This window comes from Tessaracoccus lacteus, assembly GCF_029917005.1.
Classification (GTDB): Bacteria; Actinomycetota; Actinomycetes; order Propionibacteriales; family Propionibacteriaceae; genus Arachnia; species Arachnia lactea.
Map to the genome: position 1 here is coordinate 2,059,115 of NZ_CP123967.1, position 224,847 is coordinate 2,283,961.

Genomic DNA, 224,847 nt, shown 5'->3' on the forward strand with positions numbered 1-224,847 from the left:
CTCATGACTTCGACGCGATCATGGAGAGGTTCCCCGCCGTGGCCAGGGCCACCCTCAGGGGTGTCTCCCGCAGGTTGAGCCAGGCACAGCAGGCGGTCCATCTGTTGGCGGGCGCACCGTTGGAGCAGCGCCTAGCGGCCATCCTGCTGCTGATCGCGGACAAGATGGGCCGCCCCTGGGACGGCGGTACCCTGCTCGATGTGCCGCTGACACGCGAGGATTTGGCCTCGATGACCGGCGCTGCGCCTGAGTCGGTCAGCCGGCTGTTGAGCGGGTGGCGACGAGAGGGCCTGATCGACTCGGGCCGACGATGGATCGCCGTGCGCGACCCCAAGGCCCTCCACTCGTTGCGCGACGCCTGACCATCTCCGGTCGGACACCCGACCCTTCTCATGCACAACTGAGGTCAGAGCGGCTGCACGCGTGGGTGCGTGTGGACGCAGAACCCTCCGCCAACCGAGTGGTCTCAGACGACTCGCCGAGTTCACCCTGGGCGCGATGAGCCCGATCCTGGGAGGAATCTGCGGTTACTTGATCTGCGTCATGGAGGCACTGGCGGACCGTTCGTAGCGTCATGAGTACCAGCCCAACTCCGGGCGGAACCGTCATCGAAAGGCATGATGATTATGACGACGAACGCTTCTTCCACACGCACCGTCCTGCGGGCCGAGGGCTTCTCCTGCCCCTCGTGCGTGGCCAAGATCGAGAAGCAGGTGGGGCGCTTGGACGGCGTGTCGGCGGTGAAGGTGCACTTCGCCTCGGCTCGCATTGAGGTCGACCACGATCCGGCGCTGGCGAGCGTCGAGGACCTGGTGGCCGCGGTGGCCAAGGCCGGCTACGTGGCACGACCGGCCACCTTCTAGCCCAGCCCTGATCCCGAAGTCGGCGCCTACGGATACCCCTGGGCGCCGACTCCCAGGGATCCGAAGTGAACCGCCACCTATGAACGCGAAGGAAACCACCATGAGAACACTGACCGCACTACTGCACCGCCGCTGGGCGATCCCCGGCGTCTCGGGTCTGCTGATCGTCGTCTCCATCCTGGCCGAGCGGCTGTTCGACCAGCAGCTCATCGTGAATGCGCTGATGGTGGCTGCGGCAGCCGTTGCAGGCACCCCCATCGTCATCAAGGCCACCCGCGCCCTGCTCACTCGCGCGATCGGGATCGACCTGCTGGTCAGCGTGGCCGCGATCGGAGCGATCATCATCGGCGAGTACTGGGAGGCTGCGGCCGTCACCTTCCTGTTCGCCGTCGGCCACGCACTAGAAGCGGCCACGCTGAACAAGACACGTTCAGCATTGGCCGAGCTGGTGGCCGTTGCTCCCGATGCGGCGGTCGTGCTGCGGGACGGCCATCAGGTCGAAGTCCCTGCCAATGAGGTCGCGATGGGCGAGATCGTGCTGGTCAAGAACGGCGCCAAGGTCCCCGTCGACGGCGAGGTCGTGGCCGGCACCGGGAGCATCGACGAGGCCTCGATCACCGGCGAGTCGATCCCGGTGGAGAAGTACAAGGCCGATCACGTCTTCGCCGGCACCGTCTCCCGTAGCGGCTTCTTGCAGGTGCTTGCCACCGGTGTCGGGGCCGACACCACCCTGGCCCGGATCATTCACCGGGTCGAGGAGGCCCAGGACGCCAAGGCCCGTACCGCCCAATTCATGGACCGCTTCTCAGCCTGGTACACCCCCGCCATCATGGTCGGCGCACTCGCCGTCGGCCTGACCACCTCCGACGTCGTGCTGGCGCTGACCCTGCTGGTCATCGGCTGCCCCGGCGCCCTGGTGATCTCCATCCCGGTCTCGATCGTCGCCGGGATCGGCCGCGCCGCCCGGGACGGCATCCTCATCAAGGGCGGGGAGTTCCTGGAGACCTCAGCCAAGATCGACACCGTCGCGGTCGATAAGACCGGGACCCTCACCGAAGGCCGACCCCAGCTCACCGACGTCATCGTGCTCAATCCAGCCCTCGACCGCACCGGCGTCCTGCGATGGGCCGCGCTCGCCGAGGCCGGCTCCGAACACCCCCTCGCCCGCCCGATCCTGGACGCCGCGGCCGACGCCGGCGTCGCCCCGGTCGGGCTCGCCGACCAGACCGAGCCCGTGCCCGGCAAGGGCATCGCCGCCACCACCGGCCAGCACCGGGTCCTGATCGGCAACGCCGCGCTGCTGGAGCACTACCACCTGCCTGACACCCTCCAAGCAACCCGCGTCGCCGAAGAACTCGCCGCCGCCGGGCAGACACCGATGATCGTCGCCATCGACGACACCGTCGCAGGCGTCATTGCCGTCGCCGACGCTCTGCGGACCGATGCCGCAGCGATGGTCGACCGCCTGCACCACTCTGGCGTGCGCACCGTCGTCATGCTCACCGGCGACGCCCCGCAGGTCGCCCACGCCGTGGCCACCGCGACCGGCATCGACGAGGTCCACGCCGGTCTGCTGCCCGAGGACAAACTCGACGCCGTCGCCGCGCTGCAACGCCGCGGACACACCGTGGCTATGGTCGGAGACGGCGTCAACGATGCCCCCGCCCTGGCCACCGCCAACATCGGTGTAGCCATGGGCGCCGCCGGATCAGCCGTCGCCGTCGAGACCGCCGACATCGCCCTCATGGGCGACGACCTGCTCAAACTCCCCGAAGCGATATCGCTGGCCAAACGCACCGTCAACAACATGCGCCAGAACATCACCATCGCCATGATCACCGTCACCCTGTTGCTCGTCGGCGTCCTCTTCGGCGGCGTCACAATGGCTATCGGCATGCTCGTCCACGAAGCATCCGTCCTCATCGTCATCATCAACGCCATGCGCCTCCTACGCCGACGGGCCCCCACCACCCAGAGAGCATCGGTCCGGATCAGGGCCGAGCTCACGGGCTAAGCCCGGAAAGGCAGTATCGATCGTGGTGGCTGCTGGAGCCTAGGCGGACCGGACGCTCTCGGTGCTACGCACCGCACACAGCATCGCAGGTCAGTATGAAGCGCGATCAGGACTCCACGACAACGTTCACGCCGGCCGCCGAACACAGGGGACTGCCCCGGGTTTGGTTGACATCAACATCTCAGGTCCGTGAGGGCCTGGTGAGAGGATGCATGTCATGCCCAAGCCCCATCCGAAAGAGTTCCGCGATGATGTGATCGCGGTCGCCCGCAAGGGCGAGGCCCCGATCGGCCAGATCGCCAAGGACTTCGGGATCAGTGAGTCCTGCCTGCGCAACTGGCTGGCCAAGGCCGATCGTGTTGATGCCCCCGCCGCAGACAACCGCTCCGCAGCCGAACTACGGGAAGCCAACAAGCGCATCCGGCTGCTGGAGCAGGAGAACGAAGTCCTGCGCCGCGCCGCCGCCTACCTGTCCCGCGACATCAACCCAAAATGATGTTCCCCTTGGTCACCGACCTGGCCCAGACCAAGGGGACGCTCCGGGTGCCGGTCGCGGTCTCCTGCCGGGTGCTGGGCTTCTCGCGGCAGGCCTACTACCAGTGGCTCGCCTGCCCAGTCTCGCAGCGCGACTGGGACGATGCACACCTGATCAACGCCGCCATCGACCTGCATGCCGAAGACCCTGGTCTGGGTTATCGCCTCATCGCCGATGACCTGCCCGAGATGGGCATCACCGCTGGTGAGAACCGAGTCCACCGGCTCTGCAAGCTGCAGCGGATCCGTTCGTTCCACTCGGTCAAGAACGGGTCATGGAAGAAGCCCGGGCCGGCGGTCCACGATGACCTGGTGCAGCGCCAGTTCCATGCCGAGGGGCCTAACCGGTTGTGGTTGACCGACATCACCGAGCACCGCACCAGCGAGGGCAAGCTGTACCTGTGTGCGGTCAAGGACGTCTGGTCCAACCGCATTGTGGGGTACTCGATCGACACCCGCATGAAGAAGCGGATCGCGATCAACGCCCTGCGCATGGCCGTCCAACGTCGCGGACCAGTTGCTGGTTGCATCGTCCACTCGGACCGAGGCAGCCAATTCCGAGCCCACACCTATGTGGCCGAGTTGAAGGTCCACGACCTCACAGGTTCCATGGGCAGGGTCGCCTCAAGTCCCGACAATGCCGCCATGGAGAGCTTCTTCGCGCTGCTGCAGAAGAACGTCCTCAACCGCCACCCGTGGACCAGCCGGGCCGAGCTGCGGCTGGCCATGATCACCTGGATCGAGAAGTCTTACCACCGCCGACGCCGCCAACGGCGTCTCGGCAAACTCACCCCAGTAGAGTTCGAAGCAGTCCATCACACGACCACACAGGCCGCCTGACCCACCCCTAGAAATCTGTCAAGCAAACTGGGGGCAGTCCCTTCCGTGCCAGTGGATCGTGGTGGGGCTGGGGAGTTGGTTGTCCAGGTTGAGGCGCAGCAGATCGCCCGGGTTGGCTCGAAGGTCGATCCCGGGAAGGGTGTCGTTGTAGGCCCAGGCCTCGGCCAACGTGCCGCCGAGGTCGATGATCGAAGGCGCTGCCCGCAGCGTCTTCTGGACGATGGGTTGATCGGTGAGCGATCCACGTGGCCACCGCGAGCCACCGGGAATCGCAGGGTCGCTCGCCGCGGGTACGCATCCGGTGAGAAGCCAGCTGCCGGCGAGTGCGAATCCACCGCCCAGCAGTGCTCGACGTGAGGTTCCGGTGTCGCGGGGTGGTTGGATGCCGGCACTGGTGGTCGGAGAAGTCCGAGCTTGGGAGATGGCCACCGCTCAGTCCTTCACGAGGTAGGGCACAGGGTCGGCACCCTTGCCGTTCTCGTAGAGGGCTAGGTGGAGGTGGCAGGCGGTGGACAGCCCGGTGGTTCCGACGTAGCCGATCACGTCGCCCTTGGTGACACTCTGGCCTGCGCTGACGGCGTACTTGCTCATGTGGAGGTAGGAGGTCTCGACGTTCTTGCCCTTGATACGACCGTGGTCGATCCGGACGTTGTTGCCGGCGCTGCGGCTGAAGTTGGCCCTGGTCACGGTTCCGGACTGAGTGGCGTAGATGGGGTTCCCGCACGCGCCTCCGATATCCGCGCCGTTGTGCAGGCGCATGGAGCCGAGGATGGGGTGCTTGCGCATCCCGAATCCCGAGGCCACGCCACCCTTGGTGGGCCAGGTGAACCTGCTGAGGTCCTTCAACCGGGTGAGTTCTGCCTCGATGTCGGAGGCGACTTTGCGCTCGCGTTTCTCGTGTTTGGCGAGGAGAGACTGGAACCGCACCTGGTCGACCTGAGCGGCGGTTGCCTGGAGTTGTTTGCTGCGGTTCTCCAGCAGGTCCTCGAAGGTGGGCGCCCGCTCAGCGGCGACGGCTGCCGCCGAGGCGGGGGGCAACGGCGCATCAGCGGCATGAGCCGTGTGTCCCTGGTCCAGCGACCCGCTGGCGCCGATGAGGACGGCAGCTGCCAGAGCGATAATCCTTGCCGTTCCCGGCAATCGCTTCGCGCGAACCTCGCTGGCAGCCACCCCGTCCCCTCTCGACGGCGGTAAGACTAGCCTAAGAGTTTCTCAGATTCCATTCAGGGTTCTAGTCGTGACTGGCATGGTTCAGGATCTGTTCGACCATCGCTCGAACGTGGTCGTCCTGCAGGCGATAGAGGACGTTGCGTCCCTGCCGGTCGCCGGCGGCGAGGTTTAGGTGGCGCAGGATGCGCAGGTGGTTGGAGACCGAGGCTTGCGACATCGCCAGTTCTGTGACGAGCTCACTGACGGTGGCCGGGGAGTCCAACAGGCGAGCGAGGATCAGGACGCGCGCCGGCGTCGCCAGGCCGCCCATCACCTCCGCGATGCGCTCGGCTTCGCTGGCATTCAACCTCATGAACCACCACCCCTCTTCCGGAACGCGGCCTGGATTGATCCAACCAGATTCCGAGCGATCTGTGGCAATGCATCATTACATCATGATATGTATAGATCATGAGTGCTGCGCATGAAGATCACGAAGACGACTCCCACGGACAGGGCAGGTGGGAGCTGTACTTCGCTATCGCCTCCGGCGTGACCTACATCGCGGGGCTGATCGCTGAGTTCGGCTTTGGTGCCCCGGAACCGCTGGTGCTGGGCCTGTATCTTGCGACCTACTTCTGTGGGGGCTTCTTCACCGTGCGGGGGGCGTGGGGCTCGATCCGCCGGGGCCGGTTCGAAGTGGACTTCCTGATGATCGTGGCCGCCGCCGGTGCAGCAGCGGTCGGCAGGCTCTCCGAGGGTGCCGTGCTGTTGTTCCTGTTCAGCCTCGGACACGCCCTGGAGGAGTACGCGATGGCCCGCGCGACTCGCTCGATCAAGGCGCTGGGCGAGCTCGCACCCCGCACGGCCACGCTCCGCGTCGGCCCGGACGAGCTTGTTGAGCGTCCGGTGGAAGAGCTTCAGGTGGGCGATGTCGCGGTCGTGCGACCGAACTCGCGGGTACCTGCGGATGGTTTCGTCAGCGTCGGCAGCACGGCGATCGACCAGTCCGCGGTGACCGGGGAGTCGATCCCGGTGGAGAAGGCTGCAGTGCCCGACGTCGCCAAGGCCCTGGCCAATCCCGACGCGATCTCCAGTGGCTCGCGGGTCTTCGCCGGGACGGTGAACGGCCCCGGCGCGTTCGACATGGTGGTGACCGCAGCGGCCGCCGACACCACATTGGCGCGGGTGGTGAAGCTCGTCACCGAGGCTGACACAGCCCAATCGCCCACCCAGCGGTTCATCAACCGGTTCCAGCGGTTCTATGTGCCCGCGGTCATCCTGGCCGTGGTCGTGGTGTTGGCGGTCGGGATGATCTGGTCTGCCGAGCCGTTCGGTGACAGCTTCTACCGGGCGATGCTGGTCCTGGTCGCGGCCAGCCCCTGCGCCTTGGCGATCGCAACCCCAGCAGCTGTGCTGGCGGGGATCGCTCGTGCTGGCCGCGCCGGCGTCCTGGTCAAGGGCGGTGCCCCGCTGGAGACTCTCGGCAAGGTCGACGCCATGGCCTTCGACAAGACCGGCACCCTCACCTGGGGACACCCCACGGTAACCGACACCATCCCAGCACCAGGCGTCCTCGTCGATGAACTCAATGCGATCGCCCTGGCTACCGAGACGTTGAGCGACCACCCGTTGGCGACTGCCATCGTCCGCGATCTCACCGAACTGGTCGGAGCGAACGCGCGCCGCGTGGCGACCGACCTCGAGGCCGTCACGGGCCGTGGCATCCGCGCGACGGTGGATGGTGAGATCGTCCTGGTGGGCAGCGTCCGGATGATGGCCGAGGCCGATCACGAGCTGCCGGTCGAGGTCAAGGCCTCGGTCGATCAACTCCAGGCCGAGGGCCGCACCACCATGGTGGTCACCCATGGCGCCCGCGTGCTCGGCGTGATCGGTGTGATGGACGCGCCCAAAGCCGAAGCCCGCCAGACGCTCGACGTCCTGCGCGAGTCCGGCATCGGGGAACTGGTCCTTATCTCGGGGGACAACCAGGCGGTCGCCGACGCCGTGGGCCGCTCGGTCGGGATCGACCGGGCCATGGGTGAGTTGTTGCCCGAGGACAAGGTGGTCGCGATCCGCAACCTCACCGAAGGTGGTCGCACCACGGCGATGGTGGGCGACGGTGTGAACGATGCCCCCGCGATGGCCAGCGCGAGCCTGGGCATCGCGATGGGCGCTGCCGGGTCGGCGGTCGCCCTGGAGACCGCCGACATCGCTCTGATGGCCGACGACCTCGGACGGGTACCGTTCATGGTGCGACTCGGTCGAGCAACCTCCCGGCTCATCCGGCAGAACCTCATCGCAGCCCTCGCCATCGTCGCGTTCCTCGTGCCGGCCAGCCTGCTCGGGCTAGCGATGGGTCCGATCGTGTTCATCCACGAAGGCTCGACCATCCTCGTCGTCCTCAACGCCCTGCGACTGCTGCGGTTCGACCACAACCGCGACCACCACGGCATCACCCACGAAGACCGTCCGGCCGGACGTGCAGGATCGGCTGCTCCACGGCAGGAACTCGCCGGCCGCACCCAGACCGAGTTGGACGGGCGAGTGGAGTGACGGCCCTGAACGGCTGGATCGCGCTGGCCTTGTACCTGATCGGTCTCGGTCTGGCGTTCGGCTTTCGAGCGGTGGTTCACCTGCGCCGCAACGGAGATACGGGGTTCCGACTCAAAGCAGGTGCGGCGGGCTCCGCCCAATGGTGGGGGAAGCTGCTGTTCGCGGTCGCGCTACTGCTCGGACTGGCAGGCCCGGTGACGCAGATCGTCGGCATCGGACGCCTGACCATCCCCGGCGGCACGATCGTGGAAGGGATCGGGCTGGTCCTTGCACTGCTCGGGATGAGGACGTTGCTGCGGGCGCAGCGGGAGATGGGCGCTTCCTGGCGGGTTGGCGTCGACCCGGAGGAGCACACCGAGATGGTGACCGATGGGACCTTCGCGATGGTGCGCAACCCGGTGTTCTCCGGGATGGCTGTGTCAAGCGTCGGGTTGTTCCTGCTGGCCCCGACGATCGCCTCGTTGACGGCGACGGTCGTGCTGCTCGCCGCCATCCAGGTGCAAGTCCGGGCGGTCGAGGAGCCCTACCTGCGCGCCGCCCACGGCGACGCCTACCGCGACTACGCCGCTAGGGTCGGCAGGTTCGTCCCAAGAATGGGGCGAACCTTTCGCCAGCCCCCTCGGTAGCCGGAATCGGCCGGGTCGAGGACATGGGACGCGCGTGGCAGCTTTTAGCGCCGAACTGCGAACCCGAGCAGCAGGAGGCCGAGCAGGCTGGTCGCGGCCAGAAGGCCGGCGGTCCATGTGCCGAGAGTGACAGCCGGGGTCAGTCCGGTGCGTAGTGGGATGGTGGTGACGCGGGCGCCGGCGGTGTCGGCGGGAAGGTCGTCGAGGAGGGTGCCGTCGGGGGCGAAGGCTTGGCTGGTGCCGGTCGTGGAGACGTTGACGACGCTTCGGCCGGTTTCGATTGCTCGCATCCGGGCGAAGGCGGCCTGTTGCAGGTTCTCGTCGGTGCCGCGGAAGTCGCCGTTGTTGGATTGGAGCAGGTATAGCTGAGCCCCGTCCTGGGCGCCCTGCCAGATGACGTCATCAAAGATGACGTCGAAGCAGATCGCCAATCCCACCCCGACCCCGTTCAGGCTGACATACGGGGAGTTGGTGCCGGGAGTGTACTCGCGTCCGATCAGGCCGATCAGGTCCGGAGCGATGCGCTGGTAGAACCAGCGGTCGGGCACATACTCGCCGAACGGCACCGGATTCGCCTTGTCGAACAGCTGGACTTCGCCGCCGGTGGCCGGCCAGAGCAGGGAGGTGTTGTAGGTGTTCTCCCCGCGGCGGGTTGCAGCGTTCACCAGCAAGGGCGCCGAAACCCGGTGGGACAGCTCATCGAGCGCGGTAAAGGGCCTCCTGCAAGCGTCTTCGTGGTCAGGTGGTCAAACTCCATCAGGCACGTGATCTCGCGTCAACCCTCAATCGCTGCGAGTAGTGCCGTCGTCGGACAGAGCGCAGCGGCACGCTTCGGCCACTAGCTAGACTCGTCGACAACCCGAGGAGCGAGCATGAGATCACAACGCCGTGGCGCCGCAGGCGCCGCCGCGTTGATGCTCATCGGTGCGAGCAATCTCGCTGCTGGTGTCAGGTCGGTGAACATCGCCGATACAGCCTGCATGCCCCAGGTGCCCCTGATCGCGCCGTTCGGCGTCCACCTCGATCTGTTGGTCGAGTCCGAGCTGTGCCCAGAGCACAGCTACCTGCCAGGGCTGAACTTCGGACGCTTCGCGCAGTCCTTTGTGGTGCTCTCGGCAACCACCTTGATCGCCGGCCTGGTCAGTCTGCTGCTCGGGCTCGGCGTGGGACTCTACGCCCGCCAGGCAGCAAAGACGGCCCGCGACTGGCTCCGGACACGCCTAAGTGATGCCAGGCCGGCCACCCTCCACGTACCTGCCCACGTTGCCGTCACGGCCCTCGTGGTGGCCACCCCCGGACGTCGCCCCTATCACCCGCTTCAACGCCGAGGCCCACCCGCCCTGTCCTGCTGATCGACTCAACTCGCACCCGTGCGCAGACGAGCGCCCTTTCGGTGAACGCCGAGGTCCTGGTGCTCGGCGCGGCGCTGCGGTGTGTCCGAACGACGACAGACAGGTCCAACCACCTTGACCACATCAGACGACCTTTTGGAGCGCATCCACCGTTTCAGACAGACCGACAGGTGGATCTTCTCCACCATGCTCTTCTCGGCCTGCCTCAGCCTGTACGCCTCCTTCGTCCTGTCAACCGACGCCGTCCGGCTAGCGGCCAACCCCAAAGTCGGACTCCCATGCAACCTCAACGAGGTCATCAACTGCAGCGCAGTCGCCAGATCCTGGCAGGCCGGACTGTTCGGATTCCCGAACGCGTTCCTCGGCCTGATGGCCGAGCCCGTAGTCATCACCATCGCGGTCGCCAGCCTCGCCGGCGTCAGGTTTCCGCGAGGCTTCATGCTCGCCGCCCAGATCGTCTATGGCCTGGGCTTCGTGTTCGCCTACTGGCTGTTCTTTGAGTCCACTTTTGTCATCGGGGCGCTGTGCCCCTGGTGCCTGTTGGTGACTGTGTCCACCACCTTGGTGTTCGCATCACTCACCCACGTCAACCTGCGCGACAACAACCTGTTCCTCCCAACGAGCCTGCACAAGACCTTGACCAAAGGGCTTCGCCTGGGAGTCGACAACCTGCTCGTCGTGCTCTGGCTCGGAGCGATCACCACCTTGGTGCTCGCCAAATACGGTCCAGCCCTCTTCGGGTAAGGACCCCAACCAAACGACCTGCCCACACACCGCGTCGCCGCCAGTCAGCACGCGTCCTACCCACATCTTCCGGCAAGGAGCCCTACATGCCCAGCAATCAGAAGCCCAAGAAGCCAATCGTCGACGAACGCCCCGAACCAGGGGAACGTGGCGCCCGAAGAACCATCATCTTGATCTGCGCGGTGCTGGTGATCTCGGTGGTCATCTTCGGCATCATCCAAGCCAGTCGCCAGCCCGCCGCCGTCGTCGAGCCGTCCACACCCGTCCCCACCGAAACCTCCGGCGCGCTCGTGGTACGCGAAGACTCCCGCCGACTCAACGACGCGCCAGATGCCACTGTGACCTTCGTAGAGTTCCTGGACTTCGAGTGCGAGGCCTGCGCCGCGGTCTTCCCGGCGATCGAGCAACTCCGGCAGACCTACGGCGATCGAGTGTCCTTTGTCATCCGGTACTTCCCGCTACCCAGCCACTTCAACAGCGAACGCGCGGCCAGAGCGGTCGAAGCCGCCGCTCAGCAAGGAGAACTTGAAGCGATGTACACCAAGATGTACCAGACCCAGACCGAGTGGGGTGAACAGCAGATACCCAAAGACGACCTGTTCCGCCAGTACGCCCAAGAACTCGGCCTCGACCTTGAGCAATGGGACGCCGCGTACAACTCTGAGGCCACGCTCCAGTTCATCCGCAACGACTTCAACGACGGTGTGGCCCTGGGCGTGACTGGTACGCCAACCTTCTTCCTCAATGGAGAGTTGATCAGTCCTGAGACCCTTGATGACCTCACCACCATGCTCGACCAGGCGCTCGCTGAGTAGACCGCTGCGGGTGCGGTACTGCCTACATGTCTGAGCCACTGCGGGTCGGCAGCGACTACTGGCCGGTTTGGGCATGCACGTACGCCGGCTCTCGCCCCATCGGCCCCGCGGCTCTCGATTGTGTCAGAGTCATCGTGATCCGTAGTGGTAGCGCACTCCTCGTTGGCGAGTTGGGGCAAAGGCTTGTGAAGACGGGGGATGTGGTCCTCCTTGCAGCAAACGTCCTGTGCGGAAGCGAGCCTGAGGGCCACATCACCTTGACCACGATCCATGCGGATACGGACTATGTGATCGATCAGGTCTACTGGCAGCACGCTGGGCTCGTGCGGGATCGGCTTGATGCTCAGGACTTCGCGGCGACCATCTACGCCGAGCCAGCGCAGGTTCTCAGCCTCGGTGAAAGGCAGGCCGAGGCACTCACAACTTGGCTCGACGAGATGGTCGCGCTGAGCGCCGAGCGGCCCGTTGCTCGCTACTTCTTCCGGATGCAGGCCCTGTGGTTTTCCATAGCACACGTCATTGCCCCGTTCATCAAGGCGTCCCCGGTGCGGATATCAGCCGCCCGGCCGAGTCATGTCCGGCCAACCTTGCCGAGGGAACGACGGTTCGCTCCCATCAGGGAGGAGGCCCGCAGAGTTGCTGAGCTGTTGCGGACATCACCCGAGCGGCGATGGACTCTCGCCGCTTTGGCCATGGAAGTACACTTGTCGGCTGCTCAGCTAGGCAGGGTGTTCGTCGACGCCTTTGGCAAGACACCGCTCGCGTTCCTAACGATGGTGCGAGCCGAACGCTTGGCAAGGTACCTGCGCGAGACGGACCTCACTGTCACCGAGGCAATGTGGCGGGTCGGATGGCGCAGCCGAAGTCACGGCACGGAACTGTTCCGTCAGTACGTCGGACTGACGCCGGGTGCCTACCGACGACGCCAAGGGTCGTGTGGGCGCAACTGATGTACCCGATCTCGTCGTGTTCAGTGCCCGATTTCGGGACGTCTGTCTTCCCTAGGCCTCTCATAGCCGGTCGGTGATGTAGTCCGGTAGGGACTCGTCAGGTTCGTGTTGTCGCCTGGCGGTCTTGGTCGCACCCCTGGCCCGCCGTGCTTCTTGATGTTCCTGGCGTACCTCACGGTCACCGACGATCGGGTGATCTCGGCGGAGGGAAGGTCCAGGATGACTGCGACGGAGGAAGTACGAGCCAAGCGGGACGCGAAGCTCGATGAGCTGCACGAGAAGCTGACTGGCGCGGTGGAGACGCTGGTCTCCGGGCGGGACTGGGCCCGCGCGTTGGCGTTCGCGGCCCGGTTCCGATCGCGCTCGTTCAACAACACGCTGCTGATCTGGGTTCAGCACGAGGCTGCGTTCGAGGCTGGCCGGGTGCCCGGGCCGGTGCCGTCGTATGTGGCTGGGTATCGGCAGTGGCAGCAGCTTGGCCAGCAGGTGCAGAAGGGCCAGCCGGGTTACATGATCTTCGCTCCGGTGACCGGCCGGTTCGCCTCGTCGAATCCTGGTGATCCGTCGTCGTGGCGTCGTTTGGGTCCGCGCGAGAAGCACAAGGTCAACGAGGTAGTGCGCACGAAGATGGTGGGCGCTCGGCCCGCCTATGTGTGGGACGTGACGCAGACCGAGGGCGATCCGATCCCTGAGCCACCCGCACCGAAGCTGCTGGACGGCGAAGCCCCGCAGGGACTGTGGGATGGCCTGGCCATGCAGGTCGAAGCGTTGGGGTGAAGCGTGCCGGGTTCGGTGGAGGCTCTCAACTCACGGAGGATGAGAGTCATGGCAGCACCGAAGAAGTACCCGGACGAGTTGCGTGAGCGCGCGACGCGGCTCGCGGTCGAGGCGAGGCAGGACCCCGCACGGAAGGCCGGTGCGCTGCAGCGTATCGGCGAGCAACTCGGGATCAACCCGGAGACGCTGCGGGGCTGGGTGAAGCAGGCCGAGATCGACGCCGGGCAGGCGCCCGGGATGACGACCGCGGAGGCGCAGCGGATCAAGGAGCTTGAGGCCGAGGTGCGGGAGCTGCGGCGAGCGAACGAGATCCTGAAGACCGCGTCGGCGTTTTTCGCCGCGGCGGAGCTCGACCGCAAGCTGAAGTAGCCGAGGTGCCGACCGCGGTGCTCGTCGAGTACATCGACGAGCACCGCGACCGGTTCGGGGTCGAGCCGATCTGCCAGGTCCTGCGTGACGCGGACGTCCAGATCGCCCCGAGCACCTACTACGCCGCCAAGGCGCGTCCGCCGTCCGCGCGGGCGGTCAGGGACGCGGAACTGACCGAGGACATCCGGGTGGTCCACAAGGCGAACCTTGGCGTCTACGGCGCCCGGAAGATCCACGCGGCCCTGAACCGGGAGGGCGTCGAGGTCGCCCGCTGCACGGTCGAGCGGCTGATGCGCGCCGCGGGCATCCAGGGCATCCGGCGCGACAAGACCCGCAAGACCACCTTCGGGGACGGCGCGGAGACCGATCGGCCCGCCGACCTCGTCAAGCGCGCGTTCACCGCGACGACACCGAACCAGCTCTGGGTTGCGGACCTGACCTACATCCGCACCCACGCCGGGTGGACCTATGCCGCGTTCGTCCTGGACGTGTTCTCTCGCCGTGTCGTCGGCTGGCAGGTGTCCACGTCGCTGCGCACCGATCTCGCCCTCGACGCGCTCGAGATGGGCCTCTGGGAGCGCCGCAGAGCAGGTCATGAAGCGCCCCGGGTTTCGTGGAGGCTCGGTTATCTGGAACCGGCTCCGACGGGAACCTGTTCTCCAACGTAGCTGACGGGCTCGTGGGATGCCCAGTGGGCGGCCTCGAACTCGGCGGGCGGGATGTGTCCGATCTCGCCGTGCAGGCGCCGGTGGTTGTACCAGTCGACGTATTCGGCGACCGCGATCTCGACGTCGCGGACCGACGCCCACCCGCCCTTGGGGCGCATGACGGGGTTGCGGATGCACTCGGCCTTGAACAGCGAGTTCAGCGCCTCGGCCATCGCGTTGTCGTAGCTGTCGCCGACCGTTCCGACGGACGCGACCGCGTCGGCTTCGGCGAGCCGCTCGGTGTAGCGAATCGCACGGTATTGAACTCCGGCATCGCTGTGATGGATCAGCCCGGTGATGTCTTGACCTGCTCTGCGGCGCTCCCAGAGGCCCATCTCGAGCGCGTCGAGGGCGAGATCGGTGCGCAGCGACGTGGACACCTGCCAGCCGACGACACGGCGAGAGAACACGTCCAGGACGAACGCGGCATAGGTCCACCCGGCGTGGGTGCGGATGTAGGTCAGGTCCGCAACCCAGAGCTGGTTCGGTGTCGTCGCGGTGAACGCGCGCTTGACGAGGTCGGCGGGCCGATCGGTCTCCGCGCCGTCCCCGAAGGTGGTCTTGCGGGTCTTGTCGCGCCGGATGCCCTGGATGCCCGCGGCGCGCATCAGCCGCTCGACCGTGCAGCGGGCGACCTCGACGCCCTCCCGGTTCAGGGCCGCGTGGATCTTCCGGGCGCCGTAGACGCCAAGGTTCGCCTTGTGGACCACCCGGATGTCCTCGGTCAGTTCCGCGTCCCTGACCGCCCGCGCGGACGGCGGACGCGCCTTGGCGGCGTAGTAGGTGCTCGGGGCGATCTGGACGTCCGCGTCACGCAGGACCTGGCAGATCGGCTCGACCCCGAACCGGTCGCGGTGCTCGTCGATGTACTCGACGAGCACCGCGGTCGGCACCTCGGCTACTTCAGCTTGCGGTCGAGCTCCGCCGCGGCGAAAAACGCCGACGCGGTCTTCAGGATCTCGTTCGCTCGCCGCAGCTCCCGCACCTCGGCCTCAAGCTCCTTGATCCGCTGCGCCTCCGCGGTCGTCATCCCGGGCGCCTGCCCGGCGTCGATCTCGGCCTGCTTCACCCAGCCCCGCAGCGTCTCCGGGTTGATCCCGAGTTGCTCGCCGATACGCTGCAGCGCACCGGCCTTCCGTGCGGGGTCCTGCCTCGCCTCGACCGCGAGCCGCGTCGCGCGCTCACGCAACTCGTCCGGGTACTTCTTCGGTGCTGCCATGACTCTCATCCTCCGTGAGTTGAGAGCCTCCACCGAACCCGGCACGCTTCAACCCCAAGGATGAGGACGCTCGCCAGCACCGGGGTGTTCGGGAGGTGGAGGCCGAGAGCGTGGCGTTGATGGTCGGTGCTGCGCACGGTTTGGATACCAGTGGTTACACGATTCCGTATGTGGCGGGGTGGGCGTCGTCGGTCAAGGACGCTGAACCGGCGGAGGTCGTCAAGGCGACCGGTGAGCGGGTGCGGAGGACGGCGCTGGGCATCCTCGACCAGCTGGACACGTTCCAGGTCGCCGATGGCACGCCGCCTGGTCTTGCGCGTGATGTTCCCACTGCGGAGCCGAAGGCGCTGCATGTGCCGCCGCCGTCGGAGCATCGGCCGGCGGCGAGGGTGCCGGTGGTGGCGGGTCGGGGGTTGTGATGCCTGCGCGTGCCGACTTCACCAGGGCGTTGTTGCGTGCCAGTGGTGCTTCGACGCTGGCGGCGTCGGCCCGGCATCTCGCGCAGGTGGGGGTGCCGGTGTTCCCCTGCCAGCCGCGCGGGAAGCGTCCGCTCACGACGCGGGGGTTCCACGATGCCACCACCGACATCGGTCGCGTCGAGGCGTGGTGGTCGCGGACTCCGGAGGCGAACCTGGGTGTCCCGACTGGCGCGGTGTCGGGGATGGTCGTGGTGGATGTGGACGTGCATGGCCCGGTTGATGGGCGGCAAGCGTTCGCCCGCGCCGAGCGAGCCGGGCTCGTCGATGGCTGGGGTCTGCTGGTGGAGACCCCGACGGGTGGCCTGCACGCCTACTTCGCTGCGACGGCGGGGGTCGAGCAGCGGTCATGGCAGGCCGCTCGCGCTGGGGTGGACTCCCGGGGTGATGGCGGGTACATCATCGTGTCGCCCTCGGTTCGCATCGTCGGCGGTGTCCCGATCCGCTACGAGGTCGTCAATGTCGGCGACCAGCCTGCCGCTGCGCTGGACTCGCGTCGGCTGCGGGACTTCCTCGATCCACGTCCGGGACCGGTCGTGCGGCAGGGTCGTGGGTTGGTGCGGTTGGCGGATATGAACCGGCTGGCGTTCTGGGTCGCTGGGCGTGGTGAGGGTGAGCGGAACCGGGGGCTGTTCTGGGCCGCGTGCCGCTTGGCCGAGAGTGATGTCTCTGCCTCGGATGCGCTCGATGTCCTCAGCGCAGCCGCCAGCCAGGCCGGGCTGGGCGAACGCGAGATCGCCACCACGGTGCGCTCCGCCTACCGGATCGCGCACCCCGCGCCCGAAGCCGGTGGCCCCGGCCTCGGTGGCGGCGCCTGGTTCGAGCGAGCCAACGCCCCGAACCCAGGCATGGGTGGGCGGAGGCTGTGATGAAGACGACCGGTAGGCAGTGGGCGGGGCGCACCGCAGTGGTGGGGACGGTGTTCATCGCGTTGGGTGCGTTCTGGCTGAGCTTTACCGCGCTCGCCGATCTGGCGGCGCGTTCCGGGGTCGACCGGGGACAGGCGTGGGCGTGGCCGTTGATCGTTGATGGGATCATCGTGGTGGCGACGGTCGCGGTGGTGGCGCTGGCTGGGCAACGCTCAGCCTGGTATCCCTGGTCGCTGCTGGTCGGCGGGGCGCTGGTGTCGGTGACGGCGAATGCGATCCACGCTGTGGTCGCTGCGGACGCCGATGTGCCCGGCCTGCTGGCTGCCTCGGTGGCCGCGGTACCGCCGGTGGTGCTGCTGGCGATCACCCATCTCACCGTGATCCTCACCCGCACCTTCCCACAGGAGTTGCCGGGGCAGCCTGAGGTGTTGTCCGAGATCCCGGAGATGCTGTCCGAGGTGTATGCCGGACCGCAGGGTGTTGTCCACTCAAAGTCGTTGTTGTCCGTTGCCTCTGAACCTCTGGCCGATGAGCGGGAGTTGTCCTTAGCCTCGGATGAAACCCCTGGTCGTTCTGATCGCCGGGCTCGTGCTGCGGCGTTGCGGGCCGCGGGCTGGTCGAACAAGCGGATTGCCCGCGAGGTGCAGGTGCATCCGGCAACTGTGGGGAGATGGTTCGCCGCCGCGCACCTTCCCGACACCAATGATGACGCCGCCGGCGAGCGGGAGGAGACGCGTCAGCGCCAGCCCTCCCCTGACGACGCCGACGGCCCCCGCCCAGCACCGGCATTCGTCGAATGGCTCATGGGCCTGCCGACTGGATGGGTCACCGATAGCGGCGGCCTGACGCAGAATCAACAGATCACCGCCCTCGGCAACGGATTGCTACCCCTCCAGGCTGTGTCCGCGCTGTCACTGCTCGCCGCGTGAACGTGGGCTACGAGAGAGCGGCGTCCTCCGGTGCTCCCGGTGTCGTTCCCAGAGCGGCGAGCAGGCGGACCCGGACTCGCTGCTTGCGCTGCTCGAAGAACGAGGTGAAGTCGGCCAAGTCGAGCGGAAGGCCGTCGAGGTCGTCCTCGGCAAGGTACGTAGCTCGCTTGTCCTTCGCTCGGGAAGGCGGTGTCCATCCACTCCGCAGGCAGTCCATCCTGCTTCTCGATGTTGGCGGCCCCACTCAGCAACTGAAGGTTCGGCAGCAGGCATGCGGCGGCCAAGTAGTCGTCGACCTTAATCGAGCGGGACGCCGGCACGGAGGAACGGGACATATTCTCCACGACGGATCTTCGAGCACTTCGCCACGCTCGCTGGTAGGGAGCTGTCAACTGACTCGCCGCTCATGAGGACACCTGGCGCCGACTGTACGTCGTACAATGTATAGTCATCGTATGCTGACTATTTCCGATCGACTCGACGTGATGAACCGGCTCGGCCGAGCTATGGCCGACCCGACCCGCTCCCGCATTCTGCTGACCCTGCTGGCCGGGCCGAGCTACCCGGCGGTGCTGTCCCGCGAGCTGGGGTTGTCGCGCTCGAACGTGTCGAACCATCTGACATGCCTGCGCGGGTGCGGGATCGTGGTGGCCGAGCCCGAGGGCCGACAGACCCGCTACGAGGTGGCAGACCCGCACCTGGCCCGCGCGCTGACGGCGCTGGTGGATGTCACGCTCGCGGTTGACGAGAGCGTGCCGTGCATGGACCCGGACTGCGGGGTCGAGGGTTGCCAGGCGGGGGAGGTGCGGGCGTGAGCGCGGTCACGGGTTCGCAGGTCGAGCATGTCGACCTCGACGACCACGATGATGACGATGACCGGCCGTGGTATCGGAGCCCGAGCGTTCTGATCCCGATCGCCTCCGGCGTCGCGTTCGCCGCCGGCCTGGTGTGCGAGTGGACCGGCGCGGAGACCGCGGGCCTGGTGCTGTTCTGGATCGGCCTGCTGCTGGGCGCGTACACGTTCGTGCCGGGCGCGCTGCGCAAGCTGTTCACCAAGGGCAAGCTCGGCATCGGGCTGCTGATGACGATCAGCGCGACCGGCGCGGTGATCCTCGGCTACGTCGAGGAGGCCGCCGCGCTGGCATTCCTGTACTCCATCGCGGAGGCGCTGGAGGACAAGGCGATGGACCGCGCCCGCGCAGGGTTGCGGGCGCTGTTGAAGCTCGTGCCCGAAACCGCACTCGTCAAGCGCGGCGACGCCACCGCCGAGGTCGAGGCGAAGGAGCTGCGCGTCGGGGATGTCCTGGTGGTCCGGCCGGGCGAACGGATCGCCACCGACGGCACCGTGCGGGCCGGGCGGAGCAGCCTGGACACGTCCGCGATCACGGGTGAATCGATCCCGGTCGAGGTCGAACCGGGCACCGACGTCTCGGCCGGGTCGATCAACACCACCGGCGTGCTCGAGGTCGAGGCCACCGCCGCCGGCACCGACAACTCGCTCACCACCATCGTGGAGCTGGTCGAGCAGGCGCAGGCCGAGAAGGGCGACCGTGCCCGCCTGGCCGACCGGATCGCCCGCCCGCTGGTGCCCGGCGTGATGATCCTCGCCGTGCTGGTCGGCGTGCTTGGGTCGCTGTTGAGCGGCGACCCTGAGCTGTGGATCACCCGCGCTCTGGTGGTGCTGGTCGCAGCCTCGCCGTGCGCGCTGGCGATCGCCGTCCCGGTCACCGTTGTTTCCGCGATCGGCGCGGCGTCGAAGTTCGGTGTGGTCGTGAAGTCCGGGGCCGCGTTCGAGCGGTTCGGCGGCATCCGCCACGTCGCCGTCGACAAGACCGGCACGCTGACCCGCAACGAGCCCACGGTGACCCGCGTCGTCACCACCGGCGCGACCGAGAATGAGGTGCTGGCGTGGGCGGCGAGCCTGGAAGGTCACAGCACGCACCCGCTGGCCGCCGCGATCACGAAGGCCGTCCCCGACGCCCCGACCGCGCACGACGTCACCGAGACCGCCGGGCGCGGCATCACCGGCACGCTCGGTAGTGCCCGTCTCGCCGTCGGTAGCCCCCGCTGGCTGGACGCCGGCACGCTGGCCGACCAGGTGCAGGTGATGGAATCCGAGGGGATGACCGTCGTCATCGTCCACCGCGGCGACCGGCCGGCTGGCGCGATCGGGGTGCGTGACGAACTGCGCCCAGAGGTTCCCGAGGTCATCGCCACGCTGAACCGCCGCGGGATCGGGGTGACGATGCTCACCGGCGACAACGCCCGCACCGCCGCAGCGCTGGCCGGCCAGGCCGGCATCATGGACGTGCGCGCCGAGCTGCGCCCCGAGGACAAGGCCACCGCCGTCGCGGAGTTGTCGAAGTCTCAGCCCACTGCCATGATCGGGGACGGCATCAACGACGCTCCCGCGCTGGCGGCCGCGGATGTGGGGATCGCGATGGGAGCCAAGGGCGCCGATGCTGCGATCGAGTCGGCCGACGTCGCGTTCACCGGCCACGACCTGCGCCTCATCCCACAGGCCCTCGCCCACGCCCGCCGCGGCCGCAACATAATCAACCAGAACGTCGTGTTGTCGATCGCGATCATCGTGGTGCTGCTGCCGCTGGCGATTACCGGAGTCCTCGGGCTCGCCGCGGTCGTGCTTGTACACGAGGTCGCTGAAGTCGTCGTCATCCTCAACGGGCTCCGCGCGGCGCGGCGCACGAAGGCATGACCGATCCCCTTGACGGCTCCGCTCCCTCCCCGGGAAAAGCGGATGCCGTGGAAGCGAGTTCTGCCGGCCCGGCGGCGGCGCGCGTCCGGCTCCGCTGGTTCCTGCTCGCGTGCGCCGTCGCCGCTGGCGCGGTGCTGATCGATCAAGGCAGCAAGGCACTCGCCCTCGCTCAGCTCAGCGAGGATGACCGTATTCCGCTCTTGGGAGACTGGCTCGGCTTGCAGCTCGCGTTCAACCCCGGCACCGTGATGTCCCTCGGAGCCGGCGCAACCTGGCTGCTCACCGTCATCGCCGCGGCGGCCTCTGTCGCTCTACTCGTCGCCGCAACCCGCGCCCGCACCGTCGGTGGGCGGTCGCGATCGGCCTGGTGTGGGGAGGCGCGGTCGGCAACCTGCTGGACCGGCTGTTCGCCCCTCCCGAGTTTGGCCGCGGTCACGTCACCGACTTCCTCGCCTACGGCAACCTGTTCATCGGCAACCTTGCCGACGTCATCCTCGGTTTCGGCGTCGCCCTGGGCGTCCTGCTTTACCTCCGAGGCCCACACCACACCAGGAACGGACAATGATGGTCGCAGAGTATCAACGGCACGCGGCTGCCGGAACCGCTGGGTCGCCAGGCGGCTGTAACGCGGCGGTGGGCGCATGATCCTGTCCTCCGTCCTGCAGGCGATCGGCCTATTCATCGCCACGAACATCGATGACATCATCGTGCTCTCACTGTTCTTCGCCCGAGGCGTGGGCCAGCGCGGGACCACCGCCCGAATCCTGGTCGGACAGTACCTCGGGTTCGCTGGCATCCTGGGCGCTTCCGTGCTGGTGACGCTCGGGGCGGGAGCGTTCCTGCCGCCAGAGGTCATCCCCTACTTCGGACTCATTCCGCTGGGGTTGGGACTTTGGGCTGCGTGGCAAGCCTGGCGCAACCGCGGTGCCGACGATGACGATGAGGCAAAGGTCGAGGGCAAGAAGGTTGGGGTGTGGACGGTGGCCGGGGTGACCTTCGCCAACGGCGGGGACAACATCGGCGTCTACGTCCCGGTCTTCCTCAGCGTGGGCCCAGCGGCCGTGGTGGCGTACTGCATCGTGTTCCTCGCCCTGGTCGCCGCCCTCGTCGGCCTGGGCAAGTTCGTCGCCACCCGCCGACCGATCGCCGAACTCCTGGAACGCTGGGAACACATCCTGTTCCCGATCGTGCTCATCGGCCTGGGCATCTTCATCCTCGTCAGTGGTGGTGCCTTCGGCCTCTGAACTCGTAGCCGACTGCGTAGATGGCAGCGTGCTGTGGTTGCTACCTGGCGGCTGAGTGTCCCGGTGCGCTGCGCGTGTGAGCGGCCCAGACGACGTGCTCGGCGCCGCTGCCTCAACTGAGCCCACGCTGACCGCGTAGGCGTCGATCACGCGGTCGGTGCCGGTGTTGAAGGCGTCGCGGATATCACTTGGATCACCACATCGCTGGGCCCGGCTCTTGTGTCAGGCGCAGCAGGAGGTGGGGAGTTCGTTGCGGAAGAGGTTCGCGGTGAGGCGGATGCCTTCGGCCATGGTGAGGTAGGGGGCCCAGGTGTCGGCGAGTTGGGTGACGGTGAATCCGGCGGTGATGGCGTAGGTTGCGGCGAGCATCATCTCCCCAGCGGTGTCGGCGAGGGCGTGGATACCGAGGACTTTGCCGGTGTCGGCGTCGGCGACGACCTTGATGCCGCCGCGTGTGTCGTGGTTGGCGATGGCCCTGGGCACGTCGGAAAGTCGTAGGAATCGGCAGGCGCACCGGTATCCGGCGGCGATGGCGCTGGCTTCGGTGATCCCGGCGGAGGCCAGTTGGGGTGAGGTGAACAGCACAGACGGCAACCCGGTGTAGTCGACTCGCTCGTCGTGACCCAGGGCGTTGTGCGCGGCGATCTTCCCAGTCCTCGCGGCGACGTACACGTACTGGGGCACGTCAGTGACGTCACCGGCGGCGAACACAGCCGGGTTCGTGGTCCGCTGCTGCTCGTCTACGATGACGAAGCCGCGCTCGTCGGTCGCGATACCCGCAGCAGGAAGGTTGAGCCCTTCGGTGCGCGGGGTGCGACCGGTGGCAACGAGGACACGTTCACCGGTCGCGTCCTTCCCGTTGCGGGTCGTCACCTGGACCAGGCCCTCGTGCTGGGTGATCGTGGCTGCGCGGTCGCCGATGACGCTGATCCCCTCGGCCAGGAAGGCCTTGCGGAGCTCGGATGACAGTTCCGGTTCGGCGTGCGGGGCGAGCCGACCGATGACGGTGACCTCTACTCCGAGCCGGGCGAACAGCTGCGCCTGTTCCAGGCCGACGAAGCCACCGCCGATCACCACGAGCGACGCGGGCAGTTCCGTCAGTTCCATCGCTGTGGTCGACGTGAGGTAATCAACCTGCTCAAGCCCAGGGATTGCCGGCACGTGCGGCTCGGCGCCGGTGGCGACGAGATACGACTTCGCGCGCACCGGTCGTCCATCCACGAGCAGGGTTCCAGCGTCTGTGAACGTTGCAGTGCCCGGGAGGATGTCAAACCCGTAGGCAGCGGCGATGTCGGCGTACTTGGTCTGGCGGAGCATCCCAACCAGATCATCCTTCTGCTCGATGAGCGCGCTGAGATCGACCATCCCAGCAGAGCTGGGGACGCCTGAGAACCGGTTCGTGAGGGCGGAGTGCCGGGTGTGCGCGGCCGCGAGAAGCGTCTTGGACGGCACACAACCCACGTTCACGCAGGTACCGCCGAGGGTTCCCGATTCGATGGCGACCACGCTGGCCCCCTCGAGGCGCGCGTGGATCGCTGCGGACATCGCCGCCCCGCCCGTCCCGATCACCACGAGATCAACCTCCGTGTGCCATGTCACGATGCCTCCTCCAGTTCGAACCGGCCACTCGTGCGGCCACTCCTGAAAGAATGGACCTTAAAGTATGCTTGAAGGTCAAGTCGGTGGCCGAGGTGACGATGCGGATCGGGGAACTCGCGGGGAAGGCGAAGACGAGGGCGTCCACGCTGCGGTACTACGAGGAGCGCGGGCTGCTCCAACCGCCGGAGCGCACCCCGGCTGGGTACCGCAACTACGGCGACGAGGCGGTGCAGCGGCTCGAATTCATCGACCGGGCCCGCGCAGCAGGGCTCACTCTCGCGCAAACCGCCGAGATCCTCGAAGTACGTGACGCGGGCGGGTCGCCGTGCGGTCATGTTCGAGACCTTCTCGACCGGCGACTGGTCGAGATCGACGAGCAGCTCGAGCAGCTCCGCCTGCTCCGTACCAGCGTCGCCGACCTACGCGCGAACGCAGCACAGACGCCGCCGGAGGTCTGCACACCCGAGTCGATCTGCCGGTACCTCTGACCAATCGGCTGAAGGGTCTTGCTGCCCGGAGGGAACCGTTGTCTTGTCCGCGTAAGGTTGTCGCGCTCGCGGTAGTTCGTCAGGAACTCGTAGAACGTGTACGACTGCGCGGTCTCGGGCTTGAAGTTCCAGAGCAGGAAGGAGCCGACAGGGTATCCGTGCCTCAGACAAATTCACGATGGATAGCTGGCATCAGATACTCGCGCTTGCGGATGGCGGTGAGCATCTCCTCGATGCTGCACGGGGTCTAGAAGTACATGCGGCTCTCTCGATACGGGCTGACGGGTGGTCAGACTACGGTCTCGTCGTTGACGGCGACGACGGTGTCGTAGAGGCCGTAGCGACGCAGGCCCTTGTGGGACTCGATGCCGGTGTAGGACAAGGAGGAGTCCTCGTAGCGGCGGAAGGCGAAGACGGCCTGGTTCATATGGGTGGCGTTAAAGACGCCGAGATTCACGAGGAGGTGGAAGTCCTCGACGGTCAGTCCGGTGACGGTGCGGAACAAGCCGGGTTCGAGCTTGGTGATGACGTCGGTAAGAGTGTTCTCACGGAAGTCGGTCAGGTACATGAACGCAGGGACGCGGGTGGCGAACTTGACCAGCTTCTCCTGAATCTGCTTCCGCTTGGACTTGTACTCCTTCTCCTCCGCCGTCAACTCCTTCTTCTCCGCCGGAGTAATGTCGTCGCCCTTCTCCTTCTTCACCTTCTTCACGGCGTCACTCTTGTTCACGACGGTCTCGAAAATGTCGCTGCCGAGTGCACGGAAACCCTCGATGTTCATGACGGCGTTGAGGGCGTCGGGGCTGTTCATGATCTTGCGCAGGGTTTCGTTGTCGACGTTGACGAGGATCGCGGACTCCCACTTGCGGGCCAGGAGGGTCGCGGAGGTGCCCGACATAGCGATGTCGAGGATGCCGCCGGCATCGACCTGGGTCATGTTCGACCCGTCGTAGGCCAGCACGGGCAGGAACTTCACGAGCTCCTCCACGGCCTGCTCGGGGTTCGGCGTCTCCGGCGACAGGCCTGCGCCGTAGTCGGCGATCTGACGTAGCGCCCGGGTGGGCGCGAAGTCGAACACGAAGCACACGGGCTTGAGGACTGCTTCGGCGCTCGGGTTGTCACCGTCGGGGTTCTTAATCGACCACGGTGACTGTACGCGGAACGCTGCCTGGAAGTATGTCTCGGGTGAGTTGAGGTTTCGCAGCATCAGGATCGAGGACCACTGCTTGACGGTGACGCCCGTGGTGAGCTTGCCGCAGGACAGGGTGATCGTCTTCGTGTCGTGGCCGTCGCCGATCGCCGCCCGCACTGGCGGGAGAGCATCCAGCCCGATGCCCGCGCCGGGACCCGCGACGACGAGGACCTTGTAGTCGTGCCAGAACACGTTCTGCTTCTCCGCGAGCAGGTTCGCCATCGCCTGGCACGCCGCAACGTTGGGCAGGAACCAGAACGAGTGCTGCAGGTACGGCAGGAGCCGGACATCGGAGTACGGGAACGGCGGACGAGTGCCCATTCGCATGGCGTCGACCTGCGTGGGCAGGTGAGCGCCACGGATGAGATCGAGCCACTTCTGCACGTCGGTCTTGTGCGTGAACTCGGCGTCCTTGCCGATGCCCTTCGCCTCGAAGAACTCGTTGAGGTCGAACTCGTCGAACTCTCCCTGGTTCGCGACGGCGATGAGCTCGTCGGGCATCTGGTAGGTGAACAGACGCATCTCCGGGAGCGCCCCGTACGGGTTCCACGCGTCCGGATGCGCGACGGCGTACTCGGCCTTGGCACGATGCTCGTCGGTGTAGGTCCAGTTGAAGATTTGCTCCTCGATGAACTCACCGGTTGCCAGCGCCTTGAACGGCGTGCCAGACAGGTACAGGTAGGCGCGGGTGGTGATCGGCAGGAAGTCGTCCTCGTCGTTGCCGAGCTCGTCAAGCTCCTCGTCGAAGGCCACCAGACCGTCGTTGTACTCGGCGGCCAACTCCTTCTGCTTGACCTTCTCGTCCTCACCCTCGAACAACTCCTTGGCGGACTCTCGCCAAGCACCGAAGTGGCACTCGTCGAAGATGACGAGGTCCCAGTTGGTAGTGTGGACCCACTCGTTCTTTGCTTTGATGAGCCCGGTCTTCCGGTCTCGCCCAAGCAGGTCCTGGAACGATCCGAAGTAGACCAGCGGCCTCGCCTTGTCGGCGTCGTCCGGGCTACCCGCAGTCGCTGAGGAGAGGTACTGCCAACCGTCGAAGTCAGCGTGCGACTCCAAGTCGGTCTGCCAGGCATCCTCGACGGCAGGCTTGAAGGTCACCACAAGGATGCGTTTGGCGCTGAGCCGCTTCGCGAGCTGATAGGAGGCAAAGGTCTTCCCGAAGCGCATCTTGGCGTTCCACAGGAACCGCGGCACCGCCTGGGAATCCTCGGACCAGATCGACTCGTAGTAGCCCTCAGCCTTGTTCACGGCGCTGGCCTGCTCCGGGCGCATCGGGAACGTCTCATGATGGGTGCCGCTAAGTTTCACGCCGGTGCGAAGCTCAGTGATCGCCGTGCGCACATCGTCTGGGGTGCACCACATCCACTCTCGCGCTGAGCCGAAGATCGGGTTCTCGAAGCCCTTGTCGCCGCCGCCGGGCTGGAACGGATCGAGGCCGGCGGCCCGGTGCATCCGATCTACCAGGCGATCCGCGACGCCGACATCACCGCGCGGGAGCGGCGCGAGGCAGAGATGCACGCCCGCGCCGAAGCAGCCGTAGCCCGCGCGAAGTCGATCAAGAAGGGCAAGCGCACCCCACCGCGGTCACTGCCGCTCGTCACCGACGACGGGCAACCCGTCCGCTACCCGCTGCGGGCGTTCATCCAGACCTGGGGCGAGCTGACCAACTGGTGGACCCACTACGACGCCGACACCCTCGCCGCCGAGCTGACCGACGAGCAGTTCGAGAACTACCTCACCACCACCGAAGGCACCGTCCGATTCGCCGACGCCCTCCGAGCCGCCCGCGAGGGCGCGGCGGAGCGGCCACGCCTCCGAGCACTCTGACGCACAGACCCGGTGCGGGGTGTGCACCTGCTCGGCATGAGCCCTGCACCTACCGATCCTCGGAACCGTCGCCGACTCGTCGCCCTCATCGCCGCCGGTATCGTCCTGCTGCTTCTCGCTGGCGTCGGCGTCTACGGACTCCTCACCGGCCCCCGCAGCAGCACCAGTACCGATCACGACCCGGAGCCTGGCCCGGTCACGACGGCACCGCCGACGGTGGCACTGAACACACCCCAGCCACTGCGGGTTCCAGTGGTTCCGCGTTCGGCCGATCCCGAGACCTTCGTTCAGAGCGTCGCGTCCACGCTGTTCGCGTGGGACACCGGCTCGGGGCTGTGGCCGCTGGACTACGCCTCGGCGATCCTCGCGGTCGGTGACCCCAGCGGGGACGAGCAAGCCGGGCTGGCCTCCGACGTAGCCGCGTACCTGCCGACCCGTGACGCCTGGATCGAGCTGCGGCAATACGCCACCCGTCAGCACCTCACCATCGAGGCCGCGTACGTCCCCGAGGCCTGGGCCGACGCGGCAGCGCAGGCCCAGCCAGGGCAGCTCGCGGCCGGAACGACGGCCGTCACGATTGAGGGCACCCGCTACCGTGCCGGGGTCTGGAACGGCCAGCCGGTCACCAGCGAGCATCCGGTCGCGTTCACCGTGTTCGTCGTTTGCGCACCGACCTATCCGACCTGTCATCTGCTGCGGCTGTCGCAGCTCGACAACCCGCTGCGCTGAAGGGGTTGTCGTCGTGTTCCGCAAAGTTGCCATCGCAGCGCTGGCGCTGCTGTTCTTCGCCCCCGCCGCAGCACTCCTCGGCGTCGGGGTGCTGATGAACCCCGCTGCCGCCTACTGCGCCACCCCCGCCGGAACGGTGAACCTGGGCCCGATCCCGGACTCGCTCACCGTGACCACTGCGAACGGCGAGACCTTCACCCTGAATCGTCAGCAGCTCACGCACGCGGCCACGATCATCTCCGTCGGTAACGGGATCACCGACGTGGGCAGGCCGGGAATCAAGATCGCGTTGATGGCCGCGCTCACTGAGTCCACGCTGCGGATGCTCACCAACACCGGCGCCTACCCGGAGTCGGCGAACTACCCGAACGACGGCAACGGCGGCGACCACGACTCCCTCGGCCTGTTCCAGATGCGTCCACAATCGGGATGGGGTTCGGTCGCAGAGTTGATGGACCCGAACTATCAGGCGCGGGCGTTCTTCGGAGGGCCGACCGGACCGAACTATCCCTCGCCGCGTGGCCTGCTCGACATCCCCGGCTGGCAACAAATGGACCCTGGCGAAGCCGCTCAAGCCGTCGAGGTGTCCGCCTTCCCCGACCGCTACCGCAACTACGCGCCCGTCGCCGACAGCATCCTCGCCGCCCTCACCAGCGGAAGTAGTGCCGCTGGCGGCGCGGGTGGCCCGGCGATGTCGTCGTCGCGGGTGGTGTTCCCGCTGCCCGAGGGCACCTGGGTGCTGACTTCGCCGTTCGGGATGCGGGTGCACCCGATCACAGGCGAACGGAAGATGCATACCGGCACCGACTTCGCCGCGCCCGATGGCACGCCGATCCTCGCCGCCGCGGACGGCACCGTCACCGTCGCGGAGTTCTCCGGCGGGTACGGCGGCCTCATCGTCATCGAGCACACCATCGACGGCAAGACTGTCGCGACCGCGTACGCGCACATGTGGCAGAGCGGCATCCACGTCCGTCCCGGCGACCGTGTGAGTGCCGGGCAGCACATCGGCGATGTTGGTTCCTCGGGCATGAGCACCGGCGCACATCTGCACTTCGAGGTCCGGCCCATCGGCACGAACGGCGAGGCCATCGACGCCGCCGCCTGGCTCAACCAGCACGGGGCCGCGAACCTGCCGATGGCGACCAGCGGATCACCCGCCGCCTGCAACAACGCCACAGCGGGCACGCCGACCGGTGTCGATGGAGACCCCGACCGGCTCGTCGACGATCCCACCAGCTCGGGCAAGATCACCGCCCGTATGCTGCACCTCTACCAGCAGGCCCTCGCGGCGTTCCCCGACACCGGCTGGGGCTGCTACTCACCGCGCCCGGGCACCAAGTCCGAGCATCCCCTCGGCAGGGCGTGCGACATCACCTTCGGCAACCGCATCGGCCAGCGACTCACGTCGGCACAGCTCGACGCCGGCTGGAAGGTCACCAACTGGATGAAAGACAGCGCCGACGTGCTCGGCGTCGAGTACCTGATCTGGCAAGGCCAAATCTGGTCCGTAGCCCGCGATTCTGAGGGCTGGCGGCCCTACAACGGCGGCGGCATGCACGACCCCGCGTCCATCACCGGAGGCCACTTCGACCACCTCCACGTCACAGTCAAGGTTGGGTGATCGGCGATGGGTGTGTTCCCCGACTTCGACGGGCTCGGCGGCATCGGAGACCTCCGCGCCGTGGTCGGCGCGCTCCTGACCTTCGTCCTCATCGTCGCCGTCCTCATGCTCATCGTCTCCGCGATCGTCTGGGCGATCGCAACTGCCCACGGCAACTACGCGACCGCTAGCAAGGGCCGAATCGGAGTGCTCGTCGCCGTCGGTGCCGCCGTCCTCGCCGGAGGCGGCGTGGCCTGGATGAACTGGCTACTCAGCCTCGGACAGACGCTGTAGCAAGTCCGGACCAGTCAGAACTGATTCAGCCGTGACCGCGCATCCATCAGCTTCTGGATCACCTCGGACTTCCGCTGTCCAAGCGACGCGACTTTCTCTCGGGCTGCGGACTGGCGCGCGAGTTGATTGTTGGCGATGGTCATCCAGTTGGGGTTCCTCGTAGAGGGCGAACGGGCGGAGAGTGCTCGTGAGTAGCTCTCGTTGGCTCGGTAGATCGCTGCCTCGACATTGCGCAGTTGTTCCTCCAGGCGCCACACACGGTCTTGTGCGCGTTGGCGCGCTTCAGCTCGGCGTTGTTCGCCGGCACGCTTCGCGGCCTCGAACACACGATCCTTCGCCGACTTGTACTGCTGCCAGAGCTGGTCGTTGTCCGTCTTCGCGCACGGCCCGGTGGCACGCCATTGCGCATCCAGGGCTCGGGCCTGGTCCTTTGCTGCCCTGAAGTCGCTGGAGTGTGATAGCGACTCCATCTGTGAGACGAGTCGCTGCTTGGCTGCCTTGTTCGATGCCCACTCGCGCTGCCGCTTCTCGAACTCCTGCTTCTTGCGGTCGTTCAGACGAGTGCGGGCCTGGTTGAACCGCGACGACAGCCGGTCGTTGTCGGCCTTCTCGCACGGGCCGATCCGCTTCCACTCGTCACCAAGCTTGCGCATCTGGTCCGACGCCGACCGCAGATCGGATGAGTTCGCCAGCGACTCCGCCTGCGAGACGAGCCGTTCCTTGGCTGCCTTGTTCGATGCCCACTCGCGCTGCCGCTTCTCGAACTCCTGCTTCTTGCGGTCGTTCAGACGAGTGCGGGCCTGGTTGAACCGCGACCACAGCCGGTCGTTGTCGGCCTTCTCGCACGGGCCGATCCGCTTCCACTCGTCACCAAGCTTGCGCATCTGGTCCGACGCCGACCGCAGATCGGATGAGTTCGCCAGCGACTCCGCCTGCGAGACGAGCCGTTCCTTGGCTGCCTTGTTCGATGCCCACTCGCGCTGCCGCTTCTCGAACTCCTGCTTCTTGCGGTCGTTCAGACGAGTGCGGGCCTGGTTGAACCGCGACCACAGCCGGTCGTTGTCGGCCTTCTCGCACGGGCCGATCCGCTTCCACTCGTCACCAAGCTTGCGCATCTGGTCCGACGCCGACCGCAGATCGGATGAGTTCGCCAACGACTCCGCCTGCGAGACCAGTCGCTCCTTAGACGCCCGGTTCTGGTCCTGCTCATGTGCGCGTGCCGCGAAGTGACGGTCCTGAGCCGCCTTGAAGCGCGGCCACAGCGCCGCCTCTGTCGAGCGATCGACAGAGCCCGCTGACTTCCACCTCTCTCGAAGCTCTCGGAACTCGTTGCTTGCCTCTCGCCAAGGGCGGTTGGCGAGCCTCTCAGCGCGCTGGACCAGTCCCCACTTCGTTTTGGCGGGACCATCGGGGAAGTAGTTGATCTGGTCATCACCTACGAACACATCGGTTCGCCCATTAGCTTCCTTGACGACGGTAGGGCGCCCGGCATGGTCAATGTAGTGCTGAACGCGACCCACTGGTGAGCGGCGAACACTGGCTTCGGAGATGTGGGGCTGATGCCCCCTGTCTCGTGCGTACTGAACGACGTTGTCCCCATCGCCGACGTGGTGACTGTGCTTCTTGTCCTCGTCACGGATGCCGCTCATCGCACCTTCCTCCATGCTCGCCGCTCGCCTGCGAGCGCCGCGTCTGCCCCGCTGAGTCGGTAGCCGGGTCACTCTCATTCTTCCAGACAGGCCTTGCGAACCTGGAGGTTTGGCGTCGCGCCCGGGAGGTGTCCCTGGCATCCAACTATGCGATGCGAGCCGGTGAGTCCTGAAGTGCACCTGTGGCGTGTACCCCGTCTGCGATGCCGTGGGCGGGCCGCCCGTCGCCAAGGAGACCTACTGTGTTCGATCTGCTCGCCAACGTCATGTCCGCGCCGCTGCTGGTGCCGATGGACATCAACATCGACCCCAACACCAACGGACTGCCGGGGATCAATCAGCTGCGCACCATCGTCGGCGCGGTGATGACCATCGGCCTCATTCTGTCCGTGCTCGCGTTGATCGTGTCCGCGATCGTGTGGGGCTTCGGCGCGAACTCCTCCAACCCGCACCTCGCTTCGCGGGGGAAGATCGGCGTCCTCGTCTCCTGCGGCGCGGCGGTGATCTGCGGCGCGAGCGTGACGCTCATCAACTTCTTCTGGAACGTCGGCCAGTCCGTCTGACCCGACTGTCGTCGAGAGTGCTGGTGTTCGTGATGGGCGTGTGCGACGTTCCCGTGATCTCCTCGGTCTGCGATGCCGTCGGCGAAGGAGCCGCCTCTCTGGTCGCGGCCCCGTTCGACTGGCTCGCCCAGGCGATGGGTGCCGCCGCCGGGTGGCTGTTCGAGGCGGTCTGGTCGGTTTCGACACCACGACTCTCGTGGATGTCACCAAGCCCGGCTACATCGCCGTCTACAACCTGCTGTTCGGCATCGCGGTCTTCGTAATGCTGATCTTCTTCTGCCTCCAACTCATCACCGGCCTGATCCGCCGCGACCCCACCGCCCTCACCCGAGCCGCGCTCGGGCTGGCGAAGTCCGTCCTCGGATCGTTCGTCGTCATCACGCTCACGGCCCTGCTGCTCGAAGTCGTCGACCAACTGTGCATCGGGATCGTGCAGGCCGCCGGAGAGACCACCGAGTCGATGGGCGACAAGATCGCCCTCCTCGCCACAGGTCTGGTCGGCATCAACATCGCCGCCCCCGGCGTCGGAGCGATCATCACGATCTTCATGGCCGGCCTCGCGATCACCGCCGCCGCGATCGTATGGCTATCCCTCCTCGTCCGGAAAGCACTGCTGCTGGTGGCGGTCGTGTTCGCGCCGCTCGCGTTCAGCGGTGCCTCATGGGATGCCTCGCGGGGGTGGATTGGGAAGTGGGCGATGTTCGTCGTCGCGCTGATCTGCTCCAAGCTCGTGCTCGTCGTGATGTTCCTCGTCGCGATCACCCAGGTCTCCGCACCGATCTACGCCGACCTCGCCTCGGTCAGTGATCCCATCGCGGGGATCGTGCTGATGGCGATGGCCGCGTTCGCGCCCTACCTCACGTACAAGTTGATCGCGTTCGTCGGGTTCGACATGTACCACGCGATCGGCTCCGAGCAGGACGCCAAGAGCGCCCTCAACCGCCCGATCCCAGTCCCGAGCAAGCCGCAAGGCGGCGGCGAGCCGAGGAAGGTACTCGACGGAACCAGCGGCGGCGGGAACGCGGGCGGAGGCCCCGGTGGAGGAAGCAGCGCACCACCCCAGCCGAAGACCCCGGCACCGGCACCCGCCGCGAGCGGCGGAGGCGCAGCCGGTGGTGGAGCAGCAGCAGGCGGGGGCGGCGCAGCAGCGGCCGGTCCCGTCGCGGCGGGTGTGGTGATCGGGGCGAGTGTCGCCAAGGGTGCAGCGACCGCCGGGCCGAAGGCCGGAACGGCGCTGGGAGCCCAGGCCGAGCACGCCGCCGACGCGGCAGCGCAGACACCGCCACCTCCCGCCGCATCGCCTGCGGCACCGCCGTCGAGCCCGGCACCACGACCGCCGAGCACCGACCCGTCACCGCCGCCGAAGCAGCCCCCGCCGCCGGCGCCACGCCCACCGAAGGAGTAGACGATGAGCAGCACGAACCACGACCGTCCCACAGCGGGCGAACTCGTTCCGGTGAAGTTCTCCCGCCTCACCCGCCGCGGCGTTCTCCTCGGCCTGTCGCTGACCCAGCTCATCACGCTCGCCATCGGCGGAGCGACACTGATCGGCGCGTTCTACGCCGGCGGCGGGATGCTACTCGCCTACACCGCCCCCATCTGGGTTCTCGCGGCCGCGCTGACCTGGATACCCATCGCGGGCCGGCCCATCGTGGAGTGGCTGCCCATCGCCTGCTGGTGGCTGTGGCGCACCACCGGCGGGCAAATGCTGTACCGGCGTAGGATCGTCGTCCCGCGCCCCGTCGGCACCCTCGCCCTGCCCGGCGACATGGCCCGCCTGCGCGAGTACACCGACCCCGACACCAACGCCGGGATGATCCACGACGCCCACGCCGCCACGTTGACCGTGGTGTGCGAGGTCACCCATCCCGCGTTCGTGCTCCTCGATCCCGGCGAACAGGAACGCCGCGTCAGCTCCTGGGGACGCGTCCTGGCCACCGTCTGCCGCTCCGGCCGGATCGCCACCCTGCAAGTCCTCGAACGCACCCTCCCCGACTCCGGCACCGGACTCGCAGAATGGTGGGCCACCCACGGCACCCGGGACGGCTCCTGGGCGGCCGACACCTACGCCGAACTCATCGACCGCGCCGGACCCGCCGGCGAACGCCACGCCACCACGCTCTCACTGTCACTCGACATGAAGACCAGCGCACGGCAGATCAGGACCGGCGGAGGCGGGATACGCGGTGCCGCCGCCGTGCTGCGCCAAGAGATGAACACCCTCGTCGCAGCGCTCCGCTCCGCCGACCTCTCCCCATCCGGTTGGCTGACCCCAGGGCAAATCGCGGTGATGCTGCGCTCCGCGTACGACCCGGCCATCGCCGCCACGCTGGAACGCCACGGCAGGCTCGGCCAATCCCTCGCCACCGCAGGACCGGTCGCCGTCACCGAAACCTGGGGGAAGCTCCGCACCGACTCCGCCCACCACGCGGTGCTCTGGGTCAGCGAGTGGCCCAGGTCGCTCGTCTATCCGGGGTTTCTATCGCCGGTGCTGCTGTCCACCGGCATCCAGCGGTCGTTCTCGCTGATCTGCACCCCGATGCGCTCCGATGCCGCTGCTCGCGACATCCGCAGGAAGAAGGTCGAGCACATCTCCGACCAGGCCCAGCGCGCGAAGATCGGCCAGATCGAGGACGCCTCGCAGACCGCCGAGTATCACGACGTGCTCCAGCAAGAAGCCGACCTCACCGCCGGCCACGGCATCCTCCGCTACACCGGCCTCATCGCCGTCTCTGCGCCCACCGGCGAAGAGCTCGATGCCGCCGTCGCCGCGATCGAGCAGGCCGCGATCCAAGCCTCCTGTGAGACGCGGCTGCTCGTCGGCCAGCAAGCCGCCGCCTTCACCGCCGCCGCGCTCCCGCTCTGCCGGCGGGTCTGAGTTCAGCCTTCAGGGCTGACGAGGATCGTGGCTGATGGATCGACATCGGGTGCCCAAGCAAGGGTCGGCAGGTCAGCGCTTTCCAGTCCCGCGAGTTCGAGCGCAGCCTGTCCCGACAGATGCGAAGAGATGATGGACTGCCCGTTTGCGACTGCCGCGTAGAACTGTGCGGCGTAGTTGATCGCATCGGCGTCTTCGATGCTGTCGGCCATCCCGATCGCGAACGGCACGACTCGAGCCACCAGGTCGTCGATCTGGGCTGCGGAGCGACACGAGTTCAGCAGGACGAGGAGCGGAGGATCGTCGGTTGCGCTGATCGCGCGTGCGAAGGCTAGCGCCGTCACGATCACTCCCTCGTGGGGTTCGTCTGCTTCATCCTCAAAGACGATCAGGTCGTCGTTGCTGTGGCCCGAGAAGTGGACCACGTGAGGACGGAACTTCGTGATGCCGTCCAGTAGGTCAGCCGTAGTTGCTGCTGGCCGCACATCGAGTTCGATCTGGTCACGGTGCAAAGCCGACTCGACCGCTGCCCGGATGCGCTTCTGCTCCCTTCCAACGCGGAGGTCACCTTCGGCCGAAGCACCCAGCATGAGCACTCGGAGCTTCTCCGGCTTGGGCGCTGGGAGCTGACGCAGCGCGTGACTGACGGCTACCTCGGCACCGCTGATCCGCGATTCAAGCTGGGCACGTTCAGCCGCCGCCCGCCGGTCGGCACGCTGCTGCTCGCTCTTTCGGCGTCTCTCGGCGGCATCGGCCTCCGACTGTTCGGCACGGGAGAGCTTGGTCTGTAGCGCGGCCTCGTCCTTCGCGTAGCCGGCTGCCCGGGTCTGCCAGCGGCTGGCCTCCTTGCCCGCAGTCTCCGCTTCCTTCTCGCGGCGCTCGGCGTCCCGCAACTTGCTGCTGCGGGTGGAACTGCTCGTCGTCTTTGCGGCAGCCTGCCGCGCCTTGGCGGCATCGGCTCGCTTCGAGGACTCCTTCGACCGGTACTCACCCGCCTTCTTGTCCGCGTCGATCCGCTGTTTGCGCTTGCGGTCAAGCTGTCCTCGGTACTGACTTGCGCTCACTCTGTCGGGCTCCTGCCTCGTTTGCCCTCGTGTCATCTACAACGCTAGGCCGCACCACCGACATTTTCCGTTCGCTGGTGCGCACCTCCCCGTCATACGGCACCAGGAGGTCACCATGCCTACGTTCTTCGATTCGACTGCCGACGCCGCCGAGGCGTCCGAAGCCTTGCGCGGCCTCGCGCACGCGAGCCGGGGCTTCGATCAGCCCGCCGAGATGTACGGGGTGATCGGTGATCTGTCCTCGGGCATGCGCTCGCTGCGGCAGGCGCTCGACCAGATCGCCGATGTTCACGAGCGCAAGGCCGCGCACGCGTTCAACGACGCCGGAAGCCACGAGGCAGGCGTGCGGGAGGCGCTCGCTGCTGCGGAAGAGTTGCGTCAGGCCGCGAACCTCGTCGACCGGGCCCACGACCGGCTCGCGGAAGGCTTCATCGCCGCGGGGCGGATCGCCTGGCACCCCGAGCCCGCCGTCGAGGAGGTCATGCCGTCGCGGTGGGTCAGCGTGGTGTTCCTCCAGGGCGAGGAGGCCGACCGGCCGTTGCACATCCTGGGCGAGCTGGGACACGTGGATGCGGTGGACTTCCTCGCGCAGTGGGACTACGGCGACGAGACCACGCAGGCCGCGCTGGAGAACGGGTATGTCTACGACAAGCCCGGCGAGGGCACCAACGATCGGGTTGCGCTCTCGGGCGACTACGCGCTGGTCGTCAACCCGCATATCGGCTACGTCTCGCTGCTGCGCCGCTACACCGAACCAGAGGCCGAGCCCCAGGATGCCGAGCTGGTCGAACCGGCTCCGGTGCAGCCGGGGCCGGAGCTTCTGGTGTCGTACTCGTCGCCGGGCGCTCCGAAGCGAGCCGACCCGCCGACCCCGAAGCGGGATGGGTCGTGGTTCGAGCCGGCCAAGATCACGGCGGTCAAGCAGTCGCGGGGGCTGGTGCGGTGACCGAGGATCGCGCGCGGCTGCATACCGCTGTCCTGGTGGCACCGTCGAAGGAGCGGCGGAAGCTCCGCAAGCAGCGCCGCAAGGCCGAGGCCCGACTCCACGCCGAGCAGCGAAGGACCGCGCTCGCCGCCGCGAAGGCAAAGGCCGAGGAGGAGCGTGCCGAGCGCCGCGCGACGGTCTACCTGCCGAAGGCAGGCGAGTCCGGCGCTGCGCGGCTGCGCACTCCGGGCCGGTTCCATCTGACGCGGCATCAGGACACGTCGGCGACGCTGGCGGGTGCGTACCCGTTCGTCGCCGAGGGCGGTCTCGGCGCCGATGGCGTGTTCGTCGGCCAAGACCTCTACTCGGGCGGGAGTTTCGTCTACGACCCGTGGGTGCTCTACGCACGCGGCATCATCACCGCACCCAACGTGGTGCTGGCCGGGATCGTCGGCTCCGGCAAGTCATCGCTGGCCAAGTCCCTCTACACGCGCTCGCTACCGTTCGGACGGCGCGTATACGTGCCCGGCGACCCGAAGGGCGAACACACCGCCGTCGCCAACGCCGTCGGTGGACGCGCCATCGTCCTCGGTCACGGACTCAACACTCGCCTGAATCCGCTCGATGAAGGCCACCGGCCCAGCGGTCTCTCGGATGAGCAATGGGCGTCCACTGTCGCAGCCCGACGGCGTGACCTGATCGGCGCACTCGCGGAGACCGTGCTCGCGCGGGGATTGTCGCCGTTGGAGCACACCGCGATCGACATCGCCCTGACCCAGACCGTGCGGGAGAACGATGTGCCGATCCTGCCGATGGTCGTTGACCGCATCCTCGCCCCGAGCGCGGATGCCGACGGCCGGTTGGCCGAGGACGGCAGGCTCGTCGGCCACGCGCTGCGCCGTCTCGTGGCCGGCGACCTGGCCGGACTGTTCGACGGGCCTTCGACGGTCGCGTTCGACCCGTCGCTGCCGATGATCTCGCTCGACCTCTCGCGCGTCACCGAGAACTCGACGCTCATTTCGGTGTTGATGACGTGCTCGTCGGCGTGGATGGAGTCCGCGCTGCTCGACCCGAACGGTGGACAGCGGTGGGTGATCTACGACGAGGCCTGGCGGCTCATGTCCCATCCAGCGCTGCTGCGGCGGATGGATGCGCACTGGCGACTCGCGCGGCACTACGGGATCGCGAACATGCTGATCTTCCACAAGCTCACCGACCTCGACAACGTGGGCGACCAAGGCTCAGCCATGCGCTCCCTGGCGAACTCACTACTCGCGAACGCGGAAACGCGGATCGTGTACCGGCAGGAGTCCGACCAGCTCGGACCGACCGCGACCGCCCTCGGTCTGACCGGCACGGAGCAGCAGCTCTTGCCGAACCTTGGCGTCGGCCAAGGGCTGTGGCGGATCAAGGCCAGGAGCTTCGTCTGCCAGCACCAACTCCACCCCGACGAACTCGCCCTGTTCGACACCAGCAGCCGCGCCGCAGGAGGACACCGATGAACCTCACCGGCCCGCGCCGATCCACCCCGAACGAAGACGATGCCACGGCTCCCGTCGAGCTGCCGCACGTCCTCGTCACCGTCGCTGCAGACGGCACCCTCACCGCCACGGTCGATGGAACACCGTTCGCGTCGCCGGACGCGGGCGACTGGACGCGCGCGACGTTCGGGCCGCTCATGGATGCCATCACCAACGACCGCACCATCGCAGTCCGAGTCGAGGTGCGCGAGAACGACGGCAGCGTCTTCACCGACATCCTCCGCACCCGCAAACCCCGACGCGCAGTCGCACCGTCCGAGACCCCTGCGCCGGAAACTCGTCGAAGTCGCCACGCCCGACGGGTGCCGCGCTTGGCTGAGGTCACCGCGGGCGGGTTCGTGCCTGGCGAGGATGTCGCTGTCGCGACGATCGTCTCCCACACCGACGCTACCGGGACCGGCGAAGCCCGGACGCTCATCGACCTCGACGACCTACCCGACGGCACACACGAGGTGATCCTGTTCGGGCGCATCTCGGGCACGCTCGCGGTGCGGCGGCTGACATGAACCAGCGGCAGGCCGGGGGCATGGGCGACGAACTCACCAATGCCGCCCTCATTGGGCTGATCGGCATGTTCGGGATCGCCCTCGTTCTCCGCGCCGGTGGCAGTGTCGCCGCGTTCCTCACCGGCACACCCCAGCCAGACGCCGGCGCAGCGGCGGGACTCGCCGTGCTGTTCAACCCCGGCGACCCGGCAACCGCGCTCGGTGCCGACGGTCTCAACCCGGTCGCCTACTGGCTCGTCAGCGCGGCACTGCTCGGCGGACTCGCCACCGGGATCGTCTGGGTGTGGATCGTGCTGCGCCGCCACACGCGGAAGACCGAGACCGACCCGCACCGCCTTGCCGGGATCGCGACCAGCCATGAAGTCAAGACCGCAGCATCCGCGAAGGCACTGCTGCACCGCGCGGCCACACTGCGCCCCTCCTTGGAATCACCAGCCCCGCAGGATGTCGGCTACCTCCTCGGTGCCAGTCGCGGGACGGAGGTCTGGGCATCTGTCGAAGACTCGATCCTGCTGATCGGCCCACCCCGCTCAGGCAAGGGCCTACATGTCGTCATCAACGCGATCCTCGACGCACCCGGAGCGGTCGTCACCACCAGCACCAGGCCCGACAACCTCACCGCGACCCTCCGCGCCCGACGCCGCAGGGGCGGACCGGTCGCGGTGTTCGACCCGCAACACCTCGCCGAAGGCATCCCCGCCGGGCTGCGCTGGTCGCCCATTCGCGGCTGTGACGATCCGCTGACCGCGATGATCCGCGCTAACGGCCTCGCAGCCGCCACAGGACTCAGCGCCGGAGGGGTCGAGTCCGGCGGGTTCTGGGAAGGCAAAACCCGCACCGCACTCCAAAGCCTGCTGCATGCCGCCGCGCTCGACGGCCGCCAGCCAGCCGAGCTGTTCAGATGGACCCTCGACCCCAGCGCCGCGTCCGAAGCCGTCGCCATCCTCAACTCACACCCGAACGCGGCGATGGGCTGGGACGACTCCCTGGCCGCGATGATCGACGCCGACCCCAAGACCCGCGACAGCATCTGGCAAGGCGTCTCCCTCGCACTGGCCGCACTGGCCGACCCGCGCGTGCTCGATGCCGTCACGCCAGGCCCGCACGAGCACTTCGACCCCGAGACCTTCCTCACCGAACAAGGCACCCTGTACCTGCTCGCCACCGGAGCAGGAGCAGGAGCCTCGGCATCGCTGGTCGCGGCGTTCGTCGAAGACCTCATCGAAACCGCCCGCCGACTTGCCGCCCGCTCGCCCGGAGCACGGCTCGACCCGCCGCTACTGCTCGCGCTCGACGAGATCGGGAATCTCGCACCGCTGCCGTCACTGCCGACGCTCATGGCCGAAGGCGGTGGCACCGGGATCACGACCATGCCGGTCTTGCAGTCCCTCGCACAGGCTCGCGACAGGTGGAGTGAACACCAGGCCGGCGCGATCTGGGACGCTAGCATCGTCAAGATCATCCTCGGCGGCGCATCCAACAGCCGCGACCTCCAAGACCTCTCCACGCTCATCGGAGAGCGCGACGAGTACACCGACAGCGTGACACTCGGCGACCACGGCACCCGCTCCAACCAGCGCTCGATCCGCCGCGTCCCGATCCTGCCGCCAGACCGCATCCGCACCCTGCCATTCGGCACCGGCATTGCGATGCTGCGCTCCGCGCCGCCCATCGTCACCGACCTCCGCGCCTGGCCGACTCGCCCCGATGCCGCGCAACTCCGCAGCGACCGCGACGAACTCGAAACACTGCTGCGCCACCGCCCCGTCACCTGACGCTGCGTCTGGGTGCCGAAGCGCACCTGCCTGACACAGCGGCCACACACGGCTGGTCGCCCGAGTTCAGGAGGACGCCATCATGGCCATTCGTACCCACCAGTCCATCTCCGGCTTTGTCGCCTCGGACCCGCAGCTCAGCTACACCGACCGCGGCGACGCACGGCTCTACATGAAGGTCGGCATCGAGCATTACCGCAAGGAGCCCGACAACTCCTTCACGCAACTGGAGACGACGTTCCACGACCTCATTGCGTATCGCGGTGCTGCCGAGCAGGGAGCCGAGCGGCTCGCCAAGGGCGACAACATCATCGCCGACGGACGGGTGCGCGACTACTCCTACGAGCGCAACGGCCAGCGGTACGAGGGCGAGGAGTTCATCGCGACGCGCATCGGACACGACCTCGCCCGCACCCGCTACGAGGTGGATCGCAGCGAACGCACTTCCGGCCGAGACGCCGCGGCGTTCACCGGACCTCAGCAGGCCGCGCCGTCCACCGCGGCTGCCATCGGAATGTGAGCGATCCCGCCATGAGCGATCAGTTCCACCCTGAGCACGACGACATGCCACCCGAGGCAGGTCTCGCGTCCCCGCGTTTCGACGTGCCCGAGCCGCCGCATCCGGTCAACTGGAATCTGCTGACCGCCAACGATCTCGAAGCCGAGTTGCTCGAACTGAACCGTTGGGTGGACTGGCTTCGCCACACCTACGGACTTCCGGCCAGCGTCGTTCCGCCCTACTGGCACCGTCACCCCGAGCTCCTCTGGGAACTGTCGGCGCTGCACCTGCACTGGCTGTGCGCATACGACCCCGAGCAGAATGGGTCGGCACCGCTCGGCTGGCACCGCGACTTCGCCGATGCCCGTGCCCGCCTTCGTGATTGGGTGTCGGCCTGCGGTACGCGGCTCGACCGAGACCGCCCGACTCGCCAGACGAGCTGGCCCGGTGAAGACCCCACTCAGCCCATCGAGGACTCACCGATCACGGATCGCGACGAAGACTTCGTTCGGTTCGTGATCGACATGGTGGATGCGCGCCAGGAAGCAGAGGATGCCTTCTTCGCGGGCATCGACCCGGAGACGGGCGAGGTGTGAATCGTGGCGCGCCGCTATGAACGGAAGACCGGGCAGCGTCAACAGAGCGAGCGCGAGCTGACGATCCGCGCCGAGTTCCACGAGCCGCCCGACCTGGACAAGCTCTGCGAGCTGCTGATCCGCCTGGCGCTCCAACAGTCGGGAGCGTGCCGTTCGGAGGGATCGACGCGACCGAAGCGCCCTCGTGCCTCCGCGAGCGCGTCGTCGTAGAATGGAGGCATCCGTCGCGGATGGCGGATGTTGTGGTCCTAGCGCTTCGCCGCCACGGCGAGGCAAAGTAAACGTGGCCGACTCGGCCTAGTCCTACAGCCTTCGGGCTCTTCTCACGATCAACATCCGCTCTCACAAGTCCGCGTCGGCAGGACCAGTGACTGTGGAGAAGAGCCATGACGATCATCGACGCGGACCGAACCGCGATAGACAGCCTCGTAGCGCCCACCCCGTTCCCCGGATCATTCGCCGTCTCCTACCTACGGGTCTCCACGAAGGAGCAGGCGGAGAAGGGCGGCCAGGCGGAGGGCTTCTCGATCCCGGCCCAGCGCGAGGCGAACCAGCGCAAGGCCGACCAGCTCGGAGCAACGATCATCGAGGAGTTCGTCGACGCGGGCGAGTCCGCGCGCAAGGCCGACCGGCCCGAACTGATGCGGATGATCCAGTACGTCGCGAAGCACAAGACGAACTACTGCATCGTCCACAAGGTCGACCGGCTCGCCCGCAACCGAGCCGACGACGTGACCATCCACCTCGCCCTCAAGGACGCCGGCGTCACGCTGGTGTCGGCCACGGAGAACATCGACGAGACCCCGTCCGGGATGCTGCTGCACGGCATCATGTCCTCGATCGCGGAGTTCTACTCCCGCAACCTCGCCACCGAGGTCGTCAAGGGTCTGTCGCAGAAGGCCGCGCAGGGCGGCACCGTGACGAAGGCACCCATCGGCTACCGCAACGTCGGCGTGCGCGACGAGTTCGGGCGGGAAGTACGCACCGTCGAGATCGACGAGGAGCGAGCCCCGTTGGTGCGGTGGGCGTTCCAGGTGTTCGCATCCGGCGACTGGACGACGAGCCAGCTTCACCAGGAGCTCGTAGCGCGCGGGCTCACGACAGCGGCGTCGCCGCGGCGACCGTCCCGACCCATCGGGAAGTCGTCGGTGCATCGGATGCTGACGAACCCGTACTACAAGGGCAGCGTCCGCTACCAGGGCGTGACCTATGCCGGAGCGCACGAGGCCATCGTCCCCAACGAGGTGTGGGACCAGGTGCAGACCGTGCTCGGCACGCACCGCTCGGCAGCAGATGCAACGCAAGTCCACGAGCACTACTTGAAGGGGACGGTGTTCTGCGGCCAGTGCGGCTCGCGGCTACTGGTGTGCAACGCCAAGAGCAGCCAGGGCACGATCTACCCGTACTTCGTGTGCGCGAGCAGGCATGGTGGCAGAGGCGACTGCACCCGGCAGGCGATGCTCATCGAGCAGGTCGAACGGCTCATCGAGCGCTTCTATGCCAAGGTGCAGCTCGATCCCGAGACGACGCAGGCGGTCTCGGCGATGATCCATGCCCGGTTCGACGAGATGATGGCCGAAGGAGCCGCCGAACTTGCCGACCTCGCGTCCCGGAGAACCCAACTCGAAGGCGAGCAGCAGAAGTTGCTGCAAGCCCACTACGCCGGAGCCATCCCGCTCGACCTGCTCAAGAAGGAGCAGGACCGGATCACCGCGTCGTTGGAGACCATCGAGCACCGGATCACCGCTCACCACGGCCACTATGCCGACGCGCGGGCGAACCTCGACGACTCGCTGAAACTGCTGTCCAACGCTGCCGACCTCTACGAGCACGCCGACGACGCGAACCGCCGACTGTGCAACCAAGCACTGTTCAGGGCGATCTACATCGACGAGGACAACGACGTGCGCGTCGGCTACCGGAACCCGTATGACGGACTGAGCCTCTCCGGCCTCCACGCCGACGCCCTGAGCTGGGCCGCCGAGGCGAAGAAAATGGGCCAGGCGCGAACCGCGACCAAGGGTGGCCCCTTGGTCGCAAGTTCACACCTGACCCGTTTGGGGTGAGTAACGGGATTTGAACCCGCGACATCCTGGACCACAACCAGGTGCTCTACCACCTGAGCTATACCCACCATGTTGCCCGACAGCGTCAGGCGACTGGGAAACAATAGCGCACCCTGGTGGGGGCTGGGAAATCGAGGGGGCGGTCAGGCCTCCTTCGCGACCTCCGCATCGCCCGTGTTGCCGGTCAGTGCCCCGCGGTGCTTCGCGGCGATGGCCCGCAGGTCCTCGCCCGTGGGGCCGGGCTCCGGAACGAACAGCGCCTCGCGGTAGTAGCGCAGCTCCTCGATCGACTCCTGGATGTCGGCAAGGGCGCGGTGGTTGCCGGTCTTGGCCGGGGCGAGGTGCGTGACCTTCGGGTACCAGCGGCGGGCGAGCTCTTTGATGGAGGACACGTCGACGTTGCGGTAGTGCACCCACTCCTCCAGTTCCGGCATGTCGCGGGCGAGGAAGGAGCGGTCGGTGCCGATGGTGTTGCCGGCCAGTGGGGCGCGCTTCGGGGCGGGCACGAAGGTCTTGATGTAGGCCATCACCTGGGCGGTGGCCTCCTCCATGGTGACGCCGTCCTTGAGGTCCTCGAGGAGGCCGGACTTGGTGTGCATGGTGCGGACGAAGTCGCCCATCTGCTCGAGGGCCTCGTCGGTGGGCCTGATCAGCACGTCGACGCCGTCGCCGAGCACGTTCAGTTCACCGTCGGTCACGAGCACCGCGACCTCGATCAACGCGTCGTTGACCAGATCCAGCCCGGTCATCTCGCAGTCGATCCACACCAGCTTTTCACTCATGGCTACAAGATACGTCCGCGCGGGGCAGCCGCGCGACTGAGGCTAGACTGAGCCGCGCCAGCCCCAGTGGCGCAATGGATAGCGCAACGGCCTTCTAATCCGTCGGTTACAGGTTCGAGTCCTGTCTGGGGCGCCGGGCAGGTCACACGGCTGCCGAGTGCGTCGACGTCGTGGCACCCATGAAGATCGAGACGCATCCGGCGGCGTTCTCGCAGCGGCTCCAGCAGTCGTCGTCGGCGTCGGCGCACACGCAACGCTGCGCGGCGACCACCTCACACTCGAAGCACGCCTCGCCCTGGTGCAACCACGACCCACATCCCGGACAACGATCCATCCCTGGACTCTACTTTCCGGAACCCGGTGCCGGGCGGTCGGGGCCGGAGACGCGGCATACTTCCGCCCATGAAGCGCTTCCGGAAAGTGGTGTCCCTGCTGGTCGTCGGCGCCTTGATCGGGTTCGGCATCGGCTGGGCGTGGCCCATCCTCAACCGCGAGACGCTGATGGTCGGGCAGGACGCCGTCGTGGTCTCCGCCGACGAGGCGGAGGTGTCGGTGGTCGACGCCGGCGGGAAGGTGCTGGTGATCGAGCCCGCCGACGTGGACGCGCGTGTCGCGCTGATCCTCTACCCCGGTGGCCTGGTGCGCCCGCAGGCCTACGAGTGGCTCGGCCACGCGCTGGCCTCGCGCGGCGTGCGGACGCTCATCCCGGAGATGCCGTTCGACCTCGCGGTGCTCGGCAAGGACCGCGCGACGCAGGTCGCCGACGAGCTGGCGGACGACCTGCCCGTCGTGATCGGTGGGCACTCGCTCGGCGGAGCCATGGCCGCCTCGTACGCGGCGGAGAACCCGGAGGCACTGGCGGGGCTGGTGCTGCTGGCCGCCTACCCGCCCGACGGCGACGACCTCAGCGGCACGACGGTGCCCGTCTTGTCGCTCTACGGGGAGCACGACGAGGTCGCCGACCTCGACACCGTGCTCGGGGCGGCGGACTTGCTGCCGTCGTCGGCCAGCTTCGTCGAGGTGACGGGATCGGTGCACAGCTTCTTCGGCCGCTACGGGCCCCAGTCCGGCGACGGCGTGCCGACGGTGTCGCGCGCCGACGCGGAGAACGCCATCGCCGAGGCCGTCGGCGACTTCCTCGACGGCATCGGCATCTGAGCTAGAGGTATAACCCGGTCCCGCCGTCGACGGCGCCCTCCGAGGCGACGGCGTGGATGTCGCGCTCGCGCAGCAGGACGTAGGTGCGGGACTGGACCTCGACCTCGGAGCGCTCCTCCGGGTCGAAAAGCACGCGGTCGTCGACCTCGACGGACCGGACGTTGGGTCCGACGGCGACGACCTTGGCCCAGGTGAGCTTGCGACCCATCTGTACCGTGGCGGGGATGAGGATGCCGCCTCCGGAGCGTCGCTCCGCGGCCCCGGTGTCGGGGTCGACCAACACCCGGTCATTCAGCATGCGGATGGCCAGGGGCGCGTCGATCACCTCTCGATCGCCGCCCTGCGGGCCGCAACGGAGACGGCGCGGCGCTTCGCGACGGAGTTGAGCGTCGCGAAGAACACGACTGCGCCGACCACGGCGCCCCCCACGACCAGCAGCTTCTCGTAGTTCCACTGCCCCCGCTCGTCGCGCAGCGAGGAGGTGGCCGTGTCGAACTCGGCCTTGGCGAACTGCTTGACCTGGGCCACTGATTCCTTGGCGATGTTCTGCGGCTTGATGGCCTCCGCCACCTCGTTGGTCGCGCCGACGAGGCGGGCCCGATTTGCGGCGAGGTCGGCGCGCAGCTGCTGCACGTTCGGATTGGCCATGTGCGTACTCCTTGAAGGTCTGCCCCCAGCCTATAGTCACGGGCCAGCCGCAGCGCCACCAAACGTGCCGAGACCCTGCCGCGAGTCGATACACTTGCCGCCATGACCGCACGACTGACGGCCGGCACCCCGGCCCCCGAGTTCACGCTGCCCGACCAGGACGGCAACGACGTCTCCCTCTCCGATTTCGCCGGCGAGACGGTCATCCTCTACTTCTACCCGGCCGCGATGACGCCGGGCTGCACGACGCAGGCCGTCGACTTCTCCGAGAACCTCGGCTCCTTCAAGGACGCGGGCTACCGCGTGCTCGGCTGCTCCCCCGACCCCGTCGACAAGCTCGCGAAGTTCGCCGAGCGCTCCAATCTCGGCTTCACGCTGCTGGCCGACCCCGAGACGACCGTGCTGAACGCCTACGGCGCCTGGGGCCCCCGCAAGCTCTACGGCAAGGAGATCGTCGGCGTGCTGCGCTCGACGTTCGTGATCGAGGTAGGCGCCGACGGTAAGGGCGTCGTCAAGGTCGCGCAGTACAACGTGAAGGCCACTGGCCACGTGGCGAAGCTCCGCCGCGAGCTCGGTGTCTGACTCCTTCCTCACCATCGACGCCGCCCCGGGCGGCGGGGTCGACGTCGAGCTGGAGATCAGGCGGTCCCGGTTCCTGACGCGTATGCGGCGCGTCACCTCAGAGGAGGACGCGCGCGCCGTCATCGAGGAGCGGCGGTCCACCTACTTCGACGCCCGCCACCACTGCTCCGCCTTCGTGCTGGGCCCGGACGGGCGCACGGCCCGCAGTTCGGACGACGGCGAGCCCGCCGGCACCGCCGGCGTGCCGATGCTGACGGCCCTGAACCGGGTCGGGCTGACGGATGTCGTCGCGGTCGTCACGCGCTACTTCGGCGGCATCAAGCTCGGCGCGGGCGGCCTGGTGCGGGCATACACGGACGCCGTCGCGCAGGCCGTCGAGGCGGCGGGCACCCGAACGGTCCGCCTGTCCACGCTGCTGCGGATCGACGCAGACTTCGCCTCCGCGGGTCAGGTCGAGGACCAGCTGCGCGGCCTGACGCTGCCCTCCGGGGCTCCCGTCACCGTCGACTCGGTCGACTGGACGGACCGCGCGCACATCAGTGTGGCCGTGCCCGCCGGATCCGTCGACGAGCTGCGCGTCGCGCTGGCCACGTTGTCCGCCGGTGCCCTCGCCGCCGAGGAGACCGGCTCCCGCTGGGTCGGCTGAGTCAGCGTCCCACGGCGAAGCCGCCGTCGAGACCGTATGCCCGGTCGCCGAACAGACGTGGGGCGCCACCCTTGTTGACCGACGCCACCCTTACACGCAGACGCTACCCCTCTTCGCACATGCCACCGCCAGGGCGGTGGCATGTGCTGACAAGGGTGGCGTCGGTCCACAAGGGTGGCGTTTGTCAGTAAGGGTGGCGCCTGGGTCCGGCGCGGCAGCCGGGTGGTCGCGAGCGGCAGGCGGGCGGCTCGCGAGTAGCACCGAATCGCACGCGGAAGTCGGCGTGCAGCGAGGTGGTGATCGTCACGGCTTATCAACGCGATTTCAACGAGTGCCGACGAAGGGACTTGAACCCTCACGCCCGAAGGCACAGGAACCTAAATCCTGCGCGTATACCAATTTCGCCACGTCGGCTCGAAGCGCGCCTAGTCTAGGGCACCGCGCGCAGGGGCGCCGAGCGCGAACCGCTCGACGACCGCATACTCGCGACCCCGCTGCCGCGATTCGATGAGGCACACCTCGTCGGCCCGCCAAGCCCACCGTGGGAACGAGCCGAGCACCTCCAGCCACCGCGTCGCATTGAATCCGTGACTGGCGCGGGCCAGGGTCAGATGGCCGACGAAGCGGGCCCCGTCGACCTCGACGCCCGCCCTGGACCCCGCGCGTCGGCACCCGGCCGACAGCGCGGCGAGCCCGTCGCGCCCCAGCCCGACGGCGAGCGCGAGCACCTTCGCCCGGTCGGGCGAGGGGAACGCGACTCCCCCGCTGAGACCGACGTCAAAGGGAGCTGCGTGGGACGCGGCGACCGCCAGATGCTCGACGAGGCTCTCGACGCGCCACAGGTCGACGTCGCCCATGAACGAGGTGGTCACGTGCCAGCCGACGGGCCGGGTCCAGCGCAGCCGCTCGTCGGAGTCGCGGCGCGGCTCCAGCAGACCGTCGAGATCGCCGACGACCTCGTCGGGCGGCAGCAGGGCCGTGAACATACGTGCTCCCATGCCGTCCACCCTAACCGGAGCCCGATGACACCCCCGGTCAATAGGGTCGGGTCCACGACGAAAGGACGACCATGCTGACAGTCAGCCCCTACATCATCCTCCGAGGCAAGGCGAAGCCGGCCATCACGTTCTACCAGTCGGTCTTCGGCGGCGAACTCGCGATCACGATGCAGTCCGAGTACAACCCCGACCCGGCGGTCGCAGACCTGGTGATGCACGGCCAGCTCACCACCGACACCTTCACTCTGATGGTCTCGGACGACCCGCGCAGCGGCGAGGAGCTCCCCTCCGGCAACATCCAGATCTGCGTCTGGGGCGACGACCTCGAGACGGCGCGGGCCTGGTTCACGGCGCTGAGCGATGGCGCGGACGTCACCACCCCCTTCGCGCCCCAGATGTGGGGTGACCACTACGGCGACCTGACCGACAAGTTCGGCGTCTCGTGGAGCGTGAACGCCGGCACGCCCAGCTGATTTAACATTCAACTGACGGCGGGGTACCGTGGAGGCGAGACCTTCCGAAGGAGCACCATGACCGCCACGGACATCCGCAACGAGACCAGCGTTCCCGTCAGCAGCCCCCTCGCCCACCGATGGAGCCCTCGCTCCCTCGACGGCGCCCACGTCCTGAGCGCCGACGACCTCACCGCGCTGGGCGAGGCGGCACGATGGGCGCCGTCCGCCATGAACCTGCAGCCGACGCGCTTCATCGTCGCCCGCCGCGGCACCGACACGTTCGCCAAGATCGCCGAGAGCCTCGCCGGTTTCAACCAGGTGTGGGCGCCGCGCGCGTCCGCCCTCGTCGTGGCACTGGCGGAGACCGAGCGCGACGGCCGCCCCGTCCGCTGGGCCGAGTACGACCTTGGCCAGGCGGTCGCCCACCTGACCATCGAGGCCGCCGACCGCGGGCTCGTCACCCACCAGATGGGCGGCTTCGACGTGGACCAGCTGCGCTCGGTCTTCCGCATCGACAAGGCCCTGACCCCCGTCACCGTGATCGCCGTCGGCCAGTACGACCCGACCGCCGACATCGACGAGGCCGTCCGCGAGCGGGACCTCGAGCCCCGCACGCGGCGCGAACTGGACGACCTCACCCTCATCCTCGACATCTGACGCCTGTCGTCCTGAAGGCCCGGAGCTCCCAGCTCCGGGCCTTCGTCATGCCCCGACGCTGAAGGATTGTCTCGACTTCATAACGCGTGAGAGCGCTCTCTTGACATGGGTCGCCGATCGACTCTACGTTCATCACAACCCGGGGAATCGCAACGAAGCCTCCGGAACCGCCGGCAGAGAGAGCGCTCTCAACGTCGGCCAACACAAGGGAGTGAACGTGTCCAACCACCGCTCACGGCTCCTGGCAGGTCTCGCCAGCGCCGTCTCAATCACACTGCTGGCGACGGCGTGCTCCGGCACGACCACCGACGGCAGCACGAGTGCCGCCACCGGGTCGGCATCCGCCGAGTCCACCGAGCCCATCGAGCTGACCGTCACGACGTTCGGCACCATGGGGCTCGACGACCTCTACGCGAAGTACGAGGCCGACCACCCGAACATCACCATCAAGGCCAACAACATCGACACCGGCGGCAACGCGCTGACCGACTGGCAGACCAAGCAGGCCGCCGGTTCCGGGCTCCCCGATGTGCAGGCGGTCGAGGAGGGCTGGCTGAGCAAGGTCATGCAGGTCTCCGACTCGTTCACCGACCTGCGCGACTACGGCGCCGACGACATCAAGGGCAACTGGGTCGACTGGAAGATCGCCCAGGCCACCGACAGCAACGGCCGCATCATCGGCTACGGCACCGACATCGGCCCCCAGGGCGTCTGCTACAACTCGAAGCTGCTCGAGGAGGCCGGCATGGCCTCCGACCGCGACGGCTTCGCCGAGCTGCTCGGCGGCGACAACGCATCCTGGGAGACGTTCTTCGAGGTCGGTCGCCAGTACCACGAGAAGACCGGCAAGGCGTGGTACGACCAGTCCGGCTTCGTGTGGAACTCCATGGTCAACCAGCTCGACGAGGGCTACTACAAGGCTGACGGGACGCTCAACGTCAAGGACAATGAGGAGCTCAAGTCCCGCTGGCTGATGCTGGCCGACGCTGCAGCCGACGGCCTGTCCAGCGCCCAGACCCAGTGGGACTGGGGCGGCGGCAAGGCCTTCGTCGACGGCTCGTTCGCGACGTTCGTGTGCCCCGGCTGGATGCTGGGCGTCGTCAAGGGCCAGGTCGAGGCGGGCGGCGGCGACGCCGACTCCGGCTGGGACTTCGCCGATGTCTTCCCGGGTGGCGCGTCCAACTGGGGCGGCTCGTTCCTGACGGTCCCCACGACCTCTGAGCACCCGAAGGAGGCCGCCGAGCTGGCGGCGTGGCTGACCGACGCGCAGCAGCAGGTCTCGGCCTTCCAGGCGGCCGGTGCGTTCCCCAGCAACCTCGAGGCGCAGAAGGACCCCGGCGTGACGGGCTCCTCCGAGCTGACGGAGTTCTTCAACGACGCGCCGATCGGCGAGATCCTGGCCAAGCGCGCCGAGGGCGTCAAGGCCCAGTACAAGGGCCCCGATGACTCGGTCATCCAGGAGCAGGTCTTCGGCCCCAGCGTCCAGGAGATCGACTCGGGCAAGGCTGACGGCCCCACCTCGTGGGACAACGCCCTGAAGCTGCTCGACACCGTCGTCGCCAGCTGACGCACTGACGCACACCACACCATAGAAGGGCGCGACGCATGCACTCGACCACGGCCAGACAGACCCGTCCGGGGCTGACCTTCCGCCAGCGGCTCAGCCGCTGGGACGTGAAGTACTCCCCCTACGCGTACGTCGCGCCCTTCTTCATCCTGTTCGGGCTGATCGGCCTGTTCCCGTTGGTCTACACCTTCGTGGTGTCGCTCAACAACTGGAATCTGCTGACCGGTCCCGGCGACTGGGTCGGGCTCGCGAACTTCACGCGCGAACTCTCCGACCCGCTGTTCTGGAACTCCATCTTCAACACCTTCAGCATCTTCCTGCTGAGCTCGGTGCCCCAGATCATCACTGCCCTGGCGCTCGCGGCGATCCTCGACCAGAACCTCCGCGCAAAGACGTTCTGGCGGCTGTCGATCCTGATCCCCTACGTCGTCACGCCCGTGGCGGTGACGCTGATCTTCTCCAACATCTTCGGCGAGAAGTACGGCCTGGTGAACAACATCCTGCAGTCCTTCGGCCTCGATCCGGTGATGTGGAAGACGGAGACCCTGCCGAGCCACCTGGCTATCGCCACGATGGTCAACTGGCGCTGGACCGGGTACAACGCGCTGATCCTGCTCGCCGCGATGCAGGCCGTGCCGCGCGACATCTACGAGTCCGCGGCGATCGACGGGGCCGGCGCCGTGCGCAGGTTCTTCTCCATCACGGTTCCCAGCATCCGCCCGACGATCATCTTCGTCATCATCACCGCCACCATCGGCGGCCTGCAGATCTTCACCGAGCCGAAGCTCTTCAACGCGACAAGCTCGGTGCCGGGCGGCCCGCAGCGGCAGTACCAGACGACGGTGCTCTACCTGTGGGACCTCGCCTTCAACCGACAGCAGTTCGGGCGGGCGGCCGCCGTCGCCTGGCTGTTGTTCCTCCTCATCGTGGCCATCGGCATCCTCAACTTCATGCTGTCGCGCACCATCGCGAGCGCGGAGTCGCGGGCCGGCCGCACCCGCCGGTCCAGAAAGGCAGTCAAATGAGCGCGACCCGCAAGCCGAACCGGGGCGTCGGTGATCTGTCCCGCCCCCGCTGGTTCGTCTACGCCCTGATCTCGGCCTTCTTCATCGGGGGCACGTACCCGCTGTACTGGTCCTTCGTGATCGGCTCCAGCGACAAGTCGGCCCTGACCAGCACCTGGCCGCCGCTGCTGCCGGGGGGCCAGTTCTGGGCCAACGCGCAGGAGGTCTTCGCCACCGTCGACTTCTGGAAGGCCCTGGCGAACTCGATCATCGTGTCGTCGGTCATCACACTCTCCGTCGTGATCTTCTCGACGCTCGCCGGCTACGCCTTCGCGAAGCTGCGGTTCCGCGGCCGCGACGGGCTCATGATCGCCGTGATCGCGACGATGGCGGTCCCGACCCAGCTCGGCATCATCCCGCTGTTCATGCTCATGAAGCAGTTCGGCTGGACGGGCACGCTGGGAGCTGTGATCGTCCCGACGCTCGTAACGGCGTTCGGCGTCTTCTTCATGCGGCAGTACCTGGTCGACGTCATCCCCGACGAGCTGATCGAGGCCGCCCGCGTCGACGGCGCCTCCATGGTCCGCACGTTCGTCAACGTCGGGCTCCCCGCGGCCCGGCCCGCGATGGCGATCCTCGCCCTGTTCACATTCATGACCGCCTGGACCGACTACCTATGGCCGCTGCTGGTCGTGCCGCAGAACCCGACGCTGCAGGTCGCGCTCAGCCAGCTGCAGTCCGCGCGCTACGTGGACTACTCCGTCGTCCTCAACGGCGCGGTCCTAGCCACGCTCCCCCTCCTCCTCCTGTTCGTCGTGGCGGGCAAGCATCTCGTGTCCGGCATCATGGCGGGTGCCGTCAAGGGGTGAGATGACTATGCTCCTGGCATGGCTGACAAGGCAGAGGCGGTGAGGCGCGGCATCCCGACTCTCGAGGAGGTGGCGGCACGCGCCGGTGTCTCACGCGCGACGGTGTCGCGCGTGGTCAACGGCCACCCCACCGTGCGGCCCGAAGCCGTCGAGAGCGTCAACCGGGCAATCGACGAACTGGGCTACGTCCCGAACCGCGCCGCGCGCTCCCTGGCGAGCAACCGGACGCAGGCCATCGCCCTGGTCGTCCCCGAGACCGCGGCCCGCATCTTCGCCGACCCCTTCTTCGCGTCGGTGGTCCAGGGCGTCGCGACCACGCTCAACGACTCGGACTACACGCTGACGATGCTGATCGGCTCCGAGAGCAACGCGGCGAAGACCCGGCGCTACCTGCTCGGCGGCAACGTCGACGGGGCCATCGTCATCTCGCACCACACGGGTGACCACTCCTACAAGGACCTCGGCCAGGTGCTGCCCGTCGTGTTCGGCGGCCGCCCACTGGGCGACTCCCCCGGCGCGGTGGTGGTCGACGTCGACAACGTCGACGGGGCGTCCAAGGCGGTCACGCACCTGATCGGGCGCGGCTGCCGCCACATCGCCGCCATCTCGGGCCCCCAGGACATGCGCCCAGGCGTCGACCGGAGACTCGGCTGGCAGGAGGCACTCCTGATGGCCGGCCTGACGCCGGGGCCCGAGGTCGTCGGTGACTTCTCCACCGAGTCCGGCCTGGCCGCGGCACGCAGGCTGCTCGAACTCGACCCGACGGTCGATGGGCTGTTCGCGGCCAACGACCAGATGGCCATGGGCGCGCTGCAGGCGCTGCGCGAGGCGGGGCTGCACGTGCCCGACGACGTCGCGGTGGTCGGGTACGACGACTCCTTCTTCAGCAGCACAATCGAGCCGCCCCTGACCACCATGCGGCAGCCGATGATCGCGATGGGCTCTGAGCTGGCGACCACCCTGGTCGCGCTGATCGAGGGCCGCCCCGTCGACCCGGTGACGCTGCTGCGCGCCAAGCTGGTGGTGCGCGCCTCCGCCTGAGCGGCTACTCGTCCTCGTCCGCGGCGACCGCTCGGGCCAGCGGGTCGATGCCCGCCGGATGCAGCGCCGGATCGGACTCGACGAAGGTCCGCACAGGGCCGGGCCCGGTGCGCCTTGTCTCGAAGCGGACCGTGACCCGCCCCAGCCCGGAGCCCCACACCCAGCCCCGACCCAGCTCGTCGTGCACGACGTCGGCCCCCGGATGGTAGCGCACGCTGCCGCGCACACCGCTCAGGCCGACGTCGGAGGCCTCCGACACGACGCTCGGGGTCGGCTCCTCGTCGCCGAACAGCCGCTCCTGGGCCGCGAGCGCGAAGCCGCTGACGCCCAGCCCGAGCAAACGCACCCCGGCCCTGACGTCGACCTCCCCCAGGGAGGCCAGCCCCGCGGCCGTGATCTCGTCGACCTGATCGGTCGCCCCGCCGAGGCTGCGGGCGATCGTCCGGGTGCTGAAGTCGGCGAATCGCACCTTCAACGTCACCGTCCGCGCGAAGAAGCCGGCCTTGTTGAGCCGGGCGACGACCGAGGCCGCGTCGCGCACGAGGATCGCCTCCAGCTGGGCCCGGTCCGTCAGGTCGACGGCGAACGTGTCCTCCGTCGAGATGGACTTCGGGTCCCTGACCGGCTCGACGCGCCGCGCGTCGCGCCCCCAGGCCAGCTCCGAGAGCCCGGCCCCCGCGGAGGCGCCCAGCTCGCGGATGAGCTCCGCCGGGTCCGCATCCCGCAGATCCGCGACTGTGTGGCAGCCGATCGCGACCAGCCGCTGCTCGGTGGCCGGCCCGACCCCGGGGATGGCGCGCACCGGCAGCGGCGCAAGGAAATCGAACTCCTCGGCCGGGTCGAGGATGCGGATCCCGTCGGGTTTACCAGCCTCGCTGGCCAGCTTGGCGAGGAACTTGGCGCTGCCGACCCCCACGGACGCAGTCAGCCCCTCCGTCCGCTCCGTCAGCTCGGCCCGCAGCCACTCGACCCGCTCGACCAGCTCGTCGTCCGGCCACCCGGACGGCTCGAGGTCCATGAAGGCCTCGTCGAGGCTCAGCGGCTCGACCAGCGGCGAGACCTCGCGCAGGAGTCCCATCACGATGCGCGACGACTCGCGGTAGGCATCGAACCGGCCGCCGAGGAACGCGGCGCGCGGCGCGCGGCGCCTTGCCTCCGCGCCCGACATCGCCGAGCGGACGCCGAAGGCGCGGGCCTCGTAGGAGGCGGTGGCGACGACGCCTCGGGGTCCGGTTCCCCCGACGACGACGGCCCTGCCGCGCAACGAGGGCTTGTCGCGCTGCTCGACGACGGCCCTGCCGCGCAACGAGGGCTTGTCGCGCTGCTCGACGGCGGCGAAGAACGCGTCGAGGTCGAGGTGCAGGATCCGGCGAGGCATGGCACAGCCACACTACCCAGCCGCTGCCTCCCTGCCCGCCGGGCCCGGCTGCTGGCCACCCGCGTCGTGGGCGAGCCGCTGCCCCGCGGCGCGGAGCCAGCGCGCGGCGTCGGACATGGCCGCGGCCGCAGACCCGGCGAGGCTGGTCAGGGACAGGACCGTCGCGAAGGCCGAGGCGTCGGCGTCCTTGGCGACAGCGCCCGCGACCAGCGCGGCCGGGACCCCGGCGCTTGCGGCCAGGTCCGCGACGCTGGCCGGTACCTTCCCATGCGCGCTGGAGACGTCGAACTTCCCCTCGCCCGTGACGACCAGGTCCGCACCGTCGAGGGCGTCCGGCAGCCCGACGATGCGCGCGACCTCCGTCGCCCCGGTTCCCAGCTCGGCACCCCAGAACTGCAGCGCGTAGCCGGTGCCGCCCGCGGCACCGGCGCCCGGCCGGTCCGGGTCGGCCCCCAGGAGTGCGGCGAAGCGGGCCAGCATCAGATCCGCCAGCTCGACGCCCCGTTCATCGAGGCCCTTCTGCGGGCCGAAGACGTGGGCCGCGCCGCGCGGCCCGAGCAGCGGGTTGTCGACGTCGCTCAGCACGAGGACGCCGCGCGGCGGCAGCGGGATCAGCCCGTTGAGATCGACCGAGGCCAGGTCCGCCAGGCCGCGGAGTCCGAGCGCGACATCACCCCCGTCGGCGTCCAGGAAGCGGGCCCCCAGCGCGCGCAGCATGCCGGTCCCGGCGTCGGTGGACGCGCTGGACCCGATGCCGAGCAGGATGCGGGTCGCGCCGTCCGCGATCGCCGCGGCGATCGCCTGGCCGAAGCCGAGCGTGTGGGCGTCGAACGGCAGCCGACACTCCCCCAGCAGCTCGATGCCCGACGCCGAGGCCAGCTCGATGAAGGCCGTCCGGCCGGGCAGCATCAGCCACGGCGCGGGGTGGCTCGCACCGTCGGGCCCAACCACGTCGGTCGCGCGCTGCTGCGTGCCCTGGATCGCCGCGCTGAAGGCGGCCCGGGTACCCTCGCCGCCGTCGGCCATGGGCCGCAGCACCGCGTCGTCGTCGGGGCGGACGGAAGTCCACCCAGCCGCCAGCGCCTCGGCGGCCTCCCGTGCGGGGATGCTGCCCTTGAAGCTGTCGGGGGCGAAGACGACGCGCATGTCAGGACGGGGTCGGCAGGTACGAGACGAAGTCGAACCCGGTGCGCGGCTCCCGCGAGACCTCGGTCCAGTCCCGGGCCGTGACCTTCGGGAACAGAGCGGATCCCTCGGGGCTCTGGTGCACGACCGTGATGTCGAGCTCCGTCAGGTAGGGCCAGGCCGCCTCGTAGATCTGGGAGCCGCCGCCGATGTAGCAGACCTTCTCCGGCGTCCGGGCGGCCAGGTCGAGGGCCTCGGTGATCGAATGCGCGACCTCGACTCCGTCGTCGGTCCATTCGGGGTCCCTGGTCACGACGATGATCCGTCGGCCCGGCAGTGTGTGGCCGATCTGCTCGTGCGTGCGGCGACCGAAGATCAGCGTGTTGCCGGTGGTGACGGCTTTGAAGCGGCGGAAGTCCTCGGGGATGTGCCAGAGCATGTCCTCCCCCGAGCCGATGACTCCGTTGTCGGCGACGGCGGCAATGGCGACGATGCGCACTGCGGTTCTCCTTGTCAGACGGCGATGGGTGCCTTGATGACGGGGTACGGGTCGTAACCGCGGACCTCGATGTCCGCCAGCTGGAACTCGTCGATGGCCGTCACCTCGGGGTTGAGGTGCAGCGTGGGCAGCGGACGCGGGATCCGGGTCAGCTGCTCGGCGACCTGGTCGAAGTGGTTCGAGTAGATGTGCGCGTCGCCCAGCGTGTGCACGAAGTCGCCGACCCTCAGCCCGACCACCTGCGCCACCAGATGCGTCAGCAGCGCGTAGGACGCGATGTTGAACGGAACGCCGAGGAACACGTCGGCCGAGCGCTGGTAGAGCTGGCAGCTGAGCGTGCCGGGCCCGTCGGCCTCGGGGGTCACGTAGAACTGGAACATGGTGTGGCACGGCGGAAGGGCCATGTCGTCGACGTCGGCGACGTTCCAGGCGCTCACGATGTGCCGCCTCGACTCCGGATTGCTGCGCAGCGACTCGACGACGCGCGCGATCTGGTCGACGTGTCGCCCGTCCGGGGTGGGCCAGGATCGCCACTGGTAGCCGTAGACGGGCCCGAGGTCGCCGTTCGCGTCGGCCCACTCGTCCCAGATCGAGATGCGGTTCTCGTGCAGCCAGGCGATGTTGGTGTCGCCGCGCAGGAACCAGAGCAGCTCCCCGAACACCGACCGGGTGTGCACTTTCTTGGTGGTCAGCAGCGGGAAGCCCTCGCGCAGGTCGAAGCGCATCTGGTAACCGAACACCGAGCGCGTGCCGGTACCCGTGCGGTCGCCGCGGTCGACGCCGGTCGAGATGATGTGCGCCAGAAGGTCGTGGTACTGCTTCATGCGTCGAGCTCCCCGAGCCAGTCGACGAAGGCCCGCACGGCGATGCCGCGGTGCGAGATGGAGTCCTTCTCCGCAGGTGTGAGCTCGGCGGAGGTGACCTCCATGCCCGCCGGGATGAACAGCGGGTCGTAGCCGAAGCCGTTCTCGCCGGCGGGCGCCTCCGCGACGCGGCCGGGCATCAGCCCGTGCCAGACGCGACGCTCACCGTCGGGTGTGACAAGCGCGAGCGCGCACACGAAACGGCCCGTGCGGCGCTCTGCGGGGACACCGTCGAGCTGCGCGAGCAGCAGCGCGTTGTTGTCCTCGTCGTCGCAGGCCGGCCCGGCCCACCGTGCGGAGCGGACGCCGGGCATGGAGTTGAGCTCATCGACCTCGAGGCCCGAGTCGTCGGCGACTGCGGCCAGCCCCGTCTCGCGGGCGGCGGCGCCGGCCTTCAGGAAGGCGTTGCCCTCGAAGGTGCGCTCGGTCTCTTCGGGCTCAGGATAGGGGGCGAGGTCTCCGAGGCCGAGCACCTCGACGCCCAGCTCCTCGGCCTCGATGATGCGGCGCAGCTCTCCGAGCTTCTTCGGGTTGTTCGTGGCGAGCACGATCCGGTCGGGGCGCCTCACGCGAGGGCCTCACGCTGGATGCGGGCCAGCTCGGCGCAGCCAAGCGTGCCAAGGTCGAGCAGGCGCCCGAGCTCCTCCCGGCTGAACGGCGTGCCTTCGGCGGTGCCCTGCACCTCGACGAAGTCGCCAGAGCCGGTCATGACGATGTTCATGTCGGTCTCGGCGGCCGAGTCCTCCTCGTAGCGCAGGTCCAGGAGCGCAGTGCCCTCGGCGTCGAAGCCGACCGAGATCGCTGCCACGGAGTCCTTGAGTGGCTCACCCGCGAGGGCACCGAGGCCGCGGAGGTGCTCGACGGCGTCGGCCAGCGCGACGTACGCGCCCGTGATGGCCGCGGTGCGGGTGCCGCCGTCGGCCTGCAGCACGTCGCAGTCCAGCACGATGGTGTTCTCGCCGAGCTCCTTGAGGTCGACGACGGCGCGCAGCGCGCGGCCGACCAGCCGGGAGATCTCGTGCGTGCGGCCGCCGATGCGGCCCTTGACGGACTCGCGGTCGGAGCGGGTGTGCGTCGCGCGCGGCAGCATGGCGTACTCGGCGGTCACCCAGCCGAGGCCCGATCCGGTGCGCCAGCGCGGCACGCCGGTGGTCACGGAGGCGGCCACCAGCACGCGGGTGCGGCCGAACTCCACGAGGACGGATCCTTCGGCGTGGTCGAGCCAGTTGCGCGTGATGCGCACCTCGCGCAGCTCGTCGGGGCGTCGTCCATCGATGCGAGTCGCGGTCATGGGGTCAAACGTACCCCACCGCTTCGCGCCGACGGCGTGGTCAGCGGGGGCAGGTGCAGCGCTGATCCGCGGGGACACCCTCGAGAGCCTGCTCGATGTGCTCCCCGCAGCCGGCCCAGGTGGGCTTGCCGCAGCGTTCGCAGGTGACCCTCTTACACATGGGCGTTCTCCTTGTCGATCGTGACCTTCGTGGCGTTCGTCACGAAGCCACCCAACAATCTACGCCCGATTCCCTGGAAGTCGTCGGCGTTTCCGGTGGTCAGGAACGCGCGGAGCGCCTCGCGTGGCTGATGCCTGAGCAGGTTCGCCTGCGTCAGCTGCGAGTAGGTCGACTGCGCGCACGCCTCCGCCGACGACACCAGCGTCACCCCGTTGCCCAGCACGTAGCCGATGACTCCGGCGAGCAGCGGGTAGTGCGTGCAGCCGAGGATGAGCGTGTCGCACTGGGCCTTCTTGATGGGCGCCAGGTACTCCTCCGCGACGGCGAGCAGCTCGTCGCCTCCGGTGATGCCGGCCTCGACGAACTCGACGAAGCGGGGGCAGGCCTGCGTGGTGAGCAGGATGTCGGCGACGGCGAAGGCGTCGTCGTAGGAGGCGGAGTTGATGGTCGACTCGGTGGCGACGACGCCGATGCGGCCGTTGCGGGTCGCGGCGATGGCGCGGCTGGCGGCGGGCAGGATCACCTCGGTGACGGGCACGTCGTAGCGTTCGCGCGCGTCGCGCAGCACGGCCGACGATGCGGAGTTGCATGCGATGACCAGGGCCTTGACGTCGCGTTCCATCAGGTGGTCGAGCCCCTCGAGGGCGAACTCCCGCACCTGCGCGATGGACCGCGGGCCGTAGGGCGCCCGGGCGGTGTCGCCCAGATAGACGAAGTCCTCGTTGGGGAGCTGCTCCACCAGCGACCTCAGGACGGTGAGCCCGCCGAATCCGGAGTCGAAGACCCCGATGGGCCGGTCGATCGCATCATTCACAACGTGCCATCCTACGCGCGGTCGAACTGCTCCGGATCGAGCCCCTGGCCCGCCGACAGGCAGGCCCCGCGCATCTCGAGCAGGTCCTCCAGCAGGTATCCGAGCCACTCGATGAGGTCGTGCAGGCCGGGATTGTCGCGGACGACGGCCGCGACGGGCTCCGCGAGCCGCTCGGTGCCAGCGAGCTCGGCGTACCAGAAGAGCCTGAGCGCACCCAGGGTCCGCGCCCAGTCGTCGACCTCGGAGAGGCTGACCGGCACGAACCCGACCCACTCGTCCAGGGCAGCCGTGACCTTCTCTGCCGCGGCGATCCTGATCCGCGTCTGGTCGTGGATGGAACCGCGCCAGAACTCGTCGGCGTCCTGTTCCTGGTCGGTGGCCGGCGGGTAGAGCCGGGCCAGGCGGGGGTCGGCGAGCATGCGGTTGGTGGGGTCGTCGGCCAGATCGGCGACGATCTGCTCGAACGGGTCGTCGCTGGGCGGCGGCAGCAGCGCGGAGAGGTGCTCGAGGTAGAACCCGAGCATCGCCCGCAGCCCCCCGTCGCGGCCGTCGCGCCCGTCGAAGGCCCAGACCAGCTGGTCGTCACCGAGCGTCATGCCTGCTCCATGGTGGCCCAGAGGTTGTAGCCCTGCATCGCGAGCACGTCGCGCTCCATCTCCTCGCGGTTGCCGGTCGACACGACCGCCTTTCCCTCCTGATGGACCCTCAGCATCAGCTTCTCCGCCTTCGTCCGCGGGTACCTGAAGTACTCCTGGAAGACGTAGGTGACGTAGCTCATCAGGTTGACGGGGTCGTCCCACACGATGGTCACCCACGCTCGGACCTCGTGCGGGGCCTCCTGGGGGCGTTCGACGACCTCGGCGCCGGAGGAAGGTACTGCGGTCATGACCCCTACTCTGCCCGCTCAGGGCAAACACCGTGATCGTTTCCTGTGGACGGACTACTGTCGTCGGCATGACTTCGGCATTGCTGACGGACCACTACGAGCTGACGATGGTGCAGGCCGCGCGCAAGGCGGGCACCGCCGGGCGCCGCAGCCTGTTCGACCTGTTCACCCGACGTCTCCCCGAGGGTCGCCGCTACGGCGTGGTCGCCGGGCTCGGCCGGGTGATCGAGGAGATCGAGAGGTTCACTTTTGGCGACGAGGAGCTGGGCTTCCTGCGCGCACGCGGGGTCATCGACGACGACCTGGCGCACTGGCTCGCCGGCTACCGCTTCAGCGGCGACATCTGGGGCTATCCCGAGGGGGAGGTCTATTTTCCCGGCTCCCCGGTCCTCTCGGTCGAGGGCACCTTCGCCGAGGCATGCGTCCTCGAGACGGTCCTGCTCAGCGTCTACAACCACGACTCCGCCATCGCGGCGGCCGCGTCGCGCATGACGGCGATGGCGGGCAGCCGCTCCTGCGCCGAGATGGGGTCGCGCCGCACGCACGAGGACGCCGCCGTCGCCGCCGCCCGCGCCGCATACCTCGCCGGCTTCGGGTCCACCTCCAACCTCGAGGCCGGTCGCCGCTACGGCATCCCGACCATCGGCACCGCCGCCCACTCCTTCACGCTGCTGTTCGACTCCGAGGAGGCGGCGTTCGCAGCCCAGCTTGAGGCGCTGGGCAACGACACCACCCTGCTGGTCGACACCTACGACGTCGAGACGGCCATCCGCACCGCCGTCCGGCTGACCGGCGGCCGGCTCGGCGCGATCCGGTTGGACTCCGGCGACCTCGCCATCACGGCACGCCAGGCGCGCGACCTGCTCGACGACCTCGGCGCGACGACGACGAGGATCATGGTGACCTCGGATCTCGACGAGTGGCAGATCGCGATGCTACAGGGCGCCCCCGTCGACGGGTACGGCGTAGGCACGTCGCTCGTGACCGGGTCCGGGCACCCGACCTGCGGCTTCGTCTACAAGCTGGTGGCCCGCGCCGCCTCCGACGAGCCGGGCGCCGAGATGGTGCCGGTCGGGAAGAAGTCCAAGGGCAAGAACACGCTGGGAGGCCGTAAGTTCGCGATGCGCCGTCGCGGGGCCGACGGCCGCGCGGAGGCGGAGATCATCGGCCTGGGCGCCGCGCCGGTCAACGATGGCGACGACCGCGACCTGCTCGTGCCCGTCTACCGCGGCGGCGAGCAGGTCTACACCGCGACGCTGGGCGACGCGCGGGTGCGGCACGCCGAGTCGCTGGCGGAGCTGCCGCTCGCGGCCCGCCGCATCTCCCGCGGCGAGCCGGCGATCGAGACGATCATCCTGGACGGGGCCGGGGCCGAGACCACCAACCCGTACCAGGCGGCGCCGTTGGTCACGAACCTCTGAGCCTCAGCGCCGCTCCCACCGCGACGCCGGCTGCTCGGGCAGCCCGTTCATCACGGCGGCGAGCCTCTGGGGCAGCCGGGCGGAGAACACGTCCTCCAGTTCGATGCGGCGCCCCTCGGCGTCGTGCAGCGGCACGCGCCAGTTGGGGTACTCGTCGACCGTGCCGGGCATGTTCTGGGCGCGCCGCTCCCCCACCGCGTCGGTGAGGTTGGCGAGCAGCACCTTCGACGGCGTCAGCAGCAGATAGCGGTGCAGCGCGAGCATCACCTCGGTGCTGTCGTCGACCTTGTCGGGCGCGAGCACGCCGATGTCGACGAGCTTGCCCAGCCAGGCGGCGCGTTCCTGCGCGGCGACGCGCAGCTCGTCGTCCAGCGGCTCCGTCAGCAGCCCCAGGTCGTCGCGGATGCGGACGTGTTCGCCGTCGAGGTAGCCGAGCGTCGGCGGAAGATCGTGTGTCGTGACCGAGGCCATGCAGTACTCGCGCCACCACTGCGCGTCGAGCGGCTCGCCCTGCAGCCCCGCCTCGAACCACAGCACGGAGGTGCCGAGGATGCCGCGGCGTGCGAGGTAGTCGCGGACCCACGGCTCGACGGTACCGAGGTCCTCTCCGACGACCAGGGCCTGGGCGCGCTGGGCCTCCAGCGCGAGGATGCCGACCAGCGCCTCGTGGTTGTTGCGGACGTAGGTCCCCTGCGTCGGGCCGCCGCCGCGCGGCACCCACCAGAGCCGGAACAGTCCGATGATGTGATCCACGCGCAGGCCTCCGACGCGGCGCAGCGCGGCGGACACCATCGCCCGGAAGGGCGCGTAGGCCAGCTCTGCGAGCCGGTCGGGGCGCCACGGCGGCTGGCCCCAGTCCTGGCCCGCCTGGTTGTACTGGTCGGGAGGTGCGCCGACGCTTATGCTGTTCGCAAAGACGTCGGGCATCATCCAGGTCTCGGCGCCCTCGCGGTTGATGCCGACCGCGAGGTCGGTCACGATGCCGACGGGCATGCCGACCTCGGCGGAGACCGCCTGCGCGGCGGAGATCTGCGTCTGGGCGACCCACTGCAGCCACTCGAAGAAGTCGATCTCCTCGGCGTTGTCCTCGGCGAACTCGACCACGGCGGGCGAGCTCGGCCGCTGCAGCTCCTCGGGCCACTCGCGCCACCGCTGGCCGTGCTGCTCGCACAGCGCGCTCCAGGTCGCGAAGTTGCGCAGCCCGACGCCCTCGCGGCGGCGGAAGTCGTCGTAGGCGATGCGGCGGGCGGCGCGCATGCCCTCGGCGTGGATCAGGCGCAGCGCCTCCAGCTTCAGCGGCCAGATGCCGTTGCGCTCGACGATGCCGGACTCGCGGCCGAGCGCGGCCGCGCGCTTGCGCAGCGCCTTGACCTGCTGCCGGGCGCCGCGACCCAGGGTGGCGTACTCGTCGATGGACTCGGGCCGGATGTAGATCGGGTTGATGAAGCGGCGGCTGGCCGGCAGGTACGGCGACGGCTCGAGCGGGGTCACCGTCTCGGCGGCGTGCAGCGGGTTGATCAGCACGTAGCCGGCGAACTGGCGGGTGCCGGACCAGCTGATGAGGTCCGCAAGGTCGGCCAGGTCGCCGATGCCCCACGAGGAGCGCGACGCCACGGAGTACAGCTGCGTGCCGTAGCCCCAGATCCGCTGGTCGCGCATCGCGGGAGGGAAGCCCACGAACCCGGGCGTCACGATGACGGAGGCCCTGTGGACGCCGGTGGCGGTCGTGGCGACGACGTGGTGGTAGCCGGTGGGCAGGTCCGCCCCGAGCCAGAACGTCGCCTCGCCGATCGCCGCGCCGTCGACGACACGGTCGGGAGTGTCGTTGTCGCTCTGCCAGGCCGGGCGGGTCTCGCCGCTTTCCAGCACGACGTGCACCTCGAGGCCGGATCCGGCTGGCACGTGTACGTCGACGTGGATGCCGTGGCCCTCCTCCGCGACGGTGCAGGGCGGCAGGACCCGCCGCCAGGAGTCGTCGACCACGCGCTGCCAGGCGTCGTCTGCCGCCTGCGGCGTGCTCGCGTCGATGTCGAAGGCGGCGAGAACCTCGACGAGCGTGCTCACGGGGATGTCGACGTGGCGTCCCTTCCAGTCCCAGAACTCACGGGCGATCCCGAAGTGGTCGGCCAGGCGCTGCAGGCCGGGGCTCAGGTCAGTCATCTCGCGCTCACCGGACCTTGAGGACCTGCGTCTTCGACGCCATGTCGGAGAGGGTCTGCTTGTTGCGCGATGCGAGCGCGGTGATGCCCGTGATGATCGTCAGGATCCCGATGCCGTAGATGAAGGCGCCGAGGAATCCGCGCAGGATGGCGGTGCCCCAGCTGAGCTTCCCCGCCTGGTCGTCGCCCAGCCGCACCGTGCGCAGCCCGAGGGCCGCCTGCCCCAGCGTCGCCCCGAGCGTGCCGAGCATCACCGTGCGATAGATGCCGTAGATCACGAAACTGAGCAGCGACGAGTAGAGGATCGCCAGCCAGAGCTCGTTGTCCGGCATCGGCAGCGGGCCCGTCGCGGTGCCCTCGGAGTAGAGGACGAGCTCTCGGGCCCACCGGTCGGCGGCCCCCGAGAGCATCGAGTTCAGCCCCACAGCGCTCACGATGAAGCTCACCACGATGATGATCAGAATGTTGTCGAGCACGAAGCCGAGGAGGCGCCAGCCGAAGCCCGCGACGCGCGGCAGGGCCGGAACCGCGTACGGAGAGGGCTGCAGAGTCGCGTAGCCGTAGCCCTGATTCTGCTGCTGGCCGAAACCCTGCGGCCCCCAGCCCTGCTGGCCATAGGCCTGCTGGCCGTGACCGGGCTGAGGCGGGGCGGGCGGCTGCTCCTCGTACCGGTCACGCGTAGCCTGCGACCAGGCGACGCCATCCCAGAAGCGTTCCGCATCCGTCCCGGCAGGGTCCGGATACCATCCCGCGGGGGGCTGCTGAGGCGCGTTAGTCATGCCCACAAGGATGCCAGACAAGGACGCGGCTTTCCTGTCGGGTGATTTTTGGGGACAATTGGCGGCGACATGGAGATGATTGGGCGTTACCGGATCACTGGCCGCATCGGCTCGGGGTCCTTCGCGACCGTTTACCGGGGCCAGGACGACACTCTCGACGTGCCGGTCGCGGTGAAGGTGCTCGCCGACAACTGGGCCACGAACGACGACGTGCGCGCCCGCTTCCTCGCCGAGGCCCGGCTGCTGCGGCGCATCTCCGACGAGCGCATCGTCCGCGTCTACGACATCGGCACCACCGACCGCGGACAGCCGTACTTCGTGATGGATCTGGCCAACGGAGGCAGCCTCGATCAGCTCCGTAAGAGGCTCGTCGCCCCCGGGCTCGCCCTCAGGCTGTGCGCGGAGGCCGCGCGCGCCCTGGAGGTGATGCACCGCCACCAGCTCGTGCACCGCGACATCACCCCCGGCAACATCCTGCTCACCAACACGCCGGGTGGCGTGCGGGTGATGCTGGCCGACCTCGGCGTCGCGAAATCGCTGCTGGACGACTACCGCGACACGATGACGGCGGGCACCCCCGCCTACATGGCGCTGGAGCAGGCGAACTCGACGGGCCTCGACCAACGCTCCGACATCTACTCGTTGGCCTGCGTCACCTACGCCCTGCTCACCGGACACCCACCCTTCCCTGTCAAGACGCTGGCGGAGCTGCTGAACCGGAACCACGCCATCGGACCTGCCCCCGTCGCGGCCCAGATCGGCGCCCCCCAGCAGCTCGACCAGGTGCTGGCCTCCGCGCTGTCCGCCGACCCGAACCGCCGTCCGCAGACCGCGTTGCAGTTCGCCGATGCCCTCGACACCCTGGCCGCAGCCCTCCCCGGCGGGGACGCGTACCGGCCCCGCCCGCTGTCCGCACCGAGCACGCCGACGGTGCCGCTGCCGGCGGCCCCCGCACCCATCGACACCCTGCCTGCGGGCCCCCGACACCCCGGCAGCCTCATGCCACGCTCCGAGACCCCGACGTCGATGCTCGACAACTACCTCGGGAAGGGTCGCTACCGGCCGGCGAAGACCAGGGAGACGCACTCGCTGTGGTTCCACGTGTGGGTCACGGCGTCGGCGATCCTGCTCCTCGCGCTGACGCTCTGGCTCACCGTGTACGTGCTGACGCGCTAGCCGGCGCGCAGTTCGTTGGCGATGTGCCCGATGCGCCGGCTGGCGAGGACCGAGGCGACGCTCAGAACCAGCACGGCCCCGAGCGCCGTGGTGTAGGCCAGCTGCGGCGGGTCGGCCAGCAGCAGCGCCGTATAGATCGCCCCGGCCACCGCCGTGACGACCGAGTTGCCCACCGACTCCGCGACCTGCAGCGACGACTGGTTGCGGCCCTGCTCGAAGCCGCCGGACAGCGTCATGGTCGCCACGGCGGTGCTGGGCATCGTCAGACCCATGCCGATGCCGCCGACGACCCACCCCAGCAGCCCCGCGACCAGCGGGATCTGCACGTTCCACGCGAACACGGTGAGCCAGCCGATGCCGAGCGCCGAGAGCAGCGCTCCGGCCGTCACGAACCCGTCGCGGCTGAGCGGTACCCAGCCCTGGGCCTGCAGCCAGGAGCCGACGAACCAGCCGAGCGAGCCGACGGTGAGCGCGAACCCCACCTCCAACGGGGACAGTCCGCGCAGGTCCTGCAGCACGACGAGAAGGATCGTCTCCGCGGCGAAGAACGAGCCCGCCTGCAGCGCCCTGGTCAGCACGACCGACGGCAGGCCTGCCCCGAACCCGCGCGCCGCGGGGGCCAGGATCCGGGGCAGCCCCCAGGCGAGCAACCCCGCGCCAACCACGGCCGCGGCAACCGACCAGACCCCGAGCCCCTGCCCGGCGAGCAGGATCAGCGACGGCGCCAGCGCGACCGACGCCAGCGGGCCGACGGCCACCGCTGGAACCTCCTCCTCGTCCGGCTCGAAGGACGCCTGCACCGCCCGCACTCCCGGCAGGGTGCAGAGCACAGACACCAGAACGAGCGGGATCATGGCGGCGAACACCAGCCGCCAGCTGTGGTGCGTCAGCCAGGCTGCAAATGGCGGGCCGACGAAGGCGGGCAGCAGCCAGCAGAACGACACCAGAGCCATCGCCCGCGGGCGCTGCTCGGCCGGGAACCCGTGCGCGACCACCACCGACAGCGTGAGGTTCAGCGCGCCGGCGCCGAGGCCCTGCACCAGGCGCGCGAGCAGGATGAGCCACACGTTCGGAGCCGCCATGCCCAGCACCAGCCCGACGAGGAACATGGCGAAGCCGACGTACATCGGCCACGCCGGTCCGCGGGTGTCGGCGACCCTGCCCGCCACGACGGTGGCGACCAGCATCCCCGTGACGATCGTCGTGAACGCCCACGGATAGAGTTGCGCTGCGCCGAAGTGGTTCATGATCGTCGGCAGCGCCGTGGCCAGTCCGATGGTCTGGAAAGCGGCGGCCAGCACGGCAAGCATGATGCCGACGATCAGCGCTGTGCGTTGCTGCATGAGCCAGCCTCCCTTTCCAGCCGCGGCGCCTTCACCGCGCGTACACTTCGGTGTTATGAGTGAACTGGCCCCCGGCTCCCAGACAGTCCTCGACGAGCGCACTGAGCTGTTCGAGGACGGCGATCAGGATCGCTTCTCGCACTACGTCCCGAAGGACAAACTCGTCGCCGCCATGGTCAACGGGACCCCCGTGGTCGCCCTCTGCGGCAAGGTCTGGGTGCCCACGAAGAACCCGGAGAAGTATCCCGTCTGCCCGGAGTGCAAAGAGATCTGGCAGTCCCTGCACCCCGGGAAGTAACCGGGACCCTCGTCAGTAGCGGTAGCTGTCGGGCTTGAACGGCCCCTCGACGCTGACGCCGAGGTAGGCCGCCTGCTTCTGCGTGAGCGTGGACAGCTCGACGCCGAGCGAGGCAAGGTGCAGCCGGGCGACCTCCTCGTCCAGGTGCTTCGGCAGCACGTACACGCCGACCGGGTACTCGTCGGGCCGGACGAACAGCTCGATCTGGGCGAGCGTCTGGTTCGTGAACGAGTTGCTCATCACGAACGACGGGTGGCCCGTGGCGTTGCCGAGGTTCAGCAGGCGCCCCTCGGACAGCACCAAGATCGAGTGTCCGTCGTCGAAGCGCCACTCGTGCACCTGCGGCTTGATCTCGACGCGCGTCACGTCCGTGCGCGCCTCCAGCCCCGCCATGTCGATCTCGTTGTCGAAGTGGCCGATGTTGCCGACGATCGCCTGGTGCTTCATCCGCGCCATCTGCTCGTGCGAGATGACGTCGCAGCAGCCGGTGCAGGTGACGAAGATGTCGCCGACGCCGATCACGGAGTCGAGGGTGGCGACCTGGTAGCCGTCCATGGCGGCCTGCAGCGCGCAGATCGGGTCGACCTCGGTGACGATGACTCGCGCGCCCTGACCACGCAGGGACTCGGCGCAGCCCTTGCCGACGTCTCCGTAGCCGCACACCACGGCGACCTTGCCGCCGATCAGCACGTCGGTGGCGCGGTTGATGCCGTCGATCAGCGAGTGCCGACAGCCGTACTTGTTGTCGAACTTCGACTTGGTGACCGAGTCGTTGACGTTGATCGCGGGGAACAGCAGGGTGCCGTCGCGCTCCATCTCGTAGAGGCGGTGCACGCCGGTGGTGGTCTCCTCGGTCACGCCCTGGATCGAGTCGGCGATGGCGACCCAGTCGATGCTGCCGAACGTGTCGCGCAGCAACGCCTTGATGACCGTCACCTCGTGCGAGTCGCCGTCCGCGTCGGCGGCCGGCTCCCCGGCCTTCTGCGCCGCGACTCCCCAGTGGACGAGCAGGGTCGCGTCGCCACCATCGTCGAGGATCATGTTCGGCGTGCGGCCGTCGGGCCACACCAGGATCTCGCGGGCGCACTCCCAGTACTCCTCGAGGGTCTCGCCCTTCCACGCGAACACGGGAATCCCGGCGGCGGCGATGGCCGCGGCGGCGTGGTCCTGCGTCGAGAAGATGTTGCAGGAGGCCCAACGCACCTCGGCGCCCAGCGCGACGAGGGTCTCGATGAGCACGGCCGTCTGCACGGTCATGTGCAGGGAACCGGCGATCCTGGCCCCCTTCAGGGGCTGTTGTGCGGCGAAGCGCTCCCGCATCGCCATCAGGCCGGGCATCTCGTGCTCGGCGAGCGTGATCTCCTTGCGGCCGAACTCGGCCAGCTCAATGTCAGCTACGCGATAATCCACGGCGCCACTCTATCCGGGCGACGCGGGTCTGCTCAGCCGTCGAGCGATGCCAGGTGCGCCAGCGCCAGGTCGTAGCCGCCGATGCCGCAGCCGATGATGACCCCGCACGCCTTGGCTGACAGCACGGAATGCGAGCGGAACTCCTCGCGCGCGTGGACGTTGGAGATGTGCACCTCGACGTAGCGGCCGACCAGGGCGGCCGCGTCGGCGACAGCGTAGGAGTAGTGCGTCCAGGCTCCGGCGTTCAGGACGGCGTCGGCGCCGGCATCGGCCGCCTCGTGCAGCCAGCCGATGAACTCGCCCTCGTGGTCACTCTGGCGGACCTCGACGTCGAGCCCGAGCCGTGCTCCGGTCTCGACGAGGTGGTCGGCGAGCTGGGCATGCGTGGTGGCGCCGTAGATCTCGGGCTGGCGGGTGCCCAGCCTGCCGAGGTTCGGGCCGTTGAGGACGAGGACGCGGCGCATGTCAGCTGAGCCCGATCTCGAGGTAGGCGGCCCCGTACAGGCCGCGCTGCAGGAGCGTGACGTAGCGCTCGATGGCCGTGGCCTCGAGCTCCTCCGGCCCGGAGCTGATGCGGGTCACGCGCACGCCGACAGACTCCGCCTGGCGGATCAGACCGGCCGCGGTATCGCGCAGCCTGCCCGGCAGCAGTTCGTCGTCGAGCATGACCAGCGCGGGCCGCACGTCGGCGCCGTCGTCGACCGGGTCGGCGAACAGATCACGCTCGGGGATGGCGCGGAGCAGGCCGCTGAGCTCGGAGGCGTCGGCGGCGAGGGCCGGGCGTCCGCTGGCGCGCCGGCAGGCCTCGGCGATGCGCCGGGAAGCGCGGGCCGCCAGCACCGTGCCGCCCCAGACCAGGGGCAGCGAATCGGCGAGTTCGAGTGCGAGCGCCTTTCCGGGGTTCTCCGACAGGTCGCTGGAGGGGCCGCAGATCTCCGCGACCAGGTCGGCGGCCTCCGCCACCTGCTCGGGGTGCACGACCGGTCCGAGCCCGAGCCCGCCGAGCTGCGCGAGCACGGCGACGGCGGCGGCCATCGGGTCGGAATCGAGCGTCGGGATCAGGGAGGCCCCGGAGAAGCCGGCGATCGCGCCGGCCAGCGCCGAATCCTCGGGCGCCGCGACGATGAGGGACGCGCCGCGGCGGGCGGCCTCGCCCGCGCACTGCAGGACCCACTCGGGCGAGTCATGATCGCCGAGGACGACGGCGAGGTCGAGGGGGCCCACCCACGCGGGTAGGCCGGGGCCGGGCCACGCCATGAACGGGACGGGGCAGGCCGGCTCGAGGACAGCGCGGACGAGCCGGGCTTCCGTGCCGAGCACGAGGATGCCGCGCGGCCTGTCGGCGCGGTCGAGGTGGCCGATGGGCCGGGTCTGGGCGGCGCGGCGGATGCGTGCGCCGGCGGTGGCGAGCCAGCGCAGCGTCTCGCTGTCGGTCAACTCGGGGGACTCAAGTCGGGAATCGTCGAACATCGGTTACGTCTCAGAGCGTGGAGCGGGCCTGGTCGATCAGGAGCACGGGGATCTGGTCACGCACGGGGTACGCGAGGCCGCACGCCTGGTTGGTGCAGATCAGCTCTTTCGCGTCGTAGTCGACTGCGAACTTCGCGTGGCAGGACGGGCATGCCGCGATCGCAAGAAATTCGGGCGATAGCTTGAGGGCTTCGTCGGCCATGGAAATGCTCCTTGAGAGAACTGATTGAATGACTCTACCGTGTCCGGCCGGGGCCGGGCTCAGGCCCTGACCAGCGCGAGGACCTCGTCACGCAGCGCGCCCATGGTGGCGTCGTTGCGTGCCTCGACGTTCAGTCTGAGCAGCGGTTCGGTGTTACTGGGGCGCAGGTTGAGCCACCAGCCCTCGGCCCTGTTGCGGACCGTCAGCCCGTCACCCCACTCGACATCGCCGCGGCCGTCGAAGGCCCGCGCGACCCGCTCCTGGCAGGCCTGAGCGTCGTCGACGGTGGAGTTCAGCTCCCCCGAGCGGGAGTAGCCGTCGTAGACCGAGGCCAGCGCCGACAGCGGCTGATCGCTCTCACGAACCAGCTCGAGAACATGCAGCGCGGCGAGCATGCCGGTGTCGGCGGACCAGAAGTCGCGGAAGTAGTAGTGGGCGGAGTGCTCCCCGCCGAAGATCGCGCCGGTGTCCGCCATCAGCGCCTTGACATAGGTGTGGCCGACGCGCGAGGTGACCACGCGGCCGCCCCGCGCCTCGACGGCCTCGGGGACACACCACGACGTGATGGTGTTCGTGACGATGGTCGCGCCCGGCTCCTTCGCGAGTTCCGCCACGGCGATCATGGCCGTGACTACCGACGGGTCGACGACCTCGCCGCGCTCGTCGATGATGAAGCAACGGTCGGCGTCGCCGTCGAAGACCAGTGCGAGGTCGGCGCCGTGGCGGCGCACGGCCGCCTGCGCGTCGACGAGGTTCGCGGGCTCCAGCGGGTTCGCGGGATGGTTCGGGAACGTCCCGTCGAGGTCGAGGTAGAGGCCGATGATGTCCAGGTTCCGGCCGGACAGCACGGACAGCGCGGTGTGGCCGGCCATTCCGTTGCCTGCGTCGATGACGACCTTGATCTCACGGAGGCCGCGCTGGGGAACGAGGTCGCCGAGCTTGTCGGCGTAGGCGTCGAGCGCGTCGATCGTTCGGTAGCCGCCGGTGACCTCGGCGCCGATCTCGACGTTGGCGGCGCGGTCGCGGAGCCGCTCCATGAAGTCGCCTGGCACCGGACGGGCGTCGGCGAGGCAGAACTTGATGCCGTTGTACTGGACGGGGTTGTGGCTGGCGGTGAACTGGACGCCGGGCAGCGACAACCAGCCGGAGGCGAACCACAGCTCGTCGGTGGAGGCGAGGTCGATGTCGATGACGTCGGCTCCCGCGCGGCGGGCGCCGTCGATGAAGGCGAGCGAGAGCTCCCGCCCGAATGCACGCATGTCGCGGCTCAGCACGAACTGCGTCGCGCCGGTGAGGTCGACGTACGCGGCGCCGAGGGCACGGGCACCGTCGAGGTCCCACTGCGGCGCATCGCCTGAGACGATGCCGCGGATGTCGTTTGCCTTGAAGATTTCAGCGTCGAGCACGCGCCCAGCCTATCGCCTGGCTCTTGGGACCGCCCCCTGCACGAGGCGGAGATGGCCGCCGCGGCCGCCGGGCTCCGGCAGGGGGGGCAGCGGCTCCGCCGGGGGCGCGGGTTCGTCCGGCCGCAGGCCGATGGCGCGCACGGCGTCGGCGAGCGCCATCAGGTCGTCCGTGACCGGCTCGGGGGCCGCGGGGGCACCGTCGAGGGGGAGGCGGAGCACCTGCCACCCCTGGGGCACGCTCGTTCGCTCCGCGTGGCGGGGGCACAGGTCGTAGGCGCCCGGCTCCGGCGTCAGGGACAGAGGTCCGAGCACCGCGGTCGAGTCGGCATACACGAAGGTCATCGTGGCCACGGCGGGCGCGGCACACGCGGTTCGGGAGCAGGTACGCACCCAGGCAACCTAACGGACGCCGCACTAGAGTGGCGGCATGCCACGCAGACGAGATCGACATGGACGCGGTCTACGCGGCCCACTCGCCGCTCCGAATCCCTTCTCCGGCCGGCCCGTGCCTCTGCGGCGCCCCTCCCGCGTGGACTTCTTCAACGACTGCGTCACCGCCGCCATGTCCGACATCGCCGCCGTCTCGCCCGACGCCCTGACCGGCATCGTCGTGGGTGTCGAGGAGGTGCCCCACCTCAACACCGCGTGGTCGGGCAACCGGGTGCCCCTGTCCGCGGCGCTGGAGCCGAGCCGCGGCCGACGCGCGCAGATCGTGATCTTCGAGCGGCCGCTCGAGCACCGCGCCACGTCCCGCTCCGACCTGAGGCAGCTGGTCCACCAGACGATCGTCGAGCAGCTAAGCGCCCTGACCGGCCGCAGCATCGAGGAACTCGGCGGCGAGCCGGAGTGGGACGACTAGCCCTTTCGCCTCGGACCCCGACCACCCCAGTCGTGTCCGCCACCATCCTGGCCCTGCTCCGAAAACCCCAGCCGCGCTCCGAAAATCGACCAGTGCCCGATTCTCCCCGGTCTACCTCCGAGAAGCGCCCAATCCCTGGCGCCGAAGACCAGCGTGGTCGCCCGCGGGGCGTCAGCGCAGGTTTGTGTCATAGGAGGCGTCGCGGCCGGGCTCATCGGCGACGCCGACGGTGAGCAGCGGCGCGACGATCAGCCCATTGGACGTGCCGGAGGTGATCGCGCCGACTAGTTCGCCGTCGGCCGTGACGCGCACGCGGTCCGTGTCCTCGGCGACGGGGACCGTCACGGTCATGCCGGCGCGCACGATGATCTTCGCGTCCTCGGCGCCCTCGACGTTCGCCGTGACGGTGTGCACGCCGGGGTTGCTGAGCTGGATCATCCAGCCAGGCCTGGCCGCGGAGGCCAGCGTGGCCGACGCCTCGGTCAACACGAGCGTCACGGGCGGGCCCGGCTGGTCGTCGAGCACGACCGCCGCCCCGACCTCTCCCGGGGACGTGATGCGCAGCGCCGTCGCCTCCGACCCGAGGTCGGAGCCGAGGCCCACGACGACGGTGGACAGTGCCGGGACCGTCACGTCCGCGGTGGACGCCGGCGAGTAGGTGCCTGACTCCCCCAGCGCCTGCACGGTGACGTCGACGCGGTCCACGCCCGGATTGCTGAGCAGGAGCTTCTGGTTCTTCCCGTCGGCCGGGATGCCGGAGATGACCTGCTCCACCGCGACAGTCGTCGCCGTCGCGTAGTGCTGCTCCGAGCTGCCCTCGACCGCCCTGGCGAGCACCGCGACGCGGCCGGGCGTCGAGGTGAAGGCCACCGCCACCGGGTCCGTGCCCGCGTCGGCGGCCAGCACCGACAGCGCGACGCGCCGCGTCACGCCGGGGGCGATGGCGATGCCCCGGGCACCGACGGAGCTGATCTCGCCGTCGGGGCCGTATAGTGTCAGGTCGACGGCGGCCTCCGTCGCGTCGGTGTTCACCAGGACGAGTTCCGTGGCGGAGGGGTCGGCCACGAACAGCATCCCCGAGCTGGCGGGGGTCTCGCACGGCACCCAGGTGCGCGCGCCGGACGTGATGAGCACGCCGGCCGCCGCGTCGCCGTCGCTCCGCACGACCGTCGGGCCGTCGGTGTCCTGCGACACGAACCCGTCGCTGGCCTCGCCCTCGGAGCCGCCGGCCTCGGCCGTGTGCAGGTCGGAGTCCGCGACCGCGAGCAGCCCGCCCGCGGGGACACAGGTCACGCGGCTGGTCTGCGGCAGCTGCACGACGTGCGTCTCCGGCCTCTGCAGCGGGGAGATGAACGACAGGCCGACGACGACGGCGACGAGCGCCACGAGCGCGAGACCGGTGAGCAGGATGCGGCGGATCATGACTGTCCCCTTCGTGCCACGGTGGCGCCGCCGAGCGTGGGCGCCGCCAGGGTGGCGACGACCAGCAGCACGACGACGTGCAGCGCGAGCTGCCACCAGCGCGGAGTCGGTTCGATGCTGAGCGTCCCACCGTCCGCGGGCACGCCGGTGAGCGTCACGACGTCCTCCCGGCTGACGTCGGTGGTGGTCGTGCCCCGCGTCAGGCGCTGTCCGTCGACCGACGCCGTCCAGGACACGTCCGGCGAGTCGGCGACGCGCAGTTCGCGTCCCTCGTCCCCCGGCGGGACCTGGCCGTCCGTGATGGGCTCCGAGTCGATCGTGACGCGGGATACCAGCCCTCCGACCGTCCACACGGCCGAGGAGTCGTCGGCCGCGGCGGAGACGAGCGACTCCAGGTTGTCGAGGGCCGCGCGATGGTCCTGGTCGAAGCCACGCACCCACAGGTGCGAGACGCCGAGCTCGCGGAACCTGTCCGCCAGGTCGCTCGGAGGGTTGGCCCCGGCGATGGCCTCGGCGAGGGCTGCGAACTGGTCGGCGAAGGACCCGGTGGGGTTGCGCTCGGCGCTCCCCCAACGCGGCTGGCGGGCGTCGACGACGCTCCAGGAGACGGCGGACGCGTCGCTCAGGTCGACGAGCAGCGCACGGGAGTCACGGTTGGACGAGATGACGTCGCGGACGTAGCCGGGCAGGACGCTGGTCGTCGACTGCACGGGTCCCGCGAAGCCGACCACGGCCCACACTCCGACCGCCAGCAGCCCCGCCAGCGACATCGACAGCACGCCGCGGGAGCGGATCCTCGTCTCCTCGCGGTCACACCAGATGGCCGGCGCGAGCAGGGCCGCGACGACCAGCAGCGCCCAGGGCGACAGCAGCGGGCGCGCAACGCCCCCGTCGACCTCGACGATGAGGCGCGACAGCAGCGTGCCGACCAGCAGCGGAGCGGCGACGCCGACGACGGCCCTCGTCCAGGCCGGCCTGCTCAGCGTCGAGATGGCGAGCAGAGCCACGACGCCAAGGGCCGCGAAGAAGACGATGTTGGCCCACAGCGGGAGGCCGGACGGCAGGATCCGCCCGACGACGAGCGCATAGGAGGCCGGCGGGAAGTCCGGCCACGCCAGCGGGTCGACGCCGGTCAGGAGCCGACCGGGGTGGCGCACCAGCGTGGGCAGCCAGGGGATGAACACGAGCCAGGCGGGCACGACCATGATCGCGACCGAGACGATGCGCTCGCGATCGCGCACGGCCCACACGACGGCGACGACGGTGAACAGCGGCAACGCCACAGGCCAGACGACCGAGACGACGATCAGCCAGAACGCGGCGCTGGCGGGGGCGCGCAGGCCCTCCGCTCCAGTGTCCTCGTCGATCACGACCGCGTGGACGGCCCGGGCGAGGATGGGGGCAGTGACGGCGAGCACCATGCCCGACACGTCACCGGCGTTGACAAGCCCGAGCAGGATGGTTGCGCCCGCCCAGGCCCCGCCGGCGGCGGCCGCGACGGGCAGCGCCACCCGCAGGTGCCGCAGCAGAGCGAGCGCGGAGATCCCGGAGAGCATCGGGACCAGGATCACGGCCAGGAAGGTGAACCAGCCCGGGCTGCCGAAGCCGCCGAGCGCGGAGAAGGCCGCGAATCCGAGCCAGGGTGCGGTGCCGGTCAGGTAGGCCTGCCAGGCCGCGGCCAGCGACGCGGGCGCCGCCAGCAGCCCGCCGCCGGAGATCGGTCCACCGCCGAGCAGGCTGCGCGCCGCGACGCCCGCCGCGACAAGCAGCACGACGATGAGCACGGCGACCGGCGAGACGTGGAAGCCGCGCCCGACGCTGGCCGTGAGCTCGTCGTCGCTGGTCAGCTCATCGAGGGAGGTGTCGGCCTCCGTGGTGTCGGTGAGGTCCTTGTAGCGCTCGGACACCGCGCTGCCGAACCTGTCGAACGCGTGCTGCACCGGCCAGAAGCGACTGGGGAGCAGCTCCTCGGGCGTCAGGTCCTCCTCCGGCAGTCGGGCTGCGAGGGAGGCGGTCTCGTCGGCCGTGTCTCGGTAGCGTCGGAACGCGCCCAGCTCGGCGCGGGCGAAGCCAGGCGCCTTGGCGAGCAGAAAACCCGCCGAGCGCAGCAGGCTGGCGGCGCCCAGCCCGAAGGTCGAGGCGCCGCGCGAGCCGGCGATGCGCAGCGCGGCCAGGCGGTCGTCGAGGTGCGGATGTCGTGACTCGTGACGCAGCCCGGTGTGTCCGGCGCGCAGGTGGTGTAGCGACCCGGCAGGCCAGGTCAGGACGCGGAAGCCGACGGCATTGGCACGCCAGCAGAAGTCCACGCCGTCCCGGTGCCGCGCAACCTCGGGGGCGATGCCACCGAGCTCGCGCCACGTCTCGCCGCGGACCAGCAGCCCGGCCGTGGAGGCGCCCAGCACGTCGCGGGCGTCGGTCTGCCCCTGGTCGATGTCACCTTCCTCGACGAGCGGGACGCGCTCGCCGCCTCGCGTGATGGCCTGGCCGACCTCGGAGAGGGTCTCGCGGTAGTTGCGGCGCTTGGGCTGCAGCAGCTTCGGCACGACAACGTCGGCCTGCTTCGCCCCCTCGAGAAGGCAGTTCAGTGTGCCGCGGCGGGGTGTGGAGTCGTCATGCAGCAGCCAGACCCACTCCGGCTCGTCGTCGCCGAGGCCCAGCCTGACGGCCTCGCCGAAAGTCACGTCGCGGTCGACGGTGAGCACATCGTCCAGGATCCCCTCGCCCAGCGCCTTCCGCAGGAGGTCCCCGGACGAGTCCTGGGATCCGGTGTCGACGGCGACGAGACGGCCGGGGCGGGGGTTGAGACCCGCGAGCGCGACGAGCTGGCGCGGGAGGAACTCGGCCGCGTCGTGCACCACCATGACGGCCGTCACTGCGGACGGGTCGATGTCGGGGGCGTCGTCGGCGGTGTCATCCTGGTCGATCCAGGACCAGAGGTCGTCCTCGAGATGCCCGTGCAGGGGTTCGTCGCTCACGTGTTCTCCAGCCTGAGTCGTCTCGTGCGCCCGGGGTTCACGGGTGGGTGGACGACCATATCAGCCCTGTCGGAGGTCGGCCCGCGACCGGCGCTCAGCCCGCGGCGCGCTTGAGCTTGCGGCGCTCCCGCTCGGAGAGACCACCCCAGATACCGAAGCGCTCGTCCTGTTGGAGGGCGTACTCCAGGCATTCGGTGCGCACGGTGCAGCTCTCGCACACTCGCTTGGCCTCTCGGGTCGAGCCACCCTTTTCAGGGAAGAACGCCTCGGGATCGGTCTGGGCGCACAGGGCGTCGGCCTGCCACGCAAAGGCGCCGTCGTCGTCGAGCAGAGAAATCAGACCCTCATCCATGCAACCCTCCCTTCTGCCCCGAATTACACCGGAGTGATTCAGGTGCGTCAAGTGTAGCGGCGCGCCCGGTTCAGCGACGCGGTGGTCTGATCAGCGTCGCATCCGGGTCATCCTCGTCGACCCGGGGCCAGGGCGTGGTCGCCCTGTCCCACCGCCCGGCCCCCGGCGCGGGCCGTGGGGCATGGACGGGGGTCGCCGCCGAGGCGGGAGGCACGGGACCTCGTGCGGGGGCCGTCGTAAGGTCACCCCGGGCCTGGACCTGCAGCAGCACCAACGTCAGCAGTGCACCGCCAAGCAGCAGCCCCGCCACGCTGCCGAGCATCGCCGCCGGAGTCGCGACGGCCACGGCCTGGACGACGATCAGCACGACCCGCAGGACCAGGGCCGCCGCGGCGGCGAAGAAGGTGGCGATGCGGGCCCCTCGTCCCACCGGCCCGGCGACGAGCGCAGCGACGGTCACGCCCAGCAACGCCGTCGGGCCGACGACCTGGGTGCCGCCCAGCGCCAGGGCGACGGCCTCCACCGCCCCGGAGGCGAGTGCGCCCCACAGCAGCACCGCGTGTCCCGTCCGCATGAGGTTGTCGTCCACCTCGCTGTTTCCCTCCCCGTCGATGTCTACGCGAATTCTGCCCCCGCCCGGGTTCGCACCTCATCGACCAGCTGCTTGACCCGCTCTGCGTCCTCCAGGCGGGCCGCGAGAGTGGCGGTGGGCGTCGCGACGACCAGCGTGTCCGTCAACCCGATGGTGGCGAGCACGTGGTCGCGGCCGGTGGTGTTGACCAGCACGCACCCGCTCGTGTCCATGGTGACGCTGCGCCCCTCGACGGCATTGCCGTGCTCGTCGTGCGCCAGCGTCTCGGCCAGCGACAGGTATCCGCCGACGTCGCGCCAGGCGATGGCCAGGCCGACGCTCACGACCTGCGCACCGGTCGCCCCGCGCGAGGCGGGTTCCATCAGCGCGTAGTCGACCGAGATCCTCTTCAGCGTCGGGAAGAGCTCGTCGAGCCGCTCGGGCTCGGCTGCGATGGCGCGGACGGTCGCCGCGACCTCAGGCTCGAGCCGGTCGAGCTGGTCGAGCAGCGTGGCCGCACGCCACACGAACATCCCTGCGTTCCACCAGTACTCGCCGCTGGCCAGGTACTCCTCGGCCACGTCGCGGGCGGGCTTCTCCCGGAACTCCGCCACCTCGCAGACACCCGGGAACCCGTCGATGGCCGCCGCGCGGTGCAGGTACCCGTAGCCGGTATGCGCGCTGGTGGGCACGACGCCCAGTGTGACGAGGGACTGCGGGCGGGACTCGGCGACCTCGAAGGCCGTGGTCAGGCTGCGCTGGAACTCCTCAACGGGTTCGATGATCTGATCGGCGGTCACCATCGCGACGACACCCTCGGGGTCCCGGCGGGCGATCTCGGCTGCCGACCAGGCGACCGCGCCGAGCGAGTCCCGGCCCTCCGGCTCACCCAGGATGTTCCCCGGAGCGAGCTCTGGAAGCTGCATCGCGACGTCGGCGGCGTACGCGCGGCCGGTACACACGAGAATGTGCTCGGCATCGACCAGCCCGTCCAGCCGCTCAAAGGCCAGCCTGAGCAGCGAGCGCCCCTGGAAGATCTCCAGCAGCTGCTTCGGCCGCCCCTGCCTGGACAGCGGCCACAACCGGGTTCCCGAGCCGCCGGCCATGATCACCACGTAACGCATGGCCACAACCTAGCGTGCGGCAGCACGCCCCGTCAGGCGGAGACTAGTGTCGGGGTCATGTTCATCCATGCCCTTGCCGACCGGGTGCGCCGGAGCGGCGGCTCGCCGCTGCTGACGTGCTACGACGCCGCCGACGACTCGCGCATCGAGCTGAGCGCCACGACGTTTGCGAACTGGGTGGACAAGACGGCGAATCTCATCGTCGACCTCGGCCACGAGGACGGCGAGCCGATCGACATCGCGCTGGCCACGACGCACCCCGGGCACTGGGTGACGTACGTGTGGATCGCCGCAGCCTGGCAGCGCGGCTGCCCGGTCATGGACGGCACCGGCGACACGAGCCTGCTCGTCGTCGGCCCCCACGACACCGGTCGGGCGCCCACGACCGTGATGTGCTCACTGCACCCGTTGGGCCGCGCGCTGGCCGAGGCGCCGGCAGGTGTCGTCGACTACGTGGAGGTGTTCGGGCAGCCGGACCTGCACGACGAGGCGATCGGGCTCGGCGAGGCCATGTGGTCAGACAGGCCGATCGGCCGCGTGACCCCCAGCGACGAGCGGCTGCTGATCGCTGACCCTGCACCCGGCTGGCAGACGGCGGCGACGGCGCTGGTCGCGCCGGTGCTCGGCGGCGGGTCGACGGTGCTCGCCTCCGGATACGACGCGGGCGCACTCGACCTGATCTCCGTCAGTGAGCGCGCCCGCGTCCTGTAGGCGTCAGTTGCTGGGTTCCTCGGCCTGCTCCTCGGCGGCCTCGGCCGCATCTTCGGCCTGCTCCTCGGCGGGTGTCCCCGCCTCGGCCTGCTGCACCGCCGCGACGGGGTCTGCGATCAGCGCGGCGCCTCCGCCCAGGGTCGCCAGCATCTGCCGGACGTTGCTGAGCTGGGCGGTGATGGAGTCGCGGCGGGCGGTCACGGCGGCGAGCTCGCGCTCGGAGTCGCGCCGGATCCGCTCGGCCTGGGCGCGTGCCTGACCGACGAGGTCGTCGGCCTCGCGCTGCGCGGTGACCTTCATGCTCTCGGCCTGGCTGCCGGCGTCGGAGACGATGCGCAGGGCCTCGTTCTCTGCGGCGCGGAGGTTCTCCTCGGCCGCGCGCAGCTGGTCGTCGCGCTGACCCATCTGGGTGGCGAAGTCGGCGGCGGCGGCGTCCCTGCGCTCGGCCAGGGTGCGCTCGAAGTCGGCGGCGGCCTGCGCGGCGCGTGCCTGCTGGGACTCGTAGACGGCCTCCGCCTCCTCGCGGCGGGTCGCGGCCTCGCGGTCGGCGTGGTCGATCATCTCGTCGGCACGTCGCTGCGCCCCGGACAGCCGTGCCTCGGCGTCGGCGTCGGCCGAGCTGCGGGTGTCAACGGCATAACGGTCGGCCTCCGCGGCGATCTGCTGCGCCTTGGCGGTGGCCTCCTCCACGACGCGGGTCGCCTCGTCCTTGGCTGCGCGGCGCAGCTCAGCGGCCTCCTCCTCGGCGAGCGAGAGCATCTGGCTGATGCGCTCGCCCAGGTCCGCAAACGTCGGGCGCGACACGGTGGCCTTGGCCTTCGCGGCCTCCTCGGCGCGGGAGCGGGCGGCCGAGAGGTCGGCCTCGAGCCCGGCCTGTCCCTGACGGGCCTCCTTCAGCTGCACTGTGAGCTCCCCCAACTCGGCCCGTGCGGCCTCGAGTGCCTGCTGCAGGGTTCCCAGCTCTGCATCCACCTGTGCGGGCTCGTAGCCGCGCAGAACTGTCCTAAATGCGGGTGTCATCAATTGTCCTCATTCTGAGTGGGGGTTTCGTTCACGGCGAGCGCTTCGATCACGCCGGAGAGGTTGTTGAGTTGTGCGGTGATGGTGTCGCGGCGCTTCGCGAGCCCCGCGACCTCCTCCCTGGCCTCGTTCAGCATCGTCCTGGCCTGAGTCCGCAGGGCCTCGGCCTCGACGCGGGCGCCTGCGAGCAGCGCGATCGCCTCCTCGCGGGTGGCCCTCGTCCGTTCGAAGGATGCCTTTTGGGTGCGTTCGAGGTCGGCGCTCAGGCGTTCGCGCACGAGCGCGGCGTTGGCCTCTGCATCCGCGGTGCGCGCCTGCGCGCGCTCGGCGATCGCGGCGGCCTCCCGCTCAGCGTGGGCGACCAGGTCGGCTGCCTGGGCCTCGGCCTGCTGCCGCGTGCGGGCGGCGTGCTGCGTGGCGGCTCGGAGCTCGGCGTCGGCGCGGCCGCGGATGTCGGCGGCCTCGACGTCGGCGCTGCGGACGCGGCGGCGGGCGACGTCGACGCTCCTGGCGAGGGTCGCCGCGAGCTTGCCGCGCAGGTCGCGGGCCCGGGCTGCGGACTCGGCGTGGGCCTCGCGGCGGGTGCGGGCCGTGTCTGCGGCGGCACCGTCGAGCAGCCCAGCCACTGTCGCCCGCGCCCACTCGAGCTGGCCGGCGGCATCCGCGAGCTGCTCCTTGGCCTTCTCGTCCGCCTCGGCGAGCAGGCGGGCAGCCTCCTCGCGCGCCGCGGCGAGGTGTTCGGCCGCGCGACGCTCAGCCGCGTCGGATTCTGCGGCGATGCGGGTGCGGATCTGGGTCACCTGGTCGACGGTCGTGGCCTTCAACGAGGCGACGTACTCGTCCGCCTCCGCGCGCAGCCGCGCCGTCTGCGCCTCGGCCTCGGCGCGTTCGGCGGCCAGCTGTCCGTCGTGGACGGCGCGGGCTGCGGCCAGCTCGTCGGCCTGCCGCGCAACGTCGACCTCAGCCTCGGCGCGCAGGCGGGCAGCCTCCTCGGCGGCCTCCTTGACGACGCGCGCGGCCCTGGCGTCGGCGTCGGCGGCCCGTTGCTCAGCCTCGACGCGCGAGTCGGCGATCAGCTCGTCGGCATTGCGCTCTGCGACGCCGGTGAGCTCACCGGCCTGCCGCGCGGCGTCCTCCAGGATGCGGGCAGCGTCGGCGCGGGCCTCGTCGAGGCGGTGCCGCGAGAACTGCAGCTCCGCTGCCGCTTCGTCGCGTTCCCTCTTCACCTCGGCCGTCCGTGCCCGGACGGCGTCGGCCTCCGCCTCCGCCTCCTGCCGCAGGCGGTCGGCGAGCAGCTGGGCCTGCCGCAGGACATCCACCGCCGAGCCGCTCATGGGTGTCGCCTCGTCGGCCGGTCGGGGATCCATGTGTTCCATCTTGTCACGGTTCTCGCAGCGTCTTCTCGGGGCTTCTCAGGCGCCGGTCGGCCGGCCATGGATGAACCCGGCCCCCCAGGCCAGATGCATGATCGTCAGGACGAGCGGCATCCGTAGGCGCGCCGCAGGGCGGAGCTGCCCCAGGCTCGCCGTGGCGGCTCCGACGAAGGCGACATAGACGGCCGGCGCGATCAGCGCCGCGGTCAGCACCCGGCTGCGCAGCACCAGCCCGAGCAGGCCGAGCACCAGCCCCCCTCCCGTCCCGACGACCGTGAGCGGGGGCGCGAGGTAGCGCAGGGAGGCCGTGTCGGGATGGCGGCGGATGACCTCGCGGCGCCACTGGCCGGTCCGGTAGAACTGCCGCGCCAGTGCCGAGACGCTGTCGCGCGGACGGTAGACGACCTGCAGGTCTGGGGAGAAGTAGACGAGGTGTCCGGCCCGACGCAGCCGGTAGTTGAGTTCCCAGTCCTGCGCCCTGTGCAGAGACTCGTCGAAGCCGCCGATCTCCCTGAGCACGTCGGCGCGGAACACGCCGAGGAAGACGGTGTCGGCCGGCCCGGCCGGGGTCTCGGCCAGGTGGAAGCCGCCGCCGCCGAGCCCGAGCGGCGAGTTGTACCCGGCCGCGATGGCCTCGGACAGCGGCGTGGTCCCCTGTGCGTCCATCAGCCCGCCGACGTTCGCCGCGCCGGTCTCCTCCAGCAGGGCGACGGCCCGGCCGATGTAGCCGGGGCTGAGCTCCCCGTGCCCGTCGACGCGGACGATCACGGGATGGCGGGCCGCGGCGATCGCGACGTTCAGGCCCGCGGGGGTGACGCCGGCCGGGTTGTCGAGGACCACGACGCGGGAATCCTCGTCGGCAAGCCCCTCGGCGATCTCGCGGGTCAGGTCGGTGCTGGGCGCGACGGCGAGCAGGATCTCGAGGTCGCCCTCGTAGTGCTGGTCAAGGACCCGCTGCACGGCGGCCCGCAGGTGCTTCTCCTCGTTGCGAACCGGCATGATGACGCTGACTGCCGTGGACACGACACCTCCGTTGCTTCGCTGGGCCCCGGACAGCCTATCGGGTCACGAGGAGACCGAGCAGACGGCCTCCAGATCCTCGGTGTCTGTGAAGGTGTCCTTGTTCACTTCGGGATCGGCCGACGCGCTCGGGGTCGCCTCGGGGGTCGACTCTGCCGTCTGATCACCCTCCGGCTCCGCCTCCGACGGCCCGGCCGTCGGGGATGGGCTGGCGCCGGCGGCGGCCTTGGCGGCCGCCTTCTCGTCGAGCTCCTCGGCGTGGGCGATCTTGTCCTGCACCGTCGAACGGATGAGGGCGAAGTCCGGGTCGGCCGTCGTGATGAGGGGCGGGGAGAAGTTGACCGAGGCGATCCTGGTTCCCTTGGCCGCCAGCGCCAGCTCCGCGAGCTGATACACCTCTCCGCGTCCCACGTCGGTCTTCAGCAGGTTCTTGCCAGCCTCGGAGAGCTCGGTGAACTTCGTGGCGACGGTCATCGGGTCGAGCTGCTGCACCATGGCCGACATGACGCACTTCTGCCGCGCCATCCGTTCGTAGTCGCTGCTCTCGGCGCGGGACCTCGCGAACCATAGGGCGTGGAAGCCGTCGAGGTGCACGTCCTCGCCGGCCTTGATGTAGCCGTAGATCCTGGAGCCCACGCCGCCGATGGGGATGTCCTTGGAGATGTCGAGCGTGATGCCGCCCATGGCGTCGATCAGCGACTGGAAGCCGGCCATGTCGACCAGGGCGTAGTAGTTGAGGTCGAGGCCGAGCGTCTCGGAGACGGCCTCCTTCACGGCCTGGAGACCCGGGTCGTCGGCGTCAGGGTAGAGGTCCTTGTGTTCGACGCCCAAGGTGTAGACGCCGTTGAGCATGCACTCGCCGTCGTCGCAGACGAAGCCGTCCGGGTACAGCGCGTGCAGCGGGGAGGACTCGGGGAAGGGCACCTTCTGCATGTTGCGCGGGAGCCCGAACAGCACGGTGCGGCCCGTCTCGGCGTCGACCGAGGCGACATTGATCGAGTCGGGGCGCAGCCCGACCCGGTCGTCGGAGGCGTCGGCGCCCAGCAGCAGGACGTTGTAGCGGCCGGCCTTCTGCTCAGCGTCGCCGCCGCCCGCCAGCAGGTCGCCGACGTTGGCGACCCCGGTGAAGGCGTTGGCTGCCACGGAGGTGACGGCCCCGACGGCGAGCGCGAGGACCAGCGTCGTCACGGTCAGCCCGAACCGGGGGCGGCGCAGCAGGTTGATGGGGCGGGCCAGCCGCCACGAGTCCAGCAGCAGCGCGACCCAGCCGAGGAACAGCACCCAGAGTGCGACCTTGAAGAAGACCGCGACGGCGGGCGTCAGGAGGAATCCGACGGTGGCGCCGCGCAGCACGACCAGCCCGAGCGCGAGGAGCACGACGACGGCCAGGGCGGCGAGGTAGACGCGCGTGGCGATGCGGCCGACGCGGCGGGATCCGGCGAATAGCTGGACCGAGCCGGGCAGGACCGCGGACATGAGGACGTATCCGAAGGCACGGCGGGTCTGCAGGCTCTGCGCCGCGGCGGGCTGGGCAGAAGGCACGTGAGGCTCCAATGGGGAAGGCAGCACCGGGTGCCATCACCTTTCCTCATCCGGGCCGAGGTATCCGGCCGCCACGCCGTTCGGCAGCCGTTTCCGCGCAAAGTACGCTGTTGAGTCGAAAGGGGTGCCGATGTCGAATCACAACGACGACATGGACTGGCTGTACCGCAAGGACGACGAGCCTGAGTCCACGCGTGTCCTGCGTCCGCCGCAGGAGTCCAGCAACCATGTCGGCGGTTACCCACAGCCCGGCCGGCAGCCGGAGGCCGGCCCGCAGCAGCGCAGCCGGCGACGAGAGCAGCCGAGCGGCCGGCAGCCGGCGACGGATGTCGAGGCTCCCCCCGTCCGGAAGCGCAAGCGCCATCCGCTGCGGATCATCGGCGTGCTTGCGCTGGCCTGGCTGGTCTTCCTGATCGGCACGCCCGTCTACGCCTTCACCGTCAGCAACCACGTCGACTCGGCCCCCGACGGCGACCGTCTCGCCGCGCAGCCGGGGACCACGATCCTGCTGGTCGGCTCCGACGCGCGCGACGACCTGACTGCAGAGGAACGCAAGGAACTGGGCACCGGCAGCGTCGAGGGTCAGCGCACCGACACGATGATGCTGCTGCACCTGCCGGCCACCGGCCCGGCCGTGCTGCTGTCGCTGCCCCGCGACTCGTACGTCGCGATCCCGGGCCGCTCGAAGAACAAGCTCAACGCCGCCTACGCCTTCGGGGGCGCCCCGCTGCTCGTCCAGACCGTCGAGTCGAACACCGGAATCCGAGTTGACGGCTACCTGGAGGTCGGCATGATGGCGATCGTCGACCTCGTCGACGCCGTGGGCGGCATCGAGGTGTGCCCCGACTTCGACATCGACGACAAGGACGCCCACCTCACGATGTCGAAGGGCTGCCAGGACGTCGACGGCGTGACCGCGCTGGGCTACGTCCGCATGCGCAAGTCGGATCCGCGGGGCGACCTTGGCCGCGTCGAGCGGCAGCGCGAGGTCATCTCCGCGATCATGAAGAAGGTCGCCACGCCGATGACGGTGGTCAATCCCGTGCGCTACTGGCAGCTGAACATGGCCGCCGCCGGCTCCCTTACCCTGGGCGACGACACCGGCGTGGTGCAGGTGGGGCAGGCCGCGTTCGGCTTCCTCCAGGTGATGACGGGGGCGGGCATCTCCATGACCGTGCCCGTCTCCGACACCGACTACCGCACGTCCGCCGGATCGTCGGTGCTGTGGGATGCCGACGAGTCGGCCGAGGTGTTCGCCGCGATCGCCTCGGGCGACACGGCCTCGCTGGAGAAGTACCGCGAATGACCGGCCCCGCCCAGCACACCCCCGATCCCCCCGATCAAGGAGATCCCGTGACCCAGACCACCCAGCCCGTCCCCGCCGCCGCGGAGGCGCCGAAGAAGTCGAAGGCACCGGTCGTCGTGGCCGTGGCCATCGCGGCCGTCGTGGTCGTCGCGGGCGTCGTCGCGGCGTTCACGCTGCTGCGCGGATCGACGCCAACCGCCTCCCAGGGGCTCCCCTCGACCGTGCTCGCGTCGGTGGAGGTGAACCTGAACCCGTCGGCGGGCGACCAGCTCGCACTCAAGGGCATCGCCGACAAGCTGCCCGATCTCGGCCTCGGCGAGATCGGCGACGACTACAAGGCCGCGCTGTGGAGCCTGATCCCCGCGGAGGAGGGCATGCCGGAGTACTCGGAGGTCGAGCCCTGGCTCGGGGACTCCGTCGCGATCGGGGCCCTCCCCGTCGACGGCGACGCGACCGACGTTCAGGCCGTGATGTCTGTCCAGGTGACCGACCAGTCCGCGGCGCAGGCCTTCGCGGACGAGTACCTCGAGGGCACCACGGTGTTCTTCGTCGACGACCTGATGGTCGTCAGCGCTGAGGCCACCGGCCTCGAGCAGGCCGACGTCACCTCGTCCCCGCTGGCCTCTTACGACACGTTCACGTCCGACATGGCGAAGCTGAGCGGCAGCAGCCTGGCGACGGCGTGGGTCTCCCCCGCGGGCGCCGCGCTGGCGCTGCAGGAGGGCGAGGACAGCACTGGCATCACGGCCGACGCCGGGGACCTGACGCGCGACCTGCACGGCGCCGCGGCGCTGCAGGTCGCCGACTCGCTGCTCACCCTGCGCACGGTGTTCGACGCGCCGGGCATGGCCGCCGACGGCGCGGGCGACGTCCGCGACGTCGCGGGCAACCTGTCCGCGGATTCGCTGTTCGCCCTCGCGACCGCCACCAACGATGACTCGATCTCCCGCATCTGGGAGGCTGTCTCCGCCAACGAGACCGCCACGGCGTGGGCGCAGCAGTTCGGCCTGACGAGCCAGGACGACCTCGGGGCGCTGCTCGGGGAGAGCCTCGGCCTCACGCTAGGCATGGACGAGGCAGGCTCCCCCGTGCTGGGCGCGGCGCTCGTCGGCGACGACGCCGCGCGTCAGAAGGAGATCCTCGACCAGCTCGACACCACGCTGCAGCAGAGCGGCGCCACGGGGCTCAGGATCGAGCAGGACGGCGACACCGGCGTGATCGCGCTCGGTCAGGAGGTCTCCGACGTGACCAACCCCGCGTCGAAGCTGAGCAGCCTGGACGGCTGGTCGAAGCTTGTTGACGGCCCCGCCCAGTCGGTGCTGTACGTCAACGTGCCGGCGATCCTCGCGGACCAGAACCTCGCGGCCCTGGTCCAGCAGTCCAGCGACCTGCAGGCCTGGTTGGAGCCGGTCTCGGGCATGGCTGTCACGTCGACGCAGGACAGCAGCACGGTCGAGGCCCTGGTGCGGGTCTCCTTCAGCTGAGCCTGGCGCGGACCGCCTCGCCCTTGGCGTGCGCGGCGTTGCGCAGCTGCTCCTGGAAGTCCAGCATCCTGGCCTGCAGCGCCTCGTCGGAGGCCGCCAGGATGCGCACGGCCAGCAGGCCGGCATTGCGGGCGTTCCCGATCGCCACCGTGGCGACGGGGACGCCCGCCGGCATCTGCACGATCGACAGCAGCGAGTCCATGCCGTCGAGGTACTTCAGGGCCACCGGGACCCCGATGACGGGCAGCGGCGTCAGCGCGGCGAGCATGCCGGGCAGGTGGGCGGCGCCGCCGGCCCCGGCGATGATCACGCGGATGCCGCGGCTGTGGGCCTCGCGGCCGAAGCGGACCATGTCTTCCGGCATCCGGTGCGCCGAGACGACGTCGGCCTCGAAGGCGATGCCGAACTCGGCGCAGGCGTCGGCCGCGGCCTGCATGGTGGGCCAGTCGGAGTCCGATCCCATCACGATCGACACGAGCGGGGCATCAGGCATCTGCGTCTCCCATCAGGTAGCCGGCGGCGTGCCGGGCGCGGCGCCGCACGTCGTCGAGGTCTGTTCCGACACAGGTGACATGCCCGACCTTGCGCCCAGGCATGACCTCCTTGCCGTACAGGTGGACGTGCGCGGCCCGGTCGCGAGCGTACACGTGGACCAGCGCCCCCGTGAGGTCCTCCTCGGCCCCGCCCAGCACGTTGCGCATCACGACGACCTCGTCGGTCAGCTCGGGGGAGCCGAGCGGCAGGTCGAGGGCCGCGCGGAGGTGGTTCTCGAACTGGCTCGTCACGGCGCCGTCGATGCTCCAGTGCCCCGTGTTGTGCGGGCGCATGGCCAACTCGTTGACGACGATCCGGCCGTCGCGGGCCTGCATCAGCTCGACGGCGAGCACCCCGACGACGCCGAGCTCACCGGCCAGCGAGATGGCCAGCTCCTGCAGCCGGGTGGCCTCCTCGGCCGGGAGACCGGGTGCGGGGGTCACGGTCTCGACGCAGATGCCGTCGAGCTGCAGCGTCTCGCTGACGGGGTACGCGACGACCTGTCCGGAGGGCGAGCGGACGACCAGCGCCGACAGCTCGCGTGTGAAGTCGATGAACTCCTCGGCGACGATGCGGACGCTCTCCCCCGCCGACTGGGCCGCGAGCCCGTCGAACGGGATGCCGACCTCGGCCGGCCCGTCGAGCTTCCAGACGCCCTTGCCGTCGTAGCCGCCGCGGGAAGTCTTCGCGATGATCGGCCAGCCCTGCCGCTCGCCGAAGGCCAGCAGCTCGTCGGGGGTGTCGCACACGGCGAAGACGGGGCACGGGGCGCCGAGTCCGGTCAGCCGCTCGCGCATCGCGGCCTTGTCCTGGGCGTAGACGAGCGCCTCCGGCCCTGGCCGGACGGCGACCTGCCCCTCGAGCACCGACAGGTGCCGGGTGGGGACGTGCTCGTGGTCGAAGGTCAGCGCGTCGGCGCCGTCGACGAAGGTCTGGAGGGTCGCCAGGTCGCGGTAGTCGCCGACGGTGGTGTCGGGCACGACCTGCGCGGCGGAGACGTCCGGCCCCTCCGCGAGCAGGCGCACGTCGATCCCCAGCGGGATCGCGGCCTGCTGCATCATGCGGGCGAGCTGCCCGCCCCCTGCGATGGCGAGACTGTAGCGGCGGGTCACGCCGGGCAGCCTATCAACGAGCGTCGGGGTGCTCAGTCGTCCTCGTCGTCGCCGAACAGGAGCTCGGTGATCTGGACATGGACCTTCTCGACCTCCGGCACGTCGGGCAGGAGCAGTGGCTGGCCGGCGGCTGTCTCGAAGATCAGCGTGCCGCAGCTGACCATCCGGTCGACGACCCCGCGCTCGTAGTTCACGTTGTTGATGCGCCGGAGCGGCAGGTCGTGGCCGACGCGGGTCAGGATGCCGTGGCGCGTGATGATGCGGCGGTTCGTGACGGTGTAGGTCGAGCTCCACCAGCCCAGCGCGGGCCGGGCCACCAGCACGACGAACGCGATCAGGGCGGCGGCGACGGCGATCCAGGTGGCCCACGGCTGCCAGGAGGCGGGGAAGAGCGCTATCGCGACGCCGAGGAGGATCGCGATGGCGAAGAGGAACACGACGGGGATGATGAGCTTCTTGACATGCGTGCGCATCGTCGCGATGACGTACTCGTCCTTGCCCAGCTGGTCTGCGGTGATGGCCATGGCTCAGTCTGGCACGGCTGGGCGCTCCACAGCCCGGTTGCGGGGCGTCAGGCCCGCGTGTGGCGGGGAACCAACTCTGCGACCCTGTCGCCCCGCCTCCCCTGAAAATCGGGCACTGCCCGGTTCTCCCCGGTCTGGTCACGAGAATCGCACGATGCCTGATGGCCCCCGTCGGCCACCGACGAAGCAGTGGGCGCTATTCGTCACTGGACCGGGGAGATTCGACCACTGCCCGATTTTTCGGGGGCGACAGGGGGCTGGTCTCTCAGGGGTTCAGGCGGGCGTGGACGACGTCGCCGACGGCGAAGGTCTCGACGCCGCGCGCCGTGGCGACCTCGAGCCGCCCGAACGCGTCGACGCCCATGCCGGTGCCGTGCACGCGACGGTGCTCGTCGACGACGATCGTCAGCTCGGCGCCGATGGAGGCGCAGCGCGCCTGGTACTCCTCGCGCAGCGATCCGCTGAGTGACCAGAGTCGGTAGTAGCGGGAGAAGTGGTTGAGGACCCCGGCGACGATCACGCTCTGGTCGGTGGGCAGGCCCGCGAGCGCAAGCGACGTCGACGCCGGCACGGGCAGCTGATCGATGGTCAGGGACACGTTGATCCCGATGCCGACGACGGCACGGGCCCCGTCCGCGTGCTCGATGCGCTCCGAGAGGATCCCGCACAGCTTGTCGCCGCGCAGCAGCACATCGTTCGGCCACTTCAGCGTCACGTCGGTCGGGTCGGGCGCGAGGTCCTCCACTGCGGACGCGACCGCCATGCCCGCCAACAGCGACAGCCAACCCCACTGGGGGAAGGGCGGCCGTGGCCTCAGGAGCAGCGACATCGAGATGGAGGCACCGGGTGGGCTGACCCAGCTCCGGTCCAGCCGGCCCCGTCCGGCGGTCTGCTCGCCGGAGACCAGCACCAGCCCCTCCCCCACGCCGTCCCTGGCCAGGGCCGCGACGTCGTGATTCGTGGACCCCGTGGTGGTGACTACGCGCACCTCGTCGAAGACCCCCGAAGGATCGAGGAGCGAGGAGATGCGGGCGGCGTCGGGCAGCTGGTCGGTCACCCGCCCATGCTACGCGGCGTTCATTTACGACGAACCCCCGGCAACTTCCTGGATCGCGGCTAGTGTGTGCGCCATGGAGATCGACGTCCACACCACCGCCGGTCGGATCGCGAATCTCGGAGTGCGCATCGATGAGGCCGTGCACGCCGGTTCAGCAGACGCCGTGGAGAAGCAGCACGCCAAGGGCAAGATGACCGCTCGCGAGCGGGTCATGGCCCTGCTCGACGAAGGGAGCTTCGCCGAGTTCGACCAGTTCTCAAGACACCGTTCCAGTTCCTTCGGCATGGACGCCCGCCGACCGTTCGGCGACGGCGTCATCACGGGCACCGGGTCCATCCACGGCCGCCCCGTGTGCGTCTTCTCGCAGGACGTGACCATCTTCGGCGGCGCGCTCGGTCAGGTCTACGGCGAGAAGATCGTCAAGATCCAGGACTTCGCCCTCAAGACGGGCGTCCCTCTGATCGGCATCAACGAGGGCGGCGGCGCCCGCATCCAGGAGGGTGTGGTCTCTCTCGCCCTCTACGGCGAGATCTTCAAGCGCAACACGCTTGCCTCCGGCGTGATCCCGCAGATCTCGCTGATCATGGGCGCCGCGGCCGGCGGGCACGTCTACGGGCCGGCACTGACCGACTTCGTCGTGATGGTCGACAAGACCTCGCAGATGTTCATCACCGGCCCGGAGGTCATCAAGACCGTCACCGGCGAGGACGTGTCGATGGAGGAGCTGGGCGGCGGGCGCACGCACAACACCAAGTCCGGCAACGCCCACTACCTCGCCGCCGACGAGAACGACGCGATCGAGTACGTCCGCGAGCTGCTGACCTATCTTCCTCAGAACAACCTGGAGGACCCGCCCGTCTTCGACGACGAGGAGGTGGACCTCACGATCACCGACCACGACCGCGAGCTCGACAGCCTGATCCCCGACGCGGCGAACCAGCCCTACGACATGCGCGACGTGATTCGCGGGGTGCTCGACGACGACGAGTTCCTCGAGGTGATGCCGCTGTTCGCCGGCTCGATCATCGTGGGCTTCGGCCGCATCGAGGGACGTTCCATCGGCATCGTCGCCAACCAGCCCACCGTCTTCGCGGGTTGTCTCGACATCGACTCCGCGGAGAAGGCCGCCCGCTTCGTGCGCACGTGTGACGCGTTCAACATCCCGGTGCTGACCTTCGTCGACGTGCCAGGCTTCCTCCCCGGCGTCGGCCAGGAGCACAACGGCATTATCCGCCGTGGCGCCAAGCTGATCTACGCCTACGCGGAGGCCACCGTGCCTCTCCTGACGGTCACGACGCGCAAGGCCTACGGCGGCGCATACGTCGTGATGGGCTCGAAGCACCTCGGCGCCGACATCAACCTCGCGTGGCCGACCGCGCAGATCGCCGTGATGGGCGCTCAGGGCGCCGTCAACATCCTCTACCGCAAGCAGCTGGGCGCCTCGTCGGACCCCGAGGCGGAGCGCGCGCGGCTCATCCAGGAATACGACGACGAGCTCACCAACCCGTACGTCGCGGCGGACCGCGGCTACATCGACCAGGTGATCTACCCGCACGAGACCCGGGCCCAGGTCATCCGGGCGCTCCGGCTGCTGCGCACCAAACGCGAGGCGCTGCCGCCCAAGAAGCACGGGAACATCCCGCTGTGACCGGCGCAGGCGACTCGGAGTCGATCTCGTTGACGAAGGCGAGCCTCTCGGACGAGGAGGTGGCGGCCGTCGTCGCGGTGCTGTCAGCCGCGGCACGGTCCGAGAGGCTGCGCTCAGCCGACGACCGGCCGCTGGCCGGCGGCTGGAAGTCGTACTACCGCACCCTGCGCCCGCCGCTGGTGAGCGGCCGCGACGCGTGGCGCACCTACCACCGGCTGTGACGCCGATGCGGGTGGTCCTGGCCTCCAAGTCCCCCGCCCGCCTCGGCGTGCTCCGCGGCGCCGGGATCGAACCAGAGGTGATCGTCTCCGGCTTCGACGAGTCGCAGATACTCGACCCGAACCCGGCGCGGCTGTCCGCGACGCTGGCCCGAGCGAAGGGCGAGATCGTCGCGCCCCTGGTCGACGGCGACGTGGTGCTCATCGCCTGCGACTCCGTGCTGGAGTTCGAGGGCCGCGCCCACGGCAAGCCCGGCACCCCCGAGGCCGCGGCCAGGCTGTGGCGACGGATGCGCGCCGGCGAGGGCCTCCTCCACACCGGCCACCACGTGCTCGTGCGCCGCGGCGGAGACGAGACCGTGCAGACCCGGGTGGGAACCACCCTCGTGCGGTTCGCGGACCTGGACGACGCCGAGATCGACGCATATGTCGCCACGGGCGAGCCGACGCGGGTGGCCGGCGGGTTCACGATCGACGGCATCGGCGGTGCCTTCGTCACCTCCATCGAGGGCGACCCGTACAACATCGTCGGCCTGTCGCTCCCGCTGGTGAGGCAGATGGTCCTCGACGCGGACGTGAAGTGGCCCGACCTCTGGGACCGGACCTAGAGTGGGCGGGTGCCCCGCCTCGTCCTGACCCTGCTGACTGTCCTCGCGCTGGCCGGCTGCTCAGCCTCCGACCCCGGCGCGACGAACACGACGCCGCCCGTCACGACCCCCGCCCCGGCCGCCTCGCCCTCCGCGACGACTCCACCCGCTGGGGTGTCCCTGACGTCTCTGGGGTTCACCCACGCCCCGGCCGGGCTCTCGCTGCCGGTCGGCGCGACGCTGACCGAGCGCACCGACGCGGCGAACAACATCACAGCGGTCCTCTCGGCCCCGTCCGGACTCGACGTGCTGGCGCACCTGCGCGCCACCCTCCCGGCGGCCGGTTTCGCGATCACGGCCGACGAGGGCAACTCGCTGCTGTTCACCGACGGCACGTGGGACGGGGCCTTCACCGTGTCCGGGGCCCTGAGCGCCCTCACGCTGCGCACCGACCGCTGACAGAGGTTGGTTTGGGTCGGGCAGGCTAGGCTCGCTGTCCATGGAAGCAGATGCCGCCATCTCCACATTGACCATCGCGATGTGGGCGGGCATCGGCCTGGTGGCCGGCGCGCTCGCCTCTGTCCTGCTGTCGGTCGTCGGTCGGGTGATCGTGCACCGGCACCCCCGCATGGAGGGGCTGACGGGCAGCATGCGGATGCCTCAGCGCGTGTTCTGCGTGCTGCTCGGCACCGGGCTGGGGGTGCTGATCCCGACCGCGCCCGCGCTGGGCTCCTCCGTACCGGTGTGGCGTCAGTACTTCTCGCAGGGCTTCCTCATCGTCATGATCATGGCGATGGCCCTGCTGCTGACGGGCGTCATCCAGACCGCGGAGGACGCGATCGTCCACAAGCAGTCCAGCGAGGATGAGGAGACGCCCCACTACCGGCGCATCCGCACCCAGATGCAGATCATCTCCCGCGTCGCGATCGCGGTGGTGTGGGTCTGTGCCCTGGCCGGGGCGCTCCTGACGTTCGAAGCGTTCCGCGCCGTCGGGGCGTCACTGATCGCGTCCGCCGGCGTGCTGTCGATCGTCGCCGGCCTCGCGGTCCAGTCGTCGCTGGCCAACGTGTTCGCCGGCATGCAGATCGCGTTCTCCGACGCGCTTCGCGTCGGTGACCTGATCGTGTTCGAGACGCAGCAGGGCTCGGTCGAGGAGATCACCCTGACCTACGTCGTGGTGCGCACCTGGGACGACCGTCGCTGGATCGTGCCGAGCAACTACTTCACCACCAAGGCCTTCGAAAACTGGACGCGTCGCGAGCCGCGGCTGCTCGGCGAGGTGGGGATGGACCTCGACTGGCTGGTCCCGATCGAGGCCATGCGCGTCGAGCTGATGCGCATCGTCCGCTCCAGCGACCTGTGGGACGGCCGCTCCGCCTCGCTGCAGGTGACCGACGCCACCGGCGGGTCCGTGCGGGTCCGCGCGGTCGTGTCGGCCGCCACCTCCGGCGAGCTGTGGGACCTGCGCTGCTACGTGCGCGAGGAGCTGATCAGCTGGCTGCAGCACCACGCTGTCTACGCGCTGCCCCGTACCCGCCTCGAGCCGGAGACCACCACCGCGCCGACCGTCGAGGAGCGCGACGAGTTCGAAGCCAAGGCCGTGCAGGAGTTCCGCTCGGAGGAGCTGAACGACGAGACGCAGGTGATGGCTCCCGTCGAGGACGCGGAGCCGCGCCAGGCCGACGACGGGGCGCTGCCGAAGTGGCTGCAGTCGTGGCTGTCGAACCGGAAGCACGAGGAGCCCGCGGCGCTGCCGTTCCGCGTCGACTTCGAGGCGAAGCCGGGCGAGGCGGAGACCCCGACCGAGACGACGCTCGGGTCCCGCAGCGCGCAGGCGCGGCTCTACTCCGGGTCCCCGGAGGCCGAGGAGCGCAACCGGCAGATGTCCGGCCCCAGCGCCGCCGACATGGCCGAGCGGGAGCAGGCCGCCGAGCGGCGGCAGCGCACCGGCGAGCAGGAGGCGGTCGGGGCCGACGGCAGGCCGGCGTCGAAGGTCGACACGGGCCGACAGCAGGCCATCGAGACCCGCATCATGCCGCGCGTGGACCCGAAGGCGCCCGCCCCCTCGGACGACGAGGACTGACTCAGAGCTCGAACACGACGTCGCGCGGGTCCTCCAGCGCGACGCGCACCATGGCGTCGAGCCTCGTCTGCCGCGGCGTCGGGAGCGCGTCGACGGGGAACCACGCCACGTCGCTCGACTCCTCGTCGCCGACGCGCGCCTCTCCGGAGACCCAGCGGCACCGGAAGCCGTGGTCGAGGTACTGCGTCACGTCGCCGTTGGCGTAGGTGATGACGTCGGTGACGACCGTCCAGAGCAGCCTCTCGACCTCGATGACGACGCCGGCCTCCTCCATCGCCTCGCGCACGACGGTGACGCTCGGGTGTTCGGCCGGGTCGACGATGCCGCTGACCGGGGCCCACTCCCCCGTGTCGGCGCGGCGCACCAGCAGCACGTCGCGCCCACGGAGGATCAGCGCGTTGGCTCCCATGAGCCACAGGGGCGCGTGCCCGATCCGGCTGCGCAGCTCGAGGATGAAGGGTGGGGTCGGCATGCGCCCAGCCTGTCACATGGGCAGCTTTCGAGCACGGCCCACGCCCCCGCGCAAACGCAGTTAGACTCCGCCTAGATCCGTTTTCAGTGAGGAACAGCCGTGGGCAATGACGCCATTTCGAAGGTCCTGATCGCCAACCGAGGAGAGATCGCCGTCCGCGTGATCCGAGCCGCCCGTGACGCGGGGATCGCCTCGGTCGCCGTATACGCCGACTCCGACGCCGACTCGCTGTTCGTGAAGCTCGCCGACGAGGCCTTCGCGCTGAACGGCGCCACCCCGGCCGACACCTACCTGAACGTCGCCAAGTTGCTCGAGGTGGCCCGCCGCTCCGGCGCCGACGCGGTGCACCCTGGCTACGGTTTCCTGGCGGAGAACGCCGACTTCGCGCAGGCCGTCCTCGACGCCGGGCTGATCTGGATCGGCCCCCCGCCCGCCGCGATCGACTCGCTGGGCGACAAGGTCAAGGCCCGGCACATCGCGCAGAAGGTTGGTGCCCCGCTGGTGCCCGGCACCGCCGACCCCGTCGCGGACGCCGACGAGGTGGTCGCCTTCGCGACCGAGCACGGGCTGCCCATCGCCATCAAGGCCGCCTTCGGCGGCGGCGGCCGCGGTCTGAAGGTCGCCCGTACGATCGAGGAGATCCCCGACCTCTTCGAGTCGGCGACGCGCGAGGCCGTCACGGCCTTCGGGCGCGGCGAGTGCTTCGTCGAGCGCTACCTCGACAAGCCGCGCCACGTCGAGACCCAGTGCCTGGCCGACCAGCACGGCAACGTCGTCGTCGTCTCGACGCGCGACTGCTCGCTCCAGCGCCGCCACCAGAAGCTCGTCGAGGAGGCGCCCGCGCCGTTCCTGAGCGACGAGCAACTCGCCCGGCTCTACACGTCCAGCAAGGCCATCCTCCGGGAGGCGGGCTACGTCGGGGCGGGCACCTGCGAGTTCCTGGTCGGCCTCGACGGCACCATCTCGTTCCTCGAGGTCAACACGCGCCTCCAGGTCGAGCACCCGGTCTCGGAGGAGGTCACCGGGCTCGACCTGGTCCGCGAGATGTTCCGCATCGCCTCCGGCGACGAGCTCGGCTACGACGACCCCGAGATCCGCGGACACTCGATCGAGTTCCGCATCAACGCCGAAGACGCTGGCCGCAACTTCATGCCCGCTCCCGGCACGCTGGTCAGATGGCACGCCCCGGCCGGCCCTGGCGTCCGCGTCGACGAGGGCTACCACGCCGGCATGACGGTCCCCGGAGCCTTCGACTCGCTGGTGGCGAAGGTCATCGTCACCGGCGCCGACCGCGCCCAGGCGATCGCCAGGTCGCGCCGCGCGCTGTCGGAGCTGGAGATCGAGGGTATGCCGACGGTGGTCCCCTTCCACCGTGCGGTGCTCGACGACGACGCCTACACCGCCCCGGGCGGCGACTTCCTGGTCCACACCCGGTGGATCGAGACGGAGTTCACCGGCGAGATCGCCCCCTACACCGGCGTGCTCGGCGAGGCCGAGGAAGCCCCCGAGCCGGAGGTGGTAGTCGTCGAGGTCAACGGCCGACGCGTCGAGGTCAAGCTGCCCGGCACGTTCGCGGCCAGGCCCGCGGCCGCGACGAAGGTCGCGAAGAAGCCGACCCGTCGCGACCGCGGCGGCAGCAGGGTCTCGGCCCCCAGCGGGAACGCGCTGACTTCCCCGATGCAGGGCACCATCGTGAAGGTCGCCGTCGAGGAGGGACAGAGCGTCGCCGAAGGCGACACGATCGCGGTGATCGAGGCCATGAAGATGGAGCAGCCGCTCAAGGCGCACCGCGACGGGATCGTCGCCGCGCTCGCAGTGGCCGCCACCGACACGGTGACGGCCGGGCAGGTCCTGTGCGAGATCGTCGATCCGGAGTGAGCCCCGCCCGGGAATGACCGGGGTGGGGGTTGTCCCCAAGGCATATCCTGGAGAGCAGTTCTCCTAATGTGAATGGTGGTCCACCATGAGCGGCTTCCTCGCGATGATCTTCATCTTCATCCTGGTGTCGATCGTGCTCGGGGTGACGCGCAGCAACCGTCCCAGCCTCGGCGACGGCGGTTATCCGCCCCAGCAGCTCGGCCCGCGCCCCGGGCAGCCCTACGGCATGCTCGGTGGGCCGGCGCAGTTCGCCGGGCAGCAGGGCTACGATCCGGCAGCGCAGCAGGCGATGACGCAGGCGTCCCGCGACGCGATCGACGCCGACATCACGACGTACGGCGAGGAGCTGCGCGACCTCGACCTCGACGTCGTCGGCCGCGAGCTCAGCGCCGAGGCCCGGGACGACTACTCAAGTGCGCTCGACGCGTACGACGGGTCCAAGCAGCAGCTGCTCACCGCCAGGTCCAACGCCGACGTGAAGCGCATCGCGCAGATCCTCGAGGAGGGCCGCTACAACATCGCCTGCGTCAAGGCGCGCGCCGAGGGACGGCCGGTCCCGGAGCACCGCCCTCCCTGTTTCTTCGACCCGGCGCACGGCGTCTCGGTCGAGGACGTGACGTGGGCGCCCGCCGGCGGCGCCGCCCGCCAGGTGCCCGCCTGCGCGGCGGACGCGCAGCGCATCCGCACCGGCAACGATCCGTCGATCCGCATGGTCAACGCAGGTCAGGGCATGGTGCCCTACTGGGACTCCCGCGAGTACGCGCCGTGGGCGCAGGGCTACTACGGCCGCTACGGCATGGACCCCGCGCTGCGGTCGGTTACGCAGGGCGCGCTGATGATCGGCGGCTTCTCGCTGCTGATGGGACTGCTCGACGACTAGGACCTGACCCACAGGGCATTCACAGTGTGCCCCGAGCCGGACCACCGGCTCGGGGCACACTGTTGTCTGTGTGAAGGAAGCAACAACACCCCCGCGCCGGACGAGGCGCGGCATCATCGTCGGCCTCGTGGCGACCCTGGTCCTCAGCCTCGGCGGCGCCACCGGCTGGGCGCTGGACCGCTTCGTCGTACGCCACGTCGAGATCGCCGACGTCGCGGCGTACGAGGCCTCGCAGGCCGCCTCCGCTGAGGCGACCGACGAAGCCACCGAGGGCACGACGCGGGCCGCCGAGGTCACCGACGACTCCTACACGAGCGACGACACCTCCATCTCCATCTCCAAGGTGACGCAGGGCTCCGGCGACGACACCGTGACGTACTACGTCGCCGACGTGACGATCGACGATGCGACGCAGCTGCGCTCGGCCTTCGCCGACAACCAGTTCGGCGAGAACATCACGGACCTGGTCAGCACCATCGCGACCGACAACGACGCCGTGCTGGCCATCAACGGCGACTACTACGGCTTCCGGGACTCCGGCATCGTGATCCGCAACGGCGTCGTCTACCGAGACGACCCGGCCCGCACGGGGCTGGCGATCTATACCGACGGCAGCATGCGGGTCTACGACGAGACCTCCACCACCGCCGACGAGCTCGTCGCCGACGGCGTGTGGCAGACGCTCAGCTTCGGCCCGGCTCTCGTCACGGACGGCGAGGTCGTGTCCGGCATCGACGATGTGGAGATCGACACCAACGTCGGCAACCACTCCATCCAGGGTGAGCAGCCCCGCACCGCCATCGGCGTCATCGACGAGAACCACTTCGTGTTCGTGGTGGTCGACGGCCGCGAGACGGGCTACAGCCGCGGCGTCACCATGACGGAACTCGCCGAGATCATGCAGGGCCTCGGCGCGACCGAGGCGTACAACCTCGACGGCGGCGGCTCCAGCGAGCTGTGGTTCAACGGCGAGGTGATCAACCAGCCCTCCAACGGCGGCGAGCGCGCCACGAGCGACATCCTCTACATCGGCTGAACGGGAGTTGCCATGTTCGCAGTACTCATCCCCGCCTACGAGCCGGACCTGCGCCTGGTCGCGCTCGTCACGCAACTCGAGGCCACCCTCCCCGACGTGCCGGTGGTCATCGTCGACGATGGCTCCGGCCCGGACTACTGCGGCGTCTTCGCTGTCGCGGCGGCGAGCGGGGCCGTGATCCTCACGCACGAGCGCAACCGCGGCAAGGGCGCGGCGCTGCGGACAGGCTTCGCGGACATCGTGGCGCGGCTGCCCGGCTACGGCGTCGTCACCGCCGACTGCGACGGGCAGCACACGCACACCGACATCGCCCGCATCTCCGCCCGGCTCGACACGCTCCCCCCGGGCCAGCGCTGCGTCGTGCTGGGCTGCCGGGAGTTCACGGGCCCGGTCCCGGCGCGCAGCAGGCTGGGCAACTCTGTGACGCGCGTGCTGTTCCGCTCCATCACCCGGCAGGACGTCCCCGACACGCAGACGGGGCTGCGCGCCTTCCCGGCCATCACCCTGCCGTGGGCGCTCGGCATCCAGGGCGACCGCTTCGACTACGAGTTCCGGATGCTGCTGCTCGCCCGCCAGTCCGGGATCTCGCTCGTGACGGTGCCGATCGAAACCATCTACACCGACGGCAACGGGTCGAGCCACTTCCGCCCGCTGGTCGACTCGCTGCGCATCTACGCCCCGCTCGTCCGCTTCGCCGGCTCCAGCCTGCTGGCCTTCGGCGTCGACACCGCGATGCTCCTGCTTCTGAACTGGCTGACCGGCTGGCTGCTGATCGCCGTGGTGGGGGCCCGCGCGGTGAGCGCCGGGGTCAACTTCGTCGTCAACCGCCGCCTGGTGTTCCGCCGGGGCCGGGAGGTCCCGCTGCGGTCGGCGTCGCTGCGCTATCTGTCGCTGGCCGCGCTGCTGCTGGCGGCCAACTACGGCGTGCTGACGGCGCTGACCGACGCCGGCACCCCGCTGCTGCTGGCTAAGGTCGTCACGGAGGCCGCGCTGTTCCTGGCCAGCTACAGCATCCAGCGCACGATCGTCTTCGATCCGTTGTCGGGCTCCCACAACTCGCCGGCGCAGATGTTGGTGCGGACTGCCTCCCATCCGGTCTGAACTCGGGCGTACCGTAACCTACGCAGACGTAAGTTACGCACCCGTAAGGGGACACGCATGAGCACACCGGCACAGGCCATCCGCGAGGCCAGGGACCTCCTTCTCAGCCTCCGCGGCCAGGGCGACAGGGCCCGCGCCGAGTTCCGGTGGCCGGAGATATCCGGTCCGTTCAACTGGGCCGTCGACTGGTTCGACGACCTCGGCCGCGGCAACCAGGACACCGCCCTGTGGCTCCGCGACGAGGACGGCTCCGACGAGCGGTACAGCTACGACGAGATGGTGCACCGCTCCGACCGGCTCGCGGCGTGGCTCGAGGCGCAGGGGGTCGCCAAGGGCGACGTCGTGATGGTGATGCTCGGCAACCAGGTGGAGCTGTGGGACGCCATGCTCGCCGTCATGAAGCTCGGCGCCGTCATCCTGCCGACCACCGTCGCGCTCCAGCACGACGACCTCGCGGACCGCGTCCCCCGCGCCGGCGTCGCCGCCGTGGTCACGAGCCCCGACTGCGAGGCCAAGTTCGACGGCCTCGACGACCTGCTGTGCGTCACCACCGGCGAGGGCCACGACCGCTGGCGGCCGATGGCGGACGCGGCCGGGTTCCCCGCGGGGGCGCGCCCCGTCGTGACCGATGCCTCGGACCCGGTGCTGCTGTACTTCACGTCCGGCACGACCGAGCACCCGAAGCTCGTGGTCCACACGCACCTCAGCTACCCCGTCGGGCACCTGTCGACCATGTACTTCATCGGCGTGCGACCCGGCGACGTGCACCTGAACATCTCGTCTCCCGGCTGGGGCAAGCACGCCTGGTCGAGCTTCTTCTCCCCGTGGATCGCCGGCGCGACGGTGTTCAGCTACACCTACCACCGCTTCGACCCCGCCCGTCTGCTGCGCGAGCTCGAGGACTGCGGGGTTACGACGTTCTGCGCTCCGCCGACCGTGTGGCGCATGATGATCAAGGCCGACCTGGGGGCGCGGCCCTCGGCGCTGCGCGAGGCCGTCGGCGCCGGCGAGCCCCTCAACCCCGAGGTCATCTCCGCCGTCCAGCGCGCCTGGGGCCTGACGATCCGCGACGGCTACGGCCAGACCGAGACCACCTGCACGGTCGGCAACGCTCCCGGCGAGGAGGTCCGGCCCGGTGCGATGGGCAAGCCGATGCCGGGAGCCCGGCTCGTGATCATCGACCCCGACACGGGCGAGGAGTCCCGCCACGGCGAGATCTGCATCCCCGTCGACCCGTGGCCGCTGAACCTGACCACCGGCTACCTGGGCGACTTCCGCACGGTGCAGGCCGACGGCCGCTACCACTCCGGCGATCTGGTCTCGCTCGACGACCACGGCTACCTCACCTACGTCGGGCGGACCGACGACGTGTTCAAGGCCTCCGACTACAAGGTCTCCCCGTTCGAGCTGGAGTCGGTGCTCATCGAGCACCCCGCGGTGCTGGAGGCTGCTGTCGTGCCGGCCCCCGACGAGCTGCGGCTCGCGGTGCCCAAGGCCTGCATCGCTCTGGCGGACGGCTTCGCCCCCGACGAGGCGACGGCGCTGTCGATCCTGGCGCACGCCAAGGACCGCCTGGCCCCGTATCTCAGGGTCCGCCGCGTCGAGTTCGTGGAGCTGCCCAAGACCATCAGCGGCAAGGTCCGCCGCGTCGAGCTGCGCGCCCGAGAGGTCGACCCCGCCGTGGTGATCGAGGACTTCCGCTACGAGGCGTTCCCGCAGCTGCGGGGCTGAGTCAGTTCGTCAGGGTGTTCCAGGCCCCGTCACGGGTGTGCAGGCGGCGCGCCGCCTCCGCGACGGTGCCGGACATCGACGGGTAGACCGTGAACGCGTGGCTGAAGTCATCCACCGTGACGCGCTGCGCGACGGCCAGCGAGACGGAGTGGATCAGCTCCGAGGCGCGCGGCGCAACCACGACGCCGCCGACGATGACGCCGGTGGTCGGCAGGCAGAACAGCTTCACGAACCCGTCGGTGAAGCTCATCATCTTGGCGCGCGCGTTCGACGCGATCGGCATCAGCAGCGACGCGACGCGCACCTCACCCGAATCAACCTCCTTCTGCGTGATGCCGACGGTCGCGACCTCGGGGGTCGTGAACACGTTGGAGGAGACGCTGCGCAGGTCCAGCGGCTTCACGGCGTCGCCTAGCGAGTGCCACATGGCGACGCGGCCCTGCATCGCGGCCACCGAGGCGAGCGCGAAGACGCCCGTCACGTCGCCGGCGGCGTAGATGTCGCGGTTGTTGGTGCGCGAGACGCGGTCGACGCGGATGTGGCCCGACGCCGTCAGCTCGACGCCTGCCTCCTCCAGGCCGAGGCCCGCAGAGTTCGGGATGGCCCCGACTGCCATCAGGCAGTGCGAGCCCTCCACCTCTCGGCCGTCCGCCAGCGTGACGACGACCCCGTCGCCCCGGCGGCGGGCCGCGACGGCGCGGGCGCGGCTCATGATGGTCATGCCACGGCGCTCGAAGGCCTGCTGCAGGACGGCGGCGGCGTCCTGGTCCTCGCCGGGCAGCACCTGGTCGCGGGAGCTGACCAGCACCACGTCGCAGCCGAGCGCGTCGTAGGCGGAGGCGAACTCGGCGCCGGTGACGCCCGAGCCGACGACGATCAGCCGCTCGGGGAGTTCCGTGAGGTTGTAGACCTGCTTCCAGTTCAGGATGCGCTCGCCGTCGCACGGCGCGTCGGGCAGTTCGCGCGGGGTGGTGCCGGTGGCGACGAGCACGACGTCGGCGTCGTAGCTGGTCTCCCGGCCCTCGTGGGTCGCGATGACGCGGTTCGGCCCGTCGAGCCGGGCGGTGCCCGCCACGAGGTTGACGCCGTCGTCGGTGAGGCGGCGCTCGATGTCGGCGGACTGCGCGTGGGCAAGGTCGAGGACGCGCTGGTTGACCTCCGCCATGTCCACGTCGACCACGTCGGAGACGTCGTCGGCCTTCACGTGGAGGCCAAGCGCGTCGGCGGTCTCGATGCGGACCATCACCTCGGCGGTGGCGATCAGCGTCTTGGAGGGCACGCAGTCGCTGAGCACCGCGGCGCCGCCCATGCCGTCGCGCTCGATCAGCGTGACCTCCCCGCCCAGCTGATTGCCGACGAGGGCGGCCTCGTAGCCGCCGGGTCCACCACCGATGATCACAACCTTGGTCACGCGCCCATCGTTCCACAGCTTGGCCCTGCGCACCGGCCGTCGACCGCTGCGGACCCGCCACTATGCTGAGAAAATGAACAACACCGACGCTTTCCAGCTGGCCGGCGAGGCCGCTGACTTCCTCCGTTCCCACTTCTCCGTCGACTCGATCGACGTCGCGCTGGTGCTGGGCTCGGGCTGGTCCTCGGGCGCCGATGCCTTGGGCGAGCCGGTGGGCGAGATCGCGCTCGGGGATGTCCCCGGCTTCAGCAAGCCGGTCGTCACCGGCCACGGAGGCGCGCTGAAGCTGGTCCGCACCGCGGGCGACAAGGTCGCGGCGATCTTCACGGGCCGCACGCACTACTACGAGGGCCGCGGCGTCGCGCCCGTCGTGCACGCCGTCCGGACGGCCGCGAAGTGGGGCGCCTCCACCGTCGTGCTGACCAACGGCTGCGGCGGGCTCAACCCCGCGTGGGCGCCGGGCACCGTCGTGCTGCTCAAGGACCACATCAACTTCACCGGCGACACCCCGCTGCTCGGCGCGACGTTCATCGACCTGTCCGAGGCCTACTCGCAGCGGCTGCGTGACCTGGCGCATCGCGTCGACCCGTCGTTACCGGAGGGCGTCTACATGCAGTTCCGCGGGCCGCAGTACGAGACCCCCGCCGAGGTGCGGATGGCCGGGATCCTCGGCGCCGACCTGGTGGGCATGTCCACCACGCTCGAGACCATCGCCGCCCGCGAGGCCGGCCTCGAGGTCCTCGGGCTGTCGCTGGTGACCAACGCCGCGGCGGGCCTCGGCGAGGACCACCTCGACCACACCGAGGTGCTGCAGGCCGGGGCCGACGCGGGCCCCCGACTCGCCGCGCTGCTCGGCGACATCTGCAAGGAGCTGTGACCATGACGGAGCTGCTGACCAGGGCCGCGCTGTGGCTCAAGCACGACCCCGACGCCGACACCCGCGCCGAGCTCGACCATCTGGTCGTCCAGGCGCAGGCCAACGACCCCGATCTGGCCCGCGCCGCCGAGCACGAGCTCGCCTCCGCGTTCGCGGGGCCGCTGCAGTTCGGCACCGCCGGCCTGCGCGGCGCCCTGGGCCCCGGCCCCGCCCGGATGAACCGCGTCGTCGTGACGCAGGCCGCCGCCGGCTTCGCCGCCTGGCTGGGCGAACAGGGGCTCCGCGGCGGGAAGGTGATCGTCGGCCACGACGCGCGCCACAAGTCCCAGGACTTCGCCGAGGACACCGCCGAGATCTTCGCCGCCGCGGGATTCGAGGTCCTGTGGACCGACCACCCCGTCCCCACCCCCGTCGTAGCCTTCGGGATCCAGCACTTCGGCGCCGTCGCCGGCATCGTCGTGACCGCGTCGCACAACCCGCCCCAGGACAACGGCTACAAGGTCTACCTCGGCGACGGGTCCCAGATTGTGCCCCCGACGGACGCCGAGATCGCCGGCCACATCGCGGAGATCGCCGCGGGCGACTGGCCGAACCTGCCGCGCTCCACGGACCGCACCGACGTGACCGCCGAACTGCTCGACGCCTACGTCGCCCGTGCCGCCTCGCTGTTCCCGGCTGACGCACCGCGCGAGCTGACCTGGGTACACACCGCCATGCACGGCGTCGGCTCCGAGACCGTCCGCCGCGTCGCGTCGGCGATCGGGCTGCCCGCCGCGCACGAGGTCACGGAGCAGGCCGAACCCAACCCCGACTTCCCCACCGTCGCGTTCCCGAACCCGGAGGAGAAGGGCGCGATCGACCTGTCGCTGGAGCTGGCCTCCCGGGTGGGTGCCGACGTGGTCATCGCCAACGACCCCGACGCCGACCGGTGCGCCGTCGCGGCCGTGGTCGACGGGTCCTGGCGGATGCTGACCGGCGACGAGCTGGGCGCGATCCTCGGCGACGACGCGATCCGTCGGGGGGTGCCCGGCGTATTCGCGAACTCGGTCGTCTCCTCGACCCTGTTGGGCCGCATGGCGGAGGCCGCGGGTCGGCAGCACACCATCACGCTCACGGGGTTCAAGTGGATCGGCCGCGTGCCGGACCTCGCGTTCGGCTACGAGGAGGCCATCGGCTACTGCGTCGACTCGCGCGCCGTGCCCGACAAGGACGGCATCACGGCCGCAGTCTCGGTGCTGCGCATCGTTGCCGAGCTCAGGGCGCAGGGCCGCACGCTCGCCGACCGGCTCGACGAGATCGCCCGCGTCCACGGGCTGACCGCGACGTCGCAGCTCGCGGTCCGCGTCGCGGATCTCGGCATCATCGCCAACGCCATGGCGAGGCTGCGCGGGAACCCCCCGACGCAGCTGCTCGGGGAACCCGTCACCGTCGTCGATCTGGCGCACGGCAGCGAGACCCTCCCCCCGACCGACGGCATCGAGCTGACGGGGCCCCGGGTGCACGTCGTGGCCCGCCCGTCCGGAACCGAACCGAAGCTCAAGTGCTACCTGGAGGTGCGCCTCGACCCTGCCGAGTCGCAGGACGTCGCCGTAGCGCGGACCGAGGCTGCGGGGCGCCTCGACCGGCTCCGTGCCGAGATGGCCGCCGCGCTGGGGGTCTGAGAACGGTCAATGCAGCCCGGGCCGGCGTCGACGGGTCCGGGCTGCGGCTACCCTGGAACCCATGACGAAGCTGCCTGCCGTCCTGTCCACCCTGGCATTGGCGCTGGTGTCCGCCTGGATGGTGGTGCTGCCCGCCGCCGCGGACGACTCGGCGCCCATCACCCGCTACGACGTCACGGCGAACCTGACGAGCGAGGGGGTGGCGCAGGTCACTATCGACTTCACGATGGACTTCTCGCAGGTCGACGGGCGCGGCCCGTACATCATCCTGCCCACCCGTCAGGACAGCGCCGACCCGAACTGGCAGTACGCCTTCGACTACAGCAACATCCAGGTCAGCTCCTCGACCGGCGCGCGCACCGACGTCAGCCGCGAGGACGACGACAAGACGCTGTCGCTGCGGATCGGCGACGAGGACACCTGGAACTCCACGCCCCAGGACTACACCATCTCCTACGACGTAACGGGGCTGATCGTCTCGGATCAGGAGACGTCCGGGCTCGACGAGCTCAACTGGGACGTGATCGGCCCCGGCTGGGAGTCGGAGATCTCGAACGTCACGGTGCAGGTCACCGGCCCCGCGGCCGTGTCCAAGTCGGCGTGCTTCTACGGCCCCTATGAGGACCAGACGCCGTGCGAGGCGACCAACTCCGGCCAGACGGCCAGCTTCGCCGTCGACCAGACGCTGTCCCCCAAAACGCCGGTGCAGATCGTCGCGGGCTTCCCGGCCGGCACGTTCGGCGGCGTCGAGCAGAGGCTGGTCAAGGCGCCGACGCTCGCCAACGCCTTCGAGCTGAGCCCCGCCACCGGCGGCGTGGCCGGCGCCGGGCTCGTCGCCGCGATCGCCGGGCTGCTCGCGATCCGCAGGCGCCACGCCCGCGACGAGGTCTACCTCGGCCTGACGCCCGGCATCGTGCCGGGCGCAGGCGAGAACGCGGCGGTGGGCATGCAGTCCGGCAAGTTCCCCGTCGCGGTGCAGTTCAACCCGCCGAAGGGCGCCCGCCCGGGCGAGATCGGCACGCTGATGGACACCACCGCGGACGACGTGGACGTCTCCGCGACCATGGTCGACCTCGCGGTGCGGGGGTTCATGAAGATCGAGTCGAACGGCAAGAAGAAGTTCACGCTGTACGCCACGCAGGCCCCGGCCCGGGAGACGCTGGAGCCGTACGAGTCGAAGCTGCTCGCGGACCTGTTCCAGGGGGCGACGTCGCGCACGTCGAAGGAGCTGGAGAAGGAGAAGTTCGCGCAGGTGCTGCCGCACGCGCGCAGCGGCCTCTACGACTCCGTCGTGAAAAAGGGTTGGTTCAAGTCCAACCCGACCATGGCGCAGACGGGACCGCTAGTCCTCGGCGGCATCCTGGCCGCCGGCGGCGTGTTCGCGGCCATCGTTCTGGCGTCGTTCGGCTGGGCCCTGATCGGCATCCCGCTGATCATCTTCGGCATCGGCCTGATGGCGATGTCGCGCAAGTTCCGCCGCCGCAGCGCCATGGGCTCGGCCTACCTCGCCCAGGCGAAGGGCTTCGAGCTGTACCTGCGCACCGCGGAGAAGGAGACCCTGAAGTTCGAGGAGGGCGTGGACATCTTCTCGAAGTACCTGCCCTACGCCATGGTCTACGGCGTCACCGACCGCTGGACCAAGCTGTTCGCCGACCTCGGCGCGCAGGGCCTCTACACGGCCGACACGTCCTGGTATATCGGGGCGGACCTGATGCGCGGCATGTACTTCGCGAGCGCCATGAGCAACCTGACCACGTCGATGTCGAGCGCGATGCACGCGGCCCAACTGGACGGGGTCAGCAAGGCGACCGGCGGCTCCACGGGCGGCTCGGGCTTCTCCGGCGGCGGCGGCTTCGGCGGTGGTGGCGGCGGCTCCTGGTGAGCCCCGGTGTAATCTGCTCTGGTGCCCCGGACCCTGCTGCTCATCGCCGGCCCCTCAGGATCGGGTAAGTCCCGCCTGACGCGGCTCGCCACCGGCACCGGCCGCGCGGCCACCATCAGCCTCGACGACTTCTACCGCGACGTCGACGCGCCCGGCCTGCCCATGAGCCCGCTCGGCATCCCCGACTGGGACGACGTCGGCACGTGGGACCTCGCTCAGGCGGTCGACACCGTCGGCGCGCTGCTGCGCGATGGCCGGGCGGAGCTGCCGACCTACGACATCTCGAAGTCGCGGCGCGTCGGGGAGCACATCGTCGACATCGACGACGCCGAGACGGTGCTGGCCGAGGGGATCTTCGCGATCGACATGCTCGCCGCAGCCCGCGCCGCCGGTATGACCTGCGAGGGCTGGTGGCTCGACCGGCCTCGCAGCGCCAACTTCACGCGCCGCCTGGCCAGGGATCTGCGCGAGCACCGCAAGACTCCCCCGGTGCTGCTGCGCCGGGGTGCGGCGCTCTACCGCGCCGAGCCGGCGCTGCGCCGAGCCGCCATCGAGGCGGGATTCACGCCGATGTCGATGCGCCGGGCGCTGACAAGGCTTGGTTGCGCCGCCCGCTCCTGAACCGGCCTCAGTGCACGAGCAGGGGCAGCGCGACGCCCCACGCTGCGATGAGGAAGGCCCAGTACTGCATAGGCAGGAAGAACATCGTGTGCCAGTTGCGGCCGTGGTGCTGCCCGGAGATGAACTGCAGGTAGCCCTCAGCCTGACCGCGGGCCTGCTCCAAGCTCGTGGGAGGCGGCTGGTTCGCCAGCCGGAAGGTCCCGGCGGCCACCGAGGCCTCCATCTGCTGACGCAGCGCGGGTAGTTCCTGCTCCACGACGCGGCGCGGTTTCACGACGTTGAAGTACCGGCCGGTGAACCAGCAGGCCACCGCCATCCCGAGCGCCACGGGGAGCATGATCCACTTCAGTGACGCTCCCCCGACGCTCCACGGGATGCCGATCCCGAAGATGCCGGTGAGTGCGACGTAGCCCGCTGCCAGGATGCCCCAGCCCCGCCAGATGATCATGTCGGCGAGGATAGGGCATCGTCCGTCCGCGGATCAGTCCCCGATGGGCGCCCAGCTAGGGCCGGTCTGGCCGAGCTTCTCGTCGAGCTTGGCGAACAGCGGCGTCGGCTTGGCCAGCGGCGTCGAGGCGACGACCGGGCGCGACTCCCAGACGGCCTGCTGCGAGGCGTAGTCGCCCTGCAGCGTCGGGTAGGTCCACTCGCCGTCGGTGACCTCGACGATGTCGGGCTGCGCGGCCCAGACCCCCTCGCCGCCGAGCGCCTCGAACACCTTCTGCGCCGAGTGCGGCAGGTACGGCGTCAGCAGCGTGTTGCAGTCGCTGACGACCTGCAGCGTGACGTGCAGGACGGTGTCGCGGCGGGCCGGGTCGTCCTTGAGCTTCCATGGCTCCATGTCGGAGACGTACTTGTTCGCCAGACCGACGATGCGCATGGCCTCGGTGATGCCCGCCTTGAAGCGGCGGGCGGCGATGTGCTCGCCGACGGTCTGGAAGGCGCCACGCGACTCGGCCAGGAGCGCCTCATCCTCGGCGGTGAGCTCCCCAGCGGTGGGGATGGATCCGACGTTCTTGTGCGCCATCGAGATCGACCGGTTGACCAGGTTGCCCCACTCGTTGGCGAGCTCGAAGTTCGTGCGGCGCACGAACTCCTCCCACGTGAAGTCGGTGTCCTGGTTCTCGGGGCCGGCCACCGCGATGTAGTAGCGCAGCGCGTCGGCGCCGAACTCCTCGAGGAACTGGCCGACGAAGATGGAGGCGCCGCGGGAGCTGGAGACCTTCGACCCCTTCATGGTCATGAACTCGGAGCTGACGACCTCGGTCGGCAGCTGCAGGTCGCCCAGCGCCGGGTGGATGGTGCCGCCCTCGGTGCCGCGCCCGTCGGCCCCGAGCAGGATGCCGGGCCAGATGACGGAGTGGAAGACGATGTTGTCCTTGCCCATGAAGTAGTAGGACAGGGCCTCGGGGTTGTTCCACCAGGTGCGCCACGCCTCGGGGTCGCCCTGGCGCTTCGCCCACTCGACCGACGCGCTCAGGTAGCCGATGACGGCGTCGAACCAGACGTAGATGCGCTTCATGGGGGCGTCGCGCCAGCCGTCGAGCGGGACGGGCACGCCCCAGTCGAGGTCGCGGGTGATGGCGCGCTCGTGGATCTCCCCCAGGAGGTTGTGCGAGAACTTCAGCACGTTGGGGCGCCAGTCCTCGCGGGAGTCCAGCCACTCGGCAAGCGCCGGGGCGAGCTTCGGGAGGTCGAGGAACAGGTGCTCGGTCTCGATGAAGTCTGGAGTCTCGCCGTTGATCTTCGACTTCGGGTTGATCAGGTCTGCGGGGTCGAGCTGGTTGCCGCAGCTGTCGCACTGGTCGCCGCGTGCGTTGTCGTAGCCGCAGATCGGGCAGGTGCCCTCGATGAAACGGTCGGGCAGCGTGCGGCCCGTCGACGGGGAGATGGCCCCCATCTGCGTCTTCGCGACGATGTAGCCGTTGTCGTAGAGGGCGGTGAAGACCTCCTGCACCACGGCGTAGTGGTTCGGGGTCGTCGTGCGCGTGTAGAGGTCGTAGCTGAGCCCGAGCCCCTTCAGGTCGGAGACGATCTGCGCGTGGTATTTGTCCGCGGTCTGGCGCGGGGTCAGGCCCTCCGCGTCGGCCTTCACCTGGATGGCGGTGCCGTGCTCGTCGGAGCCGGAGACCATGAGCACGTCGTGACCGGCCATGCGCATGTACCGGGAGAAGACGTCCGAGGGGACTCCGAATCCGGACACGTGACCGATGTGGCGGGGACCGTTGGCATAGGGCCAGGCGACCGCGGCAAGAACATGACTCATGCGCGTCATCCTATCGGTCCCGCGTCGGCCTCCGATCCTCTCCCTCCCCGCGCGGAGGGCGCGTAACGGCTACGCGCTGAGTGCCTCGCCGGGTCAGTCGCGCCTAGATGCCGCACCAGTAGCCCAGCGGCTAATCCACCCGGCGAAGAACAGCTCCTGCTGCATCGGGTGGAGGAATGTTGCCCGGGTCCCGCCAAGGCCGCGAACTGCGCCGACCACGCGGCCATCAACCGCATCGTCGCCGCCGGGCACCACCGCGGCGCGAAGGTCGGCGAGAACCTCTCGCTGCCTGCCGTAGCCGGCTCAGGCCCCACCTCGCACCTCTACCTCTACCGCCGCGCCGCGGACCGGCCCCGCAGGTAAGCGTGATGGTCGAGTTCGAGGGCGAAGCCAACCTTGTGCACTCCACCGCTCTGCCGATCACCGCAGAAGTCCCCGCGCCCGCGAGGGGGAGCTGGTTCCGCACCAAGCCGAGCTGTTGCGCACCAACGCGGTCGACGACACCCGGATGGCTGGCGCCTTGGCGTCCGTGGCCTCGCCGCGGTGGGGAGCGGCTACGCGCTGAGTGCCTCGCCGGGCCCGCCAGCCTCGTCATGCCCGCCAGACTCGCCGGGCCCGTCCGGCCCGCACGCGGCGCCGGGGCGACCGAGCGGCGTGGTCGGGTTTCCGCAGCCGGACCCGTCGCGGGTCACGCGGTACCGGTAGCCCAGCGGGCTGGTCCACTCGGCGACGCCAGGCTCCGGCTGCGCCAGGCCCCAGAGCTCGGCGGTCTTGCCTCGGTGAGGCCGCCGGGAGGCGGGCAGCAGGTTGCCGAGCCGGGTCTGCCCGGTTCCTCCGCAGGCGTCGAAGGAGATGGTGTGGTCGATGTCCAGGTTCCTCGACGAGCGACGGCTGTAGGGAAACATGTCGGTGGGCATGGCCAGCTGGATCGCGGTGCGCATCCGGCGGCTCGGCACGTAGCCGTCCTCGGCCGGGAGTTCGGGCAGGTCGATCACCGGCTGGACCCTGATCCGCATGCCGTCCCCGGTCAGCCCCTCGCGCAGCAGCTCGCCGAGCAGCGCAGTGGTGATATGCCCCGCCCGCTCGATCCGGGCAGCGCCGGTGAGCCCACCCAGCGCGTCGGCGTGGATGTGCACGGCGATCCCGAGCTCCGGGCGCAGCCGGGCAGCGGGCGTGACAATCCGTCCGCATAGGGGGTCGTGGGCACCTTCACCGCACGATCCCCGGGGGGAACCGTCACAGGGCGCACTCCACCCGTCCGGCTCCGGTGGGCATGGAGGTTCCTGAGTGGAGACGGGTCGGAAGTGGGCGGGTCTGCGGATCCAGCCATATTCGGGAGGGTCGGGCTCCCAGCCGGGTTCCGGCTCGCTGCCTGGATCCCACTCGGGCGGCGGCTCCTCGATCGGACCTCGCCCGCGTCCCCGCTCTGCTGCGGCCTTCCGCACACCCTCCGGCGTCTCCTGCGGTGGCACCCATGCCTCAAGGGCGTCGGGGTCCATCCGAGGAGCCTCACCCGGCACGCCGTCGAGGACCCTAAACCACCCGGGATCCCCCTCGGGCCCTGGCGCCGGCACCGGGCCTCCTGGGTCGGGCACGAGCTGGAGGACGGAGACGCCCTCGGGCGGCGCGTCCTCGATGAGCGGCTGCTGCGCCGCCTCCTGCAGGAGCCGCAGCGCGTAGGCGGGATGGGCGAGGATGCCGGTGGCCCTGGCCCTCAGCTGGTCCCGGTTCAGGTGGGGCAGGCTGGGCGCGATGAGCTCGGCGATCCGCGCCACCTGGGCGTCGAGGAAGCGTCCGTCGAGCACGTCGAGCCGGCCGGTGAGGTTGGTGACTCCGTCCTGCGTCCCCCACAACCACACTCCTCGCGACTCCCGCGCGAGGCGCTCCTGCTCGGCCGCCCACTCGGCGTCGACCTCGATCATGATCCGCTCGGCGAGTTCGAGGGCCCCGGCGAGGCTGGAGTAGCGGGACTGCCAGCGCAGCCAACGCCGGGTGACCTCCGCGGCCGCCGCCTCAGACAGGGGGCGGCACTTCCTGGCGAACGCCAGCGCGCGGTAGGCATCCACCTCGAGTCCCAGCACGGCCGCGTACAGCTCCGGATGACGGTACTTAAGGTCCAGTGCGTCCGCCAATGCCGCGAGGGCTGCGGCCTCGGAGCAGCCCATCAGGGGGCCAACCTCCAGGCCGAGGAACTGCGACACCAGGGGCGTCCCCGACCCGCCGATCCGACGCTCCGCGTCGACCAGCGCCTCGACCACGTCGTCCTGGTTCACGTGGTAGGACTCGGCCAGCTGGCATAGCCAGGCGACGCGCCGCGCCCGGACCTCCCGCTCGGCGCGCGCACACCAGCGCAGCCCCTCGGCTGCCTCCAGTGCAATCGCTTCGTCCATATAACAAGGCTACGCACCCACACCGACAAAAAGGATTGACTGCGTGACGTGTGGATAACTCGCTGCGATTTCTTCACCACGATTCCAGAGAATCATCGCCAAGGGGGATTGCTGCTCTCGGCCGATCATCGGGGTTCGCGTGTTCTGCGCGGAAATGGCGCGTGTGGAGGCCCACCCGATACGGCGCCTCGACCAGCGCCACCGAAGTACCTGGATGACCGACTTAACCCTCCTGATCCCGCTGCGGGATTCCGGACTCCCGCCCAAAGATGCGATGCCTATTTCGCGATCCTGATGCCCTGCGTTTCTGATCTTCTCAGATTTCGTTGGGGCCGGATCGACTCACGGCAAGGCGCCGGGCCCCACGCCCGTGGATGCAGCTGACGAAGGGCCTAGACTCCGCGGTCATGGACACTTCCGACTGCCCCTGCGGCTCCGGCCGCGCATACGAGGCGTGCTGCGGACGCTTCCACGCGGGGCGCCCGGCACCGACGGCCGTCGCGCTGATGCGGTCCCGGTACTCCGCGTTCGCGCTCGGGCTACCCGACTACCTACTGGCCACCTGGCATCCCGCGACGCGCCCCGCGGACCTCGACCTGGATCAGGCGACGACGTGGACGGGGCTCGAGATCCTCGGCACCGAGGCGGGCAAGGCGTGGGACCAAGCGGGGACCGTCACGTTCGTCGCCTCCTTCTCGTCACCCGACGGCGACGGGACCATGCGGGAGCGCAGCCGCTTCACGCTCGAGGGCGGCCGCTGGTACTACGTCGACGGCGCCCAGTTCTGAGGCTCAGGACAGCGCGGCGAGCCTGAGCGCCCAGCCGCCGGGGAGCTCGACCCACACCAGAGCAACCAGCCGATCCTCGACGCGGGCGCGCACCAGCGCGCTCTCGGGACCGAGCCCGTCCACCGACAGCAGCTCCCCGTCGACAGCCTTGGGCCATGGCGTCGTCGCCGACTCCCCCGCCGCGCTCTGCACGACGAACTCCGGGTGGAGCCTCGCACCGCCCTCGAACAGCGAACGGGTGGCACGCACGAGCGCCGCCTTCTGCCGCGGGCCGGCGGTGCCGGGGACCGGCTTCGGGGCATCCTCGGCCGGCGCGTCCCCGAAGAGGTCGGGCTGCTCGTCGACCTGACCGACGGTGAACTCCGCGGCCCCACGCCCGGGCAGCGACGCTGGGAAGCCCGGGCCCGTCTCCGCCTCGCGACCCTGCTGGAAGGCGGTGGCCGCCGCCCGGGCCCGCTCGTCGGCCGCCTCGTTCATGGCGTGCCCGGCATGGCCCTTGACCCACTCGAACTCCACCTCGCGACCCTTCAACGCCACGTCGAGCGCCTTCATCAGCTCGACGTTCTGGACCGGCTTGCCGTCGCCCTTCTTCCAGCCGCGCCGCTTCCAACCGGGCAGCCACTTCGTCAGCGAGTTGATGACGTACTGCGAGTCGCACAGGATGCGCAGCGGCTCGTCGACGTGCGCCGTCGACTGGAGCAGGTCGAGCACCGCCATCAGCTCGCCCATGTTGTTGGTGCCGTGGTCCCAGCCCCCGGCGGCCCAGATGTCGTCGGAGACGTACCAGGCCCAGCCCGCGGGGCCGGGGTTGGACAGGGAGGATCCGTCAGCTGCGGCAATGATCACAGCCCCCGACAATACCGGCGCGCGCCCGCGGGGCTAGATTGGCCGGGCTGGGAGGGCACATGGAGACCATCTATCTGGCGGGCGGCTGCCTGTGGGGTGTCCAGGCGTTCGTGCGCACCCTGCCCGGCGTGGTCGACACGGAGGCGGGGCGCGCCAACGGCACGTCCGCCGCACTCGGCGGCGAGTACGACGGGTTCGCCGAGTGCGTGCGCACCGTCTTCGACCCGGCACGTGTCACGGTCGCCGCGCTGGTCGGGCATCTGTTCGAGATCATCGACCCGTACTCCGTGGACCGGCAGGGCGACGACGTCGGGCCGCGCTACCGCACGGGCATCTACAGCACCGATCCCGGCCACCTGGCCGAGGCGCGCGCCGCCATCGACGCCCGTGCGGACCGAGACCGGATCGCGGTGGAGGTCGCCCCGCTGACGAACTACGTCCGCAGCGCCGACGAGCACCAGGACAGGCTGGAGCGCTGCCCCGACGACTACTGCCACATCCCGGCCGAGGTGCTGACGCGGTACGCCTGACCCCAGGGGCTGTCCGAGGGCCGTGCCACACTGACCCAATGCAATCGCACGACGAGATCCGGGTCCGCGGCGCGCGGGTCAACAACCTCCAGGGCATCGACGTGGCCATCCCTAAGCGGAGGCTGACGGTCTTCACGGGCGTCTCCGGCTCCGGCAAGAGCTCCCTGGTGTTCGGCACGATCGCCGCGGAGTCACAGCGCCTGATCAACGAGACGTACCCCGCCTTCGTGCAGTCGTTCATGGCCAGCCCCGCGCGACCCGACGTCGACGCACTCGAGAACCTGTCGGCGGCCATCGTCGTCGACCAGGAGCGGATGGGCACCAACGCCCGCTCGACCGTCGGCACCGCCACGGACGTGAACAACCTCATGCGTCTGCTCTGGTCCCGCCTCGGCACGCCGGAGGTCGGGCCGAGCTACCACTTCTCGTTCAACACCCCGCAGGGCATGTGCCCAGGCTGCGAGGGCACCGGACGGGTCTCGGCGATCGACGAGTCCCTGATCGTCGACACCGACCTCTCCCTGGCGCAGGGCGCCATCACGGCACCGAACTTCGGGGTCGGCACGTGGTACTGGAAGAGCTACGCGCAGCATCCCGACCTCGACCCCGAGCTGCCGCTGAAGGGCTATTCCGCGGACCAGTGGCAGACCCTCATGTACCAGGAGCCCACCAAGATCAGGGTCTCCGGCATCAACATGACCTACGAGGGTCTCATCCCGCGCATCCGGCGCATGTACCTCAACCCCGAGAAGGAGCCCGGCCAGAAGCACATCAAGGAGTTCGCGGAACGGATCGCCACCTTCCGCGCGTGCCCGGAGTGCGGCGGCACCCGCCTGAACGAGCCGGCCAGGACCGCACAGATCGGCGGCGTCACGCTGCCCGAGGCGCTCGGCTGGCAGATCACGGACCTGCGCGCCTGGGCGGAGGAGCTGCACGCCTCCGCTGCCGGAGTCGAGGTCGCGCCCGTCCTGACCTCGCTGGTCGACCTCCTCGGCTCGCTGGTGGAGGTCGGGCTCGGGTACCTGTCGTTGGACCGCGAGTCGGGCACCCTGTCGGGCGGCGAGACGCAGCGCGTCAAGATGGTGCGTCACCTGGGCTCGGCGCTCAGCGACGTGACCTACGTCTTCGACGAGCCGACCGTCGGCCTGCACCCGCACGACATCGACAAGATGGTCGACCTCCTGCAGCGGCTCCGCGACAAGGGCAACACGGTCCTGGTCGTCGAGCACAAGCCGCAGGTCATCGAGCGCGCGGACCACATCGTCGACATCGGCCCCGGCGCGGGCGCGCAGGGCGGCCGAGTGATGTTCACCGGCGACGTCGACGGGCTCCGCGCCTCCGGCACCATCACGGGCGACCACCTCTCCACCCTGCACGTCCGCCGCACCCCGCCGCGCACGCCCACCGGCGCGCTGGAGATCCGCGGCGCCACGACGCACAACCTGCGCGGCGTCGACGTCGACATCCCGCTGGGCGTGCTGACCGTGATCACGGGCGTGGCGGGATCCGGCAAGTCGAGCCTGATCCACGGGTCGATCGCCGACGGCTCGATGTCCGGCGCGGGCACGCTGCGCGTGGTCGACCAGAGCCCCATCCGCGGCTCCATCCGCTCGAACCCGGCCACCTACACCGGCCTCCTCGACCCGATCCGCACCGCGTTCGCCAAGGCCAACAAGGTCAAGCCCGCCCTCTTCAGCGCCAACTCGGCTGGCGCCTGCCCCAACTGCAAGGGCCTCGGCATCGTCTACACCGACCTCGGCCAGCTGGCCGGCGTCTCCCGCACCTGCGAGGTCTGCGAAGGCCGACGCTTCACCGACGAGGTCCTGCGCTACACGCTGCACGGGCTGAACATCTCCGAGGTGCTGCAGCTTCCCGTCGCCGACGCGGCGCAGGTCTTCCACGCGGGCATTCATGGCCGGATCCTGTCGCGGTTGATGTCGGTGGGGCTCGGCTACCTGCGGCTCGGGCAGCCGCTGTCGACGCTGTCCGGCGGCGAGCGGCAGCGCGTCAAGCTCGCGATCCAGCTGGGCGAGGGGCCGGGCAGCTACGTGCTCGACGAGCCGACCACCGGCCTGCACATGGCCGACATCGAGGCCATGCTCGTCATGCTCGACACCCTGGTCGACGAGGGCAACACGGTCATCGTGATCGAGCACTCACTGCCCGTGATGGCGCACGCTGACCACATCATCGACGTCGGCCCCGGCGCCGGGCACGACGGTGGCCTGGTCGTGTTCGAGGGCACTCCGGCCCAACTTGCGGCCGCCGACACGCTCACCGGCCGGCATCTGGCCGCCTACCTGGCCTGACGCGGCCGCCCGGGACGGGATCTCACCGTGCTGCGGCGGAGCCTCTGACTCCTCATGCCCGCTCGGACAGGTAGCCGTAGCGGTGGTGTTCGGTGAAGCCGAGGGACTCGTACAGCGCGACGGCGATGTTGTTGGTCTGCTCGACCTGCAGCGCGAGGTACCGCACCCCCGCGCGGGCCGCGTGCGCGATCAGGGCGTTGGTGACGTCGCGGCCGAGCCCCCGGCCCCGTGCCGCGCGGGCGACCTCGACATCCGTCAGGACGCCCCAGCCGCCGAAGTAGGCGATGCGCCCGATGGCGTGGTCCCCCAGCCGGAGGTAGGTGGCCGGCGCCGCGGTCATCTCTGCGACGCGCGCGTCGTTGTCGCGGTGGTCCCAGAGCTCGAGCCACGCCTCATTCGGCGCGTCGTCGATGGCGGCATCGGGCGTCTCGACGGCCCACCGGTCGTCGATGGCGAGCGTCATGGTCCTCGTGAGCTTGCTGAGCTTCATCCCGGCGGCCCGGCCACGCGCCTGCGCGTCGGAGCCGATGACCACCTGGAGCCGCACCGGCCCGCCCTGCCACTCGCGGACCAGCCGGAGCGCCTCGTCGAACTCGACCCCGGGGTCGCCTGAGGCCAGCACCGAGTTGGCGCGGAAGGAGTCGTCCGGGCCGTCGCGCAGGATCCAGCCGCCGAGCCTTGCCCGCCGCGTCCCGGGCCAGGTCCGGTCCAGGATGCGCTGGAGGCTGTCGGCCGACGACGTGGGCAGGACCGAGCGCTCCGGAACTCGCCGGAGGTTGCGCGCCTCGGCCTGCGGGACCCAGACGGCGGGCCGGTCCTGGGGCAGCACGACCACCCAGTCGGTGTTGGCCGCGACGACGTGCCCGACCACATCGCTCGCGCCGTCGGCCGACTCCCAACGCAGCGACACGCGCTGCGACTCGGAGGTCGGGGCATCCACGATCAGCGGCCTGTTCATGGGGAAATAGTGCACCACCGGCGCCGCATCTCCCCACGCGGCCTCCGGCGGGTCATTCTCCGGACGATCAGGCGCGCGCCGCCGCGTACGCGGGGCTGATGACCTCCCGGATCATGGCCTCGCGCTGGTCGTGGTGCAGGAACGCGGCCCGCATGGCGCGCACGGTGCACGCCTCGACGTCGTCGAGGTCCCAGTGGTGCGTCTCGACCAGCCGGGCGAACTCCCGCGACATCGTCGTGGCGCTCATCAGACGGTTGTCGCAGTTGATCGTCACGTTGAAGCCGAGGTCCTTCAGCAGCTCGACCGGGTGCTCGGCGAGCGTCGCCGCGATGCCGGTCTGCAGGTTCGACGATGGGGAGACCTCGAGCGGGGTCTGCGCGTCGCGGACATAGGCGGCGAGCCTGCCCAGCCGTGCGACACCGTCCTCGACCGTGATGTCCTCCACGATCCGGACGCCGTGGCCGAGCCGGTCCGCGCCGCAGACCTGCACGGCCTCCCAGATCGACGGCAGCCCGTAGGCCTCTCCCGCGTGGATGGTGAAGAACATGTTGCTGCGCTTCAGGAACTGGAAGGCCTCCAGGAAACGGCCGGGCGGGAAGCCGTCCTCGGCGCCGGCGATGTCGAACCCGGCGACCGAGTCGTCGCGGAACTCGACGGCCAGCTCGGCGATGTCAAGCGACGGGGTCGCGTGCCGCATCGACGTCAGGAGCTGCCGCGCGATGATCGGCCTCCCCTCGCCCGCGGCCTCGGCCATACCCTCGGCCAGCCCGTCGCGGACGGCCTCGACGGCCTCGTGCAGCGTCAGCCCGCCCGCGAGGTGCTGCTCGGGCGCCCACCGCGCCTCGGCGTAGACGACGCCGTCGGCGGCCTGGTCGAGCACGAACTCGCGCGCGACCCGGACGAGGTTGTCGTAGCTCTGCATCGCGGCGACGGTGTGCGCGAACGTCTCCAGGTAGCGCACGAGCGAGCCGGAGTCCGCGGCCTGGAAGAACCACTCCCCCAGCTCCTCGGGCGTCCCGGCCGGCAGGTCGTGCCCGGCCTCCGCACACAGCTCCAGCACCGTGGCGGGTCGCAGCCCTCCGTCGAGGTGGTCGTGCAGCGCCACCTTCGGGAGGCTGCGCAGGTCGTCGATGGTCAGCATGGGTGCCTCCTTCACCGGACCGCGTCCAGGTCCGAGGGTCCGAACGCCTGGGGCAGCACGTCGTCGAGTGTGAGGAGTCCCGTCGGGGTCTCCATCCACAGCGTCGGGCCGCCGTGCTCGTTGAGCAGCTGGCGGCAGCGGCCGCACGGCATGATGACGTCGCCGTCCTTGTTCACGCACGTGAACGCGATCAGCCGGCCCCCGCCGCCCGCAACGAGCGAGCTGACCAGCCCGCATTCCGCGCACAGCACCACGCCGTACGCGGCGTTCTCCACGTTGCAGCCCACGACGACGCGGCCGTCGTCGACCAGCGCCGCCGCACCCACCGGGTACCCGGAGTACGGGGCGTAGGCCTTGGCCGCCGCCGCGACGGCGGCGGCCCGCAGCGCGGGCCAGTCGATGTCCGTCTCTGTCATGTCAGTGGCTCTTCACGAAGTGGTCGCCGTCGGCGGCCGGCGGACGGACGCGTCCGACCAGGCCCGCGACGGCGATGATGGTGGCGAGGTACGGGAGCATCTCGATGAAGTCGCTGGGGATGGGCAGCGACATCGGCTTGGTCGTCTGGGCAAGGGCGCGCGCGAAGCCGAAGAACAGCGCGACGAAGGCCCCGTAGATCGGGTTCCAGCGCCCCATGATCACCGCGGCGAGCGCGATGTAGCCGTAGCCGGCCGTCGGGTTGTTGTCCTGGAAGGCGCCCACCGAGCCGATGGTGAAGTAGGCGCCGCCCAGCCCGGCGAAGATGCCGCCGAGCGTGACGGACAGGAACTTCGTCCGCACGACGTTGATGCCGACGGTGTCGGCCGCGTGCGGGTGCTCGCCGACCGAGCGGACCCTCAGACCCCACTTGGTGCGGTACAGGATGAACCAGACCAGCGGCACGGCGACGAAGGCCAGGTAGGTGAGCGGCCGCAGCGTGAAGATGATGGGCCCGAGGAACGGGATCGCCTCCAGGCCGGGGATCGCGAACGGCTGCATCGGCGAGACCGAGCCGTAGGTGGCGGGGTCGGGCGCGATCAGCTGCTGGTAGACGAAGCCGGTGAGGCCGGCCGCGAGCACGTTGACGACGACGCCGATGATCACGTGGTCGACGAAGTACTTCAGCGCGAACACGGCCAGAAGGGCTGACATGGCGGCGCTGGCGAGCGCCGCCGCGATCAGGGCAGCGACGAAGGACTGGGTCATCGAGTAGGTCAGGGACGCGGCGAACGCGGCCATCAGGAACTGGCCCTCGATGGCGATGTTGACCACGCCGGCCCGCTCGGCCAGCACGCCGCCGAGCACGCCGAAGAAGAGCGGCGTGGAGTACTCGAGCGTCAGGTTCAGCTGGCTGGTGAGCGTGAAGGCAAGGTCGGAGCTGGCCGCCGCCCACACGATGAAGCCGACGACGACGCCGAGGCCCGCGACGAGCGCGGCCACCGTGCGCCACCGGCCCGACACCCTGCCGGTCAGGTAGCCGATGCCGGCGCCGAGCGTCAGGAGCGCGCAGACGAGCACCGTCGGAGTGCCGGGGAGCGAGAGGGTGGGCAGCTGCACCTCGGCAAACGCGTCGGACAGCGCGATCTGTCCCGGCTTGTGCACGGTGAAGGCCAGCACGAACAGGACGGCGCCGAGCAGCGTGACCAGCACGCCGGTCGAGATGCGCTGAGAGCGCTTCTCGGGCGACTCGACGACCTTCACGTCGCCGACGGTGGGGATGATCGTCTCGGTGCTCATGCTTCGGCCACCTTCGCAGCGGGGGGATTCGCGGCACTGACCCTGCGTTCCCTGAGGAACGGCAGCAGCCACACCACGAACGCGGGCGCGGCGACGAACAGCACGATCAGCGCCTGGATCAGGTCGGTCAGCTTGTCGGGGGTGCCGGCCATGGTGATCATGGTGCGGCGAGACGCCTTGAGCGCGCCGAAGAGCAGGCCGGCGAGCACGACGCCCACAGGCCGGGAGCGGCCGAGCAGCGCCACCGTGATGGCGTCGAAGCCCAACGTGCCGATGACGGTGCCGGTCATCTGCGTCGGGGTTCCCGTCAGGAGTTCCGGTGCCGTGACCTGGATCGTGCCGGCCAGGCCCGCCATGGCGCCCGCGAGCGCCATCGTGATCATCGTGACGCGCTGGACGGAGGCTCCGGCCACGGCGGCCGCGTCGGGGTTGAGGCCGACGGCCTTGAGGTGCACGCCGAACTTGGTGCGCTCGATGAGCCACCAGGTGAACAGCGCCGCGATGAGCACGAGCCCGAACCCAAGGTGCAGGCGGGTGCCGGCGATGCGCGGCAGCGTTGCGCTCCACTCGAGGATGGGCGAGATCGGGTCGTTGCGGCCGGGCGCCTGGAACGCCTTCTGCAGCATCAGGTAGGCCAGCAGCGACGTCGCGATGTAGTTCATCATGATCGTCAGGATCACCTCGTGCGCGCCGGTGCGCGCCTTGATGACGCCGACGATGCCGCCCCAGACGGCGCCGCCGACCATGCCCATGACGATGACGAGCGGCAGGTGCGCGATGAGCGGCAGGCCCTTGATCGTGAAGCCGAGGTAGGCGGCCAGCAGCGCGCCGACCATCGCCTGGCCCTGCGCGCCGATGTTGAACAGACCCGCCCGGAACGCGATCGCGACCGAGAGGCCACCCGCGATCAGGGGTGCCGCCTCCGCCGTGGTGTTCGTGATGGCGGTGATGCTGCCCATCGAACCGACCCACATTGCGTAGAACGTCAGCGAGATCTTCTCCCACGACGCGCTGAGCGCGACTCCCGGCTGGGCGAAGAAGTAGGTCCACTTCTGGGCCACCTCGGCATCGGCGAACACCATGATGATGGCGCCGAGGACGAAGGCCAGCAGCAGCGAGGCGACGGTGATGATCGTCGTCTGCAGCCACGCGGGGCGCGTGGAGACCTTGTCACTCATGGGTTGACTCCTTGATGGTGGCGAGGGCTTCCTCGTAGCTGATGCCGGCCATCATGAGGCCTAGCACGTCCCGGGGCGTGTCGGAGTCGACGACACCGACGATGCGTCCGCGGTACATCACGGCGATGCGGTCGGCCAGGGACTCGACCTCCTCCAGTTCGGTCGAGACGATCAGCACGGCGGTGCCGTTGTCACGCTCGGACACGATGCGCGAGTGGAGGAACTCGATGGCGCCGACGTCGACGCCGCGGGTCGGCTGGCTGGCGAGCAGCAGCGACAGGGGCCGCGACAACTCGCGGGCGAGCACCACCTTCTGCTGGTTGCCGCCGGACAACGAGTTGACGGGCTGCGTGGCCGACCCGGCGCGGATGTCGAACTCCTCGATCCGCTGTCGGGCGTTCTCGGCGATCAGGCCGAGCTGCAGAGATCCGCGCTTCGAGTACTCATCGAGGTTGTCGAGGACCAGGTTCTCGGCGATGGAGAACTCGCCGACGAAGCCGTCCCTGTGCCGGTCCTCCGGCACGTAGCCGAGGCCGGCCTTGAGTGTCTTCGCGGGGCTCTGCCGGGTGATGTCGTCCCCGTCGAGCGTGATCGTGCCGCTCAGCGGCGTCATGGTGCCGAGCAGCGTCTCCGCCAGCTCCGTCTGGCCGTTGCCCTGCACGCCGGCGATGCAGACGATCTCGCCGCCGCGCACCGTCAGGTCGAGCTGGTCGACGGCCACCTGGCCCGACGGCGAGGCGACGGTGAGGTCCTCGATCACGAGGCGTGGCTCGCCGGGGGTGGCCTTCTCCTTCGCGACCTGCAGCGAGACGCTGCGGCCCACCATCATGGAGGCGAGCTCGGCCTGTGATGCGCTGGGCAGCGCCTCGCCGACGACCTTGCCCCGGCGGATCACCGTGATCTCGTCGGCGACCTCGCGCACCTCCCGGAGCTTGTGGGTGATGAAGACGATGGCTCGGCCCTCGTCGCGCAGCGAGCGCATGACCTCCATCAGCTCGTCGATCTCCTGGGGGGTCAGGACCGCCGTCGGCTCGTCGAAGATCAGGTACGTCGCATCGTTGGCCAGCGCCTTGAGGATCTCGACCCGCTGCTGGATGCCCACGGGGAGGTCCTCGACGAGTGCGTCGGGGTCGACCTCGAGCCTGTACCGCTCGCTCAGCTCGCGGACACGTTTCCTGGCCGAGTTGAGGTCAAGCAGCCCGCCGGAGCCGGGCTCGTGACCGAGCACCATGTTCTCGGCGACCGTGAAGACCGGGATGAGCATGAAGTGCTGGTGCACCATGCCGATGCCCGCGGCCATGGCCTGCTTGGGGTTGGTGAGGCTCAGCTGCCGCTCCCCGAGCCGGATCTCCCCCTCGTCGGGGGCAAGGAGCCCGAACAGGATGTTCATAAGCGTCGACTTGCCCGCGCCGTTCTCGCCGAGGAGGCAGTGGATCTTCCCGGGCGTGATGTCGATGCTGATCGAGTCGTTGGCGGTCAACGACCCGAATCTCTTCGTGATGCCGCTCAGCGACAGCACGGGCGCGACGGGCGCCTTGATGGTGGGGGCGGTCACTGTGGACTCCTCCTCGACGGTGGGGTGAGTGGGGACAGCCTAGCTTCGCTTCCGGTAACACGAAGGGAGGGGCGCGGTCGCGCCCCTCCCTTCATGCGGTGCCGGGTCAGGAAGGCTGGCTCGGCGAGGTGATCGTGATCGCGCCGCTGATGATGTCGGCCTTGATCTGCTCCAGTTCGTCGGCGAGGCCCTCGGGCATCTTCGACTCGAAGTCGTGGAACGACGCGAGGCCGACGCCACCGTTCTCCAGCGTGCCGACGTACGGGTCGGAGCTGAAGGAGCCGTCCATGGCGGCCTTGATGGCCTCGAACACGGCGACGTCCATCTCCTTCTCGACGGAGGTCACGATGCTGGACTTGTAGTCGGGGGCGGAGACATAGCCGTCGGTGTCGACCCAGATGGCGTTGACCTTGCCGCCCGACTCCTGGGCAGCCTGCAGGGCGCCGATGCCGGCGGGGCCCGCCACGGGCAGGATGATGTCGGCCCCCTGGGCGATCAGGGTCGCGGCGGTGTTCTTGCCGCCGGAGACGTCACCGAACGGGTTGTTGCCACCGATGAACTGGCCGTCCTGCTTCTCCTCGTCCCAGCCGATGACCTTGACGGAGCCGCTCTTCTGCTCGTTGTAGTACTTGACGCCCTCGGCAAAGCCGTCCATGAAGATGCTCACGGTCGGGTAGTTCGCGCCACCGAAGGTGCCGACGGTGCCGGTCGAGGTCATCGCCGCGGCGGCGTAGCCGGCCATGAAGGCGGGCTGAGCGGCGTTGAAGATGAGGCCCTTGGCGTTGTCGACACCCTCGAAGGAGGCGTTGTCGACGATCGCGAAGGAGACGTCGGGGTTCTGCTTGGCGGCCGCCTCGGTGGCGGAAGCCAGCGCGTATCCGACGGTGACGATGACGTCGCAGTTGGCGTCGATCATGGCCTGGACGTTGCCGGCGTACTCGGACTCGGCGTTGGACTCGATCTGGTTGGTCTGGACACCCAGCTCGTCCTTGGCTTTCAGCAGGCCGTTGTAGGCGGTCTCGTTGAACGACTTGTCGTCGAAGCCACCCGCGTCGGAGACCATGCACGCGGTGAAATCAGTCGCCGCGGCGGTGCTGCCCGAGGCTGCGGCCGAAGCGGTCTCAGACGAACCGGCGGTGGTGGTCGCGGTGGGCGCCTCGGCGCACGCGGACAGGGCGAGAGCAGATGCGCTGGTCAGCGCCATGATGCTCAGCAGGGACTTCTTCACGAAGAATCTCTCCTCAGACAGTGTGTGGATCTGTGGTCGAGACACTACCGCTTCATTTCCCAACCACACGCATCGAACTGAGCTTCGTTATGCACCCGAAACACAGTGTTTCCACGGCCGCTGTTTCAGCGGTCGGGGACCACCTGCCGCACCAGCGCCTCCGCCGAACGCACCATCGCGACGGTCTGCGTCCGCCAGTCAGGGGCCTGGCTGCGATAGGGGCCCGTCGCCAGCGAGATGACCACCGCGGCGGCGCGCAGCCTCAGCTCGACGGGGTCGACGCGGCGGTCGAACACCGGCACCCAGCGGGCGAGCAGGTCGCGGACCTTCGCCTCCTGGCGGGCGTTCATCCGCTGGATGGTGGAGAGATGGCCGATCAGGCACGCGAGGTCGTCGGCGCGGCGGCCCGGGCCGATCGTGTCGACGTCCAGCATCCCGACGATCCTGCCGCCGGCCACGCGCAGCTGCCCCTCGTGGAAGTCACCGTGCGTCGGCTCGTCGCCCCCGCCGTAACGGGCAAGCTCCTCCTCGATGCGCTCGCTGAGCCGGGCCAGCTGGTCGGCCAGTTCCGGCAGCGTCGCGGCGACCATCTTCGCGTAGTGGCCGACGGCGTCCGACCAGGGTGGCCTCCGCTCGAGGGCCCCGACGGTGGCCGGCATGGAGTCGAGCAGGGCGACGAGCTCCTCCGCGGTGCAGGGATCGCCCGGTTCGAACAGCGCCCGCGCCAGCGCCGCCCCGGGCAGTTCCCGTGTGACTAGGAGGTTGTCCTGGGTCGCCAGAGCGACCTCGGGCGCCGGGATGCCCGCGTCGCGGAGCAGCGCGTGGCGGCGGTGGACGTCGTCGAACACCTTGGAGCGCAGGACCTTGACGTAGAACACCTCGCGCGGGTCGAGGACGTCGACCCGGACCACGGCCCGTCGGCGAGGCCGGTAGCCGATCATGGTGAGGCGCAGCTGGTCGCCGGTCACGGGGCGTGGCAGCACCCCCGACAGCGTCTCGGCCATCAGCTCCGGGAACGCGGCGCGCGGCAGGCCCGCCAGATCGGGGTCGTGCGGGTACAGCCACACGGCGACCTTGCGGGTGCCGTCCTCGAAGATCTCGGCACGTTCGTCGCTCGGGACGAGGTCACCCGACCTGGCGCTGACCCCGAGCAGCTCGTTGCGCTCGCCGTGGGCCCAGCGGATCCTGGCGAGATACGTCGCGGTCGTGGACTGCTCCGGCACGGAGTCCACGTGGTCGAGGGACCAGGTGTGCAGACTGCCGCCCTGATGCTCCACCGCAGCCCTCAACAGCGGCTCGACCCGTGGCCCGGTGAGCAGCTCAAGACCGTCGTCAGCCACCGTCGGCCTCGCCATCGGGGGCCGCCTCACGTCGCAGCGAGAACCAGGCGGCGCGACGGCCGTCGAGCTGCGTCACGGTGAGGGTGAAGACGGCGGGCGTCCCCTCCCTGTCGCCCGCGGGCCGCAGCGCGACGCTCACCTGGGAGTTGAGCTGCGGCAGGGAACCGAGCTGGGCCATGAAGTACCCGGCGACCGTGTCGTAGGGGCCGTCAGGGATCTCGTAGCCCGTGAGCTCGGCGAACTCCTCGATGGTGGTGAGCCCGTCGACCTCGTTGACCTCGCGGTGCAGGGAGGTGGTCGGGTCCTCGTCGTACTCGTCGGTGATGTCGCCGACCAGCTCCTCGACGAGGTCTTCGATCGTGACGATGCCGGCGGTGCCGCCATACTCGTCGCGCACGATCGCGAGGTGTGAGCGGGCCGAACGCATGGCGGTCAGCGCACGCAGGATCTTGACGGTCTCCGGCAGGAACAGCACCTCCCGGGCGAGGCTCGCGACGTCGCCGCTGCGCGCCTGCCCCTCGACGTCCATCAGGTCGCGCACGTGCAGGAAACCGATGATGCGGTCGTTGCTGCCGTCGGTGACGGGGTAGCGCGAGTGCGACGCTCCGCGCACCTCACGGTAGGCCTGCTGGATCGGCATGTCCCCGGCGAGGAAGTCGACCTCGGTGCGGGGCACCATCACCTCGCGCAGCGACCGCTCCCCCGCCGTGAACACCTCCTCGACGATGGTCCGCTCCTCAGCGCCCAGCGTCGACGAGGCGACGACCATCGCGCGCAGCTCCTCGTCCGTCACCTGGTCCTTGGTCCGCGCCGGGTCGCCGCCGAGCAGGCGGACCAGGAAGTTCGTCGACACGTCGAGGAACCAGATCACGGGCCGCGCGAGCCGTGAGATGCCGGAGACGAGCGGGGCCAGCCCGAGCGCGAAGGCCTCGGCCCGCTGCATGGCGAGCCGCTTGGCCGTCAACTCGCCGATCACGATGGAGAAGTAGGAGATCGCGACCGTGACGAGAACGAGGGCCACCGTCCCGGCGACCGCATCGGGCATGCCCATCGCGACGAAGGCCGGACTGATGGCGTCGGCGATCGTCGCGCCGCCGAAGGCCGCGGACAGGAACCCGGAGACGGTCACGCCGATCTGCACCGAGCTGAGGAAGAGGTTCGGGTTGCTGGTCAGCCGCTCGATGGCCTGGCCGCGCTTGCCCTTCGCCGCGAGCGCGCGCACCTGGCTCTCCCGGAGCGTGACCATCGACATCTCGGCAGCCGCGAACACCCCACCGATCAGGATGAAGACGAAGACGAGCGCGATGTCTGCGGCCATGGCTGCTTCACCCGCTCAGCGGAAGATGACGGTGCGGTCGCCGTCGGCCAGCACGCGGTGCTCGGCGAACAGCCGCACCGCCTCGGCCAGCGTCTGCGATTCCTGGGCCTGGCCCTTGCGGACCAGCTTGGGCACCTCCATGGTGTGGTCGACGCGCACGACGTTCTGCTCGATGATCGGACCCTCGTCGAGGTCGCTGGTGACGAAGTGGGCCGTGGCTCCGATCAGCTTGACGCCGCGCGTATGCGCCTGACGGTACGGGTTGGCGCCCTTGAAGCCCGGCAGGAACGAGTGGTGGATGTTGATCGCCCGCCACGCGAGGAACTCGCACAGCTCGGGGCTGAGGATCTGCATGTACCGGGCCAGCACGACGAGCTCGATGCTCTCCTCCTCCACGACACGTCGGATCTCGTCCTCGAACTCCCCCTTCGTCTCCTTCGTGACCACCCGGCTGGTGAACGGCACCTCGTAGAACTCGGCCATCGGAGCCAGCACCTGGTGGTTGGCCATGATGCGCACGATGTCGACGGGCAGGTCCCCGCTCTGCCAGCGGAAGAGCAGGTCGTTGACGGCGTGCCCGGCCTTGGACGCGAGGATCAGGGTGCGCAGCGGCCTGGTCGCATCGTCGACACGGAGACGGGCCCCGAACCCCGTCGTGGTCACGGAGATCGCGTTGCGCAGCTCCTGCTCGCCGGCGCCCGAGACCTGGATGCGCGTGAAGAACAGGCCGGAGTCCGGGGAGGAGAACTGCTGCAACTCGGTGATGTTGCCTCCCGCGGCCACGATTCCTCCGGTGATCGCATGCACGATGCCGGGACGGTCGGGGCAGGTCAGGGTGACAACGTTCAGGTCCATGACGCACATCGTAGTGGGGCCGAAGGAGCCGGGCCTGCGACAGGGTCGGCGGTACCGGGCCTGTCCACCATCACATCAATTCAGGAAACTTGCCTCGGTCAAGGATATTCGTTGTTACCGTGACGCCAGCGCAACGGAGCGCTGACACACATCACGCAGGAGACGCACCACCATGCCCGATTCACTGACCGACCCGAGCAAGGGCACGATCCCACCTGAAGAGTTCCGGCGGGTCCAGGGCTCGCCGGAGTTCACCCAGCTGCGGAAGGTCTTCCGGTCCTTCGCCTTTCCGATGACCGCCGTGTTCCTCGTCTGGTACCTCGCCTACGTTCTGGCCTCCATCCTGGCCAAGGACCTCATGATGACCCACGTGTTCGGCAACGTCACCGTCGGCATCATCTTCGGACTGCTCCAGTTCGTGAGCACCTTCCTCATCACCTGGCTCTACATCCGCCACATGAACAAGGACGTCGATCCCATCGCCACCAAGCTGCGTACCGAACTCGAGGAGAGCGCACGATGAAGCTCCTTGAGACCCTGGGCAATCCCGCCATCAACATCGCGATCTTCGCGGCCTTCGTCGTCGTCACGATGTTCATCGTGATCCGCGTCACCGCGGGCGGCAAGAAGAAGGCGGGCGACTTCTACACCGGCGGCGCGCAGTTCGACGGCAGGCAGAACGGCTTCGCCATCGCGGGCGACTACCTGTCGGCCGCCTCCTTCCTCGGCATCGTCGGCGCCGTGGCCCTGTACGGCTACGACGGCCTCCTCTACTCAGTGGGATTCCTCGTCGCCTGGCTGGTCGCACTCCTGCTGGTCGCGGAACCCATGCGCAACACCGGCAAGTACACGATGGCCGACGTGCTGAGCTTCCGGCTCAAGCAGAAGCCCGTCCGCCTCGCGGCCGCGATCTCCACGCTGGCGGTCACCTTCTTCTACCTGCTGGCCCAGATGGCCGGCGCGGGCGGTCTGGTGTCGCTGCTGCTCGGCATCAGCGACCCGGCCGCGCAGAACATCGTCATCGTGATCGTCGGCCTGCTGATGGTCGCCTATGTCCTCATCGGCGGTATGAAGGGCACGACCTGGGTCCAGATGATCAAGGCCGTGCTGCTGATCTCCGGCGCGCTGGTCATGACTGTGTGGGTGCTCGCGATGGCGGGCTTCAACCTGTCGGGGCTCATCGGCGAGGCGATGAACACCACCGCCGAGCAGGGCTCCGAGATCAACCTGATCGAGCCCATGTCGAAGTACAAGGACCCGGTCGCCCTGGTCTCCCTCGGCATGGCTCTGGTGCTCGGCGCGTCGGGCCTCCCGCACGTGCTGATGCGCTTCTACACCGTGCCGACCGCCAAGGAGGCGCGCCGCTCGGTCACGTGGGCCATCGGCCTGATCGGCGCGTTCTACCTGTTCACGATGGTGCTCGGCTACGGCGCAGCGTGGCTCGTCGGCCCGGAGGCCATCAACGGCATGCCCGGCAAGGCCAACGCGGCGGCGCCTGCGCTGGCGTTCGAGCTCGGCGGGGCGATCCTGATGGCGATCATCTGCGGCATCGCGTTCGCCACCATCCTGGCGGTCGTCGCCGGCCTGACCATCACCGCGTCGGCGTCGTTCGCGCACGACATCTACAACTCGGTGATCAAGGACGGCAAGGCCGATCCGGCCAAGGAGATCAGGGTCGCACGCTGGACGTCGGTCACGATCGGCCTCATCGCGATCGTCGGCGGCATCGCCGCGAACGGGCAGAACATCGCCTTCCTCGTCGCGCTGGCCTTCGCCGTCGCGGCCTCGGCGAACCTGCCGTCGATCCTGTACTCGCTGTACTGGAAGAAGTTCTCCACCGCCGGCGCTGTGTGGTCGATCTTCGGTGGCCTGTTCACCGCCGTCGTGCTGATCGTCTTCTCGCCCGCCGTGTCGGGGGCACCGACGGCGATGTTCCCCGACCTGGACTTCGCGTGGTTCCCGATCGATTCGCCGGCCATCGTCTCGGTGCCTGTCGGCTTCCTCCTCGGCTGGCTCGGCTCGGTCGTGAAGCCGGACGGACCCGAGTACGCCGATGTGTCCGCCGAGATGGAGGTCCGCTCCATGACCGGCGCGGGCGCCGAGGGCGCCCTCGACCACTGATCCGGACCGTCTGAACACGAAGGAGCCGGTCACCCCGCGGGGTGACCGGCTCCTTCAGCGTCGGGCGCGGCTCAGATGAGGCCGAGCTCGGTGACGGCGTTGCGCTCGTCGACCAGCTCCGCGACGGAGGCGTCGATCTTGGCGCGCGAGAACTCGCCGAGCTCGAGGCCCTGCACGATCTCGTACTTCCCATCCTTGACGATGCACGGGAACGAGGAGATCAGGCCCTCGGGAACACCGTAGGAGCCGTCGGACGGCACGGCCATCGAGACCCAGTCACCCTCAGGGGTGCCGAGGATCCAGTCGCGCATGTGCTCGACGGTCGCGTTGGCAGCCGAGGCAGCCGACGAGAGGCCGCGGGCGGCGATGATGGCGGCGCCGCGCTTGGCGACGGTGGGGATGAAGTCGTTCTCGATCCACGCCTCGTCGCCCACGAGCTCGGCCGCGTTCTTCCCGCCGACCTTGGCGTTGAACAGGTCCGGGTACTGCGTGGCGGAGTGGTTGCCCCAGATGGTCATGTGGCTGACCTCGGTGACCGGAACGCCGAGCTTGGCCGCGAGCTGCGACTTTGCGCGGTTGTGGTCGAGGCGCGTCAGCGCGTTGAACTGCGAGGCGGGGATGTCGGGGGCGTTCTTCATGGCGATGAGCGCGTTGGTGTTCGCGGGGTTGCCCGTCACGAGCACCTTGACATCGTCGGCCGCCACGTCGTTGAGTGCCTTGCCCTGTGCGGTGAAGATGGCGCCGTTGGCCGACAGCAGGTCGCCACGCTCCATGCCTGCCTTGCGGGGCATGGCGCCGACGAGCATGGCGGCGTGCACGCCGTCGAAGACCTTGCGGGGATCGTCACCGATCTCGATGTTGACCAGGTTGCCGAATGCGCAGTCGTCGAGCTCCATGACGACACCCTCGAGCGCCTTCAGCGCAGGGGTGATCTCGAGGAGACGCAGCTCGATCGGCCGGTCGCCGAGCAGCGACCCGCTGGCGATGCGGAACAGCAGGCTGTAGCAGATCTGGCCGGCGGCGCCGGTGACGGCGATCTTGAGGGGAGCATCAGTGCTCATACTTTTCCTTCCAAGAACGGTGTTTGTCCGTGGAAGCGACTCTACTCCGACTCCACTCGCCCGGGGGGACGGGCACCGGTCAGAGGATGTTGAACACCCACTTGAGCACCTCGAGCAGCCCCACCAGGACGAGCCAGGACATCAGGGCGATGGTCATCCAGCCGCCGTCGACGAAGGCGCGGGCCTTCGCCTGGGCCGCGGGTGGCAGGAACAGGTTCGCCTCGAGGATGTTCCACCTGGTCATGGACCAGAAGACGAAGGTGGTGGAGATCGTCACGAGGATGCACCACGGGCACAGGGCGCCGATCACGAACGTGCTCTGGACGAGCAGCCAGTAGGCGAAGACGACGCCCAGGAAGTAGACGATGTTCGCGGTGAACATGAACCAGCGCGGGAAGCGCGTGCCGCACAGGGATGCGACGGCGATGGTCATGACGACCGGCTCGGCGATCAGGCCGAGGAACGCGTTGGGGAAGCCGAAGACGTTGGCCTGCCAGGTGGTGCCGACCTTGGCGCAGTCGAAGATCGCGTTGATCGAGCAGCTGAGGATCGCGTCGGGGTTCCTGGCGAGGATGATCGCGTCGTAGGACAACACGAAGGAGGCGATGAGGCTGAGCGTGGCGAACAGCAGCATCTCCCCGAAGACGATGTAGCGGTCGCGCGGCTTCGGCCACGGCCGGGGGTCCGTCCCCCTGCCGGGGGCCAGGTCGACGTCTTCAACGGCTTGCTGCATGGCCACTATCGAAACACGGGGGTCAGCGTCGGACAAACCGGGGTCACCTCGACGGCGGGACCACAAGCGAGACGACCGCGATCAGCACGCCAAGTGCGAACAACACCGCCACGTCGATCCACCGGCGGCGCACGACCAGCAGCCCGGCGGCGCGGCGTGGCAGGACGAGTCGGAGGAACCCGCCGAGCAGCAGCGCGGCCGACATCATCAGCGCCGAACGACGCCAGTAGCCGAACGCGGCGAAACCGGCCGCGAACCCCACAAGAGCCAACGCGGCGCCGAGCGCCCACGGACTCGACGGTAAGGTCGCGGCCGGCTTGTCGCGCTTATCCGGCATGCAGGGCCTCGGAGCGGTCCACCACGTTGCTGAGCAGCATCGCGCGGGTCATCGGGCCGACGCCGCCGGGGTTCGGGGTGACCCAGGCGGCCTTGTCCCACACGTCCGCGGCGAGGTCGCCGGTGGTCCTGCCGTCGACGCGGCTGACGCCGACGTCGACGAGCGCCGCCCCCTTGCGGACCATGTCCGCAGTGATCATCCCCGGCACGCCCGCGGCCGCGACGACGATGTCGGCGCGGCGCGTGTGATCCGCCAGGTCGCGGGTTCCCGTGTGGCAGAGCGTCACGGTGGCGTTCTCGCTGCGGCGCGTCAGGATCAGCCCCAGCGGGCGGCCGACGGTGATGCCGCGGCCCACGACCACCACGTCGGCCCCGTTGAGCTCCACGTCGTGGCGGCGCAGCAGTTCGACGATGCCACGCGGGGTGCAGGGCAGCGTGCCGGGCTCGTTGAGCACGAGCCGACCGAGGTTGATCGGGTGCAGCCCGTCGGCGTCCTTGTCGGGGTCGATCAGGCTTAGTGCCCAGTTCTCGTCGAGATGTCGCGGCAGAGGCAGCTGGACGATGTATCCCGTGCAGCCGGGGTCCTCGTTGAGCCGCTCGATCGCGACGCGCAGCTGGTCCGCCGTCGCATCGGCGGGCAGCTCGACACGGATCGACTCGATGCCGACCTGCTCGCAGTCGCGGTGCTTCATCCGCACGTAGTTCTGGCTGGCCGGGTCGGAGCCGACGAGCACCGTCGCGAGTCCGGGGTAGATGCCGCGGTCACGCAGCGCGGCGACGCGACCTGCCAGCTCGGCCTTGATCGCGGCCGCGGTGGCCTTGCCGTCGAGTGCCTGTGCCGTCACGGGGGCTCCTTGTCAGTGGAAGAAGTGGCGGGTGCCGGTGAAGTACATGGTCACGCCCGCGGCCGCGACCGCGTCGATGACCTCCTGGTCACGCACCGACCCGCCGGGCTGCACGATCGCCTTCACGCCTGCGTCGAGGAGCACCTGGGCACCGTCGGCGAAGGGGAAGAACGCATCGGAGGCCGCGACGGATCCGGCTGCACGGTCGCCGGCGCGGTCGACGGCCAGGTGGCAGGAGTCGACGCGGTTGACCTGGCCCATGCCGACGCCGACGGAGGCGCCGTCGGAGGCGAGCAGGATGGCGTTCGACTTGACGGAGCGCACGGCCCGCCACGCGAACGCGAGGTCGGCCAGCGTCGCCCCGTCGGCGGGCTCGCCCGCGGCGAGCGTCCAGTTGGCCACATCATCGCCGGGGGCGTCGATCTCGTCGACCTGCTGCAGGAGCGCGCCGCCGTCGATCTCGCGCAGCACGAGGCCCGCGTCGGCCGAGGGCCCAGCGATCAGGATGCGGAGGTTCTTCTTGCGCGAGAGCAGCTCGACGGCACCCTCCTCGTAGCCGGGCGCGACGATGACCTCGGTGAAGATCTCGCGGACCTGCTCCGCCATCTCGAGCGTGACGTTGCGGTTGGCGGCGATGACGCCACCGAAGGCGGAGACGGGGTCGCAGGCGTGGGCCTTGCGGTGGGCCTCTGCGATGTCCGTGCCGGTGGCGATGCCGCAGGGGTTGGCGTGCTTGATGATCGCGACCGCAGGGCCCTCGAAGTCATAGGCGGCGCGGTGCGCGGCGTCGGCGTCGACGTAGTTGTTGTAGCTCATCTCCTTGCCGTGCAGCTGCGTGGCATCGGCGAGGCCCGCGGTGCCGTCGCCGTTGCGGTAGACGGCGGCACTCTGGTGCGAGTTCTCGCCGTAGCGCAGGTCGGCGACCTTGAGCCAGGTGCGCCCCACCCAGGACGGGAAGCCGGTGCCCTCGGAGGAGTCGGTCACGACGGAGCCCATCCAGCCCGCGACGGCCACGTCGTAGCTGGCGGTGTGCACGAAGGCCGCCGCGGCGAGCTGCTTGCGCTGGACGAGCGTGAAGCCGCCGCCCTGCAGAGCCTCGCGGAGCGCCGGGTACTGCTCGGCCGACGTGACGACGGCGACCGAAGCGTGGTTCTTGGCCGCGGCGCGGACCATGGTGGGGCCGCCGATGTCGATCTGCTCGACGCACTCGTCCTCGCCGGCGCCGGAGTCGACGGTGGCCTGGAACGGGTACAGGTTCGTGATGACCAGGTCGAAGGGGGCGATGTCGAGCTCGTCGAGCTGGGCCACATGCGAGTCGAGGCGTCGGTCCGCGAGGATGCCGGCGTGCACGAACGGGTGGAGCGTCTTGACGCGCCCGTCGAGGCACTCGGGGAAGCCGGTCAGCTGCTCGACGGGGGTCACCGGCACGCCGGCCTCGGCGAGCCGCGCGGCGGTCGAGCCCGTCGAGACGATCTCTACGCCGGCGGCGGCGAGGTCGCGCCCCAGCTCGACCAGTCCGGTCTTGTCGTAGACGGATACGAGGGCCCGGCGCAGCGGGATGACATCACTCACGGGTGTTCCTTCTTCCAGTCGTCGACAGCCTGCACGAGCAGCCGGCGTTCGACCACTTTGATCCGCTCATGGAGTGTCTCGACATCGTCATCGGGCAGGACGTCCACCGCACCCTGCAGCAGGATCCTACCGGTGTCGATCCCCGCATCGACGACGAAGACAGTGGCGCCGGCCAGCTTGACACCGGCGGCCAGGGCGTCCCGCGGCCCGTGCATGCCGGGGAAGGCAGGTAGCAGCGAGGGGTGGGTGTTGATGACGCGTCCGCCGAAGCGGGCGAGGAAGGACGCGCCGAGCAGCTTCATGAACCCCGCGGAGGCGACCAGGTCCGGCGCGAAGCCGTCGACGATCGAGGTCAGTTCCTCGTCCCAGGCCGCGCGGTCCGCGCCCCTGGCGAGGGGATGGGCAACGGCGGGGATCCCGGCAGCGCGCGCCCGCGTCAGCACCCCGGCGTCGCTCCGGTCGCTGACCACGGCCGCGACGCGTGCGTCGACGCGGGAGTCGCGGACGGCGTCGATCAGGGCCTGGCACAGCGTCCCGGAGCCGGAGGCGAGGACGACGACGGAGCAGGTCACGCGCCGCAGCCTAGGCCATGTCGCCGGCGGCGTCGTCCACCGGATCCGGGGACCGCCCGTCGTCCTCGCGGCGGCGCCCCGGCCACTCGCGTCTCACCAGCCCGACGGCGAGCCCGCCGGTCAGGCCGGAGAGCCCGAGGATGGTCGGGGCGAAGATCAGCAGCTCGGGGAACCGCGCCCCGACCTCCGCTAGCCTGCCGGTGCCGAGGCCGCCGGAGCCCAGCGCGCAGGCGGCGGCGACGAGCAGCCCGGCGAGCACGCCGGACAGGCCGCCGACCAGGGCCGTCTCGTCGAAACGGGCGCGGGGGCGGGCCAGCGCGATGACCACGCCGGCGACGAGCCCGGCCAGCACGCCGACGACGAGCCACCACAGCTGCACGGGCGACATATCGCCAGTGGGCACCGCCCCCAGCACGGGGATCGACGGCAGGATGCCGACGTCGGTGGTGGCGACCGTGACGAGTGTCCCGTCGCCGAAGGTGATGCCCGCTCCGAGCACCCAGGAGGCGCAGGCCAGCACGAGGTTCGGCAGGTAGAGCAGGTGCAGCACGACCTGCAGCACCGCGCCGACCGCGCCACCCCCCAGCGCCACGACGATGTCGGTGACGCGCTCCTGCCCGGACCAGAGCGCCAGCGCCAGTGCCGCTGCAGCTCCCGCGAACACCACGAGCAGCGCGGCGCCCATGGCCCTCGGCACCGCCTGCAGCCAGGACGGCCAGACGGCGGTCGGGTCGTACCCGACTCCCCTGCTGGCCCCCCACAGGCCGGAAACGGCCGCCACGACGATCGTGCCGATCACCAGGCCGGGCGTGACGTTCCCGAGCAGCGCACCGGTGAGGAGGACGACCACGAAGTACACGCCGGCGAAAAGGCCGGCGACCCGCAGCGCAACGGCCTCGCCGTCGACGAGCAGCTCGCCGGTGTCGTCGGGGTCCTGCCCATGCGACGCGGCGAGCCTCGCCGCCAGCGAAGAGACGGGAATCGCGACGAACACGAGCAAGGCAGTGAGGCCGAGCGGCGCAAGCGAGACAGCCTGCCCACCGACGAGCACCGTCCCGCCGTGGGCGAGCAGCAGGACGGAGGTGGCGAGCCGCAGGGCCGCGCCGAGGTCGGCCTCGGGGGAGGTCAGCCAGCCGACAGCGCAGAACGCGGCGACCAGCACCCAGCCCACGGCCAACACGGCCACGGGGCCGGCGCCGGCGACGAGCCACCACGGCAGCGGCAGCCGCTTCGGCGACTGCGCGCTCGGAGCGTCTACGTCGACGGCCACGGTGCGTGGAGCCCTGTTGCGCGCCATAGTCCTGGGGACCCCCGGTAGTCTTGCCCAACGAGGCGACCCGGAGGCGCCTCGCGAGGAGGTGGAAAGATGTCAGCTGGCGAGCCGTTCCGCCCACGCCGCGCCTGGCAGCAGCCGGCGACGGAAGACTCGACCGCCTCGGACGATACCCCAGCCCAGACGGGGCGCCGGGCCCGACGCGGCGAGGAGCCTGCAGCTGGACCGGAGTCCCGGCCGACTGATCCGCCGCAGGCGCGCCGCCCCGCCCGGGCCGCCGTCGCGGGCCTCGGCGACGAGCCGCCGGAGCCCGCCGTCAATCCCTTCGCCCGCCCCGGCACGCAGTCCGCCGAGGCCCCGGCTCCCGATGCGCGCCCCGCCGTGCACGCCGATGATGCCTCCGCGACCCCCATCCCGGCTCCCGTCATGCCCCGCTCCGCGGGGGAGTTCGCCGAGAGCCCGGGCCCGGCGCCGCGTCGTTCGGCCCTGAGCTCCACCACCCCTCTCACGCCTGAGGGCGATGACTCCCCCACGCCGGAGCACTGGCTCAGGGCGCACCGCGCGACGCTCACCAAGTGGGCCGCTGCCGGCCTCATCGTCGCCCTGGTCGTCGCCGTCCTCGCCTTCCTGATCGTGCGGACGGTGCGCCAGTCGGCCGGGGAGCAGCCGTCGGCCTCACCCAGCCCCTCCTCCACGGCCACCAGCGCAGCACCTGCGGATGTGGACGTGCTGCTGACCCCGGCTGATCTCGCCACCGTCGCCTCGTCGGCCTGGACCATCACGGCGACCTCGCAGTCGCTCGGGGACCACTCTGGCCGTGTGGCCTGCTTCCAGACGGCTCCCCAGGAGCCGAACCCGACAACGACGCTGCAGCGCACCCTCGCCACCACGGACGAGACGGCGGCGCTGCACCGGGTCGATGTGTTCGCCGACGCCGACGTCGCGGCGGAGGTGTTCGAGTCGCGGGTCTCGGTGCTGTCGAGCTGCTCCGAGGTGCCGAGCTACATCGTCAACGCACAGTCGGTCAGCGGTCTGGCCGAGGACACGTTCCAGATCACTGTCGAGTTCCAGGACGATCCCTCCCAGTTCCACACGGTGCTCATCACGCGCGCGGGGGCCGCCGTGCAGATGCTCGACGTGACCAAGTTCGGTTCCGCCGTCGACGCCGAGACTCCCGCCGAGGCCATCACGCGCAGCCAGGAGGTGCTCTCCGAGGCGCAGGGCGCCGACGCACCGTCGGACGTCCAGGTGACCGGGACCGTGATCCCTGCCGTCGAGCCCCTCGGCTGGCTGAGCCCCTCGGATCTCCCGCGGATCCGCGCCGGCGCCGGCCGCTGGTCCATGACCGGTCCCGGCGATCTCACCTCGACCGGCACCGGCTGCGAGAACCTGACCCTGGCGACGGAGGCGGGGCCCGCAACGCGCTCGCAGGCCACCTACCTCATGACGCAGGACGACGAGGCGCCCACCACGTTCGGCATCGACGAGATGCAGTTCTACTTCGAGAAGAGCGACACGGCCAAGGACTTCGCTGACAAGCTCGTCCGTGGCCTCACCAGCTGCGCCGACCGCGTGAACACCGCGACGGTCAAGCGACTCGACGATGTCAAGACGACCGTCGGGGACGCCACCGGCACCAGCAGGCTGTTCGACGTGTCGCAGGCCACGTCGGCCACCGAGTCGGTCGAGTACCAGCTCCTCGTCACGCGCGTCGACGACCTGGTCAGCTACACGCTCGTCTCGGTGTCCGAGGACTACCGCATGACGACGGACCAGCTGAACGCGCTGGCGGCCCGGGTCGCGGTCCGCGCGACTCAGGCCGACTCGTAGCGTCGCGTATCAGCCGAGGCTGCCCCGCTGCCTCGCGATCGCGTCACGGGCGAGCTGGGCAGTCAGCGAGGGGGTGCGCCCGACGGCCACCCCGGCGGCCTCGAGGGCCTCCTTCTTCGCGGCAGCCGTGCCGGACGAGCCGGTGATGATGGCTCCCGCGTGTCCCATGGTCTTGCCGGGCGGGGCGGTGAAGCCCGCGACGTAGCCGACCACCGGTTTGGTGATGTTGCTCGCGATGTACTCGGCCGCCCGCTCCTCCGCATCGCCGCCGATCTCCCCGATCATCACGATGATGTCGGTGTCAGGGTCGTCCTCGAACGCCTTCAGCGCGTCGATGTGGCCGGTTCCGACGACCGGGTCTCCGCCGATACCGATCGCCGTGGAGAACCCGTGGTCGCGCAGCTCGTACATCATCTGATAGGTCAGCGTGCCCGACTTCGACACGAGCCCGATGCGGCCCGGCCCGGAGATCTGGGCGGGGATGATGCCGGCGTTCGACTTTCCGGGCGAGATGAGTCCGGGGCAGTTGGGCCCGATGATCCGGGTCGCCGAGCCACGGGCCGCGGAGATGAACTCGACCGAGTCATGCACCGGAATGCCCTCGGTGATCACGACGACCAGGCCGACCTCAGCCTCGACGGCGTCCAGCACCGCCTCCTTGGCGAACGGCGGGGGAACGAACACGACGGACACGTCGGCGTGGGTCGCGGCGACAGCCTCCGGGACGGACCCGAACACCGGCACCGGGTCCTCCTCGAACAGGACGGAGGTGCCGCCCTTGCCGGGCGTGACGCCGCCGACGATCCGGGAGCCGGACATGATCATGCGCTGCGTGTGCTTCCGGCCCTCCCGGCCCGTCATGCCCTGGACGATGACGCGAGAGGACGCGTTGATGAAGATCGACACTTCGCTCAGTTCCCTTCGGAGGCAAGGCGCGCGGCCGTACGGGCCGCCTCGTCCATGGTGTTCTTGACGGTGATCATCGGGTGATTCGCCTCGGCGAGGATGGCCTTGCCCACCTCGACGGAGTTGCCGTCGAGCCGCACGACGATCGGCAGGTGGGCCTCGTCGCCCAGGATCTCCAGAGCGTTGACGATGCCGGTCGCGACGTCACTGCAGGCCGTGATTCCGCCGAACACGTTGACGAAGACGCTCCTGACCTGCGGGTCGCTCATGATGATGCGCAGGCCGTTGGCCATCACGGCGGCTGAGGCACCGCCGCCGATGTCGAGAAAGTTGGCGGGTCGCGGCTTCCCGGGGAGGTCCTCTCCCGCCCCCGCGACGACATCGAGGGTGCTCATGACGAGGCCCGCGCCATTGCCGATGATGCCGACGGTCCCGTCGAGCTTGACGTAGCCCAACCCCAGCTCGCGGGCCTGTCTTTCGAGGTCGACGTCGCCGCTACTCTCCTTGTACTGCTCGCGGTCGGGGTGTCGGAAGGTGGCGTTGTCGTCGAGCGTCACCTTCCCGTCGAGCGCGATGATGCTGCCCGATCCGGTCTTGATGAGCGGGTTGACCTCCACCAGGGTGGCGTCGGCCCCGGAGAACACGTCCCACAGCCTGACCATGACCTCTGCCACGCGGGCGTGGTCCTCGGGCAGGAAGCCCGCCTCGGTCACGATGCGCTTCGCGACCGCGGGCGAGACGCCCTCGACCGGGTCGAGCGGCACCTTGACGAGCGCCTCGGGCCGCTCGACGGCCAGCGTCTCGATCTCGACGCCACCCTCGATGCTGCACATCGCCAGGTATCCACCGGACGCCCGATCCAGGAGGATCGAGAAGTAGAACTCCTCCGCGATGTCGGCGCCGGGGCTGACCATGACAAGCTCGACCCTGTGGCCCTTGATGTCGAGGCCAAGGATCTCGCGGGCCGTGGCGGCCACGGACCCGGCTCCACGGGCGAGCTTCACGCCGCCCGCCTTTCCCCGTCCGCCGACCCGGACCTGGGCCTTGATGACGGCGAGCTCGACGCCGAGCTGTTCGTAGGCGGCAACCGCCTCCTCAGGTGTGGTGGCCGTCCTGCCCGACAACACCGGCACGTTGTAACGCTCGAACATGTCGCGCGCCTGATACTCCAGAAGATCCACGTTGTTCCTTGGAATGTGAGGGTCAATGCGCGCCACGATACCGGCGCTCCCGCCACCAACGGGGCAGAAGCACACCATCCGCCCACACGCTGAGGGCTTAATGAGACCCGGTCTTTGAGAGATTCCTGAGAACTGTTAAGGTTCCCTGCGGAACGGTCACATCGATGGACCGGCCGGCTGGAACACAAGGAGTCAGGTGAACGACAACGCATCGCGCAGCGCACGCCGCGCCGCAGTCGACATCGACGACATCGTCGAGGTCGAGGCGACCGGTTCCCCGGCCCGCCGTGGGGCCACCGCCCTTCGGTTCAGCCGCAGGCTGATCTCCCTGTCTGTCGCCGGCGCGCTCAGCGTCTCGGCCCTGTTCGCCTTCGCCTTCGTCGCCCGCGGTGCCGGGTTCGACGCGGCCGACGACGTCGCCGTCCCCGCCGCGGCCGCCTCCGCCGCCGAGGAGGCCTTCGGGGACCGCTCGGAGGAGGTCAGCCGCAGCGTCGTACGCTCCCACCTGAGCGACGCGATCGCCGATGACGCCGCCAAGGAGCGCGAGTCGGCCCTCGCCGAGTCGAACGAGTCGGCCGCCGAGGCCGAGACCGAGACCACCGCCGCCGAGCGCGAGAGCCTCATGTCGGCCGATCTGGTGCTCGTCGCCAAGCAGTCGAAGAAGCTGAAGGCCGAGGCCGAGGCCGCCCAGAAGCTGCTCGAGACGGCTGCGGCAGCCGCCGTCGGCCTCAGCATCAACGATCTCTCTGCCCAGGACATCGAGAACCTCACCACCGAGGGTGGCTCGATGCCCGTCAAGTCCAACTACCGCATCGGCGCCAGCTTCGGCGCCACCGGCACCTGGGCGCGCTACCACACGGGCCAGGACTTCCCGGCCCCCGTCGGCACGCCCATCTACGCCGCCGCCTCCGGCGTCGTCCTCAGCTCCACCGCCGGCTCCTGGGCCGGCACCAACGTCGTCATCCAGCACTCCAGCGGAGCGACGCTGTACGCCCACATGAGCCGCAAGGTCGTCTCCCCCGGTGACACAGTGAAGGTGGGACAGCTGATCGGATACGTCGGCGTCACCGGCCGCTCCTTCGGCGCCCACCTGCACTTCGAGTACTACCCCGACGGCACCACCCCGGGCGACATCTACTCGGCCAGCAACCCCGTCACCTGGCTGAAGTCGCTCGGCGTCTCGGTCAGGTAGGACCCCTCGCTCCGCTCGGGGCGTTTCGGTAGGCTCAACGACCCGTGATCGGTTCCCTGAGCTCGTCGAAGGGCCCTGAGCCCGTCGAAGGGACACCCCCGCGTCGCCCTTCTCACCCCGCGCCGCGCACAGAAGTGGCCTGGTCCCCAGCACGCGCACATGAGCCGAGTGCCAGGGACCAGCCCACAGTTGTGCGCGTGAGGGAACCTCTCGACAAGCTCGAGGCGTTTCGACAAGCTCAACGACCCGACTGCGGTTCGCTGGGCCCCACCGGTTCCCTGAGCCTGTCGAAGGGCCCCACCGGTTCCCTGAGCCTGTCGAAGGGCCCTGAGCGAAGCGAAGGGTTCTACAGCTTCTCCATCGGCGCGTGGCGGAGGCTGAGGCGCTTGGAGCCGGCAGAACCGAAGTCGACGTCGACCTTCGTCGCGTCCCCGGCGCCGTGTACCGCGATGACGGTGCCCATGCCGAAGGCCGTGTGCAGCACCCGCTCGCCCACCTCAACGGAGGCCACGCGGTTGACGGGCACCTTCTTCCCGGAACCGAAACTCTGCATCGACGCGGTGGTGCTCGAGCGACGGCCCGAGTCGCGGCCGGCCCACGTGGTGGTGGCCTCTCCTGTGCGGCGCCAGTCGACGACCTGAGCTGGCACCTCATCGAGGAACCGGGAGGCGGGGTTGTAGTTCGGCTGGCCGAAGGTGATGCGGACCTGCGCCCGGCTCAGGTAGAGGCGCTTGCGGGCGCGCGTGATGCCGACATAGGCCAGTCGACGCTCCTCCTCCAGTTCCTCCGGGTCGGTCAGCGCACGCATGTGCGGGAAGATGCCCTCCTCCATGCCCGTCAGGAAGACCGTGTCGAACTCCAGCCCCTTCGCCGTGTGGAGCGTCATGAGGGTCACGACGCCCTTGCCCTCCTCGTGCTCGGGGACCTGGTCCGAGTCCGCCACCAGGGCGATGCGTTCCAGGAAGGCTGGCAGCGAGTCGTCGGGTTCCGGCATGCCGGAGGCCAGCCCGGACTCCGCTGCCTCGGCCTCCTCCAGGTCGACGGCGCCGACGGAGGCGACGAACTCCGCGGCGACGCTGACGAGCTCCTCCAGGTTCTCCAGGCGCGTCTCGTCCTGCGGGTCGGTGGAGTTATGGAGCTCGGGGACGTATCCGGATTCGTGCAGGATCGACGTCAGCACCTCGTCGGCGGGCCTGCCCTCCGCGACCATGGCGCGGTGCAGGTTCATGACGTCGACGAAGCCCTGGATCTGCTTCGACGAGCGGGTCGCGAGCCCCGGTGCCTCCGACGAGCGCTGCAGCGCATCGAAGAAGCTGATCCGCTCGGCGCTGGCCAGCGACGCGATGGCAGCCTCGGCGCGGTCGCCGATGCCGCGCTTCGGCACGTTGAGGATGCGCCGCACCGACACGTCGTCGGCCGGGTTCGCCAGCGCCCGCAGGTACGCGATGGCGTCACGGATCTCGCGGCGCTCGTAGAAGCGAACGCCGCCGACGACCTTGTAGGGCATGCCGACGCGGATGAACACCTCCTCGAACGCACGCGACTGGGCGTTGGTGCGGTAGAAGACCGCGGTGTCGCCGTACTGGCTGGCCCCCTCGTCAGACAGCCTGTCGATCTCGGTGGCGACGAACTGGGCCTCGTCGTGCTCGGTGTCGGCGACCCAGCCGGTGATCAGCTCGCCGTCCCCGAGGTCGGACCACAGCGACTTGTCGCGGCGGCCCTGGTTGCGGGAGATGACGGCGTTGGCGGCCTTCAGGATGTTGTGGGTGGAGCGGTAGTTCTGGTCCAGCACGACGGTGGTGGCGCCCGGGAAGTCGGCCTCGAAGTCGAGGATGTTGCGGATGGTGGCGCCGCGGAAGGCGTAGATGGACTGGTCGGAGTCGCCGACGACCATCAGCTCGGCCGGCTCGACGACCGGGGTGCCGTCGACGACGCCGGTGGTCTGCTCGCCGCACAGCTCCTTCACGAGCGAGTACTGCGCGTGGTTGGTGTCCTGGTACTCGTCGACGAGCACCTGACGGAACCGGCGACGGTACTTCTCCCGCACGTCGGGGAAGGCGCGGAACAGGTTGACGGTGGTCATGATCAGGTCGTCGAAGTCCAGGGCGTTCGCGGCCCCCAGACGGGTCTGGTAGTCGGCGTAGGCGGCGGCGTAGGTCACCTTGACGGGGTTGTCCGCCTCCGAGCGGGCCGTCTCGTGATCGACCAGCTCGTTCTTGAAGTTGCTGACCACCGTCATGACCTTGCGGACGGGGAACTTCTTCGGATCGACGGCCAGGTCGCGCAGGACGAGCGACATGAGGCGCTTCGAGTCGGCGTCGTCGTAGATCGAGAAGCTCTTGGAGATGCCGAAGCGGTCGATGTCGGCGCGCAGAATCCGCACGCAGGCGGAGTGGAACGTCGAGACCCACATGAGCTTGGCGCGGTTGCCGACCAGATCGACGACGCGCTGGCGCATCTCGGCGGCGGCCTTGTTGGTGAAAGTGATGGCGAGGATGGATCCGGGGTGCACGTTCCGCTCGGCGACCAGGTAGGCGATGCGCCTCGTCAGGACCCGGGTCTTGCCGGAGCCCGCGCCGGCGACCACCAGCACGGGGCTTCCCTCGTGCACGACCGCCTCCCGCTGGGGCCCGTTGAGGCCCGCGAGGAGCTCCTCGGCGCTCACCTTCTTCGCGCTGCCCTGGCGACGCTCGGTGTTCTCGCGGGGCTTCGGGGCCTCCGTCGGCTGGAAGACGGCGAACAGGTCAGGCATCAGGGAGTCGCTCATAGCGTGGGTCAGATTACCCTCCCGCACCGACGATCGACGCGTCGGTAAGCTGCAGACATGCGTCGCACGTTCGCCCGGCTCACTCGACTGTTCAACCGCGTGACCGTGGCCCTCGTGCTGGGTCAGCTGGCCGCTGTGATCGCCATCACGGTGACGGAGGCCAGTCGGAAGAAGCACCGGAAGCTGCGCAGGTTCCCAGTCACGCCACCCGAGCCCATTGCATTCGAGTCGAATGAGCTGACCATCTACACCTACGGCGAGCATGTCTTCGACGACATGATCGAGGCGATCGACTTCGCCCAGGAACGCGTCTACTTCGAGACCTTCATCTGGAAGGGCGACGACGAGGGCCAGCGCTTCATGGACGCCCTGATCCGTGCCGCCGACCGCGGCGTCGAGGTCCACGTCATCTGGGATGAGTTCGCGAATCTCGTCGTCCCCCCGAAGTTCTACCAGCAGCTTCCGGACCGGATCCGCACGCTGCGCCTTCCGGCGATGCCGATCCCGTGGTCGCCGCGCACCTGGGGCCGCGACCACCGCAAGCTGCTGGTCGTCGACGGGATCATCGGGTTCATCGGCGGCTACAACATCGGCTCGCTGTATGCGACCGACTGGCGCGACACCCACGCCCGCATCGTCGGCCCCGGGGCCGCAGAGATCGAGAACGCGTTCATCGACTTCTGGAACCTGCACACCGGGCGGCGGCGCAGGCGAATCGAGCACAACCCCAAGCGCACCTGGCAGACGCGCATGTGGGTGCACCGCAATGTGCCCCGGCTGCAGGTGTACCCGATCCGCAACATGTACCTGGAGGCCATCGACCGCGCCTCCGAGCGAATCTGGTTCACGCACGCCTACCTGATCCCTGACGAGGACCTGATCCGCGCGCTGCGGGATGCCTGCCGCCGCGGCGTCGACGTGCGGATCATCGTGCCGGCCGTGTCCAACCACGTCGTCGCGGACTGGCTCTCGCGTGGCTTCTACACGACGCTGCTGGAGGCCGGCATCAAGCTGTACCTGTTCCAGGGCGCGATGGTGCACGCGAAGACCGCGACGATCGACGGCAGCTGGTCGACGATCGGAACGGCCAACATCGACCGGCTGAGCCTGTGGGGCAACTACGAGATCAACCTGGAGATCGCCGACCCGTACGTCGCCGAGCGGATGGAGGAGATCTTCCTCACCGACCAGTCGAACACCGTTCAGCTGAACGAGGAACGGTGGGCACGACGCTCGTGGGTCGCGAAGCTCACCGAGCTGTTCCTGTCCCCGCTCAGGCCTCTGTTCTGAGCATCGGATCCGCCCCTGTCGGGGTTGTCCCCGATTCAGCCGAGGGCGTATAGCCGGGCAGGATCAGGGTCGTTCCGTGTAACAGTGACCCCTTGTCAGTGCCATGCTGGGCACATGGGAACCATCATTGCCTACATCGTCATCGGCCTCCTCGGAGGCGCAATCGCCAAGGCGATCCTGCCCGGCAAGCAGGGTGGCGGCTGGGTCGCGACGATCCTGCTCGGCATCGCGGGCGCTCTCGTCGGCGGCTTTATCGGCGGCGCGATCTTCGGCGTCAAATACTCGGACATCTTCTCCCCCACGGGGCTGATCTTCTCCGTGCTCGGCGCGCTCCTGCTGCTGGTGATCTACGGATTTGTCACCAAGAAGAAGGCCTGACGCCTCCCCGTCCTTTCCTTCCCCGCCTACCCGACGGCGCCGGCTCCGGCCGGCGCCGTCGCCTATGTCCGGGCCGGCTAGCCTCGGCGCCATGACGATCGACCTGTGGCTCGCCAGCTACACCCCGCCCCACGGCAGCGGCCGGGGGATCTCCGCGGCCGCCTGGGACGGGGCCGCTTTCACCGTCGGCGGCCTGCTGGCGGGGGCTGCATCGCCGTCGTTCGTCGCCCAGCACCCGAGCCTCGACATGCTGTACGCGGTGGAGGAGCACGAGGGGCGCCTCCTGGTGCTGCGCCGCGAGGGCGACGCGTACGTCGCCGCGCAGACCCTGCCCGCCGGCGCCGCCGCCTGCCACGTGCGGGTGGAGGCGGACGGGTCCGGGGTGACGGTCGCCTGCTGGGGCGACGGGGCCGTGCTGCACTACCTCCTCGACGACAACGGGCTGGTCACGACGACGCTACGCGCCCCCGCCGTCGATGCCGACGCGACGAGGGCCCACGCGTCGGCGGCCCTGCCAACGGGCGGTTTCGTCACCACCGACCTCGGCGCCGACCTGCTGCGTCGCTTCCGCGTCGCCGACGGTACGCTGGCGGAGGTCGACAGACTGCAGCTGCGGGCAGGGGTCGGCCCGCGCCACCTGGTGGTGCACGAGGAGTGGTTGTTCGTGGTGACGGAGTTCAGCAACGAGGTGCTGGTCGTCGGCTGGCCCGGCGCCCTCGAGCTCGTCGGCAGGCACCCGGTGCGCGCCACCGGCGCCGACGGCGACGCCTGCGCGGAGATCGCGCACGTCGGCGGCTGGCTGACTGTGGGCGTGCGCGGATCGGACGTGCTCGCGGTGCTGCGGATCGTCGACGACCCGACGAAGCACGTCATCGAGCTGGAGCCGGCAGGGGAGGTCGCGACCGGCGGCAGCCATCCGCGCCACCACCTGCACGTGCCCGGCGCGGTGCTGGTGTGCAATCAGCTGTCCGACCAGGTGACGGTGCTGCCGTTCGACGAGGCGACTGGTCGGCTGGGCCCCGCGGCCGCCGTCGTGCCCGCCGCGTCGCCGACGCAGCTGGCTCCCCTGCGCCGCTGAGTCAGATCAGGTGGCGGTCGGTGGCCCACTTGGTCAGCTGGTGGCGGTTGCTGAGCTGCAGCTTCCGCAGCACCGAGCTGACGTGGGTCTCGACCGTCTTGATGGAGATGAACAGCTCCTTGGCGACCTCGCGGTACGAGTAGCCGCGCGCGATCAGCTTGAGGACCTCGCGCTCGCGGGCGGAGATCTTGTCCAGCTCCTCGTCGATGCTGGCGACGTCGACGGCTCCGGAGAACGCGTCGAGCACGAAGCCCGCGAGCCGGGGCGAAAAGACCGCGTCGCCGGCCGCGACCCGGGTCATGCCCTCCAACAGCTCGTCGGAGCTGATGGACTTGGTGACGTAGCCGCGGGCGCCCGCGCGGATGACGCCGATGACGTCCTGGGCCGCGTCCGAGACGGACAGCGCGAGGAACTTCACGTCGGGGCACTGCGGCTGGACCTGCTTGATGACCTCCGCGCCGCCGCCCCCGGGCAGGTGGACGTCGAGGAGGACGACGTCCGGCTTCTGCTCGACGATCACCTCAACGGCGCTGTCAACGTCCTCGCCCTCGCCGACGACCAGGCACTTGCCGCCGATCTCGTGACGCACGCCGGCGCGGAACATGGCGTGGTCGTCGACGATCACCACGCGCAACTCCGACAGTGGGACGGGAGTCGGAGCGGGTGTGGCGTCATCGGTCATCGGGAGATCTCCAGTTTCACTTCGGTGCCCTCACCGGGGGTGGAGCGGATCGTCGCGGAGCCGCCGTAGCGGTCCATGCGGGCCTTGATGGATTCTCTCACGCCCATCCTGCCCGAGGGAACGGCGTCGGGGTCGAAGCCCGCGCCCCGGTCCCGGACGAAGATCTCGATGCGGTCGTCCTCGGCCTCGGCGTACACGTCGATCCGCGGTGCACCGGAGTGCTTCGCGGCGTTGGTGACGGCCTCTCCCGTGGCCATGATCAGCGCCTCGACGCGGTCGTCGACGGTCGCGTCGCCGACGCAGACCAGCTCGACGTCGACGGGGAACCGGCCCTCCACGTCGGAGGTCATCTCCCGCAGCGCGGAGCGGAGCGAGGCCGCGCGCGCGGTCTCGCCGTAGAGCCAGGTCCGCAGTTCGCGCTCCTGGCGGCGGGCGAGCTGCGCGACCGTGGCGGGGTCGTCGGCCTGTCGCTGGATCAGCGCGAGGGTCTGCAGGACCGAGTCGTGGAGGTGGGCCGCCATATCGGCCCTCGCCTCGGCACGCAGGCGCTCCGCGTCGGCCTGGCGGACGCGGGCCCGCTGCTGGTACAGCCAGGGCGCGGCGACGACCACGAGTCCGGCGAGCAGCACGCCGGAGGCACCGAGCACGCCCGGGAGCTGGGACAGGCCGATCTGGGTGGCGAGGATCCACGAGATGCCTAGGCCGACGAGCACGAGTCCGCCGACCAGCCGCAGCACGCTCATGGCACCGCCGCCGCGCGTGAGCCGCTGCCACGCTCCCCTGCGGTCCTCCGGCGCGACGCGTTCGTCGACCTGCAGCCAGATGGTGATGACGCCGAGGCCGCCGATCACGGCGGGCCAGAACAGGCCGGTCGGCACGACGCCGCCGGACACGAAGAGCCACAACAGGCCGACCACGACAAGGCCACCGGCGATCACGACGCCGTCGTCGGGTTTGACGGGGGCGGCGGCCGCGGGGCGCATGCCCCTGCGCGTCGCCGCCGCGAGCCCGGCGGGTTCGTCGGACCCCTGGTAACGCGGCACCAGCACCCACAGCGCGCCGTAGGCCAGTGCCCCGGCACCGGAGAACATGGCCGCGATGACGAAGCAGACGCGCACGAGCGTCACGTTGATGCCGAGGTGCGCGGCCAGCCCCTGGGCGACGCCGGCGATGACCTTGCCGCTGCCGGCCCGGCGCAGCGGCACCCGGGCAGGCGCGTCCTGGGCCGCGGGCAGGTTGGTCATGGGTCCAGCCTGTCACGTCGACCCACCTGGGAACCAGCCCCGGCGGGGGTATCCAGGGACGGCTCAGGGGGTTTCCCGATGCGGTCGTTTCGCGCCATCGGCCACACTGGAGGCATGTCCACCGAACTCGACCTCGCCTGGCTCGACCCGAGCTGTCGGGACCTGACGCGCCGCGAGGCCGACGGTCTCGGGTCGGGGCTGAGCCGCGCCATGGCGCAGCGGCTGGGCGTGGACGTCATCATCGTGCGCGTCGCGTTCGTGGTCCTTGCCCTCAGCGCGGGCCTCGGACTCGCCCTCTACGGCTGGGGCACGCTGCTGACCCGCGGCCCGCAAGGCAGCCGGCCCATCGATGCACTGCTCCCCTCCTTCCGGACGTGGAGCCTCGGGTCACAGAAGGCCGCGGTCATCATCACGACGCTCATCTTCACGTTCGTGGTGGCCGCCTCCACGCCGCTGCCCTGGGGTGCGGGGTTCCTGCTGCTCGGCGTGGTGATCGTCGTCCGCCGGTGGGCGCTGCGCGGAGTCCGGTCTCCCGAGCCCACCGGCCAGGAGCTGAGCGTCGACGCGCAGCTCGTGGCATGGCGGTCCCGGCTCGAGGCCGCGGCGGGGACCACAGTCCACACCGTGCCAGAGCTGGACCTCGACACCGCCCCTGTGGTCCCGGCGCCCGCCCCGCCCCGGGCCCGACGCTCGTGGCTGGCGGGTCTAGCAGTGCTGGCCGCCGGGGGCGGAGTCGGCGCGATCGCGCACTTCGTGGCCGGGTTCTCCGATGCGGTCTCCCTCGCGGCCGGCGTGGTCGCGGCCGGCGCCACGGCCGTCGTCCTCGCGCTGGTGATGCGCACGCGTCGAGTTCCGCGGCTGGTGCTCGCGGCGCTTGCCGTCGCCGTCCTCAGCTGCGGCTGGCTCGCCAGCCAGTCTGGCGCTGGTCCGGCACCCGACCCCGGGGTCCTGGAGATCAGCGCCACCGCGACCGACGAGACCATCGACCTGGGCGAGGCGGATCTGACCGGCGTGGACGAGGTCGTCATCCGCGCGGTGGCCGCGGACATCACCGTGGCCGTGCCCGGGCCGGTCGGCGAGCTCTCTTCGGACCTGACGCTCAGCTCTCTTGCCGCGGACCCCGACGTCGAGACGGACACCGGCGTGACGGTGCTCGACCGGCTGGTCATCGACGCCACCGCCTCTGATGTCAAGGTGGTGAGGGGCGAATGAACCGACCCGGAATCGACGCGGGCGCCATCGCGCTCGGCCTTGCCGCCATCGGCTTCGGCGTGGTGCTCGTCCTCGCCGGGCAGCTGAGCTCGGCCGCCATCCAGCCCATCCTGGCCGTCATCCTCGCCGCCGCGGGGGGAATCGGTCTGCTGATCCACCGCGGCACCACCCGGAACCGCAACAAGTAAGGAAATGTCATGAGTCTGTCCCGTAGCAACAACGCCATCGTCGCGGGCGTGGCCGGAGGCATCGCCAAGGCCGCCAACCTCGACCCCACCTGGATCCGCGTCGCCTTCGTCGTGCTGACCGTGTTCAGCGCCGGCACCGCCCTGGTCGTCTACGCCCTGCTGTGGGTCATCCTGCCGAAGGAGGGCCAGAGCGGGACGCTCGCGCAGGACGGGATCGAGAAGGCCAAGCGCTGGGCCGCCGACCGGAAGAACACCGACGGCGGCATCTGAGCCCATTGACGCGGACGGCCCCGTAGCTTCGTCGAGCTGCGGGGCCGTCGGCCGTCCGGGTGGGATCACTCCCACTCGATGGTGCCCGGGGGCTTGCTGGTGATGTCGAGGGCCACGCGGTTGACCTCCGGTACCTCGTTGGTGATGCGGTTGGAGATCTTCTCCAGGACCTCGTAGGGCAGGCGGGCCCAGTCGGCGGTCATGGCGTCGTCGGAGGTGACGGGGCGCAGCACGATCGGGTGGCCGTAGGTGCGGCCGTCGCCCTGGACGCCCACGGAGCGGACGTCGGCGAGCAGCACGACGGGGAACTGCCAGATGTCGCGCTCCAGCTTGGCCGCGGCGAGCTCGTAGCGGGCGATGGCGTCGGCCTGGCGCAGGGTGTCGAGCCGGTCCTCGGTGACCTCACCGATGATGCGGATCGCGAGGCCCGGGCCGGGGAACGGGTGGCGCCAGACCATCTCCTCGGGCAGGCCGAGCTGAAGGCCGACGGCGCGGACCTCGTCCTTGAACATCTGGCGCAGCGGCTCGATGAGCGTGAACTGCAGATCCTCGGGCAGGCCGCCGACGTTGTGGTGGCTCTTGATATTCGCCGCGCCCTCGCCGCCTCCGGACTCGACGACGTCGGGGTACAGCGTGCCCTGGACGAGGAAGTCGATGCCCTTGTCGCCGGCGATCTCGCGGGCCTGGGACTCGAAGGTGCGGATGAACTGAGCTCCGATGATCTTGCGCTTGGTCTCCGGGTCGGACACGCCGGCCAGGGCGCCGAGGAAGCGGTCCTTCTCGTCGGCGACGACCAGGTCGACGCCGGTGACGGCCACGAAGTCGGTCTTGACCTGCTCGGCCTCCCCCTGACGCAGGAGGCCGTGGTCGACGAACACGCAGGTGAGCTGCGGGCCGATGGCGCGCTGCACTAGCGCGGCGGCGACAGCCGAGTCCACGCCTCCGGACAGCGCACACAGCACGCGGCGGTCGCCCACCTGGGCGCGGATGGAGTCGATGGCCTCGGTGACCATGTTCTCGGGGGTCCAGTCGGGCGTCAGCTCCGCGATGTTGAACAGGAAGTGCTCGAGCACCTGCTGGCCCCACTGCGAGTGCAGGACCTCTGGGTGCCACTGCACGCCCGCGAGCTTGCGGCCGAGGTCCTCGAACGCGGCGACGGGGGCACCGGCCGTGCGGGCCAGCACCTTGAAGCCCTTCGGCGCCTTGGAGACCGAGTCGCCGTGGCTCATCCACACGTTGAGAGTGTTGGGCATGCTCGCGAGCAGGCAGCCGGAGTCGTTGATCGACAGCGACGTGCGGCCGTACTCGCGCTGGCCGGTCCTCGCGACGGTGCCGCCGAGCCCCTGGGCCATGATCTGGAATCCGTAGCAGATGCCGAGCACCGGGACGCCGGCCTCGAAGATCGCCGGGTCCATCGAGGGTGCGCCGTCCGCGTAGACGGAGGCGGGGCCGCCCGAGAGGATGATCGCGGAGGGTCTGAGGGCGAGGATCTCGTCGGCTGAGAGCTTCGAGCTCACGATCTCGGAGTAGACCGAGGCCTCCCTGACGCGGCGGGCGATGAGCTGTGCGTACTGGGCACCGAAGTCGACGACGAGAACCTTCTCGTGTGCAGTCATGCGGCCGAGTCTAGAGCTTCGACACACCCGTGGCACGTTCGGGGCCCTGGCCTGGGCCTCTCCGGAAAATCTCCGCTGCGTCGGGAATAAACCGCCCTGTCAGGCGGGTTGGCGCTGACATGAGCATTTACCCGGACGTGACGGCGCTGATCGGCCGCACCCCCCTTGTCAAGCTGAACCGCATCGCCGGCGACAACGCGACCGTCGCCGCCAAGCTGGAGTTCTACAACCCCGCCAACTCGGTGAAGGACCGCCTCGGCGTCGCCATCGTCGATGCCGCTGAGGCCTCCGGAGAGCTGAAGCCGGGCGGCACCATCGTCGAGGGCACCTCCGGCAACACCGGCATCGCGCTCGCGATGGTCGGCGCCGCGCGTGGATACAACGTCGTCCTGACGATGCCCGAGACCATGTCGCTGGAGCGTCGCGCGCTGCTGCGCGCATTCGGCGCCGAACTCGTGCTAACCCCCGGCCCCGCCGGCATGCGTGGCGCGGTCGAGAAGGCCGAGGAGATCGCCAAGGAGCGCGGGGGTGTCCTTGCGCGCCAGTTCGCCAACCAGGCCAACGTGGAGATCCACCGCAGGACCACCGCCGAGGAGATCTGGAACGACACCGACGGCAAGATCGACATCCTCGTCGCGGGCGTCGGAACCGGCGGCACCATCTCCGGCGTAGGCCAGGTCCTCAAGGAGCGCAAGCCCGAGGTCCAGATCGTCGCCGTCGAGCCCGCCGAGTCGCCGATCCTGTCCGGCGGCCAGCCCGGCCCGCACAAGATCCAGGGCATCGGCGCCAACTTCATCCCCGAGATCCTCGACCGCTCCGTGATCGACGAGGTCCTCCCCCGCAACATCGACCAGGCCGTCGAGTTCGCCCGCAAGGCCGCAACCGAGGAGGGCCTGCTGGTGGGCATCTCATCGGGCGCCGCCCTCTCCGCCGCGGCCGAGATCGCCGCCCGCCCGGAGAATGCCGGCAAGACCATCGTGGCCATCGCCGCCTCCTTCGGCGAGCGCTACCTGTCCACCGTGCTCTTCGAGGGCCTGCTCGACAAGTGACCTGAGTCCCGCGAACGGGGTCCGGCTGCCGCCGGGCCCCGTTCACTGCTTCTGGGCACCAGCCTAGCGACGCGACGCCTCCCTTGGCTGCAGGGCTCGTCACCACGCACATGGCGCCGGTTGAGACAGCCATGACTTGTCAATGCCCTCCTCAAGAGCCCGTTCACAGGTGATCTCATCGAGAGGGATCGGCAGGTCGCCGCACGGATCCTCCCCGTCCCCATCCCGGCTCAAGGGCAGGCACTGGGTGGTTCACCTCACGGCAGGTGCTGCGGTTGTCGGCTCCTCTCCGAGCCGCGCGAGCCGCCAGACACCATCCCCGATCGGCACTCCTTCGAAGGCGCTCTCCGCGGGAACTACCGTGACACTTACCACTTCACCAGGCTCCGGTATCACTGCACCAAGCGCCCCAGCCAGACTCCTCTGCGCGTTGTAGTCCCCACTCAGGATGATGATGCCTTCGGGTTTGAGTGCGGAGCGCGACCCTCCGTTACTGCGAACTCTCTTCATGTAGTCCTTCTGCTGGGCAACGGTCGCGATGATGTTGTTACTCAGCCGTAGGTTCTGGGCCACGCGAAACAGCTCGTTGAGCCTCTTCTGTCCGCTCGGTTGACCCATCACGTGATCAACTAACTCCCGCGGGAGTTGCAGGAGCGCGTTGGGCTGCATCGGGTGGTCTCTGAACACCCACTGAACGGCCGCTCGCCCATCCGGGTTGAGGCTGGTCTTGCGGTCGCGGTTCTCACTCACCCGCCGATGCGCCGCGGTGGCCCTGACGACTCCCACACTCCACTGCGTCTTCGCATCATCAGCCTTAGCGACGAGCAGCAACTGCTCGAATGCCTCGACCGGAATCATCCACTGGCCACTGTGCGAGTACTTGCAGTCAATCTCCATACCCAAGATCGAGAAGTCGAGTAGGTCACCGTCCTCAAACTTGAACTCTCGCTGCAGGTTGATCTCAATCAGTGTTCCAAAGTGCGTCTTCTCAGTCTTGAAGAGCTGATCGAGGCGATACCGACCCGTCCGCTGGCCGTCATAGATCTGGTCGAAGGTCTCTCGGAAGACCTTCGCCATCCTCTCTCCGTGCGGATCCTGCACTCGTAGCCACGAGACGACCTCCGGTACGGCTGCGTCCTCCAGTACGGCTGCGTCTGCCTGCGGGTCACTCTGCGTTGGCTGCTCCACCATGGCTAGCAGGCTAGCGTTCGCCGACGGAGCAGGGAGCCCACATAGGGATTGTCAGTCACCGCAGGTAGGTTTGCCCTATGGAGAGAAGCAGAGCACTGACGTCTGTCGAGATCTGCGCCGGCGCCGGTGGTCAGGCACTTGGCCTGGAGCGCGCAGGTTTCGAGCACTCAGCTGTGATCGAACTCGACAAGCACGCCTGCGCGACGCTCCGAGCCAATCGTCCGGAGTGGAACGTCATCGAGGTTGACCTTCTTGAGTGGACGCCGCCCCAGACTCTGATCGACAGCCGTGTTGACCTCTTCGCTGGCGGCGTGCCCTGTCCCCCATTCTCGATGGCCGGTCGACAACTCGGACGAGACGATGAGCGCGACCTGTTTCCCACCGCCCTCCGGCTTGTTGAGACGCTTCAGCCCCGCGCCGTCATGCTCGAGAACGTCCGCGGACTGCTCGACGCCAAGTTCGATGACTACCGTCGCCACATCCTGCAAGAGCTTCAGGAGATGGGCTTCCGCGGCGAGTGGCGGCTGCTCCAGGCCTCCGACTTCGGCGTCCCCCAACTGCGGCCGCGTTCCATCCTGGTAGCGCTCGCCGAAGAGTATGCGCCTTTCTTTGCGTGGCCCGAGCCTTCCGGACAGCCTGCCCCGAGCGTCGGCGAGGCGCTGGGCGACCTCATGTCCGAAGGAGGATGGCTGGGAGCCGCCGAGTGGGCGACCAATGCACAGACCATCGCGCCGACTCTTGTCGGAGGTTCCAAGAAGCACGGAGGCCCGGATCTCGGCCCGACACGTGCCCGACGGGCGTGGGCTGAACTGGGCGTCGAAGGCCGCACCATCGCTGATGCACCGCCTTCCCCATATCACGAGGGGATGCCGAGGCTGACAGTGCGAATGGCTGCACGGGTTCAGGGGTTCCCCGATGATTGGCACTTCGTTGGGCGAAAGACCAACTCGTACAAGCAGGTGGGGAACGCCTTTCCTCCCCCAGTAGCCGAGGCCGTTGGGCGGGCAATCCGCAAGGCGTTGGAATCCGGTCAGGTCGCTGACCGGTCGCTCACCTTCGAACGAGACCCTCACCCCATGCCCGCTGCCGCCTCATGACGCTCGACTAGACGCCGCTCGCTCACCTGCGACCCGCAGACGCCATGGACCTGGCAGTATGTGGCCATGCAAGAGGACGCAGTTCCATTCGATCAGCTCGCGACTGCTGATCTGATCCTCGACCGCGTCTACCTCGGGGGCAGCTTCGGCAACTTCAGTGATGACCCTCTCGGCAGACTGATGCCCGTTGGAAACCAGGGCGGTTTCAGATTCAAGGGCAGCGTCCTCGACAAGACCGTTCGGTTGGCCGTCCTCTACACCTCTGGTGAGGAGATCGACTGGCCCGATCACATTGAACCGACGACCGGCGACTTCACCTACTACGGCGACAACCGACGCCCCGGAAAGTCACTGCACGACACCCCGCGACGAGGCAATCTGCTGCTCCGAGACATCTTTGCCGCCTCACGCGCAGATGCCACAGAGAGGCTCTCGGTACCTCCCATTTTTCTGTTCGAGAAGGTCCTTGGCAGAGCCGTTCGCTTCCGCGGGTTGTTAGCTCCAGGATCTCCGAGACTCACGAGCGACGAGGAGCTCGTGGCAATCTGGCGCACGACGCGCGAGCTGAGGTTCCAGAACTACCGTTCCCACTTCACAGTCCTGAAGACCCCACGAGTCTCTCGGGCGTGGATCAACGAAGTTCTGGCTGGCGACCCTCTAGGCCCCGCCTGCCCCTCGGAATGGCGTGCCTGGGTCAGGAGTCGCATCTATCAGCCCCTTGAGGCGCCACGGAACACCAACGTTCGTTCCAAGCTCGAGCAGCTCCCTGATGCCACTGATCTGTGGATTCTCAAGGCCGTGCACCGGCACTTCTCTCTAGAGCCAGTGCAGTTCGAGAACTTCGCAGCCGAAATGTGGGTCCAGTTCGATCCGCATGTGACATCGATCGAAGTGACTCGACCCAGTCGAGACGGAGGGCGCGACGCGATTGGCGAATATCAACTCGGACCGACAAGCGACCCGGTCAAGCTCCAGTTCGCCCTCGAAGCCAAGTGCTACGACCCCGAGGGCGGCGGGCTCGGCGTCAGGATGGTGAGCCGACTCATCTCGCGTATCAAGCACCGCGAGTTCGGAGTCTTCGTCACGACGGCGTTCATAGCCCAGCAGGCGTACAAAGAGGTACGAGAGGACGAGCACCCGATCGTGTTCGTGACTGGACGCGAGATCGTTGACATCCTGAAGCGCATGGGGATGAACGATCCCCGGACGCTCTGCTCTTACCTCGAACTCAAGTTCCCCCTCGGGGCCCCTGGGTCTCTGGTCAACCCCGGGGAGAGACCAGTTCCGTCCGACTGGGTTGCCGCTGGTGACGCGGAACGACCCGCAGCAGAAGCTACTAAGCTCCTCGTCGATGATGTTAGGTATCCGGAGCGCTCCCTCAAGGCAGCGCAATTGGGCTCTTGAGCGAAGCATGACCTCCCATCATTAGAGAGGCGCCCTGCGCAGCGCAGGGAGTCCGTCTCACTGAGCGGCGGAGGCCGCAGCGAGTGTTGTCAGCCGCAGCGGGCGAGGGTGGCGGCGTCGGCGATGGTTTCGCACCAGTGGTGGATGGTCTCATCGACGGTGCTGGGCTGGGGGCCGAGGTCGGGGGTGCATTCCAACCATGCACCGCCGTGGGTGACCTCGTAGACATAACCGAGGGGGCTGGTCCAGCGGAAGTGGCCGGGTGTGATCTGGTTCAGCACCCAGGCGCCTTTGGTCTTGCCGCGGTGGATGCGGCGGCAGAGCTGGGCGAGGTTGTCCAGTCGGGTCTGGCTGGGTCGGCCGGGCTGGTAGGTGGTGTTGTGGTCGATGTCGAGGCGGCGGGTGCGGGTGGAGAACGGGAAAGCCTCCGTGGGGCGCAGCAACCGCAGGGCTTTGCGCATCCGCCGCGTCGGCCGGTACCCGTCGGCGGCGGGGGTGTTGTTCAGGTCGATGACGGGCTGGACCTTCAGGGCGATCTCCCCGTTGCGGTATCCGTCGCCGAGCAACTCGCCCAGCAGCGTGGTGGTGAGGGTGTCGGCGCGTTCGACCGATGCGACGGGGTCGAGGTTTGCGTCCTTGTCCGTGGTGATGTGCACGATGATCTCCACCCTCGGCAGGGGGGTCGACGGCTCGCTGAGCCTGTCGAAGCGCCCTGAGCGCAGCGAAGGGTCCCGGCTCCAGTCCTGCGTCTCGTCAACGCTGGCCATGCCGGAAAGCACTGCGTGGGGCGGTGGGTCCTCGCCTCGCTGCGCTCGGCGCCCTTCGACGAGCTCAGGGAACCGGTCGGGTCGCTGAGCACTTCGACCGGGCTCAGCACAGGCCTGTCGAGGCGCCTTGAGCGAAGCGAAAGGACTTACCAGGCCCGAGCGATCCGACCGCAGATCATCATCGGGTGGCCCTTCGACGAGCTCAGGGACCCGGTCGGGTCGCCGAGCACTTCGACCGGGCTCAGCACAGGCCTGTCGAGGCGCCTTGAGCGAAGCGAAAGGTCCCACTCCACCCGAGCGGTCCAGTCGCGGATCGTCGGGTGGCTGCCAGTCGGGAGGCTCATCATCAGGGAACGGGGGCTCATCGTCCTCGTCAGGCGGCTCCACTGCCAGCGGCGACTCGAGGACCAAGGGCCCTGCAGCCGTGCCGATGTTCGACTCGCTGCAGGGACCGTCCCAGCCGATGCCGAGGGCGGGCTGATCGGCTTCGAGAAGTGTGAGAAGGAGGTCCGGGTTCATCGCCAGCGACAGGGCCTTCGCCCGCCGGGCGGAGTGGCCCAGGCCGGGATAGCGGGCCTTCAACCGCTCCGAGATCTGGTGCAGTCGCTCGTCGACGATCCTGCCATCCAACACGTCGAGCCGACCACCGATGCTCGTGACGCCGGGTTCCTCGTCACGCAGCCACACCCCACGCCGCGCCCGGGCCTCAGCCTCCCGTTCCTTGGCGGCGGCCGCGTCGGCGCGGATGATCAGTTTCTTCAGTTCCGCCAGCGCGGCGCTGGGCACCAGGCCGTACTGCCTCGGCAGCCAACGGGCGGTGACGGTCTCGGCGTGCATCGGATCCAGGTCCCGACACAGCCAGGCCGCCCTCGCTGCGAGCCAGCACTCGACCTCCCCGTTGAGCACGGCCTCGAACAGCATCGGATGGCGGTACTTCAGATTCAGCGCGGAGGCGATCCTCTCGATCGCAGCCGTCTGCGAACACCTCAGCAGCGCCGCAACCTCCATCGCCAGGAACTCCGACACACCCGGGGTACCCTCCCCACCGGGGCGGACCAGCTTCTCTGGGAGTTTCGTGTCGCGGTCCCGGTAGATCTCGGTCCCATAATCCAACAGGTCCGCCTCATCCAACCTGTACGCGACGGCCAGGTCGCAGATGGCTTCGAGTTCCTCGGCCTCGCCGCGGCGACGCAGAGCGACACCGGCGCGGAGGCGGATGGTCGCCTCCCGGGAATCGTCACGTCGCCGGGTTTCCATGACCCTGACGCTACGACCCGCCACCGACAATTTTCGCACGCCCGTCTGATTTATCCACACGGGCACTTCATCCTGAACGGAGCGACAGCGTCGTCGGCGGTTGCCACGTCCCCGTGTCCAGCACGATTTCCGTGCACAACGATGCGCATATCGGTGCCACTGTTGTCATAGTGCAGCGGCACCGACATGCGCATCTTTGTGCCGGAAAGGGGAACTCGAGTTGGCTCAGGGAACCTGAGCCAAGCTCAGGGAACCGGGGTGGGCTCAGGGAAGATGGGCTCAGGGGACCGGGCGCTTCAGTTCAGGCGGAGGTCGCGGCGGAGGAACAGCGGCAGGCCGACGGCGAGCAGGGCGACCGTCGCGACCAGCAGCCACACCGGCTGCCACCAGAGCACCCCCTCCTGCAGCGGCGGGCCGTAGAGGTAGGCGCGGAACGGCGAGAACCAGCCATGGTTCTCCTTCCCCACCGCCAGCAGCATCGTGTACGCGAAATAGGTGACGACGCCGACGGCGGTCGTTCCCCAGACTGCGACCTTCGACCGGCCCGTTGCCCCTCCGAGGGCGAGCGCCAGCGCGCCGAAGCACCAGCCCAGCAGCATCAGGAGGACGCAAGCCCAGGCCAGGTCACCGAGCCTCACGCCGTCGATCCGCGCCAGCGCGAGGCCGCCCCACATGCCGAGGTAAAACGTGGCGGCCACGATGGCCGACTTGACCATCATCACGGCGGCGACGGTGGCGTAGACCCCCGCACGCCTCATCGGCGCGGCCAGCAGCAGCGCCAGCCGTCGGGCACCCTCCTCGCCCGCGAGTCCGCCGGAAGCTGCGGCGACCGCCACCAGGATCACGCAGATCGGGGCCATCAGGCCGAAGATCTCCATGTGCAGGAAGCCGCCGGGAGACGTCAGGTCGCCGCCCCCGAACAGCGCCCCCATCGACTCGGGGAACGACTGCGCGAACGCCGCCATGGTGTCCTCGAGCACGTTCCACATCGCCGGCATCGAGACTCCGAGCAGCACCAGGATCAACACGACGTACGACAGCAGCACGGCCTGCGACGCCATCGAAATGCCGAAGAACGACGACCCCGCGGCCGTCGGGGCCAGCACCTTGGCGACCATCGGGTTGGCCTGCAGGCGGGACAGCAGCGCCCCGCCAGACTGTTGCAGCCTCAGCTCGCGCCGGGCGAAGGCCAGGGTGCCGAGCACCACCAACAGGACGGCGCCGCCGAGCAGCAGGGCCAGGTGGCCTCCGTCGACACCGTTGACAAGGGGCTTCGACCCGTTGAACCAGGTCCACGGGATCCAGTCGGCGGCGCCCTCGCGCCACATCGGCAGCAGCCCGTTCCCCAGCCAGCCGGCGACCATCACGAAGGCCGCGACTCCCGAGGCGACAGCGCGCCGTCCAGTGGCCGCTCCGATCGCGAAGGCCAGCGCGCCGTGGAAGGCCCCGCAGGCGGTGAGGTGGATCATGACGGCCATCACGTGGGCCTCGCCCTTGTCAACGCCTACCAGGACGGGCGCCAGCTCCGCCAGCGCGTACATCAGGGTTCCGGCCGCCGCGACTACGCCGAACAGCGCGACTGCCTTGGACACGGCGAAGGTCGCGCGCGACACGGGCGCCGAAAGCACCACGGACAGCGTGCGGTCTGCCTCCTCGCCCGCGACGGCGCGTGCCCCGATGGCGATCGCGACGCCGGTGAACGCCAGCCCTCCGATGGCGCCGAGCATCTCGTTGTACGCCATCATCGACGCGTCGGCGTCCGCCGGGATGCCCATGACGGCACGGATGGCCTCCGGCATCGCCTGGTAGATCCCGAGGTCGATGTCCTGGTACATCCACAGCGCCAGGGCGAGCATCGCCGCGACGGACCCGGCGGTGATCAGCATGCCGCGCCACCCCTCGGTCAGCCCCCGACCGAGCACCACCGCGTTCACGACTCGTCCTTGTAGTACGTGAGGAAGATGTCCTCCAGGTCTGCCTCCTGCGTGTGCAGGTCGCGAAGGTGGGCCTTCGCGGTCACTGCGGCGAGCAGCTGCGAGATCTCCCCGTCAAAGTCCAGCGTCGCCCGACCGGGCAGCACGCTCACGTCGCGGGTCCCGGGCACGGCCTCGAGGTCCGCCGCGCTCAACTCCCCGTCGACGTCGAGCTCGATGCGCCGCATGCGCTTGCTGCGCAGCTCGGCGACCTCCTCGACGGCGATCAGGTGCCCGCGGCGGATGATGCCGACGCGGTCTGCCACCCGCTCGACCTCCGAGAGTGTGTGGCTCGACAGGAACACCGACCGTCCCTCGTCGGCGGCCTCACGCATCATGGCCCAGAACTCGTGCTGCACGAGCGGGTCGAGACCTGCGTTGGGCTCGTCGAGGATCAGCAACTGAGGACGATGCATGAACGCCGCGATCAGGCCGACCTTCTGCCGGTTGCCCGTCGACAGATCCCCGACCTTCTTGTCCAGGTCGGCTCCGAGGCGCTCGGCCAGGGAGTCCGTGTAGGCCCGGTCGACGCCGCCGCGGAGCCGCGCGAAGAAACGCAGCGTCTGCCGCCCGGTCATGCCCGGCCATAGGTTGAGGTCTGCGGGCACGTACCCGAGTCGGGCGCGATGCCCCACCTCGCGTGGCTCGGCGCCCAGCACCTGCGCCGTCCCGGAGGTCAGGTTCAGCTCGCCCAGCAGGCACCGGATCGCGGTGGACTTGCCGGCGCCGTTGGGCCCGAGGAACCCGAAGACCTCCCCAGGGCGCACCTCGAGGTCGAGGTCGACCAGCGCGGGGAACTTCCCGTAATGCTTGGTCATGGCCTGCGTGACGATGGGGTTCATGGCTTCTCCCTCAGCTGGGCGATGGCGGTGCGGTAGGTCTCGAGGGCGCCCGGTTCGATCACCGCGCCGAGCGCGTCGACCATGGCGAGCAGGTAGCGTGGATAGCCGGGCTGGGCGACGAGGTCGGCCGACGTGATGTCGACGCCGAAGTGGCGGGCGAGGTGCCGGTGCATCGTGAGCGACCCCAGCGAGAACATCGTGAGGATCGCGGCCCGGCCGCGATCGTCGTCGGTCGCGGTGACCAGCCCGCTCTCCTGCCCGACGCGCAGGTAGCCGACGGCGTCGTCGACGATCTGGTCCACCAGCTGCGCGATCGCCGGGGCGTCGTCGGGGATCCTGCGAGCGAGGTACGCCATGACGGTCTGGTTGCCGGCGTCCCGGAGTGCGGCGACAGCGTCGAAGCCGAGCCCCTGTGCCATCCCCTCCCCCTTGCGGTCGCGGATGATGGCGGCGACGTGGTCGTCACAGCTCTCCAGCAGGCCGGCCATCGAGCCGAAGTGATGTCGGATGAGGCCGGGCGTGACGCCGGCGCGCTCGGCGACGGCCCGGGCACTGAGCGACGCGGTCCCACCCTCGGCCACCAGCGCGATGCCCGCGTCGCGCAACCTCGCGCGGGCCGTCAGATCCTCAGCCATTACACAATCGTATAACCGACTATACGCTCGTGCAATAGGAGCGGTGCATGCTGTCGACTCCGGAGCGACGCCGCCCTATTGTGGACCCCATCCCGACGGCGTGGTCGGGAGGCGGAGGTGAAACCATGTCAGGAACGACGGCCGCGGGAGCGGCATTCGCGGCCGCCGTGGCGATCGCGGTGCTGTTCGGATGCGCCGCAGGCAGCGCCGCTGAGGGCACCTGGGGCGAGGGCAGCGACGGCAGTCCGCAGCTCGTCCTCGAGGGCAACGGCACCCTGACAGGGACCGACGGCTGTAACCGACTCACCGGGACCTGGTCGGAGGACAAGCAGACGGTGACCTTCGGCGAGGTCGCGGCCACCCAGATGTACTGCGAGGACGTCGACACCTGGCTCTCGACCATGTCGACGGCCACCGTCGACGACGCGACGATGACGGTCTTCGACAGCTCCGGCGCCGAGATCGGGACTCTGGCGAAGGCCGGCTGAGCCCTACTGGCCCGGGTGCCCCTTCGCGATCTGCTCGTGGTGGCGGACCACCTCACGCACGATGAACGTGATGAACTTCTCGGCAAACTCCGGATCCAGGTCGGCCTCGGCCGCGAGTGCCCGCAGCCGCGCGATCTGCTGCGCCTCCCTGCCGGTGTCCGCGGCCGGCAGCCCTGCGCCCGCCTTGAGCTCACCGACCCGCTGCGTCACCTTGAACCGCTCGGCGAGCAGGTGGATGAGCGCGGAGTCCATGTTGTCGATGCTGCCGCGCAGCCTCTGCAGCTCGGCCCTGGCCTGTGCCTCGTCCATCGGGGCTCCTGTCAGTGGAGGATCAGGTCGATCCGCTGGAAGCTCTTGATGTCCGTGTAGCCGGTCAGCGCCATGGACTTGCGCAGGGCGCCAGCCAGGTTCATGGTGCCGTCCGGGACGCGCGACGGGCCGAGCACGACCTCCTCGAGCGTGCCGACCTGCTCGAAGAACGAACGCTGGCCGCGCGGCAGGCGCGGGTGGTAGGAATCGGATCCCCAGTGCCAGCCGCGGCCGGGCGCCTCGGTTGCCCTGGCCAGCGGCGAGCCGACCATGACCGCGTCCGCGCCGCAGGCGATTGCCTTGGCGATGGCGCCGGAGCGACCGGTGGCGCCGTCCGCGATGATGTGGGCGTAGCGCCCGCCCGACTCCTCCAGGTAGTCACGTCGGGCCTCGGCGACGTCGGCGACGGCCGAGGCCATGGGGACCTCGATGCCCAGCACGGCGCTGGTGGTGTGCGTGGTGCCGCCACCGAAGCCGACGAGCACGCCAGCAGCACCCGCGCGCATCAGGTGCAGGGCCGCGCGGTAGGTGGCCACTCCGCCGACCAGCACCGGGGTGTCGAAGTTGTAGATGAACTCCTTGAGGTTCAGGGCGTTCTCGCCGCCGACATGCTCGGCGGAGACCGTGGTGCCGCGGATCACGAAGAAGTCCATGCCGGCCTTCTCCAGGATCGGCGCGAACTCCTGGGTGCGTGCGGGAGACAGCGACCCGGCGACGGGCACGTCGGCCTGGCGCAGCTCGGCGAGGCGGTCGCGGATCAACTCCGGCTTGACCGGCTCGGCGTAGATCTCCTGCAGCCGCTTGGTGGCCGTGACCTGGTCACAGTCCTGCGTCAACAGCTCATACGCCGGCTGAGGGTCCTCGTACCGGGTCCAGAGCCCCTCGAGGTTGAGGACGCCCAGGCCACCGAGGCGGCCCATTTCGATGGCGGTCGACGGTGACATGACCGAGTCCATCGGGGCCGCGACGATCGGCACATCGAACGAGACCGCGTCGATCTTCCACGTCAGGTCAACCTCGTCCTCACCGCGGGTGCGGCGCGCAGGCGCGATGGCGACGTCATCGAAGGAGTAGGCGTGGCTGGCCCGCTTGCTGCGTCCGAGCTCGTACATGTGGGTGTCCTGTCTCTGGGTCGCGCGGCTCAGCGCGACCAGTAGTTGGGGGCTTCGGCGGTCAGCTGGATGTCGTGCGGGTGCGACTCGCGCAGCCCGGAGGCGGTGATACGGACGAAGCGGCCGCGCTCCTGAAGCTCGGCGATGGTGCCGGCGCCCGAGTAGAACATGGACTGACGCAGCCCGCCGATCAGCTGGTAGGCGACGGCGCCGAGCGGGCCGCGGTACGCGACCTGTCCCTCGATGCCCTCGGGGATGAGCTTGTCGTCGCTTGTGACGTCGCCCTGCCAGTAGCGGTCCTTGGAATAGGAGGGCTTCCGGCCGCGGGCGGCCATGGCACCGAGCGAACCCATGCCGCGGTAGCTCTTGAACTGCTTGCCGTTGATGAACACCAACTCGCCCGGGCTCTCCTCGCAGCCGGCCAGCAGCGAGCCGAGCATGACGGTCGAGGCGCCCGCGACGATCGCCTTCGCGATGTCGCCGGAGTACTGGAGGCCCCCGTCGCCGATGACTGGGACGCCGGCCGGGCGGCAGGCGCGGGCAGCGTCGTAAATTGCAGTGACCTGGGGGACGCCGACGCCTGCGACGACCCGGGTGGTGCAGATGGAGCCGGGGCCGACGCCCACCTTGACTCCGTCCGCTCCCGCCTCGACGAGCGCCCGGGCGCCCGCGTAGGTGGCGACGTTGCCGCCGACGATGTCGACGTCCCGCACGGAGGGTTCCGCCTTGAGGCGCTTGATCATCTCGACGACGCCGGTGCTGTGGCCGTGGGCCGTGTCGACGATGATGGCGTCGACGCCGGCCTCCACGAGAGCCATGGCGCGCTCCCACGAGTCGCCGAAGAACCCGACGGCGGCGCCGACGCGGAGGCGCCCCTGGTCGTCCTTGGCGGCGGCGGGGTACTTGTCGGCTTTGACGAAGTCCTTCAGGGTGATCAGACCGGTCAGTCGGCCGGTCCCGTCGACGATCGGCAGCTTCTCGATCTTGTGCTCGGCCATCAGCGCAAGCGCGCCGTCCTTCGACACCCCGACAGGGGCCGTGACGAGCGGCATGCGGGTCATGACTTCGCTGACGCGGCGGGTGGGGTCGTCCTCGAAGCGCATGTCACGGTTCGTGATGATGCCCACCAGGATGCCGTCGGGGTCGACCACGGGGGCACCGGAGATCCGGTAGGTCGCGCAGAGGTCGTCGACCTCCTTCAGCGTCGCCTCGGGGGCCACGGTGATGGGCTCCGTGACCATCCCGGCCTCCGAGCGCTTCACCTGGTCGACCATGTGTGCCTGGTCGGCAATCGAAAGGTTGCGGTGCAAGATGCCGATGCCGCCCTCGCGGGCCATGGAGATGGCCATCCGCGACTCGGTGACAGTGTCCATGGCGGCGGACAGCAGGGGGACGTTCAGCCGGATGCGCCTGGTGAACTGGGTGCCGGTATCGACATGGGACGGGATGATGTCCGACTGGTTCGGCTGCAACAGCACGTCGTCAAACGTGAGACCCAGCGCGGCGAACGGGGCGGGAACCCCGGATCCGGTCAGCTCGTCTTGCACAAAAGCGCCTCTCGCTCGGGGGGATCGTTACCCCAAATCCTACCCCCGCCACGGCGTCGACCCTAACCACCGCTCGCCCCGGCGGCCCCTCCCTGGACGGCGCGACGGCCCGGGAACCACGTCCCGGGCCGTCGCGGTACCACTGGTAGCTCAGCTTCGTGCCCGAGGTCCAGGACCCCGCCTTGGCGGTCAGGGTGTGCCCTACCTGCCGGGTGCCGGAGATGGTCGGACTGGCCGTCTTGAAGGTCATCCCGACGACCTTCGCGGTGGGTGCCGTCGTGACGCTCGCGTCGGCGTAGCCATCGGCGGAGGCGGTGACCTTCACGGTCATCTGCTTGCCGCGATGTTGTCCTTCGAGACGGTGTAGCTGGCGGTGTCAATGCCGGGCAGCTGCGCGCCGTCGCGGAACCAGGCGTAGGTCAGCGTGACGTCAGCGGGCTCCCACCCGATGGACGTGAAACCGTCGCCCCCCGGCGATCCACGAGCGAAGGTCAAGTAGTCCCCCCCCCCGCAAAGCCCCGGGCCCGCCTCCGCGGGGTCCGGTCCTTGTCACGCCGAATCCGCGAGTCGCGAATTAAGAAAGCCCTATTTAGGCAACACTTCATTGTCGCATTTGACTCTTCCGATCAGTAAAAGCCCTAGTAAGGAGAGCTTTACTGGCCTTGTGAGCGACCCGGACGGGGCTTAGGCTACCCAGTAATACGTCACGTCCCAGGAGGTCATCATGAGCACCGTTTCCGCCGTCAAGGCCTGCGCCACCACCTCGTGCGCCTACAACGCCGATGGCTGCACCGCCTTCGCCGTCACCATCGCCGGGGGCGAGAAGCCCTCCTGCGTCACCTTCATCACCCTCGACGCCCGCGGCGGCCTCCAGACCGCGGCCGGCCAGGTCGGGGCCTGCCAGCGCCTCGAGTGCGCGCACAACAAGGACCTGATGTGCGCCGCCGAGGGCATCGAGGTCACCGACACGGCGACCTGCGCCACCTACGAAGTCCGCTGATCCAGCGGTCCCTCGACACAACAGCGCGGAGCGCGTGAGCCTTGGCTCACGCGCTCCGCGCTGTCTGTGTTCCGGGTGGGCTCAGGCGGCCAGGATGGCAGCACCCATGAGGTCGAAGAGCCGCGCGTCAAGGTCCGGCAGCGAGGCGACGGGGTGGGAGAAGGCCGCGAAGACCAGCAGCGTCTCCTCGGTGCCGACCAGCATCATCGTCAGTCCGCGGGCGTCGACGTCGACGCAGAAGACGCGGTCGGCCATGTGCTGGCACACGTTGGGCATCGCGGGCTTGCTGACGACCAGGCCGGGCGTCGCGTCGACCATGACGGCCCAACAGAGGTCCTTGAGCATCCCCTGGTCGAGGCCCGCGACCTTCTCGAAGGCGGCGTAGCCATCGACGGCCGAGGGCGCCTCATAGTGGAACTGGTCCCCGTCAATGACGGTGGCGCCGGTCAGGTCGTGCAGCACCGCCCTGCGCACGGCGACGACGCCGTAGCGGACGCCGGGCATGTCGGCCAGCGATGCGACCGATGATGGCAACTCACCGAGGGCCACCTCGGCGGCTGGGACCCACGTCAGCTCCCCGAGCAGGTGCACGGAGGCGGACACGATCGAGACGGCCGGATCCGGGGCCTGCTTCACCACGTCGAGGCGCACGTCGATCGGGACGCCGTCGCCGGCTGCGGCCAGGGCGCCCGCGGGGATCGCGGCGACCACCAGCGAGCCGTCCTCGGCGATGCCGTGCGCTACAAACTCGAGACACTCGCCGACGCGGTAGGCGTCGAGCGAAGCCGCCCCAGCCCCTCCCACGAGCCTGCGCGCAAGCGCCGCCGCGCGCCCTTCGACCTCGGTCTTCGGCGCCTCGAACGACAGTGTCATGCGTCGGTTCCTCCGTGTGACGGTCCCAGTCAATTTCACAACTGCGGTGTTGCGGTATGTGCAACGTAGGCCACCCTAACCTATGTCGCCGCATAGCGCGTCATCGGCCCCCTCAATGAGATCCCCGGACAAGCGGACGGCCCCGCCCTGCCGAAGCAGGACGGGGCCGCGCGGGAGAGTTCAGCGACTCACTTGTCGTCGTCGGACTCGCGCTTGTCCACCACGAGGGTCTCGGTGGTGAGCAGCAGCGAGGCGATCGAGGCGGCGTTGGCCAGCGCGGAACGCGTGACCTTCACCGGGTCGATGACGCCGGCCTCGACGAGGTTCTGGTACTCGCCGATCTTGGCGTTGTAGCCGTGACCGACGGGCAGCTCGGCGACCCTCGTCGTGATGACGTAGCCGGCCTCGCCGCCGTTCTCGGCGATCCAGCGCAGCGGCTCGACCAGCGACTTGGCGACGACCTCGACACCGGCCTTCTCATCACCGGTGAGGCCGAGGGAGTCCTGCAGCACGGAGCCAGCGTGGATGAGCGCGGAGCCGCCACCGGCGACGATGCCCTCCTCGATGGCCGCACGGGTAGCCGAGACGGCGTCCTCGATGCGGTGCTTCTTCTCCTTGAGCTCCACCTCGGTGGCGGCGCCGACCTTGATCACGCACACGCCACCGGCCAGCTTCGCGACGCGCTCCTGGAGCTTCTCGCGATCCCAGTCGGAGTCGGTGCGCTCGATCTCGGCGCGCAGCTGCGCGACGCGACCGGCGACCTCGTCGGACTCACCGGCACCGTCGACGATCGTGGTGTTGTCCTTGGTGACGACGACGCGACGGGCGCGGCCGAGCACCTCGAGACCCACCTGGTCGAGCTTGAGACCGACCTCGGGGGCGACGACCTGACCACCGGTCAGGATCGCGATGTCCTCGAGCATGGCCTTGCGGCGGTCGCCGAAGGCCGGGGCCTTGACGGCGACTGAGGTGAAGGTGCCACGGATCTTGTTCACGACCAGGGTCGACAGCGCCTCGCCGTCGACGTCCTCGGCCACGATGAACAGGGTGCCCTTGGCTGCGATGACCTTCTCCAGCAGCGGCAGGAGGTCGTTCATCGAGGAGACCTTGCCGGAGTGGATGAGGATGTAGGGATCCTCGAGCACGGCCTCCATGCGGTCGGCATCGGTCACGAAGTACGGGGACAGGTAGCCCTTGTCGAACTGCATGCCCTCGGTGAACTCGAGCTCGGTGCCGAAGGTGTTGGACTCGTCGACGGTGATGACGCCGTCCTTGCCGACCTTGTCGAAGGCATCGGCGATCAGGGCGCCGATCTGCTCGTCACGCGAGGAGATCGTGGCGACCGAGGCCATGTCGTCGGTGGTGTCGATGGCGCGGGCGTTGGCGGCCAGCTGATCGACGACGGCCTCGACGGCCTTGTCGATGCCGCGCTTGAGGCCGACGGGGTTGGCCCCGGCGGCGACGGCGCGCAGGCCGGCGTGGACCATGGCCTGGGCGAGCACCGTGGCGGTGGTGGTTCCGTCACCGGCGACGTCGTTGGTCTTGGTGGCGACCTCCTTGGCCAGCTGGGCGCCGAGATCCTCGTACGGATCCTCCAGGTCGACCTCCTTGGCGACGGTCACGCCGTCGTTGGTGATGGTCGGGGCGCCCCACTGCTTGTCGAGGACGACGTAGCGGCCCTTGGGACCGAGCGTCACCTTGACGGTGTTGGCGAGGACGTCGACGCCGCGCTCAAGCGCCCGGCGGGCCTCCTCGTCGAAAGCGAGAATCTTTGCCATGGGTGCGCGTCCTTACTTGGAGACGACGGCGAGGATGTCGCGGGCGTTCAGGAGCAGGTACTCCTGGCCGTCGTACTTGACCTCGGTGCCGCCGTACTTGCTGAAGATGACGACGTCACCCTCGGCGACGTCGAGCGGGATGCGGTTGCCCTTGTCATCGACGCGGCCGGGGCCGGTGGCGACGACCTTGCCCTCCTGCGGCTTCTCCTTGGCCGTGTCGGGGATGACGAGGCCGGAGGCGGTGGTCTGAACGGCCTCGAGGGGCTGGATGAGGATACGGTCCTCGAGCGGCTTGATCGTGGTTGCCACGTCAACACCTTTCTTTTCGTTATCCGGGTTGCCCCGGGTCACTTGCTTGCATTCAGGGGCCGGGCGTCGTCGCGGGTGCCGCCTGGCCGGTTAGCACCCGACGGGGTCGAGTGCCAATGTCTAAGTTATCGCGGAGTTAGCACTCATTCAAGCCGAGTGCCAAGACTCGGCAGCGTGGTGACCTGCCATCCGGTGCTGTGCCCGCCGTCGTAGGGGATGACGCCGTGGAACTGTGCGATGGAGGCGTCGAACACCAGCGGTAGGAAGTGCCGGTCGCCGTCCCACATCGGCAGCCGCATCATCGTCGCGACGTCGTGCCAGGCGAGCGTCCCCTCCTCGTTCGAGTCGGGGATCTCGCCGGTGAAGCCGGTGATGAGGAACACGAACCCGAACACGTCGCGGCCGTTGAAACCGGGCCAGGAGACGGTGCCGCGCAACTCGAGGTCGGTCGCGTCGATGGCCGCCTCCTCCATCAGCTCGCGGCGCATGGCCGCGACGACGTCCTCCCCCGGCTCGACCTTCCCGCCGAGCCCGTTGTACTTCCCCAGCTGTTCGTCGGAGGAGCGCGCGATGCGGTGCACCAGCAGCACGCGCCGCCTGGTTGGATCGGTGACGTAGCCGAGGACGGTGAGTTCGGGAGCAAACGACATGCCTCGACGCTAGTCCACCGGCTCCATCTCATCTTCCGCTTCGACGCCAGAGCATGGCTAGACGTGCCATGCCCGTCGCGGACGGGCCCAGTCTCGAGGTGGGGAAGCCGGTGAGCCCCTGGCACGTCGGGGCCTGGGACTACTCGGACAGCGGCGCGCAGGGGTACCGGCCGCCGGCCGGCTCCGTCGAGGGCTGGTGCTACACCGGCACCCCCTGGGCGCTGATCGGCACCGCGGCGGGCCTCGCGGCGGCGGTCGCCGTCCTGGTGCTGGTCGCCCGCCGACGCCGCAGCGGCCCCTCCGGCGCGCTCGGCGGGCGCTGACGGGGAAAATGCACCGCGCGTTTCGGCACAGCGCATGTCCGGCGCACTAGGCTGACGGGTGCCCGCCGACCGCGGGCGCGGCCCGAGAGGGAAGTCCGGTGCGAATCCGGCGCTGACCCGCAACCGTGAGGCGAGAGCCGAGCCGGGAACCTGCGGAGGCCGGGAACTGAACTGTTGCGTCGAGGAATGCGCGGCTTCCGGGCTCACCGGATGCGTTCCTCGCGTGCCGCGAAGGAGCTCCGAATGACCCGACGACTCGTGGTCGCCCTGCTGGGCGCGATCACCATGACCCTCTCCCTACTCACGGCGCCGCTCGCCGCCCACGCCGACGGCGAGTCCAACGCCGTCGGCGAGTGCCTGTCCTCCGATGAGGTGTGGCTGCTGATCGTCGACGAGGAGGGCACCGTCATCGCCAACCAATGCGTCGGCACCCCCGCCACCGGCATCGCGGCTATCGAGGCCGCCGGCGTCGCCATCGGCTACGACTCCAGCAACTTCGTCTGCACGCTGGGCGGCCAACCGTCCGAGTGCCCGGCCGCCTTCAACGGCCAGTACTGGAACTACTGGCAGGGCTCGGCGGGCGCCGAGTACGCCTACGCGCAGACCGGCCCCGCCGAGAGCGTCCCGGCGGGCGGCACCATCGAGGCCTGGTGCTACAACAAGGCGGATGAGGAGGGCTGCACTCCGCCCACGCTGAAGATCGTCCAGGACGGCACCGAGGTCGCACCCGCGGCCGGGGCCACTGCCCAGGACCTGCCCGTCACCGGAGCCGAGGCCACGCAGGGCGAGGCTGCCGAGGAGGAGACCCCTGAGGACTCGGGCACGATGGGCTGGATCGTCGTCGGCATCGCGGTGGTCGCCGTCGGCGCCGGGCTGATCGCCTGGCAGGTCGGGCGTCGTAAGAAGACCGGCCCGCTCGGCGGTCGCTGAGCCGTATGCCACGCCTGCTGCCCCGGATCGCACCCGCCGAGGCCGCCCCTCCCGTCGCCGACCAGCGGCGCGAGGGGCGCTTCGTGCACCCGTGGGCCTGGTGGGGCTGGGCGCTGAGCGCCAGCGCGGCCGTCAGCCTGACGACCAACCCGCTGGTCATCGCCTGCCTCGCCGCTGCCGTCGTCGTGGTGGTGCTGCGCCGCCGCCCCGACACCCCGTGGGCCAGGTCGTTGAAGATCTACCTGATGATCGGCGCTTTCATCGTCGGCATGCGCCTGTTCTTCCAGATCGTCATCGGTGGCGTGCGCTCCGGACCGGTGCTGTTCACGCTGCCGTCGGTGCAGCTGCCCGCCTGGGCGGCGGGCATCACGCTGGGCGGCCCAGTCACCGTCGACGGCCTCGCGTTCGCCTTCTTCGACGCGCTGCGGCTGGCCGTCATGCTGCTGTGCGTCGGCGCCGCGAACTCGCTCGCGAACCCGCGCACCGCGCTCAAGTCCGTCCCCGCCGCGCTGCGCGACATCTCCACCGCCGTGGTCATCGCGCTCGGCCTGATCCCCCAGCTCATCGCGTCGGTCCACCGCGTCAGGCGCGGCCAGCGGCTCCGCGGCGGCAGGCGGCGCGGGCTGGCCGCCGTGCCCGGCACGCTGATCCCCGTGATCGAGGACAGCGTCGAGGGGTCGCTGCTGCTCGCCAGCTCCATGGAGGCCCGCGGCTACGGCCGCACCCGGCGCGCCGACGAGCCGCGTCGCGGCACCTGGCAGCTGATCGTGGCGCTCCTGCTGATCGTGGGCGGCATCTACGCGCTGCTCGGCGTGCCGACGACCTCGACGACGGCCCTGGGTCTCAGCCCGGCGACGCTGGTAGCGCTCGCCCTGCTGCTGGTAGGCCTCGCGCTGACCGTCTGGGGGATGCGCGTGGCCGGGCGACAGCTCGGCGTGACAGTCTACCGCCCCGCCCCCTGGGGCGGCCCCGAGGTACTGACCCTCGTCTGCGGTGTGGCGACCCTTGCCCTCTTCCTGTGGCTGTCCTCGGCGCAGGGCGCCGCTCTGAGCCCCTCCACCAGCCCGCTGACGTGGCCGACGCTGCCGCCGCTCGCCGCGCTGGCCGCCGTCGTGCTCGTCGTCCCAGGCTTCACGACCCCCGACCCGAAGGTCTCCGCATGATCGAGTTCGAGAACCTCACCATCACGCAGCCCGAGGCGACGCGCCCCGTCCTGGCGGGCGTGACCGGCCGCATCCGCGAGTCCGACCTGTGCGTGCTCGTCGGCCGGACCGGCACCGGCAAGTCGACGCTGCTCGGCACCGTCAACTCGCTCGTGCCGCACGCGAGCGGGGCCACCATGGGCGGCCGGGTGCTGATCGACGGCCGCGACATCACCGGCGTGCGCCCCCGCGAGCTCGCCGACCTCGTGGGCTACGTCGGGCAGAACCCGATGGCCGGGTTCGTGACCGACACCGTCGAGGACGAGGTCGCCTACGGCATGGAGCAGCTGGGCCTCGCGCCATCGGTCATGCGCAAGCGCGTCGAGGAGACCCTCGACCTGATGGGCATCGCGGAGCTGCGGCGCCGAGCCCTTGTCGAGCTGTCCGGCGGCCAGCAGCAGCGCGTCGCCATCGCCTCCGTGCTCGCCGCGCAGCCGCGCGTCCTGCTGCTCGACGAGCCCACCTCGGCTCTCGACCCGACCGCGGCGCAGGACGTGCTGGCGGCCATCACCACGCTCGTCTACGACGTCGGCCTCACCGTCGTGCTCGCCGAACACCGGCTCGAGCGCGTCATGCACCACGCCGACTCGGCGATCTGGCTGCCCGGCGACGGCAGCGCGGTGTTCGGCAGCACGGCCGAGGTCTTCGGCGTCTCCGATGTCACGCCGCCGCTCGCCGAGCTGTCCCGCGTGCTCGGCTGGCCGAGCGTCGCCACCAGCGTCCGCGACGCCCGCCGGAAGGTCGCCGACGACGGGCCGCACGTCCGGCTGCCCGACCTGCCGGAGGGCAATGTCTCCTGGAGCGGCGAGGGGCTGCGCACCGTCGCGCGGGCAAAGCTGGAGGTCCGCTACGGGCAGCTGCGCGCCGTCGGCGTCGACCTCGAGCTGCATGCGCAGACGGTCGTCGCGCTGATGGGGCGAAACGGGTCCGGCAAATCATCGCTCATGTGGGCGCTGCAGGGGGCCGTGGCAAGTACCGGGACCCTCGACATCGACGGCTTCGACCCGCGCGTCGTCGACGACACGCACGCCCGGCACCTGGTGAGCCTCGTCCCGCAGACCCCGTCGGACCTGCTGTACCTGCCGAGCGTCGACGAGGAGCTCGCGCAGGCGGACAAGGAGTCGGGCGTCGAGGCGGGCACCACCCGGGCGATCCTGACCCGGCTCGGCGCGGACCTGCCCGGCGGCCGGAACCCGCGCGACCTGTCGGAGGGGCAGCGGCTTGCGCTGGTGCTGTCCATCCAGCTCGCGGCCCGTCCCGCCGTCATCTGCCTCGACGAGCCGACCCGCGGTCTCGACTACAAGATGAAGGCAGAGCTCTCCCACATCGTCCGACAGCTCGCAGACGAGGGCGCGTGCGTGCTCATCTCGACACATGACGTGGAGTTCGCCGCCCAGGCCACCGACCGGTGCGTCGTGCTGGCCGACGGCGACGTCGTCGCGGACGGCCCGACCCGCACGGTGTGCTGCGCCTCGCCCGGATTCTCGCCGCAGGTCGCCAAGGTCTTCCATCCGCACGACGTCCTCACCGTTGCCGAGGTGGCATGTGCGCTGACGGAACAGGGGGCCAGGGCGTCATGACCCGGCGCATCGACCTTCCGTCCGCCGTGATGCTCGCGCTGGTCGCCGTTGCGTCGCTGCTGGCATTCACCTGGCCGCTGATCGTCACCCCGTCGGCGAGCCTCGACGGCAACTCGCAGTCCTCGTTCGTGTTCGCGATCATTCTCCCGGTGGTGATCGGGATCATGGTCACGCAGCTCACCCGCGGCACCATCGGCGTCAAGGCGCTCGCGATGCTGGGCGTGCTGTCCGCGCTGGGGGCCCTTGCCCGGCCGCTCGGGGCCGGCACCGCCGGCATCGAGTTCGTGTTCGTGCCGCTGCTGCTGGGCGGAAGGGTGTTCGGCGCGACGTTCGGGTTCCTGCTCGGCTGCACCACCATGTTCACCTCGGCCCTGCTGACGGGTGGCGTCGGGCCGTGGCTGCCGTTCCAGATGCTGGCCTTCGCCTTCACGGGCATGTTCGCGGGCCTGCTCCCCCGTGTCAGGGGCTGGGTGGAGATCGCCGTTCTGTGCTTGTACGCCTTCGTCGCGAGTTTCCTGTACGGCATGCTCGTCGACCTGTCGTTCTGGCCCTTCAACCTCGGGCTCGGTACGCAGGTGAGCTACGTGGCGGGTGCGCCGCTGATGGAGAATCTGCACCGGTTCCTCGTCTGGAGCGCCGCCACGTCGCTCGGCTGGAACCTCGGACGTGCCTTCACCACCATCATCACGCTGGTACTGATCGGGCGGCCGCTGCTGCGGATCCTGCGCCGCACGAACCGCGTCGGCCGCTACGAGGAGGGCGCCTCAGCGTAGCCGCTCGGCGACGATCGCCCGCGCACCGTCGAGCGTGCGGGCGAGGATCAGCGTCGCGACGCCCGGGCCCTTGGGCTTCAGCCTGGTCCTGAGCTGCGCAGGGTCGATGTCGAGGCCGCGCTTCTTGATCTCCAGCGTCCCGATGCGGTGGTCGCGCACCCAGGACCTCAGGGCGCGCACGTCGTAGTCGAGGACCTCACGCACGGCGAAGCACGTGGCATACGGCGTGGCGACGGGTCGGTCAGCGCCCAGGTAGGCCGTGTGCGCGTCGAGCAGCCAGAGGTCGGATGCCGGTGCGATCTCGGCGAGCAGCCCGGCCCGGATCACGGCGCCGTCCGGCTCCAGGAGATACCCGCCGACGGACCGCACGTCCAGGGTTCGGGGCTCCTCAGGCTCAGTGAGCTCCGCCCCCGCAGGGAGGACCACTGCGCGGGTGCCGCTGCCGGCGTTCCACAGGCAGGCCTCGACCGTCTCTGCGCTCTCGCTGACCCAGCAGGCCTCGACGTCGCCGGGGATGAGCTCCTTCGGCACGCCCGGCCCCAGCTTGACGGCCACGAACCGGTCGGAGGCGAGCTCCTCCGTCACGAAGTCCCACGACGGGGTGAAGTCGGCGACGTTCCAGGTACGGCCCCGTGCCGTGCGTCGGGCAGGGTCCAGGAACACCGCGGCCCCCGCCGGGATCTCGGCGTCCTCCGCATCGCCGACGCGCACGTCCCCGCCGCCGACCAGCGCGAGGTTGTGGCGGGCGATCTCGGCCGTGGCCTCGTCGGCCTCCACGCCCACGACCCGCAGCCCGGCCTCGGCGAACGCCATCGCGTCCGCCCCGATACCGCAGCCGAGGTCCCACACCTCGGTGACCCCGGCCGCGGCGAACCGGGCGGCCCGCCAGCGGGCGACCGGCGTGCGGGTGGCCTGCTCGAGTCCGGCGCGGGTGAACAGCATGTCGGCGGCGCGCTCCAGCTTCGCCGCCCCCTGGCGCCTGAGCGACACCTGCGACAGGGCCCAGGCCACGTCGTCGGCCGGGAACGAGCGACGGAGCCGCTCCCCCGCCGCAAGCGACGTGGGATCCGGCTCCGTCATGGCCGCCGCGAGGGCGGCGGTTCGGCTCAGTTGAGCTCTCGCGTGTCCAGCTCGACGACCTGGTCGCCCAGCTCCTTCAGCAGCGCGTGGCGCTCAAGGCGGCGCTGCTTCTGCTCGATCGGGTTGGGGACGGGGGCCGCGGCCAGGAGGCGCTTGGTGTACTCCTCCTGCGGCCGCATCAGCACGTCCTCGCGAGTGCCCGCCTCCACGATCTTGCCGTACTGCATCACGACGACGCGGTGCGCCAGCGAGTCGATGACGGCCAGGTCGTGCGAGATGAACAGGCAGGCGAAGCCGAAGTGGCGCTGCAGCTCGGTGAACATCGCCAGCACCGAGGCCTGCACCGAGACGTCGAGGGCCGAGGTCGGCTCGTCGGCGATCAGTAGGTCGGGCTGCAGGGCGAGCGCGCGCGCGATGGAGACGCGCTGGCGCTGGCCGCCGGACAGCTCGTGAGGGTAGCGGTTGTACGCGCTGCGGGGCAGCTGGACGGCCTCGAGGAGCTCGTGGACCTTCTTCTCCCGCTCCTTGGCCGTGCCGATGCCGTGCACCGCGAGCGGCTCGGAGATGACGTCGCCGATCGGGAAGCGCGGGTTCAGCGACGCCGCGGGGTCCTGGAAGATGACGCCGACGCGCTTGCGCAGCGACTTCAGCTGGCCGCCGCGCATGCTGAGCAGGTCCTCGCCGAGCACCTGCACCTCGCCGGACTCCGACGGGATCAGGCCAAGCAGGGCGCGGCCGATGGTCGACTTGCCCGAGCCGGACTCGCCCACCAGGCCGACGATCTCGCCGCGGCGCACGTCGAAGCTCACGTCGTCGACGGCGCGGAACGGCTTCTTGCCGGAGCGCCTGTACTCGACCACAAGATTCTTGACGGTGAGCGCCTCCTCGGCATCGTCGGCGACCTCGTGGGGAGCGGCGCCGAACTGCCCATGTCCGTCGCCCAGGTGCGGCACCGCCGCGAGCAGCTTCTGCGTGTACGGGTGCTGCGGGTTGAGCAGCACCTCCTGCACGGGGCCGCGCTCGACGATGTTGCCCTTGAACATCACGGCGACGTTGTCAGCCATGTCGGCGACGACGCCCATGTTGTGCGTGATGAGCAGGATGCCGGTGTTCAGCTTGTCCTTCAGCGAGCGCAGCAGGTCGAGGATGTCGGCCTGCACGGTCACGTCGAGGGCCGTGGTGGGCTCGTCGGCGATGATGACCTCGGGGTCACACGTCAGCGCCATGGCGATCACGACGCGCTGGCGCATGCCGCCGGACAGCTCGTGCGGGTACTGCTTGACCCGACGCTCCGGGGCCGGGATGCCGACGGCGGCCAGCAGCTCGATGGCACGCTGCCAGGCCTGACGGCCGTAGGCGATGCCGTGCACCTCCATCGACTCGGTCAGCTGCTCGCCGATCCGGATGACGGGGTTCAGCGCGGTCATGGGCTCCTGGAAGACCATGGCGACGCGACGCCCGCGGATGGCGCGCAGCGCGCGGCCGGACAGCTCGCTGATGACGTCGTCGCCGACGACGGTGCGGCCCTCGATGTGCGCGGTCTTCGGCAGCAGGCCGAGCGCGGTGGTCGCGGTCACGGACTTGCCGGACCCGGACTCACCCACCAGCGCCATGACCTCGCCGGGCTCGACCTTCAAAGAGAGGCCCTTGACGGCGTGCACGGTGCCGAACTCGGTCTTGAACTTCACGTCCAGGTTGTCGAACTCCAGGACGGGGTTCTCGCCCGTGAAGACCTTCTGATCAGTGTTTGCTTCAGTCATTTCTGAGCCACCTCAGTCCATCTGCTGACGGGGATCGAACGCGTCGCGCATGCCGTCACCGATGAAGTTGACGCACAGCGAGATCACGAGGATGAACATGCCGGGGATCCAGAAGAGCCACGGGCGGGTGGTCAGCGCGTTCTGGAAGTCCGAGACGAGCAGGCCGAGCGACGTGTCGGGCGCCTTCACGCCGAAGCCCAGGTAGGACAGGGCGGTCTCGGTCAGGATGGCCGCCGAGATCAGCAGCGTCGCGTTGACGACGATGGTGCCGAGCGCGTTCGGGAGGATGTGCCGCACGATGATGCGCGGCGACGGCGTGCCGAGCGCGCGGGCCGCCATCACGAACTCGCGTTCGCGCAGCGACAGAACCTCGCCGCGCACCAGGCGGGCCAGGCCCGTCCAGGACACGAGCGCCAGCACGAGGGCCAGCATCACGATGTTGCCGTCGGACATGCGGCCGAGGACCGCGGCGAGCACGAGCGTCGGGATGATGATGAACAGGTCGGTCGTGCGCATCAGGAACGCCTCGACGAAGCCGCGGTAGTAGCCGGCGATGGCGCCGATCGCGGTGCCGATGAACGTCGCGATGATGCCAACGGTGAAAGCGATTAGCAGCGACTGCTGCGTGCCGCGCATCACCAGCGCGAAGTAGTCCTTGCCGATGGTGTCCTGGCCGAAGGGGTGCTCGCCGAGCGACGGGGGCCAGAACTGGATCGTCGGCTTCGCCTCGTTGACGATCGGGTACGTGTCGGTGAAGGTCTTGCCCCACCAGCCGGGGATGGGTCCCCAGCCGATCGACGAGATGGCGAGCACGATGATGAAGAGCAGGAGCACCAGCGAGATCATCGCGGCCTTGTGCCGCACGAAGCGGCGCAGCACCAGCTGCCCCTGCGAGTACGACTTGGTGTTGCTCGTCTCGACGTCGTCCTCGATGGAGAACTTGGTGTCGGGCTCGACGCTCGGGAGCGTGTTGTTCGGATCACTCATGATGGGGCTCCTATCGCGCGATCCGCGGGTCGAGGAAGGCGTAGGCGATGTCCGCCAGCAGGTTCATCAGGACCGCTGCGGTGCCGGTGACCAGGTAGAACGCCATCACGGGGTTCGGGTCGACCGCGGCGAGGCCGGTCTTGAACAGGTTGCCCATGCCCTGCCAGCCGAACACCGTCTCCGTGATGACCGCGCCGCCGATCAGCGCCGCGAAGTCGAAGGCGACGATGGTGGCCAGCGGGATCAGCGAGTTGCGGAACGCGTGGCGGGTGATGACCTTGCGCTCAGAGACGCCCTTCGAGCGGGCGGTGCGGATGTAGTCCTGGTTCAGCACATCGAGCATCGAGGCGCGGGTGTAGCGCGTGTAGCTCGCGATGGACACCAGCGTCAGCACGATCGTCGGCAGGATGAGGTGCGTCGCGGTGTCGATCAGGCCGAGCCAGTAGGTCGGGTCGTAGTTCGGCGTCGCCGAGCCGATGGTCGGGATGGGCCGCGACTGGTCCTTCAGATACAGCGACCAGTGCGAGAGCATCAGGTCGACGAACGCGAACACGGCGGCGAGCAGCCCGGTGATGAACGAGGCGCTCATGGCCTGCTTGCGGGAGAACCCGCCCCAGGCGTAGCCGCTGATCAGGCCGATGACCAGCGACGCCAGCAGGCAGAGGAACAGCAGCCCGGTCGAGACCCTGTCGGCGTCCATCAGGATGCCGCGCGTCAGCGCGTAGCCGACGATGGTCACGACGGCGGTCGTGGCGACGGCGTTGCGGACCCGCTTGTTCTGGAAGCCCGACGTCATGACGATGACGACGGCGCCGGCGGCGAGGATCAGGACCGCGACGATCGGCAGGCCCAGCGCGGGGCGGCGGAACCAGGTGACCGCGTCGAAGTAGAACATGGCGCCCCCGAACACGACGGCTGCGGCGGCGAAGCTGATCAGGCGGCGCTTCCACGGGCCGCCGATCACGGCGGTGAGGATGAACGCGAGGATCACCGATGTGATGAGGATCGTGGGTAGCTCGAATGTCGCGTCGGCTATCCAGTTGTTGAACTCGATGGCTGCGTAGTACTTCAGCAGCACGGCGGCCCAGAAGACGGGCAGCGAGAAGAAGACGAAGGCGGCGAAGGTCACGGCGTAGTCGAATCCGCTGTACTGGCGGATGGCCGTGACGATGCCGAGTGTGATGCCGATCACGATCGCGAGAACGGTGGCGAGGACGACGAGGCGGAGCGTGGAGCCAGCGGCGGTGAGGACGAGCTGGTTCACGCTGCGGCCCTGAATGTCCTGGCCGAGATCACACCTGCCCACCACACACTTGGCGGCACCGGAGAACCACGAGAAGTAGCGCTCGTACCAGGGAGCGTCGAGGTTCATGTGCGCGGTGCGCTGCGCAATGAGGTTCTCGCGGTTCGGGTCGTTCGACTCGCGCAGGTCGCCGAGGGGGTCTCCGGAGTTGATGGTCAAGACGTACATCAACAGGGAACCAAGCACGAGGATGAGGAACGAGATCCCCAGCCGTTTCGCGATGTATCTGATCACTAGTGGTCCTTATTAGGTATCGGTCGTGGGCACAGGGGGGCCCCACGCTTCGACGCGAAGCCTGATCTTACGCCAGCAGATGGCCCCACGTCGCCCCGGGAAGGTCTAGCGCCCCCGGGGGCCCCGTGATTGAGGTCGCTGTGAACGCGCGAAAGGGGCAGGCGGCCGGTGGGCCGCCTGCCCCTCAGACGTCACGCAACAGGTGAATCAGTCAGCAGATCGGTCGATCAGCTGAGCTGCCACTGCGACGCGTTCCAGGAGATCCCGTCCTGCGTCGAGGTCGGGCGAACGTTCTTGATGCCCGAGTCGTAGCCAGCAATGCCGGGGTGCGCGAAGACGGGGATACCGAAGAGGGTGTCCCACAGCTCCTTCTCGATGACCTTGACCTGCTCCAGCTGGACGGCCGGGTCGAGCGAGGAGGCCAGGGTCTCCCACGCCGCGTCGACGGTCTCGTTGCTGTACTCGCCGTAGTTCTGCGGCATGTTGCTGGCGTAGATGTTCTGGCCGGAGGTGATCTGGCCGGAGCCCGCCCATGCGAACAGTGCCAGCTCGTAGTCGCCGTTCACCAGCTCCTTGCTGAAGAAGTCAGCGGAGTTGGAGTCGATGACGTTGAAGCCGGCGTCCTTGCAGGAGGCCGCGATCGCGGAGACCTCGTCGGTACGACGCTGGTTGCCGGAGGCGTAACCGATGCGCACGTCGATGGGGGTCTCGATGCCGGAGGCCTCGACGAGCTCCTTCGACTTGGCGATGTCGACCTGGTCGTACTCGCCACCGTAGGCGGCGGCGACGACCTCGTCATAGTTGTCCTGGAAGGGGAAGACCTCGCGGGCGTTCATGACGACCGAGTCGGAAGAGATCGGCTTGATCAGGGTGTCGACGATGGTCTGACGCGGGATGCAGTAGGCCAGCGCCTGGCGCAGCTCGATGCCGCCCTGTGCGTCGGAGAACACGTTGGAGTCACGGAAGTTGAAGTCCAGGTGCTCCCACGTCAGGGTGGAGTACTCGGAGACGGTGACCGAGTCGCCGATGGCCTGCAGCTGGCCGAGGGTGTCGACGGTGGCCTGCGGCTCGATGACGTTGACGTCACCGTTCTGCAGGGCCTGCACCATGCCGGCCTGATCGATGAAGCGGAAGATCAGGTTCTCGGTGGCAGCCGGGGCGCCCCAGTACTGGTCGTTGGCCTCGAGGGTCAGGGAGTTGCCGGCGACCCAGCCGCCGTCCTTGACCTTGTAGGGGCCCGAGGAGGGGATCTCCGAGGCGTCGGGCAGCTCGCCCGGGTTGAAGTTCCAGCCCTCGTTCCAGAAGTCCGCAGCCTTCTTCACGGTGTCTGCGTCCTTGTCGAGGATGGCCTGGGCCAGCTCGTCGGGCTCAAGACCGGAGTTCTTCGCCACGACGTGCGCGGGCAGCGCCGAGGTGATGATGATCTTGTAGTCCGGGTTCGGCGCGTCGTAGGTCACGGTGAAGGTCTTGGAACCGACCTCGCCCTGAGGACCGTCGAGGATGTCGGCGGCGGCGGTGTTCGACACGTGGTTGAACACGGCGGCGGCGTCGGGATCCTCACCGGAGGCGTAGCCGGGGGCGATGAACTCGGGGTTCTGCGCGGCCCAGTCCAGCAGGTAGTCGTTGATGGTCACCGGGGTGCCATCGGACCACACGGCGTCATCCGAGATGGTGTACTGGATGGTCAGCGGGTCCTCGGAGGTGACCTCGTAGGAGCCGAACGCGGTGTCGTCGCAGATGCTGCCGTCGGTACCGAAGTACGTGAACCCGGAGAACATCTTGGCCGCGATGACCGAGTTGTACGTCGAGTAGTTGGCGGCGGTCGTCGAGTTGTAGCCGGACCACTCGTTGGGGCCGACGGTGTACTTGACCTCGCCGGCGGCGGTCTCAGTGATGCCGGCGTCCTGGAGGCAGCCGCTGGTGGCGGTGGCCTCACCGGAGCCGGAGGTGGCGGTGGTGGCTGCCGAGCTGGTCTCGGTGGCCTCCTCCGCGTCCCCGCTGGTGCAGGCACCCAGGACGAGGGCGCCGCTCAGCACCAGGCCGAGCGCGGCGGTGGTTCGCCTGAACTTCATGGAATCTCCTTGTCGTAAACGACACTTCTCAAGGCCCATGCGGGCCGAGTGGTCATGAGATTAGCGGCGAGAACCCGGTTTCCTTAACGTCGAAGCGATACGAAGACGGATCGTTACAAGGTTGTTGCCATCCGTGACCGTTCTCAGAGACGCCCCTTCACAGGTTTGACAGGAGCCCTGACATAACCCTAGGGATCAGCGGACGACGACTTGGGAGACGGGCAGGCCGGGGTGCGCGGAGATGGTCAGCGGCGACGGGGCGAGCCCGGCGCGGACGACTTCGGAGCCGACCGCGGCGATCATCGCGCCGTTGTCGGTGCACAGCCCGGGATGAGGACGGCGCAGCTCGATGCCGACCGCGTTCGCGCGCTCCTCGAGCAGGGTGCGCAGCCGCGAGTTGGCCGCCACTCCCCCGCCGAGCAGGATCGTGCCGACGCCGAGATGCGTCGCGGCGTCGACCGTCTTGGCGGTCAGCACGTCGCAGACGGCCTCCTGGAAGCTGGCCGCGACGTCGTTGACGGGCACGTCGAGCCCGTCGAGGCGTCGCTGCTCGACCCAGCGGGCCACCGAGGTCTTCAGGCCGGAGAACGAGAAGTCGAAGCGGTGCTTCTCCATGTCGTGGCGCGCGGTGAGGCCGCGCGGGAAGCGGATCGCCGTCGGGTCGCCCTCCTGGGCTGCCTTGTCGATGACGGGCCCGCCCGGGTAGGGCAGCCCGAGGATGCGCGCGACCTTGTCGTACGCCTCCCCCGCGGCGTCGTCGATCGTGGAGCCGAGCTCGGTGATGTCGGTGGCGATGTCGCGCACGTGCAGCAGCGAGGTGTGGCCGCCGGAGACGAGCAGCGCGAGCGAGGGCATCGGCAGCTCGCCGTGGTCGAGCAGGTCGACGGCAACGTGGCCGACGAGGTGGTTGATGCCGTAGAGGGGCTTGTTCAGGTAGGCCGCGAGCGCCTTCGCGGACGCGAGGCCGACGACGAGGGCGCCCATCAGGCCGGGGCCGGCGGTCACGGCGATGGCGTCGACGTCGGCCAGGTCGACGTCGGCCGTCGCGGCGGCGCGCTCGAGCGCGGGCACGATGGCCTGCAGGTGGGCGCGGCTGGCGACCTCTGGCACGACGCCGCCGAAGCGGACGTGCTCCTCCACGGAGCTGGCCACCTCGTTGGCGAGCAGGGTCCGGCCGCGCACGATGCCGACGCCGGTCTCGTCGCACGACGACTCGATGCCAAGGATCAACGGCTCACTCATCTGCACCCTCCATGTCCCACATGCCGACGGAGTCGGCGTCGACGCCCTCGAGCCCGCGCTCGAGGATCAGCGCGTCGGCGCCGGGCCCGTAGTAGTCCGGGCGCGAGGCGATCTGCCTGAACCCGTAGCCCCGGTAGAGGGCGATGGCCGCCTCGTTGGCGTGGTCGACCTCGAGCAGCATCCTGGCCGCCCCCTTGCCGATCGCCCACTGCATGCCGGCGACCAGCATGACGCGGGCGAGCCCAAGCCTGCGCTGCTGCGGCGCGACCACGATGCGGTTGAGCTCGGCGACGTCGTCGACGACGCGGAAGCTGGCGGCGCCGATCAGGACGCCGTCGCTGCGGCGTCGCGCGGCGAGCACCAGCCGGTCGTCGCCGTCGAGCTCGGCGCGCCAGGACTCCTCGGACCAGGGCGTGTCGAAGGCATCCTCGAGCGCGACGATCTCCGGCACATCGCCCGCCACGGCGGGCTCGACGATCACCGCTTCGCCCTCAGGCGGCCGAAGGCCGACTTGGGCTTGCCGGGCACCGTCGCATCGGCGGCCCGCAGGTAGTAGGGCTCCTCGCCGGCAACCTCGAGACTCCGCCAGGCCGCGGCGAGCGTCGCCGGATCGAGGGCTGCGGGGCCCCGACAGTCGAGCTGGTCGCGGTAGGCCTCGGGCACGGCGCCGGCGACGGGCAGTGCGGGCAACGCGTCGGGAGCGGAGACCTGCGGGGCTCCGAGCGGCGAGCCGTCCTCGGCATATTCGCGCCAGTAGAGCTCCCTGCGGCGGGCGTCGGCGGCGACGACGAAGCGCCCGGAAGCGCCGAGCGTCGTCCACTGGCGCGCGACGACGTCGAGCGAGCAGACGGGATGCAGCGGCCGGCCGCCGACGGCGGCGAGCGTGCGGGCCGTAGCGATGCCTACGCGCAGTCCGGTGAAGGGACCGGGACCCATCCCGACGGCGTAGTCGTCGATGTCGGTGAGCGCGATCCCGGCCTCGGCACATGCTGCCTCGACCGAGGGCAGCAGCTCCTCGACGTGGCTGCGGGTGTCCTCCACGACGACGCGGGCCAGCGGCACTCCGTCGCGGGCGATGCCGACCGCGACATGGTGGCTGGTGTCGATGGCGAGCGTGATGCTCATCGGGTCTCCCTCAGTGTGTCGAGAGCGCCGGCCCAGCGGGGCCCGACGCCGGTGAGATACACGGCGCGCTCGTCGGTGTCGACACCGCGGACGATGTCGATGTCGAGGCGGTCGTCGGCGAGCCACTCGGCCAGGCCGGCCCCCCACTCGATCAACGTGACGGAATCGGCGAGGGAGGCGTCGAGGTCGATGTCGCCCAGTTCGGCGGCGCCGCCGAGGCGGTAGGCGTCGACGTGCACGAGCGCTGGCCCGTCACCCGGGTTCGGGTGGATGCGGGAGATGACGAAGGTCGGCGAGATGACCGGGCCTGTGACGCCGAGCCCGTCGGCCAGCCCCTGCGTCAGCGTCGTCTTGCCGGCGCCGAGCTCGCCGGTGGCGATGACGACGTCCCCCCTGCGCAGCAGCGCACCGATGCGGCGACCCAGCTCGCGCATGTCGTCGGCCGTCGGCACGTCGACCACGACGGGCAGGTCGCGGACCAGCCGGATGACCGGCGGCTCCTCACCGATGACCTCGAATCCCCGTTCCCGCCACCAGCCGACAAGCTCGGGGAACTCCTCGCGGACTACGAGCGTCGCGCGGGAGGCGCCGAGGTCCGCCGACAGCGACAGCGCGGCCTCGACGAGGTCGCCGGCCACGCCGTGCCGCGCGACCCGGGGCAGGACCGACACCCGGCGCAGCGTCACGAGGTCGCCCTCGCGGTCGATCAGGAGCCCGGCGACGATGTGGCCGTCGATCTCGCCCACTACGCCGGTGCCGGCGATCAACGCGGCCTCGATGTCGGTGACGTCGTCGGTCAGGGCATCGGCAGGCGGGTCGACGGGGCGGCGCGCGGAGAAGGCCTCCCGGATGACGTGCAGCAGTGCTGCGGCGTCATCCACGGAGGCCTCGCGCAGGGTCAGGTCAGATGCGTCCATCGGCGCAGATACTAGTCCCGAGTCCGGTTGCGGGTCAGTAGCGACGGTGGTTGCGTCGGCCGTACTGGCCGCCGCGTCCGCCGCGCCCGCCGCCCTGGGGGCGCTTACGCTGCTGCTGCTTCGGCGCGATCAGTGCCTGGTACTCGGCGTCGGGGATCGCGACTCCGGAGGTCGGGCGGGCGCCGGTGGCCTCGCGGAGCTCGGAGCTGCCGGGATCGACGGGCAGGAAGTCGGCGCGGACGCCGGCCTGCGTCAGGATCCGGTTGCCCATCTTCCGTTGGTGCGGCAGCACGATGCTCGCCACGACACCCTCGTGACCGGCGCGGGCCGTGCGCCCGGCGCGGTGCAGGTAGTCCTTCGAGTCGTGCGGCGGGTCGACCTGCAGCACCAGGGTCACGTCGTCGACGTGGATGCCGCGGGCCGCGACGTCCGTGGCCACCAGGACGGGCACGTGGCCGTCCTTGAACGCGGCGAGGATGCGGGCGCGGGCACCCTGCGTCAGGCCGCCGTGCAGCGCGCCGGCCATCACGCCTGCCTCACGCAGCTGCGTGGCGATGCGGTCGGTGCCCATCTGTGTGCGGGCGAAAAGGACCGTCCGTCCCTCGCGGTTGGCGATCTCGGCGGTCACTTGGTTCTTGTGGTGCGGCTTCACGAGCAGCGGACGGTGCACCATGGTGGTGACCGACGCCTTCTCCGAGTCGACCTCGCGGGTGACGGGGTCCTTGAGGTACTTCTTGACCAGGCGGCCGACCGCGTTGTCCAGCGTCGCGGAGAACAGCAGGCGTTGGCCGTCGCCGGCGGCGTCGAGGATGGTCTCGACGTCGGGCAGGAAGCCGAGGTCGGCCATGTGGTCGGCCTCGTCGAGGACGAGGATCTGGACCTGCGACAGGTCGGCGGCGCCCTGCTCGATGAGGTCGATCAGGCGGCCGGGGGTGGCGACGACCACGTCGACGCCGCGCTCGAAGGCGCGGATCTGCGGGCCGTAGCTCATGCCACCGGCGATGAGGGTGAGGTCGATGCCGACCGTGGCGGCCAGGGGCGACAGGTTGTCGGCGATCTGCAGCGCCAGCTCGCGCGTCGGGGTCAGGATGACGGCGCGGGGCGAGCCGACGGCGTCGCCGGCGGCCAGGCGGGTCAGCATCGGCAGGCCGAAGGCCAGCGTCTTGCCGGAGCCGGTGCGGCCGCGGCCGAGCACGTCGTGGCCGGCCAGAGCGTCGCCGATGGTGGCGGCCTGGATCGGGAACGGCTCGGTGATGCCCTGCGCGGCAAGCACGCGGACGATCGGCTCGGCGACGCCGAGCTCGAAGAAGCCGGACGTCACGTCGCCCGTGGCGGCCTCCGCCGTCGTGGCGGTCCAGCTCATCTGGTCGGACTCGGCGTCGAACGACTGCTCGTCGCGGTCGTCACGGGGGCGACGGTCATCGCGGCCACGACGGTCGTCGCGGCCACGGGGCTCGAGCGAGCGGCGGGAGTCGAAGCGAGCCGAGCCGGAGCGGAACTTCGGGCGGTCGCGGTCACGGTCGCGCTCGTAGCGGGGACGGTCCTCGCGATTCTCGAAGCGGTCGTCGCGACGGTAGCCGTCGCGGTCGTCGCGGCGGCGGTCCCCGTAGCCACCACGGTCGTCACGACGGCGGTCGCCGTAGCCACCGCGGTCGTCGCGGCGGTCGCTGTACCGGTCGTCGCGGCGGCGGTCTCCGTAGCCACCACGGTCGTCGCGGCGGTCGCTGTACCGGTCGTCGCGGCGGCGGTCGCCGTAGCCACCGCGGTCGTCGCGGCGGTCATCCCGGCGGCGGTCGCCGTAGGAGCCGCGGTCGTCGCGACGGCTGCCGTCACGATCTTCGCGACGGCGGTCGCCGTAGGATCCACGGTCGTCGCGGCGGCGGTCGGTGTAGGAACCGCGGTCACCGCGATCGTCGCGACGACGGTCGTTGTAGGAGCCGCGGTCGCTGCTCTGGGAGCGCTCGGTGTTCTCGGGGCGCTGCTCGGCGTCGGCGCTCGCGTAGTCCTGGGGCTTGCGGTCGGCGAACTGGAGCGCGCGGCGCTGCTTGCGGTTCAGGGGGGCGTCACCGTCGAACTGGTGTCCACGGTTGCGCTGGGGTGCCTTGCCCTTGGCTGCGCGCTTTTCGGCGGACCAACGGGGCTTGCTGCGGGGCGGGGTCATGACAGAAGAATCCTCAGAGGGGGCTAGGTGCGTCCGCCAGGTTACGAAGGGGCGGATCCTCGGTGCCCGCTCATGTGTCACTCGGGCGATATGCGCCGCGGCCGGGCCCGACCACTCTACGCCATTTCTCCGAGATAACCGAACTGACCCCGTGTCGAGGGTGTATGTTCACCTGCCCTTCGCCCTCCGGGCATGGCCCGAACGGCCCGCCCCGCTAGTATCGAAGCGTGCGAGTCGCGATTGTCGCGGAGAGCTTTCTCCCCACCCTCAACGGAGTCACCAACTCGGTGCTTCGCGTTCTGGAGCACCTGAAGGCCACCGGTCACGAGGCCATGGTCATCGCCCCGTCGGATGGCGACAAGGTCCCGTCCGAGTATCTCGGCTTCCCCATCGAGACCGTCGCTTCCGTCGGCCTCCCCTTCTACGACGACATCCGCGTGGTCACGACGACCACCCACACGGTCACCCGCCTTCTGACGTCGTTCAACCCCGACGTGGTCCACCTGGCGGCTCCTGTCCTGCTCGGTTTCAAGGCCGCCTCGGTCGCCTCCCGGCTGGGGATCCCCGTCGTCGGCATCTTCCAGACGGACTTGCCGAGTTTCGCCACGCGCTACGGCTTCGGGCACTTCGAGCAGTTCCTGTGGCACCACGTGCGGCGGGTGCACTCGCTGGCCGCCCTGAACTTCGCCCCCTCCAGCTACGCGCAGAACCAGCTCGTGACTCACGGCATCCCGCGCGTCGGGGTGTGGGCGCGCGGCGTCGACTCCCGCCGCTTCGACCCGGCCAAGCGTGACGCCTCATTCCGCGCCACGTTCGCCCCGAACGGCGAGCGGCTGATCGGGTACATGGGTCGGCTGGCCACCGAGAAGCGCGTCGAGGACCTCGCCGTCCTCTCGGACATCCCGGGCACCCGCATGGTGGTGATCGGCGACGGCCCGCTGCGGGGACAGCTTGAGGCGCGACTCCCCGGCGCGGTGTTCCTCGGCCAGCTCACGGGCGAGGACCTCCCCCGCGCCATGGCGAGCCTCGACCTGTTCGTCCACCCCGGGGAGCTGGAGACGTTCTGCCAGGCCATCCAGGAGGCCAAGGCTTCCGGGCTGCCCGTCGTCGCCCCGCGGCGGGGCGGCCCGATCGACCTGATCAGCCCATCGCGCACCGGCTGGCTCTACGAACCGGGCGACCTGCGCGCCTTGCGGGGCTTCGTGACGGACCTGATCGGTGACGATGCGAAGCGTCGGGCCTTCGGCGACACGGCAAGGGCCTCGACGCTGGACCGCTCGTGGGAGAGCATCTGCACCGAGCTCGTCGGCCACTACACCAAGGCCATCTCCATGTCCGTGCGCGGCCGCGCCCTCGCCGCCTGACCCGGCCGCGGCCGCCCGCTATCCTCCCCCACTCTGTCGTCCTCAGGCGGCCCTTCCCCCTCACCCGCCGCCTCATCGGCCTCCGAGCCACCCCAGTCCCGTCCCTCCCAGCCCATTTCCCGCACAACAGTGCGCATTTCGGCGACGCTGCAACATGCTGACAGCAGCCTCGAAATAGGCATTCTTGTGCACAAGACTGAGGCCGGAAACAACGGGATCTCACGGCCGACCATCATGGCGACGACGCCGCACCTGCCGTACCAGGGACCCCCGTGCGGACCGGTCGCCCTCCCACTCCAGCCCAGTTCCCGCACAACAATGCCTATGCCGGGTCCGCTGCAACATGAGCGCAGCTACGCCGAAATGCGCATTCTTGTGCACAAGACTCGAGCCAGGCAGCGCTGGCACTCACGGCCGACGACCATGGTGCCGACGCCGGATCTGCCATAGGAGCCTCTCCTGGGTCTGCTCCCACCTCCACCAGACATGGTCATAGCTCAGCCGGAGTGTGTCGTACCCGAGGAGCCTCGCGGACAGGTCCCGCTCCCGATCCAGGAACTGTTGCTCGCGACTCCGATGAAACTCATCGCTGTCGCATTCGACGATCAGACTCTGACCCACCAGAAGGTCGACGCGGCCCACCCCCGACACGACGACCTGGGAGCGCACGCGCACCCCGCGGCGCTTCAGGAAGTACCGAACGCGGGTCTCCGTGCCGGACTCCGCCCGACGGAGTTGGCCGGCGAACCCCCGACGGTCCACCGGAAGCGCAGCGACGATGTCCTCCACCTCGTCCGGGCTGATAAGCCCCTTGTGGAGCGCCGATTCGACCACAATGAGGGTGGTTTCCATGTCGTGGTGCCGGGCAACCTGCCGCAGGCAATCGCGCAGAGGCCAGAGGGGAGTCCGCGGACGAGGCCCGGGGTCGGCATGCAGAACGTATTCCTCCCGTTCCACCGGTTGATTTCCCCTCCCGTAGACCGCATGGATCCGGTCGTCGCGAGGGGTCCAGACGCCGTGCACCGCACACCCGGTCAGGCAGCCGAGCCTGCAACCGTCAACCAGACCCCGCACCACTCTCTGATCGGCGTCGCGTCCCGCGTACCAGCCTCGCTGCACCCTGACGATGGTCCCCGCAGCCAAGGCGTCCTCGATGTCTCTGCGTCGCGCACCGGACCCCCGGATATCGGCGTAGGACTGCACTCCCGTGTAGATCATGCGTCCCAATGTCGCCGCCGCATCGGGCCTCGGCAACCCCTTCCGACGGGTTGTGGATGACTCGATCCGGTTTGTCCACAGCTGGCACAAAGATGCCTATTTCGAACCCGCTGCACTATACGGACACCGCGTCCGGCATAGGCATTGTTGTGCTGGGTGGGCGCTGCGGTGACACGTGGATACGGGGACGGGCTGGCCGGGGCGGCTCCTCGACAGCCGGCACAAGAATGCCTATTTCGCACCCGCTGCAGAATACGGACGCCGTAGCCGATATGCGCATTTTTGTGCGGGACAGCGAAACGCCGGGTCAGGGCGGGACGTGAGGGGACGGGACAGCGAAACGCCGGATCAGGTCGGGACGCGAGGGGACGGGACAGCGAAACGCCGGGACAGGGCCGGACGTGGGGGGACGGCACCGGGACATGCAGGGACCGCGAGGTCAGGGCGGGGCCGGTCAGTCCGCGGCGACCAATCCAGCGATCACCTCGGGAAGCCGACGGGCCAGCTCGTCGGGCGGGTAGGGGCCCGGGTTGCGAGCCGCTGCCATCGCCTGGACGCTGGACCCGGCTACGGCCGCCTGCCACGCGGGCAGCCCCGCCGCCAACAGAGCTCCGCAGATCCCGGCGAGCACGTCGCCCGATCCCGCTTGCGCGCTCCAGTGCGGCCCCGGCACGGCGATCGTCACGCGGCCTCCCGGCTCCGCGACATACTGCGTGGCGCCCTTGAGCAGAACGGTCGCCCCGGTCACCCGGGCCACCTCCCTGGCGCACGAGACCGGGCGCGACTCGACGTGGGAGCGGGAGCAGCCCAGTAGCCGGGCGAGCTCGCCCGCGTGGGGCGTGAGCAGCCAACCGTCGATCCTGCCGGGAAGGCTGTAGAGCGCGTCGGCGTCCACCACGGCGACGGGGGCGTGCAGTCGCGCGCTGGAGACCCGGCCGGACGCGCCCTCGTCCTCGCCCCAGCCGGAGCCGAGGACCGCGGCCTGGGCCCGGCCGTCACCCATCACGACGCTGGGATACCTGGTCAGGATGAGGCCGGAGTGCACGGGCCCGGCGTAGCGGACCATGCCCGTGCCGGCGTGCAGCGCCCCGGAGATGCCGAGCAGCGCCGCTCCCTGGTAGCGCGCCGACCCCGTGTCGAACAGCACGACGCCGCGCGCGTACTTGTCGGAGGAGGCGGTGGGAGTGGGCCACCAGGTGGCCACGTCGGCCTCCTCCGCCTGACGCAGCTGGGTGGCGGCGACCTCCACGCCGATGTCCACGACGTGCACCCTGCCGCACCGTCCGGCGGCTGGCTGGGCCACGTGACATGGCTTGAGAGCGGCGAAGGTGACGGTGCGGGTCGCGCGGAAGCTCGGCTGCCCAGCCCCGGAATCGGCGTCCAGCCCGCTCGGCAGGTCGACCGACAGCACGTCGATGGCCGACGAGTCACACGCTGCGGCGAACGTCGCGAGCGCCTGCGGGAGCCCGGGCCTTGAGCCGAGTCCCGCGACCGCATCGATAACGAGGCCGCAGTCCGGCAGGGCCTCCAGCGCCCCCAGCGCGTCGACGAACTGGCAGCCGGCCGCGCGCGCGGCCGCCTGCCCGGCGTCGTGTGTGCGGCCGAAGGCGGGCCACACGAGGACGCGTCGGTGAGCTGCCAGGATCGCGGCGGCGAAGAGCCCGTCGCCGCCGTTGTTGCCCCGACCCGCGACCACGAGCACCTGGCCGGCGGTGTTCACCTCCGCCGCGACTCGGGCCACCGCGCGGGCCGCCCGGCCCATCAGGTCGACGCCGGGGTTGGCGTCGAAGAAGCGCTGCTCGGCTGCCCTCATGCCCGCGGCGGTGACGACGGCCCTCATGCCTCGCACACCACCATCGTGGTGGCGAACCCGCCATCGTGGCTGATCGACAAGTGGATGCGCCCCACGCCGAGCTCCGCCACGCGCGCCGCGACCGTTCCCGTGTTCACGAACCTCGGCACGCCGTCGTCGTTCTTGACGACCTCGCAGTCGAGCCAGCGCATGCCGCCCGGCGAGCCGAGCGCCTTCGCGAAGGCCTCCTTCGCGGAGAACCGCGCGGCCTGGGACTCGATCGAGAGCGTGCGTTCCAGGGGCGTCAGCAGTCGTTCCGCCAGGCCTGGCCGACGCTGAAGCATGTCGCGGAACCTGTCGATGACGATGAGGTCGGTGCCGATGCCAACGATCATGGCCTCACACTAGCCGCGACCACCGCCTCGGCAAGGGAGCCGACGGCCCGCCGCTGCGCCGCGTCGGGCAGAAGACTGAACCCCAGCCACGGCTCGGTCAGTTCCACCTCCATCACGACCGGCCCGGCCTCGGTCGTGACGAGGTCGACGCGCGCATAGGTCGGCGTCGTCGGCAGGTCGGCGAGCACGGCCCGCGCCAGGTCGAGCTGAGGCGCGGTGGCCTCGACGACCTCCGCGGCCCGACCTGCGGCGACGATTCCGGGGAACCGGAGGAACGCGTGACTGTGGTGACCGTCGATGAACACCACCGCCGTCTCACCTGTCGGCCGTGTTCATCTCGCACGTCCTGTCCGCGATCCAGTTCATGAGCGACCACTCGATCGTGCTGCGCGGCGGACGGATCGTCGACGAGTTCCGGCGCGACGAGCTGTTCGACGACGGCCGGGACAACTACACCCGCGAGCTGATCCGCCCGTTCGAGGACTGAGCCGTCACTCGACCGTGACGGACTTGGCCAGGTTCCGCGGCTGGTCCACGTCGTGTCCCTGCAGCGTCGCCAGTTCGCACGCGAACAGCTGCAGGGGCAGGATCGCGACGAGCGGCTGCAGCAGCGTCGAGACGTGCGGCAGTTCGATGAACACGTCGGCGGCTGCGCGAGCCTCGTCGTCGCAGCCCTCGGCCAGCACGATCGTGCGGGCCCCCCGGGCGCGGACCTCCGAGATGTTGGACACGACCTTGTCGCGCAGCTGGTCGCGTCCCTTCGGCGGCACGACGATGAACATCGGCAGGCCCTCGGAGACCAGCGCGATCGGGCCGTGCTTCAGCTCGCCGGCGGCGAAGCCCTCGGCATGCAGGTAGGCGATCTCCTTGAGCTTCAGAGCCCCCTCCAGCGCCATCGGGTAGCCGACGTGGCGGCCGAGGTACAGGAACGACTTCTCCTGCTTCAGTTCCTCGGCCAGGTCGAGGATCTGCTGCTGAGCGTCGAGCATGTCCTGCATCCGCTCGGGCATCCGTTCCAGCTCCTGCAGCAGCGCGGCGATCTCGTCGCCGTACTTCATGCCGCGGACCTGGGCCAGGTAGAGCCCCAGCAGGTAGCAGGCGATCAGCTGCGTGGTGAAGCCCTTGGTGGACGCGACGCCGATCTCGGGGCCGGCGTGTGTGTAGATGACCGCGTCGGACTCGCGCGGGATGGTGGCGCCGTTGGTGTTGCAGATCGCGATGACGCGGGCGCCCTGCTCGCGGGCGTGGCGGATGGCCATCAGCGTGTCGGCCGTCTCGCCGGACTGGGAGATGGTGACCACGAGCGTCATGGGGTCGATGATCGGGTCGCGGTAGCGGAACTCGGAGGCGAGCTCCACCTCGCACGGAATGCGCGTCCAGTGCTCGATGGCGTACTTGGCCACCAGCCCGGCGTAGAACGCGGTGCCGCAGGCGACGATGACGATCTTGTTGATCCGTCGCAGCGTCTCGGGGCTCATCCGGATCTCGTCGAGCACCAGCTCGCCGCGGTCGTTGAGCCGGCCGAGCAGCGTGTCCGCGACCGCGCGGGGCTGCTCGAAGATCTCCTTGCGCATGAACCAGTCGTAGCCCTGCTTCTGCGCGGCCTCGAGGTCCCAGTCGACGTGGAAGGCGCGGGTCTCGGCCGGGTTGCCGTCGAAGTCGACGACCTCGACGTCGTCGCGCGTGATGCGCACGATCTGGTCCTGGCCGAGCTCGATCGCGTCGCGGGTGTAGGCAATGAAGGCGGCGACGTCGGACGCGAGGAAGTTCTCGCCGTCGCCGACGCCCACGACGAGCGGGGAGTTGCGGCGGGCCGCGACGACCTGGTCGGGCGCGAGGGCGTCGACCGCGACGAGCGTGAAGGCTCCCTCGAGGCGGCCGACCACGGTGCGCATGGCCTCGACGAGGTCGGCGCCCCGGTCCAGCTCACGGCGCAGCAGGTGCGCGGCGACCTCGGTGTCGGTGTCGGAGGTGAACTCCTCGCCGCTCAGCTCGGCACGCAGCGCCAGGTGGTTCTCGATGATGCCGTTGTGCACCACGGCGACGCGACCGGAGACGTGCGGGTGGGCGTTGGCGTCGGTCGGGCCGCCATGGGTCGCCCAGCGGGTGTGGCCGATCGCCACGGTCGACTCCGGCAGCGGGTCGTCGGCCAGGTCCCCATCCAGGTTGGAGATCCGGCCCGCCCGCTTTCGCCACTCGATGTGCCCGTTCACTGGGATCGCGATGCCCGCGGAGTCGTACCCGCGGTACTCCATCCGGCGGAGCCCGCTCATCACGACCTCAAGTGCTTCGCGCTCACCCAGGTATCCAACAATTCCGCACATAGCCTGAAACCGTACAGCACGAGTGAGCGTTTCTTGACATTGACCCGACCAACACTCCCGACTTCGGGTCAGCGGGGCCAGCTCCCCCGCAGCGCGCCCGGACGGTACGCTTCTGGGGTCATTCACACCTGAAGGAGCCTTCGTGGCCGATCCGTTCATCACGCTGCAGCGCCGCGCGTGGGCCGACCTCGCCAACAACACCCAGATCGACCTGGACGAGGAGACCCTGGCGCGGCTGCGCGGTATCGGCGATCCCACGAACGCTCTCGACATCGCCGAGGTCTACCGCCCCCTGACACAGCTCATCCACCTCTACAAGGAGAACAAGGGCCGGCTGTACGCGCAGAGCAACGGCTTCCTCGGCCTGGAGACGAGCCGCACGCCGTTCGTGATCGGTGTCGCGGGCTCGGTCGCCGTCGGCAAGTCGACCGTCTCGCGCCTGCTGCAGGAGCTGCTGCGCCGCGCCCCCGGCTCGCCGAAGGTCGACCTCGTCACCACCGACGGGTTCCTCTACCCGAACGCAGAGCTCCAGCGCCGCGGCCTCCTGGACCGCAAGGGCTTCCCCGAATCCTACGACCGCAGGGCGCTGATGCGCTTCGTGATGGAGGTGAAGTCGGGCGAGCCGAAGGTCGAGGCCCCCGTCTACAGCCACATGACCTACGACATCACCGACGAGCGGATCTCGGTCGAGCGGCCGGACATCCTGATCGTCGAGGGCCTCAACGTGCTGCAGCCCGCGCGCGCCGAGATCGACCCGGGCCTGAGCCTGGCCGTCAGCGACTTCTTCGACTTTAGCGTCTTCGTCGACGCGACCGAGGACCTCATCAAGAGCTGGTTCCTCGACCGCTTCATGCACCTGCGCGCCACGGCCTTCACCGACGAGCGCAGCTACTTCCGGCGCTTCACGCAGTACTCGGACGCCGACGCGCTGGAGTTCGGCCAGCAGGTGTGGGACACGGTCAACGGCCCGAACCTGCGCCACAACATCGCCTCGACGCGCGACCGTGCCACCGCGATCCTCGTCAAGGGCCCCGGCCACCTCATCGACTCGATCCGGATCCGGAAGGTCTGAGCCGGCTCAGGCGTCGCGGCGGAAACGCGGCCGCCAGCTGTCCTTGGATCGGCGCATCGCCTTGCGGAGCGCCGCGTTGAGGGTGACATCCTCGTGCGCGACCGGCAACACCAGTCCCTTCCAACGGGCCAGCAGGATCGTCGATGCCCCGACAACGATCGCCGCGACCGAGCCGATCACCGTCATGCCGAAGTGGTGGAACACCACCGCGACGGCGGAGGCGAGGATCGCGGGCACGGCGTAGAGGGTGTTGCCGCCCAGGATGCCGGGGATGCGGCGGAGCACCACGTCGCGCACGAAGCCGCCGCCGACGGCGGTGATGGTGCCGAGCATCAGGGCGGGCAGCACCCCGAAGCCGTGCTCGAGCGTCTTCATGGTGCCGGTCGCGGCCCAGGCTCCGACTGCGACCGCGTCGATGGGGGGCCAGATGCGGTCCCACCACCGCTTGGGCACGTGGATCAGCGCGACGATGCCGCAACCGCACAGCGCGGTGGTCAGGTAGCGCCAGTCGGTCAGCGCGACGGGCGGGCCGACCTGCAGGAGCGTGTCGCGGATCATGCCGCCGCCCAGCCCGGTCATGATGCCGAGCACCAGGAAGGCGATGATGTCCATCCGCGCGCCGCGGGCGATCACGGCGCCGAGCATCGCGTTGAACAGCACGCCGATGAGGTCGACCCACTGCAGGAACGCCATCACGGCCTCGGAAGTCACGGCGGCAGTCTACGGGCATCCGAAATGTGGAACCCGCCGTCGTCGGCCTAGACTCGAACCCATGAGCAGCGCCACCGCAGACAGCAACGGAAACCGTCGGGACCCCTTCTCGGAGGCCTTCAAGACCTTCATCGTCAGCGACTGGGCGCCCTACTCCTCCGAGCTGCCGGCCCAGCTGCCCGCGGTCCCCTGGGCTGCGGCCCGCCGAGAGCGTCTCGCCGCCGAGTTCCCGGGCGCGACGCTGGTCATCCCGGCCGGCCCGCTGAAGCAGCGCTCGAACGACTGCGACTTCCGCTTCCGCCCGCACTCGGCCTTCGCCTACTACACCGGCCTGGGCGAGGACCGCGAGCCCGACGCCGTGCTCGTCGTCGCCGGCGACGACGCCACCTTGTACTTCCGTCCCCGCGCACCCCGCACCGACCGCGAGTTCTACGCCGACTCGACCTACGGCGAGATGTGGGTCGGCCAGCGCGACTCGGCCGAGGAGATGGCCGCGGCCACCGGCCTGAACGTCGCGCACATCGCCGACCTCGAGGCGCGGCTTGAGGCCTCCGGGACGCTGTACGTCATCCGTGAGGCTGACCAGGCCGTCACCGGGCTCGTCGACGAAGCCCGCGGCGACGAGGACCGCGACGGTGACGCCCGCCTGCAGGAGGTCACCTCCGGCGCCCGCTTCGTGAAGGACGAGTTCGAGGTCGGCGAGCTTCGCCGCGCCTGCGAGGCAACGAAGGTGGGCTTCGAGGCCGTCGTCGCCGACCTGCCCGCCGCCGTCGCCAACGGGCGAGGCGAGCGCTGGGTTGAGGGCATCTTCGGCCTGCACGCCCGCCACCTCGGCAACGCGGTCGGCTACGACACCATCGCCGCCGGCGGCGACCATGCCAACACGCTGCACTGGATCCGCAACGACGGCGTCCTGCGCGACGGCGACCTGATGCTGATGGACGCGGGCGTCGAGGTGAACAGCCTCTACACGGCCGACGTGACCCGCACCATGCCGATCGGCGGCACGTTCAGCGAGCCCCAGCGGCGCGTGTACGAAGCCGTGCTCGCAGCCCAGGAGGCCGGCATCGCGGCCTGCCGGGCCGGGCTCCCGTTCTCCGGCGTGCACGCCGCCGCCATCCGCGTCGTCGCCGAGTTCCTCGCCGAGCTCGGCGTGCTGCCGGTCAGCGTCGAGGAGTCCCTGAGCCCCGAGGGCGGGCAGCACCGCCGCTGGATGGTGCACGGGACGTCGCACCACCTCGGCCTCGACGTGCACGACTGCGCGCACGCCCGCACCGAGGACTACCGCGGCGGGAACCTGAAGGCCGGCATGTGCATCACGGTCGAGCCCGGCATCTACTTCAGGTCCACCGACCTGCTCGTGCCCGAGGAGTACCGCGGCATCGGCGTGCGGATCGAGGACGACGTCCTCATCACCGACGGCGACCCCGTCAACCTCTCCGGCGCCCTGCTGCCCCGCTCCGCCGACGACGTCGAGGCCTGGATGGCTGGCCTCCGCGGCTGATCCCACACCCGGAAACGAACGTGACCCCGGCCGAGGAGGCCGGGGTCACGCGCTTATCAGACCAGGATCAGTCGCTGGACTCGCTGACCACGAGCGAGGCGACGTTGCCCGTGATGAACGAGCGGATGAGGTTCGCCGTCTCGACGGGGCGGGCGACGGGCACCTGGTGGGCGGCTCCGGCGACGACGTGCAGCGACGCGCGGGGCGCCGTCTCGGCGACGAGCTCGACGTTGGCGATCGGCGTCGAGGTGTCACGCTCGCCCGCGAGCAGCAGCAGCGGGGTGGTGATGTAGGGCAGGTCGGCGCGCACGTCGTGCACGGCCAGCGCGCGGCACAGCTGCGCATAGGAGTGGTCGTCGACGCTGGCGAGCGACTCCATGATGATGGAGACGACGGCGGGCTGCTCGGCTCGGAAAGAGGGCGTGAACCAGCGCTTGGTGGTCTCGTCGACCAGCTGCTGCGTTCCGGTGGCCTCGACCTGCTCGGCGCGCTCGACCCAGCGGGCTGGCTCCCCCACCGTCGCGGCGGAGGCGACGACCACGACACCCGAGAACAGATCGTCGTAGTCGCGCGCCAGGTGCAGGCCGATGGCACCGGAGATCGACAGGCCGGCGAAGTAGAGGGGCAGGTCGGCGCCGGCCTCCTCGCGGGCCTTCCGTGCGGCGGCCGCAATGCCGGCCGCAATGGCGTCGAGCGTGGGCTCGTCGGCGTCGTCCCAGACGGGGCCGAGCCCGGAGCCGGGCAGGTCGACGAACACGATCCGGGCGTCGTCGATCAGCTCACCGGCGACCCTGGTCCACTGGTGCGTGCTGTTGCCGCCGAGGCTGGGGCCGAGCAGCAGGATCCGCTGCGCCTTCGTGCCCCGGTTGTAGGTGATCGTGTTCAGTTCCATCAGCGGTGCCTCCATCGAGTTCCAACGGTGACCAACCTACCCGAGCGCCCCGGTGGCGGGTCCAGTGCTACAGCTTGCCGAGAGCCTGCACCACGGAGCCGAGCCCCTGGTGTGCCATGCCCTCGAAGATGCGCCTCTCGACGAGGCGGACGTCGAGGTGCCAGCCGACCCAGTCCTCCTGCACGGCACCGCGGGTGACGAGCAGCTCGGGGTCCTTCGGGCCGCCGGTGCCGAGCATCAGCTGGGCCGGCGTGTACGCCTCTAGCACCAGCGTCGCGCCGGGCGCGCACTGCGCCGTGGCGGCGCTCGCGACCCTGCGCCTCAGCTCGGCGGGCAGGTGCACGAAGATCATCACGACGGCGTCCCACGGCGGCTCCGGGGCCGGCTCGTCTGCCCAGTCGGCAAGGTCGACGCAGCGCGTCTCGATGCTGACGCCCTTCTCGGCGGCCAGTGCCTCGGCCTTCGCCAGGCCGACCCGGGAGAAGTCCAGGCTGACGACGTCGTGCCCCTTCGACGCGAGGAACACGCCGTTGCGGCCCTCCCCGTCGCCGAGGCACAGTACGCGGGAAGCGGGCTTCAGGAAACGGGCCTGCGCGGCGAGGAAGTCGTTGGGCCGGTAGCCGAAGACGTGGTTGGGGTGCGAGTACCGCTCGTCCCAGAACTCCGCGGTCACTCAAACATGGCGGCGCGGGCGCCGGGTCGGGAGGCGAGCAGGTCGCGAGCCTCCTGGGCGACCTTGTGCTCCGCGAGCACCTCGTACGTCGCCGCGACCGTCTGGCGGGCGGAGTTGAAGTCCCGCTTGCCGCCACTCAGCGCGTAGCCGAGCCCGCTGGCGATCACGCCGAACAGAATGCCCATCGCCAGGCCGACCCAGACGATCTGCAACCCCGCGTTCGCCATGAAGAGGTAGAGCATCAGGCCGACGAAGAGTCCGCTCGTGATGCCGGAGACCGCGCCCTGCGCCAGGACCGTGCCCCACGTCCGTCGCCCCGTGACGCGCTCCAGCATCTTCAGGTTCGAGCCGACGATCATCAGGTTCTGGATGGCGAACTTCTGGTCCGCCAGGAAGTCGACCGCGGCCTGTGCCTCCTCGTACGTGGGGTACTCGGCCACTTGCTGGGGGAACTCCAGCCTCATGAGCTTGCCCATCGGGCTGAGCGACTCGGTCACGGGGATTCTCCTCACGGAATGTCTGCGCTGCCACTCGAACTTACCCTGCCGCCGGGCACTACTGTGACCCTTATGGTCGACACGCAGGTCTTCATCTCCAGGGTCATTGGCCTGCCCATCATCGACGCCTCGGGCGATCAGGTGGGCCGGGTCAAGGATGTGGTGTGTTATCTCCGGGCCGACAACCGGCCGCCCAGGGTGAAGGGACTGGTCGCGGAGCTGTTCGGCCGCACCCGCATCTTCGTGCCCATGCTGCGCGTGCACGGCGTCTCCCCGACCCACGTCGCCATCCAGGGACAGGTCGACACCCGGAAGTTCCAGCGCCGCGAGACCGAACTGCTGGTCGCCGCGGACCTGCTCGACCGGCCCATCGAGAGGGAGCGGCCCACCCGCATCCTCGACGTCGCGATGGCGCAGGTCCGCAACCGGGAGTGGGACCTGACGACCGTCGCCCTGCAGGCAACCAGCCGGGCGGGCAGGTTCGGGTTCGGCACCCGGTCCGAGCCGGAACTCGTGTCCTGGTCGAAGGTGCCCTCCCTGGTGATGCGCACGGGCCGCACCGCCGCCCACCTGATCGCCGAGTTCTCCGACATGAAGGCCGCCGACATCGCGCAGGAGCTGCACGATCTGGAGCCGGACAAGCTCGCCGCGGTCGTCGAGGCCCTCGACGACGAGACGCTGGCCGAGGCTCTGGAGGAGTTGCCGGAGGATGAGCAGATCGACCTGATCCGCCAGCTGGACACCGAGCGGGCCGCCGACGTGCTCGCGGAGATGGATCCCGACGACGCGGCCGACCTGATCAGGGACCTGCCTACCGACGTCGCCGAGGACCTGCTGCAGCGCATGGAGCCCGACGAGGCCTCCGACGTGCGCCGCCTCCTGATCTACGAGGAGTTCACGGCCGGCGGCATGATGACGCCGGAGCCGGTGATCCTCGACACCGACGCCACCGTCGCGCAGGCGCTGGCCAACGTCCGCAAGGAGTCCCTGACCCCGGCGCTGGCGTCCATGGTGTTCGTCACCCGCCCGCCGCTGGAGACGCCGTCGGGACGCTACGTCGGTGCCGTCCACACCCAGCGGCTGCTGCGCGAGCCCCCCACCACGCTCGTCGCGACGCTGCTGGACGACAACCTGGAGCCCCTGGGCCCGGACGCGCCGTTGGCCCAGGTCAGCCGGTTCTTCGCCACCTACAACCTGGTCGTGGCGCCCGTCGTCAACGACTCGGACCACCTCCTCGGGGCTGTCACGGTCGACGATGTGCTGGACCACATGCTGCCCGACGATTGGCGCGGCGATCAGATGGACGAGGTAGAGGCGAGCGAGGTGAGCGGTGTCTGAGCGCGAGCACAACCCCCTGTCCCAGCCGGGACGACGCTCCCGGATGCCGAAGGTCGCCCTCGACTCCGAGACCTTCGGCCGCTTCGCCGAGGGCGTCGCGAGCTTCATGGGCACCGCGCAGTTCCTGGTCTGGATGACGGTCTTCGTCGTCCTCTGGGTCGCGTTCAACGTCATCGGCCTGTTCGGGTTCCGGTGGGACCCCTACCCCTTCATCCTCCTGAACCTGTTCTTCTCGACGCAGGCGTCCTACTCCGCGCCGCTGATCCTGCTCGCGCAGAACCGCCAGGAGCGTCGCGACCAGCTGAGCCTGGAGGAGGACCGCCGGATCGCGGCGCAGTCGCGGGCCGACATGGACTTCCTTGCCCGCGAGATCGCATCAATCAGGATGCACCTGGGCGACCTGGCCACCCGGGACTTCGTCCGCGGCGAGCTGCGCAGCGAGCTGCGTGAGCTGGGCGACCGCCTGACGCAGGCCGAGGAGAAGACGACGTGATCGACGAGGGCTCCGGGGACGTGGCGGAGGTCAAGGTCCAGCCCGCCACCTCCGTCAGGTGGTTCGGAGTGGTCCTGCTCGTGGGGCATGTCGCGCTGCTGGCCGTCGGGGCCCTCGCCCTGTGGCGCATCGCGGGCGGCTGGTGGGTCGGCGCGGCTGCCGCCGCCGTCTTCATCGTGGGCTACGCGGCGATGTGGCGGTTCCTGCTGGCGCCGGGGTCGAGGAGCAGGCTCGGCTACCGCGAACGGCTGACGGTGTCGTTGATCGTGGGTCCGATCGTCGTGCTGCTCGGCAGCCTGTCGGGGCTGTGGCTGCTGGGGCTGGTGGCGACGAGCATCGTGCTGCTCGGCGACGCACTCAACGAGAGCTGAGCCCGCGGCTTTTCCACATCGCCGGACCGGTCGGTAGACTGCCCGAAGAACACGGGTACCGCGCGCTGGGAGGTCGGGACGTCGCGCACGACACGGCCCTGCCGTACCCAGGAGACCTGATGTCATCCGGATTCTCGACCATGCGCGCCGCCTTCGGCGCCGACTACTTCATCGTCTCGGCGCTTGCACGGCTCCCGCTGTCCATGCTCGTGCTGGGCGTCCTGACCTTCGTATCGCACTCCACGGGCCAGCTGTCCTCGGCCGGCGCCGCCTCCGCCATCGCCGGCGTGGGGGTCGCGGTCGGCGCCCCGCTCTCGGGCGCGGCCGCGGACCGCTGGGGCCAGCGCGCGACACTGCTGGCCGGCGCCCTCGCCTACTGCGCCTCACTTCTCTGGCTGCTGGCGGCCGGGACGCCCGGCGACGGGCCGCTCGCCTTCGGCCCGGGGCTGGCGGCCGCCGCCTTCTGCGCCGGTCTCGTCGTGCCCCAGTGCGGACCGATGACCAGGGTCCGCTGGATCCGGCGGCTGGCCGGGCGCGACGCGCACGCACTGACCGCCGCACAGGGCTACGAGTCCACGATCGACGAGCTGAGCTTCGTCCTCGGCCCCGCCGCGGTCGGCATCATCGCCGTCGTCGCCGGCCCCGCCGCCCCGCTCTGGGTTGCGCTCGCGCTGACCGTCGTGACCGTCCCCTGGTTCGCCCTGCACCGCAGCTCGGCCTCGGGGACCGCGCATCGGGGCGCGGCCACCGCCGCGACCGCCGACCGCGTGCCGTGGGCGCTGGTCGGGGTGCTGCTGCTCGGCATGCTCAGCATCGGCACCGTGTTCGGGTCCCTGGCCACCACGACGACGGCGTTCGTCACCGAGGCCGGCCAGCCTGACATCGGCGGCCTGGTCTACGCCGCCATCGGCATCACCTCGGGGCTCGGCGCCCTCAGCGTCGCCCGCTGGCCCTCCCGCTGGTCGTCGGCCCGCCGATGGATCGGCTGCGGCATCGTGCTGGTGCCGATGGTCGCGTTGCTGTGGCTCACCGCCACCCCCTGGCAGCTGTCGCTGCTGTTCCTGCTCGTCGGGGCCCCCATCGGCCCTGTGCTGGTCACGGTCTTCACCGCGGCCGGCGGCGCGACGCCGGCCGGCAGGCTCGGGCTGGTGATGACGCTGCTGAGCGCCGGCGTGACGCTCGGCACCTCCATCGGGAACTGGGCGGGCGGCTCCCTGGCGGAGACGGGCGGGCACGCCGCGTCACTGTGGGTGACGTTCGCGGCGGGCTGCGCAGTACTCGTCAGCGGCGTCCTCTACGCCACACGCGAAGCCCTTGACCGACCCCGGAACTTGCAACGGGCCACTGAGGGCGCAAAATTGGAACAGTGAGCGAACACCCACTGCTACCCCATATCCGCGCGGCGCTGCACCAGGTCGAGGACCCGGAGATCCGCCGCCCCATCACCGAGCTCGGCATGGTCGACGACATCGCGGTCACCGACGACGGTGACGTCGCGGTGCGCGTGCTGCTGACCGTGTCCGGCTGCCCGATGCGCGCCGAACTCACCAACCGCGTCACGTCCGCCGTCGAGCCGCTCGAGGGTGTTCGCAGCGTGTCGGTCGAGCTCGGTGTCATGAACGACGAGCAGCGCGACGCGATGCGCACCATGCTGCGCGGCGGCCAGGTCGAGCGGAAGATCCCGTTCGCCGAGCCCGGCAACCTGACGCGCGTCATCGCCGTGGCCTCCGGCAAGGGCGGCGTGGGCAAGTCGTCCGTCACGGTCAACCTGGCGCTGGCGCTCGCGAAGCAGGGCCGCTCGGTCGGCATCCTCGACGCAGACATCTACGGCCACTCCATCCCCGACCTGCTGGGGCTCGGCGACGCGCGTCCGACCGTCGTCGACGACATGATTCTGCCCGTCCCCGCGATCGGTGGTCTCAAGGTCATCTCCGTGGGCATGCTGAAGCCGTCGCGCGACCAGGTCGTCGCCTGGCGCGGACCGATCCTGGACCGAGCGCTGACGCAGCTGCTCGCCGACGTCTACTGGGGCGACCTCGACTACCTGCTGCTCGACCTGCCCCCCGGCACGGGCGACGTGGCGATGAGCCTCGGGCAGAAGATCCCCACCTCCGAGGTGCTGGTCGTCACCACCCCGCAGTCTGCGGCCTCCGAGGTGGCGGAACGCGCTGGCACCATGGCCCACATCCTGGAGCAGCGCGTGCTCGGCGTCGTGGAGAACATGAGCTGGCTCGAGACGCTGTGCCCTCACTGCGGCCAGACGCACCGCATCGAGCTGTTCGGCGCCGGCGGCGGCACGCTGGTCGCCGGGGCCCTGACCGAGCGCCTCGTCTACGACGTGCCGCTGCTCACGCAGGTCCCCTTCGACGAGGCTCTGCTGGCCGGCGGCGACCGCGGCACGCCCATCGTGGAGACGCACCCGGACCACCCGGCCGCCGCGGCGATCATCGAGCTCGCCGCCAGGGTCGCGGACTCGAAGCGCGGCCTGCTGGGCCAGCGCCTGCCGCTGCACACCTGAGGCGGGCGCGGTGTACGTCGTCGTCTGCTTCGTCCCGGCCACCCACGCGGACGACGTGCGCGTTGCGCTGGCTGGGGCCGGGGCGGGGGCGATCGGCGAGTACACGGCGTGCAGCTTCTCGGCTACGGGGGAGGGACGGTTCCGTCCCTCCCCCGCGGCCGAGCCGTTCATCGGGTCGGCCGGAGAGCTGGCGGTCGTCGACGAGGTGCGGGTGGAGTGTGTGTGCGCCGACGGGGCCGTCCGCGCCGCGGTGGCGGCGATGCTCGCCGCCCACCCCTACGAGGAGCCGGCCTGGCATTGCCACCGGGCCGTGACCAGCGTCGACGAGCTGCCCGGGGACTGACGAGCTACGTCGCCTCGGAGTCGAACGGGCTCACGTCGTGTCCGGCCCCGAGCGCCTCCGGCGCCGGCGCCGCGGCGAGCGCCACCGACGGGTCGAGCTTCGCGGCGGACTCGAGGTCCCTGGTCCCCTCCTGCAGTGACTTCGCAGACTGCTCGAGCTCCCGCTTCGCCTCGTCGATGAGCGCGATCTCCTCGCGCATGTGCTTCGTGACGAACGTCCTGGGGTTCAGGTCCTTCAGCTCCAGGTCCGCGTACTCGGGGCCGAGTTCGGTGCTGAGCGTGTTCTTGGCGTTGTTCGCGATGTCGCGGAGATAGACGATGATCCGGGCGGCCTTGCGGGAGTACTCCGGCAGGCGCTCCGGCCCGAACAGGACGATGGCGAGCACCAGGATGAGGATGAGATCCACGCCGTCGATACCGAACACGTCCCCAAGGGTACCTTCCGCGGCCGGGGACTCAGGATCCAGGCAGGATCCGCTGGAGGCCGGCGCCCACCCGCTCGAACAGCGTCTCGGTGTGCGACTCCTCGGCGGGCAGCTGCGCGGAAATCTGCTCCAGAAGGGCAGTCGACCCGTTCGTGGCCACCGTAACCACGTCGTCGTCGTACTGCCATGCGCGCACCGATGGGAGGCTCGTGGAGACTGCGGTGACGGTACCTGCGTCGTCGTCCAGCACGCCGCGGGCGCAGCCGACGACGGCGGTCTGGAAGCCGTCGGAGTAGACGAGCACCATGGTGGCCCCGTCGGCGCGCTCCGCAGACGAGTAGGCGACGAGCGGCAGTCCGGCCAGCATCGCGGGGCAGTCGGGCAGCCCCACGCACCAGCCGTCGCCGCCGCTGGAGCTGGCCGGCAGCAGGGAGTACGACAGGTCGGCCGACGCCGAGGTCAGGTCGGCGGATCCGAAGCTCAGCGATGTGAAGCCCACGGCCAGCGAGACGTCGCCCGTCGCGTCGTAGCGTTCGGTCCACAGCAGGATTCCGGTCTCGGAATCGATCCACCAGCCGGCGACGGGGACCGCGTCCGCGGAGGCGGTCAGGTGCACGGCGTGGCGACCCTGCACGGTCTCGAGCTCGTCGGCGATCCGGAAGCTCCACCCCTCGGGCGCCTCGTACTCGCGGGAGATGTGGTCGGGTAGGAAGCTGGAGCTGAACTCGTCTCCGCGCGCGTCGAGCACGCTGAGCAGCGCCCCCTCCCCAGGCTGCTTGGCGACGCGGACGGCGGCGCTGCGGTAGTAGCCCTGGCCGTCGGAGACCCAGACCCGCTGTGTGCCGCTGTAGGCGACGTCGGCGTCCGTGGCGCGCTGCAGCAGCGCGGCCGCATCGTCGGCGGTCACGGCGTGCGTATCGTCGTCGAAGCCACGCGCCTGGTACGTGATCGAGGCGCCGAGGTCGGCGCCCTTCTCGTAGGCGAGCAGCACCGCGCCGACGGCCTCGTTGATGCTGACTGCCGAGGCGGACAGGGAGAACTGCTCACGTGCGGAGCCGACGGGGTCGGCGATGCGGACGGGCTCCGGCGCGACGAGCGCTGCGATGACCACGATGACGACGGCGAAGGTCAGGAGTGCGGCCCCGGAGGCCGCGATCCGGCGGGTGACGCGCGAGGTGGGCAGCTGCCCCTGGCCGGCGGCCAGGTAGAGGGGGGCGTCGGCGTGATCGCCTGCGATCTGCTCGAGCCGGGCGGCGAGTGAGCTGGGGGCCTCGGAGGCCCGGCAGGCGCCCAGCGTGTTGCGCACGGAGCACAGCGCCAGCATCTCGTCGCGGCAGTCCTCGCAGCCGGCGAGGTGGTAGCTGATCTGCTCCCAGCGGCGCGGGGGCAGGGTCTGGTCGACGTAGGCGTTGAGGTCCTCGCGGACGCGCTCGTGGACGGAGGCCATGGTCACACCCCGGCGTAGCGGGTGCGGTCTCCCGTCGGGGCGCGGTGGGCGAGCGCCTCGCGCAGCGCCGCACGTCCGCGGGCGATGCGGCTACGCACGGTGCCGATTTTCACGTCGAGTACGGAGGCGATCTCCTCGTAGCTGAGGCCCTCGATGTCGCACAGGACGACGGCCACGCGCTGTTCGGGGCTCAGCGCCTCCAGCGCCGCGGCGACGTCGGCGTCGAGTTCGGCGTCGACGTGCAGGTCCTCGGGGCCGGTGGCCGAACCCCACACGTGGTCGGGGGCCACGCTCATCGAGTCCATCCGGATCCGCTGGCGGCGACGAGCCTGGTCGAGGAAGAGATTCGTGGTGATGCGGTGCAGCCAGCCCTCGAGGGTGCCCGGCTGGAACGTGTGGATCGACTTGAAGACCCGCACGAACACGTCCTGCGTCAGGTCCTCGGCGTCGTACGCATTGCCGGTCAGGCGGTACGCGAGGCGGTACACCTGCGCGGAATGGTCGCGGACGAGCTCCTGCCAGGTGGGCGCGGTCCAGGACGCGTCTGCTGCGGCCGCCTTGGCCTGCTTACCGCCCCGGAACACCTTCGGCATCTCCATCTCCCGATCTTCCCACACGAGTCTGTGACGATCCTGTGACACTTCCGCGGATCGGCGGACTGCGCTACGACCGTATAACGCTCCGGCGGCCCGGATCGTTCCCGCCCGTGGCGTCAGGCTCCGTAGCCCAGCGCCTCAAGCAGGTTCACGTAGCGGTGCACGGCGTCCTCGGGTGCCGACCCCATCGGCGCACGGCAGGGGCCCACGTCGAATCCGCGGGCGGCGAGGGTCTCCTTGACCATCATGCAGCCCTGCGTCGCGAACACCCCCTGGAACGCGGGCAGCGCGTGGCGGTTTGCCAGCACCGCATCGTCGATCCGGCCCGCCAGGAAGTGGTCGATGATCTCTCTGGCGGCCGGCGCGGTGAAGTGCGTCGAGGTCCCGACGACGCCCACGCCGCCCACGCTCAGCAGCGGCAGCAGGTATGCGTCATCTCCCGCGTAGTAGGCGAGATTGGTGTTGGCCATCACGACCGAGGACGACACGATCGAGCCCTTCGCGTCCTTGACCGCGCGGATCCTCGGATGCGCATCGAGCCGGATGAGCATGCTCTCAGGGATCTCGATCCCGGCACGGTGCGGGATGTCGTACAGCATGACGGGCAGTTCCGTGGCGTCGGCGACGGCGAGGAAGTGGTCCTCCAGCGCGTCCAGCGGCGGCCGTGAGTAGTACGGGGTGACGACCAGCACGCCGTCAGCGCCGACGTCGGCCGCCTGGCGCGCCAGCTGGATGCTGTGCTGGGTGGAGAAGGTACCGACGCCCGCGACAACCGAGGCGCGGTCGCCGACGGCCGTGACCACAGCGTCAAGGATGTTGCGCTTCTCCGCGTCGCTCGTGGTGGGCGACTCCCCCGTCGTGCCGTTGATGATGAGTCCGTCGTTGCCGAGGTCGTCGACCAGATGCGCTGCGAGCCTCGCCACCTGCGCGTAGTCGGTCTCCGACCCGTCGGCGGTGAACGGCGTGACCATCGCCGTCAGAACGCGCCCGAATACGGGCTGGGTGTCGTCAATCATGAATCCTCCGCGATGGCCAGCAGCGGGTCGCCCACCTCGACGACGTCACCGTCGCTGACCAGAACCTCCATGACGATGCCGGCCACTCCCGCGGGCACGGGCACCTCCGACGTCACGGACTCCAGCTGCACGACCACGTCCGACACGCCCACCTGCTGCCCGGCCTCCACTGCAACGGTCGCGACGGTGGCTGGGATCTCGGCGCGGACGACATGGTTCATGCCGTCATCTTAGGACAATGCCAAGTAGGCTGTGGATCGTGAGCAACGCAGTGGAGCACCCCAACGCCGCCAGCTGGTCCTTCGCGGAGGACCACGTCGCGCCCTCCCCGGAGGTCGCCGAGGCCCGCGACGAAGCGATCGTAGCCGACCTGACCCCCATCACCACCGGGGTCGCCGCCACCCTGAAGGTCCTGGCCAGGGCCATCGATGCGAAGCATGTCGTCGAGGTCGGGACGCTGATGGGCGCATCGGCGCTCAGCTTCCTGGAGGGCATGGGCGAGGGAGGCATCGTGACCTCCATCGACTCCGAGGCCGACAACCAGCTGCCCGCGCGCAGGTTCATCACCCGGGCCGGCTACCCGTCGTCCCGCTTCCGTCTCATCGCCGGCGCGCCACTCGACGTGCTGCCGAAGCTCCGCGACGGCGCCTACGACATCGTCTTCATCAACGCCGACAAGCTCGAGTACGTCGAGTACGTCGCCGGCTCGCTGCGGCTGCTCCGCCACGGCGGCCTGCTCGTGGTCAACGACGCGCTGTGGCACAACAGGGTCGCCAAGACCTCCGATGAGTCGGACGAGGCCATCATCATCCGCGAGGCGCTCGAAGCCGTCACGAACAGCGAGTCCTACACGCAGGCGCTGCTGCCCGTCGGCAACGGCCTCCTGGTGGCCGTCAAGGACTGACACGCCCGTCGGCGCATCACGCCCCCGGCGCCTCGCGGCGCCGGGGGCGTGTGTCGTGGCGTCAGTCGCGCGGGACGGTGATGCCCTTGCCGACGGTGACGATGCCGTTGTCGGAGACCTGGAATCCCCGGGCACGGTCATGTTCGTGGTCCACGCCGATCTGGACGCCGTCGGGCACGACAACGTTCTTGTCCAGGATCGCGCGGCGCACGACGGCGTCGCGGCCGATGCTCACCGAGTCCATCAGCACCGACTCCGAGATCTGCGCCCACTTCTCGACGCGTACGTTCGGGCTCAGCACCGTCCTGTCGACCTCGCCGCCCGAGATGATGCAGCCGGGCGCGACGATCGAGTCCTCGGCGCGGCCGCGGATGACGAACTTGGCGCCGGGCGCCTGCACCTGGTCGGTCCAGATCGGCCAGTCATCGTTGTACAGGTTGAACTCGGGTTCGACGCTGACCAGGTCCATGTGGGCCTCGTGGAACGCGTCGATCGTGCCCACGTCACGCCAGTAGTTGATGTCCTTCTCGGTGGCGCCGGGGACCTTGTTGTCCTTGAAGTCGTAGACCTGCGCCTGCCCCTGCTCCGTGAACCAGGGGATGATGTTGCCGCCCATGTCGTGGCGCGACGTCGGGTCGTCGCCGTCCTCGCGAAGGGCCTCGACGAGCGCCTTGGTGGTGAAGACGTAGTTGCCCATGGAGGCGAACGACTCGTCGGGCGAGTCCGGCAGCGACGGCGGGTCGGCCGGTTTCTCCAGGAAGCTCTTGATCCTGTGGTCCGCCGCGGCATCGATGATGCCGAACGCTGAGGCTTCGTGCCGCGGCACGCGGATGCCTGCGATCGTCGCAGCGAGTCCGGAGTCGATATGGGCATCCAGCATCTGCTCGATGTCCATTCGGTAGATGTTGTCGGCGCCGAACACGACGATGTAGTCGGGGGCTGCGTCCAGGATCAGGTTCAGCGACTGGTAGATCGCGTCGGCGCTGCCCTGGTACCAGCGTGGGCCGAGGCGCTGCTGGGCGGGCACGGGAGCCACATAGTTTCCCAGCATCGTCGAGAATCGCCACGTCTTGGAGATGTGACGGTCGAGCGAGTGGGACTTGTACTGCGTCAGCACCGCGATCTGTCGCAGGTTGGAGTTCGCCAGGTTCGACAAGACGAAGTCGATCAGGCGGTAGGTGCCTCCGAAGGGCACGGCGGGCTTGGCTCGGTCTGCCGTCAGCGGCATCAGCCGCTTACCCTCACCCCCCGCGAGGACGATGGACAGGACTTCGGGACGTTTCACCATTGATGAACCTATGCGCTCGTTTCCATCTCGACCGGTGGAGACAGCTTGCCCGACGCAAAATGTTCCACACGGTATGGAACGATTGTTACATGACGATCAAGCTATCCGTGCTCACAAGAGAATACCCGCCGACCATTTATGGTGGCGCCGGGGTCCATGTGGCCCAGCTCGTGCCGCAACTGCGCAGGCTCGTCGACGTCGACGTGCAGTGCATGGGCGAGCCTCGCGAGGGAGCGACCGCGCACGCCGAGGACTACCCCGAGGGGGCCAACCAGGCGCTGCGCGTGCTCGGGGCGGACCTGTCGATGGCCGCCGCGATCGGCGACGACATCCAGCTCGTGCACTCCCACACCTGGTACGCCAACATGGCCGGCCACCTCGCCTCGCTGCTGCGCGACATCCCGCACGTCGTGACGGCCCACTCCCTCGAACCGCACCGCCCCTGGAAGGCCGAGCAGCTCGGCGGCGGCTACCGGGTGTCGTCCTGGGCCGAGAAGACCGCCTACGAGGCCGCCGACGCCGTGATCGCGGTCAGCGACGGCATGCGCACGGGCGTGCTGGAGAGCTACCCGGCCCTCGACCCGGAGCGTGTGCATGTCGTGCGCAACGGCATCGACACCGAGGAGTTCAAGCCCGACGCCGGCACGGACGTCGTGACCTCGCTCGACATGGAGCCCGGCCGGCCGTCCGTGGTGTTCGTGGGCAGGATCACGCGGCAGAAGGGCCTTGTCCACCTCGTCCGGGCGGCCCAGCAGTTCGATCCCGACACGCAGCTCGTGCTGCTCGCGGGGGCCCCTGACACCCCGGAGATCGCCGCAGAGTTCGAGGGCGCCTTCGCGGAGCTGAAGGCCTCCCGGACCGCCCCGGTGATCTGGGTCCCCGAGATGCTGCCGCGTCAGTCGGTACGCCAGGTGCTGACCAACGCGTCGGTGTTCGCCTGCCCGTCGGTCTACGAACCGCTCGGCATCGTGAACCTGGAGGCGATGGCCTGCGAGACGCCCGTGGTCGCCAGCGCCGTCGGCGGCATCCCCGAGGTCGTCGTGGACGGCGAGACAGGACTGCTCGTCGACTACGACGCCGCCCTGGCCGGGGATCCCGCCTTCGTGGCCGGATTCGAGGCCGACTTCGCGGCGAAGGTCAATGAGCTGACGCGCGACGGCGACAAGGCACACCGCTTCGGCGTGGCCGGGCGTCAGCGCTGCATCGACGACTTCTCCTGGGCGAAGATCGCCCGTGAGACCGTCGCCGTCTACGAGACGGCGCTCGCCCGACGCGCCTGACGAAATAGCCGGAACCGGGGCCACCTCTTTTCCGGAGTTGGCCCCGGCACCGCCCTACTATTTTCCGTTTAATGTAACTCTCGGCACCGGGAAAACGCCCGGTGACCCGGTCCTTAAATCCCGGTAATAGACAAACGCAGACGGAGCCGCCCCGAGGGGCGGCTCCGTCTGCTCGTTCTACCGATGCGGCTGCTCAGCCGACAACATCCTTGAGCGCGTTGAGCAGGTCGGTCGCCTCAGCGGCGTTCATCTCGACGACGAGGCGGCCGCCGCCATCGACGGGGACCCGCATCACGATCCCGCGGCCCTCCTTCGTGACTTCCATCGGACCGTCACCTGTGCGGGGCTTCATCGCTGCCATCTGCCACCCTCATTCCTTTGAGTCGAACTGTGGTCGTGGCCCCTATTATGTCGCACCGGACCAACTCCCCGCGCCACCATCTGGATTCCGGAGCACGGAAGCGACCTACTCAGGCCGTGGTTGGCTCGGGCGCGACAGCCTGCGCGGGGTCGAACTCAACCCGCGGACGACGCAGGAGCTCGTCGATCACCTGCATGTCGTAGCCCCCGCGTCGGACCACGAACACCGCGTCGGTGGCCGGTCCGGCCGTCCCCGCCGCGATCTCGTCGAGATACGCGTCGACCTCTGTGCGGTCGTAACCGGCGGACGCCGTCGGCAGCCGCGCCTCAGCCAGGAACCCCGCCGTCACAGGGCCGTCGGGAACCCGGCCGCGCGGCCGGTCGAGGACCGGCTCGGTCTGCATCTCTCCGAAGTGGCCGAGCGCCACGTAGGCGGCCGCGCCGAGCACCATCAGGCCGCAGACGATGGCGATCCACATCCCCATGTCAGGCGTTCCCGAACTGTCCAGGCTCGCCCATCGCCGCGACGGCCTCCTCGATGTCGTCGGTGAGCGTCACGAGCTCAAGGTCGGCGGCGGCCACGTAGCCACCTTCCAGCACCGTGTCGCGCACCCAGGCGAGCAGAGGGGACCAGTACGCCGACCCGAACAAGACGACCGGGAAATGGCCGACCTTCCCGGTCTGGATCAGCGTCAGCGCCTCGAACAGCTCGTCGAGGGTCCCGAATCCGCCGGGCATGGTGATGAAGCCCTGGCTGTACTTCAGGAACATGGTCTTTCGGGCGAAGAAGTACCGGAAGTTCACCCCGAGGTTCACGTAGTCGTTCATCCCCTGCTCGTGAGGCAGCTCGATGCCGAGCCCGACCGAGCAGCCGTCGGCTCCGTGCGCGCCCTTGTTGGCCGCCTGCATCACACCGGGGCCGCCGCCCGTGATGACGGCGAAGCCACGCTGCGCGAGCAGGCCGCCGATCCGCTCCGCGGCCTCGTACATGGGGGAATCCACGGGCGTGCGGGCCGACCCGAAGACGGACACGGCGGGCTCGAGGTGGCTCAGCGCGTCGAAGCCCTCCACGAACTCCGACTGGATGCGCAGCACACGCCACGGGTCGCGCTGGTTCCAGGCCGAGCCACGGTGGTGCTGGAGCAGGGACTGGTCCGCCGTCGGCTGGGAGTGTTCCCTGCCGCCGAGCAGGACTGCTCCCTGACGGCGCTTCGGTTCGCTCATCTTGGTCCTCCTGGACTTCAGTTGCCCAGCCAGCGGCGCAGGCCGTCGGCGCAGCGGGTCAGGTCGACGACGGCGCAGAACTCGTCGGCGCGGTGGGCGTAGGCGGGGTCCCCCGGCCCGTAGTTCACGGCGGGGACGCCCAGCGAGCTGAAGCGCGCGACGTCGGTCCAGCCGTACTTGGGGTGGGCTGGCTCGCCGATCGCATCGACAAAGGCCCGTGCGGCGGGCAGGTGCAGCCCGGGCCGCGCAGCGGGTGAGACGTCGGTCACGCGCAGCTCGTAGCCCGCGAACCAGGCGCGGACCCGCGAGAGCGCCTCGTCGGGGGACTTGTCCGGCGCGTAGCGGTAGTTGACGGTCAGCGTGGCTGACGGCGGGATCATGTTGGAGGCCACTCCCCCGGTCACCGCCACCGCGTTGAGGCCCTCGCGGTACAGCAGCCCGTCGACGTCGATCTCCTCGGGCTCGTAGCCCGCCAACGTGATCAGCGCGGGTGTCAGGTCGTGGATCGCGTTGTGTCCCATCCAGGCGCGGGCGCTGTGCGCGGCGACGCCGGCAGCGTCCAGTTCGACGCGGATCGTGCCCTGGCAGCCTCCCTCGATGTGTGCCCCCGTCGGCTCCATCAGCACGGCGAAGTCCGCCTCGACGAGGTCCGGCCGGTTGCGCGACAGGCGCCCGAGCCCGTTGAGCGTGGCGGCCACCTCCTCATGGTCGTAGAAGATCCACGTGATGTCGCGGTTGGGGGCGACCAGTTCGGCGGCGAGAGCAAGCATGACCGCTACGCCGCCCTTCATGTCGCAGGCCCCACGACCCCAGACCCGGTCGCCTGCGGGGTCGACGACGTAGCGGCTCGGCAGGTTGTCGAGCAGCGGCACGGTGTCGAGGTGTCCGGCGATCACGACCCGCTCGGCCAGACCGAGGGTCGTCCGGGCGACAACGCAGTCGCCGTCACGATCCACGCTCAGGTGGGCACTGGAGCGCAGCCGCGCCTCGACGAGGTCGGCGAGCCGCGCCTCGTTCCCCGAGACGGACTCGATGTCCATGATCTCCTGCAGCAGCACGGCGAGGGGCTCGGTCATGCACAAACCCTAGCCGCCCCGGCACAACGTCGGATCAGGTCAGCCGGGTCATCTCCACCGAGACGTACATCTCGGACCCGCTGGCGCCGGTGTAGATGCCCTTGAGCGGCGCGACATCGGAGTAGTCACGGCCGAACCCGACCTCGACGTGGGTCCCGCTCGGGACGGCCTCGTTGGTCGGGTCGTACCCGAGCCACTCCCCGTCGAAGTACTGGATCCAGGCGTGCGACTCGCCGATCTGCACCTCGCCGACCGCGGGGTCTGAGCTCTGCACGACGTAGCCGGACACGTAGCGGGCCGGGATGCCGATGTGCCTGAGCGCCCCGAGCGTCAGGTGCGCGATGTCCTGGCAGACGCCGGCCCCCGCCACCCACACCTCGGCGGCGAGCGTGTGGACCTGCGTGACTCCCGGCAGGTATTCGACGCGTTCCCGCAGCCGGTGCGACAGCTTCTGCACGGCCTCGCCCGGGTTGGCGGAGCTCTTCCGGACTGCGTCGGCGATCCGCACGACGTCGCGGTGCGGCTTGACGTAGCTCGTCTCGCTCAGAAACTCCACGAACCGGTCCCTGAGCCGCGGGTCGGCGAGTCCCTCCCAGCCCACGGGCTCTGCGGCTCGGACGACATCGTGGATGTCGACGGTGGAGGTCGCCACCACACGCAGGTCCTTGTGCGGCTCGTGGATCTCGAACGCGACGGTCGACGTGCCCCAGTAGTCGCGGTAGCTGTGCGTCCACGCGACGGGCGAGATGTCCAGCTTGGAGCTCAGCACGAGTTGCCTGCGCGACGTCAGCGGCGTCATGCGGGCCTCGTTGAAGGAGTCGTTCGCGCCGGTGCCGTAGCGGTAGCCGGTCGTGTGCACGATGCGGTACTGGCTCACCAGAGACCTCCCACCCACTCCGCCGCGGCGGAGCCCTCGAAGTAGCGTGCAGAGATCGACTTCGTCGCCTGCGAGCAGACCACCTGCAGCTTCGCCATCTCCGCGGGAAGGTCCACCTGGATCTCATCTGGGGGCAGGTACTCGAGGCTCGCCCTGGCGGCCCCGAGCAGGCGCGCCGCCGGGTCGTCGGGGCGGATCCGCAGGTTGCTGGGGCCGAGCTGCGTGAGCGCCTGCGTCGCGGTGCCGAGAGTGTAGATCAGCGACCTGGGGAAGAGCCTGTCAAGGATGAGGAACTCGGCGGCGTCGCGCTCGGAGGCGAGCGCCCCGTAGCGCTGCACGAACGCGTGGTGCGCCCCGCATCCGCTCAGCACGTGGTCCCAGGCGCGCGGGGAGTTGCCGGCCAGCGACGGCGTCGACAGCAGCCTCGAGGTCATGTCGAGTCTCTCGATGCTGCGGCCAAGGGTGAGGAACAGCCAACCCTCGTCGTGGCTCATGGTGTTATCGGCGAGCCCGGCGATGACCGCGCAGCGTTCGCGGATGACCTTGAACATCGACGCGGGACGCATGCGCTGCAGGCGGCCGCCCCGTACCGCCAGCCACGTGGTGTTGATCGACTCCCACACCTCCGTCGAGACGGTCTCGCGGGCCCTGCGGGCCGACTCCCGGGCGCTGCCGAGCGCGTTGAGGAAGCTGATCGGCGAGCGCTCGTCGTAGCAGAACTGGTGCAGGACGTCCGGCTGCTCGACGGCCCGCTGCCCCATCAGCAGGAGCAGATCACGGGCTGCCCCGTTGGCGTCGAGCGTGGGATCGTCGAGCCCCTGGTGGAGGTGGACCTCCACGATGCGGCACGTGTCCTCGGCACGCTCGACGTAGCGTCCGATCCAGAACAGCGCCTCGGCGATGCGGCTCAGCACGACCTCTCCCCTCCCTGCGCGGCCACCGCCGCCTGCGACTGCTGCTGCTGCTCGTGCTGATGGCGGATCACGCGGTCGACGATCTGCTCCGACAGAGGCACGGACGGCGGTCGCGCCTCGGCTGGGCGACGCACGTTGACGGTGGGCCTCGTCTCGGTGAGCACCCAGGTGTCCTTCGACCCGCCGCCCTGCGAAGAGTTCACGATGAGCTCTCCCTCCGGCAGAGCCACGCGGGTCAGGCCTCCGGGCAGCACGTACATGCCCTCGGCACCCGCGTTGACGACGAAGGGCCGCAGGTCGACGTGGCGGGGCTTCAGCTGCCCGTCGATCATGGTCGGCACCGTGGACAGCTGCACGACGGGCTGGGCGATCCAGCCACGGGCGTCGCGCAGGATCTGCCTGCGCAGCTTCTCGAGGGTCTCGGCGTTCGCGCGGGGACCGATCACGATGCCCTTGCCACCCGACCCGTCGACGGGCTTGACGACGAGCTCGTCCAGCCGGTCGAGCACCTCCTCGCGGGCCTCCTTCTCCTCGAGCCGCCAGGTGTCGACGCTCGCCAGGATCGGATCCTCGCCGAGGTAGAAGCGGATCAGGTCCGGCATGTAGGTGTAGACGAGCTTGTCGTCGGCGACGCCGTTGCCGACAGCGTTGGCGAGGGTGACGTTGCCGGCCCGGGCGGCGTTCAGCAGCCCGGCGCAGCCGAGCAGCGAGTCGGCCCTGAACACCGCCGGGTCGAGGAAGTCGTCGTCGATGCGCCGGTAGATGACGTGCACCGGCCTCAGCCCACGGGTGGTGCGCAGCGACACGTGTCCGCCGTGCGCAACCAGGTCACGGCCCTCGACGAGTTCGACGCCCATCATGCGTGCCAGCAGCGCGTGCTCGAAGTAGGCCGAGTTGTAGACGCCCGGGGTCAGCACGACGACGGTGGGGTCGGCGACGCCCGACGGGGCGGCCGCCCGCAGCGCCTTGAGCAGCTGCGACGGGTAGTCCTCGACGGGCTGGATGCGGTGCTTGCCCGCCACCTCCGGGAGGGCCGAGTTGATCGCGCGTCGGTTGGTCATCACGTAGGACACACCCGACGGGCAGCGCACGTTGTCCTCGAGCACGCGGTAGACGCCGTCGTCTCCCCGGATGAGGTCGATGCCGGCGACGTGCACACGCACGCCGTTGGGCATCGTGATGCCCGCCATGACCCGGTGGAAGTGTGGCGAGGTCGCCACCACGTGCCGCGGGACGACTCCCTCGGCGAAGCAGCGACCCTCGCTGTAGATGTCGGACAGGAAGGCCTCCATGGCCCTGACGCGCTGCCGGCTGCCCTCCTCGATGTGGGCGAACTCTGCGGCCTGCATGACGCGGGGCACGATGTCGAGCGGGAAGGGGCGCTCCTCGCCGCCGATGTCGAACGTGACGCCTTGGTCGATGTAGACGCTGCGCAGGTACTCGGCCCTGGCGCGGACCTCCTCGATGCCGAGGTCGTCGAGCTCGGCGGCCACGGACGCGAGCTCGGCCCGAACGCCGTCCGGGCCGATCATCTCGTCGTAGGCGGCCTGCCCCCGCGGGTACCCGTCAAACAGCACGCTCATGTCAGAGAGGGTATTGGCTCGATGCGGCCCGGGCGGGCGGGTGCCGCCACAAACTCAGGACTGTAACGCGTGTAACGCCCCCGTCATGCGCCGGAGTTCCGGCCCCGCCGTCGACGACCTCTAGACTGGCCGCATGAGCGATGAGACCCGTTTCGCGTGGGCCTGGGGCCTGGCTACCGTCCACAACACCGGCGCCGTGCTGGACGCCTGGTTCCCCGAGCCGAGGCTCGGCTCCGACGTGACCGACGAGCCGGCGTCGACGCTGGCCGAGGCGCAGGGAGCCGATGAGATCCGCCAGGTGGAGACCCGGGTCGTGCGCGTCGAGATCGACCTCGACGAGGCTCCCGCCAGCGTGGAGGACGCCTACCTGAGGCTCCACCTGCTGAGCTCCCGCCTGGTCGCCCCGCACGGCCTCAACCTGAACGGGCTGTTCGGCGTGCTGCCGAACAACGCCTGGACCACCGTCGGCCCTGTCCGCGTCGTCGACGTGACGCGCGTGCGGGCCCTACTGCGCGCCCGCGGCGAGCAGCTGACCGTCTACGGGATCGACAAGTTCCCGCGCATGGTCGACTACGTCGTTCCCAAGGGCGTGCGCATCGCCGACGCGGACCGCGTCCGGCTCGGCGCCCACCTGGCCGAGGGCACCACCGTGATGCACGAGGGCTTCGTGAACTTCAACGCCGGCACGCTCGGCACGTCCATGGTCGAGGGCCGCATCTCGGCGGGTGTCGTCGTGGGCGACGGCACCGACGTCGGCGGCGGCGCCTCCATCATGGGCACGCTGTCCGGCGGCGGTCAGGAGGTCATCCGGCTGGGCGAGCGGGTGTTGCTCGGGGCCAACTCCGGCATCGGCATCTCGCTGGGCGACGACTGCGTCGTCGAGGCCGGGCTGTACGTCACCGCCGGCACCAAGGTGACACTGGCCGACGGCGCCGTCGTGAAGGCGCGCGAGCTCAGCGGCCAGAACGATCTGCTGTTCCTGCGCGATTCGGTGCACGGCTCGGTGCTGGTGAAGAACCGCCGCGGGTCGAAGGTCGAGCTCAACTCCGCGCTGCACGCGAACTGATGTCGCCGAAGCGCTGGGCCGTTCTCCTCCTCACCGTTGCGCTGCTCGCCGGGCTCGGCTTCGGCGGGTACATCGTCTACGAGAAGGTCCGCCAGCGGCTGACTCCGGAACGCTGCACCGTCGTCGTGGACGACCAGACCGTCACGCTGACGCGGGAGCAGGCCACCAACGCGTCGATCATCGTCGCCGCGTCGGTGAGCAACGGCCTGCCGGAGCGCGCGGCGATCGTCGCCCTCGTGACCGCCTACCAGGAGTCCGGGCTGCGGAACCTCGACTACGGCGACCGCGACTCGGTCGGCCTCTTCCAGCAGCGGCCGTCGCAGGGCTGGGGCACGGTTGAGGAGATCATGGATCCCTGGTACTCCTCGGAGAAGTTCTACGAGGCTCTCACGAAGATCGACGGCTGGGAGGACGTCGACATCAACGACATCGCCCAGAAGGTGCAGATCAGCGCCTACCCCGACGCCTACGGCAAGCACACGGCCAACGCGACCGCGGTGGCGAAGTCGCTGCTCGGCGAGCCCGCGTCGATCAGCTGCGTGAACTTCGAGCTGGCAGACCCGGAGCCCGACGAGTTCGCCGCCGTGTTGGAGGCGATCGACGCCGACTTCGTCGTGGACGGTGACACCGTCACGATCTCCGGCGACGAGGACGAGGTCTGGTCCGGGGTCAACATGGCGATGGCCAACGGCTACGCCGCCGGGCTCTCGCGGGTCGAGGTGCTCGGCAAGGTCTGGACTCCGGACAAGGCCGGCTGGCGCGACGCGGAGACGGACTCCGCCGGCGCGGTCCTGACGCTCGGCTGATCTCAGGGGGTCAGGCCTTCGTCGAGGACGGCCCGCGCCAGCTGCGCTTCGCCTGCGACCCGCAGCGAACCGCCGTCCAGCGGAAGCCGACCCCAGCAGAGCAGCGCCAGGTCCCGCAGGGTGCCGGCTACCTCTACGGCGGGGGCACCGCTCGGCGCACCGGACAGCTCCCACACGTCGTCGGCGGCGACAAGCACGAACCGCGCCACCGGCGGCGACACTCGCGACAGGCGCAGCTGGCGGGGATGCATCACCTCGACGACTTCCGCGACGCAGTCGCGCCACAGATAGTCGTCGGCCTCGGTCTGCAGGCCGCCCGCGGTGCGCAGGTCCCACAGGTGGATCAGGGTCTCGAGCTTCTGCCTGCGGTCCCAGAACTCGACGGTGCCCGAGAGCTCCCCCGGGGCTGCCCCGTCGTCGAGGAGGGTCCAGGCAGGCTGCCTGGGGTCGAGGCCGGCGAGAGTCGCTGCGAGAACACCGGCGTGGGTCGCGTATTCCTCACTCGTTGCGAGCATGTCACGGCCGAGCGGATGCTCCCTGGTCCGTGACGCCTGCGCCGCGGCCCAGTGATGCACGCGGGCGAGGTGGTTGACGAGGTTGCGCGCCTTCCACCGCCCGCCCCACGGCATGGGGGCGTCGGGGGACACCTCGTCGATCGAGTCCCGGAACTGCTCCTGGAGCAGAGTGAGGGCGTAGAGGTCTGGCCTGTCGGATCCGGGCATGGCGCCATCCTGCCGGGGCGCCGGGTCGCGGCGCCGGCCGTCTCAGGCCCGTGGGCTCAGGCGAACCTCGCGGCCGCTGCGGCGATCCGCTCGTCGGTCGCCGTCAGCGCGATGCGCACGTGGTCGGCGGCCGCGGGGCCGTAGAAGTCGCCGGGTGCGGCCAGGATCCCGCGCTCGGCGAGCCAGGCGACGGTGTCGCGGCAGTTCTCGCCACGGGTGCCCCACAGGTACAGGGCACCCTCGGAGTGGTCGATCGTGAATCCGGCGCCCTCGAGGGCCGGGCGCAGCAGCGCGCGGCGGGCCAGGTAGCGTTCCCGCTGCTGGTCCACGTGGTCCTGGTCCCCCAGCATGGCGACCATTGCCGCCTGCACGGGCCGGGGCAGCATCATGCCGAGGTGTTTGCGCACGGCGACGAGTTCCAGCACCACGGAGGGGTCGCCCGCGACGAACGCGGCGCGGTAGCCGGCCGCGTTCGAGCGCTTTGAGAGAGAGTGGACCGCCAGCAACCCCGTGAGATCGCCGTCGTTGACGCGCGGGTCGAGCACCGAGACGGGCTCGGCGTCCCAGCCGAACTCTCCATAGCACTCGTCGCTGGCGAGCACCGCGCCCAGTTCGCGGGCGCGGGCAGCGAAGGCGCGCAGCTCGTCGACGCCGAGGATCCTGCCCGTCGGGTTGGCCGGGGAGTTCACCCAGATCAGCCGGGCGTCGGCCGGGATCTCCGCGGGGTCGTCGAGCGCGACGGGCCTGGCCCCGGCCGTCAGCGCGCCGACGGCGTAGGTCGGGTAGGCGCAGGCGGGGAACACGACCGCGTCGTCGGCGCCGAGGCCGAGCAGGGTCGGCAGCCAGGCGACGAGTTCCTTGGAGCCGACGGTCACCATGACGGACTCGTCTGCGAGCGGCACCGATCCCCAGCGCGACTCGAGGTAGCCGGCGATGGCGCGGCGGGTGGCCGGGTCCCCCCACACCGTCGGGTAGCCCGGCGACTGCCCGGCCGCCGCGAGCGCGTCGATGACGAGCTCAGGCGTCGGGTCGACGGGCGTGCCGACGGACAGGTCGACGATGCCGCCCGGATGCGCCGACGCGACGCGCCGGGCCTCGGCGATCGTGTCCCAGGGGAAGTCGGGCAGGCGGGAGCCCAGCCCCGACATCACTCGCCCTGAGGCGGCAGCGCGACGACGGCCGGGTGGTCCTTGTCCATCGCGCCGAGCTTCGCGGCGCCGCCCGGGGAGCCCAGGTCGTCGAAGAACTGCACGTTGATGTCGTAGAACTCGGCCTGCTCCTCGGGGACGTCATCCTCGTAGTAGATGGCCTCGACGGGGCAG

The 224,847-nt window shown here is 69.5% G+C and carries 226 protein-coding genes, 3 tRNA genes, 2 pseudogenes, 1 riboswitch and 2 other annotated features (2 of these 234 only partly in view); of the genes and pseudogenes, 106 read left to right on the forward strand and 125 right to left on the reverse strand.

Going from position 1 to position 224,847, the window contains the following annotated elements:
• From QH948_RS09500 to QH948_RS09515, 4 genes are all read left to right on the forward strand, one after another.
• Window positions 1–362: the 3' portion of a Crp/Fnr family transcriptional regulator gene (locus tag QH948_RS09500; protein ID WP_281144187.1), read on the forward strand. Its footprint begins 169 nt before the window's first position; the window shows 362 of its 531 coding nt (coding positions 170–531); the start codon falls outside the window, past its left edge; its stop codon occupies window positions 360–362.
• Between the two features lie 264 nt (window positions 363–626).
• Window positions 627–863: a heavy-metal-associated domain-containing protein gene (locus QH948_RS09505; protein WP_146836307.1), complete on the forward strand. Its 237-nt coding sequence runs from the start codon at window positions 627–629 to the stop codon at window positions 861–863.
• Between the two features lie 100 nt (window positions 864–963).
• Window positions 964–2,877 carry a heavy metal translocating P-type ATPase gene (locus QH948_RS09510; RefSeq protein ID WP_281144188.1) on the forward strand — a complete coding sequence of 638 codons (1,914 nt, stop codon included), beginning with the start codon at window positions 964–966 and terminating at the stop codon, window positions 2,875–2,877.
• Between the two features lie 217 nt (window positions 2,878–3,094).
• Window positions 3,095–4,251, forward strand: a protein-coding gene (locus QH948_RS09515) for an IS3 family transposase (RefSeq protein ID WP_438874087.1) whose coding sequence is annotated in 2 segments (ribosomal slippage) — window positions 3,095–3,359 and window positions 3,359–4,251 — 1,158 coding nt in all. Because the reading frame shifts where the segments join, the coding sequence is not laid out codon by codon here.
• 18 nt (window positions 4,252–4,269) lie between these two features.
• Here the strand turns inward: QH948_RS09515 and QH948_RS09520 are convergent.
• From QH948_RS09520 to QH948_RS09530, 3 genes are all read right to left on the reverse strand, one after another.
• Complete coding sequence (locus QH948_RS09520; protein ID WP_281144190.1) at window positions 4,270–4,680, reverse strand: multicopper oxidase domain-containing protein; 411 nt, start codon at window positions 4,678–4,680, stop codon at window positions 4,270–4,272.
• A 3-nt stretch (window positions 4,681–4,683) separates the two neighbouring features.
• Window positions 4,684–5,289 carry a M23 family metallopeptidase gene (locus tag QH948_RS09525; RefSeq protein ID WP_051215013.1) on the reverse strand — a complete coding sequence of 202 codons (606 nt, stop codon included), beginning with the start codon at window positions 5,287–5,289 and terminating at the stop codon, window positions 4,684–4,686.
• A gap of 193 nt (window positions 5,290–5,482) precedes the next feature.
• Entirely contained in the window at window positions 5,483–5,773 is a 291-nt protein-coding gene (locus QH948_RS09530; RefSeq protein ID WP_026926296.1) for an ArsR/SmtB family transcription factor, read from the reverse strand.
• Between the two features lie 98 nt (window positions 5,774–5,871).
• On the opposite strand from QH948_RS09530, the gene QH948_RS09535 reads away from it, so the two are divergent.
• The gene (locus tag QH948_RS09535; protein ID WP_073186136.1) at window positions 5,872–7,956 is read left to right on the forward strand and encodes a heavy metal translocating P-type ATPase; all 2,085 of its coding nucleotides are present in this window, start codon (window positions 5,872–5,874) and stop codon (window positions 7,954–7,956) included.
• Window positions 7,953–8,582, forward strand: a complete 630-nt coding sequence (locus QH948_RS09540) for a methyltransferase family protein (protein ID WP_245787874.1) — start codon at window positions 7,953–7,955, stop codon at window positions 8,580–8,582. The genes QH948_RS09535 and QH948_RS09540 overlap by 4 nt, the downstream gene beginning before the upstream one ends.
• Window positions 8,583–8,626: 44 nt before the next feature.
• On the opposite strand, the gene QH948_RS09545 is transcribed toward QH948_RS09540, so the two are convergent.
• A complete protein-coding gene (locus QH948_RS09545) occupies window positions 8,627–9,247 on the reverse strand; it encodes an apolipoprotein N-acyltransferase (protein WP_245787875.1) in 621 nt (206 codons plus the stop codon).
• A 207-nt stretch (window positions 9,248–9,454) separates the two neighbouring features.
• On the opposite strand from QH948_RS09545, the gene QH948_RS09550 reads away from it, so the two are divergent.
• From QH948_RS09550 to QH948_RS09580, 7 genes and pseudogenes are all read left to right on the forward strand, one after another.
• A complete protein-coding gene (locus QH948_RS09550) occupies window positions 9,455–9,934 on the forward strand; it encodes a hypothetical protein (protein WP_073186138.1) in 480 nt (159 codons plus the stop codon).
• A 114-nt stretch (window positions 9,935–10,048) separates the two neighbouring features.
• Window positions 10,049–10,678 carry a vitamin K epoxide reductase family protein gene (locus tag QH948_RS09555; RefSeq protein ID WP_073186155.1) on the forward strand — a complete coding sequence of 210 codons (630 nt, stop codon included), beginning with the start codon at window positions 10,049–10,051 and terminating at the stop codon, window positions 10,676–10,678.
• An 86-nt stretch (window positions 10,679–10,764) separates the two neighbouring features.
• Window positions 10,765–11,493, forward strand: coding sequence for a DsbA family protein (locus tag QH948_RS09560; protein ID WP_081683804.1), 729 nt, complete (start codon window positions 10,765–10,767; stop codon window positions 11,491–11,493).
• Window positions 11,494–11,519: 26 nt separating this feature from the next.
• Window positions 11,520–12,443 carry a helix-turn-helix transcriptional regulator gene (locus tag QH948_RS09565; protein WP_026926291.1) on the forward strand — a complete coding sequence of 308 codons (924 nt, stop codon included), beginning with the start codon at window positions 11,520–11,522 and terminating at the stop codon, window positions 12,441–12,443.
• A 156-nt stretch (window positions 12,444–12,599) separates the two neighbouring features.
• Window positions 12,600–13,220, forward strand: a complete 621-nt coding sequence (locus QH948_RS09570; RefSeq protein WP_348634915.1) for an ArdC-like ssDNA-binding domain-containing protein — start codon at window positions 12,600–12,602, stop codon at window positions 13,218–13,220.
• Between the two features lie 48 nt (window positions 13,221–13,268).
• Window positions 13,269–13,466: pseudogene (locus tag QH948_RS14235) on the forward strand (transposase); the annotation flags it as partial.
• An 80-nt stretch (window positions 13,467–13,546) separates the two neighbouring features.
• Window positions 13,547–13,699: a sequence feature (AL1L pseudoknot), on the forward strand.
• Window positions 13,595–14,257, forward strand: a complete 663-nt coding sequence (locus QH948_RS09580; protein WP_281144192.1) for an IS3 family transposase — start codon at window positions 13,595–13,597, stop codon at window positions 14,255–14,257. It overlaps the preceding feature by 105 nt.
• On the opposite strand, the gene QH948_RS09585 is transcribed toward QH948_RS09580, so the two are convergent.
• Window positions 14,215–15,515, reverse strand: a protein-coding gene (locus QH948_RS09585) for an IS3 family transposase (protein WP_281144193.1) whose coding sequence is annotated in 2 segments (ribosomal slippage) — window positions 14,215–15,224 and window positions 15,224–15,515 — 1,302 coding nt in all. Because the reading frame shifts where the segments join, the coding sequence is not laid out codon by codon here. The genes QH948_RS09580 and QH948_RS09585 overlap by 43 nt on opposite strands.
• Window positions 15,085–15,237 (reverse strand) — a sequence feature (AL1L pseudoknot). (Overlaps the previous gene by 153 nt.)
• A gap of 110 nt (window positions 15,516–15,625) precedes the next feature.
• Here QH948_RS09585 and QH948_RS09590 point away from each other — a divergent pair.
• From QH948_RS09590 to QH948_RS09620, 7 genes and pseudogenes are all read left to right on the forward strand, one after another.
• Entirely contained in the window at window positions 15,626–15,934 is a 309-nt protein-coding gene (locus tag QH948_RS09590; protein ID WP_348634916.1) for a hypothetical protein, read from the forward strand.
• Window positions 15,934–16,860: a bifunctional DNA primase/polymerase gene (locus QH948_RS09595; protein ID WP_073186139.1), complete on the forward strand. Its 927-nt coding sequence runs from the start codon at window positions 15,934–15,936 to the stop codon at window positions 16,858–16,860. The genes QH948_RS09590 and QH948_RS09595 overlap by 1 nt, the downstream gene beginning before the upstream one ends.
• Window positions 16,861–16,910: 50 nt before the next feature.
• Complete coding sequence (locus tag QH948_RS09600; RefSeq protein ID WP_237267980.1) at window positions 16,911–17,789, forward strand: DUF2637 domain-containing protein; 879 nt, start codon at window positions 16,911–16,913, stop codon at window positions 17,787–17,789.
• A gap of 455 nt (window positions 17,790–18,244) precedes the next feature.
• Window positions 18,245–18,604 carry a Cd(II)/Pb(II)-sensing metalloregulatory transcriptional regulator CmtR gene (gene cmtR / locus QH948_RS09605; RefSeq protein ID WP_026926287.1) on the forward strand — a complete coding sequence of 120 codons (360 nt, stop codon included), beginning with the start codon at window positions 18,245–18,247 and terminating at the stop codon, window positions 18,602–18,604.
• Complete coding sequence (locus QH948_RS09610) at window positions 18,601–20,505, forward strand: heavy metal translocating P-type ATPase (protein ID WP_145952683.1); 1,905 nt, start codon at window positions 18,601–18,603, stop codon at window positions 20,503–20,505. The genes cmtR and QH948_RS09610 overlap by 4 nt, the downstream gene beginning before the upstream one ends.
• A pseudogene (locus QH948_RS09615) lies at window positions 20,502–21,070 on the forward strand (signal peptidase II). The gene QH948_RS09610 and the pseudogene QH948_RS09615 overlap by 4 nt, the downstream one beginning before the upstream one ends.
• A gap of 76 nt (window positions 21,071–21,146) precedes the next feature.
• Window positions 21,147–21,749, forward strand: a complete 603-nt coding sequence (locus QH948_RS09620) for a cadmium resistance transporter (protein WP_073186143.1) — start codon at window positions 21,147–21,149, stop codon at window positions 21,747–21,749.
• A gap of 222 nt (window positions 21,750–21,971) precedes the next feature.
• Here the strand turns inward: QH948_RS09620 and merA are convergent, their stop codons facing one another.
• Window positions 21,972–23,348 (reverse strand): mercury(II) reductase, encoded by a 1,377-nt coding sequence (merA, locus tag QH948_RS09625; protein WP_035757281.1) that lies wholly within the window; start codon window positions 23,346–23,348, stop codon window positions 21,972–21,974.
• Between the two features lie 68 nt (window positions 23,349–23,416).
• On the opposite strand from merA, the gene QH948_RS09630 reads away from it, so the two are divergent.
• The gene (locus tag QH948_RS09630) at window positions 23,417–23,836 is read left to right on the forward strand and encodes a heavy metal-responsive transcriptional regulator (protein ID WP_425325634.1); all 420 of its coding nucleotides are present in this window, start codon (window positions 23,417–23,419) and stop codon (window positions 23,834–23,836) included.
• A gap of 289 nt (window positions 23,837–24,125) precedes the next feature.
• Here QH948_RS09630 and QH948_RS09635 read toward each other — a convergent pair whose 3' ends face one another.
• Window positions 24,126–26,483, reverse strand: a complete 2,358-nt coding sequence (locus QH948_RS09635; protein ID WP_281144194.1) for a DEAD/DEAH box helicase family protein — start codon at window positions 26,481–26,483, stop codon at window positions 24,126–24,128.
• Between QH948_RS09635 and QH948_RS09640 the strand changes: the two genes are divergently transcribed.
• From QH948_RS09640 to QH948_RS09655, 4 genes are read left to right on the forward strand one after another with little or no spacing between them, the layout of a single operon-like run.
• Entirely contained in the window at window positions 26,478–26,858 is a 381-nt protein-coding gene (locus QH948_RS09640) for a hypothetical protein (protein ID WP_281144195.1), read from the forward strand. The genes QH948_RS09635 and QH948_RS09640 overlap by 6 nt on opposite strands.
• Window positions 26,859–26,894: 36 nt before the next feature.
• Window positions 26,895–27,587 carry a hypothetical protein gene (locus tag QH948_RS09645; RefSeq protein ID WP_281144196.1) on the forward strand — a complete coding sequence of 231 codons (693 nt, stop codon included), beginning with the start codon at window positions 26,895–26,897 and terminating at the stop codon, window positions 27,585–27,587.
• A 13-nt stretch (window positions 27,588–27,600) separates the two neighbouring features.
• Window positions 27,601–29,211: a M23 family metallopeptidase gene (locus QH948_RS09650; protein WP_281144197.1), complete on the forward strand. Its 1,611-nt coding sequence runs from the start codon at window positions 27,601–27,603 to the stop codon at window positions 29,209–29,211.
• Window positions 29,212–29,217: 6 nt separating this feature from the next.
• A complete protein-coding gene (locus tag QH948_RS09655; protein WP_281144198.1) occupies window positions 29,218–29,484 on the forward strand; it encodes a DUF6112 family protein in 267 nt (88 codons plus the stop codon).
• A gap of 14 nt (window positions 29,485–29,498) precedes the next feature.
• On the opposite strand, the gene QH948_RS09660 is transcribed toward QH948_RS09655, so the two are convergent.
• Window positions 29,499–31,133, reverse strand: a complete 1,635-nt coding sequence (locus QH948_RS09660; protein WP_281144199.1) for a DUF349 domain-containing protein — start codon at window positions 31,131–31,133, stop codon at window positions 29,499–29,501.
• 242 nt (window positions 31,134–31,375) lie between these two features.
• Between QH948_RS09660 and QH948_RS09665 the strand changes: the two genes are divergently transcribed.
• The 3 genes from QH948_RS09665 (at window position 31,376) to QH948_RS09675 (ending at window position 34,574) form a co-directional block, all read left to right on the forward strand.
• A complete protein-coding gene (locus QH948_RS09665) occupies window positions 31,376–31,696 on the forward strand; it encodes a DUF6112 family protein (RefSeq protein WP_054683036.1) in 321 nt (106 codons plus the stop codon).
• 196 nt (window positions 31,697–31,892) lie between these two features.
• Entirely contained in the window at window positions 31,893–33,101 is a 1,209-nt protein-coding gene (locus QH948_RS09670; RefSeq protein ID WP_281144200.1) for a conjugal transfer protein TrbL, read from the forward strand.
• A 3-nt stretch (window positions 33,102–33,104) separates the two neighbouring features.
• Complete coding sequence (locus tag QH948_RS09675) at window positions 33,105–34,574, forward strand: PrgI family protein (RefSeq protein ID WP_281144201.1); 1,470 nt, start codon at window positions 33,105–33,107, stop codon at window positions 34,572–34,574.
• A 2-nt stretch (window positions 34,575–34,576) separates the two neighbouring features.
• Here the strand turns inward: QH948_RS09675 and QH948_RS09680 are convergent, their stop codons facing one another.
• Entirely contained in the window at window positions 34,577–35,638 is a 1,062-nt protein-coding gene (locus tag QH948_RS09680; RefSeq protein WP_026926265.1) for a CHAT domain-containing protein, read from the reverse strand.
• Between the two features lie 115 nt (window positions 35,639–35,753).
• Between QH948_RS09680 and QH948_RS09685 the strand changes: the two genes are divergently transcribed.
• From QH948_RS09685 to QH948_RS09720, 8 genes are all read left to right on the forward strand, one after another.
• Window positions 35,754–36,584, forward strand: coding sequence for a hypothetical protein (locus QH948_RS09685; RefSeq protein WP_026926264.1), 831 nt, complete (start codon window positions 35,754–35,756; stop codon window positions 36,582–36,584).
• Window positions 36,581–38,065, forward strand: a complete 1,485-nt coding sequence (locus tag QH948_RS09690) for a putative type IV secretion/conjugal transfer ATPase (RefSeq protein ID WP_026926263.1) — start codon at window positions 36,581–36,583, stop codon at window positions 38,063–38,065. Before QH948_RS09685 ends, QH948_RS09690 begins: the two co-directional genes overlap by 4 nt.
• Window positions 38,062–38,610, forward strand: coding sequence for a hypothetical protein (locus QH948_RS09695; protein WP_026926262.1), 549 nt, complete (start codon window positions 38,062–38,064; stop codon window positions 38,608–38,610). The genes QH948_RS09690 and QH948_RS09695 overlap by 4 nt, the downstream gene beginning before the upstream one ends.
• A complete protein-coding gene (locus QH948_RS09700) occupies window positions 38,607–40,385 on the forward strand; it encodes a type IV secretory system conjugative DNA transfer family protein (RefSeq protein ID WP_026926261.1) in 1,779 nt (592 codons plus the stop codon). The genes QH948_RS09695 and QH948_RS09700 overlap by 4 nt, the downstream gene beginning before the upstream one ends.
• A gap of 82 nt (window positions 40,386–40,467) precedes the next feature.
• On the forward strand, window positions 40,468–40,905 hold the full coding sequence (locus tag QH948_RS09705; RefSeq protein ID WP_026926260.1) for a single-stranded DNA-binding protein: 438 nt from the start codon (window positions 40,468–40,470) through the stop codon (window positions 40,903–40,905).
• Entirely contained in the window at window positions 40,902–41,480 is a 579-nt protein-coding gene (locus QH948_RS09710; protein WP_026926259.1) for a hypothetical protein, read from the forward strand. The genes QH948_RS09705 and QH948_RS09710 overlap by 4 nt, the downstream gene beginning before the upstream one ends.
• A gap of 3 nt (window positions 41,481–41,483) precedes the next feature.
• A complete protein-coding gene (locus QH948_RS09715) occupies window positions 41,484–41,690 on the forward strand; it encodes a hypothetical protein (protein WP_026926258.1) in 207 nt (68 codons plus the stop codon).
• Window positions 41,691–41,866: 176 nt separating this feature from the next.
• A complete protein-coding gene (locus QH948_RS09720) occupies window positions 41,867–43,546 on the forward strand; it encodes a recombinase family protein (protein WP_026926257.1) in 1,680 nt (559 codons plus the stop codon).
• Here QH948_RS09720 and QH948_RS09725 read toward each other — a convergent pair.
• Window positions 43,539–43,614, reverse strand: a tRNA-His gene (locus tag QH948_RS09725). The genes QH948_RS09720 and QH948_RS09725 overlap by 8 nt on opposite strands.
• Window positions 43,615–43,689: 75 nt before the next feature.
• Window positions 43,690–44,328 (reverse strand): oligoribonuclease, encoded by a 639-nt coding sequence (gene orn / locus QH948_RS09730; RefSeq protein ID WP_281144202.1) that lies wholly within the window; start codon window positions 44,326–44,328, stop codon window positions 43,690–43,692.
• 60 nt (window positions 44,329–44,388) lie between these two features.
• On the opposite strand from orn, the gene QH948_RS09735 reads away from it, so the two are divergent.
• Window positions 44,389–44,461, forward strand: a tRNA-Arg gene (locus QH948_RS09735).
• Window positions 44,462–44,470: 9 nt separating this feature from the next.
• Here the strand turns inward: QH948_RS09735 and QH948_RS09740 are convergent.
• Window positions 44,471–44,662 carry a hypothetical protein gene (locus QH948_RS09740; RefSeq protein ID WP_281144203.1) on the reverse strand — a complete coding sequence of 64 codons (192 nt, stop codon included), beginning with the start codon at window positions 44,660–44,662 and terminating at the stop codon, window positions 44,471–44,473.
• A 68-nt stretch (window positions 44,663–44,730) separates the two neighbouring features.
• Between QH948_RS09740 and QH948_RS09745 the strand changes: the two genes are divergently transcribed.
• Window positions 44,731–45,486, forward strand: coding sequence for an alpha/beta fold hydrolase (locus QH948_RS09745; protein WP_281144204.1), 756 nt, complete (start codon window positions 44,731–44,733; stop codon window positions 45,484–45,486).
• Window position 45,487: 1 nt separating this feature from the next.
• On the opposite strand, the gene QH948_RS09750 is transcribed toward QH948_RS09745, so the two are convergent.
• Complete coding sequence (locus tag QH948_RS09750; RefSeq protein ID WP_438874088.1) at window positions 45,488–45,811, reverse strand: GroES family chaperonin; 324 nt, start codon at window positions 45,809–45,811, stop codon at window positions 45,488–45,490.
• Entirely contained in the window at window positions 45,808–46,134 is a 327-nt protein-coding gene (locus tag QH948_RS09755; RefSeq protein ID WP_281144205.1) for a DUF3618 domain-containing protein, read from the reverse strand. Before QH948_RS09755 ends, QH948_RS09750 begins: the two co-directional genes overlap by 4 nt.
• Before the next feature lie 102 nt (window positions 46,135–46,236).
• Between QH948_RS09755 and bcp the strand changes: the two genes are divergently transcribed.
• Together bcp and QH948_RS09765 are read left to right on the forward strand one after the other, a co-directional pair.
• The gene (gene bcp, locus QH948_RS09760) at window positions 46,237–46,716 is read left to right on the forward strand and encodes a thioredoxin-dependent thiol peroxidase (RefSeq protein ID WP_281144206.1); all 480 of its coding nucleotides are present in this window, start codon (window positions 46,237–46,239) and stop codon (window positions 46,714–46,716) included.
• The gene (locus tag QH948_RS09765) at window positions 46,709–47,362 is read left to right on the forward strand and encodes an IMPACT family protein (RefSeq protein ID WP_281144207.1); all 654 of its coding nucleotides are present in this window, start codon (window positions 46,709–46,711) and stop codon (window positions 47,360–47,362) included. The genes bcp and QH948_RS09765 overlap by 8 nt, the downstream gene beginning before the upstream one ends.
• 332 nt (window positions 47,363–47,694) lie before the next feature.
• On the opposite strand, the gene QH948_RS09770 is transcribed toward QH948_RS09765, so the two are convergent.
• A tRNA-Leu gene (locus QH948_RS09770) sits at window positions 47,695–47,776 on the reverse strand.
• Between the two features lie 11 nt (window positions 47,777–47,787).
• Window positions 47,788–48,360 (reverse strand): RNA 2',3'-cyclic phosphodiesterase, encoded by a 573-nt coding sequence (gene thpR, locus QH948_RS09775; RefSeq protein WP_281144208.1) that lies wholly within the window; start codon window positions 48,358–48,360, stop codon window positions 47,788–47,790.
• A gap of 71 nt (window positions 48,361–48,431) precedes the next feature.
• Between thpR and QH948_RS09780 the strand changes: the two genes are divergently transcribed.
• The 6 genes from QH948_RS09780 (at window position 48,432) to QH948_RS09805 (ending at window position 53,953) form a co-directional block, all read left to right on the forward strand.
• Window positions 48,432–48,833, forward strand: coding sequence for a VOC family protein (locus QH948_RS09780; protein WP_281144209.1), 402 nt, complete (start codon window positions 48,432–48,434; stop codon window positions 48,831–48,833).
• 57 nt (window positions 48,834–48,890) lie between these two features.
• On the forward strand, window positions 48,891–49,472 hold the full coding sequence (locus QH948_RS09785) for a nitroreductase family protein (protein ID WP_281144210.1): 582 nt from the start codon (window positions 48,891–48,893) through the stop codon (window positions 49,470–49,472).
• Between the two features lie 217 nt (window positions 49,473–49,689).
• Complete coding sequence (locus tag QH948_RS09790) at window positions 49,690–51,039, forward strand: ABC transporter substrate-binding protein (RefSeq protein ID WP_281144211.1); 1,350 nt, start codon at window positions 49,690–49,692, stop codon at window positions 51,037–51,039.
• Between the two features lie 38 nt (window positions 51,040–51,077).
• Entirely contained in the window at window positions 51,078–52,064 is a 987-nt protein-coding gene (locus QH948_RS09795; protein WP_281144212.1) for a carbohydrate ABC transporter permease, read from the forward strand.
• Window positions 52,061–52,912 carry a carbohydrate ABC transporter permease gene (locus QH948_RS09800; RefSeq protein WP_281144213.1) on the forward strand — a complete coding sequence of 284 codons (852 nt, stop codon included), beginning with the start codon at window positions 52,061–52,063 and terminating at the stop codon, window positions 52,910–52,912. Before QH948_RS09795 ends, QH948_RS09800 begins: the two co-directional genes overlap by 4 nt.
• Window positions 52,913–52,930: 18 nt before the next feature.
• Window positions 52,931–53,953, forward strand: a complete 1,023-nt coding sequence (locus QH948_RS09805) for a LacI family DNA-binding transcriptional regulator (protein WP_281144214.1) — start codon at window positions 52,931–52,933, stop codon at window positions 53,951–53,953.
• 4 nt (window positions 53,954–53,957) lie between these two features.
• Here the strand turns inward: QH948_RS09805 and QH948_RS09810 are convergent, their stop codons facing one another.
• The 10 genes from QH948_RS09810 to clpS are packed head-to-tail and all read right to left on the reverse strand — an operon-like array spanning window position 53,958 to window position 60,969.
• Complete coding sequence (locus QH948_RS09810; protein WP_281144215.1) at window positions 53,958–55,331, reverse strand: DNA polymerase IV; 1,374 nt, start codon at window positions 55,329–55,331, stop codon at window positions 53,958–53,960.
• Between the two features lie 12 nt (window positions 55,332–55,343).
• The gene (locus QH948_RS09815; protein WP_281144216.1) at window positions 55,344–56,477 is read right to left on the reverse strand and encodes a glycerate kinase; all 1,134 of its coding nucleotides are present in this window, start codon (window positions 56,475–56,477) and stop codon (window positions 55,344–55,346) included.
• A 1-nt stretch (window position 56,478) separates the two neighbouring features.
• Window positions 56,479–56,955, reverse strand: coding sequence for a dihydrofolate reductase (locus QH948_RS09820; RefSeq protein ID WP_281144217.1), 477 nt, complete (start codon window positions 56,953–56,955; stop codon window positions 56,479–56,481).
• 14 nt (window positions 56,956–56,969) lie between these two features.
• The gene (locus tag QH948_RS09825; RefSeq protein ID WP_281144218.1) at window positions 56,970–57,779 is read right to left on the reverse strand and encodes a thymidylate synthase; all 810 of its coding nucleotides are present in this window, start codon (window positions 57,777–57,779) and stop codon (window positions 56,970–56,972) included.
• Window positions 57,776–58,387 carry an RdgB/HAM1 family non-canonical purine NTP pyrophosphatase gene (gene rdgB, locus QH948_RS09830; RefSeq protein WP_281144219.1) on the reverse strand — a complete coding sequence of 204 codons (612 nt, stop codon included), beginning with the start codon at window positions 58,385–58,387 and terminating at the stop codon, window positions 57,776–57,778. Before rdgB ends, QH948_RS09825 begins: the two co-directional genes overlap by 4 nt.
• Entirely contained in the window at window positions 58,384–59,109 is a 726-nt protein-coding gene (gene rph, locus QH948_RS09835; protein WP_281144220.1) for a ribonuclease PH, read from the reverse strand. Before rph ends, rdgB begins: the two co-directional genes overlap by 4 nt.
• Window positions 59,110–59,149: 40 nt before the next feature.
• Window positions 59,150–59,269, reverse strand: coding sequence for a DUF8730 family Cys-rich protein (locus QH948_RS14270; protein ID WP_498371058.1), 120 nt, complete (start codon window positions 59,267–59,269; stop codon window positions 59,150–59,152).
• Window positions 59,262–60,083 (reverse strand): glutamate racemase, encoded by an 822-nt coding sequence (murI, locus tag QH948_RS09840; protein WP_281144221.1) that lies wholly within the window; start codon window positions 60,081–60,083, stop codon window positions 59,262–59,264. Before murI ends, QH948_RS14270 begins: the two co-directional genes overlap by 8 nt.
• An 11-nt stretch (window positions 60,084–60,094) precedes the next feature.
• A complete protein-coding gene (locus tag QH948_RS09845; protein WP_281144222.1) occupies window positions 60,095–60,679 on the reverse strand; it encodes a DUF2017 family protein in 585 nt (194 codons plus the stop codon).
• Entirely contained in the window at window positions 60,676–60,969 is a 294-nt protein-coding gene (gene clpS, locus QH948_RS09850) for an ATP-dependent Clp protease adapter ClpS (protein WP_281144223.1), read from the reverse strand. The genes QH948_RS09845 and clpS overlap by 4 nt, the downstream gene beginning before the upstream one ends.
• A 68-nt stretch (window positions 60,970–61,037) precedes the next feature.
• On the opposite strand from clpS, the gene QH948_RS09855 reads away from it, so the two are divergent.
• On the forward strand, window positions 61,038–62,390 hold the full coding sequence (locus tag QH948_RS09855; RefSeq protein WP_281144224.1) for a nicotinate phosphoribosyltransferase: 1,353 nt from the start codon (window positions 61,038–61,040) through the stop codon (window positions 62,388–62,390).
• A 3-nt stretch (window positions 62,391–62,393) separates the two neighbouring features.
• On the opposite strand, the gene malQ is transcribed toward QH948_RS09855, so the two are convergent.
• Both malQ and QH948_RS09865 read right to left on the reverse strand, forming a co-directional pair.
• On the reverse strand, window positions 62,394–64,550 hold the full coding sequence (gene malQ / locus QH948_RS09860; RefSeq protein ID WP_281144225.1) for a 4-alpha-glucanotransferase: 2,157 nt from the start codon (window positions 64,548–64,550) through the stop codon (window positions 62,394–62,396).
• Between the two features lie 7 nt (window positions 64,551–64,557).
• On the reverse strand, window positions 64,558–65,328 hold the full coding sequence (locus tag QH948_RS09865) for an RDD family protein (RefSeq protein WP_281144226.1): 771 nt from the start codon (window positions 65,326–65,328) through the stop codon (window positions 64,558–64,560).
• 69 nt (window positions 65,329–65,397) lie between these two features.
• Between QH948_RS09865 and QH948_RS09870 the strand changes: the two genes are divergently transcribed.
• The gene (locus QH948_RS09870) at window positions 65,398–66,504 is read left to right on the forward strand and encodes a serine/threonine-protein kinase (RefSeq protein WP_281144227.1); all 1,107 of its coding nucleotides are present in this window, start codon (window positions 65,398–65,400) and stop codon (window positions 66,502–66,504) included.
• Here QH948_RS09870 and QH948_RS09875 read toward each other — a convergent pair.
• Window positions 66,501–67,847 carry an MFS transporter gene (locus tag QH948_RS09875; protein ID WP_281144228.1) on the reverse strand — a complete coding sequence of 449 codons (1,347 nt, stop codon included), beginning with the start codon at window positions 67,845–67,847 and terminating at the stop codon, window positions 66,501–66,503. The genes QH948_RS09870 and QH948_RS09875 overlap by 4 nt on opposite strands.
• 55 nt (window positions 67,848–67,902) lie before the next feature.
• On the opposite strand from QH948_RS09875, the gene QH948_RS09880 reads away from it, so the two are divergent.
• A complete protein-coding gene (locus QH948_RS09880) occupies window positions 67,903–68,145 on the forward strand; it encodes a DUF3039 domain-containing protein (RefSeq protein ID WP_219083630.1) in 243 nt (80 codons plus the stop codon).
• Between the two features lie 12 nt (window positions 68,146–68,157).
• Here QH948_RS09880 and ahcY read toward each other — a convergent pair whose 3' ends face one another.
• The 6 genes from ahcY to QH948_RS09910 are packed head-to-tail and all read right to left on the reverse strand — an operon-like array spanning window position 68,158 to window position 73,023.
• The gene (gene ahcY / locus QH948_RS09885; protein WP_281144229.1) at window positions 68,158–69,555 is read right to left on the reverse strand and encodes an adenosylhomocysteinase; all 1,398 of its coding nucleotides are present in this window, start codon (window positions 69,553–69,555) and stop codon (window positions 68,158–68,160) included.
• Window positions 69,556–69,587: 32 nt separating this feature from the next.
• On the reverse strand, window positions 69,588–70,019 hold the full coding sequence (locus tag QH948_RS09890; RefSeq protein WP_281144230.1) for a type II 3-dehydroquinate dehydratase: 432 nt from the start codon (window positions 70,017–70,019) through the stop codon (window positions 69,588–69,590).
• Window position 70,020: 1 nt separating this feature from the next.
• Complete coding sequence (locus QH948_RS09895; RefSeq protein WP_281144231.1) at window positions 70,021–71,025, reverse strand: phosphoheptose isomerase family protein; 1,005 nt, start codon at window positions 71,023–71,025, stop codon at window positions 70,021–70,023.
• A gap of 10 nt (window positions 71,026–71,035) precedes the next feature.
• On the reverse strand, window positions 71,036–71,227 hold the full coding sequence (locus tag QH948_RS09900; RefSeq protein WP_219083626.1) for a Trm112 family protein: 192 nt from the start codon (window positions 71,225–71,227) through the stop codon (window positions 71,036–71,038).
• 59 nt (window positions 71,228–71,286) lie between these two features.
• A complete protein-coding gene (locus tag QH948_RS09905; protein WP_281144232.1) occupies window positions 71,287–72,633 on the reverse strand; it encodes a phosphohexomutase domain-containing protein in 1,347 nt (448 codons plus the stop codon).
• Window positions 72,634–72,642: 9 nt separating this feature from the next.
• On the reverse strand, window positions 72,643–73,023 hold the full coding sequence (locus tag QH948_RS09910) for a DUF3499 domain-containing protein (RefSeq protein ID WP_281144233.1): 381 nt from the start codon (window positions 73,021–73,023) through the stop codon (window positions 72,643–72,645).
• A 37-nt stretch (window positions 73,024–73,060) separates the two neighbouring features.
• Here QH948_RS09910 and QH948_RS09915 point away from each other — a divergent pair, with 37 nt between their 5' ends.
• The gene (locus QH948_RS09915) at window positions 73,061–73,492 is read left to right on the forward strand and encodes a metallopeptidase family protein (protein ID WP_281144234.1); all 432 of its coding nucleotides are present in this window, start codon (window positions 73,061–73,063) and stop codon (window positions 73,490–73,492) included.
• Window positions 73,493–73,663: 171 nt separating this feature from the next.
• Here the strand turns inward: QH948_RS09915 and QH948_RS09920 are convergent, their stop codons facing one another.
• From QH948_RS09920 to QH948_RS09940, 5 genes are all read right to left on the reverse strand, one after another.
• Window positions 73,664–74,914: a DUF5719 family protein gene (locus QH948_RS09920; protein WP_281144235.1), complete on the reverse strand. Its 1,251-nt coding sequence runs from the start codon at window positions 74,912–74,914 to the stop codon at window positions 73,664–73,666.
• Window positions 74,911–77,889: a glycosyltransferase family 2 protein gene (locus tag QH948_RS09925; RefSeq protein WP_281144236.1), complete on the reverse strand. Its 2,979-nt coding sequence runs from the start codon at window positions 77,887–77,889 to the stop codon at window positions 74,911–74,913. Before QH948_RS09925 ends, QH948_RS09920 begins: the two co-directional genes overlap by 4 nt.
• Window positions 77,890–77,983: 94 nt before the next feature.
• Window positions 77,984–78,241 (reverse strand): WhiB family transcriptional regulator, encoded by a 258-nt coding sequence (locus QH948_RS09930; protein WP_281144237.1) that lies wholly within the window; start codon window positions 78,239–78,241, stop codon window positions 77,984–77,986.
• A gap of 70 nt (window positions 78,242–78,311) precedes the next feature.
• Window positions 78,312–78,830: a hypothetical protein gene (locus QH948_RS09935; protein WP_281144238.1), complete on the reverse strand. Its 519-nt coding sequence runs from the start codon at window positions 78,828–78,830 to the stop codon at window positions 78,312–78,314.
• A 26-nt stretch (window positions 78,831–78,856) separates the two neighbouring features.
• Window positions 78,857–79,936, reverse strand: a complete 1,080-nt coding sequence (locus QH948_RS09940) for a mannose-1-phosphate guanylyltransferase (RefSeq protein WP_281144239.1) — start codon at window positions 79,934–79,936, stop codon at window positions 78,857–78,859.
• Between the two features lie 57 nt (window positions 79,937–79,993).
• Here QH948_RS09940 and QH948_RS09945 point away from each other — a divergent pair, with 57 nt between their 5' ends.
• On the forward strand, window positions 79,994–80,647 hold the full coding sequence (locus QH948_RS09945; RefSeq protein ID WP_281144240.1) for a TIGR03089 family protein: 654 nt from the start codon (window positions 79,994–79,996) through the stop codon (window positions 80,645–80,647).
• Between the two features lie 3 nt (window positions 80,648–80,650).
• Here the strand turns inward: QH948_RS09945 and QH948_RS09950 are convergent, their stop codons facing one another.
• The 4 genes from QH948_RS09950 to QH948_RS09965 form a co-directional block, all read right to left on the reverse strand.
• A complete protein-coding gene (locus tag QH948_RS09950) occupies window positions 80,651–81,667 on the reverse strand; it encodes a hypothetical protein (RefSeq protein WP_281144241.1) in 1,017 nt (338 codons plus the stop codon).
• Window positions 81,667–83,034 (reverse strand): coiled-coil domain-containing protein, encoded by a 1,368-nt coding sequence (locus QH948_RS09955; RefSeq protein WP_281144242.1) that lies wholly within the window; start codon window positions 83,032–83,034, stop codon window positions 81,667–81,669. Before QH948_RS09955 ends, QH948_RS09950 begins: the two co-directional genes overlap by 1 nt.
• 45 nt (window positions 83,035–83,079) lie before the next feature.
• Window positions 83,080–84,039 carry a glycosyltransferase family 2 protein gene (locus tag QH948_RS09960; protein WP_281146177.1) on the reverse strand — a complete coding sequence of 320 codons (960 nt, stop codon included), beginning with the start codon at window positions 84,037–84,039 and terminating at the stop codon, window positions 83,080–83,082.
• A gap of 66 nt (window positions 84,040–84,105) precedes the next feature.
• Window positions 84,106–85,602, reverse strand: a complete 1,497-nt coding sequence (locus QH948_RS09965; protein WP_281144243.1) for an LCP family protein — start codon at window positions 85,600–85,602, stop codon at window positions 84,106–84,108.
• Window positions 85,603–85,732: 130 nt separating this feature from the next.
• Here QH948_RS09965 and QH948_RS09970 point away from each other — a divergent pair, with 130 nt between their 5' ends.
• Complete coding sequence (locus QH948_RS09970; RefSeq protein ID WP_281144244.1) at window positions 85,733–86,908, forward strand: LCP family glycopolymer transferase; 1,176 nt, start codon at window positions 85,733–85,735, stop codon at window positions 86,906–86,908.
• A 47-nt stretch (window positions 86,909–86,955) separates the two neighbouring features.
• Entirely contained in the window at window positions 86,956–88,392 is a 1,437-nt protein-coding gene (locus QH948_RS09975) for a hypothetical protein (RefSeq protein WP_281144245.1), read from the forward strand.
• On the opposite strand, the gene purE is transcribed toward QH948_RS09975, so the two are convergent.
• From purE to QH948_RS09995, 4 genes are all read right to left on the reverse strand, one after another.
• Window positions 88,385–88,885: a 5-(carboxyamino)imidazole ribonucleotide mutase gene (gene purE, locus QH948_RS09980; protein ID WP_281144246.1), complete on the reverse strand. Its 501-nt coding sequence runs from the start codon at window positions 88,883–88,885 to the stop codon at window positions 88,385–88,387. The two genes, QH948_RS09975 and purE, sit on opposite strands and share 8 nt — an antisense overlap.
• Window positions 88,878–89,987 carry a 5-(carboxyamino)imidazole ribonucleotide synthase gene (locus QH948_RS09985; RefSeq protein ID WP_281146178.1) on the reverse strand — a complete coding sequence of 370 codons (1,110 nt, stop codon included), beginning with the start codon at window positions 89,985–89,987 and terminating at the stop codon, window positions 88,878–88,880. The genes purE and QH948_RS09985 overlap by 8 nt, the downstream gene beginning before the upstream one ends.
• Before the next feature lie 83 nt (window positions 89,988–90,070).
• Complete coding sequence (locus tag QH948_RS09990; RefSeq protein WP_281144247.1) at window positions 90,071–90,562, reverse strand: PH domain-containing protein; 492 nt, start codon at window positions 90,560–90,562, stop codon at window positions 90,071–90,073.
• A 265-nt stretch (window positions 90,563–90,827) separates the two neighbouring features.
• A complete protein-coding gene (locus QH948_RS09995; RefSeq protein WP_281144248.1) occupies window positions 90,828–91,619 on the reverse strand; it encodes a biotin--[acetyl-CoA-carboxylase] ligase in 792 nt (263 codons plus the stop codon).
• 73 nt (window positions 91,620–91,692) lie between these two features.
• Here QH948_RS09995 and QH948_RS10000 point away from each other — a divergent pair, with 73 nt between their 5' ends.
• Genes QH948_RS10000 through QH948_RS10020 form a run of 5 tightly spaced genes read left to right on the forward strand, consistent with a single transcriptional unit; the run spans window position 91,693 to window position 96,155 of the window.
• The gene (locus QH948_RS10000) at window positions 91,693–93,267 is read left to right on the forward strand and encodes an acyl-CoA carboxylase subunit beta (protein WP_281144249.1); all 1,575 of its coding nucleotides are present in this window, start codon (window positions 91,693–91,695) and stop codon (window positions 93,265–93,267) included.
• Window positions 93,264–93,488: an acyl-CoA carboxylase epsilon subunit gene (locus tag QH948_RS10005; RefSeq protein ID WP_255556196.1), complete on the forward strand. Its 225-nt coding sequence runs from the start codon at window positions 93,264–93,266 to the stop codon at window positions 93,486–93,488. The genes QH948_RS10000 and QH948_RS10005 overlap by 4 nt, the downstream gene beginning before the upstream one ends.
• Window positions 93,489–93,493: 5 nt before the next feature.
• Window positions 93,494–94,093, forward strand: coding sequence for a Maf family protein (locus QH948_RS10010; protein WP_281144250.1), 600 nt, complete (start codon window positions 93,494–93,496; stop codon window positions 94,091–94,093).
• A 9-nt stretch (window positions 94,094–94,102) separates the two neighbouring features.
• Window positions 94,103–94,531 (forward strand): hypothetical protein, encoded by a 429-nt coding sequence (locus tag QH948_RS10015; protein WP_281144251.1) that lies wholly within the window; start codon window positions 94,103–94,105, stop codon window positions 94,529–94,531.
• Between the two features lie 40 nt (window positions 94,532–94,571).
• Window positions 94,572–96,155, forward strand: coding sequence for a mechanosensitive ion channel family protein (locus QH948_RS10020; RefSeq protein ID WP_281144252.1), 1,584 nt, complete (start codon window positions 94,572–94,574; stop codon window positions 96,153–96,155).
• Window position 96,156: 1 nt separating this feature from the next.
• On the opposite strand, the gene QH948_RS10025 is transcribed toward QH948_RS10020, so the two are convergent.
• Window positions 96,157–96,627 (reverse strand): NUDIX hydrolase, encoded by a 471-nt coding sequence (locus QH948_RS10025; RefSeq protein ID WP_281144253.1) that lies wholly within the window; start codon window positions 96,625–96,627, stop codon window positions 96,157–96,159.
• A 99-nt stretch (window positions 96,628–96,726) separates the two neighbouring features.
• On the opposite strand from QH948_RS10025, the gene QH948_RS10030 reads away from it, so the two are divergent.
• The 5 genes from QH948_RS10030 (at window position 96,727) to QH948_RS10050 (ending at window position 103,253) form a co-directional block, all read left to right on the forward strand.
• Complete coding sequence (locus QH948_RS10030; RefSeq protein WP_281144254.1) at window positions 96,727–98,505, forward strand: ATP-binding protein; 1,779 nt, start codon at window positions 96,727–96,729, stop codon at window positions 98,503–98,505.
• A gap of 85 nt (window positions 98,506–98,590) precedes the next feature.
• Window positions 98,591–99,385 carry a hypothetical protein gene (locus QH948_RS10035; RefSeq protein ID WP_281144255.1) on the forward strand — a complete coding sequence of 265 codons (795 nt, stop codon included), beginning with the start codon at window positions 98,591–98,593 and terminating at the stop codon, window positions 99,383–99,385.
• 70 nt (window positions 99,386–99,455) lie between these two features.
• Complete coding sequence (locus QH948_RS10040) at window positions 99,456–100,421, forward strand: phosphodiester glycosidase family protein (RefSeq protein WP_281144256.1); 966 nt, start codon at window positions 99,456–99,458, stop codon at window positions 100,419–100,421.
• A gap of 12 nt (window positions 100,422–100,433) precedes the next feature.
• Window positions 100,434–101,522, forward strand: coding sequence for a bifunctional glycosyltransferase family 2/GtrA family protein (locus tag QH948_RS10045; RefSeq protein WP_281144257.1), 1,089 nt, complete (start codon window positions 100,434–100,436; stop codon window positions 101,520–101,522).
• 57 nt (window positions 101,523–101,579) lie between these two features.
• On the forward strand, window positions 101,580–103,253 hold the full coding sequence (locus QH948_RS10050; protein WP_281144258.1) for an AMP-binding protein: 1,674 nt from the start codon (window positions 101,580–101,582) through the stop codon (window positions 103,251–103,253).
• A 1-nt stretch (window position 103,254) separates the two neighbouring features.
• Here QH948_RS10050 and QH948_RS10055 read toward each other — a convergent pair whose 3' ends face one another.
• Window positions 103,255–104,664 (reverse strand): NAD(P)H-quinone dehydrogenase, encoded by a 1,410-nt coding sequence (locus QH948_RS10055; RefSeq protein ID WP_281144259.1) that lies wholly within the window; start codon window positions 104,662–104,664, stop codon window positions 103,255–103,257.
• Window positions 104,665–104,737: 73 nt separating this feature from the next.
• Here QH948_RS10055 and QH948_RS10060 point away from each other — a divergent pair, with 73 nt between their 5' ends.
• The 4 genes from QH948_RS10060 (at window position 104,738) to QH948_RS10075 (ending at window position 109,705) form a co-directional block, all read left to right on the forward strand.
• A complete protein-coding gene (locus QH948_RS10060) occupies window positions 104,738–105,541 on the forward strand; it encodes a purine-nucleoside phosphorylase (protein WP_281144260.1) in 804 nt (267 codons plus the stop codon).
• A gap of 2 nt (window positions 105,542–105,543) precedes the next feature.
• Entirely contained in the window at window positions 105,544–107,202 is a 1,659-nt protein-coding gene (locus QH948_RS10065) for a phospho-sugar mutase (protein ID WP_281144261.1), read from the forward strand.
• A gap of 61 nt (window positions 107,203–107,263) precedes the next feature.
• Window positions 107,264–109,084, forward strand: a complete 1,821-nt coding sequence (locus tag QH948_RS10070; RefSeq protein WP_281144262.1) for a DUF2207 domain-containing protein — start codon at window positions 107,264–107,266, stop codon at window positions 109,082–109,084.
• Window positions 109,085–109,105: 21 nt separating this feature from the next.
• A complete protein-coding gene (locus tag QH948_RS10075) occupies window positions 109,106–109,705 on the forward strand; it encodes a uridine kinase family protein (protein WP_281144263.1) in 600 nt (199 codons plus the stop codon).
• A 7-nt stretch (window positions 109,706–109,712) separates the two neighbouring features.
• Here QH948_RS10075 and QH948_RS10080 read toward each other — a convergent pair whose 3' ends face one another.
• Window positions 109,713–110,153, reverse strand: a complete 441-nt coding sequence (locus QH948_RS10080; RefSeq protein ID WP_281144264.1) for a hypothetical protein — start codon at window positions 110,151–110,153, stop codon at window positions 109,713–109,715.
• A 33-nt stretch (window positions 110,154–110,186) separates the two neighbouring features.
• Window positions 110,187–111,971: a methionine--tRNA ligase gene (gene metG, locus QH948_RS10085; protein ID WP_348634917.1), complete on the reverse strand. Its 1,785-nt coding sequence runs from the start codon at window positions 111,969–111,971 to the stop codon at window positions 110,187–110,189.
• A gap of 168 nt (window positions 111,972–112,139) precedes the next feature.
• Here metG and QH948_RS10090 point away from each other — a divergent pair, with 168 nt between their 5' ends.
• Window positions 112,140–112,334: a hypothetical protein gene (locus tag QH948_RS10090; protein ID WP_281144266.1), complete on the forward strand. Its 195-nt coding sequence runs from the start codon at window positions 112,140–112,142 to the stop codon at window positions 112,332–112,334.
• 191 nt (window positions 112,335–112,525) lie between these two features.
• Here the strand turns inward: QH948_RS10090 and QH948_RS10095 are convergent, their stop codons facing one another.
• A complete protein-coding gene (locus QH948_RS10095; protein WP_281144267.1) occupies window positions 112,526–114,361 on the reverse strand; it encodes a hypothetical protein in 1,836 nt (611 codons plus the stop codon).
• A gap of 407 nt (window positions 114,362–114,768) precedes the next feature.
• Between QH948_RS10095 and QH948_RS10100 the strand changes: the two genes are divergently transcribed.
• Entirely contained in the window at window positions 114,769–115,149 is a 381-nt protein-coding gene (locus tag QH948_RS10100) for a YchJ family protein (protein WP_281144268.1), read from the forward strand.
• 3 nt (window positions 115,150–115,152) lie between these two features.
• Here the strand turns inward: QH948_RS10100 and QH948_RS10105 are convergent, their stop codons facing one another.
• Window positions 115,153–115,995 carry a ribonuclease H family protein gene (locus QH948_RS10105; RefSeq protein ID WP_281144269.1) on the reverse strand — a complete coding sequence of 281 codons (843 nt, stop codon included), beginning with the start codon at window positions 115,993–115,995 and terminating at the stop codon, window positions 115,153–115,155.
• A gap of 59 nt (window positions 115,996–116,054) precedes the next feature.
• Between QH948_RS10105 and QH948_RS10110 the strand changes: the two genes are divergently transcribed.
• Both QH948_RS10110 and QH948_RS10115 read left to right on the forward strand, forming a co-directional pair.
• The gene (locus QH948_RS10110) at window positions 116,055–116,525 is read left to right on the forward strand and encodes a peptide-methionine (S)-S-oxide reductase (RefSeq protein WP_281144270.1); all 471 of its coding nucleotides are present in this window, start codon (window positions 116,055–116,057) and stop codon (window positions 116,523–116,525) included.
• Between the two features lie 38 nt (window positions 116,526–116,563).
• A complete protein-coding gene (locus QH948_RS10115; RefSeq protein ID WP_281144271.1) occupies window positions 116,564–118,834 on the forward strand; it encodes an excinuclease ABC subunit UvrA in 2,271 nt (756 codons plus the stop codon).
• 52 nt (window positions 118,835–118,886) lie between these two features.
• On the opposite strand, the gene QH948_RS10120 is transcribed toward QH948_RS10115, so the two are convergent.
• The 10 genes from QH948_RS10120 to QH948_RS10165 form a co-directional block, all read right to left on the reverse strand.
• A complete protein-coding gene (locus tag QH948_RS10120) occupies window positions 118,887–119,792 on the reverse strand; it encodes a GNAT family N-acetyltransferase (protein WP_281144272.1) in 906 nt (301 codons plus the stop codon).
• A 67-nt stretch (window positions 119,793–119,859) separates the two neighbouring features.
• The gene (locus QH948_RS10125; protein WP_281144273.1) at window positions 119,860–120,933 is read right to left on the reverse strand and encodes an adenosine deaminase; all 1,074 of its coding nucleotides are present in this window, start codon (window positions 120,931–120,933) and stop codon (window positions 119,860–119,862) included.
• Between the two features lie 11 nt (window positions 120,934–120,944).
• On the reverse strand, window positions 120,945–121,349 hold the full coding sequence (locus QH948_RS10130; protein WP_281144274.1) for a cytidine deaminase: 405 nt from the start codon (window positions 121,347–121,349) through the stop codon (window positions 120,945–120,947).
• Window position 121,350: 1 nt separating this feature from the next.
• Window positions 121,351–122,646 (reverse strand): ABC transporter permease, encoded by a 1,296-nt coding sequence (locus QH948_RS10135; protein WP_281144275.1) that lies wholly within the window; start codon window positions 122,644–122,646, stop codon window positions 121,351–121,353.
• Window positions 122,643–123,824 carry an ABC transporter permease gene (locus QH948_RS10140; RefSeq protein WP_281144276.1) on the reverse strand — a complete coding sequence of 394 codons (1,182 nt, stop codon included), beginning with the start codon at window positions 123,822–123,824 and terminating at the stop codon, window positions 122,643–122,645. The genes QH948_RS10135 and QH948_RS10140 overlap by 4 nt, the downstream gene beginning before the upstream one ends.
• Complete coding sequence (locus QH948_RS10145) at window positions 123,817–125,379, reverse strand: ABC transporter ATP-binding protein (protein WP_281144277.1); 1,563 nt, start codon at window positions 125,377–125,379, stop codon at window positions 123,817–123,819. Before QH948_RS10145 ends, QH948_RS10140 begins: the two co-directional genes overlap by 8 nt.
• 106 nt (window positions 125,380–125,485) lie before the next feature.
• Window positions 125,486–126,607, reverse strand: coding sequence for a BMP family lipoprotein (locus QH948_RS10150; protein WP_281144278.1), 1,122 nt, complete (start codon window positions 126,605–126,607; stop codon window positions 125,486–125,488).
• A 125-nt stretch (window positions 126,608–126,732) separates the two neighbouring features.
• Entirely contained in the window at window positions 126,733–127,977 is a 1,245-nt protein-coding gene (locus QH948_RS10155; protein WP_438874089.1) for a phosphotransferase, read from the reverse strand.
• On the reverse strand, window positions 127,940–129,265 hold the full coding sequence (locus QH948_RS10160; RefSeq protein ID WP_281144280.1) for a hemolysin family protein: 1,326 nt from the start codon (window positions 129,263–129,265) through the stop codon (window positions 127,940–127,942). Before QH948_RS10160 ends, QH948_RS10155 begins: the two co-directional genes overlap by 38 nt.
• Before the next feature lie 15 nt (window positions 129,266–129,280).
• Entirely contained in the window at window positions 129,281–130,129 is an 849-nt protein-coding gene (locus tag QH948_RS10165; RefSeq protein WP_438874090.1) for a formyltetrahydrofolate deformylase, read from the reverse strand.
• A 163-nt stretch (window positions 130,130–130,292) separates the two neighbouring features.
• Here QH948_RS10165 and QH948_RS10170 point away from each other — a divergent pair, with 163 nt between their 5' ends.
• Together QH948_RS10170 and QH948_RS10175 are read left to right on the forward strand one after the other, a co-directional pair.
• Window positions 130,293–130,643 (forward strand): DUF485 domain-containing protein, encoded by a 351-nt coding sequence (locus QH948_RS10170; RefSeq protein WP_219083579.1) that lies wholly within the window; start codon window positions 130,293–130,295, stop codon window positions 130,641–130,643.
• Window positions 130,640–132,241 carry a monocarboxylic acid transporter gene (locus QH948_RS10175; RefSeq protein ID WP_281144281.1) on the forward strand — a complete coding sequence of 534 codons (1,602 nt, stop codon included), beginning with the start codon at window positions 130,640–130,642 and terminating at the stop codon, window positions 132,239–132,241. Before QH948_RS10170 ends, QH948_RS10175 begins: the two co-directional genes overlap by 4 nt.
• A 71-nt stretch (window positions 132,242–132,312) precedes the next feature.
• Here QH948_RS10175 and QH948_RS10180 read toward each other — a convergent pair whose 3' ends face one another.
• The 7 genes from QH948_RS10180 to QH948_RS10210 all read right to left on the reverse strand — a co-directional run bounded on the left by QH948_RS10180 (window position 132,313) and on the right by QH948_RS10210 (window position 138,630).
• On the reverse strand, window positions 132,313–133,302 hold the full coding sequence (locus QH948_RS10180) for a malate dehydrogenase (protein WP_281144282.1): 990 nt from the start codon (window positions 133,300–133,302) through the stop codon (window positions 132,313–132,315).
• A 79-nt stretch (window positions 133,303–133,381) separates the two neighbouring features.
• Complete coding sequence (locus QH948_RS10185) at window positions 133,382–134,035, reverse strand: vitamin K epoxide reductase family protein (protein WP_281144283.1); 654 nt, start codon at window positions 134,033–134,035, stop codon at window positions 133,382–133,384.
• A gap of 43 nt (window positions 134,036–134,078) precedes the next feature.
• Complete coding sequence (locus tag QH948_RS10190) at window positions 134,079–134,372, reverse strand: DUF3017 domain-containing protein (protein WP_281144284.1); 294 nt, start codon at window positions 134,370–134,372, stop codon at window positions 134,079–134,081.
• On the reverse strand, window positions 134,362–135,216 hold the full coding sequence (locus tag QH948_RS10195) for a bifunctional methylenetetrahydrofolate dehydrogenase/methenyltetrahydrofolate cyclohydrolase (protein ID WP_281144285.1): 855 nt from the start codon (window positions 135,214–135,216) through the stop codon (window positions 134,362–134,364). Before QH948_RS10195 ends, QH948_RS10190 begins: the two co-directional genes overlap by 11 nt.
• Before the next feature lie 12 nt (window positions 135,217–135,228).
• On the reverse strand, window positions 135,229–136,788 hold the full coding sequence (gene purH, locus QH948_RS10200) for a bifunctional phosphoribosylaminoimidazolecarboxamide formyltransferase/IMP cyclohydrolase (RefSeq protein ID WP_281144286.1): 1,560 nt from the start codon (window positions 136,786–136,788) through the stop codon (window positions 135,229–135,231).
• On the reverse strand, window positions 136,785–137,360 hold the full coding sequence (purN, locus tag QH948_RS10205) for a phosphoribosylglycinamide formyltransferase (protein WP_281144287.1): 576 nt from the start codon (window positions 137,358–137,360) through the stop codon (window positions 136,785–136,787). The genes purH and purN overlap by 4 nt, the downstream gene beginning before the upstream one ends.
• Before the next feature lie 10 nt (window positions 137,361–137,370).
• The gene (locus QH948_RS10210) at window positions 137,371–138,630 is read right to left on the reverse strand and encodes a cell division protein PerM (RefSeq protein ID WP_281144288.1); all 1,260 of its coding nucleotides are present in this window, start codon (window positions 138,628–138,630) and stop codon (window positions 137,371–137,373) included.
• A gap of 96 nt (window positions 138,631–138,726) precedes the next feature.
• Between QH948_RS10210 and QH948_RS10215 the strand changes: the two genes are divergently transcribed.
• Entirely contained in the window at window positions 138,727–140,463 is a 1,737-nt protein-coding gene (locus tag QH948_RS10215) for a hypothetical protein (protein WP_281144289.1), read from the forward strand.
• 9 nt (window positions 140,464–140,472) lie between these two features.
• Here QH948_RS10215 and sucD read toward each other — a convergent pair whose 3' ends face one another.
• Both sucD and sucC read right to left on the reverse strand, forming a co-directional pair.
• A complete protein-coding gene (sucD, locus tag QH948_RS10220; protein ID WP_438874140.1) occupies window positions 140,473–141,324 on the reverse strand; it encodes a succinate--CoA ligase subunit alpha in 852 nt (283 codons plus the stop codon).
• Window positions 141,325–141,374: 50 nt separating this feature from the next.
• Window positions 141,375–142,550: an ADP-forming succinate--CoA ligase subunit beta gene (gene sucC / locus QH948_RS10225; RefSeq protein WP_281144290.1), complete on the reverse strand. Its 1,176-nt coding sequence runs from the start codon at window positions 142,548–142,550 to the stop codon at window positions 141,375–141,377.
• A gap of 196 nt (window positions 142,551–142,746) precedes the next feature.
• Between sucC and QH948_RS10230 the strand changes: the two genes are divergently transcribed.
• Complete coding sequence (locus tag QH948_RS10230) at window positions 142,747–143,742, forward strand: M23 family metallopeptidase (RefSeq protein ID WP_281144291.1); 996 nt, start codon at window positions 142,747–142,749, stop codon at window positions 143,740–143,742.
• A 346-nt stretch (window positions 143,743–144,088) separates the two neighbouring features.
• On the opposite strand, the gene pcrA is transcribed toward QH948_RS10230, so the two are convergent.
• Window positions 144,089–146,509: a DNA helicase PcrA gene (gene pcrA, locus QH948_RS10235; RefSeq protein WP_281144292.1), complete on the reverse strand. Its 2,421-nt coding sequence runs from the start codon at window positions 146,507–146,509 to the stop codon at window positions 144,089–144,091.
• Between the two features lie 57 nt (window positions 146,510–146,566).
• Between pcrA and QH948_RS10240 the strand changes: the two genes are divergently transcribed.
• The 3 genes from QH948_RS10240 to QH948_RS10250 all read left to right on the forward strand — a co-directional run bounded on the left by QH948_RS10240 (window position 146,567) and on the right by QH948_RS10250 (window position 149,255).
• Window positions 146,567–147,799, forward strand: coding sequence for a phospholipase D-like domain-containing protein (locus tag QH948_RS10240; protein WP_281144293.1), 1,233 nt, complete (start codon window positions 146,567–146,569; stop codon window positions 147,797–147,799).
• A gap of 114 nt (window positions 147,800–147,913) precedes the next feature.
• Window positions 147,914–148,177, forward strand: coding sequence for a GlsB/YeaQ/YmgE family stress response membrane protein (locus QH948_RS10245; RefSeq protein WP_281144294.1), 264 nt, complete (start codon window positions 147,914–147,916; stop codon window positions 148,175–148,177).
• A gap of 91 nt (window positions 148,178–148,268) precedes the next feature.
• On the forward strand, window positions 148,269–149,255 hold the full coding sequence (locus tag QH948_RS10250; protein ID WP_281144295.1) for a lactonase family protein: 987 nt from the start codon (window positions 148,269–148,271) through the stop codon (window positions 149,253–149,255).
• Between the two features lies 1 nt (window position 149,256).
• Here the strand turns inward: QH948_RS10250 and QH948_RS10255 are convergent, their stop codons facing one another.
• Both QH948_RS10255 and QH948_RS10260 read right to left on the reverse strand, forming a co-directional pair.
• Window positions 149,257–149,937 (reverse strand): response regulator, encoded by a 681-nt coding sequence (locus tag QH948_RS10255; RefSeq protein ID WP_281144296.1) that lies wholly within the window; start codon window positions 149,935–149,937, stop codon window positions 149,257–149,259.
• A complete protein-coding gene (locus QH948_RS10260; RefSeq protein ID WP_281144297.1) occupies window positions 149,934–151,181 on the reverse strand; it encodes an ATP-binding protein in 1,248 nt (415 codons plus the stop codon). Before QH948_RS10260 ends, QH948_RS10255 begins: the two co-directional genes overlap by 4 nt.
• A gap of 114 nt (window positions 151,182–151,295) precedes the next feature.
• Between QH948_RS10260 and QH948_RS10265 the strand changes: the two genes are divergently transcribed.
• From QH948_RS10265 to QH948_RS10275, 3 genes are read left to right on the forward strand one after another with little or no spacing between them, the layout of a single operon-like run.
• Window positions 151,296–152,393: a PspC domain-containing protein gene (locus tag QH948_RS10265; RefSeq protein WP_281144298.1), complete on the forward strand. Its 1,098-nt coding sequence runs from the start codon at window positions 151,296–151,298 to the stop codon at window positions 152,391–152,393.
• A complete protein-coding gene (locus QH948_RS10270; RefSeq protein ID WP_219083559.1) occupies window positions 152,390–152,581 on the forward strand; it encodes a hypothetical protein in 192 nt (63 codons plus the stop codon). Before QH948_RS10265 ends, QH948_RS10270 begins: the two co-directional genes overlap by 4 nt.
• Window positions 152,582–152,590: 9 nt before the next feature.
• A complete protein-coding gene (locus QH948_RS10275) occupies window positions 152,591–152,851 on the forward strand; it encodes a PspC domain-containing protein (protein ID WP_281144299.1) in 261 nt (86 codons plus the stop codon).
• A 65-nt stretch (window positions 152,852–152,916) separates the two neighbouring features.
• On the opposite strand, the gene guaA is transcribed toward QH948_RS10275, so the two are convergent.
• Window positions 152,917–154,467 carry a glutamine-hydrolyzing GMP synthase gene (gene guaA / locus QH948_RS10280; protein WP_281144300.1) on the reverse strand — a complete coding sequence of 517 codons (1,551 nt, stop codon included), beginning with the start codon at window positions 154,465–154,467 and terminating at the stop codon, window positions 152,917–152,919.
• A gap of 119 nt (window positions 154,468–154,586) precedes the next feature.
• Between guaA and cysK the strand changes: the two genes are divergently transcribed.
• On the forward strand, window positions 154,587–155,516 hold the full coding sequence (gene cysK, locus QH948_RS10285) for a cysteine synthase A (RefSeq protein ID WP_281144301.1): 930 nt from the start codon (window positions 154,587–154,589) through the stop codon (window positions 155,514–155,516).
• 252 nt (window positions 155,517–155,768) lie between these two features.
• On the opposite strand, the gene QH948_RS10290 is transcribed toward cysK, so the two are convergent.
• Window positions 155,769–156,707 carry a NaeI family type II restriction endonuclease gene (locus QH948_RS10290; RefSeq protein WP_281144302.1) on the reverse strand — a complete coding sequence of 313 codons (939 nt, stop codon included), beginning with the start codon at window positions 156,705–156,707 and terminating at the stop codon, window positions 155,769–155,771.
• Between the two features lie 77 nt (window positions 156,708–156,784).
• On the opposite strand from QH948_RS10290, the gene QH948_RS10295 reads away from it, so the two are divergent.
• Window positions 156,785–157,804, forward strand: coding sequence for a DNA cytosine methyltransferase (locus QH948_RS10295; protein WP_281144303.1), 1,020 nt, complete (start codon window positions 156,785–156,787; stop codon window positions 157,802–157,804).
• Window positions 157,805–157,870: 66 nt separating this feature from the next.
• On the forward strand, window positions 157,871–159,208 hold the full coding sequence (locus QH948_RS10300; protein WP_281144304.1) for a restriction endonuclease: 1,338 nt from the start codon (window positions 157,871–157,873) through the stop codon (window positions 159,206–159,208).
• Between the two features lie 89 nt (window positions 159,209–159,297).
• Here the strand turns inward: QH948_RS10300 and QH948_RS10305 are convergent, their stop codons facing one another.
• The 4 genes from QH948_RS10305 to QH948_RS10320 form a co-directional block, all read right to left on the reverse strand.
• Window positions 159,298–161,232, reverse strand: coding sequence for a DUF222 domain-containing protein (locus QH948_RS10305; protein WP_281144305.1), 1,935 nt, complete (start codon window positions 161,230–161,232; stop codon window positions 159,298–159,300).
• Window positions 161,233–161,528: 296 nt separating this feature from the next.
• On the reverse strand, window positions 161,529–163,166 hold the full coding sequence (locus tag QH948_RS10310) for an ABC transporter permease (protein ID WP_281144306.1): 1,638 nt from the start codon (window positions 163,164–163,166) through the stop codon (window positions 161,529–161,531).
• Window positions 163,163–164,047, reverse strand: a complete 885-nt coding sequence (locus tag QH948_RS10315) for an ABC transporter ATP-binding protein (RefSeq protein WP_281144307.1) — start codon at window positions 164,045–164,047, stop codon at window positions 163,163–163,165. The genes QH948_RS10310 and QH948_RS10315 overlap by 4 nt, the downstream gene beginning before the upstream one ends.
• On the reverse strand, window positions 164,044–164,682 hold the full coding sequence (locus QH948_RS10320) for a TetR/AcrR family transcriptional regulator (RefSeq protein ID WP_281144308.1): 639 nt from the start codon (window positions 164,680–164,682) through the stop codon (window positions 164,044–164,046). The genes QH948_RS10315 and QH948_RS10320 overlap by 4 nt, the downstream gene beginning before the upstream one ends.
• Before the next feature lie 125 nt (window positions 164,683–164,807).
• Here QH948_RS10320 and QH948_RS10325 point away from each other — a divergent pair, with 125 nt between their 5' ends.
• Window positions 164,808–165,170: an META domain-containing protein gene (locus tag QH948_RS10325; RefSeq protein ID WP_281144309.1), complete on the forward strand. Its 363-nt coding sequence runs from the start codon at window positions 164,808–164,810 to the stop codon at window positions 165,168–165,170.
• A gap of 3 nt (window positions 165,171–165,173) precedes the next feature.
• Here QH948_RS10325 and QH948_RS10330 read toward each other — a convergent pair whose 3' ends face one another.
• Genes QH948_RS10330 through guaB form a run of 3 tightly spaced genes read right to left on the reverse strand, consistent with a single transcriptional unit; the run spans window position 165,174 to window position 168,126 of the window.
• Complete coding sequence (locus tag QH948_RS10330) at window positions 165,174–165,479, reverse strand: chorismate mutase (protein ID WP_219083548.1); 306 nt, start codon at window positions 165,477–165,479, stop codon at window positions 165,174–165,176.
• 11 nt (window positions 165,480–165,490) lie between these two features.
• A complete protein-coding gene (locus tag QH948_RS10335) occupies window positions 165,491–166,591 on the reverse strand; it encodes a GuaB3 family IMP dehydrogenase-related protein (RefSeq protein WP_281144310.1) in 1,101 nt (366 codons plus the stop codon).
• A gap of 29 nt (window positions 166,592–166,620) precedes the next feature.
• Window positions 166,621–168,126 carry an IMP dehydrogenase gene (gene guaB, locus QH948_RS10340; RefSeq protein ID WP_281146179.1) on the reverse strand — a complete coding sequence of 502 codons (1,506 nt, stop codon included), beginning with the start codon at window positions 168,124–168,126 and terminating at the stop codon, window positions 166,621–166,623.
• 170 nt (window positions 168,127–168,296) lie between these two features.
• Between guaB and QH948_RS10345 the strand changes: the two genes are divergently transcribed.
• Complete coding sequence (locus tag QH948_RS10345; protein WP_281144311.1) at window positions 168,297–168,437, forward strand: hypothetical protein; 141 nt, start codon at window positions 168,297–168,299, stop codon at window positions 168,435–168,437.
• Window positions 168,438–168,465: 28 nt separating this feature from the next.
• Here QH948_RS10345 and QH948_RS10350 read toward each other — a convergent pair whose 3' ends face one another.
• Window positions 168,466–168,633: a hypothetical protein gene (locus tag QH948_RS10350; RefSeq protein ID WP_281144312.1), complete on the reverse strand. Its 168-nt coding sequence runs from the start codon at window positions 168,631–168,633 to the stop codon at window positions 168,466–168,468.
• Window positions 168,634–168,862: 229 nt separating this feature from the next.
• On the opposite strand from QH948_RS10350, the gene QH948_RS10355 reads away from it, so the two are divergent.
• Entirely contained in the window at window positions 168,863–169,138 is a 276-nt protein-coding gene (locus QH948_RS10355) for a DUF1540 domain-containing protein (protein ID WP_281144313.1), read from the forward strand.
• An 81-nt stretch (window positions 169,139–169,219) separates the two neighbouring features.
• Here QH948_RS10355 and QH948_RS10360 read toward each other — a convergent pair whose 3' ends face one another.
• The 4 genes from QH948_RS10360 to QH948_RS10375 form a co-directional block, all read right to left on the reverse strand.
• Window positions 169,220–170,011 (reverse strand): hypothetical protein, encoded by a 792-nt coding sequence (locus QH948_RS10360; protein WP_281144314.1) that lies wholly within the window; start codon window positions 170,009–170,011, stop codon window positions 169,220–169,222.
• Window positions 170,012–170,199: 188 nt separating this feature from the next.
• Window positions 170,200–171,789 (reverse strand): chaperonin GroEL, encoded by a 1,590-nt coding sequence (gene groL / locus QH948_RS10365; protein ID WP_281144315.1) that lies wholly within the window; start codon window positions 171,787–171,789, stop codon window positions 170,200–170,202.
• A gap of 12 nt (window positions 171,790–171,801) precedes the next feature.
• Window positions 171,802–172,098, reverse strand: coding sequence for a co-chaperone GroES (gene groES / locus QH948_RS10370; protein ID WP_219083541.1), 297 nt, complete (start codon window positions 172,096–172,098; stop codon window positions 171,802–171,804).
• Window positions 172,099–172,241: 143 nt separating this feature from the next.
• Window positions 172,242–172,748 carry an NUDIX hydrolase gene (locus tag QH948_RS10375; RefSeq protein WP_281144316.1) on the reverse strand — a complete coding sequence of 169 codons (507 nt, stop codon included), beginning with the start codon at window positions 172,746–172,748 and terminating at the stop codon, window positions 172,242–172,244.
• Between the two features lie 53 nt (window positions 172,749–172,801).
• Here QH948_RS10375 and QH948_RS10380 point away from each other — a divergent pair, with 53 nt between their 5' ends.
• From QH948_RS10380 to QH948_RS10400, 5 genes are all read left to right on the forward strand, one after another.
• A complete protein-coding gene (locus QH948_RS10380; RefSeq protein ID WP_281144317.1) occupies window positions 172,802–173,071 on the forward strand; it encodes a hypothetical protein in 270 nt (89 codons plus the stop codon).
• 45 nt (window positions 173,072–173,116) lie between these two features.
• Window positions 173,117–173,243: riboswitch (cobalamin riboswitch) on the forward strand.
• 71 nt (window positions 173,244–173,314) lie between these two features.
• A complete protein-coding gene (locus QH948_RS10385) occupies window positions 173,315–174,001 on the forward strand; it encodes a hypothetical protein (protein WP_281144318.1) in 687 nt (228 codons plus the stop codon).
• 5 nt (window positions 174,002–174,006) lie between these two features.
• Window positions 174,007–175,164, forward strand: coding sequence for a CbiQ family ECF transporter T component (locus QH948_RS10390; protein WP_281144319.1), 1,158 nt, complete (start codon window positions 174,007–174,009; stop codon window positions 175,162–175,164).
• Window positions 175,161–176,783 (forward strand): ABC transporter ATP-binding protein, encoded by a 1,623-nt coding sequence (locus tag QH948_RS10395; protein WP_281144320.1) that lies wholly within the window; start codon window positions 175,161–175,163, stop codon window positions 176,781–176,783. Before QH948_RS10390 ends, QH948_RS10395 begins: the two co-directional genes overlap by 4 nt.
• Window positions 176,780–177,556, forward strand: a complete 777-nt coding sequence (locus tag QH948_RS10400) for an ECF transporter S component (RefSeq protein WP_281144321.1) — start codon at window positions 176,780–176,782, stop codon at window positions 177,554–177,556. The genes QH948_RS10395 and QH948_RS10400 overlap by 4 nt, the downstream gene beginning before the upstream one ends.
• On the opposite strand, the gene QH948_RS10405 is transcribed toward QH948_RS10400, so the two are convergent.
• The 10 genes from QH948_RS10405 to QH948_RS10450 form a co-directional block, all read right to left on the reverse strand.
• A complete protein-coding gene (locus QH948_RS10405; protein ID WP_281144322.1) occupies window positions 177,548–178,636 on the reverse strand; it encodes a class I SAM-dependent methyltransferase in 1,089 nt (362 codons plus the stop codon). The two genes, QH948_RS10400 and QH948_RS10405, sit on opposite strands and share 9 nt — an antisense overlap.
• A 26-nt stretch (window positions 178,637–178,662) precedes the next feature.
• The gene (locus QH948_RS10410; protein WP_281144323.1) at window positions 178,663–180,396 is read right to left on the reverse strand and encodes an ABC transporter ATP-binding protein; all 1,734 of its coding nucleotides are present in this window, start codon (window positions 180,394–180,396) and stop codon (window positions 178,663–178,665) included.
• A 12-nt stretch (window positions 180,397–180,408) separates the two neighbouring features.
• Window positions 180,409–181,383 (reverse strand): ABC transporter permease, encoded by a 975-nt coding sequence (locus tag QH948_RS10415; protein ID WP_281144324.1) that lies wholly within the window; start codon window positions 181,381–181,383, stop codon window positions 180,409–180,411.
• Between the two features lie 10 nt (window positions 181,384–181,393).
• Entirely contained in the window at window positions 181,394–182,920 is a 1,527-nt protein-coding gene (locus tag QH948_RS10420; RefSeq protein ID WP_281144325.1) for an ABC transporter permease, read from the reverse strand.
• Window positions 182,921–183,147: 227 nt separating this feature from the next.
• Window positions 183,148–184,992, reverse strand: a complete 1,845-nt coding sequence (locus QH948_RS10425; protein WP_281144326.1) for an ABC transporter family substrate-binding protein — start codon at window positions 184,990–184,992, stop codon at window positions 183,148–183,150.
• 195 nt (window positions 184,993–185,187) lie between these two features.
• Window positions 185,188–186,234: a tRNA (adenosine(37)-N6)-threonylcarbamoyltransferase complex transferase subunit TsaD gene (tsaD, locus tag QH948_RS10430; RefSeq protein ID WP_281144327.1), complete on the reverse strand. Its 1,047-nt coding sequence runs from the start codon at window positions 186,232–186,234 to the stop codon at window positions 185,188–185,190.
• Entirely contained in the window at window positions 186,227–186,715 is a 489-nt protein-coding gene (locus QH948_RS10435) for a GNAT family N-acetyltransferase (protein WP_281144328.1), read from the reverse strand. The genes tsaD and QH948_RS10435 overlap by 8 nt, the downstream gene beginning before the upstream one ends.
• Window positions 186,712–187,359 (reverse strand): tRNA (adenosine(37)-N6)-threonylcarbamoyltransferase complex dimerization subunit type 1 TsaB, encoded by a 648-nt coding sequence (gene tsaB / locus QH948_RS10440; RefSeq protein WP_281144329.1) that lies wholly within the window; start codon window positions 187,357–187,359, stop codon window positions 186,712–186,714. Before tsaB ends, QH948_RS10435 begins: the two co-directional genes overlap by 4 nt.
• On the reverse strand, window positions 187,356–188,276 hold the full coding sequence (gene tsaE, locus QH948_RS14095) for a tRNA (adenosine(37)-N6)-threonylcarbamoyltransferase complex ATPase subunit type 1 TsaE (protein WP_348634918.1): 921 nt from the start codon (window positions 188,274–188,276) through the stop codon (window positions 187,356–187,358). The genes tsaB and tsaE overlap by 4 nt, the downstream gene beginning before the upstream one ends.
• A gap of 34 nt (window positions 188,277–188,310) precedes the next feature.
• Window positions 188,311–190,437 carry a DEAD/DEAH box helicase gene (locus QH948_RS10450; RefSeq protein WP_281144330.1) on the reverse strand — a complete coding sequence of 709 codons (2,127 nt, stop codon included), beginning with the start codon at window positions 190,435–190,437 and terminating at the stop codon, window positions 188,311–188,313.
• A 227-nt stretch (window positions 190,438–190,664) separates the two neighbouring features.
• Between QH948_RS10450 and QH948_RS10455 the strand changes: the two genes are divergently transcribed.
• Window positions 190,665–191,801, forward strand: coding sequence for a glycosyltransferase family 4 protein (locus QH948_RS10455; protein WP_281144331.1), 1,137 nt, complete (start codon window positions 190,665–190,667; stop codon window positions 191,799–191,801).
• A 408-nt stretch (window positions 191,802–192,209) separates the two neighbouring features.
• Here QH948_RS10455 and QH948_RS10460 read toward each other — a convergent pair whose 3' ends face one another.
• From QH948_RS10460 to QH948_RS10475, 4 genes are all read right to left on the reverse strand, one after another.
• Window positions 192,210–193,019, reverse strand: a complete 810-nt coding sequence (locus tag QH948_RS10460; protein ID WP_281144332.1) for a putative endonuclease domain-containing protein — start codon at window positions 193,017–193,019, stop codon at window positions 192,210–192,212.
• Between the two features lie 454 nt (window positions 193,020–193,473).
• The gene (locus QH948_RS10465; RefSeq protein ID WP_281144333.1) at window positions 193,474–194,859 is read right to left on the reverse strand and encodes an NAD(P)H-hydrate epimerase; all 1,386 of its coding nucleotides are present in this window, start codon (window positions 194,857–194,859) and stop codon (window positions 193,474–193,476) included.
• Window positions 194,856–195,206 carry a holo-ACP synthase gene (locus QH948_RS10470; protein ID WP_281144334.1) on the reverse strand — a complete coding sequence of 117 codons (351 nt, stop codon included), beginning with the start codon at window positions 195,204–195,206 and terminating at the stop codon, window positions 194,856–194,858. Before QH948_RS10470 ends, QH948_RS10465 begins: the two co-directional genes overlap by 4 nt.
• Window positions 195,203–195,514 (reverse strand): ATP-grasp domain-containing protein, encoded by a 312-nt coding sequence (locus QH948_RS10475; RefSeq protein ID WP_281144335.1) that lies wholly within the window; start codon window positions 195,512–195,514, stop codon window positions 195,203–195,205. Before QH948_RS10475 ends, QH948_RS10470 begins: the two co-directional genes overlap by 4 nt.
• Window positions 195,515–195,534: 20 nt before the next feature.
• Here QH948_RS10475 and QH948_RS10480 point away from each other — a divergent pair, with 20 nt between their 5' ends.
• Window positions 195,535–195,693 (forward strand): hypothetical protein, encoded by a 159-nt coding sequence (locus tag QH948_RS10480; protein WP_281144336.1) that lies wholly within the window; start codon window positions 195,535–195,537, stop codon window positions 195,691–195,693.
• A gap of 4 nt (window positions 195,694–195,697) precedes the next feature.
• Here QH948_RS10480 and glmS read toward each other — a convergent pair whose 3' ends face one another.
• A complete protein-coding gene (gene glmS / locus QH948_RS10485; protein WP_281144337.1) occupies window positions 195,698–197,530 on the reverse strand; it encodes a glutamine--fructose-6-phosphate transaminase (isomerizing) in 1,833 nt (610 codons plus the stop codon).
• Between the two features lie 112 nt (window positions 197,531–197,642).
• Here glmS and coaA point away from each other — a divergent pair, with 112 nt between their 5' ends.
• Window positions 197,643–198,602: a type I pantothenate kinase gene (gene coaA, locus QH948_RS10490; protein WP_281146180.1), complete on the forward strand. Its 960-nt coding sequence runs from the start codon at window positions 197,643–197,645 to the stop codon at window positions 198,600–198,602.
• 6 nt (window positions 198,603–198,608) lie between these two features.
• Here the strand turns inward: coaA and QH948_RS10495 are convergent, their stop codons facing one another.
• Entirely contained in the window at window positions 198,609–199,313 is a 705-nt protein-coding gene (locus tag QH948_RS10495) for a trimeric intracellular cation channel family protein (RefSeq protein ID WP_281144338.1), read from the reverse strand.
• Between the two features lie 61 nt (window positions 199,314–199,374).
• Here QH948_RS10495 and QH948_RS10500 point away from each other — a divergent pair, with 61 nt between their 5' ends.
• Entirely contained in the window at window positions 199,375–200,817 is a 1,443-nt protein-coding gene (locus QH948_RS10500) for an aminopeptidase P family protein (RefSeq protein WP_281144339.1), read from the forward strand.
• Window positions 200,818–200,884: 67 nt separating this feature from the next.
• Here QH948_RS10500 and QH948_RS10505 read toward each other — a convergent pair whose 3' ends face one another.
• From QH948_RS10505 to QH948_RS10515, 3 genes are all read right to left on the reverse strand, one after another.
• Entirely contained in the window at window positions 200,885–201,709 is an 825-nt protein-coding gene (locus QH948_RS10505) for an alpha/beta fold hydrolase (protein WP_281144340.1), read from the reverse strand.
• 67 nt (window positions 201,710–201,776) lie between these two features.
• Complete coding sequence (locus QH948_RS10510; protein WP_281144341.1) at window positions 201,777–202,382, reverse strand: class I SAM-dependent methyltransferase; 606 nt, start codon at window positions 202,380–202,382, stop codon at window positions 201,777–201,779.
• Window positions 202,379–202,858, reverse strand: coding sequence for a YflT domain-containing protein (locus QH948_RS10515; protein ID WP_438874141.1), 480 nt, complete (start codon window positions 202,856–202,858; stop codon window positions 202,379–202,381). The genes QH948_RS10510 and QH948_RS10515 overlap by 4 nt, the downstream gene beginning before the upstream one ends.
• Before the next feature lie 93 nt (window positions 202,859–202,951).
• Between QH948_RS10515 and QH948_RS10520 the strand changes: the two genes are divergently transcribed.
• The 6 genes from QH948_RS10520 (at window position 202,952) to QH948_RS10545 (ending at window position 207,942) form a co-directional block, all read left to right on the forward strand.
• The gene (locus QH948_RS10520; RefSeq protein ID WP_438874091.1) at window positions 202,952–204,217 is read left to right on the forward strand and encodes a magnesium transporter MgtE N-terminal domain-containing protein; all 1,266 of its coding nucleotides are present in this window, start codon (window positions 202,952–202,954) and stop codon (window positions 204,215–204,217) included.
• A gap of 43 nt (window positions 204,218–204,260) precedes the next feature.
• A complete protein-coding gene (locus QH948_RS10525; RefSeq protein ID WP_281146182.1) occupies window positions 204,261–204,710 on the forward strand; it encodes a DUF1003 domain-containing protein in 450 nt (149 codons plus the stop codon).
• On the forward strand, window positions 204,707–205,081 hold the full coding sequence (locus QH948_RS10530) for a hypothetical protein (protein WP_281144343.1): 375 nt from the start codon (window positions 204,707–204,709) through the stop codon (window positions 205,079–205,081). The genes QH948_RS10525 and QH948_RS10530 overlap by 4 nt, the downstream gene beginning before the upstream one ends.
• A gap of 119 nt (window positions 205,082–205,200) precedes the next feature.
• Window positions 205,201–206,451, forward strand: a complete 1,251-nt coding sequence (locus QH948_RS10535) for an MFS transporter (protein ID WP_281144344.1) — start codon at window positions 205,201–205,203, stop codon at window positions 206,449–206,451.
• Window positions 206,448–207,599, forward strand: coding sequence for an Mrp/NBP35 family ATP-binding protein (locus QH948_RS10540; protein ID WP_281144345.1), 1,152 nt, complete (start codon window positions 206,448–206,450; stop codon window positions 207,597–207,599). The genes QH948_RS10535 and QH948_RS10540 overlap by 4 nt, the downstream gene beginning before the upstream one ends.
• Before the next feature lie 10 nt (window positions 207,600–207,609).
• Window positions 207,610–207,942 (forward strand): YqfO family protein, encoded by a 333-nt coding sequence (locus QH948_RS10545; protein WP_281144346.1) that lies wholly within the window; start codon window positions 207,610–207,612, stop codon window positions 207,940–207,942.
• A 4-nt stretch (window positions 207,943–207,946) separates the two neighbouring features.
• Here the strand turns inward: QH948_RS10545 and QH948_RS10550 are convergent, their stop codons facing one another.
• From QH948_RS10550 to QH948_RS10570, 5 genes are all read right to left on the reverse strand, one after another.
• Complete coding sequence (locus QH948_RS10550; RefSeq protein ID WP_281144347.1) at window positions 207,947–208,366, reverse strand: sec-independent translocase; 420 nt, start codon at window positions 208,364–208,366, stop codon at window positions 207,947–207,949.
• Between the two features lie 31 nt (window positions 208,367–208,397).
• On the reverse strand, window positions 208,398–209,813 hold the full coding sequence (locus tag QH948_RS10555) for a zf-HC2 domain-containing protein (RefSeq protein ID WP_281144348.1): 1,416 nt from the start codon (window positions 209,811–209,813) through the stop codon (window positions 208,398–208,400).
• Window positions 209,814–209,815: 2 nt separating this feature from the next.
• Window positions 209,816–210,406: an RNA polymerase sigma factor SigE gene (sigE, locus tag QH948_RS10560; protein ID WP_281146183.1), complete on the reverse strand. Its 591-nt coding sequence runs from the start codon at window positions 210,404–210,406 to the stop codon at window positions 209,816–209,818.
• 119 nt (window positions 210,407–210,525) lie between these two features.
• Window positions 210,526–211,425, reverse strand: a complete 900-nt coding sequence (dapA, locus tag QH948_RS10565) for a 4-hydroxy-tetrahydrodipicolinate synthase (protein ID WP_281144349.1) — start codon at window positions 211,423–211,425, stop codon at window positions 210,526–210,528.
• Window positions 211,422–211,646: a biotin/lipoyl-containing protein gene (locus QH948_RS10570; RefSeq protein ID WP_281144350.1), complete on the reverse strand. Its 225-nt coding sequence runs from the start codon at window positions 211,644–211,646 to the stop codon at window positions 211,422–211,424. The genes dapA and QH948_RS10570 overlap by 4 nt, the downstream gene beginning before the upstream one ends.
• Window positions 211,647–211,663: 17 nt before the next feature.
• Here QH948_RS10570 and QH948_RS10575 point away from each other — a divergent pair, with 17 nt between their 5' ends.
• A complete protein-coding gene (locus QH948_RS10575; RefSeq protein ID WP_438874092.1) occupies window positions 211,664–212,329 on the forward strand; it encodes an O-methyltransferase in 666 nt (221 codons plus the stop codon).
• 61 nt (window positions 212,330–212,390) lie between these two features.
• On the opposite strand, the gene glgC is transcribed toward QH948_RS10575, so the two are convergent.
• The gene (gene glgC / locus QH948_RS10580; protein ID WP_281144352.1) at window positions 212,391–213,617 is read right to left on the reverse strand and encodes a glucose-1-phosphate adenylyltransferase; all 1,227 of its coding nucleotides are present in this window, start codon (window positions 213,615–213,617) and stop codon (window positions 212,391–212,393) included.
• A 95-nt stretch (window positions 213,618–213,712) separates the two neighbouring features.
• Between glgC and glgA the strand changes: the two genes are divergently transcribed.
• Window positions 213,713–214,897 carry a glycogen synthase gene (gene glgA, locus QH948_RS10585; protein ID WP_281146184.1) on the forward strand — a complete coding sequence of 395 codons (1,185 nt, stop codon included), beginning with the start codon at window positions 213,713–213,715 and terminating at the stop codon, window positions 214,895–214,897.
• 193 nt (window positions 214,898–215,090) lie between these two features.
• Here glgA and QH948_RS10590 read toward each other — a convergent pair whose 3' ends face one another.
• From QH948_RS10590 to QH948_RS10620, 7 genes are all read right to left on the reverse strand, one after another.
• Window positions 215,091–215,258 carry a DUF3117 domain-containing protein gene (locus tag QH948_RS10590; RefSeq protein ID WP_124844022.1) on the reverse strand — a complete coding sequence of 56 codons (168 nt, stop codon included), beginning with the start codon at window positions 215,256–215,258 and terminating at the stop codon, window positions 215,091–215,093.
• A 109-nt stretch (window positions 215,259–215,367) separates the two neighbouring features.
• Window positions 215,368–215,742 carry a DivIVA domain-containing protein gene (locus QH948_RS10595; RefSeq protein ID WP_281144353.1) on the reverse strand — a complete coding sequence of 125 codons (375 nt, stop codon included), beginning with the start codon at window positions 215,740–215,742 and terminating at the stop codon, window positions 215,368–215,370.
• Window position 215,743: 1 nt separating this feature from the next.
• Entirely contained in the window at window positions 215,744–216,481 is a 738-nt protein-coding gene (locus tag QH948_RS10600) for an LOG family protein (protein ID WP_281144354.1), read from the reverse strand.
• Between the two features lie 17 nt (window positions 216,482–216,498).
• Window positions 216,499–217,557 (reverse strand): succinyl-diaminopimelate desuccinylase, encoded by a 1,059-nt coding sequence (gene dapE / locus QH948_RS10605; RefSeq protein WP_281144355.1) that lies wholly within the window; start codon window positions 217,555–217,557, stop codon window positions 216,499–216,501.
• 34 nt (window positions 217,558–217,591) lie between these two features.
• Window positions 217,592–218,434 carry a transglutaminase family protein gene (locus QH948_RS10610; protein WP_281144356.1) on the reverse strand — a complete coding sequence of 281 codons (843 nt, stop codon included), beginning with the start codon at window positions 218,432–218,434 and terminating at the stop codon, window positions 217,592–217,594.
• Complete coding sequence (locus QH948_RS10615; RefSeq protein ID WP_281144357.1) at window positions 218,431–219,348, reverse strand: alpha-E domain-containing protein; 918 nt, start codon at window positions 219,346–219,348, stop codon at window positions 218,431–218,433. The genes QH948_RS10610 and QH948_RS10615 overlap by 4 nt, the downstream gene beginning before the upstream one ends.
• Entirely contained in the window at window positions 219,342–220,931 is a 1,590-nt protein-coding gene (locus QH948_RS10620; RefSeq protein ID WP_281144358.1) for a circularly permuted type 2 ATP-grasp protein, read from the reverse strand. Before QH948_RS10620 ends, QH948_RS10615 begins: the two co-directional genes overlap by 7 nt.
• A gap of 133 nt (window positions 220,932–221,064) precedes the next feature.
• Between QH948_RS10620 and dapD the strand changes: the two genes are divergently transcribed.
• The gene (dapD, locus tag QH948_RS10625) at window positions 221,065–221,997 is read left to right on the forward strand and encodes a 2,3,4,5-tetrahydropyridine-2,6-dicarboxylate N-succinyltransferase (protein WP_219083478.1); all 933 of its coding nucleotides are present in this window, start codon (window positions 221,065–221,067) and stop codon (window positions 221,995–221,997) included.
• Complete coding sequence (locus tag QH948_RS10630) at window positions 221,997–222,803, forward strand: hypothetical protein (protein WP_281144359.1); 807 nt, start codon at window positions 221,997–221,999, stop codon at window positions 222,801–222,803. Before dapD ends, QH948_RS10630 begins: the two co-directional genes overlap by 1 nt.
• A gap of 2 nt (window positions 222,804–222,805) precedes the next feature.
• Here the strand turns inward: QH948_RS10630 and QH948_RS10635 are convergent, their stop codons facing one another.
• The 3 genes in view from QH948_RS10635 to fdxA are tightly spaced (at most 56 nt apart) and all read right to left on the reverse strand, a layout consistent with a single transcriptional unit that may run on beyond the window.
• The gene (locus QH948_RS10635) at window positions 222,806–223,525 is read right to left on the reverse strand and encodes a maleylpyruvate isomerase family mycothiol-dependent enzyme (RefSeq protein ID WP_281144360.1); all 720 of its coding nucleotides are present in this window, start codon (window positions 223,523–223,525) and stop codon (window positions 222,806–222,808) included.
• A 56-nt stretch (window positions 223,526–223,581) separates the two neighbouring features.
• On the reverse strand, window positions 223,582–224,673 hold the full coding sequence (gene dapC / locus QH948_RS10640) for a succinyldiaminopimelate transaminase (RefSeq protein ID WP_281144361.1): 1,092 nt from the start codon (window positions 224,671–224,673) through the stop codon (window positions 223,582–223,584).
• A protein-coding gene (fdxA, locus tag QH948_RS10645; RefSeq protein WP_219083474.1) for a ferredoxin crosses the window boundary here: on the reverse strand, window positions 224,673–224,847 show its 3' portion. Its footprint extends 146 nt past the window's final position; 175 of the gene's 321 nt are visible here — the last part of the coding sequence; the start codon falls outside the window, past its right edge; its stop codon occupies window positions 224,673–224,675. The genes dapC and fdxA overlap by 1 nt, the downstream gene beginning before the upstream one ends.

Excerpts from the sequence above, each read along its gene's own strand:
- QH948_RS09505 (WP_146836307.1), top strand. The coding sequence starts at position 627 with ATGACGACGAACGCTTCTTCCACACGCACCGTCCTGCGGGCCGAGGGC.
- QH948_RS09510 (WP_281144188.1), top strand. The coding sequence starts at position 964 with ATGAGAACACTGACCGCACTACTGCACCGCCGCTGGGCGATCCCCGGC.
- QH948_RS09530 (WP_026926296.1), bottom strand. The coding sequence starts at position 5,773 with ATGAGGTTGAATGCCAGCGAAGCCGAGCGCATCGCGGAGGTGATGGGC.
- QH948_RS09535 (WP_073186136.1), top strand. The coding sequence starts at position 5,872 with ATGAGTGCTGCGCATGAAGATCACGAAGACGACTCCCACGGACAGGGC.
- QH948_RS09550 (WP_073186138.1), top strand. The coding sequence starts at position 9,455 with ATGAGATCACAACGCCGTGGCGCCGCAGGCGCCGCCGCGTTGATGCTC.
- QH948_RS09560 (WP_081683804.1), top strand. The coding sequence starts at position 10,765 with ATGCCCAGCAATCAGAAGCCCAAGAAGCCAATCGTCGACGAACGCCCC.
- QH948_RS09565 (WP_026926291.1), top strand. The coding sequence starts at position 11,520 with ATGTCTGAGCCACTGCGGGTCGGCAGCGACTACTGGCCGGTTTGGGCA.
- QH948_RS09570 (WP_348634915.1), top strand. The coding sequence starts at position 12,600 with ATGTTCCTGGCGTACCTCACGGTCACCGACGATCGGGTGATCTCGGCG.
- QH948_RS09595 (WP_073186139.1), top strand. The coding sequence starts at position 15,934 with ATGCCTGCGCGTGCCGACTTCACCAGGGCGTTGTTGCGTGCCAGTGGT.
- cmtR (WP_026926287.1), top strand. The coding sequence starts at position 18,245 with ATGCTGACTATTTCCGATCGACTCGACGTGATGAACCGGCTCGGCCGA.
- QH948_RS09620 (WP_073186143.1), top strand. The coding sequence starts at position 21,147 with ATGATCCTGTCCTCCGTCCTGCAGGCGATCGGCCTATTCATCGCCACG.
- QH948_RS09635 (WP_281144194.1), bottom strand. The coding sequence starts at position 26,483 with ATGCACCGGGCCGCCGGCCTCGATCCGTTCCAGCCCGGCGGCGGCGAC.
- QH948_RS09645 (WP_281144196.1), top strand. The coding sequence starts at position 26,895 with ATGAGCCCTGCACCTACCGATCCTCGGAACCGTCGCCGACTCGTCGCC.
- QH948_RS09655 (WP_281144198.1), top strand. The coding sequence starts at position 29,218 with ATGGGTGTGTTCCCCGACTTCGACGGGCTCGGCGGCATCGGAGACCTC.
- QH948_RS09660 (WP_281144199.1), bottom strand. The coding sequence starts at position 31,133 with ATGAGCGGCATCCGTGACGAGGACAAGAAGCACAGTCACCACGTCGGC.
- QH948_RS09675 (WP_281144201.1), top strand. The coding sequence starts at position 33,105 with ATGAGCAGCACGAACCACGACCGTCCCACAGCGGGCGAACTCGTTCCG.
- QH948_RS09685 (WP_026926264.1), top strand. The coding sequence starts at position 35,754 with ATGCCTACGTTCTTCGATTCGACTGCCGACGCCGCCGAGGCGTCCGAA.
- QH948_RS09695 (WP_026926262.1), top strand. The coding sequence starts at position 38,062 with ATGAACCTCACCGGCCCGCGCCGATCCACCCCGAACGAAGACGATGCC.
- QH948_RS09700 (WP_026926261.1), top strand. The coding sequence starts at position 38,607 with ATGAACCAGCGGCAGGCCGGGGGCATGGGCGACGAACTCACCAATGCC.
- QH948_RS09705 (WP_026926260.1), top strand. The coding sequence starts at position 40,468 with ATGGCCATTCGTACCCACCAGTCCATCTCCGGCTTTGTCGCCTCGGAC.
- QH948_RS09720 (WP_026926257.1), top strand. The coding sequence starts at position 41,867 with ATGACGATCATCGACGCGGACCGAACCGCGATAGACAGCCTCGTAGCG.
- orn (WP_281144202.1), bottom strand. The coding sequence starts at position 44,328 with ATGAGTGAAAAGCTGGTGTGGATCGACTGCGAGATGACCGGGCTGGAT.
- QH948_RS09740 (WP_281144203.1), bottom strand. The coding sequence starts at position 44,662 with ATGGATCGTTGTCCGGGATGTGGGTCGTGGTTGCACCAGGGCGAGGCG.
- QH948_RS09745 (WP_281144204.1), top strand. The coding sequence starts at position 44,731 with ATGAAGCGCTTCCGGAAAGTGGTGTCCCTGCTGGTCGTCGGCGCCTTG.
- QH948_RS09755 (WP_281144205.1), bottom strand. The coding sequence starts at position 46,134 with ATGGCCAATCCGAACGTGCAGCAGCTGCGCGCCGACCTCGCCGCAAAT.
- bcp (WP_281144206.1), top strand. The coding sequence starts at position 46,237 with ATGACCGCACGACTGACGGCCGGCACCCCGGCCCCCGAGTTCACGCTG.
- thpR (WP_281144208.1), bottom strand. The coding sequence starts at position 48,360 with ATGGGAGCACGTATGTTCACGGCCCTGCTGCCGCCCGACGAGGTCGTC.
- QH948_RS09780 (WP_281144209.1), top strand. The coding sequence starts at position 48,432 with ATGCTGACAGTCAGCCCCTACATCATCCTCCGAGGCAAGGCGAAGCCG.
- QH948_RS09785 (WP_281144210.1), top strand. The coding sequence starts at position 48,891 with ATGACCGCCACGGACATCCGCAACGAGACCAGCGTTCCCGTCAGCAGC.
- QH948_RS09795 (WP_281144212.1), top strand. The coding sequence starts at position 51,078 with ATGCACTCGACCACGGCCAGACAGACCCGTCCGGGGCTGACCTTCCGC.
- QH948_RS09800 (WP_281144213.1), top strand. The coding sequence starts at position 52,061 with ATGAGCGCGACCCGCAAGCCGAACCGGGGCGTCGGTGATCTGTCCCGC.
- QH948_RS09805 (WP_281144214.1), top strand. The coding sequence starts at position 52,931 with ATGGCTGACAAGGCAGAGGCGGTGAGGCGCGGCATCCCGACTCTCGAG.
- QH948_RS09810 (WP_281144215.1), bottom strand. The coding sequence starts at position 55,331 with ATGCCTCGCCGGATCCTGCACCTCGACCTCGACGCGTTCTTCGCCGCC.
- QH948_RS09815 (WP_281144216.1), bottom strand. The coding sequence starts at position 56,477 with ATGCGCGTCGTCTTCGCCCCCGACAGCTTCAAGGGCAGCATCCCCGCA.
- QH948_RS09825 (WP_281144218.1), bottom strand. The coding sequence starts at position 57,779 with ATGAAGCAGTACCACGACCTTCTGGCGCACATCATCTCGACCGGCGTC.
- rph (WP_281144220.1), bottom strand. The coding sequence starts at position 59,109 with ATGACCGCGACTCGCATCGATGGACGACGCCCCGACGAGCTGCGCGAG.
- QH948_RS14270 (WP_498371058.1), bottom strand. The coding sequence starts at position 59,269 with ATGTGTAAGAGGGTCACCTGCGAACGCTGCGGCAAGCCCACCTGGGCC.
- QH948_RS09845 (WP_281144222.1), bottom strand. The coding sequence starts at position 60,679 with ATGACGCTCGGTGACGACCAGCTGGTCTGGGCCTTCGACGGGCGCGAC.
- clpS (WP_281144223.1), bottom strand. The coding sequence starts at position 60,969 with ATGACCGCAGTACCTTCCTCCGGCGCCGAGGTCGTCGAACGCCCCCAG.
- QH948_RS09855 (WP_281144224.1), top strand. The coding sequence starts at position 61,038 with ATGACTTCGGCATTGCTGACGGACCACTACGAGCTGACGATGGTGCAG.
- malQ (WP_281144225.1), bottom strand. The coding sequence starts at position 64,550 with ATGACTGACCTGAGCCCCGGCCTGCAGCGCCTGGCCGACCACTTCGGG.
- QH948_RS09865 (WP_281144226.1), bottom strand. The coding sequence starts at position 65,328 with ATGACTAACGCGCCTCAGCAGCCCCCCGCGGGATGGTATCCGGACCCT.
- QH948_RS09870 (WP_281144227.1), top strand. The coding sequence starts at position 65,398 with ATGGAGATGATTGGGCGTTACCGGATCACTGGCCGCATCGGCTCGGGG.
- QH948_RS09875 (WP_281144228.1), bottom strand. The coding sequence starts at position 67,847 with ATGCAGCAACGCACAGCGCTGATCGTCGGCATCATGCTTGCCGTGCTG.
- QH948_RS09880 (WP_219083630.1), top strand. The coding sequence starts at position 67,903 with ATGAGTGAACTGGCCCCCGGCTCCCAGACAGTCCTCGACGAGCGCACT.
- QH948_RS09890 (WP_281144230.1), bottom strand. The coding sequence starts at position 70,019 with ATGCGCCGCGTCCTCGTCCTCAACGGCCCGAACCTCGGCAGGCTGGGC.
- QH948_RS09895 (WP_281144231.1), bottom strand. The coding sequence starts at position 71,025 with ATGTTCGACGATTCCCGACTTGAGTCCCCCGAGTTGACCGACAGCGAG.
- QH948_RS09900 (WP_219083626.1), bottom strand. The coding sequence starts at position 71,227 with ATGGCCGACGAAGCCCTCAAGCTATCGCCCGAATTTCTTGCGATCGCG.
- QH948_RS09915 (WP_281144234.1), top strand. The coding sequence starts at position 73,061 with ATGCCACGCAGACGAGATCGACATGGACGCGGTCTACGCGGCCCACTC.
- QH948_RS09920 (WP_281144235.1), bottom strand. The coding sequence starts at position 74,914 with ATGATCCGCCGCATCCTGCTCACCGGTCTCGCGCTCGTGGCGCTCGTC.
- QH948_RS09930 (WP_281144237.1), bottom strand. The coding sequence starts at position 78,241 with ATGGATGAGGGTCTGATTTCTCTGCTCGACGACGACGGCGCCTTTGCG.
- QH948_RS09940 (WP_281144239.1), bottom strand. The coding sequence starts at position 79,936 with ATGCGTTACGTGGTGATCATGGCCGGCGGCTCGGGAACCCGGTTGTGG.
- QH948_RS09945 (WP_281144240.1), top strand. The coding sequence starts at position 79,994 with ATGTTCATCCATGCCCTTGCCGACCGGGTGCGCCGGAGCGGCGGCTCG.
- QH948_RS09950 (WP_281144241.1), bottom strand. The coding sequence starts at position 81,667 with ATGACACCCGCATTTAGGACAGTTCTGCGCGGCTACGAGCCCGCACAG.
- QH948_RS09955 (WP_281144242.1), bottom strand. The coding sequence starts at position 83,034 with ATGGATCCCCGACCGGCCGACGAGGCGACACCCATGAGCGGCTCGGCG.
- QH948_RS09960 (WP_281146177.1), bottom strand. The coding sequence starts at position 84,039 with ATGCCGGTTCGCAACGAGGAGAAGCACCTGCGGGCCGCCGTGCAGCGG.
- QH948_RS09970 (WP_281144244.1), top strand. The coding sequence starts at position 85,733 with ATGTCGAATCACAACGACGACATGGACTGGCTGTACCGCAAGGACGAC.
- purE (WP_281144246.1), bottom strand. The coding sequence starts at position 88,885 with ATGCCTGATGCCCCGCTCGTGTCGATCGTGATGGGATCGGACTCCGAC.
- QH948_RS09985 (WP_281146178.1), bottom strand. The coding sequence starts at position 89,987 with ATGATGCAGCAGGCCGCGATCCCGCTGGGGATCGACGTGCGCCTGCTC.
- QH948_RS09990 (WP_281144247.1), bottom strand. The coding sequence starts at position 90,562 with ATGGCCATCACCGCAGACCAGCTGGGCAAGGACGAGTACGTCATCGCG.
- QH948_RS10000 (WP_281144249.1), top strand. The coding sequence starts at position 91,693 with ATGGAGATCGACGTCCACACCACCGCCGGTCGGATCGCGAATCTCGGA.
- QH948_RS10010 (WP_281144250.1), top strand. The coding sequence starts at position 93,494 with ATGCGGGTGGTCCTGGCCTCCAAGTCCCCCGCCCGCCTCGGCGTGCTC.
- QH948_RS10020 (WP_281144252.1), top strand. The coding sequence starts at position 94,572 with ATGGAAGCAGATGCCGCCATCTCCACATTGACCATCGCGATGTGGGCG.
- QH948_RS10025 (WP_281144253.1), bottom strand. The coding sequence starts at position 96,627 with ATGCCGACCCCACCCTTCATCCTCGAGCTGCGCAGCCGGATCGGGCAC.
- QH948_RS10035 (WP_281144255.1), top strand. The coding sequence starts at position 98,591 with ATGAGCGGCTTCCTCGCGATGATCTTCATCTTCATCCTGGTGTCGATC.
- QH948_RS10045 (WP_281144257.1), top strand. The coding sequence starts at position 100,434 with ATGTTCGCAGTACTCATCCCCGCCTACGAGCCGGACCTGCGCCTGGTC.
- QH948_RS10050 (WP_281144258.1), top strand. The coding sequence starts at position 101,580 with ATGAGCACACCGGCACAGGCCATCCGCGAGGCCAGGGACCTCCTTCTC.
- QH948_RS10060 (WP_281144260.1), top strand. The coding sequence starts at position 104,738 with ATGAACAACACCGACGCTTTCCAGCTGGCCGGCGAGGCCGCTGACTTC.
- QH948_RS10065 (WP_281144261.1), top strand. The coding sequence starts at position 105,544 with ATGACGGAGCTGCTGACCAGGGCCGCGCTGTGGCTCAAGCACGACCCC.
- QH948_RS10070 (WP_281144262.1), top strand. The coding sequence starts at position 107,264 with ATGACGAAGCTGCCTGCCGTCCTGTCCACCCTGGCATTGGCGCTGGTG.
- QH948_RS10080 (WP_281144264.1), bottom strand. The coding sequence starts at position 110,153 with ATGATCATCTGGCGGGGCTGGGGCATCCTGGCAGCGGGCTACGTCGCA.
- metG (WP_348634917.1), bottom strand. The coding sequence starts at position 111,971 with ATGAGTCATGTTCTTGCCGCGGTCGCCTGGCCCTATGCCAACGGTCCC.
- QH948_RS10095 (WP_281144267.1), bottom strand. The coding sequence starts at position 114,361 with ATGGACGAAGCGATTGCACTGGAGGCAGCCGAGGGGCTGCGCTGGTGT.
- QH948_RS10100 (WP_281144268.1), top strand. The coding sequence starts at position 114,769 with ATGGACACTTCCGACTGCCCCTGCGGCTCCGGCCGCGCATACGAGGCG.
- QH948_RS10110 (WP_281144270.1), top strand. The coding sequence starts at position 116,055 with ATGGAGACCATCTATCTGGCGGGCGGCTGCCTGTGGGGTGTCCAGGCG.
- QH948_RS10115 (WP_281144271.1), top strand. The coding sequence starts at position 116,564 with ATGCAATCGCACGACGAGATCCGGGTCCGCGGCGCGCGGGTCAACAAC.
- QH948_RS10120 (WP_281144272.1), bottom strand. The coding sequence starts at position 119,792 with ATGAACAGGCCGCTGATCGTGGATGCCCCGACCTCCGAGTCGCAGCGC.
- QH948_RS10125 (WP_281144273.1), bottom strand. The coding sequence starts at position 120,933 with ATGCTGACCATCGACGACCTGCGCAGCCTCCCGAAGGTGGCGCTGCAC.
- QH948_RS10130 (WP_281144274.1), bottom strand. The coding sequence starts at position 121,349 with ATGACAGAGACGGACATCGACTGGCCCGCGCTGCGGGCCGCCGCCGTC.
- QH948_RS10135 (WP_281144275.1), bottom strand. The coding sequence starts at position 122,646 with ATGAGCACCGAGACGATCATCCCCACCGTCGGCGACGTGAAGGTCGTC.
- QH948_RS10140 (WP_281144276.1), bottom strand. The coding sequence starts at position 123,824 with ATGAGTGACAAGGTCTCCACGCGCCCCGCGTGGCTGCAGACGACGATC.
- QH948_RS10160 (WP_281144280.1), bottom strand. The coding sequence starts at position 129,265 with ATGGCCGCAGACATCGCGCTCGTCTTCGTCTTCATCCTGATCGGTGGG.
- QH948_RS10165 (WP_438874090.1), bottom strand. The coding sequence starts at position 130,129 with ATGTGCGTCATGGACCTGAACGTTGTCACCCTGACCTGCCCCGACCGT.
- QH948_RS10170 (WP_219083579.1), top strand. The coding sequence starts at position 130,293 with ATGCCCGATTCACTGACCGACCCGAGCAAGGGCACGATCCCACCTGAA.
- QH948_RS10175 (WP_281144281.1), top strand. The coding sequence starts at position 130,640 with ATGAAGCTCCTTGAGACCCTGGGCAATCCCGCCATCAACATCGCGATC.
- QH948_RS10180 (WP_281144282.1), bottom strand. The coding sequence starts at position 133,302 with ATGAGCACTGATGCTCCCCTCAAGATCGCCGTCACCGGCGCCGCCGGC.
- QH948_RS10185 (WP_281144283.1), bottom strand. The coding sequence starts at position 134,035 with ATGCAGCAAGCCGTTGAAGACGTCGACCTGGCCCCCGGCAGGGGGACG.
- QH948_RS10190 (WP_281144284.1), bottom strand. The coding sequence starts at position 134,372 with ATGCCGGATAAGCGCGACAAGCCGGCCGCGACCTTACCGTCGAGTCCG.
- QH948_RS10215 (WP_281144289.1), top strand. The coding sequence starts at position 138,727 with ATGTCAGCTGGCGAGCCGTTCCGCCCACGCCGCGCCTGGCAGCAGCCG.
- sucD (WP_438874140.1), bottom strand. The coding sequence starts at position 141,324 with ATGACGGGCCGGGAGGGCCGGAAGCACACGCAGCGCATGATCATGTCC.
- pcrA (WP_281144292.1), bottom strand. The coding sequence starts at position 146,509 with ATGAGCGACTCCCTGATGCCTGACCTGTTCGCCGTCTTCCAGCCGACG.
- QH948_RS10240 (WP_281144293.1), top strand. The coding sequence starts at position 146,567 with ATGCGTCGCACGTTCGCCCGGCTCACTCGACTGTTCAACCGCGTGACC.
- QH948_RS10245 (WP_281144294.1), top strand. The coding sequence starts at position 147,914 with ATGGGAACCATCATTGCCTACATCGTCATCGGCCTCCTCGGAGGCGCA.
- QH948_RS10250 (WP_281144295.1), top strand. The coding sequence starts at position 148,269 with ATGACGATCGACCTGTGGCTCGCCAGCTACACCCCGCCCCACGGCAGC.
- QH948_RS10255 (WP_281144296.1), bottom strand. The coding sequence starts at position 149,937 with ATGACCGATGACGCCACACCCGCTCCGACTCCCGTCCCACTGTCGGAG.
- QH948_RS10260 (WP_281144297.1), bottom strand. The coding sequence starts at position 151,181 with ATGACCAACCTGCCCGCGGCCCAGGACGCGCCTGCCCGGGTGCCGCTG.
- QH948_RS10265 (WP_281144298.1), top strand. The coding sequence starts at position 151,296 with ATGTCCACCGAACTCGACCTCGCCTGGCTCGACCCGAGCTGTCGGGAC.
- QH948_RS10270 (WP_219083559.1), top strand. The coding sequence starts at position 152,390 with ATGAACCGACCCGGAATCGACGCGGGCGCCATCGCGCTCGGCCTTGCC.
- QH948_RS10275 (WP_281144299.1), top strand. The coding sequence starts at position 152,591 with ATGAGTCTGTCCCGTAGCAACAACGCCATCGTCGCGGGCGTGGCCGGA.
- guaA (WP_281144300.1), bottom strand. The coding sequence starts at position 154,467 with ATGACTGCACACGAGAAGGTTCTCGTCGTCGACTTCGGTGCCCAGTAC.
- cysK (WP_281144301.1), top strand. The coding sequence starts at position 154,587 with ATGAGCATTTACCCGGACGTGACGGCGCTGATCGGCCGCACCCCCCTT.
- QH948_RS10290 (WP_281144302.1), bottom strand. The coding sequence starts at position 156,707 with ATGGTGGAGCAGCCAACGCAGAGTGACCCGCAGGCAGACGCAGCCGTA.
- QH948_RS10295 (WP_281144303.1), top strand. The coding sequence starts at position 156,785 with ATGGAGAGAAGCAGAGCACTGACGTCTGTCGAGATCTGCGCCGGCGCC.
- QH948_RS10300 (WP_281144304.1), top strand. The coding sequence starts at position 157,871 with ATGCAAGAGGACGCAGTTCCATTCGATCAGCTCGCGACTGCTGATCTG.
- QH948_RS10305 (WP_281144305.1), bottom strand. The coding sequence starts at position 161,232 with ATGGAAACCCGGCGACGTGACGATTCCCGGGAGGCGACCATCCGCCTC.
- QH948_RS10315 (WP_281144307.1), bottom strand. The coding sequence starts at position 164,047 with ATGAACCCCATCGTCACGCAGGCCATGACCAAGCATTACGGGAAGTTC.
- QH948_RS10320 (WP_281144308.1), bottom strand. The coding sequence starts at position 164,682 with ATGGCTGAGGATCTGACGGCCCGCGCGAGGTTGCGCGACGCGGGCATC.
- QH948_RS10325 (WP_281144309.1), top strand. The coding sequence starts at position 164,808 with ATGTCAGGAACGACGGCCGCGGGAGCGGCATTCGCGGCCGCCGTGGCG.
- QH948_RS10330 (WP_219083548.1), bottom strand. The coding sequence starts at position 165,479 with ATGGACGAGGCACAGGCCAGGGCCGAGCTGCAGAGGCTGCGCGGCAGC.
- QH948_RS10335 (WP_281144310.1), bottom strand. The coding sequence starts at position 166,591 with ATGTACGAGCTCGGACGCAGCAAGCGGGCCAGCCACGCCTACTCCTTC.
- QH948_RS10355 (WP_281144313.1), top strand. The coding sequence starts at position 168,863 with ATGAGCACCGTTTCCGCCGTCAAGGCCTGCGCCACCACCTCGTGCGCC.
- QH948_RS10360 (WP_281144314.1), bottom strand. The coding sequence starts at position 170,011 with ATGACACTGTCGTTCGAGGCGCCGAAGACCGAGGTCGAAGGGCGCGCG.
- groL (WP_281144315.1), bottom strand. The coding sequence starts at position 171,789 with ATGGCAAAGATTCTCGCTTTCGACGAGGAGGCCCGCCGGGCGCTTGAG.
- QH948_RS10375 (WP_281144316.1), bottom strand. The coding sequence starts at position 172,748 with ATGTCGTTTGCTCCCGAACTCACCGTCCTCGGCTACGTCACCGATCCA.
- QH948_RS10380 (WP_281144317.1), top strand. The coding sequence starts at position 172,802 with ATGGCTAGACGTGCCATGCCCGTCGCGGACGGGCCCAGTCTCGAGGTG.
- QH948_RS10385 (WP_281144318.1), top strand. The coding sequence starts at position 173,315 with ATGACCCGACGACTCGTGGTCGCCCTGCTGGGCGCGATCACCATGACC.
- QH948_RS10390 (WP_281144319.1), top strand. The coding sequence starts at position 174,007 with ATGCCACGCCTGCTGCCCCGGATCGCACCCGCCGAGGCCGCCCCTCCC.
- QH948_RS10395 (WP_281144320.1), top strand. The coding sequence starts at position 175,161 with ATGATCGAGTTCGAGAACCTCACCATCACGCAGCCCGAGGCGACGCGC.
- QH948_RS10400 (WP_281144321.1), top strand. The coding sequence starts at position 176,780 with ATGACCCGGCGCATCGACCTTCCGTCCGCCGTGATGCTCGCGCTGGTC.
- QH948_RS10405 (WP_281144322.1), bottom strand. The coding sequence starts at position 178,636 with ATGACGGAGCCGGATCCCACGTCGCTTGCGGCGGGGGAGCGGCTCCGT.
- QH948_RS10410 (WP_281144323.1), bottom strand. The coding sequence starts at position 180,396 with ATGACTGAAGCAAACACTGATCAGAAGGTCTTCACGGGCGAGAACCCC.
- QH948_RS10415 (WP_281144324.1), bottom strand. The coding sequence starts at position 181,383 with ATGAGTGATCCGAACAACACGCTCCCGAGCGTCGAGCCCGACACCAAG.
- QH948_RS10425 (WP_281144326.1), bottom strand. The coding sequence starts at position 184,992 with ATGAAGTTCAGGCGAACCACCGCCGCGCTCGGCCTGGTGCTGAGCGGC.
- tsaD (WP_281144327.1), bottom strand. The coding sequence starts at position 186,234 with ATGAGTGAGCCGTTGATCCTTGGCATCGAGTCGTCGTGCGACGAGACC.
- tsaB (WP_281144329.1), bottom strand. The coding sequence starts at position 187,359 with ATGAGCATCACGCTCGCCATCGACACCAGCCACCATGTCGCGGTCGGC.
- tsaE (WP_348634918.1), bottom strand. The coding sequence starts at position 188,276 with ATGGACGCATCTGACCTGACCCTGCGCGAGGCCTCCGTGGATGACGCC.
- QH948_RS10450 (WP_281144330.1), bottom strand. The coding sequence starts at position 190,437 with ATGACCCCGCCCCGCAGCAAGCCCCGTTGGTCCGCCGAAAAGCGCGCA.
- QH948_RS10460 (WP_281144332.1), bottom strand. The coding sequence starts at position 193,019 with ATGATCTACACGGGAGTGCAGTCCTACGCCGATATCCGGGGGTCCGGT.
- QH948_RS10465 (WP_281144333.1), bottom strand. The coding sequence starts at position 194,859 with ATGAGGGCCGTCGTCACCGCCGCGGGCATGAGGGCAGCCGAGCAGCGC.
- QH948_RS10470 (WP_281144334.1), bottom strand. The coding sequence starts at position 195,206 with ATGATCGTTGGCATCGGCACCGACCTCATCGTCATCGACAGGTTCCGC.
- glmS (WP_281144337.1), bottom strand. The coding sequence starts at position 197,530 with ATGTGCGGAATTGTTGGATACCTGGGTGAGCGCGAAGCACTTGAGGTC.
- QH948_RS10500 (WP_281144339.1), top strand. The coding sequence starts at position 199,375 with ATGAGCAGCGCCACCGCAGACAGCAACGGAAACCGTCGGGACCCCTTC.
- QH948_RS10505 (WP_281144340.1), bottom strand. The coding sequence starts at position 201,709 with ATGGAACTGAACACGATCACCTACAACCGGGGCACGAAGGCGCAGCGG.
- QH948_RS10515 (WP_438874141.1), bottom strand. The coding sequence starts at position 202,858 with ATGGGCAAGCTCATGAGGCTGGAGTTCCCCCAGCAAGTGGCCGAGTAC.
- QH948_RS10520 (WP_438874091.1), top strand. The coding sequence starts at position 202,952 with ATGGTCGACACGCAGGTCTTCATCTCCAGGGTCATTGGCCTGCCCATC.
- QH948_RS10525 (WP_281146182.1), top strand. The coding sequence starts at position 204,261 with ATGCCGAAGGTCGCCCTCGACTCCGAGACCTTCGGCCGCTTCGCCGAG.
- QH948_RS10535 (WP_281144344.1), top strand. The coding sequence starts at position 205,201 with ATGTCATCCGGATTCTCGACCATGCGCGCCGCCTTCGGCGCCGACTAC.
- QH948_RS10555 (WP_281144348.1), bottom strand. The coding sequence starts at position 209,813 with ATGGCCTCCGTCCACGAGCGCGTCCGCGAGGACCTCAACGCCTACGTC.
- sigE (WP_281146183.1), bottom strand. The coding sequence starts at position 210,406 with ATGCCGAAGGTGTTCCGGGGCGGTAAGCAGGCCAAGGCGGCCGCAGCA.
- dapA (WP_281144349.1), bottom strand. The coding sequence starts at position 211,425 with ATGATTGACGACACCCAGCCCGTATTCGGGCGCGTTCTGACGGCGATG.
- QH948_RS10570 (WP_281144350.1), bottom strand. The coding sequence starts at position 211,646 with ATGAACCATGTCGTCCGCGCCGAGATCCCAGCCACCGTCGCGACCGTT.
- QH948_RS10575 (WP_438874092.1), top strand. The coding sequence starts at position 211,664 with ATGCCAAGTAGGCTGTGGATCGTGAGCAACGCAGTGGAGCACCCCAAC.
- glgC (WP_281144352.1), bottom strand. The coding sequence starts at position 213,617 with ATGGTGAAACGTCCCGAAGTCCTGTCCATCGTCCTCGCGGGGGGTGAG.
- QH948_RS10590 (WP_124844022.1), bottom strand. The coding sequence starts at position 215,258 with ATGGCAGCGATGAAGCCCCGCACAGGTGACGGTCCGATGGAAGTCACG.
- QH948_RS10595 (WP_281144353.1), bottom strand. The coding sequence starts at position 215,742 with ATGGGGATGTGGATCGCCATCGTCTGCGGCCTGATGGTGCTCGGCGCG.
- QH948_RS10600 (WP_281144354.1), bottom strand. The coding sequence starts at position 216,481 with ATGAGCGAACCGAAGCGCCGTCAGGGAGCAGTCCTGCTCGGCGGCAGG.
- dapE (WP_281144355.1), bottom strand. The coding sequence starts at position 217,557 with ATGACCGAGCCCCTCGCCGTGCTGCTGCAGGAGATCATGGACATCGAG.
- QH948_RS10620 (WP_281144358.1), bottom strand. The coding sequence starts at position 220,931 with ATGAGCGTGCTGTTTGACGGGTACCCGCGGGGGCAGGCCGCCTACGAC.
- dapD (WP_219083478.1), top strand. The coding sequence starts at position 221,065 with ATGAGCGATGAGACCCGTTTCGCGTGGGCCTGGGGCCTGGCTACCGTC.
- QH948_RS10630 (WP_281144359.1), top strand. The coding sequence starts at position 221,997 with ATGTCGCCGAAGCGCTGGGCCGTTCTCCTCCTCACCGTTGCGCTGCTC.
- QH948_RS10635 (WP_281144360.1), bottom strand. The coding sequence starts at position 223,525 with ATGCCCGGATCCGACAGGCCAGACCTCTACGCCCTCACTCTGCTCCAG.
- dapC (WP_281144361.1), bottom strand. The coding sequence starts at position 224,673 with ATGTCGGGGCTGGGCTCCCGCCTGCCCGACTTCCCCTGGGACACGATC.